At 70.8% G+C, this 230686-nt stretch carries 201 protein-coding genes and 6 pseudogenes (2 of these 207 running past the window's edge); 72 read left to right on the top strand and 135 right to left on the bottom strand.

Features of this window, described 5'->3' with window-relative positions; genetic code table 11:
- From O7597_RS26810 to O7597_RS26800, 3 genes are all read right to left on the bottom strand, one after another.
- On the bottom strand, positions 1 to 90 hold the 5' end (the start) of the coding sequence (locus O7597_RS26810) for a 1-aminocyclopropane-1-carboxylate deaminase (RefSeq protein WP_269741462.1). 918 nt of this gene lie to the left of the window's left edge; only the first 90 of its 1008 coding nucleotides appear in the window; it begins with the start codon at positions 88 to 90; the stop codon falls past the left edge of the window.
- Positions 91 to 236: 146 nt separating this feature from the next.
- Positions 237 to 869, bottom strand: coding sequence for an HNH endonuclease family protein (locus O7597_RS26805; RefSeq protein ID WP_269741461.1), 633 nt, complete (start codon positions 867 to 869; stop codon positions 237 to 239).
- Positions 870 to 1051: 182 nt separating this feature from the next.
- Positions 1052 to 1720: a response regulator transcription factor gene (locus O7597_RS26800; protein ID WP_269741460.1), complete on the bottom strand. Its 669-nt coding sequence runs from the start codon at positions 1718 to 1720 to the stop codon at positions 1052 to 1054.
- 240 nt (positions 1721 to 1960) lie between these two features.
- Between O7597_RS26800 and O7597_RS26795 the strand changes: the two genes are divergently transcribed.
- The gene (locus O7597_RS26795) at positions 1961 to 2650 is read left to right on the top strand and encodes a DUF2306 domain-containing protein (protein ID WP_269741459.1); all 690 of its coding nucleotides are present in this window, start codon (positions 1961 to 1963) and stop codon (positions 2648 to 2650) included.
- 231 nt (positions 2651 to 2881) lie between these two features.
- On the opposite strand, the gene O7597_RS26790 is transcribed toward O7597_RS26795, so the two are convergent.
- The 3 genes from O7597_RS26790 to O7597_RS26780 all read right to left on the bottom strand — a co-directional run bounded on the left by O7597_RS26790 (position 2882) and on the right by O7597_RS26780 (position 5737).
- The gene (locus O7597_RS26790) at positions 2882 to 3988 is read right to left on the bottom strand and encodes a putative manganese transporter (protein ID WP_269741458.1); all 1107 of its coding nucleotides are present in this window, start codon (positions 3986 to 3988) and stop codon (positions 2882 to 2884) included.
- 69 nt (positions 3989 to 4057) lie between these two features.
- Positions 4058 to 4927 (bottom strand): manganese catalase family protein, encoded by an 870-nt coding sequence (locus tag O7597_RS26785; protein ID WP_164446993.1) that lies wholly within the window; start codon positions 4925 to 4927, stop codon positions 4058 to 4060.
- 84 nt (positions 4928 to 5011) lie between these two features.
- The gene (locus O7597_RS26780) at positions 5012 to 5737 is read right to left on the bottom strand and encodes a HAMP domain-containing sensor histidine kinase (protein WP_269741457.1); all 726 of its coding nucleotides are present in this window, start codon (positions 5735 to 5737) and stop codon (positions 5012 to 5014) included.
- Positions 5738 to 5803: 66 nt separating this feature from the next.
- On the opposite strand from O7597_RS26780, the gene O7597_RS26775 reads away from it, so the two are divergent.
- Positions 5804 to 6445, top strand: a complete 642-nt coding sequence (locus O7597_RS26775) for a response regulator transcription factor (RefSeq protein ID WP_269741456.1) — start codon at positions 5804 to 5806, stop codon at positions 6443 to 6445.
- A 93-nt stretch (positions 6446 to 6538) separates the two neighbouring features.
- Here the strand turns inward: O7597_RS26775 and O7597_RS26770 are convergent, their stop codons facing one another.
- The 3 genes and pseudogenes from O7597_RS26770 to O7597_RS26760 form a co-directional block, all read right to left on the bottom strand.
- Positions 6539 to 6985 carry a MerR family transcriptional regulator gene (locus O7597_RS26770; RefSeq protein ID WP_269741455.1) on the bottom strand — a complete coding sequence of 149 codons (447 nt, stop codon included), beginning with the start codon at positions 6983 to 6985 and terminating at the stop codon, positions 6539 to 6541.
- Entirely contained in the window at positions 6985 to 8484 is a 1500-nt protein-coding gene (locus O7597_RS26765) for a SulP family inorganic anion transporter (protein WP_269741454.1), read from the bottom strand. The genes O7597_RS26770 and O7597_RS26765 overlap by 1 nt, the downstream gene beginning before the upstream one ends.
- A 302-nt stretch (positions 8485 to 8786) precedes the next feature.
- A pseudogene (locus tag O7597_RS26760) lies at positions 8787 to 8984 on the bottom strand (hypothetical protein); the annotation flags it as partial.
- A gap of 71 nt (positions 8985 to 9055) precedes the next feature.
- Between O7597_RS26760 and O7597_RS26755 the strand changes: the two are divergent.
- A pseudogene (locus O7597_RS26755) lies at positions 9056 to 9178 on the top strand (helix-turn-helix domain-containing protein); the annotation flags it as partial.
- 233 nt (positions 9179 to 9411) lie between these two features.
- On the opposite strand, the gene O7597_RS26750 reads toward O7597_RS26755, so the two are convergent.
- The 8 genes from O7597_RS26750 to O7597_RS26715 form a co-directional block, all read right to left on the bottom strand.
- Complete coding sequence (locus tag O7597_RS26750; RefSeq protein ID WP_348650771.1) at positions 9412 to 9708, bottom strand: hypothetical protein; 297 nt, start codon at positions 9706 to 9708, stop codon at positions 9412 to 9414.
- Positions 9705 to 10070, bottom strand: coding sequence for a hypothetical protein (locus O7597_RS26745; RefSeq protein ID WP_281581090.1), 366 nt, complete (start codon positions 10068 to 10070; stop codon positions 9705 to 9707). Before O7597_RS26745 ends, O7597_RS26750 begins: the two co-directional genes overlap by 4 nt.
- A 149-nt stretch (positions 10071 to 10219) precedes the next feature.
- On the bottom strand, positions 10220 to 11431 hold the full coding sequence (locus tag O7597_RS26740) for a helix-turn-helix transcriptional regulator (protein WP_269741451.1): 1212 nt from the start codon (positions 11429 to 11431) through the stop codon (positions 10220 to 10222).
- A 301-nt stretch (positions 11432 to 11732) separates the two neighbouring features.
- Positions 11733 to 14108 (bottom strand): excinuclease ABC subunit UvrA, encoded by a 2376-nt coding sequence (locus tag O7597_RS26735; RefSeq protein WP_269741450.1) that lies wholly within the window; start codon positions 14106 to 14108, stop codon positions 11733 to 11735.
- On the bottom strand, positions 14105 to 14515 hold the full coding sequence (locus O7597_RS26730) for a VOC family protein (RefSeq protein ID WP_269741449.1): 411 nt from the start codon (positions 14513 to 14515) through the stop codon (positions 14105 to 14107). The genes O7597_RS26735 and O7597_RS26730 overlap by 4 nt, the downstream gene beginning before the upstream one ends.
- A gap of 5 nt (positions 14516 to 14520) precedes the next feature.
- Positions 14521 to 14970 (bottom strand): helix-turn-helix transcriptional regulator, encoded by a 450-nt coding sequence (locus tag O7597_RS26725; RefSeq protein WP_269741448.1) that lies wholly within the window; start codon positions 14968 to 14970, stop codon positions 14521 to 14523.
- 65 nt (positions 14971 to 15035) lie between these two features.
- Entirely contained in the window at positions 15036 to 15698 is a 663-nt protein-coding gene (locus O7597_RS26720; protein WP_269741447.1) for a response regulator transcription factor, read from the bottom strand.
- Positions 15695 to 16780, bottom strand: coding sequence for a histidine kinase (locus O7597_RS26715; protein ID WP_269741446.1), 1086 nt, complete (start codon positions 16778 to 16780; stop codon positions 15695 to 15697). The genes O7597_RS26720 and O7597_RS26715 overlap by 4 nt, the downstream gene beginning before the upstream one ends.
- Positions 16781 to 17054: 274 nt before the next feature.
- On the opposite strand from O7597_RS26715, the gene O7597_RS26710 reads away from it, so the two are divergent.
- On the top strand, positions 17055 to 17456 hold the full coding sequence (locus tag O7597_RS26710; RefSeq protein ID WP_269741445.1) for a DUF6223 family protein: 402 nt from the start codon (positions 17055 to 17057) through the stop codon (positions 17454 to 17456).
- A gap of 46 nt (positions 17457 to 17502) precedes the next feature.
- Here O7597_RS26710 and O7597_RS26705 read toward each other — a convergent pair whose 3' ends face one another.
- The 4 genes from O7597_RS26705 to O7597_RS26690 all read right to left on the bottom strand — a co-directional run bounded on the left by O7597_RS26705 (position 17503) and on the right by O7597_RS26690 (position 21992).
- Positions 17503 to 18183, bottom strand: a complete 681-nt coding sequence (locus tag O7597_RS26705; RefSeq protein WP_269741444.1) for a DUF305 domain-containing protein — start codon at positions 18181 to 18183, stop codon at positions 17503 to 17505.
- Positions 18184 to 18254: 71 nt separating this feature from the next.
- Positions 18255 to 19148 (bottom strand): DUF1996 domain-containing protein, encoded by an 894-nt coding sequence (locus O7597_RS26700; protein WP_269741443.1) that lies wholly within the window; start codon positions 19146 to 19148, stop codon positions 18255 to 18257.
- Between the two features lie 261 nt (positions 19149 to 19409).
- Positions 19410 to 20396 (bottom strand): glycoside hydrolase family 11 protein, encoded by a 987-nt coding sequence (locus tag O7597_RS26695; RefSeq protein ID WP_269741442.1) that lies wholly within the window; start codon positions 20394 to 20396, stop codon positions 19410 to 19412.
- 399 nt (positions 20397 to 20795) lie between these two features.
- Entirely contained in the window at positions 20796 to 21992 is a 1197-nt protein-coding gene (locus O7597_RS26690) for a helix-turn-helix domain-containing protein (protein WP_269741441.1), read from the bottom strand.
- A gap of 151 nt (positions 21993 to 22143) precedes the next feature.
- On the opposite strand from O7597_RS26690, the gene O7597_RS26685 reads away from it, so the two are divergent.
- From O7597_RS26685 to O7597_RS26675, 3 genes are all read left to right on the top strand, one after another.
- Complete coding sequence (locus O7597_RS26685) at positions 22144 to 24420, top strand: aminotransferase class III-fold pyridoxal phosphate-dependent enzyme (RefSeq protein WP_281581089.1); 2277 nt, start codon at positions 22144 to 22146, stop codon at positions 24418 to 24420.
- A 4-nt stretch (positions 24421 to 24424) separates the two neighbouring features.
- The gene (locus tag O7597_RS26680) at positions 24425 to 26017 is read left to right on the top strand and encodes an FGGY-family carbohydrate kinase (protein ID WP_281581088.1); all 1593 of its coding nucleotides are present in this window, start codon (positions 24425 to 24427) and stop codon (positions 26015 to 26017) included.
- Between the two features lie 212 nt (positions 26018 to 26229).
- Complete coding sequence (locus O7597_RS26675) at positions 26230 to 27918, top strand: hypothetical protein (protein WP_269741438.1); 1689 nt, start codon at positions 26230 to 26232, stop codon at positions 27916 to 27918.
- 27 nt (positions 27919 to 27945) lie between these two features.
- Here the strand turns inward: O7597_RS26675 and O7597_RS26665 are convergent, their stop codons facing one another.
- From O7597_RS26665 to O7597_RS26650, 4 genes are all read right to left on the bottom strand, one after another.
- A complete protein-coding gene (locus O7597_RS26665) occupies positions 27946 to 29424 on the bottom strand; it encodes a cation:proton antiporter (protein WP_348650770.1) in 1479 nt (492 codons plus the stop codon).
- Positions 29425 to 29473: 49 nt separating this feature from the next.
- On the bottom strand, positions 29474 to 29701 hold the full coding sequence (locus tag O7597_RS26660; protein ID WP_269741436.1) for a potassium transporter TrkA: 228 nt from the start codon (positions 29699 to 29701) through the stop codon (positions 29474 to 29476).
- A gap of 65 nt (positions 29702 to 29766) precedes the next feature.
- Entirely contained in the window at positions 29767 to 30900 is a 1134-nt protein-coding gene (locus tag O7597_RS26655) for a cupin domain-containing protein (RefSeq protein WP_281581087.1), read from the bottom strand.
- A 354-nt stretch (positions 30901 to 31254) separates the two neighbouring features.
- A complete protein-coding gene (locus O7597_RS26650) occupies positions 31255 to 32709 on the bottom strand; it encodes a glycoside hydrolase family 43 protein (RefSeq protein ID WP_281581086.1) in 1455 nt (484 codons plus the stop codon).
- A 230-nt stretch (positions 32710 to 32939) separates the two neighbouring features.
- Between O7597_RS26650 and O7597_RS26645 the strand changes: the two genes are divergently transcribed.
- Both O7597_RS26645 and O7597_RS26640 read left to right on the top strand, forming a co-directional pair.
- Positions 32940 to 33485 carry a GNAT family N-acetyltransferase gene (locus tag O7597_RS26645; protein WP_269741433.1) on the top strand — a complete coding sequence of 182 codons (546 nt, stop codon included), beginning with the start codon at positions 32940 to 32942 and terminating at the stop codon, positions 33483 to 33485.
- 103 nt (positions 33486 to 33588) lie between these two features.
- On the top strand, positions 33589 to 34059 hold the full coding sequence (locus O7597_RS26640; RefSeq protein WP_269741432.1) for a hypothetical protein: 471 nt from the start codon (positions 33589 to 33591) through the stop codon (positions 34057 to 34059).
- Positions 34060 to 34226: 167 nt separating this feature from the next.
- On the opposite strand, the gene argS is transcribed toward O7597_RS26640, so the two are convergent.
- Entirely contained in the window at positions 34227 to 35951 is a 1725-nt protein-coding gene (gene argS, locus O7597_RS26635) for an arginine--tRNA ligase (protein WP_281581085.1), read from the bottom strand.
- A 408-nt stretch (positions 35952 to 36359) separates the two neighbouring features.
- Here argS and O7597_RS26630 point away from each other — a divergent pair, with 408 nt between their 5' ends.
- Positions 36360 to 37826, top strand: coding sequence for a hypothetical protein (locus tag O7597_RS26630; RefSeq protein WP_281581084.1), 1467 nt, complete (start codon positions 36360 to 36362; stop codon positions 37824 to 37826).
- 28 nt (positions 37827 to 37854) lie between these two features.
- On the opposite strand, the gene O7597_RS26625 is transcribed toward O7597_RS26630, so the two are convergent.
- A complete protein-coding gene (locus tag O7597_RS26625) occupies positions 37855 to 38355 on the bottom strand; it encodes a VOC family protein (protein ID WP_269741430.1) in 501 nt (166 codons plus the stop codon).
- Positions 38356 to 38418: 63 nt separating this feature from the next.
- The gene (locus O7597_RS26620; RefSeq protein WP_269741429.1) at positions 38419 to 38868 is read right to left on the bottom strand and encodes a MarR family winged helix-turn-helix transcriptional regulator; all 450 of its coding nucleotides are present in this window, start codon (positions 38866 to 38868) and stop codon (positions 38419 to 38421) included.
- A gap of 56 nt (positions 38869 to 38924) precedes the next feature.
- Between O7597_RS26620 and O7597_RS26615 the strand changes: the two genes are divergently transcribed.
- The gene (locus tag O7597_RS26615; RefSeq protein ID WP_281581083.1) at positions 38925 to 40043 is read left to right on the top strand and encodes a GNAT family N-acetyltransferase; all 1119 of its coding nucleotides are present in this window, start codon (positions 38925 to 38927) and stop codon (positions 40041 to 40043) included.
- Between the two features lie 9 nt (positions 40044 to 40052).
- On the top strand, positions 40053 to 40997 hold the full coding sequence (locus O7597_RS26610) for an FAD-dependent oxidoreductase (protein WP_281581082.1): 945 nt from the start codon (positions 40053 to 40055) through the stop codon (positions 40995 to 40997).
- Positions 40998 to 41070: 73 nt separating this feature from the next.
- On the opposite strand, the gene O7597_RS26605 is transcribed toward O7597_RS26610, so the two are convergent.
- The 3 genes from O7597_RS26605 to O7597_RS26595 all read right to left on the bottom strand — a co-directional run bounded on the left by O7597_RS26605 (position 41071) and on the right by O7597_RS26595 (position 45256).
- On the bottom strand, positions 41071 to 43932 hold the full coding sequence (locus O7597_RS26605) for a LuxR family transcriptional regulator (RefSeq protein WP_281581081.1): 2862 nt from the start codon (positions 43930 to 43932) through the stop codon (positions 41071 to 41073).
- Between the two features lie 136 nt (positions 43933 to 44068).
- Complete coding sequence (locus O7597_RS26600) at positions 44069 to 44491, bottom strand: OsmC family protein (RefSeq protein ID WP_281581080.1); 423 nt, start codon at positions 44489 to 44491, stop codon at positions 44069 to 44071.
- 126 nt (positions 44492 to 44617) lie between these two features.
- Entirely contained in the window at positions 44618 to 45256 is a 639-nt protein-coding gene (locus O7597_RS26595) for a nitroreductase family protein (RefSeq protein WP_269741424.1), read from the bottom strand.
- A gap of 76 nt (positions 45257 to 45332) precedes the next feature.
- Between O7597_RS26595 and O7597_RS26590 the strand changes: the two genes are divergently transcribed.
- Complete coding sequence (locus O7597_RS26590; RefSeq protein ID WP_281581079.1) at positions 45333 to 46466, top strand: histidine kinase; 1134 nt, start codon at positions 45333 to 45335, stop codon at positions 46464 to 46466.
- Positions 46467 to 46516: 50 nt separating this feature from the next.
- Here the strand turns inward: O7597_RS26590 and O7597_RS26585 are convergent, their stop codons facing one another.
- Positions 46517 to 47575 carry a PaaX family transcriptional regulator C-terminal domain-containing protein gene (locus tag O7597_RS26585; protein ID WP_281581078.1) on the bottom strand — a complete coding sequence of 353 codons (1059 nt, stop codon included), beginning with the start codon at positions 47573 to 47575 and terminating at the stop codon, positions 46517 to 46519.
- 289 nt (positions 47576 to 47864) lie between these two features.
- Between O7597_RS26585 and O7597_RS26580 the strand changes: the two genes are divergently transcribed.
- Complete coding sequence (locus tag O7597_RS26580; RefSeq protein WP_281581077.1) at positions 47865 to 49229, top strand: PHB depolymerase family esterase; 1365 nt, start codon at positions 47865 to 47867, stop codon at positions 49227 to 49229.
- A 68-nt stretch (positions 49230 to 49297) separates the two neighbouring features.
- Here the strand turns inward: O7597_RS26580 and O7597_RS26575 are convergent, their stop codons facing one another.
- The 6 genes from O7597_RS26575 to O7597_RS26550 all read right to left on the bottom strand — a co-directional run bounded on the left by O7597_RS26575 (position 49298) and on the right by O7597_RS26550 (position 55545).
- Positions 49298 to 49984: a TetR/AcrR family transcriptional regulator gene (locus O7597_RS26575; protein WP_269741420.1), complete on the bottom strand. Its 687-nt coding sequence runs from the start codon at positions 49982 to 49984 to the stop codon at positions 49298 to 49300.
- A gap of 7 nt (positions 49985 to 49991) precedes the next feature.
- Positions 49992 to 51749, bottom strand: a complete 1758-nt coding sequence (locus tag O7597_RS26570; protein ID WP_281581076.1) for an ABC transporter ATP-binding protein — start codon at positions 51747 to 51749, stop codon at positions 49992 to 49994.
- The gene (locus O7597_RS26565) at positions 51746 to 53413 is read right to left on the bottom strand and encodes an ABC transporter ATP-binding protein (protein ID WP_281581075.1); all 1668 of its coding nucleotides are present in this window, start codon (positions 53411 to 53413) and stop codon (positions 51746 to 51748) included. Before O7597_RS26565 ends, O7597_RS26570 begins: the two co-directional genes overlap by 4 nt.
- Positions 53414 to 53678: 265 nt before the next feature.
- Positions 53679 to 54071, bottom strand: coding sequence for a hypothetical protein (locus O7597_RS26560; protein ID WP_281581074.1), 393 nt, complete (start codon positions 54069 to 54071; stop codon positions 53679 to 53681).
- 133 nt (positions 54072 to 54204) lie between these two features.
- A complete protein-coding gene (locus tag O7597_RS26555; RefSeq protein ID WP_269741416.1) occupies positions 54205 to 54528 on the bottom strand; it encodes a plasmid stabilization protein in 324 nt (107 codons plus the stop codon).
- 138 nt (positions 54529 to 54666) lie between these two features.
- Positions 54667 to 55545, bottom strand: a complete 879-nt coding sequence (locus O7597_RS26550) for a hypothetical protein (protein ID WP_281581073.1) — start codon at positions 55543 to 55545, stop codon at positions 54667 to 54669.
- Positions 55546 to 55727: 182 nt separating this feature from the next.
- On the opposite strand from O7597_RS26550, the gene O7597_RS26545 reads away from it, so the two are divergent.
- Both O7597_RS26545 and O7597_RS26540 read left to right on the top strand, forming a co-directional pair.
- Positions 55728 to 55958, top strand: a complete 231-nt coding sequence (locus O7597_RS26545; protein WP_281581072.1) for a hypothetical protein — start codon at positions 55728 to 55730, stop codon at positions 55956 to 55958.
- A 190-nt stretch (positions 55959 to 56148) separates the two neighbouring features.
- Positions 56149 to 57591 (top strand): cellulase family glycosylhydrolase, encoded by a 1443-nt coding sequence (locus O7597_RS26540; RefSeq protein WP_281581071.1) that lies wholly within the window; start codon positions 56149 to 56151, stop codon positions 57589 to 57591.
- Positions 57592 to 57660: 69 nt separating this feature from the next.
- Here the strand turns inward: O7597_RS26540 and O7597_RS26535 are convergent, their stop codons facing one another.
- Positions 57661 to 59106 carry a glucose-6-phosphate dehydrogenase gene (locus O7597_RS26535; RefSeq protein WP_281581070.1) on the bottom strand — a complete coding sequence of 482 codons (1446 nt, stop codon included), beginning with the start codon at positions 59104 to 59106 and terminating at the stop codon, positions 57661 to 57663.
- A gap of 227 nt (positions 59107 to 59333) precedes the next feature.
- On the opposite strand from O7597_RS26535, the gene pgi reads away from it, so the two are divergent.
- From pgi to O7597_RS26480, 11 genes and pseudogenes are all read left to right on the top strand, one after another.
- Positions 59334 to 60968: a glucose-6-phosphate isomerase gene (gene pgi, locus O7597_RS26530; protein ID WP_281581069.1), complete on the top strand. Its 1635-nt coding sequence runs from the start codon at positions 59334 to 59336 to the stop codon at positions 60966 to 60968.
- 140 nt (positions 60969 to 61108) lie between these two features.
- Positions 61109 to 61717 (top strand): MOSC domain-containing protein, encoded by a 609-nt coding sequence (locus tag O7597_RS26525; RefSeq protein ID WP_281581068.1) that lies wholly within the window; start codon positions 61109 to 61111, stop codon positions 61715 to 61717.
- A 129-nt stretch (positions 61718 to 61846) separates the two neighbouring features.
- On the top strand, positions 61847 to 63031 hold the full coding sequence (locus O7597_RS26520) for a DUF6596 domain-containing protein (protein ID WP_281581067.1): 1185 nt from the start codon (positions 61847 to 61849) through the stop codon (positions 63029 to 63031).
- Positions 63032 to 63132: 101 nt separating this feature from the next.
- Positions 63133 to 63507, top strand: coding sequence for a YciI family protein (locus O7597_RS26515; protein ID WP_281581066.1), 375 nt, complete (start codon positions 63133 to 63135; stop codon positions 63505 to 63507).
- A 198-nt stretch (positions 63508 to 63705) separates the two neighbouring features.
- Positions 63706 to 64683, top strand: a pseudogene (locus O7597_RS26510) (AAA family ATPase); the annotation flags it as partial.
- On the top strand, positions 64680 to 65663 hold the full coding sequence (locus tag O7597_RS26505; RefSeq protein ID WP_281581065.1) for a DUF58 domain-containing protein: 984 nt from the start codon (positions 64680 to 64682) through the stop codon (positions 65661 to 65663). The pseudogene O7597_RS26510 and the gene O7597_RS26505, both read left to right, overlap by 4 nt.
- Positions 65660 to 66610, top strand: coding sequence for a VWA domain-containing protein (locus O7597_RS26500; RefSeq protein WP_281581064.1), 951 nt, complete (start codon positions 65660 to 65662; stop codon positions 66608 to 66610). The genes O7597_RS26505 and O7597_RS26500 overlap by 4 nt, the downstream gene beginning before the upstream one ends.
- 38 nt (positions 66611 to 66648) lie before the next feature.
- The gene (locus O7597_RS26495) at positions 66649 to 67557 is read left to right on the top strand and encodes a trypsin-like peptidase domain-containing protein (RefSeq protein WP_281581063.1); all 909 of its coding nucleotides are present in this window, start codon (positions 66649 to 66651) and stop codon (positions 67555 to 67557) included.
- Between the two features lie 7 nt (positions 67558 to 67564).
- Entirely contained in the window at positions 67565 to 68260 is a 696-nt protein-coding gene (locus O7597_RS26490; RefSeq protein WP_269741404.1) for a response regulator transcription factor, read from the top strand.
- Positions 68257 to 69462, top strand: a complete 1206-nt coding sequence (locus O7597_RS26485) for a HAMP domain-containing sensor histidine kinase (RefSeq protein ID WP_281581062.1) — start codon at positions 68257 to 68259, stop codon at positions 69460 to 69462. The genes O7597_RS26490 and O7597_RS26485 overlap by 4 nt, the downstream gene beginning before the upstream one ends.
- Positions 69463 to 69581: 119 nt before the next feature.
- Positions 69582 to 69881 carry a BON domain-containing protein gene (locus O7597_RS26480; RefSeq protein ID WP_099851331.1) on the top strand — a complete coding sequence of 100 codons (300 nt, stop codon included), beginning with the start codon at positions 69582 to 69584 and terminating at the stop codon, positions 69879 to 69881.
- A gap of 64 nt (positions 69882 to 69945) precedes the next feature.
- On the opposite strand, the gene O7597_RS26475 is transcribed toward O7597_RS26480, so the two are convergent.
- Positions 69946 to 70515 (bottom strand): STAS domain-containing protein, encoded by a 570-nt coding sequence (locus tag O7597_RS26475; RefSeq protein ID WP_269741402.1) that lies wholly within the window; start codon positions 70513 to 70515, stop codon positions 69946 to 69948.
- Between the two features lie 212 nt (positions 70516 to 70727).
- On the opposite strand from O7597_RS26475, the gene O7597_RS26470 reads away from it, so the two are divergent.
- Both O7597_RS26470 and O7597_RS26465 read left to right on the top strand, forming a co-directional pair.
- Positions 70728 to 71834 carry an L-dopachrome tautomerase-related protein gene (locus tag O7597_RS26470; RefSeq protein WP_281581061.1) on the top strand — a complete coding sequence of 369 codons (1107 nt, stop codon included), beginning with the start codon at positions 70728 to 70730 and terminating at the stop codon, positions 71832 to 71834.
- A gap of 104 nt (positions 71835 to 71938) precedes the next feature.
- The gene (locus O7597_RS26465) at positions 71939 to 72109 is read left to right on the top strand and encodes a hypothetical protein (RefSeq protein ID WP_281581060.1); all 171 of its coding nucleotides are present in this window, start codon (positions 71939 to 71941) and stop codon (positions 72107 to 72109) included.
- A 36-nt stretch (positions 72110 to 72145) separates the two neighbouring features.
- On the opposite strand, the gene O7597_RS26460 is transcribed toward O7597_RS26465, so the two are convergent.
- Both O7597_RS26460 and O7597_RS26455 read right to left on the bottom strand, forming a co-directional pair.
- Positions 72146 to 73303 (bottom strand): acyl-CoA desaturase, encoded by a 1158-nt coding sequence (locus O7597_RS26460; protein WP_281581059.1) that lies wholly within the window; start codon positions 73301 to 73303, stop codon positions 72146 to 72148.
- 16 nt (positions 73304 to 73319) lie between these two features.
- On the bottom strand, positions 73320 to 74411 hold the full coding sequence (locus O7597_RS26455) for a ferredoxin reductase (RefSeq protein ID WP_281581058.1): 1092 nt from the start codon (positions 74409 to 74411) through the stop codon (positions 73320 to 73322).
- Positions 74412 to 74495: 84 nt separating this feature from the next.
- On the opposite strand from O7597_RS26455, the gene O7597_RS26450 reads away from it, so the two are divergent.
- Complete coding sequence (locus O7597_RS26450; RefSeq protein ID WP_281581057.1) at positions 74496 to 75743, top strand: helix-turn-helix domain-containing protein; 1248 nt, start codon at positions 74496 to 74498, stop codon at positions 75741 to 75743.
- 30 nt (positions 75744 to 75773) lie between these two features.
- Here O7597_RS26450 and O7597_RS26445 read toward each other — a convergent pair whose 3' ends face one another.
- The 9 genes from O7597_RS26445 to O7597_RS26405 form a co-directional block, all read right to left on the bottom strand.
- Positions 75774 to 77345, bottom strand: coding sequence for a Na+/H+ antiporter (locus O7597_RS26445; protein ID WP_269741396.1), 1572 nt, complete (start codon positions 77343 to 77345; stop codon positions 75774 to 75776).
- 96 nt (positions 77346 to 77441) lie between these two features.
- A complete protein-coding gene (locus O7597_RS26440; protein WP_269741395.1) occupies positions 77442 to 78230 on the bottom strand; it encodes an IclR family transcriptional regulator in 789 nt (262 codons plus the stop codon).
- Positions 78227 to 78607 carry a 4-carboxymuconolactone decarboxylase gene (gene pcaC, locus O7597_RS26435; RefSeq protein WP_269741394.1) on the bottom strand — a complete coding sequence of 127 codons (381 nt, stop codon included), beginning with the start codon at positions 78605 to 78607 and terminating at the stop codon, positions 78227 to 78229. The genes O7597_RS26440 and pcaC overlap by 4 nt, the downstream gene beginning before the upstream one ends.
- Positions 78604 to 79386 (bottom strand): 3-oxoadipate enol-lactonase, encoded by a 783-nt coding sequence (gene pcaD / locus O7597_RS26430; protein ID WP_269741393.1) that lies wholly within the window; start codon positions 79384 to 79386, stop codon positions 78604 to 78606. The genes pcaC and pcaD overlap by 4 nt, the downstream gene beginning before the upstream one ends.
- On the bottom strand, positions 79383 to 80807 hold the full coding sequence (pcaB, locus tag O7597_RS26425) for a 3-carboxy-cis,cis-muconate cycloisomerase (RefSeq protein ID WP_269741392.1): 1425 nt from the start codon (positions 80805 to 80807) through the stop codon (positions 79383 to 79385). Before pcaB ends, pcaD begins: the two co-directional genes overlap by 4 nt.
- A complete protein-coding gene (gene pcaG / locus O7597_RS26420; RefSeq protein ID WP_269741391.1) occupies positions 80782 to 81351 on the bottom strand; it encodes a protocatechuate 3,4-dioxygenase subunit alpha in 570 nt (189 codons plus the stop codon). Before pcaG ends, pcaB begins: the two co-directional genes overlap by 26 nt.
- Positions 81344 to 82060 (bottom strand): protocatechuate 3,4-dioxygenase subunit beta, encoded by a 717-nt coding sequence (gene pcaH / locus O7597_RS26415; protein ID WP_269742742.1) that lies wholly within the window; start codon positions 82058 to 82060, stop codon positions 81344 to 81346. The genes pcaG and pcaH overlap by 8 nt, the downstream gene beginning before the upstream one ends.
- Before the next feature lie 127 nt (positions 82061 to 82187).
- Positions 82188 to 82958: a CoA-transferase gene (locus O7597_RS26410; protein ID WP_269741390.1), complete on the bottom strand. Its 771-nt coding sequence runs from the start codon at positions 82956 to 82958 to the stop codon at positions 82188 to 82190.
- Positions 82959 to 83034: 76 nt separating this feature from the next.
- A complete protein-coding gene (locus tag O7597_RS26405; protein ID WP_281581056.1) occupies positions 83035 to 83853 on the bottom strand; it encodes a CoA transferase subunit A in 819 nt (272 codons plus the stop codon).
- 339 nt (positions 83854 to 84192) lie between these two features.
- On the opposite strand from O7597_RS26405, the gene O7597_RS26400 reads away from it, so the two are divergent.
- On the top strand, positions 84193 to 85653 hold the full coding sequence (locus tag O7597_RS26400) for a benzaldehyde dehydrogenase (protein WP_281581055.1): 1461 nt from the start codon (positions 84193 to 84195) through the stop codon (positions 85651 to 85653).
- Positions 85654 to 85671: 18 nt separating this feature from the next.
- Positions 85672 to 86841 carry a 4-hydroxybenzoate 3-monooxygenase gene (locus O7597_RS26395; RefSeq protein ID WP_281581054.1) on the top strand — a complete coding sequence of 390 codons (1170 nt, stop codon included), beginning with the start codon at positions 85672 to 85674 and terminating at the stop codon, positions 86839 to 86841.
- A 42-nt stretch (positions 86842 to 86883) separates the two neighbouring features.
- Here the strand turns inward: O7597_RS26395 and O7597_RS26390 are convergent, their stop codons facing one another.
- The gene (locus tag O7597_RS26390) at positions 86884 to 87603 is read right to left on the bottom strand and encodes a class I SAM-dependent methyltransferase (protein ID WP_281581053.1); all 720 of its coding nucleotides are present in this window, start codon (positions 87601 to 87603) and stop codon (positions 86884 to 86886) included.
- Positions 87604 to 87665: 62 nt separating this feature from the next.
- Positions 87666 to 88622, bottom strand: a complete 957-nt coding sequence (locus tag O7597_RS26385) for a DUF4034 domain-containing protein (RefSeq protein ID WP_281581052.1) — start codon at positions 88620 to 88622, stop codon at positions 87666 to 87668.
- 211 nt (positions 88623 to 88833) lie between these two features.
- Between O7597_RS26385 and O7597_RS26380 the strand changes: the two genes are divergently transcribed.
- Positions 88834 to 90291 (top strand): PepSY-associated TM helix domain-containing protein, encoded by a 1458-nt coding sequence (locus O7597_RS26380; RefSeq protein WP_269741384.1) that lies wholly within the window; start codon positions 88834 to 88836, stop codon positions 90289 to 90291.
- Between the two features lie 242 nt (positions 90292 to 90533).
- Positions 90534 to 92396: an adenylyl cyclase gene (locus O7597_RS26375; protein ID WP_269741383.1), complete on the top strand. Its 1863-nt coding sequence runs from the start codon at positions 90534 to 90536 to the stop codon at positions 92394 to 92396.
- Between the two features lie 46 nt (positions 92397 to 92442).
- Here the strand turns inward: O7597_RS26375 and O7597_RS26370 are convergent, their stop codons facing one another.
- The 5 genes from O7597_RS26370 to O7597_RS26350 form a co-directional block, all read right to left on the bottom strand.
- A complete protein-coding gene (locus O7597_RS26370) occupies positions 92443 to 92961 on the bottom strand; it encodes a GNAT family N-acetyltransferase (RefSeq protein ID WP_269741382.1) in 519 nt (172 codons plus the stop codon).
- 136 nt (positions 92962 to 93097) lie between these two features.
- Positions 93098 to 94030, bottom strand: a complete 933-nt coding sequence (locus tag O7597_RS26365; protein WP_269741381.1) for an AMP-binding protein — start codon at positions 94028 to 94030, stop codon at positions 93098 to 93100.
- Positions 94027 to 94491 (bottom strand): MaoC family dehydratase, encoded by a 465-nt coding sequence (locus O7597_RS26360; RefSeq protein ID WP_269741380.1) that lies wholly within the window; start codon positions 94489 to 94491, stop codon positions 94027 to 94029. Before O7597_RS26360 ends, O7597_RS26365 begins: the two co-directional genes overlap by 4 nt.
- Positions 94488 to 95660 carry an acyl-CoA dehydrogenase family protein gene (locus O7597_RS26355; protein WP_269741379.1) on the bottom strand — a complete coding sequence of 391 codons (1173 nt, stop codon included), beginning with the start codon at positions 95658 to 95660 and terminating at the stop codon, positions 94488 to 94490. The genes O7597_RS26360 and O7597_RS26355 overlap by 4 nt, the downstream gene beginning before the upstream one ends.
- 24 nt (positions 95661 to 95684) lie before the next feature.
- Positions 95685 to 96833: an acyl-CoA dehydrogenase family protein gene (locus tag O7597_RS26350; RefSeq protein ID WP_269741378.1), complete on the bottom strand. Its 1149-nt coding sequence runs from the start codon at positions 96831 to 96833 to the stop codon at positions 95685 to 95687.
- A gap of 89 nt (positions 96834 to 96922) precedes the next feature.
- On the opposite strand from O7597_RS26350, the gene O7597_RS26345 reads away from it, so the two are divergent.
- Genes O7597_RS26345 through O7597_RS26335 form a run of 3 tightly spaced genes read left to right on the top strand, consistent with a single transcriptional unit; the run spans position 96923 to position 100123 of the window.
- The gene (locus O7597_RS26345; RefSeq protein ID WP_269741377.1) at positions 96923 to 97588 is read left to right on the top strand and encodes a TetR/AcrR family transcriptional regulator; all 666 of its coding nucleotides are present in this window, start codon (positions 96923 to 96925) and stop codon (positions 97586 to 97588) included.
- 43 nt (positions 97589 to 97631) lie between these two features.
- Positions 97632 to 99050, top strand: a complete 1419-nt coding sequence (locus O7597_RS26340) for an aldehyde dehydrogenase family protein (protein WP_281581051.1) — start codon at positions 97632 to 97634, stop codon at positions 99048 to 99050.
- Positions 99047 to 100123, top strand: coding sequence for a zinc-binding dehydrogenase (locus O7597_RS26335; protein WP_281581050.1), 1077 nt, complete (start codon positions 99047 to 99049; stop codon positions 100121 to 100123). The genes O7597_RS26340 and O7597_RS26335 overlap by 4 nt, the downstream gene beginning before the upstream one ends.
- Before the next feature lie 142 nt (positions 100124 to 100265).
- On the opposite strand, the gene O7597_RS26330 is transcribed toward O7597_RS26335, so the two are convergent.
- The 3 genes from O7597_RS26330 to O7597_RS26320 are packed head-to-tail and all read right to left on the bottom strand — an operon-like array spanning position 100266 to position 102612.
- On the bottom strand, positions 100266 to 100754 hold the full coding sequence (locus O7597_RS26330) for an NUDIX domain-containing protein (protein WP_269741374.1): 489 nt from the start codon (positions 100752 to 100754) through the stop codon (positions 100266 to 100268).
- The gene (locus tag O7597_RS26325; protein ID WP_281581049.1) at positions 100751 to 101911 is read right to left on the bottom strand and encodes a hypothetical protein; all 1161 of its coding nucleotides are present in this window, start codon (positions 101909 to 101911) and stop codon (positions 100751 to 100753) included. Before O7597_RS26325 ends, O7597_RS26330 begins: the two co-directional genes overlap by 4 nt.
- Positions 101908 to 102612 (bottom strand): hypothetical protein, encoded by a 705-nt coding sequence (locus O7597_RS26320; RefSeq protein WP_269741372.1) that lies wholly within the window; start codon positions 102610 to 102612, stop codon positions 101908 to 101910. The genes O7597_RS26325 and O7597_RS26320 overlap by 4 nt, the downstream gene beginning before the upstream one ends.
- 195 nt (positions 102613 to 102807) lie before the next feature.
- Here O7597_RS26320 and O7597_RS26315 point away from each other — a divergent pair, with 195 nt between their 5' ends.
- The gene (locus tag O7597_RS26315) at positions 102808 to 102984 is read left to right on the top strand and encodes a hypothetical protein (protein ID WP_269741371.1); all 177 of its coding nucleotides are present in this window, start codon (positions 102808 to 102810) and stop codon (positions 102982 to 102984) included.
- 239 nt (positions 102985 to 103223) lie between these two features.
- Here O7597_RS26315 and O7597_RS26310 read toward each other — a convergent pair whose 3' ends face one another.
- Both O7597_RS26310 and O7597_RS26305 read right to left on the bottom strand, forming a co-directional pair.
- Positions 103224 to 104426, bottom strand: coding sequence for a helix-turn-helix domain-containing protein (locus tag O7597_RS26310; protein ID WP_269741370.1), 1203 nt, complete (start codon positions 104424 to 104426; stop codon positions 103224 to 103226).
- Positions 104413 to 104583: a hypothetical protein gene (locus tag O7597_RS26305; RefSeq protein ID WP_281581048.1), complete on the bottom strand. Its 171-nt coding sequence runs from the start codon at positions 104581 to 104583 to the stop codon at positions 104413 to 104415. Before O7597_RS26305 ends, O7597_RS26310 begins: the two co-directional genes overlap by 14 nt.
- Before the next feature lie 150 nt (positions 104584 to 104733).
- Between O7597_RS26305 and O7597_RS26300 the strand changes: the two genes are divergently transcribed.
- Positions 104734 to 105483 carry an XRE family transcriptional regulator gene (locus O7597_RS26300; protein WP_269741368.1) on the top strand — a complete coding sequence of 250 codons (750 nt, stop codon included), beginning with the start codon at positions 104734 to 104736 and terminating at the stop codon, positions 105481 to 105483.
- A gap of 19 nt (positions 105484 to 105502) precedes the next feature.
- Here the strand turns inward: O7597_RS26300 and O7597_RS26295 are convergent, their stop codons facing one another.
- From O7597_RS26295 to O7597_RS26280, 5 genes and pseudogenes are all read right to left on the bottom strand, one after another.
- A complete protein-coding gene (locus O7597_RS26295; RefSeq protein WP_281581047.1) occupies positions 105503 to 105757 on the bottom strand; it encodes a hypothetical protein in 255 nt (84 codons plus the stop codon).
- Positions 105758 to 105940: 183 nt separating this feature from the next.
- Positions 105941 to 106238, bottom strand: a pseudogene (locus tag O7597_RS31845) (hypothetical protein).
- Positions 106235 to 106597: pseudogene (locus tag O7597_RS31840) on the bottom strand (hypothetical protein); the annotation flags it as partial. The pseudogenes O7597_RS31845 and O7597_RS31840, both read right to left, overlap by 4 nt.
- Before the next feature lie 459 nt (positions 106598 to 107056).
- Positions 107057 to 108208, bottom strand: coding sequence for a helix-turn-helix transcriptional regulator (locus O7597_RS26285; protein WP_269741365.1), 1152 nt, complete (start codon positions 108206 to 108208; stop codon positions 107057 to 107059).
- Positions 108209 to 108454: 246 nt separating this feature from the next.
- On the bottom strand, positions 108455 to 109915 hold the full coding sequence (locus tag O7597_RS26280; protein ID WP_269741364.1) for a pentapeptide repeat-containing protein: 1461 nt from the start codon (positions 109913 to 109915) through the stop codon (positions 108455 to 108457).
- Between the two features lie 285 nt (positions 109916 to 110200).
- Here O7597_RS26280 and O7597_RS26275 point away from each other — a divergent pair.
- A pseudogene (locus O7597_RS26275) lies at positions 110201 to 110613 on the top strand (hypothetical protein); the annotation flags it as partial.
- 198 nt (positions 110614 to 110811) lie between these two features.
- The gene (locus O7597_RS26270; RefSeq protein WP_281581046.1) at positions 110812 to 112617 is read left to right on the top strand and encodes a DUF6119 family protein; all 1806 of its coding nucleotides are present in this window, start codon (positions 110812 to 110814) and stop codon (positions 112615 to 112617) included.
- Between the two features lie 375 nt (positions 112618 to 112992).
- Here O7597_RS26270 and O7597_RS26265 read toward each other — a convergent pair whose 3' ends face one another.
- Positions 112993 to 113292, bottom strand: coding sequence for a hypothetical protein (locus O7597_RS26265; RefSeq protein WP_269741362.1), 300 nt, complete (start codon positions 113290 to 113292; stop codon positions 112993 to 112995).
- 61 nt (positions 113293 to 113353) lie between these two features.
- Entirely contained in the window at positions 113354 to 114625 is a 1272-nt protein-coding gene (locus O7597_RS26260) for an MFS transporter (RefSeq protein WP_281581045.1), read from the bottom strand.
- A gap of 142 nt (positions 114626 to 114767) precedes the next feature.
- Between O7597_RS26260 and O7597_RS26255 the strand changes: the two genes are divergently transcribed.
- From O7597_RS26255 to O7597_RS26240, 4 genes are read left to right on the top strand one after another with little or no spacing between them, the layout of a single operon-like run.
- A complete protein-coding gene (locus tag O7597_RS26255) occupies positions 114768 to 115811 on the top strand; it encodes an aromatic ring-hydroxylating dioxygenase subunit alpha (protein WP_281581044.1) in 1044 nt (347 codons plus the stop codon).
- Entirely contained in the window at positions 115808 to 116029 is a 222-nt protein-coding gene (locus O7597_RS26250; protein ID WP_281581043.1) for a hypothetical protein, read from the top strand. The genes O7597_RS26255 and O7597_RS26250 overlap by 4 nt, the downstream gene beginning before the upstream one ends.
- Positions 116026 to 116979 (top strand): PDR/VanB family oxidoreductase, encoded by a 954-nt coding sequence (locus O7597_RS26245; protein ID WP_281581042.1) that lies wholly within the window; start codon positions 116026 to 116028, stop codon positions 116977 to 116979. The genes O7597_RS26250 and O7597_RS26245 overlap by 4 nt, the downstream gene beginning before the upstream one ends.
- A gap of 30 nt (positions 116980 to 117009) precedes the next feature.
- Positions 117010 to 117783, top strand: a complete 774-nt coding sequence (locus O7597_RS26240) for an IclR family transcriptional regulator (protein WP_281581041.1) — start codon at positions 117010 to 117012, stop codon at positions 117781 to 117783.
- 31 nt (positions 117784 to 117814) lie between these two features.
- Here the strand turns inward: O7597_RS26240 and O7597_RS26235 are convergent, their stop codons facing one another.
- Positions 117815 to 118423, bottom strand: coding sequence for a TetR/AcrR family transcriptional regulator (locus tag O7597_RS26235; protein WP_269741356.1), 609 nt, complete (start codon positions 118421 to 118423; stop codon positions 117815 to 117817).
- 109 nt (positions 118424 to 118532) lie between these two features.
- On the opposite strand from O7597_RS26235, the gene O7597_RS26230 reads away from it, so the two are divergent.
- The 3 genes from O7597_RS26230 (at position 118533) to O7597_RS26220 (ending at position 122873) form a co-directional block, all read left to right on the top strand.
- Positions 118533 to 119543, top strand: a complete 1011-nt coding sequence (locus O7597_RS26230; protein ID WP_269741355.1) for an aldo/keto reductase — start codon at positions 118533 to 118535, stop codon at positions 119541 to 119543.
- Positions 119544 to 119694: 151 nt separating this feature from the next.
- Entirely contained in the window at positions 119695 to 120576 is an 882-nt protein-coding gene (locus O7597_RS26225) for a PaaX family transcriptional regulator C-terminal domain-containing protein (RefSeq protein ID WP_281581040.1), read from the top strand.
- Positions 120577 to 120734: 158 nt separating this feature from the next.
- Positions 120735 to 122873 carry a DUF6351 family protein gene (locus tag O7597_RS26220; protein ID WP_281581039.1) on the top strand — a complete coding sequence of 713 codons (2139 nt, stop codon included), beginning with the start codon at positions 120735 to 120737 and terminating at the stop codon, positions 122871 to 122873.
- Positions 122874 to 122924: 51 nt separating this feature from the next.
- On the opposite strand, the gene O7597_RS26215 is transcribed toward O7597_RS26220, so the two are convergent.
- Positions 122925 to 123392, bottom strand: coding sequence for a MarR family winged helix-turn-helix transcriptional regulator (locus tag O7597_RS26215; RefSeq protein WP_269741352.1), 468 nt, complete (start codon positions 123390 to 123392; stop codon positions 122925 to 122927).
- Between the two features lie 83 nt (positions 123393 to 123475).
- Between O7597_RS26215 and O7597_RS26210 the strand changes: the two genes are divergently transcribed.
- The 4 genes from O7597_RS26210 (at position 123476) to O7597_RS26195 (ending at position 127342) form a co-directional block, all read left to right on the top strand.
- Positions 123476 to 124402, top strand: a complete 927-nt coding sequence (locus O7597_RS26210; RefSeq protein ID WP_281581038.1) for an SDR family NAD(P)-dependent oxidoreductase — start codon at positions 123476 to 123478, stop codon at positions 124400 to 124402.
- 24 nt (positions 124403 to 124426) lie between these two features.
- On the top strand, positions 124427 to 125308 hold the full coding sequence (locus O7597_RS26205; RefSeq protein ID WP_281581037.1) for an amidohydrolase family protein: 882 nt from the start codon (positions 124427 to 124429) through the stop codon (positions 125306 to 125308).
- A gap of 16 nt (positions 125309 to 125324) precedes the next feature.
- Positions 125325 to 125777 carry a MaoC family dehydratase gene (locus O7597_RS26200; protein ID WP_210823268.1) on the top strand — a complete coding sequence of 151 codons (453 nt, stop codon included), beginning with the start codon at positions 125325 to 125327 and terminating at the stop codon, positions 125775 to 125777.
- A gap of 62 nt (positions 125778 to 125839) precedes the next feature.
- Positions 125840 to 127342 (top strand): long-chain fatty acid--CoA ligase, encoded by a 1503-nt coding sequence (locus tag O7597_RS26195; protein ID WP_281581036.1) that lies wholly within the window; start codon positions 125840 to 125842, stop codon positions 127340 to 127342.
- Here the strand turns inward: O7597_RS26195 and O7597_RS26190 are convergent.
- The 16 genes from O7597_RS26190 to O7597_RS26115 form a co-directional block, all read right to left on the bottom strand.
- Positions 127339 to 128223, bottom strand: a complete 885-nt coding sequence (locus O7597_RS26190) for a PaaX family transcriptional regulator C-terminal domain-containing protein (RefSeq protein ID WP_269741347.1) — start codon at positions 128221 to 128223, stop codon at positions 127339 to 127341. The genes O7597_RS26195 and O7597_RS26190 overlap by 4 nt on opposite strands.
- A 37-nt stretch (positions 128224 to 128260) precedes the next feature.
- The gene (locus tag O7597_RS26185; protein WP_281581035.1) at positions 128261 to 129061 is read right to left on the bottom strand and encodes an ABC transporter ATP-binding protein; all 801 of its coding nucleotides are present in this window, start codon (positions 129059 to 129061) and stop codon (positions 128261 to 128263) included.
- Positions 129054 to 129881, bottom strand: a complete 828-nt coding sequence (locus tag O7597_RS26180) for an ABC transporter permease (protein WP_269741345.1) — start codon at positions 129879 to 129881, stop codon at positions 129054 to 129056. Before O7597_RS26180 ends, O7597_RS26185 begins: the two co-directional genes overlap by 8 nt.
- On the bottom strand, positions 129878 to 130669 hold the full coding sequence (locus tag O7597_RS26175; protein ID WP_269741344.1) for an ABC transporter permease: 792 nt from the start codon (positions 130667 to 130669) through the stop codon (positions 129878 to 129880). Before O7597_RS26175 ends, O7597_RS26180 begins: the two co-directional genes overlap by 4 nt.
- Positions 130670 to 130747: 78 nt before the next feature.
- Positions 130748 to 131719: an ABC transporter substrate-binding protein gene (locus tag O7597_RS26170; protein ID WP_281581034.1), complete on the bottom strand. Its 972-nt coding sequence runs from the start codon at positions 131717 to 131719 to the stop codon at positions 130748 to 130750.
- A gap of 184 nt (positions 131720 to 131903) precedes the next feature.
- A complete protein-coding gene (locus O7597_RS26165) occupies positions 131904 to 134810 on the bottom strand; it encodes a LuxR family transcriptional regulator (protein ID WP_281581033.1) in 2907 nt (968 codons plus the stop codon).
- A gap of 63 nt (positions 134811 to 134873) precedes the next feature.
- Positions 134874 to 135485 carry a TetR/AcrR family transcriptional regulator gene (locus O7597_RS26160; RefSeq protein ID WP_269741341.1) on the bottom strand — a complete coding sequence of 204 codons (612 nt, stop codon included), beginning with the start codon at positions 135483 to 135485 and terminating at the stop codon, positions 134874 to 134876.
- A gap of 179 nt (positions 135486 to 135664) precedes the next feature.
- On the bottom strand, positions 135665 to 136945 hold the full coding sequence (locus O7597_RS26155) for an ABC transporter substrate-binding protein (protein ID WP_281581032.1): 1281 nt from the start codon (positions 136943 to 136945) through the stop codon (positions 135665 to 135667).
- A 65-nt stretch (positions 136946 to 137010) separates the two neighbouring features.
- The gene (locus tag O7597_RS26150; RefSeq protein ID WP_269741339.1) at positions 137011 to 138117 is read right to left on the bottom strand and encodes a branched-chain amino acid ABC transporter permease; all 1107 of its coding nucleotides are present in this window, start codon (positions 138115 to 138117) and stop codon (positions 137011 to 137013) included.
- Positions 138114 to 138992, bottom strand: coding sequence for a branched-chain amino acid ABC transporter permease (locus O7597_RS26145; RefSeq protein WP_269741338.1), 879 nt, complete (start codon positions 138990 to 138992; stop codon positions 138114 to 138116). Before O7597_RS26145 ends, O7597_RS26150 begins: the two co-directional genes overlap by 4 nt.
- Positions 138993 to 139007: 15 nt before the next feature.
- Positions 139008 to 139727, bottom strand: a complete 720-nt coding sequence (locus tag O7597_RS26140; RefSeq protein WP_269741337.1) for an ABC transporter ATP-binding protein — start codon at positions 139725 to 139727, stop codon at positions 139008 to 139010.
- Positions 139727 to 140509, bottom strand: a complete 783-nt coding sequence (locus O7597_RS26135) for an ATP-binding cassette domain-containing protein (protein ID WP_269741336.1) — start codon at positions 140507 to 140509, stop codon at positions 139727 to 139729. Before O7597_RS26135 ends, O7597_RS26140 begins: the two co-directional genes overlap by 1 nt.
- A gap of 88 nt (positions 140510 to 140597) precedes the next feature.
- Positions 140598 to 141746 carry an acyl-CoA dehydrogenase family protein gene (locus O7597_RS26130; RefSeq protein ID WP_281581031.1) on the bottom strand — a complete coding sequence of 383 codons (1149 nt, stop codon included), beginning with the start codon at positions 141744 to 141746 and terminating at the stop codon, positions 140598 to 140600.
- Positions 141743 to 142900 carry an acyl-CoA dehydrogenase family protein gene (locus tag O7597_RS26125; RefSeq protein WP_281581030.1) on the bottom strand — a complete coding sequence of 386 codons (1158 nt, stop codon included), beginning with the start codon at positions 142898 to 142900 and terminating at the stop codon, positions 141743 to 141745. Before O7597_RS26125 ends, O7597_RS26130 begins: the two co-directional genes overlap by 4 nt.
- Before the next feature lie 120 nt (positions 142901 to 143020).
- Positions 143021 to 143851 (bottom strand): alpha/beta hydrolase, encoded by an 831-nt coding sequence (locus O7597_RS26120; protein ID WP_269742741.1) that lies wholly within the window; start codon positions 143849 to 143851, stop codon positions 143021 to 143023.
- A gap of 194 nt (positions 143852 to 144045) precedes the next feature.
- Complete coding sequence (locus O7597_RS26115) at positions 144046 to 146157, bottom strand: cellulose binding domain-containing protein (protein WP_281581029.1); 2112 nt, start codon at positions 146155 to 146157, stop codon at positions 144046 to 144048.
- 321 nt (positions 146158 to 146478) lie between these two features.
- On the opposite strand from O7597_RS26115, the gene O7597_RS26110 reads away from it, so the two are divergent.
- Positions 146479 to 147561, top strand: coding sequence for a glycoside hydrolase family 19 protein (locus O7597_RS26110; protein WP_281581028.1), 1083 nt, complete (start codon positions 146479 to 146481; stop codon positions 147559 to 147561).
- A gap of 45 nt (positions 147562 to 147606) precedes the next feature.
- Here the strand turns inward: O7597_RS26110 and O7597_RS26105 are convergent, their stop codons facing one another.
- The 4 genes from O7597_RS26105 to O7597_RS26090 all read right to left on the bottom strand — a co-directional run bounded on the left by O7597_RS26105 (position 147607) and on the right by O7597_RS26090 (position 152203).
- Positions 147607 to 149235 carry an isovaleryl-CoA dehydrogenase gene (locus O7597_RS26105; RefSeq protein WP_281581027.1) on the bottom strand — a complete coding sequence of 543 codons (1629 nt, stop codon included), beginning with the start codon at positions 149233 to 149235 and terminating at the stop codon, positions 147607 to 147609.
- A complete protein-coding gene (locus O7597_RS26100) occupies positions 149232 to 149831 on the bottom strand; it encodes a TetR/AcrR family transcriptional regulator (protein WP_281581026.1) in 600 nt (199 codons plus the stop codon). Before O7597_RS26100 ends, O7597_RS26105 begins: the two co-directional genes overlap by 4 nt.
- 104 nt (positions 149832 to 149935) lie before the next feature.
- Positions 149936 to 151240 (bottom strand): M48 family metalloprotease, encoded by a 1305-nt coding sequence (locus O7597_RS26095; protein ID WP_281581025.1) that lies wholly within the window; start codon positions 151238 to 151240, stop codon positions 149936 to 149938.
- A gap of 81 nt (positions 151241 to 151321) precedes the next feature.
- Entirely contained in the window at positions 151322 to 152203 is an 882-nt protein-coding gene (locus O7597_RS26090; RefSeq protein ID WP_281581024.1) for a helix-turn-helix domain-containing GNAT family N-acetyltransferase, read from the bottom strand.
- Positions 152204 to 152678: 475 nt separating this feature from the next.
- On the opposite strand from O7597_RS26090, the gene O7597_RS26085 reads away from it, so the two are divergent.
- On the top strand, positions 152679 to 155423 hold the full coding sequence (locus O7597_RS26085; RefSeq protein WP_281581023.1) for a beta-L-arabinofuranosidase domain-containing protein: 2745 nt from the start codon (positions 152679 to 152681) through the stop codon (positions 155421 to 155423).
- Between the two features lie 473 nt (positions 155424 to 155896).
- Entirely contained in the window at positions 155897 to 157270 is a 1374-nt protein-coding gene (locus O7597_RS26080) for an endo-1,4-beta-xylanase (protein WP_281581022.1), read from the top strand.
- A 168-nt stretch (positions 157271 to 157438) separates the two neighbouring features.
- Here the strand turns inward: O7597_RS26080 and O7597_RS26075 are convergent, their stop codons facing one another.
- On the bottom strand, positions 157439 to 158428 hold the full coding sequence (locus O7597_RS26075; RefSeq protein ID WP_269742740.1) for a LacI family DNA-binding transcriptional regulator: 990 nt from the start codon (positions 158426 to 158428) through the stop codon (positions 157439 to 157441).
- Between the two features lie 698 nt (positions 158429 to 159126).
- Here O7597_RS26075 and O7597_RS26070 point away from each other — a divergent pair.
- Both O7597_RS26070 and O7597_RS26065 read left to right on the top strand, forming a co-directional pair.
- Positions 159127 to 160644 carry a ricin-type beta-trefoil lectin domain protein gene (locus tag O7597_RS26070; protein WP_281583325.1) on the top strand — a complete coding sequence of 506 codons (1518 nt, stop codon included), beginning with the start codon at positions 159127 to 159129 and terminating at the stop codon, positions 160642 to 160644.
- On the top strand, positions 160641 to 162437 hold the full coding sequence (locus O7597_RS26065; protein ID WP_281581021.1) for a family 43 glycosylhydrolase: 1797 nt from the start codon (positions 160641 to 160643) through the stop codon (positions 162435 to 162437). The genes O7597_RS26070 and O7597_RS26065 overlap by 4 nt, the downstream gene beginning before the upstream one ends.
- Positions 162438 to 162641: 204 nt before the next feature.
- Here the strand turns inward: O7597_RS26065 and O7597_RS26060 are convergent, their stop codons facing one another.
- The 12 genes from O7597_RS26060 to chvE all read right to left on the bottom strand — a co-directional run bounded on the left by O7597_RS26060 (position 162642) and on the right by chvE (position 179523).
- Complete coding sequence (locus O7597_RS26060) at positions 162642 to 164738, bottom strand: RICIN domain-containing protein (RefSeq protein ID WP_281581020.1); 2097 nt, start codon at positions 164736 to 164738, stop codon at positions 162642 to 162644.
- Between the two features lie 382 nt (positions 164739 to 165120).
- A complete protein-coding gene (araA, locus tag O7597_RS26055; RefSeq protein ID WP_269741323.1) occupies positions 165121 to 166623 on the bottom strand; it encodes an L-arabinose isomerase in 1503 nt (500 codons plus the stop codon).
- Positions 166624 to 166650: 27 nt separating this feature from the next.
- A complete protein-coding gene (gene yjfF / locus O7597_RS26050) occupies positions 166651 to 167637 on the bottom strand; it encodes a galactofuranose ABC transporter, permease protein YjfF (RefSeq protein ID WP_164447105.1) in 987 nt (328 codons plus the stop codon).
- Between the two features lie 76 nt (positions 167638 to 167713).
- Positions 167714 to 168787: an ABC transporter permease gene (locus O7597_RS26045; protein ID WP_281581019.1), complete on the bottom strand. Its 1074-nt coding sequence runs from the start codon at positions 168785 to 168787 to the stop codon at positions 167714 to 167716.
- Entirely contained in the window at positions 168784 to 170325 is a 1542-nt protein-coding gene (locus tag O7597_RS26040) for a sugar ABC transporter ATP-binding protein (RefSeq protein ID WP_281581018.1), read from the bottom strand. Before O7597_RS26040 ends, O7597_RS26045 begins: the two co-directional genes overlap by 4 nt.
- A gap of 179 nt (positions 170326 to 170504) precedes the next feature.
- Entirely contained in the window at positions 170505 to 171503 is a 999-nt protein-coding gene (locus tag O7597_RS26035; RefSeq protein ID WP_269742738.1) for an ABC transporter substrate-binding protein, read from the bottom strand.
- 131 nt (positions 171504 to 171634) lie between these two features.
- Entirely contained in the window at positions 171635 to 172327 is a 693-nt protein-coding gene (locus O7597_RS26030; RefSeq protein ID WP_281581017.1) for an L-ribulose-5-phosphate 4-epimerase, read from the bottom strand.
- Positions 172324 to 173994 carry a ribulokinase gene (gene araB, locus O7597_RS26025; protein WP_281581016.1) on the bottom strand — a complete coding sequence of 557 codons (1671 nt, stop codon included), beginning with the start codon at positions 173992 to 173994 and terminating at the stop codon, positions 172324 to 172326. The genes O7597_RS26030 and araB overlap by 4 nt, the downstream gene beginning before the upstream one ends.
- Positions 173995 to 174112: 118 nt before the next feature.
- On the bottom strand, positions 174113 to 175408 hold the full coding sequence (locus O7597_RS26020) for an ROK family transcriptional regulator (protein WP_281581015.1): 1296 nt from the start codon (positions 175406 to 175408) through the stop codon (positions 174113 to 174115).
- 111 nt (positions 175409 to 175519) lie between these two features.
- On the bottom strand, positions 175520 to 176767 hold the full coding sequence (gene mmsB / locus O7597_RS26015; RefSeq protein ID WP_269741316.1) for a multiple monosaccharide ABC transporter permease: 1248 nt from the start codon (positions 176765 to 176767) through the stop codon (positions 175520 to 175522).
- Entirely contained in the window at positions 176764 to 178311 is a 1548-nt protein-coding gene (gene mmsA / locus O7597_RS26010) for a multiple monosaccharide ABC transporter ATP-binding protein (protein ID WP_281581014.1), read from the bottom strand. The genes mmsB and mmsA overlap by 4 nt, the downstream gene beginning before the upstream one ends.
- An 81-nt stretch (positions 178312 to 178392) precedes the next feature.
- Positions 178393 to 179523 (bottom strand): multiple monosaccharide ABC transporter substrate-binding protein, encoded by a 1131-nt coding sequence (gene chvE / locus O7597_RS26005; protein ID WP_269741314.1) that lies wholly within the window; start codon positions 179521 to 179523, stop codon positions 178393 to 178395.
- Between the two features lie 481 nt (positions 179524 to 180004).
- On the opposite strand from chvE, the gene O7597_RS26000 reads away from it, so the two are divergent.
- The gene (locus O7597_RS26000; protein WP_281581013.1) at positions 180005 to 181315 is read left to right on the top strand and encodes a hypothetical protein; all 1311 of its coding nucleotides are present in this window, start codon (positions 180005 to 180007) and stop codon (positions 181313 to 181315) included.
- 187 nt (positions 181316 to 181502) lie between these two features.
- Here the strand turns inward: O7597_RS26000 and O7597_RS25995 are convergent, their stop codons facing one another.
- Positions 181503 to 184505 (bottom strand): glycoside hydrolase family 95 protein, encoded by a 3003-nt coding sequence (locus O7597_RS25995; RefSeq protein WP_281581012.1) that lies wholly within the window; start codon positions 184503 to 184505, stop codon positions 181503 to 181505.
- A 401-nt stretch (positions 184506 to 184906) separates the two neighbouring features.
- Positions 184907 to 185242 carry an L-rhamnose mutarotase gene (locus O7597_RS25990; RefSeq protein WP_281581011.1) on the bottom strand — a complete coding sequence of 112 codons (336 nt, stop codon included), beginning with the start codon at positions 185240 to 185242 and terminating at the stop codon, positions 184907 to 184909.
- Positions 185243 to 185412: 170 nt separating this feature from the next.
- On the opposite strand from O7597_RS25990, the gene O7597_RS25985 reads away from it, so the two are divergent.
- Entirely contained in the window at positions 185413 to 186108 is a 696-nt protein-coding gene (locus O7597_RS25985; RefSeq protein WP_269741310.1) for a FadR/GntR family transcriptional regulator, read from the top strand.
- A gap of 71 nt (positions 186109 to 186179) precedes the next feature.
- Here the strand turns inward: O7597_RS25985 and O7597_RS25980 are convergent, their stop codons facing one another.
- The 4 genes from O7597_RS25980 to O7597_RS25965 form a co-directional block, all read right to left on the bottom strand.
- A complete protein-coding gene (locus O7597_RS25980; RefSeq protein WP_281581010.1) occupies positions 186180 to 187505 on the bottom strand; it encodes an enolase C-terminal domain-like protein in 1326 nt (441 codons plus the stop codon).
- Between the two features lie 72 nt (positions 187506 to 187577).
- Positions 187578 to 188618 carry an ABC transporter permease gene (locus tag O7597_RS25975; RefSeq protein WP_281581009.1) on the bottom strand — a complete coding sequence of 347 codons (1041 nt, stop codon included), beginning with the start codon at positions 188616 to 188618 and terminating at the stop codon, positions 187578 to 187580.
- Positions 188611 to 190152, bottom strand: a complete 1542-nt coding sequence (locus O7597_RS25970; RefSeq protein WP_281581008.1) for a sugar ABC transporter ATP-binding protein — start codon at positions 190150 to 190152, stop codon at positions 188611 to 188613. Before O7597_RS25970 ends, O7597_RS25975 begins: the two co-directional genes overlap by 8 nt.
- Positions 190149 to 191216, bottom strand: coding sequence for a sugar ABC transporter substrate-binding protein (locus tag O7597_RS25965; protein WP_281581007.1), 1068 nt, complete (start codon positions 191214 to 191216; stop codon positions 190149 to 190151). Before O7597_RS25965 ends, O7597_RS25970 begins: the two co-directional genes overlap by 4 nt.
- A 619-nt stretch (positions 191217 to 191835) precedes the next feature.
- On the opposite strand from O7597_RS25965, the gene O7597_RS25960 reads away from it, so the two are divergent.
- Positions 191836 to 192297 carry a VOC family protein gene (locus tag O7597_RS25960; RefSeq protein ID WP_269741306.1) on the top strand — a complete coding sequence of 154 codons (462 nt, stop codon included), beginning with the start codon at positions 191836 to 191838 and terminating at the stop codon, positions 192295 to 192297.
- Between the two features lie 24 nt (positions 192298 to 192321).
- On the opposite strand, the gene O7597_RS25955 is transcribed toward O7597_RS25960, so the two are convergent.
- The 5 genes from O7597_RS25955 to O7597_RS25935 all read right to left on the bottom strand — a co-directional run bounded on the left by O7597_RS25955 (position 192322) and on the right by O7597_RS25935 (position 197507).
- A complete protein-coding gene (locus tag O7597_RS25955; RefSeq protein WP_269741305.1) occupies positions 192322 to 193122 on the bottom strand; it encodes an inositol monophosphatase family protein in 801 nt (266 codons plus the stop codon).
- Between the two features lie 75 nt (positions 193123 to 193197).
- Positions 193198 to 194349, bottom strand: a complete 1152-nt coding sequence (locus tag O7597_RS25950; protein WP_281581006.1) for a serine hydrolase domain-containing protein — start codon at positions 194347 to 194349, stop codon at positions 193198 to 193200.
- A gap of 4 nt (positions 194350 to 194353) precedes the next feature.
- Positions 194354 to 195181 carry a carbohydrate ABC transporter permease gene (locus O7597_RS25945; RefSeq protein ID WP_269741303.1) on the bottom strand — a complete coding sequence of 276 codons (828 nt, stop codon included), beginning with the start codon at positions 195179 to 195181 and terminating at the stop codon, positions 194354 to 194356.
- The gene (locus O7597_RS25940) at positions 195181 to 196149 is read right to left on the bottom strand and encodes a sugar ABC transporter permease (protein WP_269741302.1); all 969 of its coding nucleotides are present in this window, start codon (positions 196147 to 196149) and stop codon (positions 195181 to 195183) included. The genes O7597_RS25945 and O7597_RS25940 overlap by 1 nt, the downstream gene beginning before the upstream one ends.
- On the bottom strand, positions 196146 to 197507 hold the full coding sequence (locus tag O7597_RS25935; RefSeq protein ID WP_269741301.1) for an extracellular solute-binding protein: 1362 nt from the start codon (positions 197505 to 197507) through the stop codon (positions 196146 to 196148). Before O7597_RS25935 ends, O7597_RS25940 begins: the two co-directional genes overlap by 4 nt.
- A 378-nt stretch (positions 197508 to 197885) precedes the next feature.
- Here O7597_RS25935 and O7597_RS25930 point away from each other — a divergent pair, with 378 nt between their 5' ends.
- From O7597_RS25930 to O7597_RS25920, 3 genes are all read left to right on the top strand, one after another.
- Entirely contained in the window at positions 197886 to 198911 is a 1026-nt protein-coding gene (locus tag O7597_RS25930) for a LacI family DNA-binding transcriptional regulator (protein ID WP_281581005.1), read from the top strand.
- Positions 198912 to 198987: 76 nt separating this feature from the next.
- The gene (locus tag O7597_RS25925; RefSeq protein WP_281581004.1) at positions 198988 to 199935 is read left to right on the top strand and encodes a glycoside hydrolase family 68 protein; all 948 of its coding nucleotides are present in this window, start codon (positions 198988 to 198990) and stop codon (positions 199933 to 199935) included.
- Positions 199936 to 200094: 159 nt separating this feature from the next.
- Entirely contained in the window at positions 200095 to 201291 is a 1197-nt protein-coding gene (locus O7597_RS25920; RefSeq protein ID WP_269742736.1) for an epoxide hydrolase family protein, read from the top strand.
- A 17-nt stretch (positions 201292 to 201308) separates the two neighbouring features.
- Here the strand turns inward: O7597_RS25920 and O7597_RS25915 are convergent, their stop codons facing one another.
- The 8 genes from O7597_RS25915 to O7597_RS25880 all read right to left on the bottom strand — a co-directional run bounded on the left by O7597_RS25915 (position 201309) and on the right by O7597_RS25880 (position 208489).
- Positions 201309 to 202310, bottom strand: coding sequence for an oligopeptide/dipeptide ABC transporter ATP-binding protein (locus O7597_RS25915; RefSeq protein WP_269742735.1), 1002 nt, complete (start codon positions 202308 to 202310; stop codon positions 201309 to 201311).
- 62 nt (positions 202311 to 202372) lie between these two features.
- Positions 202373 to 203356, bottom strand: a complete 984-nt coding sequence (locus O7597_RS25910) for an ABC transporter ATP-binding protein (RefSeq protein WP_269741298.1) — start codon at positions 203354 to 203356, stop codon at positions 202373 to 202375.
- Positions 203353 to 204243 carry an ABC transporter permease gene (locus O7597_RS25905; RefSeq protein ID WP_281581003.1) on the bottom strand — a complete coding sequence of 297 codons (891 nt, stop codon included), beginning with the start codon at positions 204241 to 204243 and terminating at the stop codon, positions 203353 to 203355. Before O7597_RS25905 ends, O7597_RS25910 begins: the two co-directional genes overlap by 4 nt.
- Entirely contained in the window at positions 204240 to 205184 is a 945-nt protein-coding gene (locus O7597_RS25900) for an ABC transporter permease (RefSeq protein WP_164447131.1), read from the bottom strand. The genes O7597_RS25905 and O7597_RS25900 overlap by 4 nt, the downstream gene beginning before the upstream one ends.
- An 18-nt stretch (positions 205185 to 205202) precedes the next feature.
- Entirely contained in the window at positions 205203 to 206738 is a 1536-nt protein-coding gene (locus tag O7597_RS25895; RefSeq protein ID WP_281581002.1) for an ABC transporter substrate-binding protein, read from the bottom strand.
- 121 nt (positions 206739 to 206859) lie between these two features.
- The gene (locus O7597_RS25890) at positions 206860 to 207321 is read right to left on the bottom strand and encodes a hypothetical protein (RefSeq protein WP_281581001.1); all 462 of its coding nucleotides are present in this window, start codon (positions 207319 to 207321) and stop codon (positions 206860 to 206862) included.
- Positions 207322 to 207360: 39 nt separating this feature from the next.
- On the bottom strand, positions 207361 to 207981 hold the full coding sequence (locus O7597_RS25885) for a M23 family metallopeptidase (RefSeq protein ID WP_269741294.1): 621 nt from the start codon (positions 207979 to 207981) through the stop codon (positions 207361 to 207363).
- 43 nt (positions 207982 to 208024) lie between these two features.
- Complete coding sequence (locus O7597_RS25880; RefSeq protein ID WP_269741293.1) at positions 208025 to 208489, bottom strand: universal stress protein; 465 nt, start codon at positions 208487 to 208489, stop codon at positions 208025 to 208027.
- Between the two features lie 234 nt (positions 208490 to 208723).
- Here O7597_RS25880 and O7597_RS25875 point away from each other — a divergent pair, with 234 nt between their 5' ends.
- Both O7597_RS25875 and O7597_RS25870 read left to right on the top strand, forming a co-directional pair.
- Positions 208724 to 209572: a fumarylacetoacetate hydrolase family protein gene (locus tag O7597_RS25875; protein WP_281581000.1), complete on the top strand. Its 849-nt coding sequence runs from the start codon at positions 208724 to 208726 to the stop codon at positions 209570 to 209572.
- Positions 209569 to 210375, top strand: a complete 807-nt coding sequence (locus O7597_RS25870) for an SDR family oxidoreductase (protein WP_281580999.1) — start codon at positions 209569 to 209571, stop codon at positions 210373 to 210375. The genes O7597_RS25875 and O7597_RS25870 overlap by 4 nt, the downstream gene beginning before the upstream one ends.
- A gap of 99 nt (positions 210376 to 210474) precedes the next feature.
- Here O7597_RS25870 and O7597_RS25865 read toward each other — a convergent pair whose 3' ends face one another.
- Positions 210475 to 210930, bottom strand: coding sequence for a MerR family transcriptional regulator (locus O7597_RS25865; RefSeq protein WP_269741290.1), 456 nt, complete (start codon positions 210928 to 210930; stop codon positions 210475 to 210477).
- A gap of 42 nt (positions 210931 to 210972) precedes the next feature.
- On the opposite strand from O7597_RS25865, the gene O7597_RS25860 reads away from it, so the two are divergent.
- Together O7597_RS25860 and O7597_RS25855 are read left to right on the top strand one after the other, a co-directional pair.
- Positions 210973 to 212145, top strand: a complete 1173-nt coding sequence (locus O7597_RS25860; protein WP_281580998.1) for an MFS transporter — start codon at positions 210973 to 210975, stop codon at positions 212143 to 212145.
- A gap of 213 nt (positions 212146 to 212358) precedes the next feature.
- Positions 212359 to 212859: a hypothetical protein gene (locus tag O7597_RS25855; RefSeq protein WP_281580997.1), complete on the top strand. Its 501-nt coding sequence runs from the start codon at positions 212359 to 212361 to the stop codon at positions 212857 to 212859.
- A gap of 546 nt (positions 212860 to 213405) precedes the next feature.
- Here O7597_RS25855 and O7597_RS25850 read toward each other — a convergent pair.
- The 10 genes from O7597_RS25850 to O7597_RS25805 form a co-directional block, all read right to left on the bottom strand.
- Positions 213406 to 216213, bottom strand: a complete 2808-nt coding sequence (locus O7597_RS25850; protein WP_281580996.1) for a DEAD/DEAH box helicase — start codon at positions 216211 to 216213, stop codon at positions 213406 to 213408.
- Positions 216214 to 216370: 157 nt separating this feature from the next.
- A complete protein-coding gene (locus O7597_RS25845) occupies positions 216371 to 217357 on the bottom strand; it encodes a zinc-dependent alcohol dehydrogenase family protein (protein ID WP_281580995.1) in 987 nt (328 codons plus the stop codon).
- Positions 217354 to 218196 (bottom strand): carbohydrate ABC transporter permease, encoded by an 843-nt coding sequence (locus O7597_RS25840; RefSeq protein ID WP_281580994.1) that lies wholly within the window; start codon positions 218194 to 218196, stop codon positions 217354 to 217356. Before O7597_RS25840 ends, O7597_RS25845 begins: the two co-directional genes overlap by 4 nt.
- Complete coding sequence (locus O7597_RS25835; RefSeq protein WP_281580993.1) at positions 218193 to 219125, bottom strand: sugar ABC transporter permease; 933 nt, start codon at positions 219123 to 219125, stop codon at positions 218193 to 218195. The genes O7597_RS25840 and O7597_RS25835 overlap by 4 nt, the downstream gene beginning before the upstream one ends.
- 56 nt (positions 219126 to 219181) lie before the next feature.
- On the bottom strand, positions 219182 to 220549 hold the full coding sequence (locus tag O7597_RS25830; RefSeq protein WP_281580992.1) for a sugar ABC transporter substrate-binding protein: 1368 nt from the start codon (positions 220547 to 220549) through the stop codon (positions 219182 to 219184).
- 55 nt (positions 220550 to 220604) lie between these two features.
- On the bottom strand, positions 220605 to 221366 hold the full coding sequence (locus tag O7597_RS25825) for a DeoR/GlpR family DNA-binding transcription regulator (protein ID WP_269741282.1): 762 nt from the start codon (positions 221364 to 221366) through the stop codon (positions 220605 to 220607).
- Between the two features lie 222 nt (positions 221367 to 221588).
- The gene (locus O7597_RS25820; protein WP_281580991.1) at positions 221589 to 222338 is read right to left on the bottom strand and encodes a hypothetical protein; all 750 of its coding nucleotides are present in this window, start codon (positions 222336 to 222338) and stop codon (positions 221589 to 221591) included.
- A complete protein-coding gene (locus O7597_RS25815) occupies positions 222338 to 222847 on the bottom strand; it encodes a sigma-70 family RNA polymerase sigma factor (protein WP_281580990.1) in 510 nt (169 codons plus the stop codon). Before O7597_RS25815 ends, O7597_RS25820 begins: the two co-directional genes overlap by 1 nt.
- 87 nt (positions 222848 to 222934) lie before the next feature.
- On the bottom strand, positions 222935 to 223555 hold the full coding sequence (locus O7597_RS25810) for a hypothetical protein (RefSeq protein ID WP_281580989.1): 621 nt from the start codon (positions 223553 to 223555) through the stop codon (positions 222935 to 222937).
- A gap of 161 nt (positions 223556 to 223716) precedes the next feature.
- A complete protein-coding gene (locus tag O7597_RS25805; protein ID WP_093402168.1) occupies positions 223717 to 224130 on the bottom strand; it encodes a hypothetical protein in 414 nt (137 codons plus the stop codon).
- Positions 224131 to 224524: 394 nt separating this feature from the next.
- Here O7597_RS25805 and O7597_RS25800 point away from each other — a divergent pair, with 394 nt between their 5' ends.
- From O7597_RS25800 to O7597_RS25780, 5 genes are all read left to right on the top strand, one after another.
- Positions 224525 to 224878: a DUF4212 domain-containing protein gene (locus O7597_RS25800; protein ID WP_269741278.1), complete on the top strand. Its 354-nt coding sequence runs from the start codon at positions 224525 to 224527 to the stop codon at positions 224876 to 224878.
- Positions 224875 to 226560, top strand: coding sequence for a sodium:solute symporter family protein (locus O7597_RS25795; protein ID WP_281580988.1), 1686 nt, complete (start codon positions 224875 to 224877; stop codon positions 226558 to 226560). The genes O7597_RS25800 and O7597_RS25795 overlap by 4 nt, the downstream gene beginning before the upstream one ends.
- Positions 226561 to 226794: 234 nt before the next feature.
- On the top strand, positions 226795 to 228075 hold the full coding sequence (locus tag O7597_RS25790) for a multidrug effflux MFS transporter (RefSeq protein WP_281580987.1): 1281 nt from the start codon (positions 226795 to 226797) through the stop codon (positions 228073 to 228075).
- Between the two features lie 53 nt (positions 228076 to 228128).
- Positions 228129 to 229466 carry an SWIM zinc finger family protein gene (locus O7597_RS25785; RefSeq protein WP_269741275.1) on the top strand — a complete coding sequence of 446 codons (1338 nt, stop codon included), beginning with the start codon at positions 228129 to 228131 and terminating at the stop codon, positions 229464 to 229466.
- Positions 229463 to 230686, top strand: the 5' end (the start) of a protein-coding gene (locus O7597_RS25780; protein WP_269741274.1) for a DUF6493 family protein. 1410 nt of this gene lie beyond the right edge of the window; the window shows 1224 of its 2634 coding nt (coding positions 1-1224); its start codon is at positions 229463 to 229465; its stop codon lies off the right edge, out of view. The genes O7597_RS25785 and O7597_RS25780 overlap by 4 nt, the downstream gene beginning before the upstream one ends.

Genomic DNA, 230686 nt, shown 5'->3' with positions numbered 1-230686 from the left:
GCCGCCAAGGTGGCGACTCAGCCGGTCCAAGGGGTGGATCGGGCTCGGACCGAAGAGCAACGGGTAACGGTCGAACTCGTCGAGAGACATGCAATATATTGCACGTTGCATGATGTGGTCTGTCAAGCCTTCGTCCGGTCCTCCGACGAGGAGCGGCCGACTTCGACGCGTACGGCGACAGCGACGGGGGCGTGACGTCGTCGACGTCACGCCCCCGGGGTCACCAGTGCGCCGGCTCAGCAGGTGTTGAGCATGGTGCTCAGCGCCGACTTCTCCGCGCTGTTCACGGTGAGGCCGTAGTACCACTTCACCTGGATCCACGCCCGGGCGTAGGTGCAGTGGAAGGCCGCGCGCGGCGGCTTCCACGCGGCCGGGTCCTTGTCGCCCTTCGACGAGTTGACGGTGCCGGTGACCGCCCACAGTTCCGGTCCACCCAGGTCGTTGGCGTAGGTCTGGCGCCGTGCGGTGGTCCAGGCCCAGGCGCCCGACCGCCAGGCCTCGGCGAGCGGCACCACGTGGTCGATGGAGATGTCGGCGGGGTTCGTGCGGGTCACTCCGTCGTACGGGCTGTACCAGGACCCGGACGTCGGATAGCAGCTGGAGTTCACCACCACGTTGCTGCCGTCCCGCTTGAGCACCTGCTCGCGGGTGTTGCAGGCGCCGGTGATGGTGATCCAGTGCGGGAACAGGTCACGGCTGTAGCTGGACTGGTGCGACTCGGCCGCGACGGTGAGGGAGTTCAGCCGGCTCACCGCCGTGCTGTACGAGGGGATGTTGGGCGGGGTGGCCTGGGCGGCCGACGGCACGAGCACGACCGACAGCACGACGGCGAGCACCGGAACGACGGCGACCCTGCGTAGGTGAGCCACGGGGCGACTCCTGACTGTCTCCTGCGACGGCGGGTGGGGGAACCCGACTTGGGGGCGCGGCAGGCGACATCAGGATTCTCGCAAACATCTCGATCAATAAATGTCATCGCGCCACAAGCTCTGTGAACGCCACGTGAAGACCAGACCCGGCGTTCTGCCGCGATGCCCCGCGCGGCGCGGCGCTACGCCGAGCGGCCCGGGCGGACGCGGTCGGTCTGGTACGCCCACATCGCGATCTCCACCCGGTTACGGACACCGATCTTGACCATCAGGCTGGCGATGTGGGTCTTCACGGTGCTGAGGCTGATGTGCAGTTCGTCGGCGATCTCGGTGTTGGTGCGACCCCGCGCCACGGCGAGCAGCACCTCCTCCTCCCGCAGGGTGAGCGCGTCCACCGGCTGTGGTGGCGGCGCGGCCGGACCCGCGTCGGCGAAGGCCCGCAGCAGCCGCGTGGTGATGTTCGGCGCGATGAGCGCGTCACCGGCGGCGGCAGCCCGCACGGCCTGGGTGAGCAGGGCCGTGCCGGCGTCCTTGAGCAGGAAGCCACGCGCTCCCGCGCGGAGCGCGGCGTAGACGTACTCGTCGAGGTCGAACGTGGTGATCACGACCACCGCCAAGGGGTCGACCACGGCCGGCCCGGCGAGGCGGCGGGTGGCCTCGATGCCGTCCACAACGGGCATCCGGATGTCGAACAGGCACACCTCGGGTCGGAGCCGCCGGGCGAGGTCGACGGCCCGGTGACCGTCACCCGCCTCGCCCACCACCTCGATGTCCGGCTGGGCGTTGAGGATCATCGTCAGGCCGGTACGGACGATCTCCTGGTCGTCGGCGACGATCACGCGGATGGCCACCTGATGATTGAACACCGCCGGCATCCCGGCCCAAAGTACGGCCGGCCGGCCCGTCCATCGGCCGAGTCCTCGTCGGCCCGCACTCCGATGAGTCTCGCCCGGCACTTCGCCAGGATCGACGGAGCAGGAGCGACCGGGTCCCTTCCCGACTGAACCGCGTCCCGCGTCCGCCCAGCGCCGGGCGGGCCTGGGACGGGGACGTGGTCACGGTCCTGCCCTCAGCAGAAGGGACGCACCGCTGTGACGTCTTCCGCCAGATCGAACTGGCTCATCCCCGCCGGCCTGCTGGTGCTCGCCGCCGTGCCGGTACTCGCCGGGGGCCTCCGCCTGGCCGAGTTCGCCGGCGGCGCCCAGGTGCTGCCCGACGGTGACCGGATCACCTCGGCCCCGCTGCCCGTGATCGCCCACATCGTCGCGGTGACCGTGTTCAGCGTCCTCGGCGCCTTCCAGTTCGCGCCCCGGTTCCGCCGGCGCCACCGCCGCTGGCACCGGGTCGCCGGTCGGCTGCTGATTCCGTGCGGGCTGCTCACCGCGCTGAGCGGCCTGTGGCTGACCTTGTTCCTGCCGCCGGGGCCCTTCGACAGTGACGCGTTGGTCGCCGTCCGGGTGGTGGTCAGCGTCGCCATGGCCGGGTCGATCGTCCTCGGCTTCGGGGCGGTCCGGCGCCGTGACTTCGGCCGACACCGCGCGTGGATGATCCGTGGCTACGCCATCGGGATGGGCGCGGGCACCCAGTTCTTCACCCAGCTGGCCTGGCTCGCCGCCGTCGGTCCACTCACGACGTCCGGTCGGACCGGGACGATGACCGCCGCCTGGCTGATCAACGTGGTGCTCGCGGAATGGATCATCCGGCGGGCCGGCGGCACCGTCGGGGCGCCTCCGGCGGTTCGGGGACGCCGCGCGCGACAGGACAGGGCGATTCCGGTGTGAGACCTCCGGACGGGCGGAGCAGGTGCCGCAGGAGGCTGCCGCCGCCGGTCAGCCCGACGGCGACGGGGATGGCCAGGCTGGTCAGCACCAGTGCCGCGACCGACCAGGCGGGCAGTCCCACGGCCACCGCGACGAGACTCAGACCGCTGAAGACGGCGAGTTTGCGCCGGATCCGCGACAGCGCGACGGGGTCCGTCGTCGAGTACGACATGGCATGCTCCTTCGGCCGGTTCACAGGAACACGAGCAGCGCCCCGCCGACGACGACCGCGGGGACGGTGGTGATGGCGGTCGCCATGACCGCGCTGTGGCGGCGCAGCGCGGCGAGCGGAATCAGGGCGTCCCCGTCCTGGCTGATCGCGTTGGCGACCAGCGTGGGTAGCGGCAGGCCGCCACTGACGTAGAGGCCGGTGAAGACGATCTGCAGGGCGCAGCCGGGTACCAGGCCGACCAGTGCACCGACCAGCACACCGACGAGGCCGGTCAGGACGAGCTGCGAACCGTCGAAGCCGGTCGTGGTGCTCAGCACCTGCCAGCCGAGGTAGGCCACCGCCACCCAGACCGTAACGAACGAGGCCTCGTGCGCGCTGTGCCGCAGCGTCGCAGCCCTGGTACTGGCGTGCGCGGTCTCCAGGGTGTCGTCGGCCAGCCGTCCCCGCCCGGCGGCGAAGATGAGCGCCGCGACCAGCGTGCCGAGCACCCCGAGCGCCAGGTACGGGTCGATCCCGCCGATCACGGTCAACGCCGCCGGGTCGACGATCTGGAACACCACCGGTACGGACACCGCGAAGGCTGGCGTCGTCAGCCCCCAGAACGCGGTCGACGCGGGCACCCGGGGCAGCAGTCCACCGAACAGGCGACGGGACACGGTGAGGTCGGGCCCGACGTCGGCGGCGAGGTCCACCGGTGCCGCGACGGGTATCGGCCGCCGCCGGGCGGCGGACCGGGCGGGATCGATGCCGAGGGCGTCCACGGCGTACCCGGTGGCCAGGCCGGCCACGAACAGCAACGCGTGCAGTTGCAGCGCGAAGAGCGGGTTCCAGGCCAGCACCACCCAGGACGAGTCGCCCATGGTCGCGACCAGCGCACCCACCACGGTGCCGAAGGAGACCTTGCCGCGGGCGTACAGCGGCATCAGGATGATCGCGCCGCCGCAGCCCGGCGTGACCCCCAGCAGCGCGCCGACCAGCGGGCCCACCCGGCGGCGACGGGCCAGCCCGTCGGTGACCCGGTCCCCGTACCGCCAGCGCAGCCAGCCGAACAGCGCCACCATCACGGCGACGTACACACCCACCTGCATGAACGCGTCCGCGAGCGGGCGCAGCACGAGTTCGGTCACGGCACACCTCCTCGGGCGGGCGTCACCCGCCGGGCCACCCGGTCCGGTGGGCGGCCCGGCGGGTGAACGTCAACTGATCTTGCTCTTGACGGTGTTGACCACGCCCTGTGCCATGCCCGGGTTGGTTCCGTACAGACGCGGGTCGCCCGGGGGCAGGACAGGTTCGGGCGCGTGGGCGCGCGGGCTGTGTTCGTAGCGGAACTCCCCCTTGCCGTCCGGTGTCGGTCCGGAGGCCCAGCGTCCCTGTGCGGCGTCCTCGCCGGGAGAGAAGTCGAGGTACGTGTAGCTGAACTGCTCGGTGAAGTCCGGCGAGTCGGGGAAGGCGTCCGGCACCGGCATCTCCTCCAGGCCGTCCTCCCTGAGCTGCTCGATGGCGGCCATCCACATGTTCTGGTGCATGGTGTCGCGGGCCAGCAGGAAGCGGAGCATCTGCTTCACGCCGGGGTCGTCGGTCATGTTGAACAGACGCGACACCTGAAGGCGACCCTGGGCCTCGGCGGTGACGTTGAGCTGGAAGTCGGCCATCAGGTTGCCGCTGGCGGTGACGAAACTGCCGCTCCACGGGACTCCCACACTGTCGACCGGCATCGCCCCGCCGCCGCCGTGGATGAAGTGTGCGGGATTGGAACCGCCGTAGATCGCCCCGACCATCGGGTTGTCCTCGGCAGCCTCCTGCAACGACAACGGCGCGTTGTCGAGCAACCGGGTGATCATGGTGGCGATCATCTCGACGTGGCCCATCTCCTCGGTGCCCACATCGAGCAGCAGATCCTTGTACTTGCCCGGCAGCCGGCAGTTCCACCCCTGGTAGAGGTACTGGTTGGCGACGGTCATCTCGCCCCACTTGCCGCCCAGGATCTCCTGGAGCCGGCGGGCGAACGCCGCGTCGGGACCGTCCGGCTTCGCCTCGAACTGCAGGTCCTTGATATGGGTGAACACGCGCCCTCCTCGATGAGCTCAGCTGTCACCGAGGTCACTTCCCCGATCGCGGGCCCGTGCGGGCCAACCGGCGGCCCGGACGGGTCAACCTGCCCGGCGGGCCGGCAGCAGCACCTCCACCGCCACCCCGGTCGGGCGCAGCCGGTGCAGGCGTACCTGGCCGCCGTCGACGGCGACCAGTTCCCGGACGATCCACAGGCCCAGGCCGGACATGCCGACGGCCGGGGCGGGCCGGCGCAGCGCCTCGATCAGGGTGTCCGCCACGTGTCCCTCATCCAGCACCCTGATGCTCAGGTCGGCACCACGGCAGGCCGCATGGATGCCCACCCGACCTGCGGCAGGTCCGTGGCGCAGCGCGTTCTCGACCAGGTTGCCCACCATCTGCCGGGTACGGCGGGCCGACACCGCACATCGTGCGGCCTCCCGGGTGACCCGGACGCGGCGGCGCTCCGCCGGTACGAGCATCGCGACGGCGGGCAGTACCTCCGCCAGCGGCACCGCATGGTCGTTCCCCCCGGCCAGCAGCGTCAGGGCGCCCACGCTCGTCGCCGCCTCGGTGAGCAGATTCTGCAGGTACGCCGCGTGGTCGCGGGCCAGTGCGGAGATGGCCCGACGCTGCTCGCCGGTCAGCGGGCTCGTCTCGTCGGCGAGGGCCCGGGTCAACGAGGTCAACGAGGTCACCGGCGTACGAAGTTCGTGGCACAGTACCCGAAGCAACAGGTCACCGGAGCCAGCGGCCCGGGCACCACCTGCGGGAACGTCGGTACGGCGGAGCGCCTCCCGCAGTCGTCCGAGGTACCGTCCGCGCATCCGTTCCCCACTCCCCCGAGGTGGCACCGGCCGCATGATCGGTACCCGCTCGGGAAGGGAACAGGCATGTCCGAGTCCCCGGCCGTCCGGGTGGCCGTCGTCGACGACCACCCGCTGTTCGCCCGTGGACTCGAACTGCTGCTGCCGTCGGCCACCGCTGGTCGGGTGCGGGTGGTGGGCGCCACCGGTGACGCCGCCGCGGCGGCCGCGCTGATGTGCCGGTGCCTACCGGACGTGGCCCTCGTCGACCTGCACATGCCGACGCCGGGCGGCATCCGCGCCGTGGCGGCCATCCGCCGCACGACCCCACGGGTGCGTGTGGTGGCGATGTCCGGTGACAGCGATCCGACGCCGGCGGTGGAGGCGCTGCGAGCGGGCGCCGAGGCGTTCCTGCCGAAGAGTGCCGAACCCGAGGCGTTGCTGCCGCCCCTGTTGGCGGTTCTCGACGGGTGGGCGGTGTTGCCGGCGCACCTTCTGCGTGACCTGCTGCACGGCAGCCCGGGCGTCCGGGTCGCTCTCGACGCCGAGGAGCGTGCCCTGCTCCGGTCGATCGCCGCCGGCCGCAGCACCGTGGCCATCGCGGACCAGTTGCACGTCTCGGAACGCACGGTGAAACGGATGACCGCCGCGCTGCTGCGCAAGTTGCGGGTCGGCACCCGCGCCGAGGCCGCGGCGCTCGCCGGGCACGCCGGTCTGCTGGGCGACTGACCGGCCGTCGAGCCGGAACCGGCAGCGCACGGCCCGGCCACTCACACACCGCTGGCCGTGCCTCGACCCACGCCGGCCGAGACGCCCGGCCGATCAGCTCTGGAGTGGGTGCTTGTCGATTCGCCGCCGCAGGGTGTCGGCGAAGCCTTGGGCGGTGGCCAGTTGCTCGCGGAGCGCGTCGACCCGGGTGGCGGCGAGGGTGTGGAACATGGCGAGCCGGTCGAGCAGGGCAGCACGTTGAGCGCCGTCGCTGGCGGGCAGCGCGTCGAGGACGCCGAGCAGGTCACGCATCTCGTCGAGGGTGAACCCGAGGGGTTTCATCCGTTTGACCACGCCGAGGCGGTCCAGGTCGGGTTCCGTGTAGAGGCGGAAGCCGCCGTCGGTACGCGCCGACGGGACGATGAGCCCGACCTGTTCGTAGTGCCGGATGGTGCGGATGCTCAGGCCGACCCGCTCGGCGGCCTCGCCGATCTGCATGAGTCGGCCCGCCGCCGGGCCACTGACGGGTCGCGGCCCGGCGTCGCGGTCGGTGCGAGGCATCAGTGACCCGCGCCGAGGGTGCCGGCAAGGCTGCCGTGGATGGCAGCGCTGGGCTTGTTCAGCTCGACGATCTCGACGGTCTTGCCCCGTGCTGCGTACTTGGTGGTGACGGCGTCGAGGGCGGCGACGGAGGAGGCGTCCCAGACGTGGGCTCGACTCATGTCGATGATGACCTTCTCCGGGTCGCCGGCGTAGTCGAACTGGTAGACCAGGTCGTTGCTGGAGGCGAAGAAGAGCTCGCCGTGCACGGAGTAGATCCGGGTGCCGCCGTCGGGATCGAGCACGCTGGTGACCTCGACGAGGTGGGCGACCCGGCGGGCGAAGATGACCATGGCGGTGAGCACGCCGGCGACGACGCCGATGGCCAGGTTGTGGGTGGCCAGGGTGGTGGCGACGGTGGTGACCATGACCAGGGTCTCCCCCAGCGGCATGCGTTTGAGGGTGGCGGGGGCGACGGAGTGCCAGTCGAAGGTGGAAACCGCGACGATGACCATCACGGCGACGAGGGCGGCCATCGGGATGGTGGCGACCACGTCGCCGAGCGCCACGACCAGGATGAGCAGGAACACGCCGGACAGGAAGGTCGACAGGCGGGTCCGGGCACCGGACGCCTTTACGTTGATCATGGTCTGGCCGATCATGGCGCAGCCGCCCATGCCGCCGAAGAAGCCGGTGACGATGTTGGCCACGCCCTGCCCCCAGGACTCGCGGGTCTTGTTGGAGTGGGTGTCGGTGATGTCGTCGACCAGCTTGGCGGTCATCAGTGACTCCATCAGCCCAACCAGCGCGATACCGACGGCGTAGGGGGCGATCAGCGCCAGGGTGTCCATTGTCCAGGGGATCTGCGGAAGGCCGAGCGTGGGCAGGCTGTTCGGCAGTTCACCCTGGTCGCCGACGGTCGGCACGGTCACGGCGGCAGCGACCGTGATCATGGTCAGCACGACGATCGCGACCAGCGGCGCGGGGACGACCCGGGTGAATCGCGGCAGCCCGACCATGATCAGTAGGGCCAGGCCGGCGAGCGGGTAGACCAGCCACGGCACCCCGAGCAGGTGCGGCACCTGGGCGGCGAAGATCAGGATGGCCAGGGCGTTGACGAACCCGACCATCACGCTGCGCGGGATGAACCGCATCAGCTTCGCCACCCCGAGGGCAGCCAGCAGCACCTGGATCATCCCGCCCAGGATCACCGCGGCGATCAGATAGTCGAGGCCGTGCTCCTTCGCCAGGGGCGCGACGACCAGGGCGATCGCGCCGGTAGCCGCGCTGATCATCGCCGGCCGGCCACCGCAGATCGAGATGACCACGGCCATGGTGAACGAGGCGAACAGTCCGACCCGCGGATCCACCCCGGCCAGGATCGAGAAGCTGATCGCCTCGGGGATCAGCGCCAGGGCCACCACCAGCCCGGCGAGGACCTCGGTCCGGAACACCTTCGGCGACAACCAGGACGGGCGGGACAGACGCGGCCGGACGACCGCGGACAACATCGAAGACATACAGCCGTTTCCGCTCAGGGGTTTGCGCGTCGAGCGCCCACCCGGTGCCGCTCCCCGCAGGGTCGGCGTGATCTGCACATACCAGTACCGGTCGGACATTTCCGGACCGTTTCCGGGCATCATCGCCCAGGAGAACACCGCTCAAGAGACCGCGAGGGGCCGTAGCCGCACCTCGACGACCGACACCGAACCTACCCTCCTGCGAGAGTAGGTTTCACTCCACGGTGATGATCATCACGATTGAATGGCGAAGGCCTCACCGCCGGGTGTGTGAACTCTCGGCGAGCGGGTCGGATCGGGCTTCATACGAGGTCATTCGGCCTGGTGACACTCTTTCCCCGTTCGGCCGGCGTGGTTGCGGTACTTCGCTGCGGTACTTCCGGCGGCTGCCTGGTCCAGCCGACGAAACGGCGGTGCAGTGCGCCGGCTGGTACCCACGGCATGTCCTCGGCGGCCTGGACGAGATAGCCACCGAGGTACAGCGCCAGGGATACCGGAGCGTTGTCGGCTCCGCCTGAAACTGACCCCGTGGTTCCGGCTGAATTTTGACCCCCTCCGGAAGCATCGGGAGGTGCTAAGCGTGGAGGACTGGGCGGAGATCCGTCGGTTGCACCGGGCGGAGCGGATGGCGATCAAGGCCATCTGCCGCCGGCTGGGGGTCTCGCGGAACACGGCGCGTAAGGCCTTGGCCAGTCATGAGCCCGCCTCAAGCGTAGGGTCAGGCCGTGGACTACGGGGACTTCGGTTTCTTCGGTGGCGTTGCTGCACTGATCTGCGGAGGGACTGGATGCATAGTCTTCGTAGGGGCCGTGGGAATGCTTGCGGTGTGGTGGCGAGAGAAGTGGTAGCGCGAGCCCGTCACCCGAGGAAGCCGACCTCTTCGGTGTGAACTCTCGGCACGCTGGTCGGACCGGGCTCGATCCGAGGTCATCCGGCCTGGTGGGGCTGGCGTCGGTCGCGTCCGGTCGGCACGGTTGCTGTACTCCGCTGCTGTACTTCCGCCGGCTGCCGGGTCCAGCCGATGAAGCGACGGTGCAGTGCGCCGGCCGGTGCCCAGGGCGTATCCTCGGCCGCCTGGACGAGGTAGGCACCGAGGTAGAGCGCCAGCGACACCGGAGCGTCGGCGTAATCCGCGCGTAGCTCCCGCCGCCGCGTCGGACACGGCCAGGGCAGGTCGCAGCCGCCGCACCTCCAGATCGGCAACACCGGGCCGTGGCTGGTCACCGCACGCCGCCAAGGAACCGGGCGACGCTCGCGCGGGCCTGCCGACTGGTCGCCCAGTCCACCTGCCAGCAGGGGTACGGGGCGAGCCGCGACCACCACGCCCGGCAACCGACACACAATCCGTCGAGCCCTCGGACGTGCACCGCGAGGATGGCTTGCTCCGCGCCGTTGATCATTGTTCCTCCTCGGTCGGCCAGTGCCCGCGGTTGATCGGGAGGCGGTGCCGGACACGGCACGGCAAGTCGGCTCCGCACCGACAGACCCGCCGCCACAGTTGCCACGACCACACCGGGCGATGCCGGCGGGCAAACGTCAACGCGGTGGCCGACAGGTACTCGTCGTACGAGACGCGCCGCACGCACCCTCCCTCGTCGCTCACGAGGGCAGCCTCTTCGCCCTCTGATTGAGGGGGACGCGGCGACCGGGCGTGACTCGCACCGCCCGCCGCATCCCGTGAGCGAGAAGCTACGGTCGGTTGCGCGGCGGAATGGGTAAGGTTCCTACCTCTGGATCACGAGACGAGTCCGACTCGGACCGCGAGGTCACGGGCATCATCCCGGGTGGCGCGCGGCCCATCGAGCAGGTCCAAGGTGATCTGGCGGGCGTACCCGTTGAAGCGGATCGTCTCCGGAGCCGACTCGTACGCCTGCCGCAGCGTCGCCACTGTCGCTTCCGGGTCGTCCTTGCCGTAGTGCGCCCGCGCGACCTCGATCAGATGGCGTGCCCGACGCGGCCTCGACGGGATCGCCGCCGTATCGTGGCGGCGAGCCTGCCGCACCGCCTCGCCGGACTTCTGCAACTCCACCGCCACAGTCACCGCGTGAGCGCCCATGATGACCCGAGAAAACGACGTCTGCGGCTGGTAAAAGCTTTCCGGCAGACGCTGCGCCACCCGGTCCGCGCGATCCCAGTACCGCCAGGCCCGCCCTTCCTCACCGGCCCGAGCGGCCGTGTACGCGGCCTCGAAGTTCAGCGCACCCCACAACGCCAGCAGATTCGTGCTCCCGGTGGCCGCCTGCGACTCCAGCGCCGACAGCACATCCAGCGTCACCGCCATCGCGGTGTCCCAATCCCCGGCGTCCCGATGCACCTGGCACAGGAACCACCCCGCACCGGCAACCGCCTCCGGATCACCGGACTCCTGCGCCGCCACCATCGCCCGATCCGCCACCCGCCACAACAACTCGGCCGCCGGCTGGTACGCGATGAACATCTGCGCCAACCCGAGTGTCTCCGCCAACAACGCCTGCGCCTGCCGCCGATCGTCGCCCTCGTACACCAACACGGCACGCTGCACATCCCGCAGCAACCCCGGTAACAACCCGCCCAGCACCGTCCGGTGATCCGACGCCTGATGACGTGCCCGCCACGCCACCGCAAGCCGCTCCCTCAGCCTGGACAACGACTCCGCCGGGGCGTCACCGGCGAACGCGACACGGTTCACCGCATCCCGCACCGACGCCAACGCCGGATGCTCCGGCCCATTGACCACCGCAGACCGGTCACCCAACTCCACAGCCAAGGCAGACACGTCGATCTTCAGGGCACGCGCGATCCGGTCCATCATGTGCAGACGCGGCGGCAAGATCCGGTCCGTCTCCACCGCCTTGACCCACTCGGCGCTACGACCCACCAACCCACCGAGCACCGCCCGAGTCTTCCCGGACCGCTCCCGGTAGACCTTCAACCGCTGCCCGAACGTCAACTCCGGCAAGGAATCCACCCGGAACCTCCTCGCGTAGCCCCGGAAGCACCACCGACCCATCCGGCCGCAGACACGCCCAACGCTACCGATCCGCAGGCTGCCTCATAACCCCTTACACGCCGGCGACCTCCGCATCCGGCAGGCACCCCGACCCTTCGCTTGTAAAGCCTGAGCGCTTTGTCCGGCAGGGAGGTCTGCCGCCACGCGCGCTCGCCCACGTGCCACCCGCTGCCGTTCACGAGCCCAGAGCGCACGGTTTAGGAAATGGGGGTGGCGCTCACTGATCCTGGATCGAACCAGTGACCTCCTCGGTGGCTGCTCAGGCGCCCACGTAGGCGGCGAGGTGCTCGCCGGTGAGGGTGGACCGGGCCGCGACGAGGTCGGCAGGGGTTCCCTCGAAGACGATCCGGCCGCCGTCGTGACCAGCACCTGGACCCAGGTCGATGATCCAGTCCGCGTGCGCCATGACCGCCTGATGATGTTCGATGACGATCACCGACTTGCCGGAGTCGACGAGCCGGTCGAGCAGGCCGAGCAGGTGCTCGACGTCGGCGAGGTGCAACCCGGTGGTCGGCTCGTCGAGCACGTAGACCCCGCTCTGCTCGGCCATGTGGGTGGCCAGCTTGAGCCGCTGCCGTTCGCCGCCGGAGAGGGTGGTGAGCGGCTGACCGAGGCTGAGGTAGCCGAGGCCGACGTCGGCGAGCCGGGTGAGGATGCGGTGCGCGGCCGGCGTACGGGCCTCGCCGTCGCCGAAGAACTCCTCCGCCTCGCTGACCGGCATCGCGAGCACCTCGGCGATGTTGCGACCGCCGAAGTGGTACTCCAGCACGGATGCCTGGAATCGCTTGCCCTCGCACTCCTCGCACACGGTGGCGACGCCGGCCATCATCGCCAGGTCGGTGTAGATGACCCCGGCACCGTTGCAGTTCGGGCAGGCGCCTTCGGAGTTTGCGCTGAACAGCGCCGGCTTCACTCCGTTGGCCTTCGCGAACGCCTTGCGGATCGGGTCGAGCAGTCCGGTGTACGTCGCCGGGTTGCTGCGCCGTGAGCCACGGATCGCGCCCTGGTCGATCGACACCACACCGGCGCCCGGTGGGATCGACCCGTGCACCAGGGAACTCTTACCCGAACCGGCGACGCCGGTGACCACGACCAGCACCCCGAGCGGGATGTCGACGTCGACGTCGCGCAGGTTGTGCGTCGAGGCCTTCCGGATCGGCAGCTGCCCGGTGGGCGTACGCACCGACTTCTTGAGGGTGGCCCGGTCGTCGAGGTGGCGGCCGGTGAGCGTACCGCTGGCCCGCAGCCCCTCGACGGTGCCCTCGAAACAGACGGTGCCGCCCGCCGTGCCGGCGCCGGGACCGAGGTCGACGACGTGGTCGGCGATGGCGATCGTCTCCGGTTTGTGCTCCACGACCAGCACGGTGTTGCCCTTGTCGCGCAGCCGCAGCAGCAGGCGGTTCATCTGCTGGATGTCGTGCGGGTGCAGCCCGATGGTGGGCTCGTCGAAGACGTAGGTGACGTCGGTGAGCGACGAGCCGAGGTGGCGGATCATCTTGGTGCGTTGCGCCTCCCCGCCGGAGAGCGTCCCGGACGGCCGGTCCAGGCTGAGGTAGCCGAGCCCGATCTCGACGAAGGAGTCGAGGGTGTGCCGCAACGACGCCAGCAACGGCGCCACGGAGGGCTCGCGCAGCCCGCGCACCCACTCGGCGAGATCGCTGATCTGCATCGCGCAGGCGTCGGCGATGTTGACGCCCTTGATCTTCGACGACCGGGCCGCCTCACTCAGCCGGGTGCCACCACAGTCGGGGCAGGTCGTGAAGGTGACCGCCCGCTCCACGAAGGCGCGGATGTGCGGTTGCATCGCCTCGACGTCCTTGGACAGGAACGACTTCTGGATCTGCGGGATCAGACCCGCGTACGTCAGGTTGATCCCGTCGACCTTGATCTTGGTGGGCTCCTTGTGGAGCAGGTCGTGCAGCTCCTTCTTGGTGTATTTCCGGATTGGTTTGTCCGGGTCGAAGAAGCCGCTGCCCCGGTAGATCCGGCCGTACCACCCGTCCATGCTGTAACCGGGCACGGTGATCGCGCTCTCGTTGAGCGACTTGCTGTCGTCGTAGAGGGCGGTCAGGTCGATGTCGTTGACCCGCCCGGTGCCCTCGCAGCGCGGGCACATGCCACCGGTGATGCTGAAGCTGCGCCGCTCCTTCGTCGTGGTGCCGCCACGTTCGATGGTCACCGCGCCCGCGCCGCTGATCGAGGCGACGTTGAAGGAGAACGCCTGCGGAGAGCCGATGTGCGGCTTGCCGAGCCGGCTGAACAGGATCCGCAGCATGGCGTTGGCGTCGGTGGCGGTGCCGACGGTGGAGCGCGGGTTGGCGGCCATCCGCTCCTGGTCGACGATGATCGCGGTGGTCAGCCCGTCGAGGACGTCGACCTCCGGCCGGGCCAGCGTCGGCATGAATCCCTGGATGAACGCGCTGTAGGTCTCGTTGATCAGCCGCTGCGACTCCGCCGCGATGGTGCTGAACACCAGCGAGCTCTTGCCCGAACCGGAGACGCCGGTGAACACCGTGAGCCGGCGCTTCGGCAGCTCGACGGTGACGTCCTTGAGGTTGTTCTCCCGGGCACCCTGCACCCGGATCAGATCGTGGCTGTCGGCGGCGGGTGGCGCCGACCGGTTGTCGCTGCTCATCGCACTTCCTGAATACGGATCATGTTGCCGGCGGCGTCCCGGATCGCGCAGTCACGAACACCGTACGGCTGCTGGGTGGGCTCCTGGACGATCTCGGTGTCGCTGGCCTGCAACCGCTCGAACACGCCGTCGAGGTCGGGCGTGGCCAGCAGGATCGAGGCGTAGGTGCCCTTGGCCATCATTTCGGTGATGGTACGGCGTTCCTCCTCGGTCACCCCCGGATCGGCGGCCGGCGGGTGCAGCACGATCGACGTACCGGGCTGACCGGGTGGGCCGACGGTGATCCAACGCATGCCCTGGTAGCCGACGTCGTTGCGGACCTCGAAGCCGAGGAGGTCCCGGTAGAAGGCCAGGCTGGCGTCCGGGTCGGTGTGCGGCAGGAAGCTGGCGTTGATCGTGATGTCCATGGCGGTCACGCTAACCGCGGCGCGGGGGCCGCTGCTTCTCGATTCCTGACCGGTCTGGTCACCTGTTTCACCACGCAGGAGGGCATCCCCTTGGTGGCGCGGGCCGCCTCCCGGCGGTAGACGCTCGGCGGCACGCCGACCAGTTCGGTGAACCGGGTGCTGAAGGTGCCCAACGACGAACAGCCGACCGCGAAGCAGACATCGGTGACGCTGAGGTCGCCACGACGCAGCAGCGCCATCGCCCGCTCGATGCGTCGGGTCATCAGGTAGCCGTACGGGGACTCGCCGTAGGCCTGCCGGAACTGGCGGCTGAGGTGCCCGGCCGACATGTTGACCCCACGGGCGAGTGCCTCGACGTCCAGCGGCTGCGCGTACTCCCGGTCGATGCGGTCACGCACGCGGCGCAGGCGGGCCAGGTCGCCGAGGCGCTGTTCGGTGGTGGATCTGCTGGTCACCTGTGCGATCGTGCCACGGCGGTCCGACAGACGGCGAGCGCGTCGGCCGCGACGCGCCATCGGGATCAGCGGGGGCGGGGCGCCACCAGGCCGGACTCGTAGGCGATGACCACGAGCTGGGCTCGGTCCCGGGCGTGAAGTTTGGTCATCGCCCGGTTGATGTGGGTCTTGGCGGTCAGCGGGCTGATCACCAGGCGTTCGGCGATCTGGTCGTTGGACAGGCCCTGCGCGAGCAGGACGACCGTCTCCCGTTCGCGGCTGGTCAGCTCCTTGAGCCGCGCACCGGTCTGCCTCGGTAGCGGCTCGGTGACGTACTGGTCGATCAGCCTGCGGGTGATCGACGGCGCGAGCAGGGCGTCGCCACGGGCGGCCACCCGGACGGCGTACCCGAGATCCGCCGGCTCGATGTCCTTGACCAGGAAGCCGGCGGCACCGGCGCGCAGCGCGTGGAAGACATGTTCGTCCAGACCGTAGTTGGTCAGGATGACCACGTGCACGCCGGCCAAAGCCGGATCCGCGGCGATGCGCCGGGTCGTCTCGATGCCGTCCAGGACCGGCATCTGGATGTCGACGAGCGCGATGTCGGGCAGGTGCTCCCGGGCCAGGGTCAGCGCCTGCTCGCCGTCGGCGGCCTCGGCCACCACCTCGATGTCGTCCTCGATGTCGAGCAGCGCGCGGAAGCCGCTGCGCAGCAGCGGTTGGTCGTCGACCAGCAGGACCCGGATCATGCCGTGCTCACCGGAAGCTCGGCGTGCACGGTGAACCCGCCCTCGTCGCGGGCCTCGGCCCGCAGCAGTCCGCCCAGAGCGACGACGCGTTCCCGCATCCCGAGCAGTCCGACGCCGGGTGCCGCCGCCCGTCCCGGCGGGCCGTCGCCGTCGTCGTCCACCCGGATCGCGAGGATGCCCGGCCGGTAGTCGAGCCGCACCGACGCCGATGCGGTGGACGCGTGACGGGCGATGTTGGTGAGGGACTCCTGCACGATGCGGTAGGCGGTGCGGCCCACCGCGACCGGCACGTCGGGCCGTTGTCCGTCGATCGTCAACGTCGCCTCCAGGCCGGCCATCCGGGCCCGTCGCACCAGGTCCGGGAGTTCGTCGAGCCCGGGTGCGGTGGCGGTGCCGTCGGCGCGCAGTGTCTCCAGGGTCGCGCGCAGTTCCCGGGTCGCTTCACGGCTGGCCTCGCGGATGGCCGCCAGCGCCTCCGGCACCGGCTCGCCACGCCGGCTGGCCAGGTGCACGGCGACCTCGGCCTGCACCTTGATGATCGAGATCTGGTGGGTGAGGGAGTCATGCAGTTCCCGAGCGATGTGCAGCCGCTCCTCGTCGGCGCGGCGCCGTGCCGCCTCCTCCCGGGTGCGCTCGGCCTCCTCCGCCCGCCGCTCGGCCTGCCGGAGCGCCTCCCCCGCCGCCCCGGCGGCGATCAGCCAGGCCACTTCGAGGGCGTCGCGGGCCCGCGCGAGTGCCTCGCCGACGGGCAGCCCGGGCGGTAACGCCAGGGCCGCCAGCGGAAGGGAGACCAGCATCGCGACCGCCGCGACGACCGTGACCGTGCGGTGCCCCGCGCGTACGGCCGCGTAGACCGCGAACAGGAACGCGACGGCGGGCACCTCGATGCCGCTCGCCTGGTGGCCCACCGCGCACACCCCGGTGAGGATCAGCACCGCGACCGGTGCCCGTCGACGCGCGACCAGGGCCAGGCCGCCGGTCACCAACCAGGCGTAGCCGAAAAGGTCCGCCCCGGCGGCGGGGCGGGTCGCGGACAGTGCGGCGATCAGCAGCACCGCCGTCACGCCCACCGCGATCGTCAAGTCCCCGACCGCGGCGCGCCTGAGGATCCGCCCGCACCGCTCGCCCATGGGCGCACCCTAACCGGCCGGCGTGGCCCGGCGACTCCTGCTCACGGACGACTCGTCGGCTACCACGTACGCGGTAGTGGTGCGACGGCCGCGGCGTACGTGGCAGCCGGTCACGCCGGCTGCGGCAGCCGAAAGTGCCTACACCGGCCGGATGAGCGCCGGGCCGCCCGCCGACATGATCGGTGATGTCGGATCCACGACCAGACACACCACAGAGGAGACAGACATGATGTCCGTCAAGCTCGTGCTCGGCACTATCGTGGCCGCCCCGTCCCGGGCGGTCGGGATCGCGGGACCGGTGGACACATACCCCGCTGCCCAAGCGGTGAGCATGAGCGCCGGCCGGATCGGATCGACGGTGGCCGCCCTGTTGGCACTCGCGGGGGTGGTCGTCGGCGTACTGGCGCTCGCCTCGGGTCGCTATCGCGCCGGCCGGGCCCGGGCAGGCTTGACCGCCCTGGCTGCGGGGGCGGGCGGGATGGCCCTCGGCGGCCTGGTCGTGCTCACCTCGGACAGTGGTATCGGCACCGGCAACGGACGGGGCGGCGGCTACGTGGCGCTGGTGGTGGGGCTGATCGCCGTGGTCCTCGGTGGGGTCGCGCTGGCCCGCTCCCGGCCTGCCGGCTGACCGACCAGGGCTGGTTCGGCCCACGTGGGCGCGACGGTCGCCGCCACTACGGTGGAGCGGGCAGCGGGGACGAAGCCGACGGCCCGTCGAGGTGGTCGAGCCGGGCGAGGTCGGCGGTGCCGACCCGGACCACGGCCGCGGCCAGTGCGGTGGTCGCCGGGTCGGTCCCGGCCTGCTGCTCGGCGGTGGCGATCCGCACCGACTGCGTCAGGTGCGCCCGCAGGTGCCCGGCGAGCCGGTGGTGGAACTGCTGCCCGGTGGCCGAGCGCAGCGCGGTCAGGTCCGCGTCGGTGACCATGCCGGGCATGTCGTGGCCCTCGTGTGGGTTGGCCAGCGGCGCGCCGGAGTCGGCCAACAGTCGCCGGGACCGGGTCAGGTGCGCCCGTTCGCTGGTCGCGATCCGGATGGCGAGCCGTCGCCAGGCCGGGTCGGCGGTCCGGTCCGGCACCAGGTCGAGCATCGGCAGCAGCCGTTCGGCCATGGCCACCGACAGCTGCAGCCAGGCGATGTCGGTGGCGCTGAAGTGTCCGGTCGTACCGGGCAGCACTGCGGTGGGCGACCCGCCGGCCGAGGGTGGCTCGACCGCCGGTGCGCGGGCTGGCGGCGACCCGGTGCTCGACGGCGCTGGTCCCGTGGTGGTTGGCGGTCCGATGGTGGGCGATGTTCCGGCGTCGCACCCGGCGACGAGCAGCAGGGCGGTGAACAGCGCGGCGAGTGGGCCTCGCACGCGACCTCCTTCGCGTGCGCCCGGCGGCGGGCCGGAACGACCGGGCCCGCCGTCGGGTGTCACCTGTCGACTCAGAGCGGCCTGCCGTCGTGGCCGCACTTGATGACCGGACGGATGCAGTCGCGGACGCGGCGCGCCAGCTCCTCCACCGGCCAGGCGTTGAAGAAGTCGCCGTGCATCGTGTAACCCGGCCCGGAGGCCAGCCGCAGCCGCGACGGGTCACCGTTGACCGGGTACCGCAGCACCTGCCGCAGCTTCGGCACGTGCACCGGGTGGCTGGCCGGGCAGGCCTGGTTCACCGGGTACGCCAGGTGGCTCTTGTGATCCGGCGAGTCGAGGTCGCGGCCGTTCCAGCACTGCGGGAAGTCCAGGTACGACTCCAGCATGGTGCCGGCCGGGCAGTTGACGAAGTTCTTCGACGGCGGCACGTGCCCGGCGTGCAGGCAGGACCAGCGGGCGATGCTGTCGCCCGGTCCGGCGGCCCGGGCGTTTCCGGCGACGAGGCGCAGGCCCAGCGGGAACGGCTGCGTCTGGGCGACGACGTCGGGACGCACCCCTTCGCCGAGATAGTAGAAGGTGGCGATGGACGGTTCCACCGGCACGTTGTCGCGGTAGAGGGTCGGTACCCAGTACGACGAGACGTCCACCCGGGGGTTGCAGGTGGTGGTGGAGCGGACCAGGTCGGGCAGCGTGGTGTGGGCGTTGGTCACCGTGCTGCCGAAGAAGCTGTGCATGTGCGAGGCGCCGGGCAGCCCGGGCAGGACGATGGGGTCGTCCGGGAGCCGGTGGCTGTACGTGCAGTCGGCCGGGAACTCCGCCACCCGGATGGCGTTGATGCCCGGGGCGGCGTCGGCCGGCGCGGTGCTGGCCACGACGTAGCCGCCGAGCAGCACCAGCAGGGCGCCGATCGCGGTGCCGAGGCGTAGCCGGCCGCGGCCGACGGGTTGGGGTGCGGCGCTTTCCATCTCTTGGCTCCTGTCGGGGAGGGTCAGGGTCCTTCCGGCGCCGCCGCCGTAGACATCGGAGCTTCCCTGGCCGGACTGGTGGTGGTCGCGGTGCAATCGAGAGAGCGCTCTCACACCAGCGTCACCCCAACGTCGATGGATGTCAATACGAGCCGCGGTTGCGGCAACGACGACGGGCCGACCCCGCAGGGTCGGCCCGTCGACCGCCGATGCCGGCGGTGGGATGTCGACCGAGGTCGACATCCCACCCGGCACACCAGGTCAGCTGCTTGAGCAGGTCGCGGTTGGCGTGGTGTTGTTGCCGTTCTTCCAGAGCGTGATGCCGAAGTTGTTGCCGTTACCGTTCGGCCGTGCGGTGATCGTGCCACTGGAGCCGCTGATCGAGGCGTTCCAGCTGTTCTGCAGGCTCTGGCCACCGTTCGTACGGATGGTGACGGTCCAGTTGTTGCTGCCACTGACCGAGAAGGTCGTGTTGAACCGGTCGTTCCAGTCCTCGGCGCGCTGCACGTTGACCGAGCAGTTGCCGCCACCGGGCGGCGGGTTGCTCGGCGGCGGGTTGCTCGGCGGCGGGTTCGAGCCCCCGCCTTCGGAGAGGGTGATGTCCGAACTGCCCTGGCTCTGGTAACCCTCGGTGGCCATGATCTGGTAGTAGTGGTTGCCCAGGTTCAGGCCGACGCGGGCCCAGGCGTCGAAGTGGTTGGCGGTGGTGATGGTCCCGCTGCTGCGCTTCTGCTGCCGGACACTCCAGTACTGGTAGAACGTCTGGGTGCCGTCGATCGACGGGGCGTTGACCCGCTGGCTGCGCAGGATGTCGTAGGTGCCCCCGTCGGTGGTGACGCTGCCCAGCCGGGTGGCGCCGCTGCTCGGGTTGTAGCTACCGAAGTTCTCGACGATGTAGTACTCGACCAGCGGACTGCGGGTCCAGCCGTACAACGCGAGGTAGCTGTTGTTGTTACCCGGGTTGTAACTGCCCGAGTAGCTGATCGTACGGCGGGTGCCCGGGTTCCAACCCTTGCCACCGACCCAGTTGTTGGTGCTCCTGCTCCACGAACTGGAGTAGCGGCCGTTCTCGCGCAACACCATGCAGGCGTCGCCGCTGTCCTTCCAGAACGAGAAGAAGAACCCGTTGTGGGTACCTTCCGTGTTCGAGCAGACCTGCCGGTCGGCCTCGGCCTGGGCGGGGCTGGCCGAGATCGCGACGGTGCCGGTGGTGGCCAACACCGCGGCGAAGGCGGCGGCAGCCAGCATCCTGACGCGTCCACGCCTGCGACTTCGTGGTGGGACGGGGACGTTGTTCATGCTTCCTCCTCATGACGGCTGGCCGGTGGCCAGCAGTGCGCTACGAACCGGCGGCCACGGTGGCTGGTCGGCCACCATCGACAGTCGACGTCGTACCGGGTGGTGGTCTGCCGGTCGATGCGCAACCGGCGGAGTGGGTAGCGACAATCGACGATCATCCAGATTCGTCGATGGCCAACAGTATTGGCGCGTCATCGACGAACAGTCAACAACTTCCGGAAATACTCTCGAAACCTTCTCGCGGCCGCCTGCCGCGCCCAGGGACAGCATTGGTGCTGGTCAGCGGCAAACGGCCAGCCGGCCGCTCCACGAACCTTCAACGGTCACTACGCCAGGTCAAGGCCGCTGTCAATCGGAAGTTCCAGAGACCTTCCGGATGCCCGTCGGTAGTTGGCTGGTCAGCACCACCAGGAGCTCGAATCGGGCGGTGGGGTCGTCCAGGTCGTCGCCGTACAGCTCACGCAAACGTTTGAGGCGGTAGCTGACCGTCTGCGGATGCACGAACAGCTCGGTGGCGACCTCGGCGCGTGAGCCCCAGTGCCGGAGCCAGGCGTCGAGCGTCGCCAGCAGATTCTCCCGCTGTGCCGGACGCAGCCGCGCCAACGGCGCCAGGCGGCGCTCGGTGAGCACCGCCAGTGCCCGCTGTTCGCCACGCAGGGTCAGCGCGGCCAGGTGGTCGTCAACGAAGACCGGTCCGGAGGCCGGTCCGACCAGCCCGGCGGCCAGCTCGGCGAGCCGGACCGCCGCCGGCACCTGCGGCCAGCCCAGTTCCGGGCCGACCACCACCGGCCGGCCGGCGAACGCCTCGGTCAGTGCGGCGCGGGTCGCCCGGGCGCCGGCCCGCAGCAGCAGCACGGCGTCGCGACCACGCTCGATGACCAGCCCGTCCGGGCCGTACCGGAACCGCGCGTCGCGGGCCTGGTCCGGTGGCAGCAGGACCGGCACCACCGCGTCCAGGTCGGCCCAGCCGATCCGGGCCGCCGCCGACTCGACGGCGCTGGGCAGCCCGTCGCCGCGCAGCAGCAGCTCGGCGAGGTGTCGACGGCGGTCTCCCTCCCCCGCCTGCTCCCGCAGTTGCAGGGCGTACCCGTCGGTGCTCGCCGCGGCCAGTTCGGCGATGTACGCGCTCACCGCGTCGGAGAGGTCGATCAGTTCCTCCGGCTCGACCGGGCGCAGCCGGGCCAGGGACCGTGACGCCGTCCGCAGCAGCAGCCGCGCCGCCATCCGTAGCGCGGCCAGCAGCGCCTCCGGCCCCCGCTCCTCGCGGGCCTCGGCGGCGCCCAACCCGACGAACACCTCCCGGAACCGGGGCGGCAGCGCCGGTTCCCCGGTGCCGACGAGATCGAGGAAGCGGTCGAGCGCCACCTGCACGGCGGTGTGTACGTCCCGGGTGAACTTGTCGTCGGCGATGCCGGCGAAGGCCGGAGTGGCCTCGGTGACGGCGCCCGCGACGGCGGCCACCGTGTCCGGCAGGTGCGGGCGCATCGCGGCGGCCAGGTCGGCGGGCAGGTGTCGCCAGGGCGTCGCGGAGACAGGCGCACTCACCGGGCGATTTTGTCACGCTGGGATAAGAAGCGGGGTGATTCTCGCTGCCGAAGGAACGGTGTTTCGACCGACGTGGCTACGCGACGATGAACCCCATGGGCCGGACGGGGTGCACCGACCGGCGGCCCACGACCCGACCAAGGAGAACGCCGTGCAGCACCGCCTGTCCCGCCAGCACGTCGTCGACATGTGCCGCACCATGCTCGCCCGGGGCTACCTGAAGGCCACCGAGGGCAACGTCTCGGTCCGGGTGCCCGGCCACCGGCGGTACGCGGTCACCCCGAGCAACTACGACTACGACCGGATGCGCGTCGAGGACATCTGCATCGTGGACTTCGACGGCAGGCATCTGCCCGACGACTCCGGTGCCGACCTGAAGCCGTCCATCGAGTGCGGGATGCACGCGAACATCTACCGCGAGCGGCCGGACGTCAACGCGATCGTGCACACCCACCAGCCGTACGCCTCGGCGTTGGCCTTCCTGCGCAAGCCGATCCCGGCGCTCACCGACGAGCAGGTGCGCTTCCTGGGCCGGGAGGTGGCGATCATCGACTACGCCCCGTCCGGCACCGGGTTCCTGGCCCGCAACGTGCAGAAGAAGGTGGCCAGCGGGGACAACGCCTTCATCATCGCCAACCACGGGGTGGTCGCCGTCGGCACCGACCCGGACCGGGCGGTGTTCAACATGGCGCTGCTGGAGAAGGTGTCCATCGCCTACCTGCTGGCGCTGACCAGCGAGGCGGGGAAGATCCACACCATTCCGACCGCGATCCGGGAGATCGCCTTCAGCAAGCTGCGGACCGACGAGAAGCGGATCGCCGCGCAGCTCACCGAGGCGGTGGAGCCGCTGCGGGTACCGGCCGACGAGGAACTGCCCAGCGCCGACGCGGCGGCCGTCGAGGTCGCCGCCGGCACGACCACGAGCAGCGCGCCGAGCTCCCCCGGGACCAACGACGAGGCGGGCGGCGCGGAGGCGGCCCGGCTCGGGTACGCGATCAGTGAGTACCCCGACGTCGACGACGTGATGCGTCGGCTGAAGGCGTTGACCGCCCAGCCGGTGCGCGGGCTGCGCCACGACGCGATGCTCGACGTGCTGAACTACTTCGACACCAAGTGCCGCGCCAGCAGGGAGATCACCGACCGGGCGCGGCGGCGCATCCCCGGCGGGGTGCAGCACAACCTGGCGTTCAACTACCCGTTCCCACTCGCGGTGGACAAGGCCGACGGCGCGTATCTGGTGGACCGGGACGGCAACACGTACATCGACTTCCTCCAGGCCGGCGGGCCGACGATCCTGGGCAGCAACTACGGCCCGGTGAACGAGCGCGTCGCCGAGGTGGTCCGGGACTCTGGGCCGGTGACCGGGCTGTTCCACGAGTACGAGCTGAAGCTCGCCGAGATCATCCACCGGTTCATGCCGCACGTGGAGATGTACCGGTCACTGGGCTCGGGCACCGAGGCGGTGATGGCCGCCGTCCGGGGTGCCCGCGCCTGTACCGGCAAGAAGATGGTGATCAAGGTCGGGGGCGCCTACCACGGCTGGTCCGACACGATGGTCTACGGGCTGCGGGTGCCGGGCACGTACCGGATGAACGCCAAGGGCATCCCCTTCGGGGCGACGGCCCGTACCCGGGAGGCCTTCCCGCACGACCTCGGGCAGCTCAAACGCAAGCTGATCGAGAACCGGCTGCGCGGCGGCACGGCGGCGGTGGTGGTCGAACCGGTCGGCCCGGAGTCCGGCACCCGGCCCGCGCCGCGCGACTTCAACGCGCGGGTCCGGGAGCTGTGCGACGAGTTCGGCGCGCTGCTGATCTTCGACGAGGTGGTCACCGGCTTCCGGCTCGGGCTGGGCGGCGCGGCCGGCTACTTCGGTGTCACCCCCGACCTGACCGTACTGGGCAAGGCGGTCTCCGGCGGTTACCCGATGGCCGGCGGCGTCGGCGGGCGGGCCGACGTGATGGCGGTCTTCGGGTCCGGGCTGGACGGCAGGAGCGGAGCGCACATCCAGGTCGGCGGCACCCTGTCGGCCAACCCGCTGTCCTGCGCGGCCGGCTACTTCGCCATCGAGGAGATGGCCCGCACCAACGCGCCGGTGATCGCCGGCCGGGCCGGTGACCGGCTGACCCGCGGCCTGCAACGGCTGATCGACTCCTACGGGCTGCCGTACGTCGCGTACAACCAGGGATCCATCGTGCACCTGGAGTGCAGCGGCGTGATGCTGTTGGACATGCGCAACCCGGTGAAGCTGCTCAAGGAGAACAAGACCCGCAAGCGGCTGATGGAGCAGCTGGGCGCCGCGTACACCGCACACGGCATCGTCACCCTGGCCGGCTCGCGGATGTACACGTCGATGGCCGACACCGACGCGGTCATCGACGACGCGCTCGCCCGGTTCGACCAGGTCTTCGCGCTGGTCGAGGGGGTCTGATCCGGTGACCGCCAGCCCACCGCAGGTCTTCGCGATCGACCTGGGCACCTCGGGTCTGAAGGCCGCGCTGGTCGCCGCCGACGGCACGGTCACCGGCTGGGCCGAGCGGCCGGTCCCGCTGCGGGTGCTGCCCGGTGGCGGCGCCGAACAGGACCCGCTCGCCTGGTGGACGGCGCTCGGCCAGGTCGCCGCCGACCTGGGACGCGACCATCCCGAGCAGATGCGGGCGGTCGAGGCGGTGTGCGCCTCCACCCAGGGCGAGGGAACCATCGCGGTGGACGCCACCGGCGAGCCGCTGACCGCGTGCATCAGCTGGCTCGACATGCGTGGCGCGCCGCACCTGCGACGGCAGTTCGGCGGCTTCCCCGCGTACCAGGGGATGTCGGTGCGCCGGATCGCCCGCTGGCTGCGGCTCACCGGCGGCATGCCCTCACCCACCGGCAAGGACCCCGCCGCCCACATGCTGTTCGTCCGCGACACCCTGCCGCAGGTGTACGCGCGCACCGCGACGTTCCTCAACGTGCTCGACTGGATCAACCTGAAGCTCACCGGACGCACGGTGGCCACCGTCGACTCGATCCTGACCTCGTGGGTGACCGACAACCGGCGTCCCGGCGACATCCGCTACTCCCCCACCCTGGTCGCCGACAGCGGCGTCGACGCGGACAAACTGCCGCCGATCGTCGCCTGCACCGAGGTGATCGGCACCTTGACCCCGTCAGCCGCCGCGCACCTGGGCCTGGCCGCGACGGTGCGGGTGGTCGCCGGAGCGATCGACAACACCGCCGCGGCGATCGGCGCCGGCACCACCGGCGACCGGCAGCCGCACCTGTACCTCGGCACCTCGTCCTGGATCGCCGCCCACGTGCCCCGCAAGAAGACCGACGTCGCCGCCGGCATCGCCTCGGTGCCCTGCGCGATCGGCGACCGCTACCTGATGACCGCCCTGCAGGCCACCGCCGGGGCCAACCTGACCTGGCTGCGGGACAAGATCGTGGAGTACGACGATCCGCTGCTCGGCGCCGGTCACCTCAGCCGCGACGAGGGAACGATCTTCGACGCCTTCGACACCATCATCCCGACGGTGCCGCCGGGCGCGAACGGGGTGCTCTACACCCCCTGGCTCTACGGCGAACGCGCCCCGGTCGACGACGCGAACCTGCGCGCCGGGTTCTTCAACATCTCCCTCGACACCAACCGCTCGGATCTGCTGCGGGCGGTCTTCGAGGGGGTGGCGTTCAACACCCGCTGGCTGCTCGGCGCGGTGAACCGGTTCCTCGGCGCACCGGTCACCTCGATGGCCGTCACCGGCGGCGGGGCGCTGTCGGACTCGTGGTGTCAAATCTTCGCCGACGTGCTCGGCGTCGAGATCCGCCGCGACGCCCAACCGCTCGCGGTGAACGTCCGGGGGGCGGGCTGGATCGGTGCCGTCGGCACCCACCGGCTCACCTTCGCCGACATCCCGGGTCTGATGCGTACCGACCGGTTCTTCACCCCGGATCCGGCGCATCGAGCGGGTTACGACGAGATCTTCGACGTCTATCGGACGCTGCACCAGCGGCTGGCCCCGGTCTACCGCCGGCTCAACCGCCACTGACCTGTCGCTCGGAAGTTTCGGTGGCCATCGATGATGGCTTTTCTCCTTCATTCGATGCGACGCTAGACCGTCCGCGTTGGACATCGACAGGAGGAAACGTGCAGGCGATACGTCGGGGGTTGGTCGGAACCTCGTCCGCTGATCGCCGCCAGCCCGACCCGGAGCAGGCAGGGTCGGAGGTCCGGCCCGGTCGCGGAGCGGGTGTCGGGCGGGTGGCCGCGCGTCTGCTGCGTCACGAATGGACGGTGGCGACGATCGCCAGCGTGGTCGTGGCGGTCGTCCTCACCTGGCCGACGCTCAAGCAACCGTGGACTACCATCCCGGGCGACATCGGCGATCCCCCGTTGCAGGCGTGGCAGGTTGCCTGGGCCGGGCACGCGCTGGTCACCGACCCCCTCAACCTCTGGCACTCCAACACGTTCTTCCCGAATCTGTACACGTACGCCTACACCGACATAGTGCTCGGATACGCACCGGCCGGCCTGTTCGGCCACGGCGTGGCGACGGCCATCTTCCGCTACAACCTGCTCTACGTGTTCGCCCACGCACTCGCCTGCTTCGGGGCGTACGCCCTGGTGCGCCAACTGGGCGGCATCCGGACGGCGGCGGCCGTGGCCGGCGTCGCCTGGGCCTTCGCGCCGTGGCGGCTCGCGCACAGCGGCCACCTGAACATCCTTTCCATCGGCGGCGTCGCGCTGTGCCTGGCGATGCTGGCGCGCGGCCACGGCTGGTCCCTGCGCGACGGTCACCGACCGGAACTGCACCGCCCCGGATGGATCCTGGCCGGCTGGCTGGTCGCCGCCTGGCAGCTGACCCTGGGCCTGGCGATCGGCCTGCCGCTCGCGTACTTCCTGGCCGGCACCGTGCTTGTGGTCCTGGCGGCGGTCGGCTGGGCCCGCTGGCGGACCGGCACCTGGCTGCTGGGGCGCCGGGTGGTGCTGGCCAACCTTCTCGGCGGTGTCGTCTTCGGAGCGGTGTTGATCTGGTTGGGCACCACCTTCCTGCGGGTGGTGGAGCTGAACCCGGAGGCGAACCGGGACCTGTCCTGGACGGAGATGTTCTCCCCTCCCCTGCGGGGATACTTCGTCGCGCCCGCCGACTCGTGGCTGTGGGGCGACCACTTCGCCGCCGCCCGCGCCCAGTTGTCCTGGCCGCCGGAGATGGCGCTGCTGCCGGGCGTCACGTTGATCGTGCTGGCCGTGGCCGGGCTGAGCTATTCGACGTTCCGGGTGCGCCACCGGGTGCTGCTCGGGCTCGGCGTGCTGGTCAGCGGCGCGCTCGGGCTCGGCACCAACCTCGTCGGTCAGGGCGATCCGGGATACCTGACCCTGTCGCGGCTGCTGCCCGGATGGGACGCGCTACGGACCCCGGGGCGGCTGATGGTGTGGACGAGCCTGCTGCTCGCCATCCTGGCGGCAGGGGCGATAAGCGAGTTCGGCCGCAATCGCCCCCGGCTCGGCTGGCCGAGGTCGGTGAGCGCGGTCGTGCTCCTGCTGCCCCTGGTGCTGGTCCTGGTGGAGGGCGTCAATCGGACGCCGCACCCCACCGTGCCGACCGCCCCACCTGCGCTGCGGGCGGCGACCGAACCGATCCTGGTCCTGCCCAGCAACGGGGTGGCCGAATCCGACATCATGCTCTGGACCACCGACGGGTTTCCCCGCGTCGCCAACGGTTCGGTGACCTTCCTACCGGCCAATCAGCAACAGATCCGCACGGTGACCACGACCTTTCCCGATCCGGTCAGCATCACGTTCCTGCGGCAGGTCGGCATCCGGTCGGTGGTCGTCCTGCCGGACCGGCTCGCCGGCACGCCCTGGGACGGCCTGCCCACCCGACCGGTCGACGGCCTCGGCATCACCCGGGAGGAGATAGCCGGTGCGTTGGTGTACCGCCTCGACTGAGGCGGGCCGACGCGAGCGAACCGCTCGTCACTCCCGGGTGGCGCCCATCGGCTCGCGGACCAGGGCACCGTCGATGTAGCAGTACCGCCAGTCCTCGCCCTCCTCCAGCGACCGGATCAACGGATGGCCGGTCTGCCGGTAGTGCTCCTCCGCGTGGTTGTTCACCGAGTCGCTGCAACAGCCCACCGCGCCGCAGGTCAGACACATCCGCAACTGCACCCAGTCGTCACCGCTCTCGACGCACTGCGGGCACGCCTCGGCGTCGGACTCGGTGATGTTGATCCGGTCGAGGTGGGTGCAGGCGGTACTGATGGTCTCCTCGCGCACGTACCGCCAGCTGGAGTGCAGCAGTCGGTCCGGGATGATCCGGGCCAGGTAGCGCGAGTTCGCCGCGAGCAGCGGGCTCACCACGGCCAGGATCAGCACGTACAGGGCGATGAACGGGCCGAGTCGCCCGTCCAGGCCGGCCGCGATGGCCAGCGTGGCCAGGATCAGCGAGAACTCGCCACGGCCCAGCACGGTCAGGCCGACGTTCGCGGCGCCGCGCTGGTTGAGCCCGAACAGCCGGCCGGCGATCAGGCCGGCCAGGATGTTGGTCACGATGGTCATCAGTACCGCCAGCAGCACCGGCAGCGCCACCGAGCCGAAGTCACCGACGTCGATGGTCAGCCCGAACACCAGGAAGAAGACCGCCGCGAAGACGTCGCGCAGCGGCAGCACCAGGCGTTCGACCCGCTCGCGCAGGGGGGTACGGGCGATCACCAGACCGATCATCAGCGCGCCGATCGCGTCGGAAACCCCGATCTCGGCCGACACCCCGGCGACGAGCACGACCAACCCGATCATCAGGATGGCCAGCAACTCGTCCTCGTTGCTGTCGATCACCTTGCCGACCAGGCGGGCACCGAAGCGGGCGACGGCGAAGAGCACCGCCAGGTAGGCGAAACTCAGGCCGATGCGCAGCACCAGTTCCCCGGCGGACCCGGCACCGGACAGCAGCGGTGACAGCAGCGCCAGGTACAGGGCGAGGAACAGGTCCTCGATCACGATGATGCCGAGGATGACCGGCGTCTCCGCGTTGGCCAACCGACGGAACTCGATGAGCAGTTTCGTCACGATCGCCGAGGAGGAGATGCCGAGCGCACCGGCGATCACGAACGCCTCGTACCCGCCCCAACCGAGGGCGAAGCCGAAGAGCAGGCCGGCACCGACATTGAGACCGATGTACGAGCCGGCGGCGACGAACAGCCGCTTGCCGCTGCCGAGTACCTGGTCGACCGGGAACTCGACGCCCAGATGGAACAGCAGCAGCACCAGGCCGAGGGAGGCGAGCAGGCTCAGGTCCTCGGGATGAGCGATCAGCACCGGACCGGGGGTGCCGGGCCCGAGCAGGATGCCCGCGAGCATGAAGAACGGCACGGTGGGCAGGTTGATCCGGCGACCCGCACGGGCCAGCAGGCCCGCGATCAGTACGAGGGCCCCGAAGCCCACGAGGTCAGCATGCACGGTGAGGACTCCTGGAGCGGACTGAACGAGGACCTACGACGCGGTACGACTACTCGGAGAAGTATGTGCCGGCCAGCAGGGCGCCCACCTTACGCGCCTGCTCCTCCGACATCTCGATCACGGCGACCGGGTCGTCCTTGCCCGAGGCGAAGACGTACAGGTCACGGGTGCCGTCACGGCGTACCACCACCGAGATCCGCTGGGTGTTGCTGCCCAGGTCGACGTCGTACCGCTTGCCGATACCCGGTAGTTCCTGCACGTATATCCCTTTGCCCATGGCCCCTCCCCGCTGCGCGCTCCGGAATCTCTGCGCAATGGTACGAGGCGTCCGGCACCCGGCGGCTAGATGACCACCTGCTTGGTCTGCGGCAGCGCGTCGACCAGGGACCGGGACACGTTTATCGTGTCGGAGACCACCTCGTGGGGAGTGTTCGCCAGCCACTGCATCACCGAGATGTCCTCGAACCGGGGGTGGCGGAACATCTCCAGGAAGACCAGCGGCTCGTCGCCGGTGTTCTCGATGTAGTGCCCGTAGGCGAACGGCACGTAGCCGACGTCGCCGGCCTGGAAGTCGAAAGTACGGGCGGCGGCCGAGGCGGCGAAGACGCCCATCCGTCCCCGGCCGGAGATGTAGTACTGCCATTCGTCGGTGGTCGGGTGCCAGTGCAGCTCCCGCATCCCGCCCGGTTCGACCTCGACCAGAGCGGCGGCGGTGGTGGTCGAGGCGGCGAAGTTCGTCGAGTCGGTGATTCGCACGGTCCCGCCACGGAAATGCTGTGGGGTCTGGGCGAGCATCCGGTGCTTGAAGCTGCGGGGCACGTCTCCGGTCGGGCTGACGACCCGGTCGGTCGACAGCGGCGGCGGGACGTCCCCGGCGAAGATGTACTTCTCCCGCTGGGCCAGGTCGTCCAACTGGTCGAGGGTCCAGCCGAAGTTCTTCGCCAGCACCGGCTTGGGCACGTGGGCGAAGAAATCGCTCAGCAGGAACGTGTTGTTCTCCGAGAAGCCGCCGTCGTTGAAGACCAGCAGGAACTGCGCGCCTTCCTGTAGCGCCTGGATGTGGTGCGGGATGCCCTGCGGAAAGAACCACAGGTCACCGGCATGGACGTCCTCGATGAAATTGCGCCCCTCGTGGTCCACGGCGCTGATCCGGGCGCTGCCACTGAGCATGTACGCCCATTCCGACTCCTGATGCCAATGGATCTCCCGGTACGCGCCGGGTTCCAGGCCGAACTGGACCCCGGCCAACTGGGTGGCCACCGGCAGGTCCCGCACGGTGACCTCACGGGTCCAGCCGCCCTTCTCCACCCGGGTGTGCGCCTGCGAGAAGGAGAACTTCAGGTTCGGCACCAGTCGGCTGTCGGTGGTCGGCGGCACCAGCAGATCCGGGTTCTGCCGCTCCAACTCCACGTTGCGGCCGGCGATCGGGGCCGCCCCCTGGTCGCCGCGTCGCGGCTCGGGATCCCGGTCAACCATCGGTCAGCTCCTCACGTGCTCCGGACGGGCACCGCGCACCGGCAGCCGCCGCCGGGTGGCGGGTGGCGCGCCACCGACGGATCGGTGTCGTCGACCTGACGGCACGTGCCCTGATCACGCCGATGGGCGGTGGCAGGCGGGAATGCCCAGGACGGTGCGTCGCAAACGGCGAGGCACCCATGATCGTCCGCAGACGCGCCGACGTGACGCCCACGGGTCGGGCAAGCAGGGCCGGTCAGCGCTCCGGCAGGCCCGGAAGGCCGATTCGTCCGACTCACCCGCCCGCGGGCCCGGTGGTGATCACCCGGTGCGGATCGGTTGGCGCGATGTCGACCCGCTTCCGCTGACCGACGACTACGAGGTGACGCGGAAGGTGGCGTCGGCGCGGGCCTGGGCGTCGTTGATCGGGTCGAGTCGCAGCAGGTAGTTGTAGTGCCGGAGGTACCGGTCGGGGTAGTTGTACGACCGGAACGACGACCAGGAGGAGTTGCCGAGGCCGGCGACCTGCCGGAAGGTCGCGTCCGCCGCGAAGACCGCGCTGCCGTCATGTGCCGCCAGCACGAAGTCGAAACCGTAGTGCCGCAGGTAATGACCGGGGTAGTTGACCGACTCGAACGACACACCGGTCGCGTCGGCCAGCCCCGGCACCACCCGGAACTGGGCGTCCTGCGCCGGGCTGACGTTCGCGTCGATGCGTACGTCGTAGTTGGCGTGGCGCACGTACCGGTCCTGGTGGGTGTACGCCTGGATCCGGTTGGCCGGCGTGGTGGCACCCCAGCGCCCCAGCACCGCGCTCTCCTCCGCGGCGGTCAGGTTGAGGATCGAGCCGTGCCGCTTGCGGCTGGCACCCAGCTGGTAGTCCGTACGGGTCCGGAAGTTGGTGACGCTGCCCAGGTTGGTGGAGGTGACCGGCAGGTACCCACGACCGGTGGCGTACTGGTCGAGCCAGAGCGCCCACTCGTTCCGACCGTTGAACTGCATCCACATCGGCCCTTCGACCACGTTGCCGCCGCCGGCGCCGTTGGAGATACCGAGGTGGGAGAGGTTGCCCAGCGTCGTCCACGAGCCGAGGATCGAGTTGCTGGCCTCGATGGTGATGTGCCCGTCGGCCGACGCGCGGTAGTAGCGGTATCCGCCGACGGCGTTCGGCACCTCGACGATCTGGGTGTCGATGATGCCCTGGCCGCCACCGGGGCGTTCGATGTAGAGCTGGGGCGCGGTGAAGCTGCGGAAGTCGCTGGTCCGCACGTACCAGATGCGGTGTTTGGTGACGCCGTCGCGCAGCGAGTTGGTCGCCCAGTAGACGATGTAGTCGCCGGTCGCCGCGTTGTAGATGGCCTCCGGCGCCCAGGCGTTGCCGGCGCCCGGAATCGCACCGGCCACGTTGATCAGCCAGGGGGCGGACCAGTTCACCAGGTCGCGGGACTCCCAGACCACCAGCGACCTGCTGCCCCGGTTCGCCGCGTCGTTCCACGAGGTGCCGCTGGCGATCCGCAGATCGGTGGCGACGATCCAGTACCGGTCACCGGCGGGCGAACGGACGATGGAGGGATCCCGCACTCCCCGGGTGCCGACCGTGGACAGCAGCACCGGTGCGCCGTTGTTCAGGTCGCGCCAGGTCAGACCGTCGCGGCTGTGCGCGAAGTAGACCTGCTCGCCGGTGGCCGACTCACCGGTGAAGTGCGCCATCAGGTAGCCGGTGAACGGATCCAGCGCGGCGGCCTCGGCACGCGGCGCCTGCGCCGCCGGCAGCAACAGCAGACACAGGGCGGCGAGCAGGGCAGTCGCCCTGGTCAGGACTCTGGACATGCGGCTCTCCGTCCGTCCGGCCCGGCCGACGTTAACGCTAACATCACGGCGCGCCCGAGCGATCCTGGTCACTGTTTCGGGGGTGTTACGCAGTCTCCGCCTCGAATCGACGCCCGTCAAGACGGTGGCCGTCTCGACGGCGACGGCGAGCGCCGGCCGGAGTCGGTCTCCGCATCCGCCGACCCGGAATCTGGGTGACGGTGGACAGCGGCACCGACAGAATGTTCCGAGTGCGGATCCGAGCGGTACGTCGCGACGAACTACCCGTCCTGCAAGGCATCGAGCGCGCGGCCGGCCGACGCTTCCGCGACGTCGGTATGCCGCAGATCGCCGACGATGAACCGCTGCCGCTGGACGTACTCGGCCGCTACCAGGGGGCAGGCCGTGCCTGGGTGGCCACCGACGTCACCGACCGGCCGGTCGGCTACCTCATCGCCGACCTCGTCGACGGCAACTTCCACATCGAACAGGTCTCCGTACATCCCGCCGTCGCCGGTCGCGGGATCGGACGTCAGCTGATCGCCCACCTCGCCGACCGGGCGGTGGCCGGCGGCATTCCCGCTCTGACCCTCACCACGTTCGCTCACGTGCCCTGGAACGCCCCGTACTACGCCCGGTGTGGCTTCCAGATCCTCGGCGAGCGCGACCTCACCCCGGGCCTGCGGGCCATCCGCCGACGCGAGGCAACACACGGGCTCGACCGTTGGCCCCGCGTCTGCATGCGCCGAACGCTGTGCCCGATCGCGGACCAGACGCCACCCCGAGGGCGGTCCTGAGCTGCGTGGACCTGCCGGTTCCACGAAGCACACGTTCGCCGTCGCGCAAACTCGCCACCCAATCGAGCGGACACCGCCGCACCGCCTCGTCATACTGGCTGCCGTGTTCGCCCTTGTCGCCGATACTCCCGTCGCAGCCGGTGAACTGGTCCGCCGAGGGCCAACGCAGTTCGGCCAGGATGTTCCAGGCTGGTCGGTTGCGCCGTACTGCCTGCATGTGCCGGTCGAGCACCTCGTCGCGGTTTTCGAACCGGTCTTCGTCGCGTTCCTCGACGACGGGCTGGCGGATGTCCGTAACGGTAGCGACGACTGGCCTGAGATCGAGACGCTCGTCGCTGCCGGCTGCCCACCGCTGTCCGAGATACCCATGAGACTGCCAGGATTGCTGGCCGAGATCCTGCGGGAGTCGCTCTACATGGACGTCCTTGACGCACTGCTGCCGCTGAGGCCCGACGCCGCCATCAGGTACCTGGCCAACACCGTCGACCATGTTACCGTCGACCCCGACTGGGTGGCGGTGTGCGGACGAGCCCTTCAAGTACCCGAAGCGACCCCGTCCGGCTCGACCCGGTAGACACCGAGGACCCACCTGCGCGCGCAGCCAGGGCGCGCACGACACTCGCCACGGCCCACCCGGTTGATCAAGAGAATTTGGTCTGCGACACGCGATCGCCGAGACGAAAACTTCTTGATCAACGCGGGAGGCCCGGGGTTGGAGGTTGGAGGTTGGGGGTGGGGTGGTCACAGGTGATCGGGGGTGGGGATGCCGAGCAGGTGCAGGCCGGTGCGCAGGGTTTCGCCGGTGAGACGGCACAGGGCCAGGCGGTTGCCGCGCCGCGGTCCGGTGGCACGCAGCACCGGGCAGTGCTCGTAGAACGTGGTGAAGGTCTGCGCCAGCCGGTACAGGTAGCCGCAGAGGCGGTGCGGCTCGTGACCGGCGACCACCTCGACGAGGGTGTCGGCGAAGGCGTCGAGGTCGAGGATCAGCGCCCGTTCCGCCGGTTCCAGCGGCGCCGTCACGTCCACTGTGATGTCGCCGTCGGCGCGGGCCAGGATGGACCGGACGCGGGCGTGCGCGTACTGGAGGTAGACGCCGGTGTTGCCGGCCAGCGCCAGCATCCGCTCCGGGTCGTAGACATAGTCCCGGGTCCGGTTGGTGGTCAGGTCGGCGTACTTGACCGCGCCGATGCCGACCTGCCACGCCCGCTCGTCCAGGGCCGCCCCGGTCAGCCCGGGATTCTTCGCCGCGACCACCTCCCGGGCCCGGTCGACCGCCTCGGTGAGCAGGTCGACCAGGCGGACGGTGTCACCGGCGCGGGTCTTGAACGGCCGGCCGTCCGGGCCGAGGACGGTACCGAAGGCGACGTGCACGGCGGGTACGGTCGGCGGCAGCCATCCGGCCCGCCGCGCGGTGTCGAAGACCATCCGGAAGTGCCGGGCCTGCCGGGCGTCGACCACGTACAGCAGCCGGTCGGCGTGCAGCTCGACGACGCGCTGCCGCAGCGCCGCCAGGTCGGTCGCGGCGTAGCCGAAACCACCGTCCCGCTTGCGGACGATCAGCGGCGTCGGCTCGCCGTCCGGGCCACGCAGGTCGTCGAAGAAGACGCAGAGCGCGCCGTCGCTGGTCACCGCGACCTTTTGGCGTTCGAGTTCGTCGGCGACGGCGGGCAGCGCCGCGTTGTAGGCGCTCTCCCCCACCGTGTCGGCGTCGGTCAGCCGCACGCCGAGCCGGTCGTAGACCTCGGTGAAGTAGCGGGTCGACTCGGCCACGATGTCCCGCCACGCGGCCACGGTGCTCGGTTCGCCGGCCTGCAACGCCACCACCCGCCGCCGGGCCCGGTCGGCGAACGCGGAGTCGGTGTCGAACTCCGCCCGGGCCAGCCGGTAGAGCGTGGCCAGCCGCCCCATGGTGCCGGTGTCGCCCGGCACCGGCTCGGGATGTTCGACCTGGTACTGGATGAGCATGCCGAACTGGGTTCCCCAGTCGCCGATGTGGTTGCGCCGCACGACGGTGCCGCCGAGGTGTTCCAGGACGCGCACCAGGGCGTCGCCGATGACGGTGGAGCGCAGGTGCCCGACGTGCATCTCCTTGGCGATGTTCGGCTGGGAGTAGTCGATGACGGTGGTGACGCCCGCCTCGGGAGTGCCGACGCCGAGCCGGTCATCGCCCAGCCGGCGGGCGAGCTGCGCCAGCAGCGCCCGGTCGGTCAGCTCGATGTTGACGAACCCCGGCCCGGCCACCACCGCCGTGGCCACCAGACCGTCCTCGGGCAGGTCGTCGACCACCTCCGCCGCGACCTGCCGTGGATTGCGGCGCAGCGTCCGTGCCGCCGCCAACACACCGTCGGCCTGGAAGTCGGCGTGCGCGGAGCGGCGCAGCTGCGGCGCGAGGTCCACCATTCCCCGGCGGGCCGCGGCGGCGGCGACGGAGTCGGACAACGACGAGGCCAGCGAGGGCACGGTCACGGGTACTCCCTGGGACGGGATGAGCGATCGTCACGAGATGTGCCGGCCGCACAGCGGGTGCGGGCACGGCGGAAGGGAACGCGCGGGTGAGCGGGACGACTATCGTCGTCGCAGGCGTGAGCGGCGGACGGTGCCGGGCATCCGATCCATCTCCACCGCCTCGAACGCCGGGGCCGCGCGCCGGGCGCGGCCAGATGCCGGAAGTGTACGCGCCGGGCGGTGCGGACGGGGACCGGGTTCGCGCGCCGGTGTCGTCGAGGCGTGGGGAAAACCCTGATTCCCTGGCCACGGGCGCTGTCTAGGGTCGATGCCATGGCCCGGCCCCTGGTCCGTGTCGGTGCGGCCGGGTCTGACGCGGCAGCTCCGGTGCCGGTGGGTGGCGCCGTCCCGATCCGACGAGGAGTCCCGGTGCGCAAGGTTGTCTCGGCTGTCCTCACCGTGGTCCTCGTGCTGGCCGCGTCCGGTTGCGGCAGCCGGTCCCCGGGTGATCCGGCCGCCGACGAGGACCCGTACAGCGAGTCCGCGTTGCGCTACGGCATGGCGCCGGTGCCCCATCCCGACCTGACGTACCAGCCGGACGTGGTCCTCGTCGGCGGCGGCGGCCGCTCGGTCCGGTCGGTCACCGCCGACGGGTTGACCTGGCGGCTCGACGGTGACGCGCCCCGGGCCGACGACCTGGCGCCCGGGAAGGTCATGTTCGTCACCGGTCGTGGCGTCGGCCGGGTGCTCGACGTCCAGCGCGACGGGGGCGACCTGCTGGTCACGATCGGCCCGGTCACCGTGACCGACGTGATCCGCGACGGCACCCTGGAGCAGCGCGGCATCGCCATCGAGAACCCGGTCGTCTACCAGGCCGGCGAGCCGATCTGGGCGATGTCCGAGGAGGAGGCCGACGCCCTGGGCGCCACGCCGACCGGCCGCGCCGGGCGCGCCGGGCCGCTGCGGCTCGCCCCGCCGCCGCCCCGGCCGAACCAGCCGCCGCCGGTGCGCGGCGGCGGCGAGGTCAAGACGGTCGTCGCCAACTTCTCCACCGGGGTCAGCCTCAACGACGGCGCGGAGGTCAGCTTCCACTACCACCGCGACGGTACGAAGCTGTCCGGGCGGGCCGCGCTGACCTTCGCCACGCCGGAGGCGGACTTCCACTTGAAGATCAGCGGCGGTTCGGTGACCCGGGCCGAGCTGTCGATCAGCGGCGGCTTCGGCATCCGTTACTCGTTCGAGGCCGGGCTCCGGGACGGCCAGAACATAAAAGCGGTGCTGCCCATCCCGGTGGACTTCAGCATCCCGATGGGCACGGTGCTCGGCGTCCCGCTGGCGCTGACCATCAGCCAGACGGTGAAGGTGACCACCGCGTTCGGCGCGAAGGTGGGCACGATCAAGGGCAAGGGTGAGTTCTCCCTCGCCGGCTCGCTCGGCTACGGCTACGCCAACGGCACGTTCGGCCCGCAGGTCAGCAAGAACTTCAAGCGCAAGGAGAGCCTGATCAACTCCTTGAGCGGGGTTCCGGTCGGGGTGATGGGCCTGCTCATCGAGCATCAGGTCCGGTTCGACGTCGGGTTCAGCGCGTTCGTGCTCAAGGCCGGCCTGTTCTTCGAGGTGTCGACCGCGTACGGGACGACGATCGGGTCGGCGCTGGGCGCGCCGCTGGCGGTCTGCCGGGGCGTGGGCCTCGGCGTCCGGGCCTCGTACGGCGTCGGCTACACCATCCTGGCCCCGGTGGTGAACGTGATCAACAAGTTCCTCAGCCTGATCAACGTCAAGCCGATCGACCCGTCCGGCAAGCTGGGGCCGCCGCCGTACGTCCTCCACAACGCCGAGGAGATCATCCCGCCCGGCACCAAGCTCTGCGGCACCCCGAAGCCGGCCGCCGACTGAGCAGGGTGCCGGCGGCCCGGGCGTCCGGTCACCGGCCGGCGTCGTCGCCAACGTGCGGAGACCCGGCCGCGTCGGTGCCGAATCCGTCGAGCGCAGCGCGCTCGTCGAGCGTACGCAGTTCCTGGAACACGGTGATGTGCAGACCGGCCGGGGCGTCAAGGCGGGCGTTGACCGAGTGCCACGGTGTGGTGGTGGGTGGTGCCACCTGCTCGGCACCGGCGGCGACCAGCCGCTCGGTGGTGGCGGCGGTGTCGTCCACCTCGAACGCCACCCGGATGCGCGGGGCGACCTGGCGTCCCACCTCGACCTCGTCGATCATGCGCTTCTGCGCCGGGTTGGCGATCTCCAGCGTGGCCCGCCCGGCATCCAGGATCACCACCTGGGCGTCGTCCGCGCCGGAGTACGCGGCCTGCTCGGGCAGGCCGAGCACGTCGCGATAGAACCGCACCGCCGCCTCGTAGTCGTCGGCCTGCACCACCAGCCGCAGCTGGCGGACCGTCGACGTGGACTTCCCGGATGATTTCGTCACTGCCACTCCCCTGTGCCGTCGGGTGGTGCCGACGCCGGCACCACCGGCAATGCTGCGCCACGCTCAGTCGGGCAGGTCGGCGATCCGGGTCGAGAGCGCGCGCAGCATCGCGAGTTCGTCGGCGCTGACGTGCGCCAGAAAGCGAGATCGCACCGACGCGACGTGGTACGGCGCTGCCTGTTCGAGGACGGCGAAGCCGTGATCGGTCAGGTGCAGCAGACAACCACGGGCGTCCTGCGGATCCGGTTGCTTGTCGATGAGTCCCCGGGCCTGCATCCGCGCGGCGTGGTGGGACAGGCGGCTGCGCGACCACTCCATCTTGGCCGCCAGCTCCCGGAGTTCCCAGCGGCGGTCGGGTTTCTCCGACAGCGTGCTCAGCACCTCGTAGTCCGCGGCGGACAGTCCCGAGTCGCGGGCCAGGTCGCGGCCGATCCGGGCGGGCAACGCGATGAGCAGCCGCCGGAAGGCTCGCCACGCCTGCTCCTCGTCGGCGCTCAGCCAGGCGGCGTCCATGTCGGTCATCCTACCTGTCGTTGACGTGTCACTGAAATCAGCCTAATGTCGTTGACATGTCATCGAACGAACCCAGCCCGCTCCGGGTCCTCGTCATCACCGCCAGCACCCGCCCCGGGCGGCTCGGGCCCGCGATCACCGACTGGTTCGTGCGGACCATCCGGTCGGACGCCGCGTCCGGCGCGACCACCGTCGACGTCGCCGATCTGGCCGACATCGCGCTGCCGTTGCTCGACGAACCGGAGCATCCCGCCAGCGGCAGCTACCGACACGAGCACACCCGCCGCTGGAGCCGCACCGTCGCCGCGGCCGACGCCTTCGTGGTGGTGACGCCCGAGTACAACTTCGGCATGCCGGCGGCGCTGAAGAACGCCTTCGACTTCCTCTATCACGAGTGGGCGTGGAAGCCGGTGGCCTTCGTCAGCTACGGCAACACCTCGGCCGGCACCCGGTCGGCGCAGATGGCGAAGCAGGTCGTCACCACGCTGCGGATGATGCCGATCGGCGCGACCGTCGCCCTGCGCATCGCGGACAGCGTCCACGCCGGACAGGTGGCCGGATCCGCAGCGCTCGACGGCGCCGCCCGCGCGCTGCTGATCGAGCTGAGCCGGGTGGCCCGCGCGCTGCGTCCCCTGCGCGGTGGAAACGACCCGACGGCGGTCGACGGGCCGGCCGCCGGTCTCACACTTCGCGAGGCCCTGCCCGGCGACCTGGCGGAACTGCTCGTCCTGCAACGGTGCTGCTGGGTCCAGGAAGCCATCGCCAACGACACCCTCGACCTGGCACCGCTCCGGGAGAGCCTCGCCGACCTACGGGCGTCGACGGCGACGTGGCGGTGGTGGTGCGTACGCCACGACGGTCGCCTCGTCGCGGCGGTGCGCGCCCGGGCGCACGGGAGCACCTGGCTGATCGGTCGCCTGATGGTGGCACCCGACCGGGCCGGCAACGGCATCGGCTCCTGGCTGCTGTCGTACGCCGAAGGACAGGCTCCCGGGGAGACCACCCACTGCGTCCTCTTCACCGGCCGCCGCAGCACCCGCAACATCGGCCTGTACGAGCGCGCCGGTTACACCCGCACCGCGAGTGCCGACACCCCACCGGACAGCGTGCGCCTGTCCAAACCACGCCCCGGCCAGCCGACCGGCGCTGTCCACCACGACGCGGGTGTGGTGTGATCTCCAGGCATGAGAGTCCGGGTGGTGGGTGCCGGCGTCGTCGGTCTGACCAGCGCACTGCGCCTGGCCCGCGACGGCCATCACGTCGACCTGGTCGCCGCCCGGATGGGCGACGACACGACGTCGGCGGTCGCCGCCGCGCTCTGGTACCCCTACCGCGCCTATCCGGCGGCGGACGTGACCCGCTGGTCGGCGTCCAGCTACGCGACCCTGCGCGGCCTGGCCGCCGATCCGCGCACCGGTGTGCGGATGCGCCTGGGGCGGGAGCTGTTCCGTCGGCCCGCACCCGAGCCGTGGTGGCGGGACGCGGTGCCGGAGCTGGCCCGGGTCACGGGGGCGAGACTACCGACCGGCTACGCCGACGGTTTCGAGCTGACCGTCCCGGTGGCGGACATGGCGGTGCATCTGCCCTGGCTGCTCGGCGAGGTGATCGCCGCCGGGGTCGCGGTCCGCTCCGGGCGGTTCGAGAAGCTGGTTGACGCCCTCGTCGGCGTGGACGTCGTGGTCAACTGCACCGGTCTGGGGGCCCGGGAGCTGGTCGGCGACGCCCACCTCACCCCGGTGCGGGGACAGGTGGTCGTGGTCGCCCAGTTCGGCCTGCGCGAGTGGGTCATCGACCAGTCCGATCCCGAGCAGTTGTGCTACGTCGTACCCCGCGATGACACCGTGCTGCTCGGTGGCACCGCCGACGACGGCGACGAGGACCTGACCGTTCGGGCGGACACGGCCAGCGGCATCCTCGATCGCTGCGCCAACCTCGTACCCGCGCTGCGCGACGCGCGGGTCCTCGGTCACCGGGTCGGCCTACGGCCCGGTCGGCCGAGTGTGCGGCTGGCGGCAGAGGTCACCGATCGCGGTCCGGTGGTGCACTGCTACGGCCACGGCGGGGCCGGCGTGACGCTCTCCCACGGCTGTGCCGAGGACGTGGCCCACCTGGTGTCCGGGCTGCGCTGACCCGCCGTTGCCCCCGAGCCCGCAGCCCCTCGTGCCCGCCACCGCTCAGGTGCCGGCGGGGCGGATCCGTGAGCTACGCAGGTGGCCCGTGCTCGGCGGCAGCCTCGGTGAGTCGACGGGCCATCGCGGTGCGGGAGTGGACGTGGAGCTTGGCGAAGACCCGGTTCAGGTGGGACTCGATGGTCCGCGGGCTGAGATGGAGTCGCGCGGCGATCTCCTTGTTGGTCAGGCCGGTCGTCGCCAGGCCCGCGATCTCCCGCTCCCGGGCGGTGAGGGCGTCGTTTCCGGCCGGCCGACCGGTGCCCGCCGCACCGCCGGCGCGGTGTCCGGAGCGCGGGCAGCCGGCGGCGCGGTGCCCGGCGAGCACGGATGATGCCCAGACCGCACCACAGGCCCGGTACCCGGTGTCGGCCCGGTCGAGGGCGGCGGCACCGGGTCCCGGTCGACCCGCGACGAGGTACGCGACACCGGCGAGGTGCCGGGACAGCGCCTCCTCCATCGGGGTGCCGGCCGTCACGAAGCTGGCCGCCGCGCGCTCGGCGAGCATCGTCGCCCGGTCCGGATCCTCGACCCGGTACGCGGCGAAGGCCCGGGCGAACCGGGCCAGTCCGATCTCGTACGGCAGATCGGCGGCCGCGGCCCGGCGTTCCGCCCGCCTACCGACCCGGGCGGCCGTGGCGTGATCACCCTGGCCGGCCGCGACGACGGTCGCGACCAGGTCCCGGGCCACCAGCACCGGCGGATGCCTCGACGGCGGTGTCGCCGGCTCGGCGAGCAGGTCGGCACCGCCGCCCCAGTCGCCGGTGACCGCCCTGGCCAGGGCCAGCTCCACCCGGTTGATCCGCCACCACGCTCGGGAGCGTGGCTGCCCGCCGATCACCTCGGTACCCGCACTGCGCGGGTCGCCGTCGAGGTGGGGCGGCGCCGGGTCGACGAGCGCCGCGGCCGGGCCGGCGGTCCACAGCACCGGGCGCAGGCGGACCGCCGCCGCCATCGCGGCCATCTCCGTGCTGCCCACCCGTTCGGCGGCGGCCCGCGCCTGCTCCGCCGCCCGCACCGCCCGGGTCAGCCGACCAGCACGAGCGTGCACCAGCGACTCCATGACGAGCAGGTACGGCGAGGCGCTGCTCGGCCCGAGTCCGTCCACGATCCGTCGGGCCCGGGCGAGATGTCGGTCGGCGTCGGCGTAGTTGCCCAGCTGGATCTCGACAAGCGCCAGTGGTGAGACGATCTCGACGTACGGGCGCAGGTCCGCGTCGCCGGTGGCGTCCACGGCGACGACGGCGGCGGCGAGCTGCTCGCGTGCCGACCGGGCGCAGCCGAGGTACAGGGTGGCGAGCGCCCGCAGCGTCAGCGCCGCCGCCACGAGCGCCGACCGGTGCTCGTCCAGCAGTTCGAGGGCCCGCCGCGCGTGGTGCACCGCCGAGGCCGGCTCCTCCCGAAACGCGTCCACGGCCGCCAGTTCCACGTGCAGCTTCGCCTCCTCGACCCGGTCGAGACCGCCGCGACGCAGTTGGGTGCCGAGCGTCGCCGCCGCCTCGGCGAAGTCGCCGAGCTGCCGGGCCACCGCCACACTGAACGCCTCGGCCCGGCGCCGCACCGGCCCGTCGGCACGCCGCAGCCGTTGGAGCACCGCACGGCTGCGGGCCAACTCGCCGCTGCGGCCGAGGGCCCGGGCGTACCACATCGTCACCTCGGCACGCCGCCGGTCGTCCGGACCGGCGTCCGGCATGATGCGCAGCGCGGCGCCGAGCCAGCGGGCCGCCTGGGCGGGGGCCTCGTGCGTGAACGCGACACCCGCGTCGACCAACGTGGCCACCGCGACCTCGTCGCCGTGGCGGGCGGACCGTTCCGTGTGGTGCGCCACCAGCTGCCGGGACGCTCGGCGGCCACGCAGGTAGTCGGCGGTGCGGGTGTGCGCCTCGAACCGCCAGGCCGCGCCGGTCAACGCGTACGCCGCGGCCCGCATCAGCGGGTGTCGATAGCGCAGCCGCCCGCCGTCCGCGTCGAGCAGGCCGAGTCGCCCGAGCTGGTCCACCGCCGCGGTGACCGTGGGCATCGGCAGGCCGGCAACGTGTCTGACGAGGTCGATGGTGGTGTGGTCGCCGACCACCGCGGCGATGTGGGCGACCCGCTGCACCGACGGTTCCTGGGCGGTGATCTCGGCGGCGAGTCCGGCCAGCACTGACCGCCGCGAGCCGGCGAGGCGGTCGGCGTCGACCGGGTCGTGCCGGCGGGCCAGCCTCGCCAGGGAGTCCAGCTCATCGTCGGTGAGCCGGGACAACGCCTGGATGTACAGCGGATTGCCGAGGCTGGCCCGCAGGACCAGTTCCCGGCGACGACGCGGCACGCCGACCAGCAGCACGTCCAGGCTGGCCGCGTCCAACGGCGGAAGGTCGATCAGGGTGGCGGCCGGGCCGAGCCGCGCGATGGCGTTGACCAGCCGTGCCGGTGGGCAGGCGGTGCGGAACGCCACCGCGAGCAGCACCGGCACCGGTGGTGGACTGCCGATCAGGTGCTCGGTCAGCTCCACTGACGCCGAGTCGGCCCAGTGCACGTCGTCGAGCAGCAGTGCGGCGCCCGGCGCGGGTGTCCGGGTTAGCATCCGGCGCACCGCCGCCGGCACCGACGGCCGTGCCTCGCCGCTCGGCCTCCCGTCGGCCGCCTCCACCATCTCGGCGAAGAGCCCGAACGGCACGCCCTGCTCGTACTGGGTGGCCCGACCCGGGTGAACCCGCAGACCCGCGTCGGCGGCCCGCCGCGCCAACTCGCGGAGAATCCGGGTCTTGCCCAGGCCCGCCTCGCCGCACACCTCGACCACCACGGATCGTCCGGCGCGTACGGTGGCCACCGCCGCGTCCAGCGACTCCACCTCGGCCGCCCGGCCCACCAGCACCGGATCGGGCCGGAATCCCACCTCTCGGCTGGCCGTCATCACGCCTCCCCACGGGGAGTGTCACAGCGACAGCCATCGGTGACCATCAACTATCGGCCGGATCGTCGTCGGCAGCGCCGGTGCCGGATCGTCGCCGGTTCACCGAGGTCGTCGGTGTCGCGCCGGGCTCGCCGGTTCACCGGATGTCGACCTCGATCCGGGGCGCGTTGAGCAGCGTGTTGTGCACCGTGCAGTGGCTCGCCACGGCACGCAACGCGGGCCACTTCTCCGGTGGCAGGTCGGTCGGCGGTCGTACGGTGATCTGGATGGCGGCGACCCGGGCCGGTCGGTCGGTGGCCATCTCGAACGACGCGGTCACCGCCAGACCGGCCCGATCGTGCCCGTGCCGGCTCAGGTAGCGCCCGGCGTAGAACGCGACGCAGGCGGCGAGCGAGGCGGCGAACAGCTCCGTGGGGCTCGGTGCGGTGTCGGCACCACCCGCGTCGGCCGGCTGATCGGTGAGCAGCCGGTGCTCGCGTACCCGGATGTCGTACGCTTCTCCGGCTCGAAACCGCACGTCGATCGGGTCCAGGCCGACCCTGCCGTCCGTGGTTGTCATGGCTCCTCCTCGGGACGTCGTCCCTTCCATCCCATCCCGAGGAGGCGTGACCCGGCAGGGCCGTTCGACCCGGCGTGACCCCGCCGGTGGACAGCAGGCCGACCGGACCGGCACGGTGCCGCCGGGTCAGGCGTTGCCCCACTGGCCACGGTGGATGACCGTGCTGGCGGCGCGGCGACGCGCGGCGACAGCGGGATTCTGCGGTGGCAGGTCGTCGGCGCGGTAACCGACACAGATGCCGCCGATCGGCGCGTACTCGTCGGGGATGCCGAACTCGGCCTTGAAGGCGGCCGTGTGCGCGGGAACGTCGACCTCGGGCGTGAAGTACTCACCGGTGACCGGCATGATGCCGAAGAAGCAGGCGTCCAGTCCCTCGTCGACGGCCGTGAGCAGCATCATCAGCGCAGCCATGCCGGTGTCGATGTACCAGTAGGGTGCCGGCCAGCGGGCCTCCGACCGGTCGCTCCAGCCCTTGTCGGCCTCGGCGTACCGGGCCAGGTAGGCCGCCTTGTGCGCGAGTGGTACGACGACCAGGGGCGCGTTCTGCATCGTGGGGGTCTGCGCGACCCGGGTCGGCACGAAGGGCCAGAATCTGGCCCGGTCGCCCGGATCGGTGAGGGCGAGGAAGGCCCAGCCCTGCGAAAAGCCGGCGGACGGTGCCCGCAACGCGCTGGCCAGGATCGTCTCGATGACCTCGGGGCTGAGCGGCCGATCGGCGTAGTGCCGCACCATCCGACGGCGACGGATAACCTCTGCGAACTGCATGCGGGCGATCCTGCCACCCTTGCGGAGGCGCCGCCGCCGCTGGTGGTCCGGGTTCGGCCGCCCGTACGATCGGCTGGTGCGGGAGCTGCTGCGGTCGTGGTGGCACGAGCCCCGGCCCACGGGTCCGGCGCGCGGATGGCGGGACTGGTCACTGGTCGTCGTGTTCATGGCGACGGCGCTGCTGGAGGGTCTCGTCCGCGCGGACCTGCCGGCACCGAGGGTCGTGCCGGTCCTGATCGGCGTCGGTCTCGCCCCGGTGCTGCTCTGGCGACGGACCAGGCCGTTGCTCATGGCGGCGGTCGCCTTCCCGGTCTGCGCCGCCGGCGAGGTCGTGGTGGGCGGCGATCTCGGCCTGCACACGCTGGCCTTCCTGCTGATCCTGGTGTTCTCCCTGTCGCGGTGGGGCTCGGGACGCGAGGCGGTACTCGGAGCGGCCGTCGTCGCCGCGAAGATCACGCTGTCCGTGGCGGCCGATCACCTCGATCCGGGCGACGGGCTGGCCGGGGCCGGGGTGGTGTCGGCCGCGCTCGCGCTCGGGGCCGCGCTGCGGTACCGGGCCCGCGCCCGTCAACGCGAGTTCGAGCAGGTCAAGCTGCTGGAACGGGAGCGGCTGGCCCGCGACCTGCACGACACCGTCGCCCATCACGTGTCCGCGATGGCCGTGCGGGCCCAGGCGGGGCTGGCGGTGCTCGACACGCAACCGGACGCCGCCGCCGACGCGCTACGGATCATCGAGGCCGAGGCGACCCGGGCGCTTGTCGAGATGCGCGCGATGGTGCGGGTGTTGCGCCGCGACGAGCCGGCCGACCGCACACCGGCTCCCCGCATCACCGATCTGGAACGGCTGGCCAGCCGCTCCGCGCACGGCCCGACGGTCGAGGTGGAGTTGTCCGGCGACCTCGACGGGTTGCCGGCGGCGGTGGCCACCGCGATCTACCGGCTGGCCCAGGAGTCCGTCACCAATGCCCGCCGACACGCCCGGCGCGCGACGCGCATCGTGGTACGGGTCGCCCGCGACGCCGAGGTGGTGCGGCTGCGGGTGAGCGACGACGGAGAGTTGCCGAGCCCTCGCGGGTTCGGACCGACCGGCTTCGGGCTGATCGGCATGCGCGAGCGGGCCCATCTGCTCGGCGGTTCGGTCGACGCCGGACCGGACGTCGACCGCGGCTGGACGGTCACCGCGACGCTGCCGTGCACCGTGCCGGCGTGACGCGCCGCGCGCGAGCGCCCTCGGGCTGAGCCCGGCGTCAGCCGATCGGGTCAGCTCGGCCGGGACCCGGCCGTCACCTCGTCGCAGTCGACGGTCGGGGCCGGTGTATCCCACTCGGCCGGTGGTGCGCTCGCCGCCGAGGTGGTGCCGGCGGCACCGCGAACGCCGGCGATCAGGTCGGCGGTGGTGTGGGCCCGGATGCCGAGCGGCGCGCTGTCGGTGAACCGCCCGACGACCGCTCGGACGTGCTGCTCGGCCGGGTGCGCGAGACCGTCGTACACGGCCGCGAACAGATCCCGGGCCGGCTGCCTGAGCCAGCCGGCCGGCAGCAGTTCCACCGGCAGCTGCGGGTCGAGGGTGGGAAAGCGGCGGAAGGTGTCCATCACCTCGGTGCGTGCCCGCACCGCCGCGGCACCGTCCACCTGCCCGGCGCCGACCAGCGGCAACAACGATGTCCAGCGGTCCAGGAACGCCGCGTACTGCCGGGTGATGGCGTCGATGTCCCAGGCCTCGATGGGCGCACGGTCGCTGGTCGACCCCAGCGCGTTCTGGTGACCGCGGAAGACCGTGACGGTGCCGAGGGTCAACTGCTCCAGCTGCGCCCGCGCCCGGGGCGTCAGTTCGTACGGCGAGACCCACAGGCCGTCGTACAGCGGCGCGTATCCGAGCCAGCGGAGCTGGCTGCGCAGCGCCCGGCGCTGGGTGCTGTGATCCTGGGGCAGCGAGAAGGCCACGATCGTCCAGCACCCGTCCCACGGCGCCGCGGTGGTGGTGGAGGTGAGGATCCAGTTGCCTCCGCTGGAGAGGTTGGCGGCGGCGGCGCGGCTGAGTCGGTACGAGCTGCGGCGTCCGTGGCGACTGCCTTCGAGCACACCACGGCGGGCCAGCCGGCTGATCGCGGTACGGGCGCCGGCGGTGGTCACCCCGGACTCGGTGAGCAGCGCGACGATGGCGGCGGACGGCAGCGCGGCACGGGTCCGCAGGGTGTAGTCCGCCAGCAGCGTCATGGCGAAACCCTGGGGCGAGTTGCCCACCTGTCGCCGGGGCATCCGCAGCGCGTTGCTCCCGTCGTCGGAATAGATCTCCTCGATGTGGAACGGGCTGTTCACGGGCGCTCCGGAGTCGACTCGGGGACGGGGTATCGACTGTAGATGGACGCCGATGCGCCGGTCCGGGAGCCATGGCACAGTTGATCGAGGCACGTCGATTGACACTTCCCGGGCCCAGGAGAACAATATCTGCTACACGACGCCACTCGGAGCCGGGCAGGGCAAGCCAGACGTGGTGGACGAGCGGGGGACTTGGGCGCACCCGCGAGCAGACGCGGCGGGCACCCGTCACCGCCGCCGTCGCACCGACCGATCCCAGCCTGCATTCAGGCGTTCGAAGGAGTCGTCCGTGAAAATCAGAAGGAAACTACTGCTCGGCGTAGCCATGTCGCTGGTCGCGGCCGGCCTGGTGGTGCCCACGTTCAGCCCCGCGTACGCGGCCTCGCTGACCGAGGTGACCAGTTTCGGTGACAACCCCGGCCGGATGCGCATGCACATCTACGTGCCGGACAACCGCCCCGCCCGGCCGGCGACGGTGGTGGCCATGCACGGCTGCGGCGGATCCGGCCCCGGCCTCTACTCCGGAAGCGAGTTCGCCAGCCAGGCCGACCGGTACGGGTTCATCGTGATCTATCCCTCCGCAACCCAGCAGGCCGGGTTCGGCAACTGCTTCGACGTCTGGTCGGATGCCGCCAAGCGCCGCGGCGGGGGCAGCGACCCGGTCTCGATCATGTCGATGGTCCGGTACGCGCAGCAGCAGTACAGCGCCGACCCCGAACGGGTCTACGCGACGGGCAGTTCCTCCGGCGGCATGATGACCAACCACATGCTGGCCCTCTACCCCGACGTGTTCAAGGCCGGCGCCGCGTTCATGGGGGTGCCGTTCAACTGCTTCGCCAACGCGGCGGACTACCCGCCCGGCAGCAGCCAGTGCACCGGCGGCAACATGAACCGGACCCCGCAGCAGTGGGGTGACGCGGTGCGCCAGGCGTACCCCGGTTACTCCGGTCCGCGTCCCCGGGTGCAACTGTGGCACGGCACCAACGACACGCTGGTGCCGTTCTCACTGCTCCAGGAGGCCGTCGAGCAGTGGACCAACGTGTTCGGCCTGAGCCAGACGCCCACCTCCACCGACACTCCGCAGGCCAACTGGAACCGCCGCAGGTTCGCCGACAGCGGCGGCACCGTCCAGGTCGAGGCGTACAGCATCCAGGGCGCCGGGCACAGCCTGCCCTCCGGCGGCATGGCCGCGGCGGCCGTCCAGTTCTTCGGCCTGACCAACCCGAACCCGACCACCCCGCCACCGAACCCCACCACGCCGCCGCCGAGCCCGACCACCCCGCCGCCCAACCCGACCACGCCGCCGCCGAGCCCCACCACCCCGCCGCCGGGTTCCGGTGCCTGCCGGGTGACCGTCGCCGTCAACGCGTGGAACACCGGGCTCACCGAGAACATCACCATCACCAACACCGGCACCAGCGCGATCAACGGCTGGTCGCTGGTGTTCACCCTGCCCGGTGGGCAGACCATCACCGGCGGTTGGAACGCCACCTACTCCCCCAGCTCGGGGCAGGTGACGGCGCGCAACGTCTCGTACAACGCCAGCATCGCGCCCAACGGATCGCTGACGATCGGCTTCCAGGCCACCCACACCGGTAACACCGCCAGGCCCAGCTCGTTCACCCTCAACGGGGCGTCCTGCACGGTCGCCTGACACCGTCGGTGCTCCGGGGACGGTACGCGAACGTACCGTCCCCGGAGCGCCCACGCCGACCGGCGCGCCTACGGCTGGGCCCGGGCACCCTGGGCGAGCAGCCCGTCGACGAGGGCACGGAGGCCGTCGACATAGGTGTCGCGGGGGGCCAGCACCGCCCAGCGGTCACCCAGCGCGGCGAGGTGCGGCAGCTTCCCGGCGTCGATGCTGCCGAAGAACGCCCCTTGCCGGGTGACGGCGTCACCCTGCCCCCGGCGCGCGGTGTGCGACCGGACGAGAATCTCCCCGACGGTGTAGTACCAGATGGTGCGGAAGACGTACACGGCGTGCTCGGGAGTGCAGCCGTGGTCGACGGCGCCGGCCACCACCGCCTCGACCAGCCCCAGCGGCGAGGCGCCGAGCCGGGCGATGAATCCGTCGGTGGTGAGGACCTCGGCGGCCCACGGCCACGCCGCCAGCGCATCGTGGATCGTCGCCGCCGCGACGACGACGCGCTCCCGTGGCTCATCGGGCAGCCGAGGGCGGGAGACCTGCTCGCCGTACTCGTTGATCAGCAGAAGCAGCAGGTCCTCTTTGTCGTGTACGTGGTGGTAGAGGGTGGTCGCTCCCACGCCGAGCTCGGCGGCCAGCTTGCGGATGGTGAGCCGCTCCCACCCGTCACGATCGATGAGGCCACGCGCGGCGGCCAGGATCTGGGCGCGAGAGGTCGTCGGCGGTCTGCCGGGCCTGGGGCGCGGCGCGTCGGCGGGGGGCACCGCCCCATCATGCCTCCTCGTCCACCGAGGTCCTCCGAGGTGACGCCGCCGCACCAGGCGGGCCGGACGCGGTGGACAGACTCCAGAAGTCGGCGTAGCGACCGCCACGACGCAGCAGTTCGTCGTGGCTGCCCTCCTCGACCACCCGCCCGTCGTCGAGGAAGACCACGCGGTCCGCGCGTCGGACGGTCCGCATCCGGTGCGCGACCATGATCACCGTCCGTCCCGGCATCAGTCGTTCGATGCCCTCGTGGACGGCCGCCTCGTTGACCGGATCGAGCGCCGAGGTCACCTCGTCGAGCAACACGATCGGTGCGTCCCGCAGCAGTGCCCGCGCGATCGAGACCCGCTGGCGCTCACCGCCGGACAGCGACGCGCCACCTTCGCCGACGTTCGCCGCCCAGCCTCCGGGCAGCCGCTCGACGACCTCGTCCAGTCGCGCGGCGGTCGCCGCGGCGCGCACCTCGTCCTCGCCGGCGTCGGGGCGACCGAGCCGGACGTTCTCCTCGATCGTGCCGTCGAAGAGGTAGACGTCCTGGAACACGATGGCGATCTGTGCCAGCAACACGCCCGGGTCGATCCGCCGCACGTCGACACCGCCCACCCGCACCGCTCCCGACTCCACGTCGTAGAACCGGGCGATCAGCTGGAGCAGGGTGCTCTTGCCCGCGCCGGACGGACCGACGACGGCCATCCGCTGCCCCTGCGGCACCGACAGCGACACATTGTCGAACACGGCACGATCACCGTGGCGGAAGGTGACCGCGTCGAACTCCAGGTCGAAGCGCTGCGGCCGGACCGGCCGGTCCGGCTCGGGAAGCGGCTGGGTGCGCAGCACCTTGTCGAGCCGCGTCAGCTCGGCGCGGGCGGTACGTAGCTTGCCGCCGATGTCCGACAGGGACAGCAGCGGGTCCGCAGCTCGGGCGGCGAGCACGAGAATGGACAGGACCTCCGCGGCTCCGAGGTCGCCACCGAGCGCGAGATAGGTCCCCAGCACCAACACGGTGGTGAAGACCGCCTGCACGATGAGGGTCAGACCCACCGCGCCGGGCAGCACCGACATCGTCTGGCGGCGGGAGGCCCGCTCCACGCCCTGCAGCGCGTCGTCGAGCAGGCTGAACCGCTCGCCACTGCGACCGCCGGCCCGCAGCACCGGCTGGGCCTGGAGGTACTCGATGACCCGGGCGCTGGCCTCGTGGTCCCGCGCGGCGTGGTCGGCGTCGTTGGCAGCCATCAACCGCGCGGTCCACCGCTGGGTGAGCACCACGAGCGGTGCCGCCGCCAACGCGGCCAGCCCGAGTTGCCAGTTGAACACCGCGATCACGGCCACGATCGTCAGCGGTGTGACACAGGCGGAGATGAATGGTCCGAGCAGGTGCGCCGACACGCCCATCGCCGTCAGCAGTCCACGGCTGGCCAGCACGGACACCTCGCCCACCCGGGCGGCGTCGTACCAGCCGATGGGCAGCCGGGCCAGGTGTTCACCGAGGCCGTGGTACATGCCCCGCAGCATCCTGGTCCCGACGCGCATGCCGGACAGGTCGCTGGTGTACCGCAGCACCGCGTAGACCGCGACGGCGACCGCGAACGCGATCAGCCACGGCCAGGCGTCCGAGGGGTCGTCCCCGAACAGCGCCCGTAGCACGGGTACCAGCAACGCGTAGAGCAGACCCTCCAGCACCGCGGTCACCGTCATCAGGGCGACCGTGCGACGCATCGGCCTGGCGTACTCGTCGCCGAGCACCCGCAACAGCAGAGTGATCATCGGGCCAGGTCCTCCTGCCGGGTCCGCCAGAACGCGGCGAACGTTCCATCCCGGGCGAGCAGGTCGGTCGGTCTGCCTCGCGCGGCGACCGCCCCGTCCTCGAGCAGCACGACCTGGTCGGCGTCGGCGATGGTCTCCAGGCGGTGGGCGATGACCAGGACGGTCCGGTCGCGCAGCGCCGCCAGCGTCTGGCGTACCGCCTGGTCGGTCTGCGGATCGGCGAAGGCGGTCGCCTCGTCCAGCACCAGCACTGGCGTGTCCGCGGCCAGGGCACGCGCGATGGCGATGCGTTGCGCCTCGCCGCCGGAGAGCGTGACGTCCTCGCCGAGCACGGTCTCGTAGCCGTTCGGCAACGCGAGGATGCGGTCGTGGATGTGCGCCAGCCGGGCGGCGCGAGTGATCTCCTCGGGAGACGCGTGCGGGACCGCCAGCGCGATGTTGTCCGCGACCGACGCGCGCAGCAGCCGGACGTCCTGGAGGACGAAGGAAACCCGGCGGTAGAGCTCCCTGGCGTCGAGGTCGCGCAGGTCGACGCCGCCGAGGCGCACCGAACCGTGCGTCGGGTCGAAGAACCGGGGCAGCAGTTGCCCGAGCGTGGACTTTCCGCTGCCGGACGGTCCGACCACCGCGGTGAGCGTGCCCGGCTCCAGCGTCAGGTCGATCCCGCGCAGCACCTCCGGGCCGTCGTCGTAGCTGAACCGGACGTCGCGCAGCTCCACCCGGTTGTCCTGCGGCGTGGCCGGGCGCGCGGGCTGCGGCAGCGCCTCCACCCCGAGCACCTCGCGGATGCGGCCGACCGCACGGCCGGCGGCCCGCATGTCGTCGAAGCCGTGGCCGAGGGCCGCGACCGGAGCGGTGAGCCCCAGCCCGAGCAGCAGGAAGGGCAGCAGGTCCACCGGCACCAGATCGCCGGAGGTGATCCGCATCGTGCCGCCGATCAGCACCACCAGCAGCACGAAGGGCGGCGACAGTGCCAGCTGCATGCCGGCGGCGACGGCGGAGACACCGCGTACCCAGCGGGTGAAGATGTCGACGAACTCGTCGGCGGCGGTGCGGAACCGGTGGTGCGCACGCTCGGCGCCGCCGAACGCCTTGACCACGGCGATGCCCTGCACGAACTCGACGACGGAGGTGGCGATCCGGCCCATCGCCGCGTCGAAGTCCCGCTGCTCCCGCGTACGGGCCGGGGTCATCAGCAGCGGCACGTGCGCGAGGGCCAGCAGCACGGGGATCAGGGTGATCAGTGTGAGTCGCCAGTCGACGGTGAGCAGGTAGGTGAGCGACACCGACGGCACGACGAAGGCGGAGACCAGTTCGCCGGGAGCATGGGCGATGAACGGGTGCACGGCGGCGACGTCGTCACCGACCACTCTCGCCAGTTCGCCGCTGCGTCGACGGGAGAGCCAGCCGATGGGTGCCTGCCCGAGGCTTCGGGCCAGTGCCCGGCGCAGCGAGAGCTGCACCCTGCCGTCGAGAACGTGACCGAGCCCTGACGAGGCACCCGTGAAGACCAGCCGGACGAACAGACCGGCCGCACCCAGGGTCACGGCGGTCCACACCCGGCCGGTGTCGACCGGGCCGGGCGACAACAGGGCGCGTCCCAGCTCGATCACCGCGAACAGCGGTGCCAGTCCGGCGACGGCGCCGACGACCTGCAGGACCACGACGACCGCGAAAGGCGGCACATGGGGGCCCAGCAGAGCCGCCGCGTCCACCGGTTGTGGTGCGGCGCAACGGTCAGCCGGCGAAGCCGTTGGGCGCGCTCCGTCCGCAATGGAATGAGCCACGCCCACCGCCCCCGTCCACATTTTCAAACATGTTCGGGAATTAATGTACCGCGAGGCCGCCCGCGCCGTGGTCCGACTTCGTGGGGGACGCGTCCGGCCGCGGCGCGGCGTTGGCGCGCGGAACTCCGATACCCGCCCGCCGTCAGGGACGGGCAGCCCGATCGGCCGAATCCTCCTCGGGGCCGGCGAGCAGCCGGTCGGGCACGCGCATCCGCCACGCGTCGGTGATCAGCTCGTCCAGCCGCTCGACGGTGACCGCCGCCAGGCGCACCATCACCAGCGGCAGCCCGTCGTAGGCGGGTGTGGTGAAGAACAGCGACGGTTCGCCGAGCAGCAGCGCCTGCTTCTCGGCCTCGTCGCCGACGTACAACACGGCGATGTCGGTCCGGATGACGCGGGGCTTGCCCGGTCGGCGCTCGGGATAGGACCAGACGAAGCCCCGGTCCGCGACCCGGAAGTCGAAACCCTCACTGTCGATCTCCACGACGTGCGGTAGCGCCAGGGCGAACCGGCGGACGTCGGCGGCGTCAGCCATCGTCCACCCCTGAGATCACCGATCGCGGCATGCCGAGAGGTTAGCCGCCGGCCCCGACAGCGACGCCGCATCGGGCCCGACGGCCCACCCGGTTCTCGAACGCGGCGGGCCGTCGGTTCAGCGGACCGTCGACTCAGCGGGACAGGGCCCGCTCCAACTCCGCCTTCGACATCGACGAGCGGCCCTTGACGCCACGCTTCCTCGCCTCGTTGTACAGCTGTTCCTTGGTGCGCCCGCCGGCGCCGCGATGGGAACGCTTGCCGCCCCGATGGCCCGACGAGACATCGTCGATCGAGGATCGGCTCGCGGTCCGCGCCTCACCGGAGCGGGCCCGCTCCTTGTTGACCGTACGCGCCGCGATCTCCTCGGCCCGGTCGGTGGACACGCCGCGCTTCTTGGCGCTCGCCTTGATGTGTTCGTACTGCCGTTCTCTTTTCGGACTGGATCCCGCAGGCATGGAGTGCCTCCCTCCACCGACAGTGTTCAGTGGTCAGGTGCCCCACCGTCGGCGACCGAAACACCGGCGCGCGAACCCGCCCCGCGACCGGGCGGCGGGGCGCACACGGCCCGCCCCGCCGCCGACGACGCCGGTGACTCAGGAGGTGAACTTGTCCAGCGCCAGCTCGATGGCGCCGCTGTCCGGCTGGGCGTACGCGCGCATGGTCTCCTTGTTGTAGGAGATGAAGCTCGGGCAGCGCACCGCCGGGGCGTTGACCCGCCCGCCCTCACCGATCTTCTCGCCGGTCCTGGCGGCGTAGAAGGTGAGCGTGTAGCGCGAGGAGACGTAGTCGACGGTGACCTGCTTGTCGTCGCGGTCCTTGTACTGGCACTTGCGGGGCGTACCCTCGCTGCCCTGCTCGAAGGTGAGGCAGCCGACGACGGAGACCGACGCCCACTCGGCGGTCTTGGCGTAGTACGGCTTGTCGAAGCCCACCGACTTGCTCAGCCAGGACTCCGGCCGCTCCGGTGAGTTGGCGAACGTGTAGACCTTGGTGCCCTTCGCCCCGGTGTAGGGCGCGGCGTTGAGGATCGGGCTGCCCTCGCACACGGCGGACATGTCGCTGGAGTTGCGGGCGGTCACCGCGTTGTTGTTGTCGGGCTGCTGCTCGGCGGGCGGAGCGATCGACGGCGCCTCGGTCGGGACACCGGGCGCCTCGCTCCGCTGCCCGGCGACCGGCTCCCCCTCGTCGTCGCCGGCCAGCACGAAGAACCCGATCACCCCGCCACAGGCGACGAGCACCGCCATCACGGCGGCACCGATGCCCAGACCGAGCCAGAGGCCCTTGTTCGAGGACTTCGTCGGCTGCGGCCCGTAGGACGGGGGCGGCGGCACCGGCGCCCCGTACGGCGAGGGGTAGCCGGCCGGGGCGACCGGCGAGCCCGCCGGGCCGACCGGAGAGCCGGGTGGTGTGCCCCAGGGGGCGGCGTTCGGATCCGGCTGTTGCCCACCGTACGGAGGGTGGCTGTCACTCATCTGATGCCCTTGTCGAAGTCGAGAGGTTACCTGGCCGATGATCAGGGTCAGGGTAGTGAGCAGCGCAAGTCCGGACGCCATCGACTCCCCGGCCATCCAGCTGACGGACCTCGTGCGTGGGTTTGACCGGTGTGCCGACGTCGCGCGGCGGGTATCTGTCGGACACCGCAGAGGAGGACGAGATGACGACCGACCCGAGGTACACGCCGATCGCAATGACCGGGACCGGCAAGCTGGTCGACGACGACGGCGACACCGGCACCGAGTTGGTCGGCGCGGACGACGCGGCGGCCGACGCCGCACGAGCCGGCGCCGACATCGATCTGACCGCGGCGGACGGGGACACCGATCCGACTCCCGTCGGCGCCGCCGACGCCGAGGCGGACCGGCGACGCGCCGCCGGCGAGGACTGAGTCGGACCCCGCCCCACTGTGGCCCCGGGACGTGCCTCCGGGGCCACAGTTGATCGATCATTTCGATGTATCGAAATATTGCGTTCTGGTTTCGACCCGTCGTAGGCTGCTGTGGGAGCGCTCCCGGCCTCCTCGTCCACTGTCGCGGGAGTGCCGTACCACCACCACGACCAGAATGCGACGGTCCACCATGAAGCAACCTCCGCGCCGCCTGCGGCGCCTGCTGGTCGCGGCCGGCGCCGTCGGCGCGTTGACCCTCGGCGCGTTGACGGTCCTGCCCACCGCCAACGCGATGGCCGCGACCGGCTGCTCCGTGACCTACACGACGAACAGCTGGTCCGGCGGGTTCACCGCGAGCGTCACCGTCACCAACCTCGGCGACCCGGTCAACGGCTGGACGCTGGGCTTCAGCTTCCCCGACAGCGGCCAACGGCTCACCCAGGGCTGGTCGGCCACCTGGAGCCAGAGCGGCAGCTCCGTCACCGCACAGAGCGCGAGCTGGAACGGTTCGCTCGGCACCAGAGCCAGCACCAACATCGGCTTCAACGGCAGCTTCACCGGCGCCAACCCGGCACCGAGTTCGTTCACGCTCAACGGCACCGTGTGCACGGGCTCGACCACGCCGACCACTCCCCCGCCGCCCACGACACCGCCGCCCACCACGCCCCCACCCACCACTCCCCCGCCAGTCGGTCAGACTCCGGTGGCCATCAACGGGCAGCTGCGGGTGTGCGGTGTCAACCTCTGCAACCAGTACGGCCGGCCGATCCAACTGCGCGGCATGAGCAGCCACGGCATCCAGTGGTTCGGCAACTGTTACAACAACGCCTCCCTCGACGCCCTCGCCACCGACTGGCGCGCCGACCTGTTCCGCATCGCCATGTACGTGCAGGAGCAGGGTTACGAGACCGACCCCGCAGGCTTCACCAACCGGGTCAACAACCTGGTCGAAGAGGCCACCCGGCGCGGCATGTACGCGATGATCGACTTCCACCTGCTCACCCCGGGTGACCCGATGTTCAACCTGGAGCGGGCCAAGACCTTCTTCGCCGCCGTCTCCGCCCGGCACGCCGCGAAGAACAACGTGATCTACGAGATCGCCAACGAACCCAACGGGGTGAGCTGGTCGACCATCAAGAACTACGCCGACCAGGTGATCCCGGTGATCCGGGCCAACGACCCGGACGCGGTGGTCATCGTCGGCACCCGGGCCTGGTCCTCGCTGGGCGTCTCCGAGGGCGCCAGCCACACCGAGATCGTCAACAACCCGGTGAACGCCAGCAACGTCATGTACGCGTTCCACTTCTACGCCGCGTCGCACAAGGACAACTACCGCGCCGAGGTGGAGCGGGCCGCCGCCCGGCTGCCGCTGTTCGTCACGGAGTTCGGCACGGTCGACTACACCGGTGACGGGGGTGTCGACCTGACCAGCAGCACCCAGTGGCTCGACCTGCTCGACCGGCTGAAGATCGGCTACGCGAACTGGACCTTCTCCGACAAGGCCGAGGGCAGCGCCGCGTTGCGGCCGGGCACCTGCAACGGCAGCTCCTACACCGGCACCTCGATGCTCACCACCTCCGGGGCCTTCATGCGCGAGCGCATCCGCACCCCGGACAACTTCCCCACCAGCTGATCCGAGCGCACCACCACCACGCGGCCCCGGCGGTTGACCGCCGGGGCCGCACCAGGTGCGGGGACGGGCTCAGCTCTCGTCGGGCACCGGACCGATGAGCGAGTCGGCCGGCCCGGTGGAGCCCGCCCGGTACTCCTGCAGCGGCACCGCACCGGCCTTCCAGGCAGCCAGCACGGGCTCCACGATGCGCCAGCACTCCTCAGCGACGTCGGCGCGGACCGACAGGGTCGGATCACCTTCGAAGGCGCCGCGCAGCACCTCGCCGTACGCGGGCAGGTCGCCGGGGCCGAACGCCGCCGTCAGGTTCACCTGTTCCAGTTCGAAGGGATTCCCCGGACCGTTGATGTTGAGATCCAGGCCGAGCCGGTCCGGTCCGAAGCCGATCCGGAGCCGGTCCGGCCGGTCGTAGCCGGTCAGGCCGTCGGGTACCCGGGTCGGCTGCTTGAAGGTGATGATCGCCTCCTTGCGCACCGCGTCCATCGCCTTGCCCGAGCGCAGCCGGAACGGCACTCCCGCCCAGCGCCAGGTGTCCACCGTGACCGCCAGCTCCGCGAGCGTCTCGGTGCCCCGCGCCGGGTCGACGCCGGGCTCCTCGGCGTAGTTCGGCAGTCGCCGACCGTCGATCTCCCCAGCGGTGTACCGCCCCCGCCGGCTGGCGGCCACCGGATCGTCACGCCACAGCCGGGTGGCCCGCAGCACCTGCGCCTTGCGTCCCCGCACCTCCTCGGACCGCAGGGTCGGCGGCGGGTCCATGGCCAGCAGGGCCAGCACCTGGAGCAGGTGGGACTGCACCATGTCCACCAACGCGCCGGCGCCGTCGTAGTAGCCCGCCCGTCCTTCCAGGCCGAGGGTCTCGTCGAAGACGATGTCCACGCAGGCCACGTGTGCGGAGTTGAGCACCGGCTCGAAGATGCGGTTGGCGAAGCGCAGGCCGAGCAGGTTGAGCACCGTGGACTTGCCGAGGAAGTGGTCGATCCGGTGGACCTGGTTCTCCGGCACCAGGGTGGCCAGCAGTTCGTTGAGCGAGCGGGCCGAGATCCGATCCACGCCGAAGGGCTTCTCCAGCATCAGCCGGGTGCCGGGTGGCACCCCGATCCGGGCCAGCGCGGCGGCCGACCGGGCGGTCACCAGCGGCGGCAGCGCGAAGAAGATCACCAACGGCCCGGTGCAGCAGCTCAGCAGCGACCGCAGGTCCTCCTCGCGCGTCACGTCGGCGGGCAGGTAGCGCGACTCGCGGATCACCTCCGACTCCAGCGGCCCCACCGCGCCGACGGCGCCGAAGGAGTCGGTCACCCGGCGCCGCCAGCGCTCGTCGTCCCAGCCGTCCATGCCGCTGCCGATCAGCCGCAACCCGGGCACGGCACCGGTGGCCAGCAGCCGGCCCAGGCCGGGCAGCAGCAGGCGGCCGGTCAGGTCACCGCTGGCGCCGAGCACCAGCAGTGTCTGCCGTACGCCGGAGGCGGCGGTGGCTGCGGGGACAACAGCTGCGGGGGCGCTCGATGCCGGTGTCGTCATGCCACCACCATGCCCTGTCCCGGCGATCGGCAAGCACCGGACCCCGGGGACTCGCCGGCCGTTCGCCCACCGCACCCGGGTCCGTGCGGATCGTCACCCCCGTGGCGCCGGAGTTCCCACGGTCGTGGTGTCGGGCGGGCGAGCCGATCTTCGTGTGGCAGTCTGGTCACCGTCGGCCGGGACGAGGCCGGCGACGTGCCCGATCCTGCGAGGAGACGATCGATCCGATGGCTGCGGACGTCACCAGCACCGACGAGTGGCAGGCCCTGCGCAAGCACGCCGACGAGATCCGCGGGACCCACCTGCGGGACCTGTTCGCCACCGATCACGACCGGGGCCGACGGTTGACCGTCGAGGTGGCCGACCTCTACGTCGACTACAGCAAGAACCTGGTCACCGACGAGACGCTGCGCCTGCTGACCGCGCTGGCCGAGCGGGTCGGGCTGACCGATCGGATCGCCGAGATGTTCGCCGGGGCCCACATCAACGGCACCGAGGATCGCGCGGTGCTGCACACCGCGCTGCGCCTGCCGTCGGGCGCCGCCCTCACCGTGGACGGGCAGGACGTGGCGACGGACGTGCACGCGGTACGGCGCCGGATGGCCGAGTTCGCCGAGAAGGTGCGCTCCGGTCAGTGGCGCGGGCACACCGGCGAGCGGATCCGCACTGTGGTCAACATCGGCATCGGTGGCTCCGACCTGGGGCCGGTGATGGCGTACGAGGCGTTGAAGGCGTACCGCGACGCCGGTCTGAGTTGCCGGTTCGTGTCGAACATCGACCCCACCGACATCCACGACACGGTCGCCGACCTGGACCCGGCGAGCACGTTGTTCGTGGTGGTGTCGAAGACCTTCTCCACCCAGGAGACCCTGGCCAACGCCGAGCAGGCCCGGCACTGGCTGCTGACCGGCCTCGACGCCGACGCCGACGCGGTCGCCCGGCACTTCGTCGCGGTCAGCACCAACGCCCAGCGGGTGTCGGACTTCGGCATCGACCCGGCCAACATGTTCGGCTTCTGGGACTGGGTGGGTGGTCGGTACTCGCTGCCCTCGGCGGTGGGTCTGTCGGTGATGCTGTCGATCGGGCCGGCCGGCTTCGACGAGATGCTGGCCGGCTACCACGCCGTGGACGAGCACTTCCGCACCGCACCGCCGAGCGCCAACGCGCCGGTGCTGCTCGGCCTGCTGAACGTCTGGTACACCAACTTCCTGGGCGCGCAGACCCACGCGGTGCTGCCGTACTCGCAGTACCTGCACCGGTTCCCCGCCTACCTGCAACAGCTCACCATGGAGAGCAACGGCAAGTCGGTACGCACCGACGGTCGCCAGGTGTCGTACGACACCGGGGAGATCTTCTGGGGCGAGCCCGGCACCAACGGTCAGCACGCCTTCTACCAGCTGCTGCACCAGGGCACCCGGCTGGTGCCGGCGGACTTCATCGGGTTCAGCGAGCCCAACCACGACATCGGTGACATGCACGACCTGTTCATGTCGAACTTCTTCGCCCAGACCGCGGCGCTGGCCTTCGGCCGGACCGCCGAGCAGGTGGCGGCCGAGGGTACCGCCGCCGACCTCGTGCCCCACAAGGTGATGGCCGGCAACCACCCGACCACGTCGATCGTGGCCGACCGGCTCACTCCGGCCACGCTCGGCCAACTGGTCGCCCTCTACGAGCACATCGTGTTCACCGAGGGTGCGATCTGGGACATCAACCCGTTCGACCAGTGGGGGGTCGAGCTGGGCAAGGTGATGGCCAACCAGCTCGCCCCGCTGCTCACCGGCGAGGCACCTGACCTGACCGAACTGGATTCGTCCACCGCCGCCCTGATCTCCCGCTACCGCGCCCAGCGCAACCGCCCCTGACCGGGCGGCATACGTGCGCCCGCGGCGGCCACTGCCACGGGCGCACGGGGGGCGTGGTCCGGCGAGGGGACGTTCCTCTTCCGATCTCGCGCTTCGAAACAGCTTGGACTCCGCTGGCGCGCGTCGGGCACAGTCAGAGCGTGACGAACTCCATCACCGTACGCCACCGCTCCATGGAAGAGATCGTGGCAGGGCTGCCCGTCGTGCGGCGCTCCCCGCGGATCATCGGCACCCTGGCACTGGCCGTGCGCCGGCCGGCCGTCGACGTCCGGGAGGTGCTGTCCCAGGCCGAACTGGACACCACCGTCGGGCTGGTCGGCGACAGCTGGAGTCAACGGCCCAGCTCACGAACGACCGACCGGTCACCGCACCCCGACATGCAGCTGAACGTCATCAACTCCCGTTTCGTCGAGCTGATCGCCGGCCCCGATCGGGACGCCTGGGCGCTTGCCGGGGACCAGCTCTACGTCGACCTGGACCTGAGCGTCGACGCCCTGCCAGCCGGTACCCGCCTGGCGATCGGCGACCGGGCCGTCATCGAGGTGACCGACCAGCCGCACAACGGCTGTGCCAAGTTCGCTGCCCGGTTCGGGCGGGATGCCCACAAGATCGTCTGGAGCGAGGAGGGCCAGCAACTGCGCCTTCGCGGCCTCAACGCCCGGGTGGTCGTCGGTGCGACGATCAAGGAAGGCGACACCGTACGCCAGCTGCCCGCCGACCCCGCTCCGCCGGCCACCCGGCTGCCGTGACCGGTCCCCGCGGGGTGGTGTCGAACGGCGTAGCCGTTCGTGGGGTTGCGCCAGCGCGCCGCGTGAGCCGTGCCAGCTCCGACCGTTGAGCAGGCAGTCACCCGTGCCCACCGGGAGGAGTGGGCGCGGGTGGTCGCCAGCCTCGCCCGCCGCTTCGGTGACCTCGATGTCGCCGAGGAGGCGACGGCCGAGGCGTTCGCAGCGGCCGTGGAGCGGTGGCCGCGCGACGGCGTACCACCCAGTCCCGGCGGTTGGCTCGCCACCACCGCGACCCGCAAGGCGATCGATCGACTCCGGCGGGACTCGCAGCGCGACGCCAAGCACCGGGCGGCCCGGATCGCGTACGACGACACCCCGGCCGAGCCGACCGGCCCGATCGGGGACGACCGGCTCAGGCTGGTCTTCACCTGCTGCCACCCGGCGCTGGCGATGCAGGCCCGGGTGGCGCTCACCCTGCGCCTGCTCGGCGGCCTCACCGTCGGCGAGATCGCCCGCGCCTTCCTGGTGCAGGAGACCGCGATGGCCCGACGGATCACCCGCGCCAAGGCGAAGATCAAGGCGGCGGGCATTCCGTACCGGGTGCCCTCGGCCGACGACATCCACGAGCGGCTCGCCGGTGTGCTCGCCGTCGTCTACCTCGTCTTCAACGAGGGCTATCTGGCCAGCGAGGGAGACGAGGCGGTGCGCGTCGACCTCAGCGACGAGGCGATCCGCCTGGGCCGTCTGCTGCGGACCCTTCTCCCGGACGACGGCGAGGTGACCGGCCTGCTCGCGCTGATGCTGCTCGTCGACGCCCGGCGGCCGGCGCGCGTGTCCGCCACCGGGGAACTGGTGACCCTCGACGAGCAGGACCGCAGCGCTTGGGACCGCGCCCGGATCGCCGAGGGCAACGCGCTGCTCGGCGAACGGATCAAGGTGTTGACGGCCGGCGGTGACGCACCCGGGCGCTACCAGCTGCAGGCGGCGATCAACGCGGTCCACGCGAACGCGCCCGCCAGCCGCGACACCGACTGGTCCACCCTCGTGGCGCTCTACGACAGCCTGGTGCAGCTCGATCCCTCGCCGGTCGTGTGGCTCAACCGGGCCGTCGCGGTCGCCGAGGTCGACGGCCCCGAGGTCGGGCTCGCCGAGACCGACCCGCTCGGCGAGGCCCTCGATGGCTACCATGCCTTCCACGCCGCCCGCGCCGACCTGCTGCGACGGCTCGGACGCCACGCCGACTCACGGGCGGCGTACGACCGGGCCATCGGTCTCGCCGGCAACCCCGCCGAACAGGCCTACCTGACCCGCCGCCGCGACCAGCTCGCCGGCTGACCCGTGAAAAAATCGTCCGGCACCTTGTCGGATGGGCGGCGGGTCGCTCGTAGATCAGGTGAGAGCGGCCCGAAGGGCCGCCGGGACAAGGGAGCTATGCGATGGCGCGGTACCTGATCTCGTTCAACGACGGCGCGATGGACCACATCCCCGACGAGGACTGGCCCGACGTGGGCAGGGCGGCGCACGCGGTGACCCAGGAGGCCGTGGACGCCGGGGTGTTCGTGTTCGGCGCCGGACTACAGCGGCAGCGGGCCAGCGTCGTCGCCACGGACGGGCTGGTCACCGACGGACCGTACCCGGAGACCAAGGAGGTCATCGGCGGTTTCGTGGTCGTCGACGTGGCCGAGCGCGAGGAGGCGCTGGCATGGGCCGCCAAGATCGCCGTCGCCTGCCGCTGCCCACAGGAGGTCCGGGAGCTGATGGCGGACCCCGAGACGGACGAGATGCTCCGCCAGGCCGGCCGAGCAGGCTGACCTTCGCCGTTCGGTTGGCTTTCGGTCCGTTCTGGCCCAATGGGTCACTGCGGGTGCCCGGGCTCCCCCGTTGTCCGGGCACCCGCGTCGAGACGACGCGACCGAGGAGCACAGCGCATGCGGAGCACCATCAACAGCGCCGCCGTGAGCGAGTTGGACACCGCAGGCGGGCAGACCGACCACACTCGACTGCTGGAACGGACCCTGTTCGAGGTCAAGCGGGTGATCGTCGGCCAGGACCGGCTGGTGGAGCGGTTGCTGACCGCGCTGCTCGCCCGGGGTCACTGCCTGCTGGAAGGGGTGCCCGGGGTGGCCAAGACCCTTGCGGCGGAGACCCTGGCCACGGCGGTGGGCGGCAGCTTCGCCCGAATCCAGTTCACCCCGGACCTGGTGCCGTCGGACATTCTCGGTACCCGGATCTACCGCGCCTCGACCGAGACGTTCGACGTCGAGCTGGGGCCGGTCATGGCGAACCTGGTCCTCGCCGACGAGATCAACCGGGCGCCGGCCAAGGTGCAGTCCGCGCTGCTGGAGGTGATGGCCGAGGGACACGTCTCGATCGGCGGGCGGACCTACCCGGTTCCCACCCCGTTTCTGGTGCTGGCCACCCAGAACCCGATCGAGTCCGAGGGCGTCTACCAGCTGCCCGAGGCACAACGGGACCGGTTCCTGATGAAGATCGTCGTCGACTATCCGACCGACGACGAGGAGCTCGGCATCCTGTACCGGATGGGCACCGACGTCCCGGCCGCCCGACCGGTGCTGGACCCGACCCGGCTGGCGACGTTGCAGGCCAGGGCCCGGGAGGTCTTCGTCCACCACGCCCTGGCCGAGTACGTCGTACGGCTGGTGCTGGCCACCCGTGACCCGCGGCGGTTCGGCCTGCCGGACGTGGCCGCGCAGCTGGCGTACGGTGCCAGCCCTCGGGCCACCCTCGGCCTGGTCGCCGCGGCCCGGGCGCTGGCCCTGCTGCGTGGCCGGGACTACGTGCTGCCGGCCGACGTGCGGGAGATCGCCGTCGACGTGCTCGCCCACCGGCTGGTCCTCTCCTTCGACGCGGTCGCCGACGATGTCGACCCCGGCGAACTGGTGCGGCGGGTCGTCGCGACGGTGCCACCTCCACAGATCGCTCCCGCCCAGGAAACCCAGGGGCCGGGCCTGGGAGCGGCGGCGTGAACGAGAACGCGACGAGCCTCGGGCACCTGGCGCCGCAGCGTCGGTTGCGCCGGCTGGAACTGACCATCACCCGCCGTCTCGACGGGCTGCTGCACGGGCAGCACCTGGGCCTGTTGCCGGGGCCGGGCAGCGAACCGGCCGGCAGCCGGGAGTACCGCCCGGGCGAGGACGAGGTCCGGCGGATGGACTGGTCGGTGACCGCTCGCACGGCCGTTCCCCACGTGCGTACCGTCGACGCCGACCGGGAGCTGACCACCTGGATGCTCGTCGACGCGACACCCAGCATGGACTTCGGCACCGCCGAGTTGGAGAAGCGGGAGCTGGCGGTGGCGGCCGTCGCCGCCGTCGGCTTCCTGACCGCCGGCTCCGGCAACCGGCTCGGCGCGCACGTGCTCGGCGACGCCGGGATACGCCGCTTCCCCGCCCGCTCCGGCCGGTACCACCTGATCAGCCTGCTGCGCGCCCTGCTGGAGGTGCCGCGGGGCCGACCGGCGAGCGACCCGGTGCCACTGGCCGAAGCCATCGACGGGCTGCGCCGGTCGGCCGGCCGTCGCGGACTGGCGGTGGTCGTCTCCGACTTCCTGGACGGCCTGCCCGACGAGGGGGTGGCCGGCGCCGGAAGCGGGCCCCCGGACTGGGAACTGCCGCTGCGCCGGCTGGCCGCGCGGCACCAGGTGCTCGCCGTCGAGGTCCGTGATCCGCGCGAGCTGGAGCTGCCCGACGTCGGCCTGATCACGCTTGTCGACCCGGAGAGCGGGCGGCGGCGCGAGGTCGCCACCGGCAGCCGGCGGCTGCGCGACCGCTACGCGGCGGCGGCCGCCGCCCAACGGCTGGCCGTGGCGCGGGCGTTGCGCCGGGCCGGCGCGGCGCACCTGCCCCTGAGCACCGACCGGGACTGGATCGCCGACATCGTCCGGCACGTCCACGGCCAGCGTCGGCTGGCCCGGGCGGCCCGACCCACCTCGGGAGGAGCGGCGTGAGCTGGGAGTCTCCGGAACGGCTGTGGCTGTTGGCGGGGGTGGCCGCCCTGGTGGTCGGGTACCTGCTGCGGCAACGCCGACACAGCCGGTACGCGGTGCGGTTCACCAATCTGCGCCTGTTGGACAAGGTGGCGCCGGCTCGTCCGGCGTGGCGACGGCACGTGCCGGCCGGGCTGTTCGTCGCGATGCTGGCGTTGCTGGTGGTGGGCTTCGCCCGCCCGACGGACGAGGTACGGGTGCCCCGGGAGCGGGCCACCGTCATCGTGGCCGTCGACGTGTCCCGTTCCATGCTCGCCGACGACGTGCCGCCGGACCGGCTGCTCGCGGCCCGGGAGGCGGCCCGTGATTTCGTGGCCGACCTGCCGGCGGAGTTCAACGTCGGACTGGTGGCCTTCGCCGGCAGCGCGTCGGTGGTGGTCGCACCGGGCGGCGACCGGGAGTCGGTGACCGCCGGCATCGACCAGCTCGACGAGGGCGTCACCGGTCTTCAGGGGACGGCGATCGGCGAGGCCATCCAAACCTCCCTGGAGTCGATCCGCACCCTGGACGCGCAGGCGGCCGAGGATCCGCCGCCGGCGCGGGTGGTGCTGCTCTCCGACGGGGCGAACACCTCGGGTCGGGATCCGGCGCTCGCCGCCGCCGCCGCGGTGCAGGCGGGCGTACCGGTCGACACCATCTCCTTCGGCACCCCCGAGGGGCGGATCGGTGGTGGCCAGGCGGTCCCGGTCGACGGGGCGACCCTGCGCGCCGTGGCCGAGCAGGCCGGCGGCGGTTACTACGAGGCGGGCAGCGGCGACGAGTTGCGCGCGGCCTACTCCGACATCGGTTCGTCGGTCGGTCACCGGCTGGAACGCCAGGACGTTTCGGCGCGGTTCATCGGCGCCGGCCTGGTGCTCGCCCTGCTGGCCGCCGCCGGTTCGCTGTTCTGGTTCTCCCGACTGCCCTGACGGCCGTCCGACGGCCGTCCCCGAGGAGGGGACATCGCATGCACAGCACGATCGCGGGACTGGGTGAGCCGCGCGGCCCACGGTTCGTCTCGCCGGACCTGTCGACGGACGAGCAGCCGCCCGGGTCCACTTCGGTCGCGGCACTTCTGGTCACGCCGGCGGGGCCCGACGACCCGGCGGACCGGAGCGGCGCACCGGCCGCCGCAGCGGCCCGCTGGCCCCGGCTGTTGCTGGCCGGGCTCACCGTGGTGGCGGTGTCCGCGGGTGCCGGCGGCGTCGCCGGGCACCTCACCGCCGGCGGCGCGCCGACCGCCGCCCCGCCGGCCGGCCCGGCCGGTGATCCGGCGGTCGACCTGGTCACCGCCGCCGACCAGGTGCTGGCCGGGGTGGTGTCGGTGCGGGTGGCCGGCGGTGGTCGGGGTGCCTCCGGATCGGGGTTCCTGATCGACGATCGGGGCCACGTGGTCACCAACAACCACGTGGTCGCCGGCGGCGGCAGCATCCAGGTGATCGGCCGGGACGGCCGGCGGCTCTCCGCGCGGTTGGTCGGCCGGGACCCGGGTACCGACATCGCCGTGCTACGCGTCGATCCGGGTAACGGTCTGCGCCCGCTGCCGCTGGCTTCGGCCGGGCAGACCCGGGTCGGTGAGCCGGTGCTCGCCGTCGGTTCGCCGCTCGGGCTCTCCGGCACGGTGACGGCCGGGATCGTCAGCGCGCTGGACCGGCCGGTCCGTCTCGGCGGTGGGGCGCGGCAGCCGGCGGTGCAGACGGACGCGTCCATCAACCCGGGCAACTCGGGTGGCCCCCTCGTCAACGGCCGGGGCGAGGTGGTGGGCGTGAACACCGCCATCGCCACGCTTGAGGGCAGCGGCAACATCGGGATCGGCTTCGCCATCCCGGTCGAACGGGCGGCCCAGGTGGCGCGGGGGCTGATCGCGAGGGGATAACTGACAGATGCGGCTGCTCGTGGTGGAGGACGAAGAGGATCTGGCCGGCGCGTTGCGGGTCGGGCTGGCTCGCGCCGGCTACGCCGTCGATCTCGCCGCCGACGCGGCGCAGGCGTACGACCTGCTGCTGGTCAACGCGTACGACCTGATGCTGCTCGACGTCAACCTGCCCGACGGCGACGGGTTCGCGGTGTGCCGGGCGATCCGGTCCGGAGCGGTCGAGGTGGCCGGTGGGCGGGACCTCCGGGTGCTCATGCTCACCGCCCGGGGTGGTCTGGGTGACCGCGTCCGCGGCCTGGACGAGGGCGCCGACGACTATCTGGTGAAGCCGTTCGCGCTGGCCGAGTTGCTGGCCCGGGTACGGGCGCTGCTGCGTCGGGACACCGGCGGCACCGGGGTGGTGCTGACCGTGGGCGCGTTGACCCTGGACGTGGCCCGGCAGGAGGCCCGGCGGGGGGCCCGGCAGCTGCACCTGACCCGCAAGGAGTTCGGTGTCCTGGAGTACCTGATGACCCGCCCGGGGCGGGTGGTGCCGGCCGAGGAGCTGCTGGAGCACGTCTGGGACGCCAACGCCGATCCGTTCACCGAGACCGTCCGGGTCACCGTGGGTACGTTGCGGCGCAAACTCACCGGCGGCGGCGACGAACCGGCGATCGAGACGGTCGTCGGGCGCGGCTACCGGCTGCGGGAGGTGCTGGCATGACTGTCTTCCGGTCGATCCGGTTCCGGCTGACGGTGCTCTACTCGACGCTGCTGTTCGCGCTCGCCGGCGCCGGTCTGGCGGTGGCGTACGTGGCGGTGGACCGGGCGGTCGACCCGAAGCCGATCACCAAGCGGTACGAGGCGCAGTTGGTCAAGCGCAAGAGCGACGGGCGTACGGTGCCCACCGGCACCACGCTGGAGGTGGCCGAGGTCCAGCAGATCGAGGACGAAGTGAACCTGCGGCTGCTGCAGACGGTCCGGGACTACTCGTTGATCGCCCTCGGCGGGCTCTTCGTGGCCAGCCTCGGCATCGGGTGGGTGCTCTCCGGCCGGGCGTTGCGTCCGGTCGGCGCGATCGCCCGCACCGCCCGGGAGATCCAGGCCACCGACCTGTCCCGCCGGATCCGCCTGACCGGCCCCCGCGACGAACTGCGCGACCTCGGTGACACCATCGACTCGATGCTCGACCGGCTGGAACACGCCTTCCAGGCCCAGCGCCAGCTCATCGACGACGCATCGCACGAGTTGCGCAGCCCGTTGGCGATCATCCGGGCCAGTCTCGACGCGTCGCTGACCGCTGCCGAGGCCGGCGAGCAGGAGCGGGCCGGTGCGGTGGCGACGATCGACCGGGCGACCACCCGGATGTCCCGGCTGGTCGAGGATCTGCTGGCCACGGCCCGTCGGGACGCCGACTCGATGTCCGACACGGACGTGGATCTCAGCGCGGTGGCCCGCGAGGCGGGCGAGGACTTCGCCGCCCTGGCCACCGGCCGTGGCCTGCGCCTGCGGTACGCGCTCGAGGCGGGGCTCACCCTCATCGGCGACCCCGACACGCTGCGTCGGGCCGCCGGCAACCTGCTGTCCAACGCGGTGCGCCTGTCCCCGCTCGGCGGGGCGGTCACGGTGGCCACCGGCCGGGTGGGCGACTGGTTGTGGTTGGCCGTCGCCGACGAGGGACCGGGCATCGCCGAGGCCGATCAGGCGCGGGTCTTCGACCGGTTCTGGCGGGGCGAGGCTGGCCGAGGCGGCTCAGGTGACCGGCGGACCGGGTTGGGGTTGGCCATCGTCCGGCAGATCGTCGAGTCGCACGGCGGCCAGGTCGCGGTCTTCTCCCGGACGGGTACGGGCAGCACCTTCGTGTTGTGGCTGCCGGCCGCCGATCGGACCGGAGACACCCGGCCGCCGGCCAGCACGCCACTGTGACTGTCATCCAACTGTCATCCAACCGTGCGGTCGACTCCAAGGTCGTTGCGCAAGGTGGTGGTCGATCGGGACGGCGCGTCGGGTCGCCGGCATCAACGACGAAGGAGACCGCTGTGGTGATGCCGTGGCCCTGGCCGATGCCCGACGATCACTCCTTCCGCGCGCTGTGGGACGAGCCGCAGCACCACGACGAGGATGTCCGCCTCGCCGCCCTGGTCGCCCAGCGGCTCAGCGCCGACTGGTCGACCCGGCGGCAGCAGATCACGGTGATGGTGCAGAACCGGGTCGTGATCCTCACCGGCCTGGTCGCCAGCGCCGAGACCCGACGGGCGGCCGGCGAGTTGGCGTGGGACGTCGAGGGCGTGACGGACGTCTGCAACGCGTTACGGCTGGCCGGTCACCGGCGCGGACGCCGCTGAGCTTCGGCTCGTCCACGGCGCCCGGCACCGGCGCCGTGGACGAGCCGAACCCGACGAACGTCGCCTACTCCGAGGCGTCGACGGCCGCCGCGCGGCTCTGGAGCCGGGCGAGCGCGTCGGCGCGGGTGTCCGCGACCGGGAACACCTCGTCCAGCCGGGTGACCCGGAGTACCTGACGGATCAGCGGTGACCTCGACGCCACGCAGAGCAGTGCGCCGCGCTCGGCGGCGTGCCGGTGTGCGCGGACGAGCAGCCCGAGGGCGGTGGAGTCGAGCAGGTCGGTCCCGCCGAGGTCCACCAGGACATGTCCGCCCATGTCGGCGGCGTGCCGCAACGCGATGCCCAGGGTGTCACCGGTGTCGACGTCGACGTCGCCGGCGACGGTCACCACGGTGACGGCTCCGAGGTGCTCGATGCCGAGGATGCCGCCGGGCACACCGGCGGCGGCGGGACCGAGCTGGGTGCAGTGTGCGCAGCGGTGCGGTCCGTGGGCCAACGGGGAACCGCTCCAGCCGTGCTCGGACACCAACGGCCAGACCACCTCCGCGTCGGAGGCCATCCGCGGCCCGGCGACCGTGTCACCGCAGTTGTCACAGGTCAGGGTGACCAGATGGTCATCCAGTACGACGGCCATGGCTTGCTCCTTCCCAGCTCGGAGGGGTCGGGGTCCCACCCTGCCGGGGTCAGGTGGCGGGGACCGCGCGGACACGTGACGGTTGGGTGACGAATGGCCTTCCCGCTGCTTGCGGGTCGGATGGGCGACGACGCTGTCGCGTACGTCGTCCGCTTTGAGACGATAGACGTAGAGAGATCAGTTGATCCCTGTGTGCGACGGGAGGTCGAAGGATGCGAAAGGCACTACCCACCGACGAACCGGTCGGCACGCTGGACGTGGTACACCGGTTCTGGGACGCGATGCCCACCGGGGTGACCGTCTCGCACCGTGGTCGGATCTTCGTCAACTTTCCCCGGTGGGGTGACGAGGTGCCCGCGACCGTGGTGGAGCTGCGGCGCGGCCGCGAGGTCCCCTTTCCCGACCTGCGGTGGAACACGCCGTCCGGCGACGACGACCCGTCGGCGTTCGTGTCGGTGCAGAGTGTGGTGGTCGACCCGATCGACCGGCTCTGGGTGCTCGACACGGGTAGCCCGATGTTCCAGCCGACCTCCCCCGGCGGGCCGAAACTGGTCCGGGTGGACCTGAGAACCGACACCGTCGCCCAGGTGATCACCTTCCCGCCCGACGTGGTGCTGCCCACGTCGTACCTCAACGACGTGCGCTTCGACCTGCGTCGCGGGGAGGCCGGCATCGCGTACGTCACCGACTCCGCCGATGGTGCCCCGAACGCCATCATCGTGGTCGACCTGGCCAGCGGGTCGTCGTGGCGGCGCCTGAACGACCACCCGTCCACCAAGGCGGCACCGCTGGCGGACTTCCGGCCGGTGGTCGAGGGACGACCGTTCCTGGTCCGCCCCCCGGACGCTCCCCCGCAGCCGGTGGGCGTCGGCGCCGACGGCATCGCCATCTCCGCCGACGGCGCCCGGCTGTACTACTGCGCCCTCGCCACCCGCCGCTGGTACAGCGTCGCCACCGACGCGCTGGCCGATCGTGCGCTGGGTGACGCGGAGGTCGCCGCGACGGTGGTCGACGAGGGCGACAAGGGCGGCGGCGCGGACGGCCTGGAGTCCGACGACGCCGGCCGGCTCTACCTGACCAACTACGAGCACAACGCGGTGCTGCGGCGCCGCCCCGACGGTGAGTACGAGACCGTGGTGCACGACGCTCGGCTGCTCTGGCCCGACACGCTCAGCGTGGCCACCAGTCGGCACCTATACATGATCGCCAACCAGGTGCACCGGCAGCCGCCGTTCAACCGCGGCCGGGACCTGCGACGCAAGCCGTACGCGCTGTTCCGGACCCGGATCGACGCGGGCCCCGTGCTGCTACGGCCGTGACGCCGACCAGCCCCGATCGGGTGGAAGTGCCGCCCGGTCGGGGCGGGGTGCGTCCCGGCGCACGTAGCGTCGGAGGGCAGTGACCCCGAGGTGAGGAGCCGGTCGTGACCGAGCCGGAGGAAGAGCGCGAGAAGAGCGCGAAGACCGACCCGGTGCTGTTCTCCCCGGACGGCGACCCGCATCACAATCCGGCCCAGGCCCCGCTGCCGGACGAGCAGCTGCCGGTGACGTACTCCCACGACGGCGAGACCGACGTGATCGACGGCGAGCAGTAGGACACAGGTCCGGCGGCAGCGGGGGCTGCCGGGTGGTCAGGCGGCGACGAGCGCCGGGGTGGGGTGCTCGGCGGAGTCGTCGAGCGGAGTGACCGGCGGCGCCGGCTGACGGCGGTTCGGCAGGGCGAGCCGGAAGACCTTCCGCCACGCGGAGAAGACCTGCCGGGGCAGCGAGCCGGTGGTGTACTTCAGCCCGTACCTGTCGAACAACGCCCGCACCTCCGGCGCGATCTCCTGGTAGCGGTTGCTCGGCAGGTCGGGGAAGAGGTGGTGTTCGATCTGGAACGACAGGTTGCCGGTCATGATGTGCATCAGCCGGCTGCCGCTGATGTTGGCCGAGCCGAGCATCTGCCGCACGTACCACTCCCCCCGGGTCTCCCCCTCGATCGAGGTCTTCTCGAAGGTCTCCACCCCCTCCGGGAAGTGCCCGCACATGATGACCGAGTGGCTCCACAGGTTGCGGACCAGGTTCGCGGTGAAGTTGGCGGCCAGGGTGTGCAGGAACGACGGGCCGGACAACAGGGGGAACAGCAGGTAGTCCTTGAGGAACTGACGGCGGATCTTCCGGCCGACCGCGCGGACCCGGCGCCGGAACTCGGGATCCTTGTGTCCCCCGTTCTTCAGCTTGTTGCCCAGGTCGAGGTCGTACGCGGCGATGCCGTACTCGAAGAAGCAGGCGTTGAGGAAGTTGTAGAGCGGCTGCCCCAGGTGGGCCGGGTGCCAGGGCTGGTCCTCGTCGACCCGCATGATGCCGTAGCCGAGGTCGTTGTCCTTGCCGACCACGTTGGTGAACCGGTGGTGCAGCTCGTTGTGCGACTGCTTCCACTGGTCGGCCGGGGCGACGTGGTCCCATTCCCAGCTGGTCGAGTGGATCTTCGGATCGCGCATCCAGTCCCACTGGCCGTGCAGGACGTTGTGCCCGATCTCCATGTTCTCCAGGATCTTCGCCACCGACAGCCCGGCGGTGCCCACGATCCAGGCCGGTGGGAACAGTGAGAACAGCAGCACCACCCGGCTGCCGATCTCCAGCTTCCGCTGGGTCGAGATGACCTTGCGGATGTACGCGGCGTCCCGCTCGCCCCGGGAGGCGATGACCCGCTCCCGGATGGCGTCGAGTTCCTTGCCGAGGGTCTCGATGTCCTCGGCGCTGAGGTGGGCGATCGGGTTTACGGCCTTCTTCTGGATCACGGTCACGTCGGTCGGTCTCCGATCAGATCTCGAGTTCACACGGGCCGGCGGCGGCAGACACGCAGGTCTGCACGCGTACGCCGTCGCCCGGCAGGGCGGTGGTGAGCTGGCCGTTGCGCAGGTCGCGGACCGCGCCCTGGCGCAGCGGCAGCACGCAGCCGAAGCAGATGCCCATCCGGCAGCCCGACGGCATCAGCACCCCGGCGTTCTCGCCGGCGTCCAGCAGCGGGGTGGCGCCGGCGGCCGTCACGGTCACCGACGAGCGGGTGAAGGTGACGGTGCCACCGTCACCCGCGGTGATCACCGTCGGACGGAACCGCTCGGTGTGCAGCCGCGCGGCGTGGCCGCGGGCCGACCAGTGCGCCTCCGCCGCGTCGAGCAGCCCGAGCGGGCCGCACGCCCAGGTCTGGCGCTCCAGGTGGTCCGGGACCAGGGTGTCGAGTTCGGCCACGTCGAGCAGTCCCTCGACCTCGGTGTGCCGCTCGACCAGCCGGATCACACCACGCTCGGCGAGGCCGCGCAGCTCCGCGCCGAAGACCACGTCCGCGGCGGTGGGCGCCGAGTGCACGAGCACCACGTCGCTGCCGGCCAGGGCCCCCGAGTGCAGCATCCCCGCGACCGGGGTGATGCCGCTGCCCGCGGTGAGGAACAGCACCCGCGACGGCGCCCGCTCCGGCAGCACGAAGTCGCCGCGCGCCTGGTCGAGCTGCACGATCGTGCCCGGTCGCAGCCGGCGGACCAGATGGTTGCTGACCACGCCGTCGGGAATCGCCTTCACCGTAACCGAGATGGGGTCGGCGCGCCTGCCGGGAGCCGAGGTGACCGAGTAGGCGCGCCACTGGCGCACCCCGTCGACGTCGACACCGAGCCGGACGTACTGGCCGGGGACGTGCCCGCGCCAGCTGCGGCCGGGCTGGATCACCAGGGTCGCCGCGTCCGGGGTTTCCGGGTGCACGGCGACGATCCGGCCGCGCAGCTCGGCGCCGGCGCGTAGCGGTGCGACCAGGTCGAGGTAGTCGCTGGGCAGCACCGGCGTGGTCACCGTCTCGGCGAGCCGCCACAGGCGGCGCCGAAAAGATCTCGTCGGGCCCGGTCGCGGGACGGTGGCGGTCATACGACGATGGTCGCGGCGCGCTGGCATAAAATCTTGGCCAGCGAAGGTAAAGCGATCCATCCCTTTTGTGCGGGGAGAACAACCGTGGCGGAACCCTCCGGAACGACAAATCGGGCGGCCCGCATCGAACTGGACCAGCGGGTGGCCCGTGAACTGCGCGACCGGCTGCCGTTGGTGGCCGGGCAGACCGTCACCGCGATCACCGGCGAGGTGCCCAGCTACTCCGGCACGCTGACCGGCCAGATGCGGGACAAGATAGAGAACGCGGTGCAGATCGCGCTGGGCACCTTCCTGCAACTGCTCGAACAGTCCCAGACCGCCGACCGTACCCAGGTCAACGACCCGAGCACCCCGCTGGTCCCGGCGCTGGAGGCCGCGTACGCCCTGGGCAGCGGCGAGGCCCGGTCGGGCCGCAGCGTGGACGCGCTGCTGGCCGCGTACCGGGTGGGTGCCCGGGTCTCCTGGCGGGAGCTGGCCGCGGCCACCGTGGCCACCGGGCTGCCCGCCGCCACAGTCGCCGAGTTCGCCGAGCTGATGTTCGCCTACATCGACGAGTTGTCCGCCGCGAGCGTCGCCGGGCACGCCGACGAGTTGGCCAGTGTCGGCCGGGCCCGGCGGCGGAACCTGGAACGGCTCACCCAGCAGTTGCTCGCCGGTGAGGCCGAGGACGTGCTGCTGCGCAACGCCGAGCGGGCCGACTGGCCGGTGCCGCAGACCCTCACCGTGGCGCTGCTGCCGCAGGCGAAGCTGCGCGGGGCGCTCGCCCTGCTGGCCGAACACACCCTGGAGAGCAGCGAGGAACTGCCGGCCGGGGAGCCCGGCGAGGAGACCGCGGTGCTGCTTGTACCGGACATGCACGGCGACCGGCGGCGGCAGCTCGCCCGGGTGCTGCACGGCCGCCGCGCGGTGCTGGGGCCGTGCCGTCCCTGGACCCGGGTCAGTTCCTCGTACCGGCGGGTGGTCCGGGTGGTCGCCCTCGGTATCGCCCAGCCCACCGACGGCGAGCCCCTGGACACCGAGGCGCATCTGGCCGAACTGCTGCTCAGCGCAGACGTCGAGGCGCTCGCCGACCTGCGCGCCCGGGTTCTGCAACCCCTCGCCGCGCTGCCCGCCGCCACCGCCGAACGACTCACCGAGACGCTGCGGTCCTGGCTGCTGCACCAGGGGCGGCGCGACGACGTCGCCGCCGATCTCTTCGTCCACCCGCAGACCGTGCGCTACCGGATGGGTCAGCTGCGCCAGCTCTACGGTGACCGGCTCACCGATCCGCGTAGTCTGCTCGACCTCACGGTCGCGCTCGCGCTGCCCGCCGGCGGTGCGGCCACGGGGTGAGCGGCGTCGGTGTCGAGCCGTGACCGGTCGTCACTCGAACGGCGTCGGGCCGAGCAGGCGGATCTCCTCCACGTCGAGGCGGGCCTGCAACTCCTGCAACACGGTGTCGTCGATCTCCCGTCGGTCGCGCATCCCGGTGATCTCGCGCCGCTTGTGTTCGAGGGCCGCCAGCCGCAGTTGGCGCTCGACCTCCCGGGCGGCCACCGATTCGTCCTCCGGCTCGGACCGCGCCGCGCTCAGATGGGCCTCGTACTCGGCCCGGAGCCGTCGCACGATCTCGGCCTCGGCACCCACCCGGTCGCCGAGGTCGGGCAGCGCGTCGAGGGTGGCCTGGGTGGCGGCCACCTGCGCCCGCTGGGACTCCGCGACCCGCTCCGGGTCGCCGCGCAACCCGGCCCAGTTCATCAGGAGCGGCAGGGTGGTGCCCTGCACGAGCATGGTCACCAGGATCACCGTGGCGACGGCGAAGATGATCAGATCGCGTTCCGGTACCGGGCTGCCGTCCCGGGCGGTCAACGGCACGGCGAGCGCCGCCGCCAGGGAGACCGCTCCCCGGAAACCGGCCCAACCGGCGACCGTACGCACCCGCCAGTTGACCTGGCGGGCGAGCTGTGACTCGCGCCGGTCCAGCCGGGCCACGGCGGCGATCAGATGCAGCCAGAGCATCCGGACCAGCACCAGCACCCCGGCCAGCACGAGCGCGATCACCACGGCCCGGGCCAGCGTGACGCTCGTGACGTTCTGCACCGCCCGGGGGATCTGCATGCCGACCAGCACGAAGAGTGCCCCGTTGATGAGGAAGGTGGTCAGGTCCCAGAACGACACCGCGAGGATCCGGGACCGCGCCCGGATCACCCGGGGGTTGGCGTAGGACAACATCAGACCGGCCACCACCACCGCGAGCACCCCGCTCTCGTGGATGCTGTCGGCGAGGAAGTAGGCGGTGAACGGGGTGAGCACACTGAGGGCACCCTCCCGCAGCGGGTCGTCGATGCGCTTGCGGATCAGGATCACCACCGTGCCGACCACCATGCCGGAGGCGATGCCACCGAGGAAGGACAGGCCGATCCGCTCGACCAGCTCGAAGGCGCTCGGTGCGGCGCCTCCACCCAGCAGGCCGAGCGCGATGGCGAACAGCACCAGGGCGGTGCCGTCGTTGACCAGGCTCTCCGCGCGCAGGGTGGTCAGCAGCCGGCGGGGCATCCGTTTGGCCAGCCCGGCCACGGCCGCGGCGTCGGTCGGGGCGAGCACCGCGCCGAGCACCCAGGCCACCGCCGGGTCGACACCGAAGCGTTGCAGGACCAGCGACACCGCGACCATCGTGACCCCGACCAGGCCGATCGCCAGCAACGCGATGACCACGATGTTCGCCCTGATCTCCCGCAGGCTGACGACCAGGCTCTCGCGGTAGAGGATCGCCGGCAGGAACAGCAGCAGGACCACCTCGGGCGCGAGGACGACGTGCGAGAACGGGGGCAGCAGCGCCACCAGGGCGCCCAGGCAGATGAGCAGCACCGGCGGGGCGACCCGGTAGCGGCCACCGATGGTGGTGCCGACCAGCACGACGACGCCCAGCGTGATGACCAGCAGCAGCTCGCGCACCCCGCCCCCCGTTCGTCGCCCCCCACATGGTGGTACGCCGACGAGCCGCCCCGGGCCGATTCGCCGCAGCGCCGGACGCCCGGCCCGCGACCGGGCTCAGCGACCGGGACCGGCGCGCAGGTCCTCCTCGATGCGCCTGGCGGTGGTCAGCAACGGCGGCAGCAGTTCCTTGCGGATCACCTCGAACGAGCCGCGGCTGGCGTGGGCGGAGACGTTCACCGCGGCCACCACCGAACCGCTGTCGCCGTGGATCGGCGCGGCCAGTGACCGCAACCCCTCCTCCAACTCCTGGTCGACCAGGGCGTACCCCTGGCTGGCGATCTTCGTCAGGAGGCCGCGCAGCTTGGCCGGGTCGGTCACGGTGCGCCGGGTCAGCGGGCGTAGCTGCGCCGTGGCGAGATAGTCGTCCAGCCATCCGGCCGGCTGCGCGGCGAGCAGCACCCGACCCATCGACGTCGCGTACGCGGGGAACCGGGTGCCGACACTGATCCCCACCGTCATGATCCGCTTGGTGGGCACCCGGGCGACGTAGACGACCTCGTCGCCGTCGAGCACCGACACCGAGCAGGACTCGTGCACCTGCGCCACCAACGCCTCCATGTGCGGCTGCGCCACCTCGGGCAGGCTCAGGCTGGACAGGTAGGCGTAGCCGAGGTCGAGGACACGCGGACGCAGCGAGAACAGCCGCCCGTCGGTGCGTACGTAGCCGAGTTCGACGAGGGTGAGCAGGAAGCGTCGGGCCGCGGCCCGGGTCAGCCCGGTGGTGCGGGCCACCTCGCTGAGCGTGAGCTGCGGGTGTTCGGCGTCGAAGGCCCGGATCACCGCGAGCCCGCGTTCCAGCGACTGGACGAACTCGCCGGGTCGGGCCGTCGCCTCGTCGGTCACCGGCCCTCCTGCCGCAGCGTCTCCTGGGCCACCTTGAACGCCCGGTTCGCCGCCGGTACGCCGGCGTAGACGGCCACCTGGAGCAGCACCTCCCCGATCTCGTCGGGGGTCAGGCCGTTACGCAGGGCGGCACGTACGTGCATGGCCAGTTCCTCGTCGTGGTGCAGGGTGGCCAGCACGGCGAGGGTGATACAGCTGCGGGTCCGCCGGTCCAGCCCCTCCCGGGTCCAGATCTCACCCCACGCGTAGCGGGTGATCAGGTCCTGGAAGTCGGTGGTGAACTCGTCGGTGCCGGCGACGGCCCGGTCGACGTGCGCGTCGCCGAGCACCTGCCGGCGTACCGCCATGCCGGCCTCGTACCGCTGCTGGTCGGTCATCTGGGCACCACGCCTTCCGGATCGAGGTGTTCCGCGAGCAGTCGGGCGACGGCCTCGGGTTGCTCGACGTTGGCCAGGTGCGCCGCGCCGTCGAGCACCACCAGACGGGCCGAGGGGATCCGCTCGGCGATGGTGGCGGCCTGCTCCGGTGGGGTCGCCGGGTCGTCGGCGGCCCCGATCACCAGCGTCGGGGCGCGCACGGCGGCCAGGTCCGGACGCAGATCCATCGCGGCGATCGCCTCGCAACAGCCGGCGTACCCGGCGGCGGGAGTGCTCACCAGCATGCTCCGGTACCCGGCGACGGTGTCCGGGTTACCCGCGGCGAAGGCGGGAGTGAACCAGCGTTCGACGATCGCGTCGGCGATGCTGTCCAGCCGACCGGCCCGGACGGTGGCGGCCCGGGACCGCCAGCCGTCGGCCGGTCCGAGGGATGCGGAGGTGCACAGCAGGGCGAGGCGGTCGATCCGCTCGCCGGCGTGCGCGGCCAGCCACATGCCGACCATCCCGCCGAGGGAGAGCCCGGCGTAGTGGACCCGGGCCACGCCCAGGGCGTCCAGCAGCCGTAGCACCTTCCGGCCGAGCAGGTCGATCGTGTACGGCCCGGCCGGCACCGCGGAGCCGCCGTGGCCGAGATGGTCGTAGCGGACCACCCGGTAGCGCTCGGTCAACGCCGCCACCTGCGGCTGCCACATCGCGCCCGTGGTGCCCAGGGAGCTGCCGAGCAGCAGCACCGGCGCGTCCGGCGGACCGTCGACGGTGACGTGCAGCCCGCCGGTCACCGCTGCGCCTCACGGTTCGGCCCGGTGGTCGCGGCCGAGCCGCGCGTCGCCTCACGGTCCGGTCCGGTGGTCGCGGCCGGGCCGCGCGTCGCGTCGCGGTGCAGGTCGAGGGCGCGGTCGATCAGGTGCCCGGCGCTGCCGAGCCAGCCGGCCGGGTCGAGGGCGGCGTCGACGTCCGATTCCGACAGGTGGGCGCGCAGGTCCGCCTCGGCGAGCAGCGCCGCCCGGAAGTCGGGCCGGGCGGCGGCGCGGCGGACCAGGTCGTGGGCGGCGGCACGGCCGAGGGCCGGTGCCAGCCGGGCGGCGACCGCCTCGGCGAGCAGCAGACCGCCGCTGGCGTCCAGGTTGGCGCGCATCCGCCGCGGACGTACGTCGAGGCGGGCGAGCATCCGGGCGGTACGGGCGGTCGCCCCTCCCGCCAGGTGCGTCAGGTCGAGCAGGGGCTCCCACTCGGCGTGCCAGCCGCCGGTGGCCCGCTCGTGTTCCTGGCCGGCGGCGGCGAACAGTGTGCCGACGAGCCCGGGACCGCGCCGGGCCACGGCGGTGACCAGCACCGAGTCCACCGGGTTGCGCTTGTGCGGCATCGCCGAGGAGCCGCCTCGCGCCGCGCCCCCCTCGGCCACCTCGCCGACCTCGGTCTGCGCGAGCAGGCCCACGTCGAGGGCGATCTTGCCGGTGGTGGCGAGCAGCCCGCCGAGGGCCGCGGCCAGGTCGAGCAGGGGCTGACGGCGGGTGTGCCAGGGCAACGGGCTCGCCGCCAGGCCCAGGTGTGCGGCGAACCGGTCGACCATCACCGGCCCGGCCGCGCCGTAGCCGGCGAGGGTGCCCACCGCCCCGCCGAGTTGTGCGGGCAGGTCGGCGCACGCCCGGGTCAGCCGGATCCGCGCCTCGACCAGGCCGACCAGCCAGCCGGCGGCCTTGAGCCCGAAGGTGGTCGGTGCGGCCTGCTGACCGAGCGTGCGGGCGGCCATCAGGGTGTCGCGGTGGGTCCGGGCCAGCCCGGCGGCGGCGTCGGCGGCGTCGGCGAGGTGCCGCAGCAGCGGACCGGCGGCGCGGACCGCCACCAGTGACAGCGCGGTGTCGAGCACGTCCTGGCTGGTGGCGCCGTGATGCACCCACGGCCGGGCCGGTTCGGCGACCGCGGCGGTCAGCTCCCGCACCAGCGGGACCACGGGGTTGCCGGCCGCCTCGGCCGCGGCACCGAGAGCTGCCGGGTCGTACCGCTCGGCACGGCACTGCCGGACGATCTCCTCGGCGGCCTCGGCGGGCAGCAGCCCCACGTCGGCGCCGGCCCGGGCCAGGGCGGCCTCCGCGTCAAGCAACGCCCGCAGCAGGGCGTGGTCGCCGAGTTCGGCGTCGACGTCGGGGGTGCCGGAAAGCCCGCGCAGCAGTGCCTCAGACGGCGAAGAAGACGGTCTCATGCTCTCCCTGAAGGCGGATGTCGAACTGGAACCCGTCCGTGGCCGGCCGGGCCAGCAGCGTGTCACGCCGCTGCGGGTCGACGGTACGCAGCACCGGGTCGGTGGCGTTGGCCGCCTCGCCGGAGAAGTAGACCCGGGTGACGAGGCGGTGCAGCAGCCCTCGGCCGAACACCGACAGGGTCAGGTGCGGTGCCTCGGTGTCGCCGTCGAAGGTGGGCAGCGGCCCCGGCTTGACGATGTGCAACGCGTACCGGCCCTCGGTGTCGGTCTCGGACCGGCCGAAACCCCGGAATCCGGGGACCGCCGACGGCCGGGCGCCACGTGGATCGTCGGGGTGGTCGAAACGCCCGTCGGGGTCGGCCTGCCAGCTCTCCACCATCGCGTCGACCACGGCCGCGCCGGTGCCGTCGACGATCCGGCCACGCAGCCAGAACGCCCCCGGCGTGCCCTCCGGCACCACGTACGGCCCGTCCGGCCAGCGCAGCCCGATGTGCAGGTACGGCCCGACGGTCTGGGCGGGCGTGACGCCCAGCGACTCACTCATCGTCGTCCTCGTCCTCGAACACGGTGGCCTCCCGGCCCCGCAGCACGATGTCGAACTCGTAGGCCAGCGCCCACTCGGGCCGGGTCGTGGCGTGGTCGTAGCGGGCCACCATCCGCTGTCTGGCCCGCTCGTCGCGGACCGAGTTGAAGATCGGGTCCTGGGAGAACAGCGGATCGCCCGGGAAGTACATCTGGGTCACCAGCCGCTGGGTGAACGCCCGGCCGAACAGGGAGAAGTGGATGTGCGCGGGCCGCCAGGCGTTGTCGTGGTTGCGCCACGGGTAGGCGCCGGGCTGCACGGTGACGAAGTGGTACCGCCCGTCGGCGTCGGTCAGGGCCCGCCCGACGCCGGTGAAGTTCGGGTCCAGCGGCGCCGGCCAGGTGTCGGCGGCGTGCCGGTAGCGACCGGCGGCGTTGGCCTGCCAGACCTCGACCAGAGTGTGCGGAATCGCGCGGCCGTCGCCGTCGACGACCCGGCCGTGCACGATGATCCGCTGCCCGAGCGGCTCACCGTCGTGCTGGCGGGTCAGGTCGTGGTCCAGCTCGCCGAGGCGGCCCTCGCCGAGCAGCGGGCCGGTGACCTCGGTGAGCCGCTGCGGCAGGTAGGTCAACGGCTGCTGCGGTGCCCGCGCCACGGTCGACCGGTAGCCGGGACTCAGCAGTGGCGGATGGGCGTCGACGTCGTCGCGTCGGTAGCTCGGCAGGATCAGTTTCCGCTCGGCGTCCTGGGTCACGGCCGCTCCTCCCCGTCAGTCGTTCCGAGTATCCGCGCCCCGCAGCAGCCGAGCGGAAGCCGGAGGATGATCGCACCACCCTCGATGAGCGGACTGCGCCCGTTCACGCCGCCGCCCGCATGGTCGCTTCGAGGGCGCGCAGCACGGCGAGTTCCTCGGCGGTGGGTGGCTCGACTGTGCCCAGATCCCGGGCGACGGCGAGCGGCCAGCCGGTGGCCTCGCGGGCCCGCTCGACGGTCACGCCCGGATGCAGCCGGGTGAGGGTGAGTTCGCAGCTGTCCGGGTCGGCCTCGAGGATGCCGAGGTCGGTGATGACGGTACGGGGTCCACCACCGCGCAGCCCGAGCCGGGCCCGGTCACCAGGGCCGGCGCCGTAGCCGACCGAGGTGACGAAGTCGACGCGTTCGGTGAAGGTACGGCGGCTCTGCCGGACGATCACCACCACCTCGCCGCAGGAGGCGGCGATCTCGGGAGCGCCACCGGCACCGGGCAGGCGCACCTTCGGGTCGGTGTAGTCGCCACCGATGACGGTGGTGTTGATGTTGCCGTACCGGTCGAGCTGCGCGGCGCCGAGGAAGCCGACGTCGATGCGCCCGGGTTGCAGCCAGTAGTTGAACACCTCGGGCACCGAGATCACCGCGTCGGCGGTGTCGGCCAGGACGCCGTCACCGATGGACAGCGGCAGCCGGTCGGGCTTGGCGCCGAGACACCCGGACTCGTAGATCAACACCAGTTCGGGCGCGTGGGTGGCGCGGGCGAGGTTCGCCGCGGTGCTGGGCAGGCCGATCCCGACGAAGCAGGCGGTGCCGTCGCGTAGCTGTCGGGCGGCCGCCACCGTCATCATCTCGTCGGCGGTGTACTGACGCTCGCTCATGCCGGCCCTCCGCTGCGCTCCGGCCCGGCCTGAGGCACCACCGCACTGAGCTGACGATTCGCTCGCTGACGCTCGCTCATGCCCTCGCCTCCGCCTGGTGCACGTGCTGGTCGATCCACCGCTGGAACGTGTCCCGGTCCCGGCTGATCTCGTCCCAGGACACGTAGAAGGCGTTGTCCCGCACCGAGTAGCCCTGGGCGTAGGAGGGGTGGGCACCGCCGGGGACGTGCGCCACGGCGGTGACCGCCCAGCCGGGCAGCACGACCTGGCCCGGCACCGGGGTCAACTCGTCGACGATCTCCTCGACGGTGACCAGGGACCGGCGGGCGGCCAGCACCGCCTCCTTCTGCACGCCGGTGATGCCCCACATCTGCACGTTGCCGGCGCGGTCGGCGCGCTGGGCGTGCACCACCGTCACGTCCGGGTTCAGCGCCGGGACCGCGGTCAGCGTCTCCCCGGTGAACGGGCAGTCGATGCTGCGGATGTTGCCGGTGTGCCGGGGCAGGTCGGTGCCGGTGTAGCCACGCAGCACGGCGAACGGCAGGCCGGAGGCACCGGCGACGTAGCGGTTGGCCATCCCGGCGTGGCTGTGCTCCTCCAGCTCCAGCGGGACGGGCCAGGAGTTCTGCACGGCGTCGCGGAAGCGGTGCAGGGACCCGACACCGGGGTTGCCGCCCCAGGAGAAGACCAGGCGGCGGGCGCAGCCCGCGCCGATGAGCTGGTCGTAGACGACGTCGGGGGTCATCCGCACCAGGGTCAGGTCGCGCCGCTCCTGCCGGATGATCTCGTGGCCGGCGGCGAACGGGATCAGGTGGGTGAATCCCTCGAGGGCCACCGTGTCCCCGTCGCGGACCAGTTCCGCGACGCCGTCGGCGAGCGGGACGAGCTTCGCCATGGGCCTCCCTGCCTCCTGTGTCGAACGCCCACCGAAGGTGTTCGGTATGCGGACCGGCGTACTTATCTCGAACGTAATCCGCCTCGGTGACGTTCGTCAACGCGTCCCGGCCGACCGCCCTTTCGGGCCCGACCGATTGCAGAAATGTTGCGGCGATCCGTTGACGCGGGTCGGGTACCGTGCAAATGTCCTTGATGAGAACGCTTGTTCGGCAAGCGAACAAGCGGCGCGCGACCGGCCCGGGTCACCGCCGGGGCCGCCGCACGTGTCAGGCGTGACCGGACCATCCGCCGGCCATCCGCCCGTGGCTGTCCCACCTGCGGCGCAAGGAGGATCACCATGCCCCTGCTCGACACCGATACCTGGCACGGCCGGATCTACAGCGATGGCTGGGTACGGTCGACCGGCGGCACCGCCGCCGTCCGCGCCCCCGCCACCGGCGAGGAGATCGGCCAGATCGGCGTGGCGGACGCCGACGATGTCGCCCGGGCCAGCGCCCGGGCCGCCGCCGCGCAGCGGGCCTGGGCCGCCACCAGCTACACCGAGCGGGCCGCCGTGCTGCGCCGGGCCGGCGCGTTGTGGGAGCAGCACGCCGCCGAGGTCGGCGACTGGGTGGTCCGCGAGTCCGGGTCGATCCCGCCGAAGGGCGTCCTGGAGACCGGCACCGCCGCGCAGGAGTGCTACGAGGCCGCGACCCTGCCCTCGCAGTCGCTCGGTGAGATCATCCCGAGTGCTCAGCCCCGACTGAGCCTGGCCCGCCGGCTACCCGTCGGCGTGGTGGGCGTCATCTCGCCGTTCAACGCTCCGCTGATCCTGGCGATCCGCTCGGTCGCCCCGGCGCTGGCGCTGGGCAACGCGGTGGTGCTCAAGCCGGACCTGCGCACGGCGGTGTGCGGCGGCCTGGCCATCGCCCGGGTCTTCGAGGAGGCGGGGCTGCCCGAGGGACTGCTGCACGTGCTGCCGGGCGGAGTCGCCACCGGCGAGGCGCTGGTGGCCGACCCGCGGGTACGCGTGATCAGCTTCACCGGGTCGTCCGCCGCGGGCCGCAAGGTCGGTGAGGCCGCAGCGCGGCACCTGAAGCGGGCGCACCTGGAGCTGGGCGGCAACTCCGCCCTGGTGGTGCTCGACGACGCGGACCTCGACCTCGCCGTCTCGGCCGGCGCCTGGGGTTCCTTCCTGCACCAGGGGCAGATCTGCATGACCACCGGCCGGCACCTGGTGCACGAGAGTGTCGCCGAACGGTACGTCAACGAGTTGGCCGCCAAGGCCGACCACCTGCCGGTCGGTGACCCCGCCAAGGAGCAGGTGGCGCTCGGGCCGATCATCGACGAGGCGCAGCGCGACAAGATCCACTCGCTGGTCACGTCCAGCGTGGACGCGGGCGCCCGGTTGGCCGCCGGCGGCAGCTACGACGGGCTGTTCTACCGGCCCACCGTGCTCGCCGACGTCACCCCGGACACCCCGGCGTACGCGCAGGAGGTCTTCGGCCCGGTCGCCCCGGTGCTCACCTTCGGCGACCTGGACGAGGCGGCGGCGCTTGCCGGCGCCAGCGAGTACGGTCTGTCGCTGGGCATCCTCAGCCGCGACGTGATGAAGGCGATGGCGTTGGCCGAGCGCATCCCCAGCGGCATCGTGCACATCAACGACCAGACCGTCAGCGACGAGGCGGTGGCCCCGTTCGGCGGGGTCGGCGCCTCCGGCACCGGCTCCCGGTTCGGCGGGCCGGCGGCGAACATCGAGGCGTTCACCGAGACGCAGTGGCTCACCGTGCAGGGTGACATCACCCGCTACCCGTTCTAGGCCCCCAAGGAGGCATGGATGCGTACCCAGGTCGGCATCATCGGAGCGGGACCGGCCGGTCTCATGCTGTCGCACCTGCTGCACCGGCACGGCATCGACTCGGTGGTGCTGGAGAGCCGCAGCCGGGAGTACGTGGAGCACCGGTTGCGCGCCGGCGTGCTCGAACAGGGCTCGGTCGACCTGCTGCGCGACACCGGCCTGGGGGCCCGGCTGGACCGGGAGGGGCTGCGGCACGAGGGCATCGAGCTGCGCTTCGACGGCGAGTCGCACCGGGTGCCGATGACCGAGCTGACCGGCCGGGCGATCACCGTGTACGGCCAGCAGGAGGTGGTCAAGGACATGATCGCCGCCCGGCTGGCGGCGGGCGGGACGATCCTGTTCGAGGCACCCGCCGACCGGTTGTCCGGACTGGACACCGCCCCGGTGGTCCACTTTCGGCATCAGGACCGGGCCGAGGAGCTGCACTGCGACTTCGTGGTCGGCTGCGACGGCTACCACGGGATCAGCCGGCCGGCCGTGCCCGAGGGGGTGCTCACCACCTACGAGCGCACCTACCCGTTCGCCTGGCTGGGCGTCCTCGCCGCCGCCCCGCCCGCCGTGGAGGAGCTGATCTACGCCCACCACGAGCGCGGTTTCGCCCTGTACAGCATGCGCTCACCGCAGATCTCCCGGCTGTACCTCCAGGTACCGGCCGACGAGGACATCGCCGACTGGCCGGACGAGCGGATCTGGGCCGAGTTGCGTACCCGGTTGGAGACGGTGCCGAACTGGACGCTCAACGAGGGGCCGGTGCTGGAGAAGTCGATCACTCCGCTGCGCGGCCTGGTGGTCGAGCCGATGCAGTGGCAGCGGCTGTACCTGGCCGGCGACGCGGTGCACATCGTGCCGCCGACGGGGGCCAAAGGCATGAACCTGGCCCTCGCCGACGTCGCGCTGCTCGGTGACGCCTTCGCCGCCTGGTACGGCGACGGCAGCACCGAACTGCTGGACGGCTACTCGCGTACCGCACTGCGGCGGGTGTGGCGGGCGCAGCAGTTCTCCTGGTGGATGACCTCGATGCTGCACCGGCTCAACGCCGACGACCCGTACGAGGCGAAGCTCCAGTCGGCGACCCTGCGCTACGTCACCACGTCTCCGGCGTACGCCACCAGCCTCGCCGAGAACTACGTCGGCCTGCCCGAGGTGTGAGGGAGAGGCCCTTCAACGTCTCAGGAGTGCGCGTTCGACGTCTCAGGAGTGCGCGGCAGCCTTACGCGCGAGGATGAGCCGGAAACGGGGGCCGCCGTCGCGGTGCGTGCCCAGGGCGGGCAAGACGGCGTCCGTCGCGGTGAAGCCGGCCGCCGTCAGGTCGGCACAGAGCGCGGGCAACGGCGCGCTGTGGTAGTACATGACGAACGGCGGGCGCCAGACGACGTTGCGTACCCGCATGACCAGGTCGAATCCGCGCGTCATCCAGTGCGACACCGAGGTGAGCGGTGCCGTGCCGATCGGGATGGCGAAGAGTCCGCCGGGCCGCAGCGCCCGGTACACCCCGGCGAAGAGCGCGGGCCGTTCGGTCGGCAGGAAGTGTCCGAGCGCTCCGGCGCTGACCGCGAGGTCGAAGCCCGCGGCGAACGGCAGCGCCCGAGCGTCGGCCCGGACCCAGGTGGCATCCGGGTACGCGCGGCGGGCCTGGGCGAGCATTCCGGCGCTGAAGTCGACGCCGGTGATCCCTCCGGAACACAGGGACCGGAGCACCCGCATGCCCGCGCCGGTACCGCAGCACACGTCCAGGCCGTGCGCGAACGACCCGAGTTCGGACAGCGCCTCGACGGTCGCGTCGAGCACGCTTTCCGGCGTACGGAAGGGCGTGTGGTCGAACTTCGGCGCCAGCAGGTCGTAGCCGCGCTCGACCGAGGAGAGCGCCTGGACGCACAGCTCCCGCAGCGACGGGCCTTGTGGCGAGAACACCGGCCGAGGGTACCTGCCGACCGTCACCCGCTCCGGCCGAAGTCGGGCCGTACCGCAGTTCGTCAGCTGCGGTTCGCGGTCACGTAGTCGAGGGAGACGGTGAATTTCTCGACCGGGTCGCCGAGGATCATCCACGGCCACTCGGTGACCATGCCGTCCAGCAGTGCGAACGCGTGCCAGGCCGCGTCGAACTCGTCGGCCAGTTCGAAGGCCATCGCGAATGTCGCAACTCGGGGTGCCCAGCCCGGGCCGGCAGGGATGTAATCCGGGTGGAAGATGGAGTTCTCCGCCGCGGCGAGCAGCTCCGTCCGGACCTCGTCCGAGACGATGTAATCGTTGGCCTCCGCTCGTTCGGTGCGGGCCCACTTCTCGATGTGGGCGACGGCCACCAGCTCATGCAGGAGACTGTTGGGTCCGGCCGCAGCGGCAGCACCCCGGGCGAAGTCGAACATCTGCTCATGACTACCGGACCATTTGGCGCACAGGTACTGCAGCCGCTGCTCGTGCGCGACGAGGTGCCCGGGGTGCAGTCGAGTCACCGCGTCGAACCGCTGCTGAGCCTCGACCGCACCGATGCCCAGCCCGCGGGAACTGGTCACCAGCCACGCCCACGCCGTCACGTTGTCCGGTTCGCGGGCGATCACCTGCTGCAACGTCGCCTCGGCGTAGTGCAACCGCTCGTGGAATCCTCTGAACTGCTCGGCACTTGTGTACTTGGCCAGTTTGCCGCCGCGTGCCTCCCACGCCCAGTGCACCGCGTGACAACCGGCTACCAGCAGCGGCAGCGTCGACTCCGGTTCGGCGTCGATCCATTCGCCGATCCAGTCCTGAATCCCGTCGACCCCGCCGACGGCCTCCATCAGGAAGGCCAGTTCGTCCGGGTCGGCTGCCATGGTGAGCAGCTCCCGGGCCCACTTCCACTTGCGCTTCTCCAGCGCCCGGATCAGGGCCTTGCGGTGCGGGTCACCGTAGGTCGGGTCCAGGACCGGCTCCGTCGGGTGCTTCTTGAACGGCCACATGCCAACCCAACCTCCGTGTCGTGCGCCGCACCGGCCGCCGATCCTAAACGATCAAGGTTGGGCGCAACGACGTCGGAGTCGCGGGAACCAGCACGGCCCGCCGTCCGACTAGGTGATCGAGCGGCGGGCATCCGGGCGACGGCAGGCAGCACTGACCCGAAGGGCACGGGCCAGGTCCGCAGCATGACCTCCTCACCCGATCGGAACACGCATGTCTCTGACCGAATTGTCCGACGAGTCCGCGCCGGACTCCCTCCCCGGCCCGTTACCCGCCCGATCACCACGGCGCGCCGCGCCGCTGGCGGCGTTGCTGCTGCGCCTGCACTTCTACGCCGGTGTCCTGGTCGCCCCGTTCCTGGTGGTCGCCGCGCTGACCGGCCTGGCGTACACGGTCACGCCGCAGCTGGATCAGCTTCTCTACGGCGACCAGCTCACCGTCGCCAGCGTCGGCGACCAACCGAGGTCGTTGGCCGACCAGGTCACCGCGGCCCGGAACGCCCACCCGGCCGGCGATCTGGTGTCGGTGGCCCCGGGTACCGGCGACCAGACGACCCGGGTCGTCTTCGCCCTTGAAGAGTTGGGCGAGAAGCAGCACACCGTCTACGTCGACCCGTACACGGGTGCGGTACAGGGGCAGCTCACCACCTGGTTCGGCTCCACCCCCGCCACCACCTGGCTCGACGACCTGCACCGCAACCTGCACCTGGGCGACCTCGGACGGCACTATTCCGAGATCGCCGCCAGTTGGCTGTGGGTACTGGCGCTCGGCGGCATCATCCTGTGGTGGCGTCGCCGGAACAACGGACGTGGTCGCGCGAGGCACCTGCTGGTTCCGGACCTGTCCGCCGCCAAGGGGGTACGGCGGACGCGGAGCTGGCACGCCACCACCGGCGTCTGGCTCGCCGTCGGGTTGCTGTTCCTCGCGGCCACCGGGCTGACCTGGTCCCGCTTCGCCGGTGCGAACTTCGGCGCCGGGTTGGACGCGCTCGACGCCCGGCGGCCCGTGCTGTCCACCACGTTGGACGGTGCGCCGAGCCCCGGTGGCGGCGAGCACCAGCACGGCGGCGCGGCACCGTCGGCGGCAGCCGATCCGGCCACCTTCGACCAGGTCCTGGCGGTGGCCCGCGACGCGGGCCTGTCCGGGCCGGTCGAGATCAGCCCGGGCACGCCCGGCACCGCCTGGGCGGTCGCCCAGACCGACAACGTCTGGCCGGTGCGGTTCGACCAGGTCGCCGTCGACCCGGACAGCAACACGGTGACCGCCCGCAACGACTACGCCGACTGGTCCCTGCTGGCCAAGCTCAGCGCCCTGGGCGTACAGGCGCACATGGGGCTGCTCTTCGGCGTGGTCAACCAGATCCTGCTGGCCGCGCTGGCCGTCGGTCTGCTCTGCGTCATCGTGTGGGGCTACCGGATGTGGTGGCAGCGCCGCCCGACCCGGGCCGACCGACGCGCCCCGGTCGGCACGCCACCGGCGCGTGGCGGCCTGCGCGGTCTGCCCTGGTGGGCGGTGCTGCTCGGGGTGCCGGTGATCGTCGCGGTCGGCTGGGCGCTGCCCTGGTTCGGCATCCCGCTGCTCGGCTTCCTCGTGGCCGACGTCGTCGTCGGCGTGTTCGCCCGCCGACGTGCCGGCCGCCGAGGCGATCCCGCCTCGACCTCGGCCGGGTGACCTCGATGCCGTTCCGGCGGGACGCTCGCCCTCCGGACGTCGACGTTCCGCTGGAACGGTGTCGATCGTGGATTCACCCGCTTCGGGGCATGGCGCGCGGCGGCGTTACGGGGTAGAAACATCTCGTCCCCGTTTCTTCACACCGTGATACAAGTCAGCCTGATGAGAGAGCGCTCTCACACGCCCTGGTCCATCGTGTCGTCGGGTCCGCCATCGACCGGCCCGACGGGAAGGACGAACGCATGCCGACCCCACCACCACAGCGGCGACTCGGTCGAGCACTGGCCTTCGGGTTGGTGCTGACCACCGCCGCGGTCGCCACGAACACCCCGGTCAGCGCGGGCCCGCCCCGACCGACCGGCCCCACCTTCGGTCCCAACGTCACGATCTTCGACCCGAGCATGCCGGTCAGCCAGATCCAGGCGACCCTCGACGCGGCGCACGCCGCACAGGTCGACAACGAGATGGGCACCACCCGGCACGCCTACCTGTTCCGGCCCGGCCACTACGGCACCGCCGAGCAGCCACTCCAGATCAAGGTGGGCTACTACACCGAGATCTCCGGCCTGGGCGCCTCCCCCACCGACGTGGTCATCAACGGCAAGATCGAGGCGTACAACCGGTGCCTCACCGAGGGCGGCACCGCCAACTGCATCGCGCTGGTCAACTTCTGGCGCACGCTGAGCAACCTGTCGCTGCGCATCAACGCCACCGGTCAGGACGACTGCCGTGCCTCGGCGAACTTCTGGGCGGTGTCCCAGGCCGTGTCGATGCGTCGGCTCGACATCAGCGGCGGCGGCCTGTCGCTGATGGACTACTGCACCAACGGGCCGCAGTACGCCAGTGGCGGCTTCATCGCCGACTCCCGGCTACCGGCCACCACCAACGGCTCACAGCAGCAGTGGCTGACCCGCAACAGTGAGGTCGAGAGCTGGTCCAACGCGGTGTGGAACCAGGTGTTCGCCGGGGTGGTCGGCGCGCCCGACGACGCCGGGTTCCCCGACCCGCCGTACACCACGCTGGACACCACCCCGCTGAGCCGGGAGAAGCCGTACCTGTTCGTCGACGCCAGAGGCAAGTACCAGGTCCGGGTGCCGGCCGTGCGCCGCGACACGCGGGGCATCACCTGGGGTACCCGGATGACGCCGGGACGGACCATCCCGATCAGCGACTTCTTCGTCGCCCGGCCGTCCGACCCGGTGCACGTCATCAACCGGGAACTCGCCCGGGGGCGGCACCTGCTGCTCACCCCCGGGGTGTACGACGTGGCCCGCAGCATCGAGGTCCGCCGGCCCGACACGATCGTGCTCGGCATCGGGCACGCCACCCTCACCGCGGTCGACGGCGCGGTACCGCTGAACGTCGCCGGGGTGCCCGGCGTGGTCGTCGCCGGGGTCACCATCGACGCCGGCCTGAAGGAATCGCCGGTGCTGCTGCGGGTCGGCCGCGAGCACGGCCGCAACCACAGCACCCCGCGCAACCCGATCACGCTGTCCGACGTGTACTTCCGGGTCGGCGGCCCGCACATCGGCAAGACGGACACCGCGCTGGAGGTCAACAGCGACCACGTGCTGATCGACCACACCTGGGTGTGGCGGGGCGACCACGGTGTCGAGGGCTTCACCGAAGGCGTCAACGGCGACACCGACCGCTGGCGGACCAACACCGGTCGCTACGGGGTCGTCGTCAACGGCGACCACGTCACCGCCACCGGCCTGTTCGTCGAGCACTTCCAGCGGTACAACACCGTGTGGAACGGTGAGCACGGCACCACGATCCTCTACCAGAACGAGCTGCCGTACGACCCGCCCACCCAGGCGGACTGGCACAACGGCACGGTCAACGGGTGGGCCGGCTACAAGGTCGGCGACCGGGTCCGCCACCACACCCTGCACGGCGGCGGGGTGTACGTGTTCAACCAGAACAACCCGTCGATCCGCACCGAGAACGGCTTCGAGGTGCCGGTGCGACCCGGCATCCGGCTGCACCACATCATGACGGTGAACCTCAGCGCGGGCACCATCGACCACGTGGTCAACGGTGTCGGCGAGGCGGCCGGCATGGACCGGGTCGGCGCTCCGGTCTACCTGGAGCAGTACCCGTAGCACCGCGGGCGGGGGCCGGCGGCTCGCCGGTCCCCGCCGACGTGGTTCAGTCCACCACCGGGCTGCGGCGCTCCAGCAGGACGACGTCGCGCCAGCGGCCGTGGTGGCGGCCCACCCGCTCGCGGGTGCCGACCGTCCGGAACCCGGCCCGCCGGTGCAGCGCCAGGCTGGCGGTGTTCTCCGGGAAGACACCGGACTGGATCGTCCAGATGCCCGCGGCGTCGGTCGACTCGATCAGCGCGTCGAGCAGCAAGCGGGCCACTCCCCGCCCCTGCGCGGCCGGGTCGACGTAGACGGAGTGCTCCACCACTCCGGCATAGACCGCCCGGGCGGAGGTGGGCGACACGGCGATCCAGCCGATCAGCGTCCCGCCCCCGTCGACCGCGACCAGCCGATGCGCCGGCAGCCGGCCGGCGTCGAAGGCGGCCCAGGTCGGTGCGACGGTCTCGAAGCTGGCGTTGCCGCCGTCCAGCCCGGCCTGGTAGATCGCCAGTACCCGGTCGGCGTCGTCCGCCGTCATCGGGCGCAGCCGCACCTCGGCCCCCGCCGGCTCGTCTCGGGTCATGGTCGAATCGTAGGCGAGGGCGCGGGACAGCCCGTACAGCGATCGGAACCGCACCGCCATCTCGGCCAAACCGGTCGCGGATCGAAGCACCACTCGCCGGTCAGGCCCGACCCGGCGACCGCTGCGGGTCACCGCACTAGCTTCCGGGCCCCCGCCGGTAGCGCTCGCTGTGGCAGCCCAGTCGACGCGAGCGGAGCCGCCGGGCGGTACGCACCCGGCCGGTGGATGCATCCGGCCTCCCGGACGAGTCGCGCTCCCCCTCGGCCACGTCGACGACGGTGTCGAAGGTGCTGGTGAAGCGCTGCCGTAGCGACGGCGGCAACGGTGCCCGGCTCACGCAGTGACGCAGCCTGGGCAGCGTCCTCCGGCCCCGGGCGGCGTCGAGCAGGGCCGCGTACATCGCCGACGTGCCGTGGAACACGGTGACCTCCTCGCGCACCATGAGATCCAGCGCCGCCGGGCCGGTGAAGCGGCTGAGCAGCACCAGGGTCGCTCCCGCCCGGAAGGTGCCGGTCAACGTGACGGCCTGACCGAACCGGCCGCCCAACGGCAGACAGCCGAGCACCACGTCGGTGCCGTCCGGCTCGACGGCCGGATCGACGTCGGGGTCCGCGAACGTGACGGTGCCGCCGGGTGGGGTGTCGCAGAGGTCCTCCAACCGGGGTACGGCGGACGGGGCCCGGCCCGGACCGACCGTGAGCAGCGGGACGCCGGCCCGTACGCTGATCCGCCGCCCGGCGGCCAGGTGCGAGGTGTGGCAGACCAGCAGCCGCGCCTCCCGGGCCAGGTGGACGGCCTGCGGACCGACCGGCACACCGACCGGTACGGCGACCGCCCCGGCGGCGAGGGCACCGAAGTAGACCCGGGGGAAATCCACCACGTTCGGCGCGAGCAGGGCCACCGCGTCACCGCCGCGCACCCCGGCGGCCCGCAGCCCGGCGCCGTAACAGCGGGCCTCCAACCACAGTTCGGCGTACGTGACCCGGACCCGGCCGTCGACGACGGCGACCGTGTCGGCGTGCCGGTCGGCGGAGCCGGCCAGCACGGTCGCCGGGGAGAGCGCGGTCATCGGGGCGGGTCCGCGTACAGCCGGCTGACCGTCTCGGCCACGCAGACCGGCTTGCCGCCGCCGTCGCCCTCCACGGTCACCGTGGCCACCAGTTGAGCCCCGCCCTCGAACGGGCTGACCTGGTCGATGGTGGCGACGACCCGCACCGAGCTGCCGACGCGTACGGGTGCGGGGAACCGGACCCGGTTGAGGCCGTAGTTGACCCCCATCCGCACCCCGTCCACCCGGTACAGGCGGCCGACCAGCGCGGGCAGCAGGGCGAGGGTCAGGTAGCCGTGGGCGATGGTGCCGCCGAACGGCCCGGCCGCCGCCCGTTCCTGGTCGAGGTGGATCCACTGATGGTCGTCGGTGGCGTCGGCGAACAGGTCGACCCGACGCTGGTCGATGGGGAACCACGGACCGGGGCCGAGTCGTTCGCCGACCGCGCCGGCCAACTCGTCGAGGCTGGCGAAGCTTCTCATCCCAGGTGCCCTCCGAGCTTCGTGTACCCGCGCAGCAGGTCGCGGGCGATGATCAGGCGCTGCATCTCGTCGGTGCCCTCGAAGATCCGGTACAGCCGCACCTGCCGGTACCAGCGTTCGATCGGCAGCTCGCGGGTGTAGCCCATCCCGCCGTGGATCTGCATGACCCGGTCGACCACCCGGTTGACCATGCCGGCACCGTAGAGCTTCGCCATCGAGGAGGCGTGCCTCGGGTCCAGGCCGGCGTCGACCGTCCAGGCGGCCCGCAGGATCAGCCAGCGGGCCGCCTCCAGCTCGGTCTCCGAGTCGGCGATCATCCACTGGATGGCCTGGTTGGTGCCGATCTTCGACCCGAAGGTCTCCCGGGTGTTGGCGTGGTCGATGGCCATCCGCAGCGCGCGTTCGGCGATGCCGACGGCGTGCGACGGGATGGTGTAGCGCCCCTTGCCGATCCACTGCATCGCCAGGGTGAAACCCTGCCCGATCTCGCCGAGGATGTTGCGGTGCGGCACCCGTACGTCGTCGAAGAACAGCGACGCGGGCCCGCCCTCGCCCATGGTGGGGATGAACTCCGACCGCCAGCCCATCGCCCGGTCCACCAGGAACGCGGTCGCCCCGCCGTCGCGGGCCCCCCGCTCGGGGTCGGTGACCGCGATGACGATGGCGAAGTCGGCCTCGTTGCCGCCGGTGATGAAGGTCTTCTCACCGTTGAGGATCCAGTCGTCGCCGTCGCGCCGGGCCCGGAACCGGATGTTCGCCGCGTCCGAGCCGGCACCCGGCTCGGTGATGGCGAAGCAGGAGTTGCGCTCCCCCTCGATGGTGGGCAGCAGGAACTCCTGCCGCTGCTCGGCGGTGGCGTGGAACAGGATGTTGTCCGCCTCGCCACCGAAGCGGAACGGCACGAAACTGCGGCCGATCTCGGTCCAGATCAGCGACTGCACGACGGCGGGCAGGTCCATGCCGCCGTACTCCTGCGGTGTGGCCAGCCCCCAGAAGCCGAACTTGCGGGCCTTGAGCTGCAACTCCCTCAGCTCGGCGCGTTCCAGGCCGGGCTGGTGGGCCCGCTCCCGGCGCAGCAGCTCCTGCTCCAGCGGCATGACCTCGCGGGTGATGAAGTCACGGGCGGTGTCGCGGATGGCCCGTTCCTCGTCGGACAGCCCGAAGTCCATGTGCTCACGGTTCCTCTCGCGGGTTCAGAAGGCGTTGACGCCGGTGAGCGCCCGCCCGATGAGTAACTGCTGGATCTGGCTGGTGCCCTCGTAGAGGGTGGCGACGCGGGCGTCGCGCAGGTACTTGCCGACCGGGTACTCGTCGATGTAGCCGTATCCGCCGAAGACCTGGATGGCGTCGTTCGCCGCGCGGACGGCGGCCTCGCTGGCGAACAGCTTGGCCATCGACGCCTCGGTGGCGAACGGCTGGCCCCGGTCGATCAGGTCGGCGACCCGCCAGACCAGCAGCCGCGCGGCGGCGGTGTCGACCGCGATGCCGGCGAGCAGTTGCTGCACGAGCTGGTGGCCGGCGATCGGCTTGCCGAACTGCGTACGTTTTCCGGCGTAGTCGACGGCGGCGTCCAGGCAGCCCTGGGCGATGCCGACGCAGCCGGCGGCGACCGACATGCGTCCCTTGGCGAGGGTGGCCAGCGCCAGCTTGAAGCCGGCGCCGCACTCGCCGAGGCGGGCGGTGTCGGGCACCCGGACGGCGTCGAGGACGAGTTCGGCGGTGGCCTGCCCGCGCAGGCCGAGCTTGCCCTTGATCTCCGACCGGGCGAGGCCGGGGCTGTCGGTCGGCACCAGGAACGCGGTGACGCCCCGGTGGCCCGGGCCGCCGGTACGGGCGAAGAGCAGCGCCACGTCGGCGGTGGTGCCGTTGGTGATGAACGTCTTGCGGCCGGTGAGCAGCCAGTCGTCGCCGTTGCGGACCGCCCGGGTGTTCAGCGCCGCCGCGTCCGAGCCGCTGTCCGGTTCGGTGAGGGCGAAGCAGCCGAGCGCGGTGCCGGAGCAGAGCGGCGGCAACCACCGTTCGCGCTGTTCCGGGGTGCCGTGGGTGGCGATCGACTTGGCGACCAGGCCGAGCGAGACCGACACGATGCCCCGGACGGCGGAGTCGCCTCGGCCGAGTTCCTCGAGCACCAGGCAGTACGCGAGGTGGTCGCCGCCGGAGCCGCCGTACTCCTCGGCGATGGTGAGGCCGAGGAAGCCGACCTCGCCGAGCTTGCCGACGATGCCGGGGTCGACCGCCTCGCGTCGGTCCCAGGCCGTCGCGTGCGGCACCACCTCGCGGTTGACGAAGTCGGCGGCGAGCGAACGGACCGCGACCTGCTCGGCCGAGAGGTGAAGGTCCATGGCAATAAACTAGCGGTGCAAGTTTTATGCTGTCCAGACCCCGGTGTGGCAAAGTTCCCCGCGAGCCACCCACCCGAAGGAGGACGCCCATGCCCCGGCCGCGACAGGCCCTGCTCAGCCGGGAGCGGATCGTCGAGGCCGCCGCCGCGCTGATCGACGCCGAAGGGCTCGACGCGTTCTCCACCCGCCGGCTCGCCGCCGCGCTCGGCGTACGCGGACCCTCGCTGTACAACCACTTCGCCACCAAGGACGAGATCCTCGACGCGGTCGCGGACAGCATCACCGGCCAGGTCGACGTGTCGTACTTCGGCGAGGTCGACTGGCGCGAGGCGCTGCGTCGCTGGGGTCACTCCTACCGGGCCGCCCTCGCCGCCCATCCGAACATCGTGCCGCACCTGGCCCGGGGTCCGGGTCGACGCCCGGCGGCACTGGCCATGGCCGACGCCGTCTACGGCGGGCTGGTCGCGGCGGGCTGGCCACCAGCCCGGGCGACGCACATCGGCGCGCTGATGCGCTACTTCGTGACGGGTTCGGCGCTCGGGTCGTTCGCCCGGGGCTTCGTGGAGGACCCGGGCCTCTACGCGGAGCAGTACCCGCACCTCAGCCAGGCCCACCGCCTGGCCGAACACCAGCAGCAGGTCGACGAGGGCGCCTTCGCGCTGGGCCTGGAGGCACTGCTCGACGGGCTGTCGCACACCTACGAACGCGTGGTCGGCCCGCTGCCGCCCCTCCCGCCGGGCGGTCCGGCGTACTAGAGTCCAAACTTGCACCGCTAGTTTTGGTCGAGGTGAGGAGCCCATGGAATCCGTACGGACCGACTTCTACCTCGACGGACGCTGGGTACGCGCGGAGGGCGGGCCTCCGCTGGAGGTGCACAATCCGACGACCGAGGAGGTCATCGGCACCGTCCCGGCCGGCACGGCCGAAGATGTCGACCGGGCCGTGGCCGCCGCGCGGGCCGCCTTCGAGGGCTGGGCGGCGACCGACCCCGCCGACCGGGCCGCCCACCTCGACCGGCTGCACGCCGCCCTGACCGCCCGCGCCGACGACATCGCGCACACCGTCGCCGCCGAACTCGGCACCCCGCTGAAGGTCGCCACCCGCGTCCAGGCCGGGCTGCCGCTCACCGTGCTGCGCAGCTACGTCGACCTGGCCGCGCACCCGCCCGCGCCGCAGACCGTGGGCAACTCCCTGGTGGTACGCGAACCCGTCGGCGTGGTCGGCGCGATCACCCCGTGGAACTATCCGCTGCACCAGATCGTCGCCAAGCTCGCCCCCGCCCTGGCCGCCGGCTGCACGTTGGTGCTGAAGCCGAGCGAACTGACCCCGCTCACGGCGTACCTGCTCTTCGACGCCATCGCCGAGGCCGGCCTGCCACCCGGCGTGGTCAACCTGGTCACCGGCACCGGGCCGGTGGTCGGCGAGGCCCTCGCCGGGCACCCCGACGTGGACCTGGTCTCCTTCACCGGCTCCACCGCCACCGGCCGGCGGATCACCCACCTGACCGCCGACCGGATCGCCCGGGTGTCGCTCGAACTGGGCGGCAAGTCCGCGAACGTGATCCTCGACGACGCCGACCTGGCCGCCGCGGTCAAGGTGGGCGTCGGCAACGCCTTCCTCAACTCGGGGCAGACCTGCACCGCGTGGACCCGGATGCTGGTGCACCGGGACCGCTACGACGAGGCCCTCGACCTGGCCGCCAAGGCCACCGACGGCTACCGGCTCGGTGACCCGCTCGACCCGGCCACCCGGCTCGGCCCGCTGGTCTCCGCCCAGCAGCGGGACCGGGTACGCGACCACATCACCCGGGGCCTGGCCGACGGCGGCCGGCTGGTGGCCGGTGGCCCGGACGCCCCCGTCCCGCAGCGGGGCTGGTTCGTCGCCCCGACCGTCATCGCCGACGTCGACCCGGACAGCGCCCTCGCGCAGGAGGAGATCTTCGGGCCGGTGCTGGCGGTCATCCCGGTGGACGACGACGACCACGCGGTGCGGGTCGCCAACAACTCCCGCTACGGGCTGGCCGGCGCGGTCTGGTCCGGCGACGAGGACCGGGCGTTGCGGGTGGCGCGCCGGCTGCGTACCGGGGCCATCGACATCAACGGCGCACCGTTCAACCCGCTCGCCCCGTTCGGCGGCTACAAGCAGTCCGGCGTCGGCCGTGAGCTGGGCGTGCACGGGCTGGAGGAGTTCTGCGAAGTGAAGGCGATCCAGCGGTGAGGGGCCTGGTGGTCCGGGGCGTCGGCACGCCGCCCCGGGTGGCACCTGTCGAACTGCCCGCCACCGGCACCGGCCTGGTACGGGTGGCGGTCAAGGCGGCCGGCGTCTGCCACTCCGACCTGTCCATGGTCGACGGCACCATCGCCGCGCCGTACCCGCTGCTGCTCGGCCACGAGGCCGCGGGCGTGGTCGCCGAGGTCGGCGACGGCGTCGACCGGGTAGCGGTCGGTGACCACGTGGTGCTCAACTGGGCACCCCCGTGCCGCGACTGCTGGTACTGCGGGCACGGCGAGCCGTGGCTCTGCGAACGCTCCGGCAACCCGGCCGCCACCGCCGGCCACACGATCGACGGCGAGCCACTGCACGTCACCCTCGGCCTCGGCGCATTCGCCGAGCAGGTCGTGGTCCCGCAGCAGGCAGTAGTGACCGTACCTGCGGAGTTGCCCTTCCCCACCGCCGCGCTGCTCGGCTGCGCGGTGCTCACCGGAGTCGGCGCGATCCGCCGTACCGCCGACGTCCGGTCCGGCGACTCGGTCGCCGTCATCGGTCTCGGCGGCGTCGGCCTCTCCGCGGTCGCCGCCGCCCGCGCGGCAGGTGCCGCCCGCGTCATCGCCGTCGACGTCGCCCCCGCCAAGGCCGAGCTGGCGCACGCGGCCGGTGCCACCGACTTCCTGCTCGCCGACGACACCCTCAGCCGCGCGGTACGGTCGCTCACCGACGGCCGGGGCGTCGACCACGCGGTCGAGTGCGTCGGCCGGGCCGCCACCATCCGCGCCGCCTGGCGGGCCACCCGGCGCGGCGGGCAGGTCATCGTGGTCGGCATGGGCGGCAAGGACGACATGGTCGCCCTCAGCGCCCTGGAGATCTTCCACTCGGCCCGCACCCTGCGCTCCTCGGTGTACGGCTCCTCCGACCCCGACCGGGACGTGCCCGAGCTGGCCCGCGCGGTGCTCGACGGCACCCTCGACCTCGACTTCCTGGTCACCGACCGGATCACCCTCGACGACGCACCGGGGGCGCTGGCCCGGATGGCCCGGGGCGAAGGCGCCCGCACGGTGGTCCTGTTCGACTGAGCCGCCCCGGTCTGCCAGCGGCATCCCCGCTCCGAGCATCGAGGGCGTTATCGAGTGTCGTGACAGGTCGGTGCCCTGCCACCTGTAGCGAACTTCCCTGGCCCGGCACAGACACCTTCTCCGGCGACCTGGAGATCTTCCGTCAGTACGTGTCGCCCCAGTAGGTGTCCGTGCTGGCGTTCACCACGTCCTCCAGCGTACGAAGACCGGTGGGAAAGATGTTGAGCTGCCGCAGGTCGACGAGGTTGCACCAGCGCATGCCCTGCTGGCCCTCGTCGGAGACATCGTCTGCGGCCAGGTAATCGGCGGACAGCTCCGACTTGAGTTCCGCCAGAAAGTAGAACTCGATCTTATGTTGATCGCGCCCTTTCCCTGCCAGTTCGTGGCGTGCGTGGATGTACTCACGAACGAAGAGCAGGCGCCCTGGCGTCACGTCCGCACCGATCTCCTCCTGGCATTCACGCACCAACGTCTCGGTAAGCGTCTCGCCGTACTGCTGCCGACCGCCGGGCAGCGAGTACCAGACCCCGAGCCCCATCTTGCGGTCCACATACTTGAGCAGGAGCACCCTGTCGCCGTCGAGGATGACAGCCTTGGCGGAGTTTTCGAGCCGGCTCTCGGCACTCGTCATGTCGTCGCTTCCAATCCCGCTGCCTCGATCATGTCCTGAAACGTGTGCGGAGGTGGGTCGTCGTGCCAGCCATTCATCGCCAAGCGGTCGAGCAGCGCTCGCTTGAGATCGATGATCGCCATGAGCGGCTCACCGAACCGCGGATCCAGAACGTCCAGGCCGAGCGCGATCTCACGCCAAAGGGCATCGGCCTCCCGGTAGCACTCCCGCATGATGCCACCCGACACCAGCATCTCCAACATGGCGCTGTGCGTCTCGTTCAGCTCAGGATCGCCGGCCAGCGCACGGTTGAGCACACCAGCATCCCTGCCATGACTGTCGATGACCTCCTGCGCCCGGGTCCAAAGCCTGCTGATCAAACGGCGCAGGTCCGCCTTGATCATCGGCTCAGCGAGCCCCTTGGCGACCGGGTAGCTCACCAGCCCAGTGACAGTGTCCTCGAACAGGTCTGCCAGTTCGTCCACCCGCTGTCTCAACCGGCGCATGTCGCGGAGCTCGTCGGCCAACCCGTCCGGCACAGGCTCCCCGAGAAAGGCAAGCAGTCCGAGTAGGCCAGACGAGTAGAAGCCAGAGCCGAGGTGTCGAGACCTGACATCCATCCGATACCAGTTGACGAGGCTCTCGCCGTCTTCGAGCGGTGCCTGGTCGAAGCGGACGGCGTAGTTGTCGTACATGGACTGCACGATCTCCGCCGTCACCCCGGCCATCACCGGTAGCGCCCGAACGCCTGCTGGTGTGAGGGACGCCTCGTGGACCATCGTCAGCAGACTGGTCACCGAAAGGCACATTGTCGAGTTGACGTCGGCAAGCAGCAAGGCCGGGTCGCGGATGCTGTAGGAAGCCGAAAGGTCGAGGTGGCGATCCATGTTGTTGAGGATGAGGGTCTGACCCAGTGCGTAGATCTTCAGGTACTCGGCCAACACCCCTGGATCGGCACCGATCCGCGCACCAACCGCCGCCGCCGGCATCGTTTGCCGGAACAGCAACTCTGGATCAAGGGCATCCTGATACAGCCGGGACATCCGGGGAAACGTGAAATCCATAGTGCGTAGCTGGCTAATGGCCATCAAGATCGGGCGACCGTATTGGGCGAGAAGTTCGACCGTCGCCCGGAAGTCGTAGCCGGCGGGGTCAGTACCCGCAGAGAAACGCCTCACCCGCCCGCTCCCACTGACCGCTTCCGTTGCGCCCTCCGCAGTACCTCCCACGTGAACTCCATCTGCAAGAGGAAGTAGATCAGCGCGAGCACCGCTGACAGCAGAGGCGTCCAGGAGATGTCTGTTCCATACGTGATGAGACGGTCGGCGCCGACAGCGACGTACGCGGCGTTGAGCGATCCGATCACCACTGAAGTGAGTGCTGCGGCCTTCAGCTTGCGCCGACTCTCCAGGTATGGGTTGGTCGACCCCCACACCGGTTTCCAGCCTTCGGGAAACTCCGCGGCAAGCGCGTGCAGGTACAGGCTTCGCAGCCGGTTTACCTGGTGTTTCGCTTCGGTCTGCACCCGATCGGTGACGACATAGGCCCGCAGGACGATCGTGTTCAACACCCCGGCTACCACTGCCGCCGCATAGATGATCGGTAGCCGCAACACCGTGCCGACCTGGCCCACCGAAGAGATCAATTTCGCGGACACCAGGGCACCAGCGACCAGCACCGGAAAAGCCAGGATGCGGAGACTGAGCTTGTAGAGATCCCTTTCGGCGTCCTTGTAGTCGTTGTGCAGGATGAACGCCTGCTCGAAGTCGGTCAACAACATCTTGCGGGCGGTCTCTACGTCGATGCCCCCGGGTCGCGTCCGCGCTGGCGGTGTGGTGCGAGCCTCCGCATTCTTGGGCGTCAGCGCCTGCTTGATCACCTGGCGCAGACGATCGCGGCGTTCGTGAGTAGGCACGGGTGATCGCCACCTCCCCAGGGTCACGTGCTGCGCATTATCGCGTCAGACGTGGCATCAGGGAAACGGCTCCGCAGAGACGACAAATGCCGACGGAAGACTATCGCGATCGAGGGCGGTTCTGCGGTCAGTGCACTTCGCCGCGCTACGGTGACGGTCATGCCGCGCTACCTGAAGGTCGTCTACCTCCTAATCCTGCTCGCCCTCGTAGTCTTGGGCTTCGCCTGGGACGCGTCCCTCGGCCTTAAGATCCTGGTTGGTGCGGTGGCGGTAATCCCTGTTGTGGTAGCTGATTTCGTCCTCAGGCACCGGCGGAGCGGGTCGCCCAACGCATAGCCGAAATGCACGGCGGCTGTCCCACCTCCGGTCATCGCGCTCACCAGCGCGCCGCCAACCCGTCGGCCGCCGACCCCACACCTCGGTGGAGCAGCCGTTCGGCAACTCGACCGGGATTCGTCTGGCCCCCGTCGAGCCGCAATCCCCGAGTCTCAACCCCTGTCCCACCCTGTCGGCCCTGCGATGAGGATCAGTCGGTTACGGACCTGGCCGAGGGACAGGAATGGTGCCGTCACTGGTCAGCCCACCCCGAGGGCCACGGCGAGTTGCGTGACCATGGTTGGGGCGCGCGGGTCATGGGCGATCTCGGCGAGTAGATCGCGGGCTGCGGGCCGGTGACGGATCTCTGCCGGTGCGGTGCGTTCGGCTTCGATAAGCACCCGGGCGGCATGTGTCGCCTCGTCGGCGTGGAGGTGGGCGCGGGCGACGTCGAGCAGGTGCGCGGCGCGGTGTTCTGGGGGTAGCCACTCCCATCCGGGTCGCTTGGTGGCCTTCTGGTGCCAGGCGATCGCAGCACGGGCGTCGCCGGATTCGACGGCTGCGGCGGAACGCGCCAGGGCGACGGCTGTGGGTCCGAACCCGGTGTGGTGATGGTCGTGCCCGTCGCCGACCCGTTCGGCCATGCTGGCGGCCTCGTCGATCAGCTCGGTGGCAGCCGGCTCGTTTCCGTGCTGTGCGGCTGCCAGCGCGGCCTGGATGAGCAGGGTTCCGCACAGGGACAGCTCCGCCGGTGTGCCACTCTCGATCACGGGTGGGGCGATCCGGTACGCGGCGGCGAGCATCACCGATTTCGCCGCCCGCGTACGCCCCGACATCCGCAGCACCTGACCGAGTTGAACGGCGGCGGCTGCCACCAGTTCCGGGTCACCTGTGGCAGCGAGCATCGCCCGGTCGGTGGCCAGCCAGGCCAGCTCGGCCTCGCCGAGCTTGACCAGTAGGGCGGCCGTGATCCGGTACGCCTCCACCAGCGGCGTTCGACCCGTGACCGGGGCTTGGGCGTAGGTGCGCTGTGCATTGGTGAGCAGGTCCGGTGCCATGTCGATCACCTGCTGGTAGCGGGCGTACTGAAAGGTCGTCCACGCGTGCCCCACCTCCCGCAGCATCTGGTCCGCCGGTAACACCGGCCGCAGGCCCGCCGGCATGCCCAACGGAATCTCGTACCGGGACAACGCAGCCCTGATCCGGTCGACACCCTCGGTGCGACGCGTCGCGTCGGCCGGCGCGGTGTTCCCGCCGAGCAGGGCGGCGGTATCGATACGTAGCACGTGGGCGATCTCCTGGAGAGTGGAGAGCCTGTCCAGCGACCGGACTCCGCGCTCAACCTTGTCGACCCAGCTCTTCGACTTGCCGAGCCGGTCGGCGAACATCTGCTGCGACAGCTTCCGCCGCCCCCGCCAGTACGCCACCCGCCGCCCAACCGGCAACAGCTCAACGCCCTCCACGACGCCACCGCCGGTCCGGTATCGCCCAGGTGATCTCCTCCGCCGGGATCCGCTCCGCCTCAGCCTCGGCGAGAAGCCGCCGCTTGGCCGCTTCCCGCTCGGCTGCCTGGATCTGCTCGCCCCGGCTTACCCCTGACTCGTCGCCGTCACCCTGCATCCCCACCTCCATCGGCAGACCTGCGGCGGCAAACCTGCCGGCGCAGGTCCACAGTGACGTCCTGATGTCACCGAGCGCGACGGCACAAAGCCCGACAACTAGGCCACATTGGTGGCGACATTAAGGCGACACAGCGCTATCGTGTCGGTCATGAACGCCCCCAACACCGCCCTGCGAACCATCCGCATCGGAATGCGGATGAGCCAGGACGACTTCGCCCGCGCGCTCCAGGCCGCCGGCCATCGCGTCGGCGAGCCCAACGACGCCAACAAGAGGCTCGTCCAACGATGGGAGTCCGGCGCGATCGCCGCGCCCAGACCCGTCTACGCCCGCGCGCTGGAGGTCGTCACCGGCCTACCCATCTCGCTGCTGGGCTTCGCCTCGGTCCCCGGCAGGCAGGTCGCCGACGACCAACACGGCGGCCACGACCTGACATCTCCCATGTCCAGCCTGGCCACACCGACGCCGACCTCACGGCCGACCACCGCCCACAAGTCATACGAGGGGGTCTGGCTCAGCCGGTACCAGTACTACTCAAGCGGCCGGGGGGACTCGTTCGCAGGGCAGCACTTTGTCGTGGTGCTTCAGCACGGCGACCGGCTGACCGCACGAAGCCTGCCCGGCTCGGCAGCTTCATCTCTGTCCATGGACCTGACTGTGGACGGCTCCGTCATCACCGGCACCTGGGTGGAGCAGACCAACCCAGCCGGCTACTACCGGGGCGCCCGCTATCACGGCGCGATCCAACTCCTGGCCGAACCCACCGGTCGGCGGATGGCCGGAAAGTGGGTCGGGTTCGGCAAGGACATGGACGTGAACACCGGTCCGTGGGAACTCATCTTCCGCGACGCCTCAACCTCCAAGGCCACACTCGACCGGTACAACACGACGGCAACGTAGTGCGCTGCTGGTCCAGGATTCACATGGTCGTGCGGACGCTGCTGCCGTCATCGAACCATGACGGAGCGGTGTAGAGGTCGGCGACTTCGGCTACCGGCACCTTGGCCACCACCATGCCGACCCGCCGCGGCTGGTTCGATATCCGCCAGTCGACCACCATCTGAGCCTGCTCATCAGCTTCTGCGTCAACCAAGATGTTGAAGAGCAAATGGTTGTCCTCTTCGCTGTAGGCGTCTGCCGCCAGTTCCAAGACCCCACCAGACCGCAGGGTCACGATCCACCGGCTAGGGACGCCCGCAGCAAACTCCACGGCAGCAGACAGTAGCTGCATCCTGTCCACAGGTCGACTCGTCCGCCGCTCGCCAGACCAACCCCCGGGTGTAGCGACTGACCTGCTGTTTCTTGGTGCTGCTGGTTGTCGTCGTTCAGGGCTGGTCGGATCAGGTGCCATCCGACGTCATCCGGCCTGATGACGTTCGTGTCTGCGTAGTTCTGTCGGCATGTTCGCTGTGACTTCGCCGCTGCACTTCCCGCGGGTGCCTGGTCCACCCCATGAAGCGGCGGTGTAGCGCTCCGGCTGGTGCCCAGGGCATGTCCTCGGCCGCCTGCACGAGATAGCCGCCCAGGTAGAGGGCCAGCGACACCGGCGCATCCGCGTACTCCGCGCGTAGCTCCCGCCGTCGGGTCGGACACGGCCACGGCAGGTCACAGCCGCCGCAGCTCCAGATCGGCAACACCGGCCCGTGCGTGGTCACCGCACACCGCCCAGGAACCGGGCGACGCTCGCACGCGCCTGCCGGCTTGTCGCCCAATCCACCTGCCAGCAGGGGTACGGGGCCAGCCGTGACCACCACGCCCGACAGCCGACACACATCCCGTCGAGCCCTCGGACATGCACAGCGAGGATCGTCTGCTCCGGACCGACGATCACTGCTCACTCTCCTGCGGCCAGTGACCCCGGTTGATGGGGATGCGATGCCGGGCACGACACGGCAGGTCGGCTCCGCAGCGACAGACGCGCCGCCAGAGCTGCCAGGACCAGACCGGCCGATGCCGTCGGGCGAAGGTCAACGCGGTGGCCGACAGGTACTCGTCGTACGAGACGCGTCGCCTGCTCGGAGGCGACATGTCAGGAGCACCTGCCCGCGCTGGGTTCACCGGTGGCGCCATGTCGTGCGTTGATCCCGCATCGTCGGCGCGTACGGCATTGTTTGGATCGGCTCTCGGTGCCACTGCGTGTCCCGCAGGTGCTGAGCCTGGTCGAGCAACCGCTGCTGTGCCGCTGCCTGCTCGGCGGCTTGGTGGCGCTGGCCAGTCCCAGGCGGCGGAGGCGAGTCCGCCCGCCGAAGAAGCCACCGCATGATGTCGCGCAGCTCGGACCGGATCGCCACAGGTTCCGCCTCCCTCGTCGCGGGTTGGCGGGTGGCGACGGCAGCACGACTTTGTCAGGCGTCGCGCTCGGGTTGATGCCGCCACCCGACGGACACAGCCGGCGCAGCGGGGCCTTCCTGCCGTCGTGTCCTGATCGGAACGCTATGGACGGCACGGTGCGTGATGGCACACCTACGCACCACTACTGGCTGGTGACTCCCATGCGCTCGCAGAGGCCCCGCAGTTCGGTGGAGACAAGCCCTCGGCGCAGCAGTCCACGGGCGACTTCTCGCGCCGCCGTCGATGACCGCGTGTGCTGCGGGCCGACCCGCTCGGCCGCCAGCAGCATCCGCACCGCGTCCCGTTCCCGCTCAGCCGCCACCATCGCACGGGCCATGTCCAGCCAGTAGTACACCTGCCGCACCGCCGGCAACTCCCCGACCGCCACGCCGGCAGCCGCCAGTACCGCCTCTTGCGGACGTCCGGTGTCGAGCAGGTAGGCCATCCGCCACAACGCCACGTTGCTCGGACCCCACAACAGGTCCCAGCTCGTCGTCTCCCCGGTGTGCGCGGCGATCCGCGCCGCCTCGTCGAGGTGATCCTGGGCGGCGGCCTGATCCTTCATGCCGGCGAGGTGATGCGCGCGGGCCAGGTGCAGGAACCCGAGCACATCCAACGCGGTATCCGCGCTGCTGCCCGCCAGGTCCGCACCGGCCCGATCGCAGTACGCCCGGGCCGGGCCGTACGCGCCGGTGTATGCCGACACCCGCGCCCGATTCGCCGCCGCCACCCCCACCGCAACCGGATCATCAAGCAGGTGCGCAGCCTCGGCCGAACGCTCCGCCGCCAACCAGGCGTGGGCCGAGTAACCAACGTTCAGCAACGAACCCATCGCCACCCCGTACACCGGCACCATCAACCGGTACGCCGACCGCTGATCAGTCACGCCGTGCAGGGCCGGCACGAGATCCGCCAGCCGGCGCAGCGTCCCGGCGTAGTCGCACCGGCCGTACAGATCCCGCACCAGCGCGGACTCCCGAGCCACCTGCTCCACAGTGGCGACCCCAACGATCGGCGGACCATCGAACGGATGCGCCATCATCGCCCGCCACACCCGCTCGGCGTCGATACGCGCGCCATCAAGCTGCCGATCAGCAGGCGTGTACGGCTGCCCGGTGAGGTCGAAGACCGAACACTCCAGGGCTGCGGCCAGATCGACCACCATGTACCGGTCCGTGCGCTGCACACCGCGCTCGATCCGTGACCACGTCGTATGCGAGATACCCGCGCGACTCGCGGCGTACCGGATGCTCCAACCCCGCAACTCGCGCCGGGCCCGGATGCGCTCACCCACCGACGGATCAGCAGGTATGGCTCGGCGAGGCACAACGATCCTCTCGACCAACGATCAAATGCGGCAGGCAGCCAGCACGACAACCGGCAACCACGCCATCACCGACGGTACCCCTGAATGACAGCGGCTTACAGTCAGCCATGCTCAAGCCCCTGACCAGGAGTGATGGGCACCTGCGCATCCTCAGCGACACGTAGATGACGCAGGCAGCGTAATCGGCCCAGGTAACGCCTGCCGGGCCACGCATCAAGTAGCCGTTTGCTCGCGTACCGAGATCTCCGTAACTACCCCAGGCAGCTCAGCGAGCGGAGGTAGGTGTAACCAGGCACCCTGCTCGACCAGCGGCCAGCGAAGCGAAACGACGCCGCCCATGAACAACGCTTCGTCCAAAGTGACGTTGACTAAGCGCCCGAACCACGCTCCATCGAAAAATACGGCACCTCCTTCAAACTTGGTTTCGGTAAACAGAACAGAGCCATAGTCGAAGACGGCAGTATCAAAGAACACCCTGCCACTACTGACGACGGCCTCGTCGAAACCAACCGCACCAGAGAACTTCGCGTGAGAAAAGCTGACTTCACCACCCGCGAAGGCTGCGCCCCGGAAACTTGCCTCTCCGCCGAACTTTACATGTTCGAAGCTAACTTTCCCGCCGCTAAACTGAGCCCCAACAAACGAGACGTACCCGCCAAAGACGGAACCGGCAAAGGAGGTACTTCCTTCCAGGAACTTCGCGTTCCGAAACGAGAATTGTCCTCCAGATTGGAGTATTCCCGTGAAGTCAACCCCGTCAAAAACGGCCCCGTCGAAGTTAAAGTTGTACCCCTGCCATGATTGCCACCTCTCGGGCGTCCAGCGGGCTGCCAACTCGGACCCGCGGAGAGAAGCAGCGTCGATGTAAGGGTTGTCTGCGCCCCATGGCTCGAACTCCGAGGATGCTTGAGGACGGGCTAGGTGGTTCCTCACCAGTTCAATGACGGTCCGCCTCACCTCCCTCTCCTCAAGAGCATCGCGCACTTCCTGCCTTCCCGATCGGCGCTTATTGCCTCGACCGACATCTTTCTTGCTGTCAGACGGAGGCGGCACATAAGGCATGCGAAGGTAGGCGCAAAGAACATCGATGCACGTTTGCCTTCCTTCTTCCCAATCGTCTGCAAGACCAGCCATGGCGTATACACCCGCCAGACGGACAGCTGCTTTATCCGAACCTATTTGTTCGGACGCTTTAGCGAAACGCTCATTGAAAAGCCGAACGCCATTTCGTTCGGCCTCTACCTTCGCCCTCTCATCGGCTGCTTCAGCGAGGGCCTTAGCTACTTCAGCACGCAAGTCAGCCGCATACGCCAATTGATGGGCAAATTCAGCAAGACGGTTCGTATGTTCGGCCACGCGCTGGCGACGGTAAGCAACCACCAGGGCGGCAACACCGCCGATACCCGCTACAACGGCGAAAACAAGCTTGAGTAGATCGAACAGCGTTGATGGCGGAACATGCGCGTCCACCTTGACGCTGGGCCAGCCGGCGGCCCAGAGCGCGCCGGCAACCACGACACCAACCGCCAGGAGAGCGGCGACAACAACTAAGACGATCGAGCGACGGATACTCCACAACCGGAGCACTGGCACTGTGCTGTCAACAGCGGGGGCGGGACCGACCTTGATACTCAGATCGGGACGGGTGGACGGTTGAGCGGCAGGCAGCTCCACTCCCAACCTTCTACCGCATCCCGTCCAACTCAACATCCAGCAGGGCAGACGCAAGAACATCCATGCTGGTAATCACCAACGCCAGCTCCAGCCGCCCGGAACGCCTCTACCTTCGGCGGGCGGCTCACGTACCCGATCACCGCGCGGTCCCGGCGGCCCGCGCCGCCTCGATGTCCGTAAGGGAGTCGCCGTCTAACACGCACCGAGCCGGGCGATTCGCCGAGGGCGCGCACGGCTTGCAGGGTCGGCTTCATACGGTCCGGCTCTGCATAGGCCCGACCGAGATCGAACGGCAAGCTGTTCGTCACCCGGCGCGGCCTCGGCGGGCGGTACGTGCCAACCGCCGGCCAACCGATCTCGAACAACACCTATGGGAAGGTTTGGCGAAAAGCGCGGGCAAGGGTGCTCACGCCGGCCCAGCAACGCTCACCGCTGGCCCGGTGACGTACGACCTGCGGCACGCCGCCGTGTCGCTCTGGCTCAATGCTGGGGTACCCGCTACCCAGGTCGCCCAATGGGCCGGGCACAGCGTCCACGTCCTCATGCGGGTTAACGCCAAGTGCGTCTACGGCCAAGAGACGGCCGCGCGAAGAAGGATTGAGGCCGCCTTGGCGCAGGCGAGTGACGGGTTTCCGACACCAGCCGCCGCCCTCCTCAATCTAGAAGATCCACCCCGGGCGCAAATCGGTGTTAAGTGATGCCAGGCGGAGGTAGGACCAAGGTTGGCCTGTGGTTCCTACCTTCGCCCGGTAGCCGACTCGACTGAAAGTGGCAATGAAGCGAGCTAGAGGGGTAGCTACGAGACGACGTGCGGACCCACCGCAGCAACCTGAAGTCACCTCAATCCACCAAACCACTCATTCCGCCACGATCACGTACCGTGGTACCACCTGTTCATGGAGTCAGAAGCCACGCCCGCCGCTGCCCCTCCCAAGCTCCGCTTCAACTGCTACCTGTTACGTGAGGGTCTGCCCACGATCGAGGCCGCCCTACGCGCTCCATACCGCAAAGGTGGCAAGACACCGATGTTGCCCATGCAGCCAATTGGTGGAGCACCACGGGGAACAGTTGGCTATTTCAGCACTCCAAAACAAAAGGTTCCCCCGTGGGCGAAAGCCCTCTTACCCATCTTCCCCGCACTCTCCCAGGCGCAGAATCTGTCGAATCGATTCGTCATCTTTCTTCCGGTTCAGAACCGATGGTTCGCCGTGTGCTTTGGTTATGGAAGCTCAGCCTTGGAGTGGAGCGCAATCGAGGCGAATTTCGGCCTCCGGTTCGCAGCTCGACGCATGAGCCCTAAGTCGCTCCGCGAATTCCGCAGCAGAAGAGTAGGCGCGTCGAATCGTGCACAAGCTGTGCAACTACCCCTCGGAGGCGACCTGAAGGATCTTGATGTCGGAGCACTGGAAGGCGAATTTGTTCGACGATTAGCGGGAACACTAGACGAGAGCAACGGGGCTGAGTTCGCCGACGTCGATGCGGTAGCCGCAACCGATGCCATATCCTTTCGTGCACGCACCGACCTTGTAAAGATACAAGGAACACTTAGCCGGATGCTCGACGAAATTGAGGCCGGCACAGCCACCGAGGGACTGAAATTCGTTGACTCCCTAGAGCCACTCCGAGTCAAGAGCGAGCAGACGGCCCAGCTTGATCGTCATCTAGCACAAGCACTTTTCGGAGGCGTCCATGGATTTGCTGAGTTTGACGACGAGTTGAGCAACTTGCAGGACCATCTACTGGAGTTCTCTTTCCCCGACACTCTGACCACAGACGAGATAGACGAGATCCGCCTCTACAGAGGAGAACGAACAACGCTACTGGTGGAGCCTTCTATCGCAGGTGTACGAGCTGCACTCAACGAGCTTAGGGGGCGACTCACGGCACGATCCCTCGACAACATCAAGCTGATGGCGTTCGACAACGAAGGCGAGGCCAAGAGTCCATTCATGCCGCTACGCCACTGGCTAATATTCGAGTCGGGCAACGAAGATCGGCGCTTCATTCTCACACTCGGCCGATGGTTTGCTTTAAATGAGGCATACACACGCAAGCTCGATGAAGACCTGAGTAAAGTCGACGACCTAACAGATGCCCTCAAACCGCCTCCATGGAAGAGCGGGAAAGCAGAGGGTGCATACAATGACGACTTCCAGGATGCCCACTCGGATACGACCATCATCCTCGATAAGGTCAAGATTCGGTCGGAAGATGGCGATGAAATCGAAGCATGCGATCTGCTTCATTGCGACGGCTTTTTGATCCACGTGAAGAATTACAAGAAAAGCCAGACACTGAGTCACCTTTTTTCACAGGGTCTTGTGTCCGCGCTTAGCCTGCGAGGAGACTCCGTGTACCGCGACAACTTCCTTCGAGCCGTGCAGGGCATTGACCCAGCCTTCGTGCAAGTAGCCGAGAAAGCTCCCGAAGTGGTGGTTTACGCAATCGGCGTTCAGAGAGACCGGCCAGTACCGCTAGGGCTGCCGAGCTTCAGCAAGGTAAACCTACGCGACTTCGTGAAGCGGGTTCGCGGCACCGGAGCGCGTCCCGCGATCTGCCGGATCCAGATCACCGACGCTGCCGGAAGCCCGGAGCTCTCTGACGTCGTTCAGGGGATGCCGGTGGAGGAGGCCGAGGTTTCACCGTCTCGACCGCCCGCGCCAAGGAAGCCCGAAGCCGGCACAAAGCCCAGCCAGACCTAAAGACGAGTAAGTCCTAACCGTTGGGGGGTCAGGGGACCCGACGGGACCAACAAGAACGGCCCCGGACCGGCTTTCCTGCTGGTCAGGGGCCGCTCGTGCACCTGGTGACGAATAGAGGATTCGAACCTCTATAGCTTTCGCGATGGATTTACGGTCCGGCACCAGATGACAGGTCGCGCTCCGTCTTGGGCTGCCGTCGCTGCTGGTTGTCTTCGCCCTTTGCGGCCGCGGGCGTGGCGCTTTGGCTAGGCGTGCTACTTCCCTATTCTGTCGTCTCCGTTCGCTTCGAGGCGACACCTATCCGCAGGGCCACTGACTACGGCCGGCGCTTGTACTGGTTGCCGTGCCGGACGGTGAGGTGGTTGGGCCCTAAATTCAGCCGGGCCACCCGTCGAGGTACTCGGCGAAGGGAACGTCGCCCCGCTCATCGCCGCCGATTTCCCGGAACTGGTCTAGGTCGTCGTAGCCCGGTGTGTCCGGCAGCAGCACCCGAAGGGGGTGCGTGGCGTGGTCGGCCAGGAACTTCCACAACGCCCGGGTCAGCTCCGGCTGGTCGGAGTTGGCGGTGTAACCGTCCTGGAAATAGCCGATCCGCTGGTCCCCGAGCCGGTACGCGGTGCCCAGCGCCATACACGTGGCGCACTGCGGACAGGCCAACCAGCCGGTGAGCGACACCCGAGAGCCTCTCAATCACATCGTCATGCCACGCAGGACCAGGATGGCTGTGCCGGCGCGATCAGGTGGCGGCCCCGCGTTCGGCAGCGTCGATGTTGGCGTCGGTGACCACGAACATGCCGAGCAGCAGGGTAAGTGTCAGCACTCCCATGATGGCGAAGACCGCGCGGAGGCCGAACACCTCGGCGAGCAGACCGCCGACCAGCGCGCCGGCCGGCATGCTTCCCCAGGCCAGCATCCGGTAGCCGCTGTTGACTCGGCCGAGCAGCCGGTCCGGGGTGATGCGTTGGCGTAGCGAGATGGTGATGACGTTCCAGGTGGCGAGCAGGACGCCGCCGACGAAGAAGACCAAACCGATCACGTACGGGTTGGTGCTCAGCGCCGGTACGCCGACGACGGCGGCCATCGCCAGCACGGAGAGCGCGAGGGTGCGGGACCGCCCGAGCCGTTGTTCGATCCGTGCGGTGGCCACCGAGCCGAGCACGATCCCAGCGGCGATGGTGGTGAGCAGCACCCCGTACCCGGGTTCGGTGAGGCCGATGGCCGAGTCCGGGCCGACCGCGTAGAGCACCAGCACGGCGAAGATGCCGCTGGTGATGAAGTTGCTGGTCCCGACCATCGTGGCCAGGGTGCGCAGCAGCCGGTGCCGCCACAGGAAGCGCAGCCCTTCGGCGATGTCGGCCCGCATCGTGGTCGGGGTGTCGCGTTCGATCCGGAACCGGCCGGCGACCAGGAGCAACGCGGCGACGGCCAGCGCCCACAGCACCGCCGGCCCGGCGAGCGCCAGGGCCACCCCGGCGGCGACCAGGAAGCCGGCGAGTGGCGGGCCGACGAACTGGTTGGCGGCCAGTTCCACGGCGGCCAGTCGGCCGTTGGCCCGGGGTAGCTGGTCGCGGGTGACCACCTGCGGCAGGATCGACTGGGCGGAGGTGTCGTAGAGGGTCTCGGCCATGCCGAGACCGAGCGCCACCAGGTAGAGCAGCCAGATCGACCCGGCGTCGAAGGCCACCGCCAGCGCCAGCCCGCCGACGACAACCGCGCGCAGGGCGTTGGCGGCGAGCATCACCCGCCGCCGGTCGAGCCGGTCGGCGAGGGCGCCGGCCGGCAGCGCGAACAGCAGCCAGGGCAGGCTGTACGCGGTGGCGACCCCGGCCACCAGCAGCGGTGAGCGGGTGTAGCCGACGGCAACCAACGGCAGTGCGATCTTGACGATCCCGTCGGCCAGGTTGGACACCGCCGACGCCGACCACAGCCGCCAGAACCGGCCTCCCAGCCCGCCCTCGTCCGGGCGGGGTGATGCATCCGTACGCACTGGTTCCTCGACCCCCGTCACGCCGACGATCATCGCAGCGTCGCGGCGACCGGCGAAAGGCCGCACGGCCTTTCACTGAGTGAAATAGACGCTGCCGATCAGCGGTCGGATCACGGATCATCCGACCGCACCCCGCTCCCGTCCCGAGAGAGGTTGGGTCACCATGGCGTTCGCCCGCAACCAGTGGTACGTGACGGCCTACAGCAACGAGGTCGGACGGGATCTGCTCGCCCGCACCGTGCTGGGTGAGCCGCTGGTCCTCTACCGCACCGAGTCCGGGGAGGCCGTCGCACTCGCCGACCGGTGCGTGCACCGCCGCTACCCGCTGTCGGAGAGCCGGCTCGACGGCGACACCATCGTCTGCGGCTACCACGGCTTCACCTACGACCAGACCGGGACCTGCGTCTTCGTCCCCGGTCAGCAACGCATCCCGCGTACCGCGCGGGTCGCCGCATACCCGGTGGTGGAGCAGGATTCGCTGATCTGGGTGTGGATCGGCGACCGGGACCGCGCGGACCCGACCACCATTCCCCGCGCGCCCTGGCTGGACGACCCCCGGTACGCGGTCGTCCGCGGGATGGAGCCGCTGAACGCGCGGTACAGCCTGCTGGTGGACAACCTGATGGACCTGTCCCACGAGACCTACCTGCACGGCGGCTACATCGGCACGCCGGAGGTGGCGAACACGCCGATCACCACCGAAGTCGACGAGGAACGCGGCATCGTCTACGTCAGCCGGCACATGGACGACGCCGAGTGCCCGCCGTTCTACGCCAAGTCGACAGGGATCCAGGGCCGGATCACCCGCTGGCAGGACATCGAGTTCCACCCGCCGTGCCTGTACCTGCTGCACAGCCGGATCGCGCCGCAGGGCCTCTACCCGCCGGCCGAGGGCGAGGACAGCGACGCCTTCCACGCCGAGATCGTGTACGCCATCACGCCGTCGACGGAGCACACCACCTACGACTTCTGGGCGGTCGCCCGGGACTTCGCCATCGACGACGAGTCGGTGAGCGAGTACCTGCACCAGAGCAACCGCACGGTGGTCATGCAGGACGTGACGGCGCTGAACATCCTGGAGCAGGTGATCGCCTCCGAGCCGGACAAGTACCAGGAACTCAGCATCAACATCGACACCGGCGGGCTCGCCGCCCGACGGCTGATAGCGCGGATGGTCGAGGCGGGGACGGTGGGGGCGCCCCGATGACCGAGCCGGCCAGCATGCTCACCGGCGACCGGATCTACCGGATCCACTGGATGCCGGGCACCGACACGCTGCGTGGGATCTGCCACTGCGGTGCCGAGCGCGTCGCCGAGGAACCGGTCGAGCTGTGGGAGTGGCTGCTCGCCCACCCGTACGGCCATCAACCGAAGACGGTCGTGCCGGCACCACCCACCCCATCACGGGCGGCGGTGCCGGCATGACCGCCGCCGAGCTGGACGGCGTGGAGCTGGTGGTGGCCGAGCGGGACCGGGCGGCGGTGGGTGTCGACGTGCTGGGCCTGTGTCGCCCCGACGGCGGTGACCTGCCCGCCTGGTCGCCGGGTGCCCACCTCGACCTGGAACTCGGGCCCGGGCTGGTCCGCCAGTACTCGCTCTGCGGCGACCCGGCGGACCGGGCCACCCTGCGGGTCGCGGTCCAGTTGGAGCCGGCGGGGCGCGGGGGCTCACGGCACGTGCACGAGCGGCTCACCCCGGGCGCGACCGTCCGGGTGCGCGGGCCGCGGAACAACTTCCCGCTGGTGGCGGCGTCGCGCTACCTGTTCGTCGCCGGTGGCATCGGCATCACCCCGATCAGGCCGATGGTCGCCGCCGCCGACGCCGCCGGAGCCGACTGGCGACTGGTGTACGGCGGGCGCAGCCGCGCCACGATGGCCTTCGCCGACGCCCTGCGGGAGAAGTACGGCGACCGGGTGAGCCTGTACCCGCAGGACGAGACCGGTCTGCTCGACCTGGACGAGCTGCTGGGGCGGCCGACCGACGGGCTCGTCTACTGCTGTGGGCCGGAGGCGTTGATCGCGGCGGTGGAGCAACGCTGCCGGACCTGGCCTCCCGGGGCCCTGCACGTCGAGCGCTTCACCCCGCTGGCCCCCACCGAGGCCGTGGACGCCGCCGTCGAGGTGGAACTAGCCCTCACCGGCCGGACGCTCACCGTGCCGCCGGGCACGTCGATCCTCGAAGCGGTGGAGGCGGCCGGCGTGCAGGTGCTCTCCTCGTGCCGGGAAGGCACCTGCGGCACCTGCGAGACAGGCGTCCTGGACGGCGTGCCGGAGCACCGGGACAGCCTGCTCACCGAGGCGGAACGAGCCGCCGGCGACACCATGATGATCTGCGTGTCCCGGTCCGTCACGCCCCGGCTGACGCTGGAGCTGTGACCGACGGGCCGGGGTCGGCATGATGGCGGGGTGGACGCGCAGCCCGGACGGTCGGTCACCAACAAGGTGCTGGCCCTGCTCGACGCGTTCACCCCGGCCAGCCCGGCGCTGACCCTCAGCGAGCTGGCCCGGCGGGCCGAACTGCCGTTGCCCACCGCGTCCCGCCGGGTCGCCGAGCTGGTCGCCTGGGGCGCGCTGGAGCGCGGCGACGACGGGCGGTACCGGATCGGGTTGCGGCTGTGGGAGGTCGGTTCCCTCGCTCCCCGAGGGCTCGGGCTGCGCGAACTGGCGCTGCCGACCATGGAGGACCTGTACGAGGTCACCCACGAGAACGTCCAGCTCGCCGTCCGGCAGGACGTGGAGCTGGTCTTCATCGAACGGATCGCCGGTCGACACGCGGTGCCGGTGCTCACCCGGGTCGGTGGTCGCTTCGCGTTGCACGCCACCGGCGTCGGGCTGGTGCTGCTCGCGTACGCGCCGGCCGAGGTGCAGGAACAGGTGCTGGCCGCGCCGTTGGAGCGGTACACCCCGCTGACCATCACCGATCCCGGACGGCTGCGGCGCGGGCTGGCCGAGGTGCGCCGCACCGGGTACGCGGTCAGCGACCGTCAGGTGACCATGGACGCCCTCTCGGTGGCCGCCCCGATCCGCGGACCGGAGGGCGCGGTGGTCGCCGCGATCTCACTCGTGGTCGCCCAGCACCGGGCGGACCCGGTGGCGCTGGCGCCGCTGGTCCAGGCGGCCGGCCGGACCATCTCCCGATCGCTCGGCACCCCGTACGGGTCACGGCGGTCGGCCGGGTGAGGCCGGTTTCGCCCCGTGGGGACGCTCGGCGTCAGCGCAGGCCGCGCATGAGGTTGTCCACAAGTGTCCGGGCGAACTCCTCGGTGAGCGGTTGGTCCGGGATGAGCAGGCGGTGATAGCAGGCGCCCCAGAGCTGATCGATGACGGACTCCGGATCGATGTCGGCCCGCAACTGTCCCCGTGACACCGCCCGGTTGAGGGTCTCCACCCCCAGCGCCCGACGAGGCCCGGAGTAGCGCTGACGGTAGGCGGCGGCCAGGTCGGAGTCGGTCTGCGACTGGGCGATGAGCTGACTGATCACCCGCCCGGCGGTGGTGTCGTTCATCAGGTGGACGAAGGCGACGAGCTGGCTGGTCAGGTCGGCGACGATGTCCCCGGTGTCGGGAAAAGCCAGCGTGGGCGCGACCACGGCGAAGTAGCCGTCCAGGGCGAGGGCACCCTTGGACGGCCACCACTTGTAGATCGTCATTCGGCTGGCACCGGCGCGCGCGGCAACCTTCTCGATGGTGAATCCGGCCATGCCCTCCTCTAGTAGGAGATTTCCGGCCGCCGCGAGTATCTCCTGACGTACCTGGTCTGCCGGGCGGCGACCGCGACCGCGCTGGCGCGGCTCGCCGGCTTCCGACGTGGGCTGGCTCACTGCCCCCTCCACTTATATGGACACAGTGTCTCCGAGAGAGTTATATGGACGTAGTGTATACAGCAGCGATCGGCTGCCGGTAAGGAACCACCTGTGGAGGACGGACCAGATGACGACCATTGAGCGACGCACGCTCGGCACGACCGGCCCGACGGTCTCCGCCCTCGGCCTCGGCGCGATGGGCATGTCGGACCTGTACGGCCCCGCCGACGAGGCCGAGAGCCTCGCGACGCTGCACGCCGCGCTGGACGCCGGGATCAACCTGATCGACACCGGGGACTTCTACGGCTCAGGGCACAACGAGATGCTGATCGGGCGGGTCCTCAAGGAACGTTCTCGGGAAGACGTGGTGCTCAGCGTCAAGTTCGGCTCCCGCCGCGCCCCCGACGGCGCCTTCCAGCCCGTGCCGTACGACGTATCAGGTCCAGCCGTGAAGGACCGGTTGGCATACTCGCTGCGCCGGCTGGGAACCGACTACATCGACATCTACCGCCCGTCACGGCTCAACCCGCAGATTTCGGTGGAAGAGACCGTCGGCGCCCTGCGGGAGATGCAGGAGGCCGGCTGGATCCGGCACATCGGGCTCTCCGAGGTGGGCTCGGAGACCATCCGCCGGGCTGCGGCGGTGGCACCGATCAGCGACCTGCAGATCGAGTATTCGCTGCTGTCCCGGGGCCCCGAGACGTCCATCCTTCCGACGCTGCGCGAGCTGGGCATCGGTCTGACCGCGTACGGTGTGCTCTCCCGGGGCCTGCTGAGCGGGCACTGGCAGCCCGACCGTCAGCTCACCGGCACCGACTTCCGGGCCGGCAGCCCCCGGTTCCAGGGTGAGAATCTGCAGGCCAACCTGCGCTTGGTCGACGCGCTGGGCCGGGTCGCCAAGCGGTTGGACGCGACCACCAGCCAGGTGGCGATCGCCTGGGTCGCCGCACAGGGCACGGACGTGGTGCCGCTGGTCGGCGCACGTCGCCGTACCCGCCTGGCCGAGTCCCTGGCCGCCGCCGAGCTGACCCTCGACCGGGAGATGCTCGACGAGATCGAACAGGCGGTGCCGCGTGGTTCCGCCGCCGGGGAGCGGTACGCCGCGCCGATGATGGCGCTGCTCGACAGCGAGAAGTGACGGACGGCGCCCGGCCCGCCGGCGAGGGCTGGTGGACCGGCCGGTCGGGTGAGGCGGTACCTCCCGGTCACCTGGCGCAGTAACGTGACCGGGTGTTGATGCGCTCTGGTCAGCCCCACACCGACCGAAACGCCACCGGTGCGTCGTCGTGGTGAGCGACGCGCTGGGCGAGTTGGCACCGCCGGGTTCGTCGTCGGAGCGGACGGCGGTCGGGCGGGCCCGCGCCCAGCGTCTGCTGGTGACCCTGCTCGGCGACCACTGGCACGCCGGTCGTGCGCCGCTGCCGTCCGGGGGGCTGGTGGCGGTCCTCGCGGAGTTCGGCATCGCGCCCGCCAACGCCCGCGCCACGCTCGCCCGGCTGACCCAGCGGGGCATGCTGCACCGGACCAAGGAGGGCCGGCGGACCAGCTACCGGTTGACCGAGCCGGCGTGGCACCTCCTTCAGCGGGGTGCCCGGCGCATCTTCGCCAGCACCGACGAGAGCACCTGGGACGGCAGTTGGACGCTCATCGCGTTCTCCGTGCCGCTGGAGGACGCGAACCAGCGGCGGCTGATCCGGGCCCGGTTGCGCTGGTTGACGTTCTGGCCGCTGTACGACGCCACCTGGGTCACCCCGCACGACCGGCTCCACGAGGCACGCGAGCAACTCAGCGAACTCGGCGTCACCGACGCGGTGCTACTGCGCTCCACGGACCTGGAGCTGCTGCCGGACGGTAGGGCGCGGCTGGAGGCCGCCTGGCGGATCGACGAGGTGGCCGCCGGGTACCGGGGCTTCCTGCACCGCTACCGCGCCCTGGCCGGTCGGGCCGGGGCCGGCGGGGTGCCGGCGGCGGAGGCGCTCGTCGCGCGTACCGAGTTGGTCAGCGACTGGCGGGCGCTGGTGGGTGCCGACCCTGACCTGCCGGTCGACTTCCTGCCCCCGTCGTTCCCGCGCGCCGAGGCGCGGGCGATGTTCCTGGGCATCTCCGAGGCGTTGGCTCCGCTGGCCCAGAAACGTTTCGAGGACCTCGTCCAGCGGCTCGAACCGGTCTGACCGCACCGTACATCCGTGCCGAGCCCGGCCCAGGGCCACCTCACGACATCGATGCATTGCACTTCCATTGACTGCCGGTCAGTTTTCGCATTACGTTTCCTCCGTGCCTTCGGCCCCGGAGGCCCAGCCGTCCGTCCCCGGCTGAGAGGGGTCCCGCCATGCCCACCCACCGAACGAGGCGGAACGTCCGGCACCTACGGGCGGCACTCACCGCGTTTGTCGCCGCCGCGCTGGTCGGCGGCTCCGCACCAGCCGCCGCGGCGACCGTCAAGGGCATCGACCGCGGCTTCGACGTGTCGGTCGTGTCCGGTCGCGCGGACATGGTCAGCGGCGGCGACGCCCTGGTGCGCGTGACCGTGCCGCGCACCGTCGCACCGCACCGGGTGACCATTCGCCTCGACGGTCGTGACGTGACCAGCCGCTTCCGCTCGGTCGGCGACAGGTGGACCCTGCTCGGCCTGGTGGACCGGCTGAGGCTGGGCCGCAACCGGATCGAGGTCCGCGCCAACCGGTGGGGCTGGCAGCGGCCCGGCGCCACGCTGACGGTGGTCAACCATCCGGCCGCCGGGCCGGTCTTCTCCGGGCCACACATCCCGCTGTTCTGCACCGCCTCGGGCAGTCCCTGGAACCTGGGCCCGGTCGACGAGAACTGCCACGTGGCCGAGGCCCAGGTCAGCTACCGGTACCGCAGCACCGCCGGCAGCTTCGTCGACCTGCCCGACGGTCCCCTGCCGGCCGACGTGGCCAGCACCACCACCACGGCCGGCCGGACCGTCCCGTACGTGGTGCGGATCGAACGCGGCACCATCAACCGGGCGGTCTACGAGATCGCCATGCTGCACCAGCCGGGCACCCCGGCCCCGAGCCCGTGGGCGACCACGCGCGGCTGGAACGACCGGCTGGTCTACACCTTCGGCGGCGCCTGCGGCATCGGCCACACCCAGGCCACCAGCACCGGCGGCGTACTCGACCACACGCTGCTGAGCCGCGGCTACGCGGTCGCCAGCGCGACCTTCAACGTGTACGCGCACAACTGCAACGACGTCACGTCCGCCGAGACGGCCATGATGGTCAAGGAACACTTCGTCGAGACGCTCGGCGTACCGGCGTTCACCATGGGTTGGGGTGGATCGGCCGGCACCATGCAACAGTTGCTGATCTCGAACGCCTACCCCGGCATCCTGGACGGCGTCGTCGGCAGCATCGGCTACCCCGACGAGCGCTCCACCACCATCTCCGGCCACGAGTGCCGGTTCATCTCCCAGGCGGCCACCGCCGCCGGGCTGTCGGCGGCCCAGCAGCACGCCGTCAGCGGTTTCGGCAGCCCGAACACCTGCTTCGGCTACCAGTTCTTCGACAGTGTGGACTGGCCGACCGCCTGCCCCGCCCACATCCCCGCCGACCGGCGCTACCACCCGGACACCAACCCGGAGGGCATCCGCTGCGCCATGGCGGACTTCGTCTCGAACGTCTACGGCGTCGACCCGAGGACCGGTGCCGGCCGGCCGATCATTCCGGACACCGTCGGCGTGCAGTACGGCCTGGCAACGCTCCGGGCGGGGGTCATCAGCCCGGAGCAGTTCGTCCGGCTCAACGAGGGCATCGGCGGCCTGGACGTGGAGGGCAACCGCACGCCGCAACGCACCTCGGTGAGCGTCGCGGCGCTGAACCGGGCTTACGCGACCGGCCGGGTCAACCAGTTCGACGGCGGGCTGCGCTGGATCCCGATCATCGAGACCCGCGGCTACACCGACCCCACCGGAGACTTCCACGACCGGTTCCGCTCCTGGACCATGCGGGAACGCCTGGTGCGGGCCAACGGCAACGCCGACAACCACGTCAGCGTGACCGGCCCGGCAGGAGCGGCCAGCGTGGAACTCCAGGAGCGGGCGCTGGCCGACATGGACGCCTGGCTGACGGCCCGGACCCGGCTCGCGGCGACCCGGCCGCACCTGCACGCCGAAGCGCTCACCCGGCTGTCGCGACCGCGCGGCGTGGCCGACGGCTGCTTCACGCCCGAGGGGGAACGGATCGTGGAGCGGCTGACGCTCGACCCGGACGCCCGCTGCAACCAGCTCTACCCGTACCACCGCAACCCGCGGGTGGTGGCGGGTGGGCCGACGACCTCGGCGGTGCTCAAGTGCCAGCTTCAGCCGCTGCGCAAGTCCGGGTACGGGGTGCGCTTCACCGCCGACCAGTGGGACCGGCTGCGTGCCGTCTTCCCCGACGGAGTCTGTGACTGGTCGAAACCCGGCGTCGGGCAGCGCCCGCTCGCCGGCACCTGGATCCGCTTCTGAGACTCAGCGCCAGGTCGGGAGGCTCGCCACGGGCGATCCTCCCGCCCGCGCTCAGTCGGGAAAGGCGAGCAGGCGCAGCAGGCCGGCCAGCCGCTCGTGCTCCTCGGGGGTGACCGTGGCCAGCAGTCCCAACTCGACAGCACGGGCGGCCTGCTGGGCGCGGGCGAAGAGGTCCCGACCGGCGTCGGTCGCGACGAGGACGTTGGCCCGCCGGTCGGCCGGGTCGGTGCGGCGCTGCACCAACTGACGTCGTTCCAGGCCGTCGACCAGGGCGACGACCTGGCTCGGGTCGAGGCGGAGGAACTCGGCCAGTTCCCGCTGGGTGGGTCGGACCCCGTCGGCGGCCAGCGCGAGCACGGAGTAGGACCGGGCCTTGAGCCCGTGCTCGGCGAGGGCGGCGTTGGCCGCCGCGAGCGTGAGGGCGTTGGCGCGGGCCAGCAGGAAGACCAGGTCACCGCCGAGCACGCTGTCCCGCAGGGCGTCCCGCCCCGGCAGCCGGGTCTTCCCGCTAGCGGACATGGCGACGATGGTAGCGCGTTTTACCAATGATTGACATTTTCAACGGTCCGTGTTCAGATCGGGTGAACACGAAGGAGTTCTCCATGTCCCTGGACGGCAAGGTCGCCATCGTCACCGGATCCGGACGCGGTCTCGGCCTCGCGTACGCGCAGGAACTCGCCCGGCAGGGCGCCGCGGTGGTGGTCAACGACGTCGACGCGCAGACCACCGCCGACGCCGTCGCCTCGATCCAGGCGCTCGGCGGGCGGGCCGCCGCGGTGGTCGCTCCGGTCGGCCCGACCGAGACCGCCGAGCGGCTGGTCACCACCGCCGTCGAGACCTTCGGGCGACTCGACATCCTGGTCACCAACGCCGGCGTGCTGCGTGACACCGTGCTGTGGAAGATGACCGACGAGGACTTCGACACCGTCGTCAACGTGCACCTGCGCGGCACCTTCACCACCGTGCGCGCGGCGGTGCAACACATGCGGGCGGCCGGCGAGGGTGGCCGCATCATCTGCATCGGCTCCCCCACCGGCCAGCGCGGCAACTTCGGCCAGACCAACTACGCCGCCGCCAAGGCGGGCATCGTCGGCATGACACGCACCTGGGCGCTGGAGCTCAAGCGGGCCGGCATCACCGCCAACACCGTGGTTCCGGTGGCCGCGACCGCCATGACCGCCACGGTGCCCTACTTCGCCGCCGCGGTGCGGGCGGCCGAGCAGGGCGAACCGATGCCGGCGTTCTTCCGGCACGATCTCGGCTTCGGCACGGCCGACGACGTGGCCGGCCTCATCGCGTTCCTCGGTTCCGACGCGGCCGGCGGCGTCACCGGCCAGGTGATCGGGGTGGGCGGCGACCGGCTCCAGATCTGGACCCACCCGGAGGCGGCGCTGACCGCCCACCGCGAGGGCGGCTGGACGTACGATGCCCTGCTCGAAGCCTGGCCGGCGACGTTCGCCGGGGCGCTGCAGAGCGTCGGCGAGCGGTTCCCGGACCTCCCCGAGGAGTTCAAGACCGCAGGCTCCTGACCCGCCGGAGGAAAGTTCCCCATCATGTACCAGCCCGCCATCGACCTCGACACCGTCACCGCGATCGACGTGCACGTGCACATCGAGGTCGACGAGCACGGCCACAACTCGCTGCCCAACGACCTGGTGGCGGCGGTGTCGAAGTACTTCAAGGCCGACGGGCCGCGCCCGGCGATCGAGGCGGTGGCGCAGTACTACCGGGAACGCCAGATGGCCGCCGTCGTGTTCACCGTGGACGCCCGCACCCAGTTGGCGCACCAGCCGCTGTCGAGCGTGGAGATCGCCCGCGCCGCGACCGAGCACGCCGACGTGCTGATCCCCTTCGGATCGGTCGACCCACGCACCGGGGCGGCGGCGCTCGACCTCGCCGGTCGGCTGATCGAGGACGAGGGCGTACGCGGCTTCAAGTTCCATCCCACCGTGCAGGGCTTCGATCCGAGCGACGAGCGGTACGCCCCGCTGTGGGGTCTGCTGGAGAAGGCCGGCGTGCCGGCGTTGTTCCACACCGGACAGACCGGCATCGGTGCCGGCATGCCGGGCGGCTACGGCTTCCGGCTCGGCCTGTCGAACCCGATGCTGCTCGACCCGGTCGCGGCCGAGTTCCCCGACCTCCAGATCATCATGGCCCACCCGTCGGTGCCCTGGCAGGACGAGGCGCTGTCGGTGGCCACGCACAAGCCGAACACCTGGATCGACCTGTCCGGTTGGAGCCCGAAGTACTTCCCGGCCGAGCTGGTACGGTACGCCAACTCACTGCTCAAGCGCCGGGTGCTGTTCGGCACCGACTACCCGCTGCTCACCCCCGACCGCTGGCTGCGGGACGTACGCGCCACCGACCTCAAGCCCGAGGTGCTCCCCGGCATTCTGAAGGACAACGCCGTCCGGCTGTTGGGCCTGTCCAGCTGACGACGAGAGGACGCTCATGACGACGACGATCACCTACGAACAGCTCGCCGACCTGGCCGGCACCGACCTCGGTTACACCGACTACCGGACGGTCACCCAGGACCAGGTGAACCTCTTCGCCGATGCCACCGACGACCACCAGTGGATCCACGTCGACCCCGAGCGGGCGAAGAACGGGCCGTTCGGCGCGCCGATCGCGCACGGCTTCCTCACGCTCTCGCTGGCGGTGCCCTTCTGGACCGAGCTGCTCGACGTGAAGGGGGTCACCACGAAGGTCAACTACGGCCTCGACAAGGTGCGCTTCCCGGCCCCGGTCAAGGTCGGCTCGCGGGTCCGGATGACCGCGACGGTCGCCGAGGTCGTCGAGGTGACCGGTGGCTACCAGATCGCCGTCGACCAGACGATCGAGATCGACGGCGGCACCAAGCCCGCCGTGGTGGCGCGCGGCCTGTACCGCTTCTACGCCTGACGGCTCACCGGGCCGGCCGGCCACGCATCGACGCACCATCCTCCACCACCGGGAGTCCGCTGATGCACGAACAAGGAATCGGCGCCTGGCTGGCCAAGCGCCGACTCAAGTCCCCCGACAAGGTCGCCCTCGTCCATGGCGAGGGCGCCACCGTGACGTACCGCCAGTTCGCCGACGGCACCGACCGGGTCGCGGCGCTGCTGCGGCAGCTCGGCGTCGGCAAGGGCGACGCGGTGGCCTATCTGGGCGAGAACAGTCCGGACTTCCTCCGGGTGATGTTCGGCGCGGCGCGGCTGGGCGCGGTCTTCGTGCCGGTCAACACCCGGCTGGCACCGCCCGAGGTCACCCACGTGCTCACCGACTGCGGCGCGCGGGTGCTGATCCACGATCCCGCGTTCGCCGATCGGGTGGCCGCCGCCATCGGCACCGGACCGTCCCCACGCGTCGTCGTCACCGGGGAGGGCACCGCCGACCGGCCGGGGCTGACCCGGCTGCTGGGCACGACCGCCGCGGACGCCCGCGCCGCCGTCGCGGTGAGCCTGGACGACCCGGCCGCGATCATCTACACCTCGGGCACGACCGGGCGGGCCAAGGGCGCCGTGCTGACCCACGGCAACCTCACCTGGGTCGCGCTCAACTGCGTGGTCGACTACGACGTGGTCTCGACCGACGTCGCGCTGATGATCTCGCCGTTGTTCCACGTCGCGTCTCTCGGCATGGGAGCACTACCGGTCATCCTCAAGGGCGCCACGCTGGTGCTGGAGAAGGGCTTCGAGCCGGGACGCGCGCTCGCCCAGATCGAGCGGCACGGCGTCACCATGCTCAGCGGCGTGCCGACCACGTACCAGCTGATGGCCGACCATCCGAACTGGAGCGCCACCGACCTGTCGACGCTGCGCAAGCTGACCTGCGGCGGCTCGGCCGTACCGACCCGCATCCTCAACGCCTACGAGGAGCGCGGCCTGTCCTTCTCGCAGGGCTACGGCATGACCGAGGCGTCGCCGGGCGCGACGTCACTGCCCCCGGCGATGACCCGCGCCAAGCAGGGCAGCGTGGGCCTGCCGCACTTCTTCACCAGCGTGCGGATCGCCGACGACGGCATCGGTGAGATCCAGATCTGCGGCCCGAACGTCTTCCCCGGCTATCACAAGCTGCCGGAGGCGACGGCCGAGGCGTTCACCCCGGACGGCTGGTTCCGCTCCGGCGACCTCGGCTACCTCGACGCCGACGGCTACCTCTACATCTCGGGCCGGCTCAAAGACATGATCATATCGGGCGGCGAGAACATCTACCCGGCCGAGATCGAGGTCCTGCTCGGCGAGATCGACGGGGTGACCGGGGTGGCGGTCATCGGCGTACCGGACGCGCGGTGGGGCGAGGTGCCCTGGGCGATCATGACGGTGCGCGAGGACGCCACCGTCGACCTGGCCACGGTGCGACAGTTCCTGGACGGCCGGGTGGCCCGCTACAAGGTGCCCAAGAACGTGGTCGTCGTCGACGAACTGCCCCGCACCGCGTCGGGGAAGGTGCGCAAGGCCGACCTGCGGAGCCGGTTCGCGGGTTAGGCCCGACCGCGCCGGGCCGGATCGCCGCCCGCCCGCGCCGCCACACCACCGACGTTCCGGGCCACCGCACCGGTGGTGCCACCGCCGACGAGAGCGGCGAACTCCTCGGCGGAGGCCGCGGCCAGCCGCTGGTGCATCCGCCGGTAGACCTGGGTCGACCGCCCGGCCGGCCACTGCGCGTCCATGAACTCGCGGGGCAGCCTCGGGTCCGCGCGCAGCAACGCGAGCCAGTCGGCCACCAGCATCGTGCGTACGGTGAGCGCGCTCGCCGCCTGGGTCGCGGCGCCCGGGTCGCCCCACACCTCGATGAACGCCAGGTGCTCGCGCCGGATCGCCTCGATGTCCCACGCCGCCCGGACGCTGTCGGCGATCGGGAAGCCGGCTAGTTCCCGGGCGTGGAAGGCGATGACCGTCTGGGGAGGAAGGTCCTGGCACAGCGGCTCCAACGAACCGGCGAGATCGACCTCGCCGGGTGCCAGCCAGAGCCCGTCGCGCAGCGGCGCGAAACCCTCCCAGGTCAGTGTGGAACGCAACCGGTGGCGCAGGGTCCGCTGCCCCTCTGGGATGGTGAACGTGACGAGGGTCCAGCCGGTGCCCTGCGGATCGAACGGGCGCGGGCCCCGGACGCGGGCGGTGGCCTCCCGCAGCACCGCCACCCCGTGCTCGGTGAGCGAGAACTGGATCTCCCGACCGCTCTTGCTCCGGTCGAGCATGCCGGTCTGCACCAGCCGGTCGAGGGTCGCCCGGGTCGCCGGTGCGGCGACGCCGGCTCCTTCGAGGACACCGATCAGGACGCTGGCACGGATCGGCCCCGGGTCATCGTCGACGACGTGCTCGCCGAAGAACGCGAGCAGCAGTTGCTTCGGCTGACGACTGCGCACAGCCCTCCCCCTCGGGCGGATCCGCCCCTCGGCACCATCACGGGGCGACGGTCTGCCCGCGCTTCGCACGCTGGATCTGGTCGTAGACGTGCGTGCGCAGCTCGGTGAAGCGCGGCAGCGCCCGGGTGGTGATCTGGTCGCGCTCCGGCGGCAGGTCGACGGTCAGATCCTCCTGCACCCAGGTCGGCGACGCGGACAACACCAGCACCCGTTCCCCCAGGTACACCGATTCGTCGATGTCGTGGGTGACGAAGAGAACCGAGATCTTCCGGTTCGTGTGCAGCTCCCGGACGAGGTCCTCCAGGTCCGCGCGGGTCTGCGCGTCGACCGCGGCGAACGGCTCGTCCATGATCAGCACTTCGGGTTGGTACGCGATGGCCCGCGCGATCGCCACCCGCTGCTGCATGCCGCCGGAGAGCTGCCACGGGTGACTGCGGGCCGCGTGCGCCAGCCCGACCGCCTCGATGGCATCGGTGACGAGCTTGTCCCGGGCGGGGCGGGACAGCCGCTTGTGCCGCAGCGGCAGCTCGACGTTGCCCCGGACGGTCAACCACGGGTAGAGGCTGCGGCCGTACTCCTGGAAGACGACGGCCATCGCCGGGCTCGGACCGGTCACCGGCGTCCCGTCCATCTCGACCAGACCGCTGGTGGGCCGGAGCAGACCGGCGAGGCACTTCAGCAGGGTGGTCTTGCCGCAGCCCGACGGCCCGACGATGCAGACGAGTTCACCGGAGCGCATGGTGAAGCTGATGTCACCGATCGCCTCGACGTCGCCGTTCGTGGACTCGTAGACCTTGCGCAGGTGCTCCACCCGCAGCAGGGTGCTCTGGTCAGGCACGGTTGACCTCCCTGATTCCGTGGTACCAGCGCAGCACCCGTCGCTCGACGACACCGAAGGTCGCGGCGAGGAGCACGCCGACGAGGCCGAGCAGGAGAATGCCACTCCACATCTCGGCGATGAGGTAGTTACGTTGGAAGTAGGCGATCCGGTAGCCGAGTCCGGCGGACGAGGCGAACATCTCCGAGATGACCATCAGGATCAGCGCGACCGAGAGCCCCTGCCGGACCCCGGTCATGATCCGTGGGCTGGCCGCCGGGAGTACGAGGAACCGAAGCCGCTCCCACCAGGTGATCTGGAACGAGTCGGCGGTCTCGGACATCACGCTGTCGGTGGCCCGGACACCGTCGATCGTGTTCAGCAGGATGGGCCAGACCGCGCCGGAGACGATCACGACCACCTTCATCGTGTCGGTGATGCCGAGCAGCAGCATCACGACCGGGATCAGCACCGGTGGCGGGATGGCCCGGAAGAACTCCAGCAGCGGTTCGAGCAGTTCCCGTAGCCACTGGAACAGCCCGATGAGCGTCCCGGCGGCGATGCCGATCACGATCGAGGCCGCGATGCCGAGGGCGAGCCGGTAGAGGCTCGGCAGCACGTCGTCGACGAACGCGGGGCCGATCCAGGTCTCCCGGAAGGCTTCGAAGATCGTCACGGGGCCGGGGAAGAACCGGTTCGTCGACGAACTCGACGCCAGCCCCCAGATCACCAGCAGCAGGAAGGGCAGCCCGAGGGGATAGAGGAAACCCGCGGCGACCCGGCGCCCGAGGCGCCACCCGGGCGACGACCGGTACCCGATCCGGCCGGTGTGCGTGGTCACAGGACCTCCTCACCGCGTACGGACTGGTGCCACGACAACGAACGCCGTTCGATGAACCGGAAGACGAGATTCACCAGCAGCCCGAGCAGCCCGGTGACCACCACGAAGGCGTACAGCCCGACGGAGTCACCGGCGGAGCGGGACAGCTCGATCATCCGGCCCAGACCGGGGTTGCCGATCACCATCTCGGCGGTGATGGCGAGGATCAGGGCGACCGCCGCGGCGAGCCTGACGCCCGTCATCAGATACGGCAGGGCGGTCGGCAGCACCAGGTACGACAACCGCTCGCGGCGGGTGAGTCCGAAGCTGCGGGCGGTGTCCCGGGCGACCGCGTCGACGTCGGCGACACCGTAGATCACCTGCACGAAGACCTGCCAGAACGACGCGTAGATGATGATGAGCAGGGCGGCCTGCATCTGGATGCCGAACAACAGCACGGCGAGGGGAATCAGCGCCACCGAGGGGATGGGCCGCAGGAACTCCACCACCGTGTGGGTGGCGCGGCGCAGGAAGGGCACCAGCCCGACGATCGTCCCGAGGACGACCGCGGCGGCCGTGGCCACGGCCAGACCGATCGCCCAGGAGGTCATGGTGTACCCGAGCCGCCGCCAGAAGGCGAGGTCACGAAACTCCTCGGCGAGCCGGGCGAACACGTCGGTCACGTACGGCAGGTACTGCGAGTTGATCAGGCCCAGGGTCGGCACGAGTTGCCAGACGACGAGGAACCCGGTCAGCCCGACAACGCCCAGCATCACCTTGCGCAGCGAACGGGGACGTCGGAGGGACAAGACGTGCATGTTGCTCCCGTGGTCGGCGGCGACGCCCTTCCCGGCCGGTGACCGGGAAGGGCGGGACCGCGCCGGCTACTACTGCTGTTGGATGAGGCGGTCGAAGTTGGGCTGCTGGTCGAGCACCTTGTACTTGCCGGCGAGCGTGGCCAGCGACTCCAGGCTCGCCCGGTCCAGCTCCCAGCCGAAGCGCGGCAGCTTCACCGAGTCCGCGACCGGCTCCGGGAGTTCCAGGTTGTCCTTGATCGCCTGGCGGACGGCCGCCTCGTTGGCGGAGTCCTGCGCCCAGGCGAGGGTCTCCTTCATCGCCGCGGTGAAGTCGGCGACCAGCTCGGCCTCGGAGTCCATCTGCTCCTTCGTCGTGATGGCGGTGAGCGTCGCCAGACCGGGGGCGACCGCCTGGTAAGGCGCGACGACGAACGTGTCACCACGGTTGCGCAGCTGGGTGACGAAGGGTTCCGGCACCCAGGCGGCGTCGATGTTGTCGGCTTCGAGCTGCGCCGGGACGTCGGGGAAGGCGACCTCGACGAACTTGATCGTGGACGGGTCACCGCCGTCCTTCTCCACCGCGGCCATGATCGTCACGTCGCCGGCCGCACCGAGGCTGTTGACCGCCACCCGCTTACCCGCGAGCTCCGCCGGCCGGGTGATGCCCGACTTGGCCGAGGCCACCACGGCGTTGATGTCGTCGCCCTCGGCGTAGGACGAGGCGTAGTTGCCGATGATCACCACGCCGAGGTCCTGCAGGTCGGCCCGGAACGGGCCGAACGGCTGACCGATGGCGAAGTCGATGTCCCCGTTGATCAGCGCGGGGATGGCCTGGGCCCCGCCCTGGGCGGGCAGCACCTCGACCGAGAGTCCGTGCTTTTCGAAGATGCCGGCCTTCATGCCGCACCACAACGCGGCGGTCTCGGTGATCGGCAGGGCCGCGACACGAACCTGGCGGAGTTCGCCGCTGTCCTCTCCCGAGGGGGTGGCATCCGAGTCCGTACATCCAGCGAGCGCGATCGCGACGCTGGCGATCAGCCCGAGCGTGAATACCTTCTTCATCGACAAGGCCCTTCCTGGGGCGGGGGTGGTGGGCGCGTCAACACCTACGGGCGCCTTCAGACCTACGGCGGGCTCGATGTGAGTGAGATCACCCGGCCGTGTTGGCCATCGTCGGCCACCGACCTTCGAATGTCAAGAAATTCTGACGCCCGTCATGAATCGATTGAATATCGGTTTGGGCACGTCAGCCCAACGCGCGCGCCAGCTCGGTGCGGGACCGGATACCGAGCCGATGGTAGATGTTGCGAAGGTGATGGTCGATGGTTCGGGTGGACAGGAACATCTGCCTGGCCACTTCCCGGTTGGTGGCACCGGCGGCGACCAGGTGCGCGATGCGCAGTTGCTGACCGGTGAGCAGCCGCACGGCGTGCGGGTCCGGCGGGCCGACGGACTCCCCCGCCGCGCGCAGTTCCACTGTGCTCTGCCGGGCCCACGCCTGCGCGCCGAGCAGGATGAAGGTCTGCCGGGCCCGGTGCAGGTGATCGCGGGCCTCCCGGGGACGGCGGGCGCGGCGAAGTTCCCGGCCGAAGAGCAGCTCGGTGCGCGCCCGTTCGAAGGTGGCGGCATCGGTCGGGTGCAGCGACAGCGCGGCCCGGAAATGCTGCTCGGCCTCGGTGCTGCCGCGCGGGGCCAGCAGGGCGTGGCAGCGGGCCGACAGCGCCCGGCGCAGCGGGCTGGCGGTGCTGCCGGCCCACCTGTCGAAGACGGCGAGCGCGCCGCGCGCCCGGGCGTGCCGACCGTCGTGCGCGGCGGCCTCCACCAGGTGGGGCGTGGCCATCACCTGAACGAGCACCTGACCGCGCCCGGTACCGGGTCGAGCCAGCGCGGCCAGCCGGTCGGCGGCGTCGGCGTACCTGGCCTCGGCCAGGTCCAGCAACGCGAGGGCCCACTCGGCGAGGGCGTGCGGACGACTGCCCGGCACGGCGGCGTCGCCCAGCTCGGCGACGTGACCCAGACTGGTGTCGCGGTCGGAGCGTACGGCTGCGAGCACGGCGAGCAGACCGAGATGTGCGCCGACGCTCGTGTGCTGGCCGGTGGCCCGCGCCACCCGCAGTCCTTCCCGGCAGCTGCTCGTCGCGGCCTCGTGGCGGCCCAGCCAGTACTCGCTCATCGCCCGCAGTTCGAGCGCCCTGGGCAGCAGGGACACCTCACCCCGGTCGAGGGCACGTTCGACGGCGTGGTCGGCGAGCCGGTACGCCGCGGCGTCCACCGCGACCAACAGACCGGCCACGGCCGCGCCGGTCAACGCGGTAGGGGTCGCCGCGGCACCGGTCAGCCGGCCGCCGAGCACCACCGCCCGACGCAGCAGCGGGCCGCCGTGGGCGTGTTCGCCGCGCAGCGTCGCGGCCACTCCGGCGACCAGGGTGGTCAGCAACTCCGCCCACGGCGGATCCGCGTCGTGCCGAAGCGCCGCCATCCGGCGGGCCACCTCGGCGTAGCGGTACTGGTCACCGCAGTAGCAGACGGCCTCGCCGGCCCGGACCAACGCGACGAGCGCCGACTCGCGGTCGACGTCGGCCAGCGTGCTCGCGGCGGCCAGCAGGGTCGGCAGCGCGGCCGGCACCGGTCCGCAGCGCAGCCGCATCTCGCCACGCAGCAGTTCGGCGAGGCCCCGGATGGCGGCCATCCCCCGATCGCGCACCACGTCGCCGCCGGCACCCGGCCCGGCCGGCCCGGGCGACATCTCCTGGGGCGACGCGTCGGGTCCGTTGTCACGTCCGCCCGGCGGTACCGCAGCCGGACCGCTGGGGGCATCCGCGACGTGGTGCAGCAACGCGCGGGCCCGGTCGGGTTCGCCCGCCTGCCAGGCGGATCGGGCGGCGCTGATCCACCGGCTGGCGGCGAGCACCGGATCGTCGCTGAGTTCGGCCGCCCGGGCCAGCGCCGTCGCCGCGGCGGAGCGGTCCGCGCGGTCACCGGCAGCGTCCGCCAACTCCGTGGCCAACGCCGGTGCCGGTCCGTCGGTCGCCGCCGCCAGGTGCAACGCCCGGCGCAACCGGGCTCCGGTGCCCTCGAACACGGCGGCGAGCAGCAGATGGGCGTCGCGGCGCGCGGCAAGGGAGGCGGTGGCCTCGACCATGGCGCGGGTCAGCGGTCGCGCGAAGGCGGCGCCACCCGCCGCCGTGAGCCGGATCAGGCCGGCGGCCTCGGCCGGTGCGAGCGTGTCGACACCGCCGCCGGCCGTTCGCAGCGACCGGCCCAGCGTCACCGGATCCACGACGTGAGCCTGGTCGGCCGGGCTCGGGTGGGTCGGGGCGGTCGCGGCGAGCGCGGCCAGCAGCAGCGCGTGCCGCGCGTCGTCCGGCAGCCGGCAGAGCAGTCCACGGTACGCCCGGCCCAGGTCGCCGTCGGCCGGCACGGCCGCGGGCAGGGGCTCCGCACCCTGCCACTGGCCGGGTGTCAGCGAGTCCGCGAGGTCGACGAGAGCCTGCGGGTTCCCGGCGGCGAGGGCGCTCAGCCCGGCCAGCACCGGGCCCGGTGGTGGCGGCGAGGGGCAGCGAGCGGTCAGCAGGGCGTGACTGTCCGGTTCGTCGAGCGGCTCCAGCCGGTGGCGGGGTATCGCGTCCGCCCCGCTGTCGCTGCCGGTGACGAGCAGCAGGACGACGGGCAGGTGCGGCAGGCGTCGGGCCACCAGGGTCAGCAACCGGGCGGTGGGAGCGTCGCCCGCGTCGAGGTCGTCCATGGTGCACAGCAGCGGACCGTCGTGGGCGGCCTCGGCGAGCAGACCGAGCACGGCGTGGGAGAGCACGAGCAGGTCCTGGTCGCGACAGCCTTCGCCGGCCATCGCCCGGCGCAGCACCTGCCGTTGCCGTTCGGGCAGCGTGCCCGCGCCGTCGAGCACCGGGTCGAGCAGCCGCTGCAACCCGGCGTACGGCAGCGTCGCCTCGTCGGGCAGGCCGGCGGCGGCGAGCAGTCGACGCTCCCGACCATGCCGGTGGGCGTACGCCAGCAGCGTGCTGCGCCCGGAGCCCGGCTCGCCGTGCAGCAGCAGCGCTCTCCCGGCCGGTGCCGCCAGTAGCCTCCGGATCTCCCGACACTCCGCCTGCCGGCCCCGTAGCACATCTATTTGCACCGTGGATGCATTAATCATGCATCGAGTCTCGCCTACCCGTCGGCGCTTGAGAAGAGGGAATTGTCGGGCGGCGGCCCGGGTTCAGCGGTCGGCCGGCTCGGTGAGCAGCGCGCCGACGGTGCGGGCCATCACCGCCCGGGCCGCGTCCACGCCCAACCCGAGGCCGTCGCGCAGGGTCGACCACGCCGGCCAGGTGCACGCCGCCACCACGGCGTTCACCAACTGGTCCCGGGCCGCTCCGGCGCGGTCCAGTTCGTCGGCGAACAACTGCTCGACCTCGTCGCGTACCCGGGCGATGTGCTTGAGCCGGTTGCGGCGCAGCTGCGCGGAGACCGGTTCACGCATCTGCGCGGCCCGGGCCGACGGCGCGATCAGTTGCAGCAGTTTCGCCCGCTGCCGGCAGAACGCGTCGACCCGCTTGGTCAGCGGCAACGTGGGCGAGATCGGCCGCCAGGCGGCGTCCTGCTGGCGCAGCAGCTCCGCCCCGCTGGCCTCGAACAGGGTCTCCATGTCCTTGAAGTTGGTCCAGAGCGTCCGCAGGGAGATGCCGGCCCGCTCGGCGATGCGCTCGCCGGTCGGGCGGAGGTCGCCCTCGGAGATGAGGGCGAGATGCGCCTCGACGATCGCCGCCCGGGTGCGCTCGGCCCGAGCGGTGCGCCCGTCCACCCGGCCGGCCGCCTCGGCACTGACCATCCCCGCCGTCCCCCTCACCCTGGCGTTGCGAGCGTGCCTGCCGAGTCTAGGCGTTGACCGGACCCCGCCCCGTCGAGCCTCGTGGGACACGGCCGGGCCGCCGCGCTCGCGGTGACCGGTTCGCGCACCGCGCCCGGTGTGCGCCGCTCGGGTCAGCCGGCGCACACCGGGCGAGCGGATCAGGCGCTCGGCACGCCGTTGGCCGGTGGCGCCACCGGCGGTGCGGCGTACTCGTTGACCGGCCCGTCGGCCTCGTCGGTCTCGTAGGTGGGGCCGAAGTAGCGCTGTTCTCCCCCCTCGACCCGGCTGAGCCGGCCGCCGCCGTAGCCGGAGTGGTCGGTGGCGGAGAACCGCAACGGCGCCACCCCCGGCCCCTGGTAACCACCCTTGCGGACGGCCTCGACGAGCGACTCCCGGGTGAGGTCCTTGCCGGCGGCCTGCAGCACCTGCACGAACAGGTAGCCCACCGCCATGCCGTAGACGGTGTTGCCGTCGAACTCCGCACCGCCGTTGTGCTCCGTGTTCACCTTGGTGAACAGCTGGATCCACGGGTCGTCGCTGTCGCCCTGCATCGGCAGGTAGTTGAGGCCGATCAGCCCCTCCAGCAGGCCGGCGGCGTCGCCGAGCTGCCGGGACAGCGTCGGCAGGTCGGCGCCCACGTTCGACACCACCCACTGCGGCTTGAAGTCCAGTCGGGCGGCGGTGCCGACGGACAGGGCGGTGAAGCCGGGCACGGTGGCGAGGATGACCACCTCGCAGCCGGCCGCCTTGAACGCGCCGATCTGCGGTGCGACGTTGGTGTTGCTGGTGACGTAGGTCTGGCGGTCCGCCACGCCGTCGGCACCGAGCACCTTCTCCACGCCGGCCAACGCGTCCCGGCCGAAGTCGTCGTCCTGCCCGAGGAAGCACACCTTACGGCCGGGCAGGGCGGTCTTCACGTGGTTGGCCAGGATCTTGCCTTCGACGGTGTAGTCCGGGTTGAAGCCGAAGGTGTTCGGGTAGCGGTCGGGCTGGTCCCAGTTGCGGCTGCCGGAGGCGACGAAGAGGTCGGGCACCCGGTTGGTGTGCAGGAAGTCCAGCACGCCGGTGTGGGTCGGGGTGCCCAGGCCGTTCAGGATGGCGAAGACCTTGTCCTGCAACACGAGCTGCCGGACGACCTGCTGGGTGGTCGCGGGGTTGTAGCCGTCATCCACGATCTTGTAGGTGATCTTGCGGCCGTGCACGCCGCCATTGGCGTTGACGTAGTCGAAGTACGCCTTCGTCGCCGGGGCGATCTTCGAGTAGCCGGCGGACGCCGGACCGGTGAGCGGCATGTGGGTGCCGACGACTATCTCGTTGTCGGTGACGCCGGGCACCGCCGCGCCCGAACCGGGACCGTCGTCGGCGCCGCAGGCGGCGGAGGTGAGCAGCAGGGTGAGGGTGGTGGCGATCACGAGACCGCGTCGTGCCGTGCTTCGCATGGGACACCGACCTTTCATCGGTCCGGTTGTGCGATATGGGTAGTTGCGGTGAGCGGGTGGAACGGTTACGACCGCCCGACCGGCCAGCGGGCGCGCAGCGCCCGGGCCAGCCGGGACAACAACCCCTGCACGCCGCCGGGCGCGGCGATCATGACCACGATCAACGTGGCGCCGAAGATCGCCAGCGGCAGGTTGCCCTCCAGCCGCTGTGCCGCCGCCGGTGAGAGGGTGAACAGGTTGGTCAGGGAGTGGGTCAGGTCGGGCAGGGCGACCAGCAGGAGGGCGCCCCAGGCCGCCCCGGCGAGTCGGCCGAGACCGCCGATGACCACCGCCATCAGCAGGAACAGCGACAGCGTCAGGCCGAAAGCGCCGGGTGACACGCTCTGCGCGAGCACCGCCAGCAGGGCGCCACCGAGGCCGGCACTGGCCGCGCTCACCACGAACGCGACGACCTGGGTACGCGCCACGTGGATGCCGGCCAGGCGGGCGGCGACCTCGTCGTCGCGTACCGCCCGGAAGGCCCGGCCGTAGCGGCTGCGGACCAGGTTCGCCAGCAGCACCAGGCAGCTCAGGGTCGCCGCGGCGGCCACCCAGAGCTGCCACCGCTCGTGCGGGAAGTAGGTGCCCAGCCCGGCCGGGGCGGGGGCCACCGGCACCGCCAGACCCTGCTCGCCGTTGAAGACCCCGTCGAAGGTGACGGTCAACGCCGGCACCACCACGGCCACCGCGAGGGTGAGCCCGGCCAGGTACGGCCCGCGCAGTCGGGCGGCGGCGACCCCGACGACCGCGCCGACGACGACGGTGGCCAGCACCGCCGCCACCAGCGACACGATCAGCCACCCGCCGGCGGTGAAGCCCCGCTCGGCGAAGGCGTTCTGCACCAGGGCGAGGGTGTACGCGCCGGTGGCCATCAGCGCGCCGTGTCCCAGCGAGAGCTGCCCGCAGAGCCCGGTCAGCACGGTCAGCCCGGCGGTGGCGCAGAGGTACGCCGCCACGGTGGCCAGTTGGAAGTTGCGGAACGAGTCGAGCTGGTAGCTGGCCAGCAGCACCAGCAGCGCGACGCCGGCCGCGACGGCGAGGTGGCGTACCACGGTCGGCAGCGACCGGCCGGGCCGGGCGGGATCGGCGGCGGCGTGCCTGGCCTGCGGCGCCGCCGCCCGGGTGGCGCTCACACCCGCCTCGCGGTGACCGGGGCGAACAACCCGCCGGGACGCAGCAGCAGCACCGTCAGCAGCAACGCGAGCACCGCGAGCGGAATGAGGTCTCCACCGGCGTATCCGCTCACGTAGGACAGCAGCAGGCCGACCCCCAGACCGCCGACGACCGCGCCGGGCGGGCTGTCCAGCCCGCCGAGCACCGCGGCGGTGAACGCGGAGACGAAGACCAGGTCCATCGCGTGCGGATGCAGCCCCAGTCCGGTGGGGATGACGAGCATCGCGGCCAGGGCGCCGACACCCGAGGCGAGCGCCCAGCCGAGGGTGAGCATGCCGCCCACGTTCACGCCGAGCAGTCGGGACACCTCGGGGGCGAACGCGGCGGCGCGCATCCGCAACCCGATCGCGGTGCGGGTGAAGACCCAGACGAGGGCCGCGCCGACCACCCCGACAGTGGCGAAGACGAACAGGTCGTACGGGGACAGCACGGCGGTGCCACCGACCGTCAGCGCGGTCCGGCTGAACGGTGGCCGGGCGGGCAGGTACTCGTTGCCGTACACCATGCCGAGGACCGCCTGGATCAGCAGGACCAGCCCGAGCGCGACGATCACCGGGTTGAGCGGTGACCGGTGGTCCACCAGCCGCATCACCGCGAGGTCCACGACCGCGCCGAGCAGCAGCCCGGCGAGCAGCGCCGCGCCGAAGCCGAGCCAGTACGAGCCGGTGGCGGCGGTGACGCTGTACGCGACGTACGCGGCGGCCACCGCCATCGCGCCCTGGGCGAAGTTGACGATCCGACCGGCCCGCCAGATGAGCACCAGGGCGAGTGCGAACGCGGCGTAGACCGCGCCCCTCGACAGGCCGTCGAGGGTGAGGAAGAGGAAGCGGTCCACGGTCCTCCTTGCGCTTCAGAATCCGAGGTAGGCGTGGCGCAGGTCGGCGTCGTCGCGCAGCCGGGCGGCCGGTGCGGCCAGGGCGACCCGCCCGAGCGACATCACGATGCCCTGGTCGGCGACGGCCAGGGCGCTGCGCACGTTCTGCTCGACCAGCAGCACGGTCAGCCCGGTGTCGTCGCGCAGCCGGCGCAGCAACGCCATGGTCTGGGCCACCACGCGGGGAGCCAGGCCGAGCGACGGTTCGTCCAGCAGCAGCAGGCGGGGCCGGCCGACCAGGGCCCGACCGAGGGCCAGCATCTGCCGTTCGCCACCGGAGAGCTGGTGGCCGAGGTGTCGCCGCCGTCGGGCCAGGGGCTCGAACAGCTGGTAGACCTCGTCGAGGGCGTGCCCGGCGGCGGTGCGGTCCCGCCGCCACAACGCGCCGAGGCGCAGGTTCTCCTCCACCGTGAGTTCACCGATCACGCCGCGCCCCTCCGGCACGTGCGCCATGCCCCGCCGGACGAGTTGCTCGACCGGGGTGCCGCGCAGGTCACGGCCGTCGAGGAGGATCCGACCGGCGGTCGGGCGCAGCATGCCCGACAGGGTGCGCAGCAGGGTGGTCTTGCCGGCACCGTTGGCGCCGATGACCGCGGCGATGGTGCCGGTGGGCACCCGCAGGTCGACGTCGTGCAGCACCGGCACCGGCCCGTAGCCGGCGGCCAGGGCTTCGACGGTGAGCAGGTCGCCGGCCACTACGCGGCCTCGTCGACGGCCGCACCGAGGTAGGCGTCCACCACGGCCGGATCCTCGCGGACCGCCTCGGGCGACCCGGTGGCGACGACCCGCCCGAAGTCCAGCACCACGATCCGGTCGCAGACCGCCATGACCAGGTCCATGTGGTGCTCGACGAGCAGCACCGCGCAGGGGTCGGTGGCCCGGTGCGGCAGTTGCCGGATCAGCTCCGCGAGCGTGTCCACGTCGTCGGCGCCGAGACCGCCGGCCGGCTCGTCGAGCAGCAGCAGCCGGGGGCGGGCGGCCAACGCGCGGGCGAGCGCGACCCGCTGGCGTACCGCGAACGGAAGGGTGTCCGGCGCGGCCTCGGCGTACTCCGTGATGCCCAGGTCGGCCAGGACGGCGTGGGCGTGCTCGCGCAGCCGGCGTTCGTCGCGGTCGCTGCGGGGCAGCCCGAGCAGGGCCGGCAGCAGCCCGGCGCGGGCGGTGTGGCTGGCCCCGGCCATCACGTTCTCCAGGACGGTGAGCCCGGCGAACAGGCCGGTGCCCTGCAGTGTCCGGGCGATGCCCAGCCGGGTCAGCCGGTGTGGTCGCGGTCGCAGCGGTCGGCCGTCGAGGGTCAGCGTGCCGGTGTGCGCGGTGACGAAGCCGCACACGACGTTGAACAGGGTGGTCTTGCCGGCCCCGTTGGGGCCGATCACCCCGACCACCTCGCCCGGCCCGACCGTCAGCGAGACGTCGTCGAGGGCGGTCAGGCCGCCGAAGCGGACGCCGACCTGGTGCAGTGCGAGACCGTCCGCCATCAACCCGCCCCTCGCCGCACGACCAAACTTATTACACTCGGAGTGTACGTTTCTCGCGTGTTTCGTCAACACCCTCGATGCCTGGTTGTTACCTACCGGTACAACGATTCGTGGCGCCGTCGCCGGTGCCCGGTCCGGGCAGGTCGACCAGCCGGGCCAGGGCCTCCCGGTGCCGGTCGGCCGTGCCGAAGGCGATCGCGGTGCTCTTGGCCCGCTTGAGGTAGAGATGGGCCGGGTGTTCCCAGGTGAAGCCCAGCCCACCGTGCAACTGGACGCAGGTTTCCGCCGCCCGGACCGCCACCGGACCGCAGTACGCCTGCGCCAGCGCGGCGGCCAGCGCCGCCTCCGAACCGACCGCCCGCCCGTCGGCTGGCGCGGTGCCGAGTTGGTCGGCCGCGTACCGGGCCACCGCCCGGGCCTCGGTCAGCTCCACCCAGAGATCGGCCAACCGGTGCTTGACCGCCTGGAACGAGCCGACCGGCCGGCCGAACTGGTGGCGTTGCCGCACGTAGTCCACCGTCGTGTCCAGACACCACTGCGCCACCCCGACCTGCTCGGAGGCGAGCAGCGCCGCGCCCGCCGTCAGCGCCGCCGTGATCGCCGTCGCGGCCACCGCGCCCCGGGCGACCGGTCGGGCGGGTGCGGCGGTGAACTCGAGGTCGACGAGCGGTCGGGTGACGTCCAGCGACACCACGGGAGTCCGGCGTACCGCCGGGTCGGCGCCGTCGACGGCGTACAACCCGTCGGCGGCCGGGACCAGCAGCAGGCCGTGCGGGACGGTGTCGGCCACCCCGAGCACCCGGCCGGACAGCGTCGGACCGGGTCCCAGCGTGACCGGCCCCGGATCCGCGTCGGGCGCGGTGGCCAGGCCGACGGCCAACGCCACGTCGCGTTCGGCGGCGGCGACCTGGCGCAGCAGGCTGGACTCACCGCAGGCGAGCAGCGCGCGGGTGGCCACCACGGTGCCCAGGAAGGGCACCGGCGCGGCCGCCCGGCCCAGCTCCTCCAGCACTACCGCGACCTCGCGGAAACCGGCCCCGGCGCCACCGTGCTCGACGGGCACCGCCAAACCGGTCACCCCGGTCTGGTCGACCAGCCGACGCCACAACGCCCCGTCGTACGGCTCGCCCGCGTCGACGGCGGCGAGGATCCGCTGCCACGGTGCGTGCGCGGCCAGCAGCGCGTGGACGCTGTCGCGCAGCGCCTCCTCGTCGGCGTCGTAGAGCAGGTCGGTCATCGGTCCACCCGAGGCTCGGCGGGCAGCCCGAGCACCCGCTCGGCGATGATGGTGCGCAGGATCTCCGACGTGCCACCCTCGATGGAGTTGCCCCGGGCGCGCAGGTAGCGGTAGGTGGCGGTGCGGCCGAGCAGGTCCGGGGCCACCGGCCGACGCATCGTCCAGTCGTCGTGCCGCAACCCCTCGGCGCCGCGCAACTCCACCTCCAGACCGCTGATCCGCTGGCTCAGCTCGGCGAAGGAGAGCTTCACCGCCGAACCTTCGGGGCCGGGCTGGCCGGCGGCGACCAGCTGCCGCAGCCGCAGCGCGGCCAGTCGGGCGGCCTCGGCGCGTACCCACGCGCGGAGCACCTGCGTGTGCAGGCCGCCGGTGCGCAGGTCCGGTCGTTCCCGCCACAACCGGGCCAGCACCCCGACCATCCCGCCCTCCCGGGGCAGCGGCCGTCCGCCGATGGCGACGCGCTCGTGCATCAGGGTGGTGCGGGCGATCCGCCAACCGTGCCCGACCTCCCCAATCCGGTGGGCGTCGGGTACCCGGACCCCGGTCAGGAAGACCTCGTTGAACTCCGCCTCACCGGTGGCCTGCCGCAGTGGCCGCACCCGCACCCCCGGTGCCGTCATGTCGCAGACGAAGTAGGTCAGGCCGTGATGCTTCGGCGCCGCCGGGTCGGTACGGGCCAGCAGGATCGCCCAGCGCGCCTCATGGGCCAGGGAGGTCCACACCTTCTGGCCGTCGACCACCCAGTCGTCACCGTCGGGCACCGCCCGGGTACGCAGGCTCGCCAGGTCGCTACCGGCGTCGGGCTCGCTGAACAGCTGGCACCACACCTCCTCGCCGGTCCACAGCGGTCGCAGCCAGCGCCGGCACTGCGCCTCGGTGGCGTGCCGCAGCAGGGTGGGCGCGGCCATGCCGAGCCCGATGCTGTTGCGCCGGGGCTGGTTGTCCGGCGCGCCGGCCTCGGTGAAGGCGTCGTCCACCACCGCCTGCAGGTGCGGTGGCGCGCCCAGGCCACCGCGACCGGGCGGATGGTGCACCCAGGCCAGCCCCGCGTCGAAGCGGGCGCGCAGGAAACCGGTGCGGTCACCGCTCGGGTCGTGCGTCCGCAGGAACGCGGCGACCAGCCGGCGCAGCCCGTCGGCCGTGTGGTCGGACACTCACCACCTCCAACATTGTTGCACTGTCGGTGCAATATACGGCCGCCGGTCCACGGGACGGAAGACCGGCGGCCGGATGGAGCCCGGGACGGACGCGTACCTGGCCGCCCCGGGCCGCCCTCAGTGCGGGCAGGTGTCGCGGTACTCCTCGATCGCCAGGCCACTCGGACCCGGGCAGAGGAACTGCTCGTACCGGGTGTCGTCGTCGACGAACCGCTTCAGCCAGGCCACCATCTGCTTGGCGGTGGGGGTGTTGACCGTGTTGGGGAAGAAGTGGCCCTCGCCGTTGAGTTCGAGGTAGGCCTTCTCCGTCGAGGCCGGGATGCTGTTGTAGAACGGCTCGGAGTGCGACGAGACCGAGGCCACCGTGTCGTACTCGCCGCCGACGATGAGCGTCGGCACCCGCAGGTTCGACCAGTTCTTGTCCAGGTTCCACGGCGCCAGGGGCACCGCGGCCTGCAGCGACGGCCGGCTCGCCGCGGCCTCCAGGCTGCCGCCGCCGCCCATCGAGTGTCCGGCCACGGCCAGCCGACTGGCGTCGATCCGGCCGCGCACCGAACTGCGCTCGGTCAGGTAGTCCAGCGCGGCCAGCAGTTGCCGGCCCCGACTGCTCGGCTGGTCGAACCGGGTGATGGTGTCGATGCCGATGACCACGAAGCCGTGCGAGGCGATCCGTGGGCCCAGCCAGTCCAGGCTCGACCAGGAGGCGGTGTAGCCGGGCGAGATGGCCACCGCGCCGAAGGTGCCGGCCGTGGTGGTGGTCGGGTAGTAGATGACGCCGCCACCGAAGCCGCTGACCAGTGAGGAGACGCTCGTCGACGAGGTGGCGAAGGGGCCGCGGCTGGCCTCCAGGATCGCGTTCGTCGGCGCCGGTCCCCGCTCGTACGGGTTGGCGGCCTGGGCCGGGGACGAGGTGGCGACGACGCCACCGGTGGCCAGGACGGCGGCCATCGCCAGCCGGGCCAGGAGGGAGATGGAACGGGGACGGTTGGTGGTGGTAGATCGCACGTCGGATACTCCCTTTGGTCGGAGTGGTATCGACTGCGATCAGTGTTTGCGGCGCTCCGCCAGCACCGCATCGGCAAAATCACCAGTCCCGGCGGCGCCGGTGGAGCGCGATCGCTCCACCGGCGACGCCGGCGGCCTCACTGGACGGTGCAGAGGGTGCCGTTGAGCCGGAACGCGGTCGGTGTGACGTTCGGCCCGCTGTACTCGCCGACGAAGCCGGCACTCGTGCCGCCCTCGGCGGGTATCCGACGGTTGCCGTCGGTGCCGGTGACCCGGACGGTGGTACCGACCTGTTCCCAGGTCGCGCTCCAGCCGCTGCCCACCCGCTGCCACGTCGTCGGCCAGGTCCAGGTCAGCGTCCAGCCATCGATCGCGGTGTCCGAGTTGTTGACGATGTCGACGTTCGCCACGTAGCCGTTGCCCCAGTCCGTGGTCCGGGTGAAGCGGACTCCGCAGCTGCTGGTGGCCGGGCTGCCGGTGGTGAAGGTCAGCGGCGGCGACGCCCACGAGACCCGGCCCGCGGTGTCCCGGGTCAGCACGTTGACCGTGTACCTGCGCCCGGGGACGAGGTTGTCCACGGTCAGTGCGGTGTCCGTGGTCTCGCCGAGCTGCTCACTGACCGCGCCGTACTGCCGGTGCACCTCGTACTTGGCGATCGGGCTCGCGCCCCGGGTCGCCGCCGGCCAGGAGATCGTCGCCGTCCGGTCGGTGACGTCGGTGGCCGTGGGTTGCCCCGGGGCACCGGGCCGCCCGGCGCCCGGGTCGGCCGCTGCCACCACGAGCGTGGTCAGGGAGTACGGCGGCAGCGTCCGACTGGTCGCGCTGCCGGAGCGGCTGGTGGTGATGGCGGTGGCCCCGTTGGTGTGGGTGTGCACCGTCGGCTCCCCACCCGACGGGGCGAAGCCCGCGTAGTCGATGTCGACCTCCCGGGCGTTGTCCGGATCCCGGTTCACCAGCAGCACCGCGACCTCGCCGTTGGTCCGGCGTACCGCGTGTGCGGCCACCAACGGCTCGTCGCTGGCCGCCCGGATGAACTGGTCGCCGGTACGGGCGAAGCGGCTCATCATGGACAGCCCGTGGTACGCGGCGAAGGGCGTGTTCAACGGCGGCTCGCAGACCGATCCGTTCGAGGTGCAGGTGCCGCTGGAGAGCATGCCGAAGTCGCCGTAGTCGGTCTGCCCGGCCACGGTCGATACCTGCCCGATGCCGTTGCGCACGTTCCACCAGTGGACGGTGAACACGCCGTTGGCCAGCAGTCCGCTGTACGCGTCGGCGAGGAACAACGCGGCCGGCTGGCTGGTCATCCCCTGGGAGGTGACGTTCACCTCGGTGAGGCTGATGCCGATTCGACCGGAGTCCGGCCCGGCGTACCTGGTGATCTGTTCCCGCAGCAGGTGGACCGCGTCGGTGATGTGGCTGGTGCGGGGCAACGACTCGGCGGCGCTGCCGCCCGGGTACCAGTGCACGTCGACTAAGTCGATCTTCTGGCCGGCGATGGACAGCACGGTCTGGTTCCACGGGCCCGGGTCGGCGCCCGCGGTCAACCCGTCGGGCCAGTTCGCCGGCATGGTGAGCACCGCACCGACCTTGATGCTCGGGTCGACGGCCTTCATCGCGTCCGCGTACTCGACCACGAGGTTCGCGTAGTAGGTGGCGCTCTTGTCGGGGTGGTGGTCGGCCTCCCACGCCGACCCGTAGTGCCCGTTGCCGTAGTTCTCGTTGCCGACCGTCCAGTACCGGGCGTCGTAGCCCTTCGTCACGTTGGCGTACCGGACCCACTCGGCCGCCTCCTCCGGCGTGCCGGTGCCGTAGTTCGCGATGATCATCGGCTGGGCACCGGCCCGCCGCACGCCGGCCATGAAGGTGTCGAAGTCGGTGCCGGGGGCCACGTAGCCACCGGGCGCGGTGTGGTCCCGCCAGTGGTAGATGTCGGCGTAGGAGCCGCCGGGATAACGCATCATCTGCACACCGGCCGCCCGCAGCAGATCCGAGGTCTCGGTGGTGCCCAGCTGCGAGTCCCAGATGGCGTGGTTGACGCCGAGCGCGGTGTCGGGCACGGTGGCCAGCCCGGCCCGCGCGTTCACCGTCACCGCCACCGGCGTGGTGGCCGCCGCGGCGCTGGGCTGGTCGACGCCGACGAGTGCGGCGCTGCCGAGCAGCAGGCCCACCGCGACAAGGACGGGCGCGCGTCGGGCCGGTCTCCGGGGTGGGGCCAGGGGTCGAACTCCGTGCCGGTTCGAGATTTCCATGATCTTCCTTCGCGGTCACGCGGAGATCCACCGGTCCCGAGCCCGACATGTCGGGCTCGGGACCGGTGGAACAGAGACGAATCCGTCTTCGGCCGTCGTCCCCCGGAACCGTGGCGGCTCCGGTTGCCCATCGGGCGACGGTCACTCACACGCGCGACAACGCATCGGCGTCCAAGAATCCCACAACGACGGGCCCGGCTCAACGCCCGGTTCACTGCTCGGAACTAATAGTAAGGTTTATGAACAGTGAGTGATACCATCATGCCCGTCGATGGTCGTTCCGCCCTTCGACGTCCCCTCCCCTCGGAAAGGAGTGATCGCATGTCGAGATGGCGCGCCCTGGCCGCGTTCGCGGCACTGACGCTCACCGGCGCGCTGCTGGCGGTCATCCCGTCGACCGCCGCCTCCGCCGCAGCCTGTGCCGCCGGGTGGCGGTCCACCGCGGTCTACACCTCGGGCATGCAGGCGTCCCACAACGGCCGCAACTACCAGGCGAAGTGGTGGACCCAGAACGAGGCGCCGCCCGGCACCACCGGAGTCTGGCAGGACCTCGGCGCCTGCGGCGGCAGCACCCCGCCGCCCACGGGCGGCACCTGCAACCATCCGAACTGGACCGCCGGCACCTGGTACCCGGCCGGCAGCATCGTGCGGTACACCAACGGCCAGTACTACATCGCCGAGCACGACAATCCCGGCTACGACCCGATCATCAGCACCTGGTACTGGGACCCGTACACCTGCTCGGGCACGCCACCCACCAGCAACCCGCCGCCGACCAACCCGGGTGGCTTCGTGGTCAGCGAGGCCCAGTTCCACCAGATGTTCCCGAACCGCAACTCCTTCTACTCGTACGCCGGACTGGTCAACGCGCTCAGCGCCTACCCGGCGTTCGCCCGCACCGGCAGCGCCACGGTGCAGCGGCAGGAGGCGGCGGCCTTCCTGGCGAACGTGTACCACGAGACCGGCGGCCTGGTGCACATCGTGGAGCAGAACACCGCCAACTACCCGCACTACTGCGACGGCGGCCAGCCGTACGGCTGCCCGGCCGGGCAGGCCGCGTACTACGGGCGGGGACCGATCCAACTGAGTTGGAACTTCAACTACCACGCGGCCGGCAACGCCCTCGGGCTGCCGCTGCTGACCAACCCGTGGCTGGTGCAGAACGACGCCGCCGTGGCCTGGAAGACCGCCATCTGGTACTGGATGACGCAGAACGGGCCCGGCACGATGACCGCGCACAGCGCGATGGTCACCGGGGCCGGTTTCGGGCAGACCATCCGCAGCATCAACGGCTCGATCGAGTGCAACGGCGGCAACCCCGCCCAGGTGCAGAGTCGGGTCACCCGGTACCAGCAGTTCGTGGGCATCCTCGGGGTGCCCGCCGGAGCGAACCTCTACTGCTGATCCCCGGCTCCGGCGCCGCCGCCCACCGTGGCGGCGCCGGACCGGTCAGCCGACCTTCGGGGTGGCCCGGTCGATGATCGCGGCGAAGTCGACGCCGGCCGGCAACGTGCCGTAGGCATGTCCCCGGTCGCCGCCCAGCCGGGACGCGCAGAAGGCGTCGGCCACCCCCGGGTGGCCGTGACGCACCAGCAGCGCGCCCTGCAACACCAGCGCCATCTGTTCGACCACCCGACGGGCGCGTACCTCCAGATCGGCCGGATCGGCCAGGGCGGCCCGCACCTGACGGACCGCCGCGTCGAGCCGGGCGTCGGCGCCCGCGGCGGCGTCCACCTCCGACTGGAACGCCGCCATCACCTCGGGCTGGCCGGCCAGCGCCCGCAGTACGTCCAGCGCGGCCACGTTCCCGGAGCCCTCCCAGATGGAGTTCAGCGGCGACTCGCGGAACAGTCGCGGCATCCCGGACTCCTCCACGTAGCCGTTGCCGCCCAGGCACTCCAGGGCCTCCGCGGCGTGACCGGGCCACCGCTTGCAGACCCAGTACTTACCCACCGCGAGGGCGATCCGCTTGAACGCCGTCTCGGCCGCGTCGCCCCGGGCGGACCGGTCGGTCGCCCCGGCCAGGCGCATCATCAGCACGGTGGCGGCCTCGGACTCCACCGCCAGGTCGGCCAGGACGTTGCGCATCAGTGGCTGGTCCACGAGGTAGCGACCGAACGCCCGCCGGTGGGCGGCGTGATGGGTGGCGGTGACGACACCGTGACGCATGCCGGAGGCCGCGCCGATCACGCAGTCCAGCCGGGTCAGGTTCACCATGTCGATGATGGTGCGCACGCCCCGGCCCTCGTCGCCGACCCGCCAGGCCACCGCCTCGGCGTACTCCACCTCGGCGGAGGCGTTCGAGCGGTTGCCCAGCTTGTCCTTGAGTCGCATCAGCCGCATCGGGTTGCGGGTGCCGTCGGGCAGCACCCGGGGAACCAGGAAGCAGGTGAGCCCGCCGGGCGCCTGGGCGAGGGTGAGGAAGAGGTCGCACATCGGCGCCGAGGTGAACCACTTGTGTCCGACCAGCCGGTAGCTGCCGTCGGGCGTCGGGCGCGCCGTGGTGGTGTTCGCCCGCACGTCCGACCCGCCCTGCTTCTCGGTCATCGACATGCCCGCCAGCAGCCCTCGCTTGCGCTGCGGCTCCCGCAGCCCGAAGTCGTAGCTGCGGGCGGTGAGCAACGGTTCGTAGCGGGCGGCCAGGTCGGGGGCGTGCCGCAGCGCGGGCACCGCCGCGTACGTCATCGAGATCGGGCAACCGTGACCGGCGTCGGGCCGCCAGACGTGGAACTTCGCGGCCCGGGCCACGTGCGCGCCGGGCCGCTCGTCGGCCCAGGGCGCGGCGTGCAGGCCGTGCGTCACGGCGGTACGCATCAACTCGTGCCAGGAGGGGTGAAACTCCACCTCGTCGACCCGGTGCCCGTAGCGGTCGTGGGTCCGCAGCACCGGCGGATGGTCGTTGGCCAGCCGGCCGTGCTCGGCGGCCTGTTCGGTGCCGGCCAGCCGGCCGAGTTCGCGCACCTCGGCCGTTGCCCAGTCGGCGCCCTCCCGGGCGAGCGCGTCGAGCAGCGCGGGCTCGTCCGCCGTGTCGTGGCCGACCAGCGGCGGCACCTGGTTGAACACCTCGTGTGTGCTCACGACGGAACTCCCAACGCGCGATGGATGAAGGTGGTCAGGCCGCCGATGGTGTCCGGGCCGGCGACACCGGCGGCCAGTGGGCCCACCATCGCCTCGGCCAGTGCGCCGACCACGGCGGTGGAGGTCAGCTCGGGATCCTGCGCCGGCAGCTCACCGCCGGCCACGCCGTCGGCGATGTAGCCGGCCAGCAGCGCCGCGTGGGCCCGCCGGAAGACCAGCCGCTGCGCCTCCACCGCCGGATCGACCGGCTCGGCGAGCAGGGCGTACGCCAGCCGTGGTGACCGTAGTGCCCGGCCGGCGAAGGTCTCGATGACCGCGCGGACCCGCGCGGCGGCGGTGTGCTCGGCCGCGGCGGCCCGGGTGACGGCGTCGACCTCGCGCTGGCTGGCGGTGCGGAAAACCTCGGCGAAGAGGTCGGCCTTGGCCGGGAAGTGCCGGTAGACGCTGCCGGTGGCCAGCCCGGCCCGCGCGGCGACGGCGGCCACCGAGCAACCGGCGTAGCCGTGCTCGGCCAGGATGCCGGTCGCGGCGGCCACGATGCGTTCCCGCGAGGCGGTCAGCCGCGCCTTCACCCGCTCGGTGCTCCGGTAGGCCACCAAAGGATTGAACCATCATTCATTTCTTGCCGGCAAGCACCCGCCCGACGACCGGTACCGCCGCACGGCACGGTCCGCGCCGGGTGCGCCTCAGGTGGCTCCGGTCACAGGTCGTACGCCTGCGCGAGTTGCTTGCGCAGCGCCTCGACGAATGGCCGCAGCTCGGCATCGAGGGAGGCCGCTTCGTCGGGAGTCACCACGACCGAGGCGTCCCGGTGGGGCATTCCCGAGATCACCTGGTGCCGCCGGCCCGGCGCCGGATGGCTGGCGAGCAGTGACGCGTGCTCGCGGATGGTGAGCTGACGCAGCATCGGCAGCCGCACTGCCTGCTCCGCACGGGTGGTGGCGATGGCCCGCCGCCAGACGTCCATCGCGACCCCCGGCGTTGGATGCGCGCTGACGAGAGGCGCCAGCACAGGCGACAACGCCAAGACGTCGATCATGCTGAGAGCCGCGCTGCTGCCCGCCGCACTCGCCGCCATCGCGTCGGCACGCACCTCCGCTCGACGCCCCTCCCGGGCGTCGAGCGTGTTCATCGCGAGGTGTACGACGAACAGCAGCCAACTGACGACACCTCCGACCAGTTGCCAGAGTGTGTAGACGAGGGCGTAGATGCCCGCCACGTCCCTGTCGTGCGCGTCCCCGTGTGGCGGCCGGGTCGCGGTCGCGAGCATGCCGAAGAAGGTCCGGGCCGGCTGCGTGAGGAGACGACGGCGTGAGTCGGCCCAGCGGAAGTGTCCGAGTTCGTGACCGATCAGTGCCACCATCTCCTGCGGCGACAGGCCCACCAAGAGCGGGACACCGAGCAGCAGGACTCGGGTCCTGCGTACCCCGACGACTGCCGCCGCGGCGTTCCACTCGTCGTTGAGCACGATGATGTCGGGCTTCGGTGCGCCGACAGAGTCGCCGACCCGTTCGACCAGACGGTGCAGCGCCGCCTGCCGCTGCGGAGTCAACCGGTAGGCGCCGCTGACCACCTGTCGGACGCTGCCCAGGCGGGGACGCAGCGCGTAGGCAACGGCGGCGAGCAGCAGCGGCAGAATCAACGGGCCCACGCCGTCGACCAGCAGCCACACGGCGGCGGCCAGCGCACCTACCGGAAGAAGCACCAGCACGAACGAGACCAGCCCGAGCAGCAGGAAGGCAGGCGTCAGCCAGGAGTGGGAAGCACCCAACTGCGTGGCCATCTGGGCCAGGCGGCGGTCCGCCCGGAACCCGGCACGACGATCGAGCCGTTCGAGAGACCGGCCGAGACGGCCGACGGCACTCGAAGCGGCGACGCCGAGATTCCACTCACAACGCCCGCACCAGGGTGGCTGGTCGACGACGGTCCACAGCTCGGTGCTGGCGCAGTTCGGGCAGGAGCCGACCCGCGGCTCGGACAGGATGCGGTCACGCGCGATGGGCACCGCGACAGTGTGATCAACTGCTATGTCCCCGTCAACGGCGCACCATCGCCGGGCTTTGGCGGGTACCTGCCAGCGGGCGTTTCAGGTCAGCGGCTTGGCGAACCAGTGGTGGGCGTACGGGTTGTCGTTGTAGCGCGGAATCTCCTGGTAGCCCTCGGCGCGGTAGAGCCGCATCGCCTCGGTGAGGGTGCGGTTGGTGTCGAGGCGGATGCTGACGGCGCCGGACGCCACGGCGTGCCGCTCCAACTCGCCGAGCAGGCGACGCCCGACGCCGAGCCCGCGCACCGACGCCGACACCCAGAGGCGCTTGATCTCGGCGGGCTCCCCCGGGGACAGCCGTAGCCCACCGCAGCCCACCGCCTCGGTCGAGATGGTGGCGATCAGGAAGAGCCCGGCCGGAGGCAGGTATTCCTGCTCGTCGGTGCCGCCCTGCCCCAGCTCGAAGCCGGCGTCGAACCGGGCGACGAGTTCCCGCGCGTACGCGCGCAGGCAGGCGCGGGCCCGCGGCTCGCCGGGATGGCAGGGTTCGATGGTGACCAGCGACGCCATCAACAGGCGTTCGACCTCGGCCATGGCGCAGGTGAGCCGGGCGCGTTGGCCGTCGGTGAGCGGTGCGAGGACCGACCAGGCCAGTTCGTCGGACCTGCCGTCCAGCAGATGCCACTCGGCGCGACCGGCGTCGGTGAGCCGGACGGTCCGCACCCGACCGTCCCCCTCAGCGGGCCCCACCACGACGAGGCCCGCGCCCTCCAACGTGCGCAGCAGTCGGCTGAGGTAGCCGGCGTCGAGATCCAGCCGGGTCCGCAGGGCCGCGACCTCGGCACCGTCGGGGCCGATCTCCCAGAGCAGCCGCGACTGCGCCAGGGGCCGGTCGCGGGCGAGATAGCTGTCGTCAAGTGCGCCAACGCGCTGGGTCACCGTGCGGTTGAAGCGCCGCACCACATCCACGAGTGCACGATCCATGATTGCTGACTTTAGTCAGATATTAGGGCGACGGACACCCGCCGGGGCCGAGCTGCCGGACGAGCGGCACAGGGTCGGTACCGCCAGGGACGCCCGGTACGTACCCGGCACCGTCGCCCGGTCACCACTCGCCGCCACCACCATGAACCCCCGTCGCCGACCGCCCGGCCGGTCTCGGTGGAGCGCCGGCTGGCTGCCTTCGGCACCCTCCGACCGCGACCCGGTCGAGAGTCAATTCGGGTCGCCTCGCCGGACCCGTTCCCGACGTCTTGCGGTAGCCATGAAGGGCCGCGTATGTTAGCGATAACATCGACAAACATGGCGGCAGTCGTCACCGCAGCGAAACCCGCGCCGGGTCCGGACGACGCGCGCTGCACGCCACGCGTCGACGTCATCGCACCGTTCCTCGCCGCCCGGTAGGCCACCACCCCCGCCGGGTCGGGCGGCGCTCCCCCACGCCACCACGGAGGTCGTGATGCCCTACCCGTCCCTCAACCGTCGCCACCTGCTCCGGGCCGCCGGCGCGGCCGCCGTCGCCACCGCCGTCGGCCCAGCACTGGCCAACGGCACCGCCAGTGCCGCGCTGCCCCCGGCGCGGCCCGACCTCGGCGTATCCGCGCACGCCTTCGAGCCGGGCCAGGTGCGGTTGACCGCCAGCCGCTGGCTGGACAACCAGAACCGCACGGTCAACTACCTGCGCTTCGTCGACGTCAACCGGCTGCTCTACAACTTCCGCGCCAACCACCGGCTGTCCACCGCCGGTGCGGCGGCCCTGGGCGGCTGGGAGGCCCCCAACTTCCCGTTCCGCACCCACTCGCAGGGGCACTTCCTGAGCGCCTGGTCGTACCTGTGGGCGGTGCTCGGCGACACCACCTGCCGGGACAAGGCCAACCACATGGTGGCCGAGTTGGCCAAGTGCCAGGCCAACAACGGTGCCGCGGGCTTCAACACCGGCTACCTCAGCGGCTTCCCCGAGTCCGACTTCACCGCCGTGGAGAACCGCACGCTCAACAACGGCAACGTGCCGTACTACGCCATCCACAAGACCCTGGCCGGGCTGCTCGACGTGTGGCGGTACATCGGCAACAACCAGGCCCGCGACGTCCTGCTGGCGTTCGCCGGCTGGGTGGACTGGCGCACCAGCCGACTGAGTTCGGCGCAGATGCAGGCCATGCTGGGCACCGAGTTCGGCGGGATGAACGCCGTGCTGACCGACCTGTACCAGCAGACCGGCGACGCCCGCTGGCTGACCACCGCCCAGCGGTTCGACCACAACGCCGTGTTCAACCCGCTGGCGGCCAACTCCGACCAGCTCAACGGGCTGCACGCCAACACCCAGGTACCGAAGTGGATCGGCGCGGCCCGCGAGTTCAAGGCCACCGGCACCACCCGGTACCGGGACATCGCCAGTAACGCGTGGAACATGACGGTCAACGCCCACACCTACGTCATCGGCGGCAACAGCCAGGCCGAACACTTCCGGGCGCCCAACGCCATAGCCAGCTACCTGCGCAACGACACCTGCGAGGCGTGCAACACGTACAACATGCTCAAGCTGACCCGGGAGCTGTGGCTGCTCGACCCGAACCGGGTCGCGTACTTCGACTTCTACGAGCGGGCGCTGCTCAACCACCTGATCGGGGCGCAGAATCCGGCCGACAACCACGGCCACATCACGTACTTCACCCCGTTGAACCCCGGCGGGCGACGGGGCGTCGGGCCGGCGTGGGGCGGCGGCACCTGGAGCACCGACTACAACTCCTTCTGGTGCTGCCAGGGCTCGCAACTGGAAACCAACACCACCCTGATGAACTCGATCTACTTCCACAACGACACCACGCTCACGGTGAACCTGTTCATGCCCTCGGTGCTGACCTGGTCGCAGCGCGGCATCACCGTCACCCAGAGCACCACCTACCCGGTCAGCGACACCACGACCCTCACCGTGACCGGCGACGTCGGCGGGTCGTGGACGATGCGGATCCGCATCCCGGCCTGGACGCAGGGCGCGACGATCAGCGTCAACGGTGCCGCGCAGAACATCACCACCACCCCGGGCACCTACGCCACCCTCACCCGATCCTGGGCCTCTGGCGACACGGTCGCGGTACGGCTGCCGATGCGGGTGATCGTGCAGCCGGCCAACGACGACCCGAACGTGGTGGCCCTGACCTACGGCCCCGCGGTGCTCTCCGGCAACTACGGCAACACCGCGCTCTCCGCCCTGCCCGCCCTGGCCACCACCTCGGTCAACCGCACCAGCACCTCGGCGTTGGCCTTCACCGCCACCGCCAACGGCGCCACGGTCAACCTGATCCCGTTCTACGACGCGCACGGGCACAACTACACCGTCTACTGGAACGCCAACGGCCAGTCCCCGGGCGCCGGGACGGCGACGTTCCGGCTCGCCAACGTCGCCAGCGGCCTGGTGCTCGGCATCGAGAACATGTCCACCGCCGACGGGGCGCCCGCGTTGCAGTGGGGCGACAACGGCACCGCCGACCACGACTGGCAGCTGGTCGTCGACGGCAACGCGGTGAAGTTCCGCAACGCCAACAGTGCCAAGGTGCTCGGCGTGCAGAACATGGCGACCGCCGACAACGCGCAGGTGCTGCAGTGGTCCGACACCGGCACGGCCGACCACCGGTGGACGATCGTGGACGTCGGCGACGGGTCACACAAGATCCGCAACGGGCACACCGGTAAACTGCTCGCCACCCTGAACGGCTCCACCGCCCAGGGTGCCCGCGTGGTGCAGGATCCGGACAACGGCACGCCGGACAACCAGTGGCGGTTCGTGCCCAACGGCGCCCGTCGGATCCAGAACCTGGCCACCGGTCTCGTGCTGGGCGTGCAGAACATGTCCACCGCCGACGGCGGACTGGTGATCCAGTGGGGCGACACCGGCACCGCCGACCACCTCTGGACCGCGATCGTGGACAGTGGCGGCTACCTGCGGCTGCGCAACTCCCACAGCGGCAAGGTGCTGGGCGTGGAGAACGGCAGCAGCGGCAACGGCGCCCGGGTGGTGCAGTGGGCCGACAACGGTGCGGCCAGCAACCGGTGGCGGCTGCGGTACGCCGCGAACGGCTACTTCCGGATCCAGTCCGCCAACGGCGGGCGGGTCCTCGGCGTCACCGGTGCCTCCTCCAGCCAGGGTGCCCAGATCGTGATCTGGGACGACAGCGGCGCAGGCGACCACCGTTGGCGCTTCATCTGAGCTGACCCGTCGTCACCGAGGCCGCCGGGCACCACCCACGGGTCGTGTCCGACGGCCTCGGCCGTCGTCCTGGACCACCCATACATCCACCATCATCGCTTGAGCATGTTATCGATAACATGCTAGCTTCGGGCAAGGAGCAACGGGCACGCTCCTGTTCGAGGCCACCGGCCACCGGGCCGAGGCGGTCACCCCGCCGACCCCCGCCCGGCGGCCTGTCCGGGCCGCACCCGCGAGACGCCGCGCGCTGTCAATCCGCGCGGAAGGGCACGCCTCGACGGATCTTCGCGCACCTCGGAGAACGGCCGCCGTCATCGGCGACCGGCACACCTCGACTCACCGCGCAATCCGTGCGATCCGCGTTCGGGTCGACTCACCGCGCCCGTTTTCGGGAGATCCGGGCCCGGGTTCACGGCAGTCGACAGCCGATTCGCGGCGGCACGCCGAACCACCACCATCGAAAGGGCACGTCGATGAGAACCAGAACCACCGCAGGCAGGGGCGTGGGCGTCCGGCCGCGTACCGTGCTGATGTCCGTCGCGGCCGGTGCCGCGCTGCTCGTCTCCACCGCGCTGGTCGCGCCCTCCGCACACGCCGCCGCCAGCACCCTCGGCGCGGCGGCGGCACAGAGCGGCCGCTACTTCGGCGCCGCCACCAACTCGTTCCAGCTCTCCAACTCCGCCTACGCCACGATCCTCAATCGCGAGTTCAACTCGATCGTGGCCGAGAACGAGATGAAGTGGTACGCCAACGAACCCCAGCAGAACGTCTTCAACTTCAGCGCCGGTGACCGCCTCGTCGCACACGCCCGGGCCAACGGGATGTCCGTACGTGGTCACACCCTGCTCTGGCACGCGCAACAGCCCGGCTGGGCGCAGAACCTGTCCGGCACCGCGCTGCGCAACGCGGCGATCAACCACGTCACGCGGGTGGCCACCCACTACCGGGGACAGATCCATTCGTGGGACGTGGTGAACGAGGCGTTCGCCGACGGCGGCAGTGGCGCACGGCGGGACTCGAACCTGCAACGCACCGGCAACGACTGGATCGAGGCGGCCTTCCGCGCCGCCCGCGCCGCCGACCCCGGCGCCAAACTCTGCTACAACGACTACAACACCGACGGCATCAACGCGAAGTCGACCGGCATCTACAACATGGTGCGCGACTTCAAACAGCGCGGCGTACCCATCGACTGCGTCGGCTTCCAGTCCCACCTCGGCACCACCCTCGCCGGCGACTACCAGGCCAACCTGCAACGCTTCGCCGACCTCGGCGTGGACGTGCAGATCACCGAGCTGGACGTCGCCCAGGGCGCCAACCAGGCGAGCATCTACGAACGGGTCACCCGGGCCTGCCTGGCCGTGACGCGCTGCACCGGTATCACGGTCTGGGGAGTCTGGGACGCCGCCTCGTGGCGAGATGACAACCCGCTGCTGTTCGACGGCAACGGGAACAAGAAGCCCGCGTACACCTCGGTGCTCAACGCGCTGAACAGCGTCAGCGGACCGAACCCGACCACCGCGCCACCGACCACCACCGCACCCCCGCCGGGCGGCGGTGGCTGCTCGGCGTCGGTGTCGCTGAACTCCTGGAACGGCGGCTTCGTGGCCACCGTCCGGGTCACCGCCGGCAGTGCCGCGATCCGCGGCTGGACCGTACGGATCACGCTGCCCGGCGGGGCGGCGGTCACCGGCACCTGGAACGCGCAGGCCAGCGGCAGCACCGGGACGGTGGATTTCGCCAACGTCAGCTACAACGGCCAGGTCGGCGCGGGCGGTAGCACCGAGTTCGGCTTCCAGGGCACCGGCGTCGGCCCATCCGCCACCCCCACCTGCACCGCCACCTGACCACTCCCCCACCCACCCACCCCACCCCGGCCCCACCCCGGCCCCACCCACCGGTTGATCAAGAAGTTCTGGTCGCGTCCAGCACGAAATCCGACGCAAACCTCTTGATCACCGCGCCGAGGGGCCGGGCGGTGGGGTGGGTGGGTGGGTGGGGTGGGTGGGGTGGGGTCAGCGGCGGGGAGGTGGGCCTACGCTTCGGCGGGCCACCAGGGTCGGGGCGATGGTCCGGCGCAGGGCACCGCCGCTCACCGACTCGATCTGGGTGAGCAGCATCTCCAGGCTCGCCCGGGCCACCGCGCCGAAATCCGGGCGCACGGTGGTCAGCGGCGGAATGAAGTAGGCGGCCTCGGGCACGTCGTCGAAGCCGACCACGCTGATGTCGTCCGGCACTCGGCGGCCGTGCTCGTGCAGGGCGCGCAGCACTCCGAGGGCCAGGTGGTCGTTGGCGGTGAAGACGGCGGTGACGTCGGGCATTCGGGCCAGCATCTGCCCACACCGGTAGCCGGCCGCCGCGGACCAGTCCGCCGGCACCAGCGGCGGGATCTCCGCCCCGGCCGAGGTCAGGGCCTCCCGCCACCCCTCGATGCGGCCGGCGCTGTCGAACCAGTCCGACGGGCCGGAAACGTGCCAGACCGTACGGTGGCCGGCGTCGAGCAGGTGCTGGGTGGCGGCCCGGGCGCCGGCGGCCTGGTCCACGGTCACCAGCGGCATCGGTCGGTGCGGATCACCGTCCACGGTCACCAGCGGCACGTCCTTGGGTAGGCGCTCCAGCGCCTCGCCCGCCGACTCCACCGGCGCGATCACCACGATACCGGCGACCCGGTGCGCCAGATGCCGCTCGACCACCGCGGAAATCGACCGATGGTCGAGGTCACGCACGCTACCCACACTGACCGCGAAACCGGACTCGGCGGCCGCCTGCTCCAGCGCGGCCAGTAGCGAGGCCGGACCGTAGAGGGTGGTGTTCTGCGCGACCACGCCGATCACCTGGGATCGGCCGGTGACCAGCGCACGGGCCGCCCGGTTCGGCCGGTAGCCGAGCTCGGCGATGGCCGCCTGGACGCGCAGCCGGGTCTGCTCCCGCACGTTCGGGTGCCCGTTGAGCACGCGTGAGACCGTCTGGTGGGAAACACCGGCGAGGCGGGCCACGTCCGTCATCGCAGGATCGCGTACGGCCATCTCACACTCCCCGCAATCCAGTCATCGCCGCAGCCCGTCGGCGATGACTGGCACGGCTCAGGTACAAAGATCCCCTCGCGCGGTGCCCACGCCGGCCGTGCCGTCCGGGTGGAGAGCGCTAGATCACGCACAGTCTAGCGCCAGCAGCCGCCCCGGTGACCGCCGGGCCGACCGCAGCTTCCGGCAGGGCCACCTGTTAGCGGTCACACGCGTTACTTCTCTGTCGGGTCGGCTGCGCGTGTCAACACTTCGGTGAGGCTGCACGAGCGGCAACGGACAATTTACAGGCATAGATGATAGCGATAACATTCCTGTCATCGGAACGGCACCTGCCGACACGGCGCGGCGGGAGCCGTGCGGGGCCCGGGACGGCGTGACGACCGGCGACATCCGGGCCTGGCACATCGGCGTCCCGGAGGACTGCACGCGTACGTGGGCGGCGTACGCCGGATGCGCGCGGAGTTCCACCCGGCCGCCCCCGCCGCACGCCGCCACGCCGGCGGCCGCACCGACCACCACACCGACACAAGGAGGAATCCAACGTGCGTAGCGCGAGAAGGTGGCTGACCGCCGCCCTCGGCATCCTGACGGTGACGCTCGCCGCGAGCTTCGCCGACGGGGTCGTCTCCCCCAGGCCGGCGCAGGCGCTGAACAACGGCGTCGCCCGCACCCCGCCGATGGGCTGGAACACCTGGAACACGTTCGGCTGCAACATCAACGAGACCCTCATCCGCCAGATGGCCGACTCGATCGTCAACCACGGTCTGCGCGACCTCGGGTACAAGTACGTCGTCGTCGACGACTGCTGGTTCAACCCGGACCGGGACGCGCAGGGCAACCTCCAGGCCCACCCGCAGCGATTCCCCAGCGGCATGAAGGCCCTCGGCGATTACCTGCACTCCCGCGGCCTGCTGTTCGGCATCTACCAGGGCCCCCTGGACCAGACCTGCGCCCAGTACTTCGACTCCTTCCCCGGCTCCACCGGCAGCCTCGGACACGAGTACCAGGACGCCCGGCAGTTCGCCGCGTGGGGCGTGGACTACCTCAAGTACGACTGGTGCTCCCCCACCGGCACCATCAACGACCAGGTGGCGCGGTTCAGCATCATGCGCGACGCGCTGGCGGCCACCGGCCGGCCGATCGTCTACAGCATCAACTCGAACAGCATCCACGAGAAGACCGGGCCACAACGCAACTGGAGCGACGTGGCGAACCTCTGGCGGACCACCGAGGACATCACCAACACCTGGGACAGCGGTCAGACCAACGGCTACCCGATGGGCATTCAGAACATCGTCAACGTGAACGTGCCGCTGGCCGGTTACGCCGCGCCGGGCGGATTCAACGACCCGGACATGCTGGAGGTCGGCAACGGCGGCATGAACGACACCGAGATGCGCAGCCACTTCGCGCTGTGGGCGATGATGGCGGCGCCGTTGATGATGGGCAACGACCTGCGCTCGGCGAGCGCCGCGACGCTCGACATCCTGCGCAACCAGCACCTGATCGCGATCAACCAGGACACCCTGGGGTTGCAGGCCGTGCAGGTCTCGCACGACGGCACCCGGCGGATCCTGGCCAAGCGACTGGCCAACGGTGACGTCGCGGTCGCCCTGTTCAACCAGGGCAACTCCACCACGACCATCTCCACCACCGCGGCGGCGATCGGCAAGACCGGCAGCTCGTTCACCTTGCAGAACGCGTGGACCGGCGGCACCTCGACGACCACCGGTGCCATCTCCGCGAGCGTGCCGGCGCACGGCACGGTGGTGTACCGGGTCAGCGGTGGCGGCACCACCAACCCGCCGGTCCCGAGCACCTTCCGGCTGCGCAGCGAATCGGCCGGGCGCTGCCTCGATCTCGACAACTCCAACACCGCCAACGGCACCGGAACCCTGATCTGGGACTGCCACGGCAACCCCAACCAGCAGATCACCCAGAACGGCCAGACGTTGCGGATCCTCGGCAAGTGCCTGGACGTGCCGACGAACGCGACGAACGGCACCCGGGTGCAGGTCTGGGACTGCAACGGCGGCACCAACCAGCAGTGGACGTTCAACGGCAACGGCACGGTGAGCAACGGCCGCTTCCCCTCGCTGTGTCTGGACGTCAACGGCGCCGGTACGGCCAACGGAACCGCGGTCATCCTCTGGTCCTGCCACGGCAACACCAACCAGCGGTGGAGTCGGGCATGAGCACCACGGCGCTCCGGCGCTTCGTCGCCGTGCTCGCGAGCGTGGCCTGCACGATCGCCCTGCTACCCGGCCTCGCGCGGGCCGACAACCCGATCGTCCAGCACATCTACACCGCCGACCCGGCACCGATGGTGCACGACGGTCGGGTCTACCTCTACACCGGACACGACGAGGACGGCTCCACCTACTTCACCATGCGTGACTGGCGGGTCTTCTCCTCGGCCGACATGGTGAACTGGACCGACCACGGCACGCCGATGAGCCTGGCCACCTTCGCCTGGGCGGACGCCAACGCCTGGGCCGGGCACGTCATCGCCCGCAACGGGAAGTTCTACTGGTACGTGCCGGTCCGGCAACGCTCGAACGGGCAGATGGTCATCGGGGTCGGGGTCGCGGACAGCCCGACCGGGCCGTTCCGGGACGCACTCGGCCGTCCACTGGTCGGCAACGGCGAGATCGATCCGCACGCGTTCATCGACGACAACGGTCAGGCGTACCTGTACTGGGGCAACCCGAACCTGTGGTACGTGCGGCTCAACCCCGACATGATCTCGTTCTCCGGCGGTCCGACCCAGATCCCGCTCACCACGGCGGGCTTCGGCACCCGGACCGGAAACGCCAGCCGGCCCACCCTCTACGAGGAGGGGCCGTGGGTCTACAAGCGCAACGGGCTCTACTACAACGTGTTCGCGGCGGAGTGCTGCTCGGAGTTCATCGGCTACTCGACGGCACCCGGCCCGACCGGTCCGTGGACGTACCGGGGAACGGTGATGCCCCGGCAGGGCTCCAGCTTCACCAACCACCCCGGCGTGATCGACTTCGCCGGTGGGTCGTACTTCTTCTACCACAACGGTGCGCTGCCCGGCGGTGGCGGGTACACCCGGTCGGTCGCGGTGGAGAAGTTCACCTACGGCTCCAACGGAACCATCCCCACCATGAACATGACCACCGCCGGGGCACCCCAGGTCGGCACGTTGAACCCGTACGTGCGCCAGGAGGCGGAGACGATCGCCTGGGGTTCCGGCATCGAGACCGAGCCGGCCAGCGAGGGTGGCATGAACGTCGGCTGGATCGACAACGGCGACTACATCAAGGTCAAGGGGGTCGCCTTCGGCACCGGAGCGACCACCTTCTCCGCGCGGGTCGCCTCGGCCACCAGCGGTGGCCGCATCGAGGTACGGCTGGACAGCGCCAGCGGCCCGCTCGTCGGCACCTGCACGGTGGCCGGCACCGGCGGATGGCAGACCTGGACCACCACCAGTTGCGGGGTGAGCGGCGCCACCGGTACGCGCGATCTCTACCTGCGTTTCGCCGGCGGCAGCGGCAGCCTGTTCAACGTCAACTGGTGGCAGTTCGCCGGGGGTGGCAGCGCCCCGACGGCCTACCGGATCGTCAACCGCAACAGCGGGCAGGTCGTCGACGTCCAGCAGCCGAACCTCGACAACCTCGCGGTGATCGGTCAGTGGAGCAGCAACGGCAACGCCTGGCAGCAATGGCGCTTCCTCGACGCCGGCAACGGCAACGTACGGCTGCAGAGCGTGCACAGCGACAAGTGCGTCGACGTACGCGACGTCTCCACCGCCGACGGTGCGCAGATCATCCAGTACACCTGCCACGACGGCCTGAACCAGGTCTTCACCTGGCGATCGACCGGCGACGGCTACCACCAGCTGGTCAACGTCAACAGCAACAAGTGCCTGAACGTGGTCGGCGGCTCCACCGCTGCCGGTGCCGCCCTGGAGCAGCGTACGTGCGGCTCCGCGGCCAGCATGCAGTGGTCCCGCGCCGCCTGAGCCACAGGTAGCCGAGAACGGACGGGTGCCGGGTGGGGATGTTCCCCACCCGGCACCCGCATGTCCCCCGGCTGCCGGCGGCGGCAATCGCCGGACCGGAGGAGGGGCCTGCCGCTCGCTCGGCGGGCGGGCGGCAGGGCCCCGGTCTCTGTGGGTGTCGACCGGTCCGGCACCGGTACGGCGCCGGACCGGTCAACCGTCACCTCACGGCGTGGCCAACTCGAAGCGGCGCACCGTCACCGATCCACCCAGCGCCTGGGTGGCGTAGTTGAAGATGGCGAACCGGTAACCCATGAAGAACGTCCAGTTGTTGTTCAGCGTCAACGCGTTGCCCAGCGGGACGAAGTTGACCCCGTCGGTGCTGTACGAGAAACGCGCCTGCCGACCGGAGCCGGGCCGGATGTCGGCGTTGGCCCGCAGCCAGATCCGTCCGCCGGAGACCGCGGCGCTGGCGATCTCGCTGCCGGTGCTGCTGGTGTCCCAGTTGCTGTTCATGTTCAGCCCGTTGGTCATGACCACCCGGGTGGCACCGTTGTCCCGTCGGACGCCGATCCACGCCGAGACGTCGCGCAGCATGGCCAGGCCGGCGCGATCACCGTCGCGCATCGTCGAGTAGTCGATCTCGACCGTGCCGGTCGAGGTCGGCCCCTGGATGCGGTGGGTGACCGTGTTGCGTGCGCGGTAGAGGTCGTTGGTCACGGTGGCGGTCTGCAGCCGAAGCCCGTTGTTCACCGACCACCGGCTGTTGTCGGGGTTGTGGTTCCACTCGTACTGCGGACCGAGGGTGGTGCCGGCGAACGTGTCGACGCCGGTGAGCGGCTTGACCGGGCGCAGCGGCAGCGGGTTCGGGTAGTTGACCCCCCAGGCGCCGTTGACCGTCTGCACCTGCGGCCAACCGTCCGCGGTCCAGGTGATCGGCGCGAGGGTCGGCATCCGGCCGCCCGGGTACGCGTCGGTGAAGGCCATGTAGTACCAGGAACCGTTCGGCAACTGCACCAACCCGCCCTGGTGCGGCACTCCGCCGCCGGAGATCGGACCCCGCATGTCGAGCAGCACCTGGCGCTGCTCGTACGGGCCGAACGGGCCGTTGGTGGACTTGAGCACGTACTGGCCGTTGGCCGGGCGGGTCAGCCAGATGTAGTACGCGCCGTTGCGCTTGTAGAAGCGTGCGCCCTCCAGGGTGCCGATGCTCGACGGGGTCTGGTAGACCTGCTGGGCCCGGACCTGGCTGCGGCCGTCGGCGGAGAGCTGCGCGACGCTGATGGTGCCGTTGCCGTACGCGACGTACATGGTGTCGTTGTCGTCGATGAGCATCCCCGCGTCGTAGTAGCACTGCGGCAGGGTGGCGTGCCGGCTCCAGGTGCCGTCGACGGCCGTGGCGGTGTAGATGTGGGTCTGGGCGAAGTTGATGCACCCGGCCCAGTAGTAGGTCTGGTTGCTCGGCCGGTAGTTCAGCGTGGAGGCCCAGATGCCCTCCACATACGCCTGCTGCCCGGCGGGTAGGTCGTACTTGGTGCCGAAGTCCAGCCGGGGGACCGAGTGTCCGGCGAACTCCCAGTTCACCAGGTCGTACGAGCGCAGGATCGGGGCACCGGGCGAGTAGTGCATGGTGGACGCGGTCATGTAGTACACCTCGCCGACCCGGATCACCTCTACGTCGGCGAAGTCCTGCCAGACGACGGGGTTGGTGAAGCTGCCGCCGGGGGGCGGGTCGGTGGGGGTGCCGCCGTTGCCGACCTGGACCAGTTGCCACTGCTGGTTGGCACCGCCCCAGTCGTCGTACTGCACGATGTTGCCGCCGTCGGCGGTCGAGGCGTTCTGCACCTCCATCACCTTGTTGGAGTTGCGGTTGATCAGACGCACGTAGCCGCCGGCCGAGTCGGCCAGCCGGAACTGCTGGTTAGTGCCGTTGTGGTCGCTCCACTGCACGATCGACGCGCCGTTCGCGGTGGAGAAGTTGTAGACGTCGAGCACCTTGCCCGAGTGCCGCGACTTGAGCCGGTAGTAGCCGCCGCCGGAGTCGACGAACTGCCACTGCTGATGGTTTCCGTCGTTACGCGACCACTGGGTGATCCGGGCCCCGTCGTTGGTGGCCAGGTTGTAGACGTCGAGCGCCTTGCCGCTGTTGCGGTTGACGAGTACGTACCACGCGTTGGTGTCCACCGTGGCCGCGACCGCGGGCGACGGCGCCACCGCGGCGAGGGAGCCGCCCACCACCAGCGCCACCAGGATGGCCGCCGCGCGTGACAGCCAGCCGCGCCGGCCCGGCAGGGTCCGTGGGACCTCACCAATGGCAATCATGATTCTCCTTCAGGATGCGAGCAGAACGAACAGGGCGGTCCGGCTGCGGCCTACGCCGTCGCCGCCGCGGTGCCCTCTGTGATCGCTAACATGACCGCTCTGCCCAAGGGAGAGATCAGGTGACCATCAGTTGTGCAGCGACATGACACGTCCCGGACGGCCACAGATATCGTCCGCCTTCACTATTGACTGTGAGCGATAACACGGCCTTCGTCAAGACGTAACGTCCCGGACTCGCGCGCCGTTCGCGGGAGCTGCTCGCGGTCCCCGGCCGACGGGGTGGCACATCGGCCGGGGACGCCTGCCACGCGCGGGCGCGGGCAGCCGCCGGCATGGCGGACGGGCCACGGTGGGCGGTCCGCCACGCCGGCGTCGGAGGGCGTCAGAAACCCCGGGCGAGCCGGTAGTACGCCTGATTCCAGCGCAGCTCGTCGGCAAACCGCCGGGGATCGGTGTCGGCGTCGATGACGACGAGTTCGGTACGGCTCATCTCGGCCAGGTCGTGCAGCTCCTCGACGCCCACCGCCTGGGACAGCACGGTGTGGTGGGGGGCGCCGGCGGTGATCCACGCCTCGGCGGAGCCGGGCAGGTGCGGCCGCGGCCGCCAGACCGCCCGGGCGACCGGCAACCGGCGCAGTGGCTGCGGCGGAGACACCACGTCGACCTCGTTCGCGACCAGCCGGAAACGCTCCCCCATGTCCGCCAGGCCGAGCACGACCGCAGGCCCCGGCGCGGCGTCGAAGACCAGCCGGACCGGATCCTCGCGACCGCCGATGCTCAGCGGATGGATCTCCACGTTCGGCACGTCACCGGCGATCGACGGGCACACCTCGAGCATGTGGGCGCCGAGCACCAGTTCCTCACCCGGGGTGAGGTCGTAGGTGTAGTCCTCCATGAACGAGGTGCCACCCTCGGTGCCGACCGCCATCGCCTTGAGGGTGTGCACCAGCACCGAGGTCTTCCAGTCCCCCTCACCGCCGAAGCCGTAGCCGTCGGCCATGAGGCGCTGCACCGCGATGCCGGGCAGCTGACGCAGGCCGCCCAGGTCCTCGAAGTTGGTGGTGAAGGCGCGGAAGCCACCGGCGTCCAGGAAGGTACGCAGGCCCAGTTCCAGCCGGGCGGCGTACCGCAGCGAGTCGTGCCGCTCACCGCCCGGCCGCAGCTCGGCGGCCATTCGGAAGGTGTCGTCGTACTCCTTGACCAGATCGTCGATCTGCGCCTCGGCCACCTCGTCGACCACCCGCACCAGGTCGTTGACCCCGTACGTGTTCACCGAGACGCCGAAACGCAGCTCCGCCTCGACCTTGTCGCCCTCGGTGACGGCCACGTCGCGCATGTTGTCGCCGAATCGCGCCAGCCGCAGCGAGCGCATGGCCGACCAGCCGATCGCCGCCCGGGTCCAGGCGCCGACGCGGGAGACCACGCGAGGATCGGAGACGTGCCCGGCGACCGTCTTGCGGGCCACCCCGAGCCGGGTCTGGATGTACCCGAACTCCCGGTCGCCGTGCGCGGCCTGGTTGAGGTTCATGAAGTCCATGTCGATCTCGTCCCACGGCAGTAGGACGTTGGCCTGGGTGTGCAGGTGCAACAGCGGCGTCTGCAACGCGTCCAGGCCCGAGATCCACATCTTCGCCGGCGAGAAGGTGTGCATCCAGGCGATCACCCCGACCGCCCCCTGCGTCGCGGCATCCCGGCAGGTCCGCAGGATGTCGGCGCTGGTGGTCAGGACCGGCTTCCAGACCACCCGGGCGGGAATGTGCGGCGATTCGTCGAGCAGAGCGGCGATCTGACGGGACTGGTCGGCCACCTGCCGGAGCGTGTCCTCGCCGTACATTGCCTGGCTTCCGGTGAGGAACCAGACCTCAGGTTCAGGGTGTGTTGCCATGGGAGTTGCCTTCCGCGAGAGGGGCGGTCACTTGTAGCGGATGCCGATGAGGCGCTGGAGCAGGATGAACGCGAAGAGCAGGCCTCCGATCACGATCTTGGTCCACCAGGAGTTGAGGCTGCCGTCGAAGGTGATCAGGGTCTGGATCACGCCGAGTACCAGCACACCGAGCACCGTGCCGAAGATGTACCCCGAGCCACCGGTGAGCACCGTGCCACCGATGACCACGGCCGCGATCACGTCGAGTTCCATTCCGATGGCGATCAGCGGGGCGCCGGAAAGCGTGTAGAAGGACAGCAGGATCCCACCGATCGCCGCGCACAGGCCGCTGATCGTGTAGACGGCGATCCGGGTCCGGCCTACCGGCAGCCCCATCAGCAGCGCCGACTGCGGGTTGCCGCCGATCGCGTAGACGTTGCGCCCCAGTCGCGTGTACGCCAGCACGTACGCGGCGATCAGCACCACCGCGAACGCGACAAGCACGCTGATCGAGACGAAGTTGCCCCGTGGATCGCCGATCCGGTACTGCGACATCGTGGTCCAGAACCCGTCGGTGATCGGAATCGACGCGTCGCTGATGAACGTGCACATGCCCCGGGCGAAGAACATCCCGGCCAGCGTGACGATGAAGGGTTGGATGTCGAAGAAGTGGATCGCGCAGCCCATCAGGAACCCGAGCGTCGGCCCGATCAGCAGGGCGATCACCAGCACCGGCAGCGCGGGCAGGCCGGACTGGAGCAACCACGCCGAGACCATCGCGGTCATCGCCGCCACCGAACCGACCGACAGGTCGATGCCGCCGGTGAGGATCACGAAGGTCATCCCGACGGCGATGACGAGCAGGAAACCGTTATCGATGAAGACGTTGAAGACCACCTGGACGTTGGAGAACGCCCGGTACTGGGACACCCCGATGCCGTACATCACCAGCAGCAGGGTCAATGTCGCCAGCACCGGCATGTGCCGCCGGGGCAGCTTGGCCCAACTCGGAGCGGAGATCGGAAGACTGGTCATGCCGATACTCCGCTGCGCTCCGTGCCGCCATGAGGCACCAACACCCTGCACTGACGATTCGCTCGCTGACGCTCACTCATGCCGGCACCTGCTCCTTCTGCCGCTGCGGCGACGACTGGGGCGGCGGTGGTGTCCCGGCCCGTCGGCGGCGGAACTTCGCCCGGAAGGCCGGTGCCTGGATGAGGCAGACGGCGATGACGACGACCGCTTTGAACAGCAGCGCGGTCTGGGGTGAGATGTTCATGGCGTACACCGTGGTGGTGAGGGTCTGGATGATCAGGGCACCGAGGATCGTGCCGCCGAGGTAGAACCGACCGCCGGCCAGCGAGGTGCCGCCGATGACGACGGCAAGGATCGCGTCCAGCTCCACCCACAGGCCGGTGTTGTTGCCGTCGGCGCTGGAGACGTTGGCGGTCATCATGAACCCGGCGATCGCGGCGCAGGCGGCGCTCACCACGTAGACGAGGAAGACGACCCGACCGGACCGGATGCCCGCCAGCCGGCTGGCCTCCCGGTTGCCGCCCACCGACTCGACGATCATGCCGAGCGCGGTGCGCCGGGTGAACGCCGCGACCAGCAGGGCCGCGGCCAACGCGATGAAGATCGCCAGGGGCAGGGTCAACAGGTGTCCCAGCCCGATCGCCCGGTACGGACCGGAGTTGATGGTGATGATCTGACCCTCGGCGATCAGCTGTGCGAGGCCCCGTCCGGCCACCATCAGGATGAGCGTGGCGATGATCGGCTGGATGCCGATGACGGAGACCAGGACCCCGTTCCAGGCGCCGAGCGCCAGCGCGACCCCGAGCGCCATCGCGAGCGCGGTCAGCACGGTGACGAGGTTGTCCTGATCCGGTGCCCGGCTGATGTAGAGGCAGGCGATGGCTCCGCTGATCGCGCACACCGAGCCGACCGACAGGTCGATACCGCCGGTGGAGATGACCAGGGTCATGCCCAGTGCGACCAGGATCAGCGGTGCGCTCAACCGCAGGATGTCGATCGGGGTGCCGTACAGGTGACCGTTGTTTAGCTCGACGGCCAGGAACCCCGGACGGTAGACGGTGTTGGCCGCCAACATGACCACGAGCACGGCGACCGGCCAGAACAGCCGGTGGCCGAGCAGGGTACGGAAGCGGTTCCCGGCGTCGCTCATCGGCTCGCCTCCTCACGCTCGGTTCCGCTGGCGATGGTCTGCATGACGCGGTCGGCGTCCACAGTGTCGTCGTTGTCGAGCTGCGCGACCAGTTGTCGGTCACGCATCACGACGATCCGGTGACTCAGCCGCAGTACCTCCTCCAGCTCGGCGGAGATGAACAGCACCGCCATGCCGCCGTCGGAGAGCTGTACCACGAGCTTCTGGATCTCGGCCTTCGCGCCGATGTCGATGCCCCGGGTCGGCTCGTCCAGGATGAGCAGCCGCGGCTCGGTGATCAGCCAGCGGGCCAGCAGGACCTTCTGCTGGTTGCCGCCGGAGAGGTTGCGCACCGGCATCTCCGGGTTGGCCGGACGGATGCTCAACGCCTTGATGTACCGGTCGACCAGTTCGTCCTGCCGACGACGGGGAATCGGACGCAACCAGCCCCGGGCGGCCTGCATGGCCAGGATCATGTTCTCCCGTACCGACAGGTCGGCGATGATGCCCTCCGCCCGGCGGTTCTCCGAGCAGAAGCCGATGCCCTGTTCGATCGCCTGCACCGGGTTGCGCAGGCCGGTCCGGGCGCCGTCCACCCGCACCTCGCCACGATCGGCCCGATCCGCGCCGAACAACAGCCGCGCCACCTCGGTACGCCCGGAGCCGAGCAGTCCGGCCAGGCCGACCACCTCACCGGCGTGGATGGTCAGACTGAACGGAGCGACCGCACCCCGGCGGCCGAGCTTCGACACCTGGACCAACGGGGCACCGCCCTCGGTCGCCGTCACCGTCTGCCGGGGGTGTTCCTCCATGAGTTCGAGGACGTCGAGTTCCTTGCCGATCATCTTCTCCACCAGCGCCAACTGTGGCAGCTCGGCGATCGGGTACTCCCCCACCAGCGCGCCGTTCCGCAGCACGGTGATCCGGTCGGCGATGCCGTAGACCTGATCGAGGAAGTGGGTCACGAAGAGGATGGCGATGCCCTCGTCCCGCAGCTGCCGCATGATCCGGAACAGCTGCGCGACCTCACCGGCGTCCAGACTGGACGTCGGTTCGTCCAGGATCAGTACCCGGGCCTGCACGTCGATCGCCCGGGCGATCGCGACCATCTGCTGCACGGCCAGGGAGAAACTCGCCACCGGCGCGGTGACGTCGATGTCGAGGTCCAGCCGGGCCAACAGCTGGCGGGCCCGCCGCCGCACCTCGCCCCAGTGGACAGCACCGAAGCGGCGCGGCTCCCGGCCGATGAAGATGTTCTCCGCCACGGACAGGTTGGGGCAGAGGTTGACCTCCTGGTAGACCGTGCTGACCCCGGCGGCGGCGGCCTGCATCGGTCCGGTGAAGGCCACCTGCTCGCCGTCGAGGGTGACGGTGCCCTCGTCGATGCCGTACACGCCGGTCAACACCTTGATCAAGGTGGACTTGCCAGCGCCGTTCTCGCCCATCAGGGCGTGCACCTCGCCGGGAAGGAGCCGGAAGTCGACGTTGTGGAGTGCGCGCACCCCGGGAAAGGACTTGCTGATCCCGGTCATTGTCAGGACCGGACGACTATCCGTCATCCCATCGATCCTCTTCTACTTTTCATCGATGCGGAAGGGCCAGTTGTACCGGCACGCCGCCCGGCCGGCCGGCGGGCCGGTCGGGCGGCGTGGCACGGGACGTCGGGCCGGCCGCCCAGTCCGTCGGGAATGGGCGACGCGGCGGGGCCGCCACGTCGGTGCGGCGGCCCCGTGCGTCATCAGTACTTGCGGTTGGGCAGGGCCTCCTTGGCCTGCTCCTGGGTGAAGGTGGTCTCCTCGGTCTCGATCCGCGGCGGCACCTCCTCACCGGCGTGCACCTTCTTGGCCAGGTCCATCAGCTGTGGGCCGAGCAGCGGGCTGCACTCCGCGATGAAGTTGAACTTGCCGTCGGCCAGGGCCTGCATGCCGTCCTTGACCGCGTCGATGGTGATGATGGTGATGTCCTTGCCCGGCTCCTTGCCCGCCGCGGTGATCGCCTCCAGCGCACCCAGACCCATGTCGTCGTTGTGCGCGAAGAGCACGTCGATCTTCGGGTGAGCCTTCAGGAACTGCTCCATGACCTGCTTGCCACCCGCGCGGGTGAAGTCGCCGGACTGGGAAGCGATGACCTTCAGCTTGGGGTCGGCCGCGATCGCCTCGGCGAAGCCCTTCTTCCGGTCGTTGGCCGGGGCGGAGCCGGTGGTGCCCTGCAACTCGACGATGTTCACGTCGCCGGTCGCGTCCTTCTTGTTCTCCACCAGCCACTCGCCGGAGAGCCGGCCCTCCTTGACGAAGTCCGAGCCGAGGAAGGTCTTGTAGAGCGACTTGTCGGCGGAGTCCACGGCGCGGTCGGTCAGGATGACCGGGATGCCGGCGTCCTTGGCCTCCTTGAGCACCGTGTCCCAGCCCGACTCCACCACCGGCGAGAAGGCGATCACGTCGACCTTCTGCTGGATGTAGTTACGGATGGCCTTGATCTGGTTTTCCTGCTTCTGCTGCGCGTCGTCGAACTTCAGTTCGATGCCGGCCTCGGCCGCCGCCTCCTTGATGGAGTTGGTGTTGGCCGTACGCCAGCCGCTCTCCGCGCCGACCTGGGAGAAGCCCAGGACGAGCTTGTCGTCGCCGCCGCCGTCGTTGCCGCCGCCGGTGTCGCTGTTGCCGCAGGCCGCCACGCCGCCGGCGAGCAGCACGGCGGCGACGACCGCGATGGCGCGCCGACGCGCCATGGGCATTCGCATGTTCCTCATCGGATCTCCTCGGGTGGGGGTGCGGTTGTCCACGCCGGCCGCGGAGGTGCACGAGCAGCCAGCGCTGGTGGTGCGGAATCTGTGTGTCAGGTGGTGCCAGGCGACCCGGATCACCGGGTCGGTCAGGAATTCGCCGGAGGCGATGAACGTTGGCCGTAGACGTTCTGGTAGCGGTCGTAGAGGGCGTCGATGTCGGCCTGCGCCATCGGCACCGGTTGCCCGAGCGCACGCGTCAGGTGCGCGGTTCGGGCGACGTCCTCACACATCACCGCGGCCTTGACCGCGGCCCGGGCGGTACGCCCGATGGTGAAGACGCCGTGGTTGCGCATGAGCACCGCGGGCGAGCGGTGCCCGGTGAGGGTGCTGACGATCCCCTTGCCGATGTCGTCGCCGCCGATCAGGGCGAACGGGCCCACCGGGATCTCCCCGCCGAACTCGTCAGCCTGCGCGGTGAGGTGGCACGGGATCGACTCGCCCCGCGCCGCCCAGGCGGTGGCGTACGTGCTGTGGGTGTGCACGACGCCGCCCACCTCGGGCATGGCGCGGTAGACATAGGCGTGCGCCGCGGTGTCGCTCGACGGCGACAGCTCCCCCTCGACCGGCATGCCGTCGAGGTCGCAGAGCACCATGTTGTCGGCGGACAGGTCGTCGTAGTCGACACCGCTCGGCTTGATCACCATGAGGTCGTGACCGGGGACCCGGGCGGAGACGTTGCCGGCCGTCCAGGCGACCAGGCCGTACCGCGTCAGTTCCCCGTGCAGCCGGGCCACGCTCTCGCGCAACTCGCTGATCTGTCGGCTCAACTCGACGTTCACGCGAACACCTCCTGCGGCGACGACGCCGACTCGACTGCCGCGTTGCGGATCGCCCGCAGCCGCAGCATCACGTCGTTGGCGCCGCGACCGAAGTGGTCGTGCAGCGCCCGGTACTCGGCGTAGAGCGCGTCGTAGGCGCGCACCCGGTCCGGATCCGGCCGGTAGACCGCCGCCGCGATCCGACCCATCGCCCGCGACGCCTCGTGGATCGAGGGATGGGCGCCGGCGGCCACGGCGGCGTGGATCGCCGAGCCGAGCGCGGGCCCCTGCGCCGAGCCGATGATCCCCAGTGGCCGGTTCGTGACGTCGGCGTAGATCTGCATCAGCAGCTCGTTCGAGGTGAGGCCACCGGCGATCACCAGGTCGTCGACCGGCACACCGGCCTCGACGAACGCCTCGATGATCATCCTGGTGCCGTACGCCGTCGCCTCCAGCAGGGCCCGGTAGACGTCCTCCGGGCGGGTCGCCAGGGTCAGCCCGACGATCAGCCCGCTGAGGTCGTGGTTGACCAGCAGCGACCGGTTGCCGTTCCACCAGTCCAGCGCGACCAGACCGTGCGCGCCGACGGGCTGCGCGGCGGCCAGCTCGGTGAGTCGCTCGTGCGAGTCGACGCCGGCCGGGGCGGCGTGCTTGACGAACCAGCCGAAGATGTCGCCGACACCGCTCTGCCCGGCCTCGTAGCCCCACGCACCGGAGCTGATGCCACCGTCGACCACCCCGCACATCCCGGCCACCTCCGCGGGGTGGGTGCCGTTGACCACGTGGCAGGTCGACGTTCCCATGATCGCCACCAGCCGGCCCGGGTCGAGCGCCTGGGCGGCGGCCGCGGTCACGTGCGCGTCGACGTTGCCGACCGCGACGGCGATCCCCTCCGGCAGCCCGGTCCAGGCCGCGGCGCGAGCGGTGAGCCCGCCGGCCCGCTCGGCGAGCGGCAGCAACGGGCCGTCCAGTTTGGCCACGAAGTCACCGAAACCGGGGTTGAGCGCGGTGAGGTAGTCCGCCGACGGGTAGCTGCCGTCCTGGCGGATGCCCTTGTAGCCGGCGGTGCAGACGTTGCGGGTCTCGACGCCGCACAACTGCCAGACGATCCAGTCCGCCGCCTCGATGAACCGCTCCGCCCGGTGGTAGACCTCCGGATCCTCCTCCAGGATCTGCAGGCCCTTGGCGAACTGCCACTCCGCCGAGATCTTGCCGCCGTAGCGACCGATCCAGGGCTCGCGACGCTCGTGGGCCAGGGCGTTGATCCGGTCGGCGTGCGGCTGGGCGGCGTGGTGCTTCCAGAGCTTCACCCAGGCGTGCGGTCGCTGCCGCAGCTCCGGCACCTCGCACAACGGCGTGCCGTCGGCCAGCGTCGGCAGCACGGTGCAGGCGGTGAAGTCGATGCCGATGCCCACCACGTCGACCGGGTCGACCCCGGCCGCGGCCACGGCCGCCGGCACCGCGTGGCGCAGCACCTCGCGGTAGTCCTCCGGATCCTGCAACGCCCAGTCCGGCGGCAGCGGCGTACCTCCGTCCGGCAGCGCGGAGCTGATCACCGCGTTGCGGTACTCGTTCACCGCGGTTCCCAGCTCGGCACCGTCGCGGACGCGGACCACCAGAGCCCGCCCCGACAGGGTGCCGTAGTCGACGCCGACGACGTACTTGTCGCCCGCTGCCACACCGCTCATCTTCACCTCCGGCCGATGACGGACCTCAGTGTTAACGCTCACATCCGATGTCGTCAAGACACCTCCCGGCAACAGCTCCGTAACGGACTGCATGGTCGCAGGCCCACCCCCCGGTCGGCTACCCCGCTGCCACCGCATCGACCGCGATTCCGGTGCCGACCGCCCGTGCGCTCGTCTCCGGGCACCCCCGCGAACCCTTCGCCGGCCGGGCCCCGACGGTCGACGGCACCGCTTCGGTGAACACCGCCAGCGGATCGTCGAGCAACCGGGCGAAACCGAGCTCCGCCGCGCCGACCAGGGTGGCGTCGTCGCCGAGGGCCGCGGTACGCAGCCGTACCGTCTCCCGGGCCACCGGCAGCACGTGACGAGCGATGCGGGCGCGCACCTGCGCGGCGGCCCCCGGATAGAGGTCGCACAGCATCCCGCCGAAGACCACCATGCCGGGATTGAACAGGTTGACGAGGTTCGCCACCCCGATGCCGAGCCAGTCGCCGATCCGGCGCAGCGCCTCCCGCGCCGCCGGATCGCCACGGTCGGCATCGTCGGCCACCGTCCGGACGGCGTCGCGCCCGAACAACTCGGCGGGCCGACCGGCGGCGTCGAGCAGCGCCCGCTCCCCGACCTCCGCCTCCAGGCAACCGGACGAGCCACAACCGCAGGGCCGTCCGTCGTACGGATTGACCACCATGTGCCCCAACTCGCAGCCGTAGCCGCTGTCGCCACCCAGCAGCCGCCCACCGACGACGATGCCGCCACCGACGCCCACGTCGCCGTGCAGGTACACGAGATCGTCGAGGCCGACACCCGCACCACGCTGCTGCTCCGCCTGGGCTCCGAGGTGGGCCTCGTTGCCCACCGCCACCGGCAGGCCGAGTTCGAGCCGGCGGCCGAGTTCGTCGCCGAACGCCTGGTCGACCCAGCCGAGGTCGGGCCCGTACCGCACCATCCCGTCGCCCGGCCGGATCATGCCGCAGTACGACGCGCCGACGCCGACGCAGCGGGCGTCGGGCGGTGCCGCCCGGTGCAGTTGCCGCCCGAAGCGGGCGAGGACCGCTACCACGTCGTGCAGGTCCGGCCCGGCGCGCGGACGCACCGCCTCCCGCCGGTCCAGGATCATCCCGCCGAGTCCGACCCGGGCGGCGACCAACCGGTCCACGGCGACGTCGAAGGCCAGGACGTAGCAGCGCTCGGCGGCCGGTCGCACCACCAGGGACGGGCGCCCGGCACGGCCGGTGTCCACCGGCGACCGCTCGTCGACGAGACCGGCTCGGCTCAGCTCGGTGGTCAGCGCCATGATGGTGCTGCGGTTCAGGCCCATCCGTTCGCCCAGCTCGACCCGGGACAGCGGGCCACGCAGATGCACCTGCCGCAACAGCGTGCCGGCGTTGCGCCGGCGGATCTCCTCCTGGACCAATCCGACCTCCGCAAGGTCAGCTCCGGGCGACGCGGAGCTGACCCGACGAAGTGTTTCCGCGCGGTGAGTCGACGTCAAGCGTCGATACCAGCCCCGGCGCCGACGCCTCGCTCAGCGGCTGGCACCGGCGCGGCGCTTGTTGTAGACGTCGAAGGCCACGGCGACCAGCAGCACGAGGCCCTTGACCACCGACTGCAACGACTGGTCCACCCCCATGAGCTGCATCCCGTTGCTCATCACCGCCATGATGAGCCCGCCCACCATGGCGCCGACGACGGTACCGACGCCACCGGTGACCGCCGCACCGCCGATGAACGCCGCCGCGATCGCGTCGAGTTCGAACATGTTGCCCGCCGCGGGCTGCGCCCCGTTGGAACGGGAGGAGAAGATGATGCCGGCCACCGCGGACAGGAAGCCCATGTTCACGAAGATCCAGAAGTTCACGGTGCGCACCTTGACCCCGGACAGCATCGCCGCGGACAGATTGCCACCGATCGCGTAGACCTGCCGGCCGAAGACCGTACGCCGGGTGAGCAGCCCGTAGACGAGCACCAGGGCGGCCAGGATGATCAGCACGATCGGCAGGCCACGCGCGTGGGCCAGTTGCCAGGCGAACCACATGACCACGGCACCGACCAGCGCCATCCGCGCGACGAACAACGCGAAGGACTCGACGGGCTGCTGGTAGCGGACGCGGGCCGCCCGGGTGCGGAAGCAACTGACCACGTAGCCGGCCACCGCGATGCCACCGATGAGCAGGGTGAAGGCGTCGTAGCCGTCCCCACCGATGAGTCCGTTGAGGAATCCGGCCGCGATCCGGTTGTACTCGGCCGGGAACGGCGACAGCGAGATGTTGTCCAGCACCCGCAGGGTGAGGCCACGGAACAGCAGCATGCCGGCGAGGGTCACGATGAAGGCCGGGATGCCGACGTAGGCCACCCAGAAGCCGTGCCAGGCGCCGACCGCGATCCCGACCACCAGGGCGGCCAGCACACCGACCCACCACGGTTGTCCCTGCCGGATGACGACCACGGCGGAGACCGCGCCGGTCAGCGCCACCACCGAGCCGACCGAGAGGTCGATGTGCCCGCCGATGATCACGATGACCATGCCGATGGCGAGCACCAGGATGTAGGAGTACTGCAGCACGATGTTGGTGATGTTGCCCGGGCTCAGCGACAGACCGTCGGTCAGGAACGCGAACAGGGCGACGATGACGACGAGGGCGACGAAGATGCCGCTCTGCCGCAGGTTGTTCATGATCAGCGAACGTGGGTCGCTGGTGCCGACGTGCAGTGCGGCGGCGGAAGCGCTCTCGGCCGACTTCCGGTCGGTCGAGGTGGGCTTGGTGCTGGTCATCCGACGCTTTCCTTGTCCTTCGCCATGAGTTCCATGAGCTTTTCCTGGGTCGCCTCGGCGACCGGCACCTCGCCGGTGATGCGCCCGGCCGACAGCGTGTAGATGCGGTCACACATGCCGAGCAGCTCCGGCAGTTCCGACGAGATCATGATGACGGCCTTGCCGTCGGCCACCAACCGGTTGATGATCGTGTAGATCTCGAACTTCGCCCCGACGTCGATCCCCCGGGTCGGCTCGTCCAGGATCAGCACCTCCGGGTCGGTGAACAGCCACTTCGACAGCACGACCTTCTGCTGGTTGCCGCCGGAGAGCTTGCCCACGACCGACATCACGCTCGGCGCCTTGATGTTCATGTCGCGCCGACTGGACTCGGCGACCTTGATCTCCTCGTTGTCGTTCACCCAGCCGAGCCGGGCGAGCCGGCGCAGCCCGGCGGCCGAGACGTTGCGCCGGATGTCCTCGATGAGGTTCAGGCCGAAGCGCTTGCGGTCTTCCGTCGCGTACGCGATGCCGTTGCGGATGGCCTCCGCGACGGTGCGCGCCCTGACCTCCCGACCGTGCACGAACAGTCGACCGGTGATGTCCCGACCGTACGAGCGCCCGAAGACACTCATCGCCAGTTCCGTCCGACCGGCGCCCATCAGGCCGGCGATGCCGACGACCTCGCCGGCGCGCACGTTGAGGTTCGCGCCGTCGACGACCAGCCGGTCCTGGGCCGGGTGGCGCACCGACCAGTCCTCGATGCGCAACACCTCCTCCCCCGGCGTGGAGACCCGGTCGGGGTAGAAGCTGTCGATGTCGCGGCCGACCATCCCCCGGATGATCCGTTCCTGGGTCACCTCGCCGGAGGTCATCTCGAGCCGCTCCACCGTCCGCCCGTCCCGCAGCACGGTGGTGGAGTCGGCGATCGAGGTGATCTCGTTGAGCTTGTGCGAGATCATGATGCAGGTGATGCCCTCGTCGCGCAGGCGGCGCATCAGGTCGAGCAGGTGGGCCGAGTCGATGTCGTTGAGGGCGGCGGTCGGCTCGTCGAGGATGAGCAGCCGCACCTTCTTGGAGATGGCCTTGGCGATCTCGACCAGCTGCTGCTTGCCGACGCCGAGTTGCACCACCGGCGTCATCGGATTCTCGGCCAGCCCCACCGAGGCGAGCAGTTTCGCCGCCTCGGCGTTGGTGCGGTTCCAGTCGATCAGCCCGCCGGGCCCGCGCTGCTCGTTGCCGAGGAAGATGTTCTCGGCGATCGACAGGTACGGCACCAGGGCGAGTTCCTGGTGGATGATGACGATGCCTCGGTGCTCGCTGTCCCGGATGCTCTTGAAGTGCACCGGTTCGCCGTCGAGGAGGATCTCGCCGTCGTAGCTGCCCGAGGGGTAGACCCCGGAGAGCACCTTCATCAGGGTGGACTTGCCGGCGCCGTTCTCGCCGCAGATGGCGTGGATCTCCCCACGGCGTACGGCGAGGGTGACGTCCTGGAGCGCCGCCACGCCCGGGAAGGTCTTGGTGATGCGACGCATCTCGAGGATGTTGTCGTCCGTGCCCACCATCCTGAGCCTCCAGATCGTCGTGGGTGTCAGGGGTGTCGCCGGGCTCGGCGGCGGTCGCCGCCACCGAGCCCGGCGGTGCCGTCAGCCGGCCTGGCCGGCGGCGACCTCCTCGGCGGTGAAGTAGCCCGAGTCGATCAGGACCGGCTTGATGTCGTCCTTGTACACCGTCTGGACCGGCAGCAGGTACGACGGGACGACCTTGACGCCGTTGTTGTACGTCTCGGTGTCGTTGGCCTCCGGCGCCTTGTCGGTCAGGAACGCCTCGGCGGCGATGACGGCCTGCTCGGCCAGCAGTCGGGTGTCCTTGAAGATGGTGGAGCTCTGCACCCCGTCGTCGATCAGCTTCACCGAGGCGATCTCGGCGTCCTGACCGGTCACCACCGGGAAGTCCGCCCCCTTGTAGCCGGCGTTCTGCAGGGCGGTGATGATGCCCCGGGACAGCCCGTCGTACGGCGACAGCACGCCGTCGACCTTGGTGCCGCTGTTGTAGCTGGAGGTCAGCAGGTCCTCCATCCGCTTCTGCGCGGCCTCCTGCTGCCACCGCAGGATCGCCACCTGCTCGATGCTGGTCTGCCCGGAGGTCACCTTCAGGGTGCCGTCGTCGATGAACGGCTTCAGCGTGTCCATCGCACCGTCGAAGAAGAAGTGGGCGTTGTTGTCGTCGAGCGACCCGGCGAACAACTCGATGTTGAACGGGCCCTTCGCCTCACCCTTCGCGCCGTCCTTGGTCTGCACGCCGAGGCCGACCAGCAGGGCGGTCGCCTGGGCGACGCCGACCTTGTAGTTGTCGAAGCTGACGTAGAAGTCGACGTTCGGGCTGTCCCGGATCAGCCGGTCGTAGGCGATGACCGGGATGTCCGCGTCGGCCGCCGCCTGCAACTGCCCGCTCAGCGCCGTGCCGTCGATCGCCGCGATGATGAGCACGTCGGCACCCCGAGTGATCATCTGGTCCACCTGCTGGGACTGGGTGGGGATGTCGTCACCGGCGTACTGGAGGTCGACCTGGTAGCCCTTGGCTTCGAGCTTCTCCTTGACGGAGTTGCCGTCCGCGATCCACCGCTCGGAGGTCTGGGTCGGCATCGAGACGCCGATGGTCAGGTCGCCGGGCTGGTCGCTGTCGTTTCCGCCGCTGCCGGCACCGTCGCCGCTACAGGCCGCCATGCTCAGCGCCAGGACGGCGCTACCGAGAGCGGCCAGGACTCGTCTGTTCACTGGCTTCCCCAATCTGGAACTCGCGCCGTCGCACCGGCTGCGCGGGTCGCACTTGGGGCCCAAGTGTTAGCGCTCACAATGCCTAGGTCAACACCTGGTTCGAAATCCCGCGGTCACGGTCTCGTAACGAACGCCGCGCTCATCCATCCGACCGAGTCGTCGCAGGTCAAGGCACTGATCACGAGGGGCGACCGGGAGGTCGCCCGGGCCGGGCGGCGGCGATCATCGACGTCAGAGAATACGGCAAGCCAGGCCCGACGGACACCCCCGCGTCCACACGCGACGATTCGACGATCGGCACACCTCGACGCAGCCTCGATGTGAACACTCGGTTTCGACGTCGTTACCAAGGTGGCCTTGACACGGGCCGGGCCGACACCGATGCTCTGCTAAATCAGTTTAGCGCCCGCTGTTTCGGAGTTCGACCGAGCCGCTCCGGCACGTAGCCGGACCAGACGGACGCGTCCAACGAGGAGGGCCGATGAGACTGCGCAGGACGCTCGTCTCCGTCACCGCGGTGCTGCTGCTCGCCACGTCCGGCACCGCCGCCTACGCCGCGACCAGGGACCACGGCGGCGGCAGCGGTGGCATCCGCAGCGTCACCCCCATCACCACGGTCTACACCTACGGCCAGAAGGTCTCCGCCGTAGCCGTCGAGTACGGCGCCACGGTCAACCCCCGCAAGCTCGACAACTCGACCTTCGCGGTCTCCGACACCAGCTACAACTTCCGCTTCAACCCCATCGAGGACCTGCCCAAACTGACCGCGCGGACCATCACCCACACCTACACCAACAGCACCGCCACCGTCCGCGCCGACCGTCGGTCCGTACCCGGCAGGTACGTCATCGTCGAGTTGGACCCCGACCAGAACGCCGGTTGGACGGTCATCGTCTCCAAGTGCCCGACCTTCCTGTGCACGGTGAAGGTCAACCCGGAGCTGCCGACCCGGGTGACCCAGCGCAAGGACGTGCACGCCCAACCGGGCAGGGGCAAGGGTGCCGGGCCGGTGCTGGCCAAGGGCTCACCGGGTACCTCGCACGGTGTCACGGAGGCACCGGTGAACCTGCTCGTCGACCAGTTCCGCTACGGCTCGTACCTCAGTGGCGGCATGGTGCTGCCGTACCACTACCACCTGCCGAAGAACTACCAGCCTGGCCGGAAGTACCCGCTCATGGTCGTGCTGCCCGGGCACGGCATGGGCTGGGACGGCGACAACACGGGCGTACAGATCGCCGCCGACATCCCGGCGACGGCCTGGCTCCAGCCGAGCGTCACCGGCAGCCGGGAGGACGTCATCGTGCTCGCTCCGCAGCACCAGCGGGTCGGCGACGTGGCCGAGGCGGAGTTGCTGGTCAAGCTGGTCGAGCAGTTCAGCAAGGACCACGCGGTGGACACCGAGCGGGTGTACGCCACCACCGTCTCGTACGGCTCGCGGCTGCTGTGGGAGGCGTTCGCCAAGCGTCCCGACCTGTTCACCGCCGGCCTGGTCACCGGTGGATTCCAGGTCAGCGCCGGCCAGGCGACGGCCATCGCCGCCGCCGAGATCCCGCTGTGGATCACCCACGGCGTCAACGACCACCTGCTGAACATCTCGCTGGCCCGCAACTCCCGCGCGGCGCTGCGGTCGGCGTACGAGGCGCGGGGCCTGTCGTCAGCGCAGATCGCCGAGTTGCTGCACTACACCGAGTACAGCAACGAGGCGTTCACGCTGCCCGACCACCACGCGGCCTACGGCCCGACGTACGACGACCAGAGCATCCTGCAGTGGCTGCTGGCCCAGCGAAAGTGAGCACGGCCGGCTAGTGCGGCGGCCAGGAACGTCGGCGGTGTCGCGGCCAGGTCCCGGCGGCGACCCGGGGCACGTTCCTGGCCGCCGCGCCGGCTCGCCGGCCGCGACAGGAGTGTCGGGGCCGGCGAGCCTTCGGGACGGGTTCGCTGGAGCTGTCGGCGGCGGCCCGGGAGATCCGCCTCGACTGTCAGCCGCCGATCGCGATGGCGAAGATGTGCATCGTCGGCACGTTCGCCGCCGGACGTGCGCTGATGTTCGGCAGCTCCACCCGGGCCACCGGCTTGTTCTGCAACGCCACCCCGACGTAGTAGACGCACGCGGCGGTGTTGTGCCGCTGGTTGCCGGGCCGGTTCTGGTACGCCATCACGACGGCGGCGGTGCCACCGGCGTGCGGGCCGCCGTACCAGTCGGGGGTGCTGAGGGTGAACGTCTGCCGGGTGCCGTCGGCGTAGACCACCGCGGCCGTGCCCGACACGGCCCCGTAGGTGCCGGTGGCGAGGAAGCCGAGCGTCCGGCCGGTGCCGGTCAGACCGACCGACTGCCCGGAGGCGACGGCGTTGTCCGCACCGCCCGGCGCCACGTTCGGCCACCGGAAGGTGACCCCGTTGCGGCTGACCGTGCTGCCGGGCGTGACCCCGGCCTGGGCCAGTGCCTGCGCGGAGAGGGTGGCACCGTTGCCGTCGAAGTTTCCGGCGCCGGTGTTGTTGTCGTTCGTGGTACTGACGTTGGTGAAGCTCTGCTCCAGCGGCGGCGCGGTCGGCGTGCCGCCCGACCCGGTGGCCCGGTAGGTGCGTCCGGCCGCCACGGTCACCTCGATCAGGTCGTTCTCGACCTTCGTGGTCCGGGCCGCGGTGCCGTCGGCGGCGTCGACCACGGTGTGGTTGCCGGTGAACATCCGACCCCGCAGCCGGACGGTGCCGGCCCGGTCCGGCCGGACCAGGATCTCGGTGGCCTGGCCGTTGCTCCAGGTGATGCCGACGGTGTGACCGCCCCGGCCACGCAGTCCGGTGACCCGTCCGCTGGGCCAGGCCGCCGGCAGCGCCGGCAGGATGTGCAGTTCACCGACGTGGCTGTGCAGCAGCATCTCCGCGATGCCGGCGGTGGCGCCGAAGTTGCCGTCGATCTGGAACGGCGGGTGCAGGTCGAACATGTTCGGCGCGAGCCGGGCCGGGGTGGCCAGGAAGCGGATCAGGTCATGGGCCCGGTTGCCCTCCTCCATCCGGGCCCAGAAGTTGATTTTCCAGGCGAGCGACCAGCCGGTGCCGTCGTCGCCCCGGATCTCCAGGGTGCGCCGGGCCGCCTCGAACAACTGGGGGGTGCCGCGCCGGGTGATCTGGTTGCTGGGTGCCAGTCCGTAGAGGTGCGAGATGTGACGGTGGTTCCGCTCGGTCTCGACCCAGTCGTAGAGCCACTCCATGATGTTGCCGCGCGACCCGATGCGGTTCGGCGCGAGCCGGTCCCGGGTCGCCCGGACCTGCGCCCGGAAGGTGGCGTCGGTGTTGAGGATCTCGCTGGCCCGGGCGCATCCGTCGAAGAGATCCCGCAGGATCTGGTTGTCCATCGTGGGCCCCGCGCACACGCTCGCGTCGGCGTGGTGGCCGATCTCCGGCGAGTTCGACGGGTTGGTCACCAGGTAGCCGAGGCTCGGCTCGGTCACCAGGGTGTCGAGGAAGAACTGCGCCGCGCCCTTCATCGCCGGATAGTTCGCCCGGAGGAACTCGACGTCCCCGGTGAACAGGTAGTGGTCCCAGATCAGGGTGGCCAGCCAGGCGCCGCCGGTCTGCCACATGCCCCAGAACGCCCCGTCGACCACCGAGGTGGCCCGCCACGCGTCGGTGTTGTGGTGGGTGACCCAGCCGCCGGCACCGTACTGCACCTGGGCGGTGCGGGCCCCGGCCACCGCGAGATCCCGGACCATGTCGAAGACCGGCTCGTGGCACTCGGACAGGTTCGTGGTGTTGGCCGGCCAGTAGTTCATCGGCAGGTTGGCGTTGATGGTGTACTTCGAGTCCCAGGCCGGGGTCAGCGAGTCGTTCCAGATGCCCTGGAGATTTGCCGGCTGGGTGCCCGGCCGGGAGGACGAGATCAGCAGGTACCGCCCGAACTGGAACAGCAGTGCGGAGAACTGCGGATCGTTGACGCTGTTGTGCTGCGCGATCCGCACGTCGGTCGGTTGGTCCGCGGCGGAGGTACGGCCCAGGTCGAGGCTGACCCGCCCGAACAGCGCCTGGTAGTCGGCGACGTGCCGACCGCGCAGCTGGTCGTAGCTGCTGGCGCGCGCGGCGGTGAGGTGACGCCGCGCGATGCCCTGGTAGTCGCCGCCGACGTTGCGGTAGTTGACGTAACTGGAGCCGATCGAGACCAGCAGGGTCACGCTCGTGGCGCCGGTGACCCGCAACGTGCCACCGGAACTGCTCACGGTGCCGCCGCTGACGGTGGCGTTGGCCAGCGCCAGGAAGCGCACCGCGCCGTTGACGCCCTCCTGGTTGCCGGAGACGCCGTCCAGGGCGATGGTGGTGCCGTCCGGGCTGGAGACGGAGGTCCGCTGCGGGCTGTCGAACGTGGCGGTGAAGGTGATCGAGCCGGTCCGGTCGGCGCTCAGCCGCATCGCGATGATCTGGTCCGGTGCGCTGGCGAAGGTCTCCCGCTGGTACCGCACGCCGTCCATCACGTACGACACGCTCGTCGTCGCGGTGGTCAGGTCCAGGTGCCGGTTGTACTGCGACGCCCCGCCGGAGGTCGGGAAGCTCAGCCGGAGGTTGCCGACGGTCTGGTACGCCAACTGCCCGACCGGATTGCCGAGCATGTTCTGGTTGATCAGGTTCTGCGCCTGGCTCCACTGGTTGGCGAACACCAGGCGCCGGATCTCGGCCAGCGCGCCCAGCCCACGGGGGTTGCTCGGGTCGTGCGGTCCGCCGGCCCAGACGGTGTCCTCGTTGAGCTGCAGCCGTTCCGCGTCGACGTTGCCGAAGACCATGGCGCCGAGGCGGCCGTTGCCGATCGGCAGTGCCCGCAGCCAGTCGGTGCCGGCGGCCTCGTCGTACCAGAGCGCCAGGTCACCGGCGGCCAGCACCTGCGGCGGTGCCGCCGAGTCCGCCCGGGCCACGGCGGTCCACGGCAGCGGTAGCAGGGCGCCACCGGCACCCGCCGCGCCGATCTTGAGAGCCTGCCGTCGAGTCAGGTCTGACATCGATCCTCCAACCGTGACCGATCCGGCCAGGCGAAGCCTCACTGATCGCCGGCAGGCCCAGAACGGCTCATACGTCTGATGTGTTTCGCGAATGTTATCGCCGGGCAGCGCAATAGGCAACGGTCGATTCAATCCCTCGGCGCCTCTTCCGCCGACCAGATAACGTGCCTCTAACAGGCGTTATATGATTCAGGGCACAGCGCTGTCGCACCCCGCAGAGGCCCGGTCGTGCCGGGCCACCCATCGGGCGAGCGACTCGCTCCACGATATTCATCAGATGTGTGCACCCGCCCTGATGGGTCGGCGTCAACGTCGACTCGGTTCGGCGCGCTCAGGCGACGACCCGGCCGGGACGGGCGGCCGGACACCGGTCAGCGTCGCGACGGTTCCGGCGGGTCAGCTCAGGGCGCCTCCTCGGTCAGGTGCCAGATCTCCCGCATCGGGGCCCACCAGTGCCCCGAGCCGGGCTCGGCGAGAGACTCCTGGCACGGATCGGTCAGCTTCCACCACGCCTGCGTCTGCGGGTCGTCGGCCATGCGTCGCTGGTCGGCGTCGTGATCGTCGCCGACGTACTCGTAGTAACCGAACAACAGGTCGCCGTGGAGGAAGATGGTGAAGTTGCGGATGTTCCCCTCGCGCAGCGTCTGCTCGACACCGGGCCAGACCGCGGCGTGCAGCCGCAGGTAGGTCTCCCGGTGCTCCGGCCTGAGCCGGATCACCATGCCGTAACGTCGCACGTCGCACCCTTTCGGTGGGGTCGGTTGAGCCTGGTCCCGGCAGCCGCACGGCGAGTACGCAGCGTCGCCGACAAACGTCCGATGTCTCTATAGTGGTCGGGGTCGCCGGTGCCGGTCATGGACACCGACGTCAGGCCGGCGTCCGGTCGACCGGTCCGAAGGGGGCGTGGATGGCACTGACCGACGACGCGATCGCAAAGATCCGGAGCATGATCCAGAGCGGTGAGCTGCCTCCGGGGACGCGGCTGCCACCGGAACCGCAACTGGCCGCCCAGATGGGGCTCTCGCGCAGTGGGGTCCGGGAAGCGGTCAAGGTGCTCGAATCGGCCCGGGTGCTCGACGTGCGGCGCGGCGACGGCACGTACGTGACGAGCCTCGCCCCCCGGCTGCTGCTGGAAGGGCTCGGCGTCGCGGTGGAGTTGCTGCGCGACGACACGCTCCTGGAGGTCATGGAGGTGCGCCGGATGCTGGAGCCGATGGCGACCGGCCTGGCGGCGCTGCGGATGACCGACACCGACCTCGACGAGCTGGGCCGGATCCTGCAGGACATGCGGGCGGCGGCCGACGACGCCGAGAAGTTGATCCAGTTCGACGCCGCTTTCCACCACACCGTCATCGCTACCACCGGCAACGAGACCCTCACCTCGCTGCTGGACGGGCTCTCCGGTCGTACGCTGCGGGCCCGGGTGTGGCGCGGGTTGATCGAGGGCAACGCGGCGCACCAGACCATCGAGGAGCATCACACCATCTACCTCGCGCTGCGGGCGCGTGACCAGTTGCTGGCGCAGGCCAGCGCCCTGTTGCACGTCAACACCTCCGAGGCGTGGCTGCGTACCGTGCTCGGCGCGAAACCGTCGGACGGGTAGCGGCCCGATCGACCGAGCCGAGCCAGACATCAGATGAACCGCCTTGCCGTGGTCCCGGACCGCACGGGTGGTCATGATGTCGGCGCTCCCGCCAGGACCTCGGCGTCGGCCCACGCCGGGCCGTCGGGGTAGCGGTAGCGCGCCAACGAGTCCGGCAGGATCCGCGCGCTCATGCCGGGTGCGTCGGGCGCGAGGTAGCGTCCGCCGCTGACGCGTACCGGATCGGCGAAGTGCTCGTGCAGGTGATCGACGTACTCGATGGCCCGGCCCTCGGTGCTGCCGCTGAGCGCGACGAAGTCGAACAGGGCCAGGTGCTGCACCAGCTCGCACAGCCCCACTCCCCCGGCGTGCGGGCAGACCGGCACCCCGAACTTCGCGGCGAGCAGCAGGACCGCCAGGTTCTCGTTCACGCCGGCGACCCGACAGGCGTCGATCTGCACCACGTCGACGGCGTCGGCCTGGAGCAGCTGCTTGAACATGACCGCGTTGTGCACGTGTTCGCCGGTGGCCACCTTGACCGGGGCGAGAGCCTTGCGCACGGCGCCGTGCCCGAGCACGTCGTCCGGCGAGGTCGGCTCCTCGATCCAGTACGGGTCGAACTCGGCCAACTCCCGCATCCAGCGGATCGCCTCGGGCACTCCCCAGATCTGGTTCGCGTCCACCGCGATCTGGATGTCCGGCCCGACGACCCGTCGGGCGATGCCCATCCGGCGTACGTCGTCGGTCAGGTTCCCGCCCACCTTGAGCTTGATCAGCCGGTAGCCGTCCTCGACGGCCTCCCGGCAGAGCCGGGCCAGCTTCTCGTCGTCGTAACCCAGCCAGCCGGGGGTGGTGGTGTAGGCGGGGTAGCCCTCGGCCCGTAGCCGCCGCTCGCGCTCGGCCCGCCCGCCCTCGGCGCTGCGCAGCAGTGCCACCGCCTCGTCCTCGGTGAGGGCGTCACGCAGGTAGCGGAAGTCGACCTGGGCGACCAACTGCTCCGGGGTGAGGTCGGCGAGCAGCTTCCACAACGGTTTCTCCGCCCGCCGGGCCGCGAGGTCCCACACCGCGTTGACCAGACCGCCGGCGGCCATGTGCACGACCCCCTTCTCGGGCCCGAGCCAACGGATCTGGCTGTCGCCGACGAGCCGGCGGGCCAGCGAGCGCGGGTCGGCGACCAGCTCGGCGACCCGCTGGCCGACCACCATCGGGGCGAGTGCCCGCACCGCCGCCACCTGAAGGTCGGTGCCCCGGCCCACGGTGAAGACCAGGCCGTGTCCCTCGGCGCCGGCCGAGGTCCGTAGCACCACGTACGCGGCGGAGTAGTCGGGGAACGGGTTCATCGCGTCCGACCCGTCCCGATGCCGGGAGGTGGGGAACCGTACGTCGATGGTTTCTACGGACGAGATGCGCTCACTCACCGGTAACTCCTGAGGGATCGAGCGGGTGGGCGTGGTTGCCGGCCTCGCGGTGGGCCCGACGGGCCGGCCGCCTCACGTCTGTGCCTTGCCTCCGGTGATGCGGGACACCACCAGGGCCACCAGGATGACGGTGCCGTTGAGGAAGTTCGTCCACTGTGCGGGTACCCCGGCGAGGGTCAGCACGTTGATGATCATGAAGAGCAGCAGGACGCCGGTGAAGGCGCCGAAGACGCTGCCCTTGCCGCCGTTGAGGCTGACGCCGCCGATCACCGCCGCCGCGAAGACCTGGAAGATGGCGCCGCTGCCCTGGGCCGACGGCACCGCCGCGAGCCGGCCACTGATCAGTAGCCCGGCCAGCGCCGCCAGCACACTTGCCACGATGAGCGCCAGCCAGAGCACCCGGTCGGTCCGGATGCCCGCCGCCCGGGCCGCGTCGGCGTTGCCGCCGATCGCGTACAGCGCCCGGCCCGCCCGGGTGTAACCGAGAACGACGATCCCGGCGGTGAACAGCAGCAGCGACAGCCAGATCGAGGCCGGTACGCCGACCCAGCTGGCGGAGCCGAGATAGGTCATCGACTCGGGCAGCATGAAGAACGTCTGGCCACCGGAGATACCGGTGAGCAGGCCGCGTAGGACGATCAGCATGCCCAGCGTGACGACGAAGCCGTTGAGGCCGAAGCGGACGATGAGCAGCCCGTTGAAGGCACCGACGAGGGCGCCGACGAGCAGCACGACCGGAACCGCCCAGGCGTCCGGTAGCACGTCGAGACCGAGTCCCCGGGTCAACGCGGGATCCACCACCAACCAGGCGGCGATGCCCGGGGCGAGGCCGAAGGTGGACTCCAGCGACAGGTCCATCTTGCCGGTGATCAGCACGATGGTCTGGGCGAGGACCACGATGGCGATCTCCGACATGCTCTGCAGCACGTTGATGATGTTGTCGGTGCTGAGGAAGACCGGGCTGACGATGGACCCGACGATCGCGACCGCGATGATCGCCGGCACCAGCGCCAGGTCCCGTAGCCGGGCGACGGCCAGGCTCCGCGACGCGGCAGCCCGGGGCGGTGGCGGCGTGGCGGCCGGCCGCGCGGTGGTGGAGAGCGTCTCAGACATGGTGGAGATCCACCCCTTCCATGGCGGCTACCAGCTCGTTGTCGCTCCAGCCGTGGGACATCTCGCGGACGACCCGGCCCTGGAACATCACCAGTACGCGATCACAGATCCGCAGGTCGTCGAGTTCGTCGGAGACGACGAGCACGCCGGTGCCGCGGCGGCGTACCTGCTCGACGACGCCCAGCAGGGTCTGCTTGGAGCGCACGTCCACTCCGGCGGTCGGGGTGATCAGGACCAGCAGCTTCGGGTCGCTGGCCAGCGCCCGACCCATCACCACCTTCTGCTGGTTGCCCCCGGACAGCTCGGAGACCGGCGCCCGCGGCCCGGCGACCTTGATCGCCAGGTCGGTGATGGTGTCGCGGGCCAGGGCGTCACGCCGGGCCGGCGAGATGAGACCCCGCCGACCGATCCGGTCCGGCACGGTCATGGTGACGTTCTCGGCGATGGACAGCAGCGGCACCAGTCCTTCGCGGTGCCGGTCCTGCGGTACCAGCCCGACGCCCGCGTCGAGGGCGTCGGGCACACTGCCGGGACGCAGCGCCCGACCGTCGACGACGACCGTCCCGCCCGCCGGCCGGGCCAACCCGACTATCGCCTCGGCGACCTCGACCTTGCCGCTGCCGCCGCCACCGGCGATGCCGACCACCTCGCCGGCCCGGGCCTCGACGGACAGCCCGGCGCCGGAGGCGGTGACCAGATCGCGCACGGACAGCAGCACCGGGGCGTCGGCGGGCAGCGACCGGTGCTCGGCCTCCGGCATGGCCACGTCCTCACCCGTCATCGCGGCGACCAGCGCCGGACGGTTCAGCTGCGCCACCGGGGCGGTGAGGATGTGCCGGGCGTCGCGGAACACCGTCACCTGGTCGCAGATCTCGTAGATCTCCTGAAGGTGGTGGCTGATGAACAGGAAGGTCACCCCCTGCTCCCGCAACTGGCGGATCCGGGTGAACAGCCGGCTGATGCCGGCGCCGTCGAGCTGCGCGGTCGGCTCGTCGAGGATGATGAACCGGGCGCCGAAGGAGAGCGCCCGGGCGATCTCGACGAACTGCCGCTGCTCGACGGAGAGCGTCGACGCGGGCTGACGTACGTCGACCTCCACCGACCACTCCGCCAGCAGCTGCTCCGCCGCACGGCGCAGCCGCGACCAGCGGATCAACCCGGCCGGGCCACGGGCGTGCCGGTTGAGGAAGAGGTTCTCCGCCACGGTGAGGCTGCCGATGATCGTGGACTTCTGGTAGACGCAGGCGACCCGGCTACGCCAGGCGTCCCGGTCACCGAGCGGCGGGGCCGGACGCCCGTCGAAGGCCACCGCGCCATCGTCGGCGGCCTGCAACCCGGTGAGAATGCTGACCAGTGTGGACTTGCCGGCGCCGTTGCGCCCGACCAGGGCGTGCGTCTCGCCACGGCGGACCACGATGCCGGCGTCGGCCAGCGCGACCGTCGACCCGAACCGTTTGGTGATCTGCACGGCCTCCACGACGGGCTGGTCGGTGCCGATCAGCCCGTCGGCCGACCCACTCGGGGTGGCGCTCATGCGTTGTTGCCCCACAGGGACGGGTCGTCGAACTTCAAGGTGGGCTCGCCGGCGATCGGCGCACCGTCAAGCGTCACCAGCGGCGCCGGCAACTGGTCCTCCAGCAGGCCGTCGCGTACCTGGATGATGGTGCTGCCGTGCTCGGTCGGGCCGGGCTGGAACGTCTCGCCCTCGATCGCCGCCTGCACGTACTCCAGGCCGTACCTGGCGTATAGGTCGGCCGGCTGGCTGACGGTGGCGTCGATCAGACCCTCACCGATGTTCTTCAGCTCCTCGGGAATGCCGTCGTTGGAGACCACGAAGACATGCTTCGGGTCACTCGGCGGCACCTGGAGGCCCCGCTGCTTGAGGATCTGGAGGGTGCCGGAGAGGGCGAACGAGGACTGCATGTAGATGCCCTTGATGTCCGGGTCCGACGCGAACCGGGTCTGCAGCTTCGACGCCGCCACGTCGGCCTTCCAGTCGGTGGCCTCGCCGAACACGGTGATGTCGGGGAACTGCTGCTGCATGCACTCGTTGAACGCCTCGGTGCGGTCCCGGCCGTTGATCGAGTCCAGGCCGCCCTGGAGCATGACGACCTTGCCCTTGCCGCCGAGTTTGGTGCCGAGGAACTGGCACGCCTTGATGCCGTAGGCGCGGTTGTCGGCACGAACGACCATGAACACCTTGCCGGTGTCCGGCCGGGTGTCGATGGTGACCACCGGGATCTTCTTGCTGTCCAGTTGGGACAGCGTCGGCGCGATGGCGGCGGTGTCCTGCGGCGCCATCACCACACCCTCGACGCCCTGGCTGATGAAGGCCTGGGTGTTCGAGATCAGGTTGGCGATGTCGTTCTGCGAGTTGGTGGTCTTGACCTCGACACCCAGTTCTTCGGCGAACTGCGGGACGTACTTGATGTAGGAGTTCCAGAAGTCCGTGTCGGAGCGGGGGTAGTCGACCCCGACGACCCGCGAGCCGCCCGATCCGGTGCCGTCGGCCGCGCCGTCACCGCACCCGGCGGCGAAGGTGACCGACGCGCCGAGCAGCAGCGTCAGCCCCATGCTCGTCAGTGCCCTGCTTCTCATGGTCGTTCCTCCATATCCGGGACGTCACGCCAAGCGCGACGCGGCGACCCGGTCGGGCCGCGACGGGGCACTCGTCGGACGTGATGTGCGAAGGGGAAGGACCGGGTACGGGACATGGCGATCCCTCCAGGACACGGGTGGCGGGTGGTGGAGTTCATGTGACTCAGACATCAGACGTTAGGGCTTCCAGACATGTGACGTCAACGCCCGAGATCGGGCAAACACTCGCACCAAGAGGCACTTGGTCGCCACAGACATCAGATTGATTTCCGCCAACGAGCAGCACTCCCAGCCCACTGAGAGCCCGGCGGCCCGGCAGCGCGAAAACCCGCCGTCCCGTGGACTCGCGGGCGCTGGCCGACCCGGCGCCCGCCAGCCGAGTGGTGCTCGGGTGCCGATGTTGGCGATCACATCAGCGCGACCATGGCTGTCACTCCGGGTGCGGAGGCAGTCGCTGCGAACGCTAACATCGATGACGCTGAGATTGCTAGCTTGTTGCGGCCGCGATCGGCAGGAACTGGGCCGTCAGCGGCACCGCCCGCCACCACGGTCGCGCCCCGGAATGTCGGTCCTGCCTGGCACATTGGTCGCCTGGACGCGAACCGATTGGAGCCGCCCGATGAGCCGCCAGATCCAGGTCACCTTCGACGCCCACGACCCGACGGCGCTGTCCACGTTCTGGCGGGAAGCCCTGGGCTACGTGCATCCCGGTCCGCCCGGAGTCGACCTCCCCGACGGTGCCGACCCGCTGGCCGCATGGGACGACTTCCTCGCCCGGATCGGCGTACCGCCGGAGCAGCGCAACACCAGGTCGGCCATCGAGGACCCGGCGGGGCTCGGTCCGCGGTTGTTCTTCCAGCAGGTGCCGGAGGACAAGGTCGTCAAGAACCGGGTGCACCTCGACGTACGGGCCGCGCCCGGGCTCACCGGCGCGGACCGGATGGCGGCGTTGCAGACCGAGTCCGATCGGCTGGTCGCGTTGGGCGCCGAGCAGCTGCGCCGGGTCGAGCCCGCGCCGCCGCTCGAGGCCGGCTTCATCGTGCTGACCGACCCCGAGGGCAACGAGTTCTGCCTCGACTGACTCGGCGGATCGACGCTCCCGGCCCTACGCCGGCTCTCGCTGCTTTGCGATGAGCGCCAGCAGGCCGGCGTGCGTATCCGCGTCGGCCGCCGCGACGAGCCCGCCCAGGCCGCTGCGCCAGGGCCGACCGTCGATGCCGGTCACCACGCAGCCAGCCGCCTCGCAGAGCGCGATGCCGGCCGCGAAGTGCACGTTGTCGCCCAGTCGGCCGTCCGTGACGTACGCGGCGCGCCGACCGGCCGCGACCCAGGTCAACGCCAACGTGGTCGACACGACCCGTGGCCGAAACCGCTCGACGAAGCCCTCGTCCGCCAGCAGCCGGGCCGCCCGGAACACCCGCCCGTTCGGAAAGGGCGGGTCGAGGTTGACGTCCACCAGCCCGGATGCCGCCGACGGCGTGAGGTGCTGGTCGACCCCGCCGCACCGCACCCCTGCGGCGGTGCCGTCGGTCCAGAAGACCTCCTGAGCGAACGGGTCCACGACGGCCGCCGCCGTGACCTCCGCGTCGACCCGCAGGGCCACGTTCACCGAGACCAGCGTGGTGTGTACGGCGAAGTTCAGCGTCCCGCAGAGCGGATCGACGAACCAGACGCGCCCGCTGCCGTCCGACCCGCTGCGTCCGCTCTCCTCGGCCAGCACGGCGTCGTCGGGTCGCGCGGACCGCAGCACGCCGAGGATCGCCTGCTCCGCCTCGATGTCCGCGCTGGTGGCGAAGTCCCCACCCGCCTTCGCGAAGCGGTCGACGGACCTGCCGTGGTGCGAACGCACCACCTCGGCACCGGCCCGCGCGGCCCGGATCGCGAGTTCAGCATCGACATGCGACATCCGCTCACCGTACGTCGATCCCGGTCGCGGGTGTGCCCCGGTTCCGGCGAGCAGGTTCCGGGGCCACCGCGTCGGTCAGCTGTCGCCCAGGCAGTCCCGGACCGCCGCGGAGAGCAGGTTGGCCCGCTCGTCGTCGAAGCCGCCCATCTGGTTGACCACGTAGCCGAAGCCGACCTGGTGGGCGTCGTCGCCGAAGGCCAGGTGCCCGCCGGCGCCGTCGTGGCCGAAGCTGCGTACGCCGAGCATCGGGCGGGGCTCCGAATGCACCAGGAAACCAGTGCCCCAGCGGTGTCCCGCGTCGGGCAGCCCGTAGACCTGCTGACCACTCACCCGGACCGTGACCGCGTCGTCGACGGACGCGGGGCTGAGCAGCCGCGCGCCGTCGACCTCGGAGACGCAGGCGGCGTAGAGCCGGGCCAGGCTCTCGGCCGTGCTCACCGCGCCCGCACCGGGGATCTGCGCGGCCTGGATGGCCGGGTCGTTGAAGCTGACCAGGCCGTTCTCGTCGGCGGGGAAGGCGAAGGCACCGCCCATCGTGATGCCCCGCTCGGCGACCGGGTCACCGGCCGGGACGGGCTCGCCGATCGGTGCCAGCATCCAGGCGACGGTGTCCCGTTCGGCGGCCGGCAGCCCGATCCAGGTACGCAGACCGAGCGGCTCGCCGAGGACCCGGGAGAAGTAGGCGCCGGGCAGCTCGCCGGTGATCCGCCGGATCACCTCGCCGATCAGCCAGCCGTAGGTGATCGCGTGGTAGCTGTGTGCGGTGCCCGGCTTCCACAGTGGAGTCTGCGCCTCGATCGCCTTGATCACCGGTTCCCAGGCCAGCACCTCCTCGCGGGTGAAGGGCTTGTCCAGCGCCGGCAGGCCGGACTGGTGGGTGAGCAGCCAGCGGACCGGGATCTCCGCCTTGCCGTGCTGGCCGAACTCCGGCCAGTAGCGGGTGACCGGCGCGTCAAGGTCCAGCCGCCCCTCCTGCACCAGCAGGTACGCGCAGATCGCCATGATCCCCTTGGTGCAGGAGAAGACGACGGCGGGCGTGTCCGCGCTCCAGGGGCGTCCGGACCGGGCGTCGGCCAGCCCACCGTGCAGGTCGACCACCTTACGGCCCCGCAGGTAGACGGCGACCGCGGCGCCCACCTCCTGCCGGTGGGTGAAGTTGTCCCGAAACACGTCGGCGACCCGGCCGAAGCCCTCGTCGACGTCACCGTGGATCTGGGTGTCGCTCAACCCGCTATCCCTTCACGGAGCCCTGGAGCAGGGCCTTGATGAACTGTCGCTGGAAGATCAGGAACACGATGAGGGTAGGCGTGAGGATGAGCAACGAGCCAGCGCACAGCAGCACCAGATCGGTTCCCCACTGCCCCTGGAAGGCACCGAGAGCGCCGGCCATGGTCCGCTTCGTCGCATCGTCGACGAGCACGATGGCGAGCAGGAACTGGTTCCAGGTCCACAGGAACAACAGGATGGTCAGCGAGGCGATGGCCGGCCGGGCCAGTGGTACGTGCACCCGCCAGAACAGCTGCCAGGTGTTGCTGCCGTCCACCCGCGCCGCCTCGGACAGTTCCCGGGGCACGTTGATGAAGTGGGCGCGCATCCAGAAGACCGCGAACGGCATGTAGAGACCGATCAACGGCAGGACGATCGCCCAGCGGGTGTTGAGCAGGCCGAGGTCCCGCATCTGGTAGTACAGCGGGGTGACCACCGCCTCGAAGGGCAGGGTCAGGCCGAGCAGCAGCAGTCCGAAGGCGAGGTGACCGCCGGGCACCCGCAGGTGTCCCAGGCCGAAGCCGGCCATGGTCGCGATGAGCACGCCGACCGGCACCACCCCGGCCACGATCAGCGCGCTCGACTTCAGCAGCGCGCCCATGTTGGCGGCGGTGAAGGCGTCGGCGAAGTTGCCCCACTGCGGGTCGCTGGGCCAGGCCAGGCCGGTGGGTACGGTGCCGCGTGGTTGCAGGGCCGCCGACAGCATGCTCAGGAACGGCAGCAGGGTGACCACGACCAGCGCGATCAGGAAGATGCGTCCGGTCAGCCGCTCGCTGCGGGTGGTCAGGTTCATCACTTCTCTCCCCTGGTCAGCCGCTGGATCGGCAGTACGCACACCAGCACCAGCGCCATCAGCACCACCGCGAGGGCCGAGGCGAGGCCGACCTGACGCTGGGAGAAGGCGAGCCGATAGATCTCCAGGCCGGGCACGGTGGTCTGGATTCCGGGGCCACCGCTGGTGGAGATGTAGACGATGTCGAAGCTGGCCAGCGCCGCGATGATGGTCACGGTCAGGCAGATGCCGATCTCCTGGCGCAGGCTGGGCAGGGTGACCGCGAAGAACTCCCGCACCGGGCCCGCGCCGTCGATGCGGGCGGCCTCGTAGAGCGAAGGATCGATCTTGCTCATTCCGGTGATCAGCAGGATCGTGCAGAGGCCGAGCATGACCCAGGTGCCGATCACGCCCACCGCCGGCAGCGCGGTGTCGAACTCGCCGAGCCAGGCCCGGGTGACGCCGTCCAGCCCGACGGCCCGCAACGCCTGGTTGACCAGTCCGTTGCTGGAGAGCACCCAGCTCCAGGCGATACCGGCCGCGACCAGGGGGATCACCTGGGGCAGGAACAGCACGGTGCGGACCAGGGTGCCGGCCGGGCCGGTGGTGATCCGCCGGACCAGGCTGGCCACCAGCAGGCCGAGCAGGACCGGGATGAAGCTGAAGAAGATGATCAGGATGAACGCGTTCGAGATGATCTTCAATACGTCCCGGTCGGTGAAGACCGTGAGGTAGTTGTCCAGCCCCGCCCAGCGGGCCGCGCCGATGCCGTTCCAGTGGTACAGCGAGTACTGCATGGTCAGCACGAGCGGACGCAGCACGAAGACGCCGTACATGATCAGGGCGGGCAGGACCCAGAGCCACCCGGACCACCGGACCGTGCGGCCCCACCGCTTCCGGTGGGGCCGCACGGGTGCCCGGGTGTCCCCCCGGCCGGGTCGGGACGCGGTGTCCGACCCGGCCGGGGCGCTGCCGAGGGCAGACGTCATCGGGACAGTTCCTTCTCGTACTCGGCCTGGACCGCCTTGACGTACCCCTCCGGGGTCTGCTGGCCGGCGACCAGCTTCTGCATCTCGGGGGTGATGGCGGCGGCGAAGATGCCGCCGGTGGCGTTCGCGGTGAAGTCGACCGCGCCGTTGTCCGCGCCGAGCTGCTGGGACGCCTTGAGGGTCTCGGCGAGCACGGTGCCCTCCGACACCGGCGGCAGGGCGAGGTCGGCCGGGCCACCCGGGTGCGAACCGCCGACGTTGACCGAGATCTCCCGGGCCTTGTCGTTGGTGTGCACCCAGTTGAGGAAGAAGGCCGCGGCGTCGGGGTTCTTGGCCTTGGCGCCGACGCCGAACGTGTTCGGCGCGGACATCGCGACCCGCTTGGCGTCGGCGGTCTCACCCGGGAAGAGGAAGAAGCCGACCTCGCCGGCCATGCTCTTGTCCAGGTTGCCCGACTCCCAGTCGCCGTTGAACATGAACAGGCCGTTGCCCTTCTGGAACTCGCCCATCATGGCCGTGTAGTCGATGGCGTTGGCGTCCTTCGGGAAATAGCCGGCCTCGGCCCACTTCTGGATGGTCTGGGTCGCCTTGAGCGCCGCCGGCGTGTCGAAGGTCGCGCCCGGCTTCTGGAAGATCCAGTCGGCGATGGCGGTCGGGTCGCCGTACTGGTTCTGCAGTGCCTGGTGGGGGAAGTTGATGCCGGCGGTGTTCTTGTTGAACTGCATGATCGGCAGCAGGTTGGCCGCCTTCGCCTTGGCCAGCAGCTCCTCGAACTCGGCGATGGTGGCCGGCGGCTGGGTCATGCCGACCTGCTCGGCCTGCTTCTTGTTGTAGAAGACGCCGGTCACGCTGTAGCCCAGGCCCATGCCGTACAGCGAGCCGCTGCCGCGCACCGCGCCGCCGTCGGACAGGCGCAGCTGGACCAGCTGGGAGGCGGGGAACTTGTCCCAGCCGTACGCGTCGAAGTACGGGTCCAGGTTCTTCAGCAGCCCGTCCTTGACCAGGTCGACCATGGTGGGCAGCCGGATGATGTCGGGCGCGTTGTCCGAGGCGAGCACCCGGGGCGCGTTCTCCGTGATGACGGTGAACTGGTCCTCACGGACGTTGAACGTGACATTCGGGTGCTGCTTGGTGAACTCGTCCGCGAGGGCCTTGGCCAGCGGGAAGCCGGTCTCGGCGTACATTTCCAGGGTGATCGGGTCGGTACCCAGCTCGGTGCTCACCGGTGCGTCGGAGTCCCCCGTGGGGGTCTCCTCGGAACCCGGTGCGCTACAGGCGCTGATGGCCAGGCTGGCGCCCAGTAGCGGCACCAGCAGTGCCAACCGGCGTCGGGTGAACCTTGTCGAGAACTCCGGCACCTCATGCTCCTTGACTCAATCCGCGCGCCGGACCGGTCGACGGCCGTCCGTGGCGCTCGCCACAAGGCCGGCCCACCGGCCACCACGTGTCGCAACGTCGCGTGCCTGACCCGGCTCGCGGCCCGCGGTACCCAATATGACGTCGGAAGACGCGAAGGCGTCCACCGCAGAGGTGAAACCACGTCGCTAAACTGATTTAGCAGAGCATGCGCGCGTCGCCGGGGAGTGTCAAGGACGAGTTCGCAACGGTCTGGAAACAGCTGGTTCACCAGCCGCCCCGCCAGGCTGACCACACCGCCGGTGACCACGTGAACGACTCGACCCATCATGATGGGACGACGGCGGCGTCGGGACGGACCGCCGTGATCGGAGGACGCAATGGGTCGGGAGAGAGCGACACTGGCCGACGTGGCGCGACGGGCCGGCCTGTCCAAGACCGCCGCGTCGATGGTGCTGAACGGCCGCGAGGGCACCCGGCTCTCCGCCGAGGCGCACCAGCGGGTCTTCGCGGCCGCCGAGGAACTCGGCTACCGACCCAACGTGGCCGCCCGCAGCCTGCGGACCCGCAAGACCGCCACCATCGCGTTCGTCTCCGACATCGTCGCCACCACCCGCTTCGCCGGTGGCCTCATCCGCGGCGCGCTGGACGCCGCCCGCGAGCGCGACCACGTCCTGCTGATCACCGAGACGCAGGGCGACGCGACGTTCGAGCGGTACGCCATCGAGGCCATCCTCGACCGCCAGGTCGACGGCGTGATCTACGCGGCCATGGCGACCCGCCGCCTGGCGGTGCCGCCCGCCATCCTCGGCGGCTCGGTGGTGCTGCTCAACGCGACGAGTCCGGACTCGTTGCCCTGCGTACTCCCCGATGACGAGGGAGCCGGCGCGATGGTCGCCGAGACGCTGCTCGCCAACGGCCACCGGGACCGGATCGCCCTGATCGGCCGAAACCGGCAGAAGGAACGCGACCCGGAGATATCGCTGGCCGCCGACGCCCGGCTGCGCGGCATCCGGGACACGCTCGCCGCCGCCGGTGTCTCGCTGCTCGCCGAGGGCTTCTGCCCGGAGTGGCTGCCGGAACACGGCTACACCGCCATGCGTACGCTGCTGGACCGCCCGACTCGACCGAGCGCGGTGATCTGCATGAACGACCGGCTCGCCTTCGGCGCGTACCAGGCGCTCGGCGAGGCCGGTCTCACCATTCCGGGCGACCTTTCGGTGATCTCCTTCGACGACGACCCGATCGCCGCGTGGCTGCGGCCGGGGCTGTCCACCGCGGCCCTGCCGCACGAGCAGATGGGCCGCCGCGCGGTGGAGGTGCTGCTCGACGGTGTCGCCGGTGCCGCGTCGTTCGTCCCGATGCCGCTGCGCCGGCGGCGGTCCGTGGCCGCGCCCGCCAACTGAGTCCAACCGTCCCCCCGCCGGCACAGGCCCTACCCGCGGGTAGTCGCTAAACCGATTCACTGGTACGTTTCCGGCCATGCTTCGACTGCCCGACCACTGGGTGTGGGACAGCTGGTACGCCCAGGACGACGACGGCCGCTGGCACGCGTTCTTCCTGCGCGCCTCCCGGGCCCTGCTCGACCCGCACCGCCGTCACCGACGCGCCTCGATCGGCCACGCGGTCTCCACCGACCTGCGCTCCTGGCAGCTCGGCGCCGACGCCCTCGTCCCCGCCGACGCGCCCGCCTGGGACGACCTGGCGACCTGGACCGGCTGTACGGTGCGCGGCCCGGATCAGCGGTGGTACCTGTTCTACACCGGGGTCAGCCGAGCCGAGGACGGGTTGGTCCAGCGCATCGGTCTGGCCGTCTCCGACGACCTGGTCACCTGGCACCGGCACGGCGACGCGCCGCTGCTCGAGGCCGATCCGGCCTGGTACGAGCTGCTCGACCGCGACATGTGGTACGAGCAGGCCTGGCGCGATCCGTGGGTCTTCCCGGACCCCGACGGCGATGGTTGGCACATGCTGGTGACCGCCCGCGCCAACCAGGGCCCGGCCGACGAGCGCGGCGTCGTCGGCCACGCGACCTCCCCCGACCTGGTCAACTGGACGGTCCGACCGCCGTTGTCCACGCCGGCCGGCTTCGGTCACCTTGAGGTGCCGCAGGTCGCCGTCGTCGACGGACAGCCGCTGCTGCTGTTCTGCACCAACGCCTTCGCCGCCGCCCGGGAACCCGGGTCGCGCCTCTGGGTCGCCACCGGCCCCACCGTGCACGGCCCCTGGGACATCGCCGCCGCCCGGCCGGTCGCCCAACCGCACCTGTACGCGCCCCGCCTGGTCCCCGACGGCGACGGCTGGTCCCTCATCGGCTTCGTCGAGCACGCCGACGGCGAGTTCGTCGGGGAACTCAGCGATCCGGTACCGGTCCGCTACGACCCGACCGTCGGCCTGGTCGCCCGGCAGCCGGCAGCCGTCGGTAGGTGAGGTGCCGGCCGCCAGCGCTGAGCCAGGGGGCCGGTCAGGAACCTGGCGTGCCGCCCACAACTCCTGTTCCGGCCCGCTGGCCACCCCGCCGATGTGAGGATGAGCGCGTACGGCTCGGCCGGGCCGGTACCGCTCGATCCGACCCGACAGGTGGTGAGCATGTCCCAGGACGACGAGATTCGTCCCTTCCGTCTCGACACGCCGGATGAGGCGCTCACGGATCTGCGTCGTCGGATCACGGCCACCCGCTGGCCCACCCGGGAGCTGGTCGACGACCGCTCACAGGGCGTGCAACTGGCGACGGTCCAGGAGTTGGCCCGCTACTGGACCACCGAGTACGACTGGCGCGCGTGCGAGGCCAGGTTGAACGCCCTGCCGCAGTACACGACCGAGATCGACGGCGTGACGATTCACTTCATCCACGTACGGTCGCCGCACGAGGACGCGCTGCCGCTGATCATGACGCACGGCTGGCCGGGCTCGGTCGTCGAACTGCTCGGGGTGGTCGGTCCGCTCACCGACCCGACGGCGCACGGCGGACGGGCCGAGGACGCCTTCCACCTGGTGCTGCCGTCGTTGCCCGGCTACGGCTTCTCCGGCGAGCCGACCGAGGCCGGCTGGGACTCCGCCCGGATGGCGCGGGCGTGGGCACAGCTGATGGACCGTCTCGGCTACTCGCGCTACGTCGCGCAGGGCGGCGACGTGGGTTCCTCCGTCACGGACGCGATGGGCCGTCAGGCACCTGACGGGCTGGTCGGGATCCACGTCAACCTGCTCGCCGCGGCAATCGGTCTCAAGGACCAGCTGCCGGCGAATTCCGCGCCGGAACGCGCCGCCCACGACGCGCTCGCCACGTTCACCATGGACGGTTTCGGCTACTTTCTGGAACAGTCCACCCGACCGCAGACCATCGGCTACTCGCTGCTCGACTCACCCGTCGGGCTGGCGGCGTGGATGCTGGACCACGACACGGACAGCTACTACAAGATCTCCCGCGCGTTCGTCGACGGCGAACCGGTGGGTGGTCTCACCCGGGACACCGTCGTCGACAACATCACGCTGTACTGGCTGACCGGCACCGGCGCCTCGTCCGCCCGGTGGTACTGGGAGTTCGGACGCTTCCAGGCGGCAGCCGACGCGGCCGGCCAGCCGCCGCCACCGGTCGCGGTCCCGGTCGGCTTCACGGCGTTCCCCGGCGAGATCTGGGCTGCCCCACGTAGCTGGGTCGAGGCCGTCTACCCCGGCGTCGCGTACTTCAACGAGGTCGACCGTGGCGGCCACTTCGCGGCCTGGGAGGAACCGGAACTCTTCGCCGCCGAGGTGCGGGCCGCGTTCCGGCCGCTGCGGCAACCCTGAACCGCCGTACGCCGGAGTCACACCGACCGCATGGCGCGCACCGCCTCCTTGGCGAACAGGCACGCCGCCCGGTGGTCGGGGTCGACCTCGGCCAGCACCGGATCGGTCTCGGCGCACTCCGGACGCGCCTGCGGGCAGCGGGTGCGGAACCGGCAGCCGCCCGGCGGGTCCACCGGGCTGGGGATGTCACCGCTGAGGATGATCCGGCGGCGTTCCCGCTCGACCTGCGGGTCGGCCACCGGCACCGCGGACAGCAGCGCGGCAGTGTACGGGTGGGCCGGGTCGCGCCAGATCTGCGCCGGGGTGCCGCTCTCCACGATCCGCCCCAGGTACATCACCGCCATCCGGTCGCTCATGTGCTCCACGGCGGCCAGGTCGTGGGCAATGAACAGGTAGGTCAGCCCCAGGTCCCGTTGCAACCGGCGGAGCAGGTTCATGATCTGCGCCTGCACGCTCAGATCGAGCGACGCGATCGGCTCGTCGAGCACGATCAGGTCCGGCTCGCCGGCCAGGGCACGGGCGATGCCGACCCGCTGCCGCTGCCCGCCGGAGAGTTCGTGCGGATGCCGGTCGGCCAGCTCGCCGCGCAACCCGACCATGTCGAGCAGCTCGTCGACCCGGCGGCGGCGGGCGGCACCACCGTCGGTGAGCCGATGCACGATCAACGGCTCGGCGATGCTCGCCCCGATGGTGAGCCGGGGATCCAGGGACGCCTGCGGGTCCTGGAACACCATGGCAACCCGGCGACGCAGCGCCCGCAGCCGTCGGCGGGACCAGCGGGTGACGTCCTCGCCGCCCACCCGCACCGTGCCGGAGGTGGGATCCACCAGTCGGAGCAGGGCCAGCCCGGTGGTGGACTTGCCGCTGCCCGACTCACCGACCAGCCCCAGCGTCTCCCCCCGCCGTACCCGCAGCGACACGCCGTCGACGGCCCGCACCACACCGGCCGGCGTCGGGAACCACACCGCCAGATCGTCGAGTTCGGCCACCACCTCGCCCGGTTCCCGCTGCTTCGGCACCGCAGCGTGCGCCGTGCCATCGGCCGGCACGGCCGTGCCGAGATCCGCTCGCTGCCGCTCGCTCACTGGCGCTCCCCGTCGCTCGGCTGCGGATAGAAGGTGCGGACCTGGTGCCCGGCCGAAACCGGCACCAGCGGCGGCAGCTCGTGCTCGCAGCGGGCGTCACCCCGCACCGGGCAGCGGGGCCAGAACGCGCAGCCCGCCGGCAGATCCAACGGGCTGGGCGGCGCACCGGCGATGGTGACCAGTTCCGCGCCGCCGGCCGCCGGGTCCGGACGGGCGGCCAGCAGAGCCTCGGTGTACGGGTGCGACGGCGTGCCGAACACGGCGTCGACCGGCCCCTGTTCGAGGATCCGGCCGGCGTACATGACCGCCACGCTGTCGGCGATGCCGGCGACCACACCCAGGTCGTGGGTGATCCAGACGACCGCGGTGCCGAGCCGCCGTTGCAGGTCGGCGACCAGCTCGACGATCTGGGCCTGGGTGGTGACGTCCAGGGCCGTGGTCGGCTCGTCGGCGATCAGCAGGTCCGGCTCGCAGGCCAACGCCATGGCGATCACCACGCGCTGGCGCATGCCGCCGGAGAACTGGTGCGGGTACGCGTCCACCCGCTGCCCCGCCGACGGGATGCCGACCATCTCCAGCAGTTCCACGGCACGGGACCGGGCGGCCCGCCGGGTCAGTCCGAGATGCTCCTCGGCGGCCTCGGTGACCTGCCGGCCGACGGTGAGCACCGGGTTGAGCGAGGTCATCGGATCCTGGAAGACGAACCCGATGTGCCGCCCCCGCAGTCGACGACGGCGGTCCTCACCAAGCCCGGTCAGCTCCGTGCCGAGCAGGTGCACCCGCCCGGTCACCCGCGCGGTGCGGGGTGCCAGCCCGGTGGCGGCGAGCACGCTCATGCTCTTGCCGCTGCCGGACTCGCCGACCAGCGCCAGGGTCTCCCCCGGCCGCACCGCCCAGTCGACCCCGGCGACGGCGTGCGCCGGCCCACGCCGGGTGCCGATGGTGACGGTGAGGTCCTCGACGGCCAGTACCGGCTTCATGCGGTGCTCCTCCGGGCTTCGCTGACGGTGAGCTGGCGGGGATCCAGCACGTCCCGCAGCGCGTCGCCGACCAGGTTGAACGCCAGAACGGTGAGGAAGATCGCCGCACCGGGGAAGAAGCCCAGCCACCAGGCGTCGGTGACGAACCCGCGTCCGTCGAACAGCATCCGGCCCCAGGCCGGGTCGGGTGGCTGGACGCCGAGGCCGAGGAAGGACAGCGCCGCCTCGGACAGGATCGCGAAGGCCAGGGAGAGCGACGTCTGCACGATCAGCGGCGCCGCGATGTTCGGCAGCACGTGCCGCCGCATGATCCGCAGGTCGGAGGCGCCGACCGAGACCGCGGCCCGGACGAAGACCTGCTCCCGCACCGAGAGCACACCGGCCCGGGTGACCCGGGCGAAGATCGGCGTGTAGACCACCCCGATCGCCACCATCGCGGTGCCCAGTCCCGGACCGAGTACCGCCACGATCGCCACCGCCAGCAGCAGCACCGGGAACGCGAACAGCACGTCCATGCAGCGCATCAGCACGTTGTCGAGCCAGCCGCGGTAGTAACCGGCGAACAGCCCGAGGGTCACCCCCACCACCAGCGCGATGCCGACGCTGACCAGGCCGACCTGCAACGACACCCGGGCGGCGACCATGACCCGGCTGAGCACGTCGCGACCCAGCTCGTCGGTGCCGAACGGGTGTGCCCAGCTCGGCGGCTGGAGCATCTGGTCGACGTTCACCTCGTTGATCCCCGACGGCGCCAGCCAGGAGCCGCCGACCCCCACCACGACCAGCACCACCAGCACCAGGCTGCCGGTCAGGGCCAGCGGATCGCGCCGCAGCGCGGCGAGCGCCCGGCGCAACTGCCCCTCGCGGTTGACCGTCCGCTCGCTCATTTGACCGTGATCCTCGGGTCGAGACGGGCATAGAGGATGTCGACCAACAGGTTGACCAGGAGGAACAGCGCCGCCACCAGCAACACCGCGCCTTGCAGCACCGGATAGTCGCGGGCCGCGACGGCGTCGTAGGTGAGCCGCCCGATGCCGGGCCAGGCGAACAGCACCTCGATCACGATCACCCCGCCGAGCAGGCTGGCCAACTGCACCGCCACCACGGTCACCACCGGGATGAGGGCGTTGCGCAGCACGTGCCGCAACACCACCACCCGGGTACGCAGACCCTTCGCCTCGGCGGTGCGCACGTAGTCCTCGGAGAGCACCTCCAGCATCGACGAGCGGATGAACCGGGTGAGGATCGAGGCGGTGACCAGGCCGACCGTGGCGGCGGGCAGCGCCACGTGGGACGCCCAGCGCCCCGGATCCTCGGTGAGCGCGACGTACCCCGACGGCGGCAGCCACCCGAGCACCCCGGAGAAGAGCAGGATGCCCATGATGCCCATCCAGAAATCCGGCACCGAGACACCGAACTGGCTGAACACCCGGGCCGCGTGGTCGACGAGCGAGCCGCTGCGGATCGCCGAGACGATCCCCAGCGGGAAGGCGATCGCCATGGCGAACACCACCGCGGTGACCGCCAGCGACAGGGTCGCCGGCAGTCGCTCCAGCACGATCGCGGTGACCGGCCGTCCACTGCGGAAGCTGACCCCGAGGTCGCCGGTCAGCGCCCGCCGCAGGTAGTCGAAATACTGCACCACTAGCGGCTGGTCCAGCCCCGCCCGGGCCCGCAGCGCCTCGTACGTCTGCGGGTCGAAGCGGGTGCCGAGGGCGACCCGGACCGGGTCACCCGGCACCAGTTGGAGCAGCAGGAACACCACGAGGGTCACGCCGAGCAGCACGACGGCCGACTGCAACAGCCGACGGATGACGAAGCGGGCCACCTGAGGTCCCCCGCCGGGTCACCGGGCGAGGGCCACGTCGCGGAACCGGATCGCCCGGTCCGTGCGTACCTCGTAGCCGCTGACCTGCTTGGACCAGCCCTGGGCGACGTCGGGGTTGTAGAGGTAGATGTAGCTGGCGTCGTCCACGATCTGCTTGGCCACCTGCTCGTACTGCTGCTTGCGGGCGGCCTGGTCGGTCTCCGTCCGGGCCTGGTCGAGCAGCCGGTCCACGTTCGGGTTGGCGTACTCGTGGAAGTTGAACGTGCCGTCGCTGTGGTGCTGGGCGTAGTAGAACTCGTCAGGGTCGATGTTGCCCAGCCAGCCGAGCATGAACGAGTCGAACTTCCCGGCGCCCTGCTCGTCGAGCCACTGCGCGAAGTCCAGCGTCCGGATCTCGACGGTGATCCCGACGGCCTCCAGCTGCGAGGCGATGACCTGGGCCGCGGTGACCGTCTCCGGGTACTCGCTGGTGACCATGAGGTCCATGGTCAGCCCGCTCACCCCGGCCTGGTCGAGCAGTTGCTTGGCCTGGTTGACGTCGTGCGAGTACGGCGCGTACTCGTAGTAGAAGGCGCTGTTCTGCGGGATCGCCGTCTGGTTGACCGTGGCCAGCCCGAACTTGGCGGCCTTGGTGATCGCCTCCCGATCCAGCGCGAAGGCGATGGCCCGACGGACGTTGACGTCGTCGTACGGCTTGCGTGCCTGGTTGAGCGCGAGGTACCAGTAGTCGGTCGAGGGCACCGACTGCACCGTCGGGTCGTCCCCGTCGAGCAACGCCGGCACCTGCTGCGGTGGCAGGTTGTCGGTCCAGTGCACCTCGCCGCCGCGCAGGTTCTGCAGGGCGACGGTGGGGTCGCTGACGAAGGTGAACCGGACGCCGTCCAGTTTCGGCTTCTCGCCCCAGTAGTTGTCGTTGCGGACCAGCCGGATGCTGTCGCCGGAGCTGTAGTTCTCCACCGCGAACGGGCCACTGCCGACCGGCTTGGTGGTGATCTCACCGGATTCCACGTTCGCCTTCTGGACGATCGCCACGCCCTTGAAGCCACCGAGGTTGGCCAGCAGGTTCGGGGTGGGTGCGTTGAGGGTCACCACCACGGTCTTCGGGTCGGTGGCCTCGATCGATTTCACGGTGCCGAACTTGTACGCGTTGTTCAGCTTCTCGTCGATGATCCGGTTGTAGGAGTAGACGACGTCCTCGGCGGTCAGCGGCGAACCGTCGGAGAACTTGACGCCTTCACGGAGGGTGAACGTCCAGGTCAGCTGGTCTTCGCTGGTGGTCCACTCGGTGGCCAGGGAAGGCTTCATCTCCAGGTTCGCGTCCGGCTCGACGAGCGTGTCGAAGACGTTCTCCAGCACCTGGAAGCTGTAGTAGGCGGAGGTCTTGTGCGGGTCGAGTTGGTCGGGCTCGCCGCCGATCGCGGCGTTGAGCACGCCGCCGGCGCCCGCCGTGTCGTTGCCGTCGACGTCGACGCCCTCGCCCCCACTGCATCCCGCCACGGCGGCGAGCATCAGGGCGATCGTCGCGCCGGCCAACCTGAATCTGGTCCTGGACATGGTCCTCCCCCTGGATTCTTCCCGGCAGTCGATCTCGCCCCACGCTAACCGGAAACCCGCCGGCCGGCAGGGCTCGGACCGGCGGGCGGACAGGTTCGAAGTCAAGCTGTGACCCGGGCGGTCAGAGGCAGCACCAGCAGTAGAGGTGGTCACCGGCGGCCTGGGCACGGCGGGCGAGGGCGCTGATCTCCTCGATCACCGGCAGCAGTTCCCCTGGCGGCAGCGGCTCACCCCAGGCCAGCTCCTCGATCCGCCCCCACCGCGCCGACAGCTCGGGCGACTGGGCGGCGGTGATCGACGCCAGGGTGTCCCTGGTGGCGTCGTCGAGGACGATCAACCATGGCCCTTCGTCGCCACCGCTCCAGATCAGCCGTTGCTCGATCAGGTCGGTGGACCAGGCTAGCCCGCGCACGAAGCCGACGAGCTTGCCGAGGGTCACTGCCGGCTCGATGCCCTTGAGGTCGATCGCGTCGACCCCGGGGCGGCCTCCCGACACGGCGACCGGACCGCCGTCGAGTTCCGCCATCAGTCCGATCGCGGCGGCGTCGTCCGCCGCCCGGAAGTAGTCATACAGAACGCCCATGCGCCGTACCCCATCAGCTGGGTACGACAGCAACCCGCGCTAGGGACAGTTGTTGCTGGTCAGCCGGAGCGTGTACTCGGCGTCGTCGTCGGTGATGCCCGACGGGGCACCGTCGAAGTAGGTCTCCACCTTCTGCCAGCCGCGCCGCTGCTCGTAGTGCAGGTGCGGGGCGCCGGAGTTGCCGGTGCTGCCGATCCGGCCGATCTGCTGGCCCTGGACGACCCGCTGGCCGACCTGCACCAGGGGCGGCTCCAGCAGATGCAGGTACTGGGTCTCCCACCGGCCGCCGTGGTCGATCTTCACCCAGTAGCCACCGCCACGACCCCGAGGGCCGTCCGGGTTGTCCGGGGTACGACCACCAAGCGACCCGTTGATCCCGGCCACGGTGACGGTGCCCTCGTAGGAGGCGAGCACCGGTTGCCCCCACGGGTCGCCGGAGAGCGGGAAGAAGTCCACGTCGTAGTCGCCGTGCCCCGGATAGGTGCCGACCTGCCAGGTCTCCCCGCAGCCGACCGGCATCTGGAACAGCGGGCGAGGGCCCGGCGGACGCAGCACGATCACGGCCGCCACGGCCAGGGCGATCACGACCACAAGGCTGAACAGGAGCCCGAACCGGGTCCGGCGGGCGCGGCGGTGGGAACGGGGGTGGCCGGTCGTCACGGCCCAGAGCATGTCAGAGACCGGCAACCCCCGTCGGTCGCCCTCAGGCCGGCACCGCCGGCATGGCCGGACCGCTCGGTGCCGGCACCGGCACCGGGATCACCACCACCGGGCAGGTCGCCTTGCGTACGCACTCCTCGCTGACCGAGCCGAGCACGGTGTGCCGCAGCCGGCCGTGCCCGTGACTGCCCAGCACCAGCAGGTCGGCGCCACGGGCGGCGGCGGTCAGCACGTCGGCCGGCCGACCCTCGACGACCTCGGCCGAGACCGGTGCCGCAGCCGTGCCCCGGGTGACCTCGCCGATCTCCCGGGCCAGCAGGGCGGTGGCCCGCTCCTCCTCCTCGATCGGGTTCGGTGCGACCATGGCACCACCGTCCAGGCCGTCCCACCGCCAGGCGGTGACCGCCTGCACGGTGCCGTTGCGCTCGGCCGCCTCACCGACCGCCCACCGCAGGGCACGCCGCCCACCGTCCGAACCATCGACGCCGACAACGATCAGGTACGACATCGTCCTCACTCCTCTCCGTCCTGCTTCCAGTGCAGCGTGCGCGGATGGTACGGACCAGCGGCCGGAGTCCCCTCCTGACAGGTCGGACGGCCCGGTGCCGGACGGGACCTGTGGTCCGCTCGGCGTCAGCGGTCGATGCCTGTCGATCATGCGGCCTTGTGACGCGTCGCGATCACCTGGTAGACATCACATGTTTTGCCGACTACTAGCTGACGCGGTGTCTGGGGGCGACGGATGAAGCTGCTGCGAGTGGGCCCGCCGGGGCGGGAAACACCGGCACTGCTCGACGAGGCCGGGCAACTGCGTGACCTCAGCGGCGTGACCGACGACCTGGACCCCGCGTTCCTGGGCACCGACGGCCTGGCCCGCCTGGCCGGCATCGCCCCGCACGATCTGTCTCCGATGGACCCCACCGACCTGCGGATCGGTCCCCCGCTGCGCCCAGGCAAGATCGTCTGCATCGGGCTGAACTACCGCGACCACGCGGCGGAGACCGGAGCGGCCCTGCCCGCCGAGCCGGTGGTCTTCCTCAAGGCGCCGGACACGGTGGTCGGTCCCGACGACCCGGTGCTGGTGCCCCGCGGCAGCACCAGGACGGACTGGGAGGTCGAACTCGCCGTCGTCATCGGCCGCAAGGCGCGCTACCTGCCGTCGGCCGAGGCGGCGATGGACTGCGTCGCCGGATACACCATCTCGCACGACGTCTCGGAACGGGAGTTCCAGCTCGACCGGGGCGGCCAGTGGGACAAGGGCAAGTCCTGCGAGACGTTCAACCCGCTCGGCCCGTGGCTGGTGACCGCCGACGAGGTCCCCGATCCGCACGACCTGCGGCTACGGCTCTGGGTCAACGGTGTGCTGCGGCAGGACGGCACGACGAAGGACATGGTCTTCCCGGTGGCCGAGATCGTCCGCTACCTGAGCCAGTTCATGGTGCTCTACCCCGGCGACGTGATCAACACCGGCACCCCGGCCGGCGTCGCCCTCGGGCAACCGGAACCCAAGCCGTACCTGGTCGCCGGGGACGTGGTCGAGTTGGAGATCGACGGCCTCGGCCGGCAACGTCAGACGCTGACACCCGCGTGACCGGCGACGGGCAGGCGACCGCCGCCGGCAGACCCGCCGGCGCGGGCGAGTTCGCCGGGTTGGCGGCGGTGGTCACCGGTGGCGCCTCCGGCATCGGCCTGGCCACGGCCACCCTGCTCGCCGAGCGTGGCGCCCGGGTGGCCTGCCTGGACCTGAACCCGCGGCAGGTACCCGAGCCGTTGCTCGGCCTGGCCGCCGACGTGGCCGACGACGCGTCCGTGCGGGCCGCGATCACCACCGCCCACGAGACGTTCGGCGGCCTCGACATCCTGGTCAACAACGCCGCCATCGGTGCGGTCGGCACCATCGAGGCCGACACCGACGACGATTGGCACCGGGTGTTCGACGTCAACGTGGTCGGCATCGTCCGGGTCAGCCGGGCCGCGCTGCCGTACCTGCGCGCCTCCGCGCACGCCGCGATCGTCAACATCGGCTCCATCGCCGCCTGGCTCGGGCTGCCGCAGCGGGCCCTCTACAGCGCCAGCAAGGGTGCGGTGCAGGCGCTCACCCTGGCGATGGCCGCCGACCACGTCGCCGCCGGCATCCGGGTGAACTGCGTCAACCCGGGCACCGCCGACACCCCGTGGGTACGGCGGCTACTCGACGCCGCCGACGATCCGGCGGCGGAGCTGGCCGCGTTGCGGGCCCGCCAGCCCACCGGCCGCCTCACCACCCCGCGGGAGGTCGCCGCGGCCGTCGCCTACCTGGCCAGTCCGCTGTCCGGATCGACCACCGGCAGCGTGCTGGCCGTCGACGGCGGCATGCACGGCTTACGCCTGCCGACGCCGCCGAGCCGGGCCTGAGCTGCCCGGTCCGCGGCTCGCCACGCCGACGGCGAGCGGGACTGAGCGGCACTGTCTACGGCTTCCCACGACGCCGGCGAGCCAGCCCTGAGCAGCGGCTCAGCGGGCGAGACCGACCGCCGGGCCCGCCTTGCGGACCGACCGGCGGGCCACCGCGCCGCCCGGGTCACCGGGATGGCCCGGCCCCACCACGTCACCGCGTACGTCGGCGACGATGGCGGCGAGCAGGTCTCGACTGGACTCCAACGACTCGATCTTCGCGGTCAACTGGTCCAGTTCGCCCTGAAGGGTGTCGGCCAGGCGGGCCCGGTCGGCCGGCTCGTCGGGGATCGCCGCGCGGCCGTCCAGGAGGAACCGCAGTGCCTGTCCGACCACTCCGGACGGCAGCGCGGCCGACAGCATGCACCGGATGCGGGCCACCCGGTCGACGTCGGACTCCTGGTAGATCCGGTAGCCCGACTCGGTGCGCACCGGCGTCAGCAGGCCCTGCTCCTCGTAGTAGCGCAGCATCCGCACCGACGCACCCGTCCGCGCGCTCAACTCACCGATCCGCATCGCTTGACTCTAACGTCGGTGTGAGGCTTTAGCGTCCTCTCTGTGATCATCTACGTACTCTTCGTCTGCTCCTTCGCCGTGGCCACCGCCGAGTTCGTGCTCGTCGGCCTGCTCCCCCAGGTCGCCACCGACCTGGACGTCTCCGTGGCCGCCGCCGGTCAACTGGTCACCGCGTACATGATCGTGGTCACCGTGGGCGGCCCGGTCGCCACCGTGCTGACCCGTCGGCTGCCACGCCGGGAACTGCTCGCCGGCACCATGGCGCTGGCCACGGTGTCCGCGGTGGCCAGCGCCCTGGCCACCTCGTACGCGTTGCTGCTGTCGGCCCGGTTGGGCTCGGCGCTGGCGCAGGCGCTGTTCATGGCGGTGGCCTCCCAGGTGGCGATGGCCTCGGTGCCACCGGAGCGGCAGACCGTCGCGGTGGCCCGACTGTTCGGCGGATTCGCCCTGGCCACCGTGCTCGGCCTGCCGCTGGGCAGCCTGATCGGTGAGGCGTACGGCTGGCCGGTCACCTTCGTGGCCGTGGCCGGCATGGCCGCCCTGGGGCTGCTCGGCGTGCTCGTCTTCTGCCCCCGCATCCCCACCCCGCCACCGGCCGGCGTCCGCGACAGCATCGGTGCGCTGCTGCGCCCCGGCATCTACGCCGGACTCGGCGTCACCCTGCTGGCGCTCACCGGCTTCGTGGCCGCCTTCACCTACGTCGCGCCGATGCTGCGCACCGTCACCGGCCTGAGCCCCGGCTGGGTCAGCGTCGGACTGGTCGGCTACGGCCTCGGCACCATCGCCGGCAACCTGCTCGCCGGCCGGGTGCGTCCCGAGAAGATCACCCGCCGGCTGCCGCTCGCCGTCGGCGCGTTGGCGGCGATCCTGCTGGCGCAGCCGCTGCTGTTGCCGGTCGCTCCGCTGGCGCTGACCGGGCTGGGGCTGCTGGGCGCGGCGGCGTTCCTGGTCGTGCCGCTGGTCCAGACCTGGCTGATGGGTCAGGTCGACGCGGCCACCACCGGCCTGGTCGCCGCCGTCAACATCTCCGTCGCCGGCGCCGCCGGAGCGTTGGGCGCCGCGCTCGGCGGCACGGTGCTCACGGTCGGCCTCAGCCCGGCCTGGATCGGCCCGGTCGCCGCCGTCTCCGTCCTGGCCGCCACCATCGTCGCCACCCGCCTCACCCGGGTCACGTCGTCGCCCGGGCCTTCGCCCGAGGCGTTGGTTCAAGGGTGAGGTGTCGCAGCGGTGCTTCCGCAGCGACATTCGCGGCCAGCGACGTCCGGAGCCATGTCTCTGGTGCCGGCGCTGTCGAGCTGAGAGCGCGAACGAATCGCGACGGGGCCGTAGCCAGAAGACAGCACTCCCCTGGTCTCGAACCTACGGATAGATTGGTTCGGGCCGATTCTGGGTTTCGCATGAGAGACGGACAACTGGCGAAGGGCATGAATGAACCTCGACCTGAGGAGCCGCAAGGGCTTACGGATGGCGGTCGCCGCCGCCGCGATCGGAGCGGTTCTCGCCCTCGGCACGGTGGTGACGGCGGCCATACGTGATCTCGGTCCAACTCCCCAGCAGGAGGTGGCCAGCGAGGGGGTACGGATCTCGGTGCCGGCGGAGTGGCCGCGCAATGCCACCAGGTGCGGTACGCCAATGCGGGACACGTACATCGTGGACGTCGACCTGATCGCGGGCTGTGCCGTGTTGCCGATACCTCGCGTCGACTACGCCGAGATCAAGCGCGCGAATCTCGATCTCGACCCGGTGGCCCAGCTCGCCACCGGGGCGAGCGAAGCATTCGGCCATTCCGTCCTGCGGGGCGGCGACGTGCTGCCGGATGGCCGGACGCGGCAGGTGGTGGTGGTCCCCGACCGGGACGTGGTCCTGGTCGCGGTGTCCAGCAACCCGGCGGTCGCCGAAGCGATCGCCCGTTCACTCCGAGTCGACTGACCTACCTCGACGCCGTCACGCATCGCTCACCGTAGTTCAACCAGGTCAGGAAGTTCGGTGTGGCTATCGCGGTCGAAGGAAAAGACCGGCCCGCTGAGGTTCTTGCAGTCTCGATTCACGCGCGGCCGTTGTGTAACGCCAGAGGAATGAGATCTTGGAAACCTTCTGTTCTGCGCTAACGGAAAATGTCCAAGATTTTGTGCCAACCCCTCAGAACAGAGACGTTGCCGACTAGGCGGAGACTGGCGTTACTCGGATTCGCGCTCCGGCTCGGCTACGTATACGCCTTTCCCGGGATGCCCTTCGACCAACCCTCACCCTGACCGCCCGCTGGACGCTCCGTGACCACGAGCAGGCTTCCGACGGCCGCTGCCCGATCTGCCGCGTCCCCGACTGCGCCGTGGCCACCGCCGCCCGCAACCTCCTCACCACCCTCAGGCAGACCCGCTGGACCGGGGACGGTGACACTTCGGATCCGTGGCGGTCGCGGTAGTCGACACGCCGAGCGGCTGACGCTTTTACTGCCACAGATCCTTCGGTAACGGGTTAAGAAGGCGCGTGCTGGGACGGGACGTTGGGTGCGGGGGCGAGGAGGCGTTGGCGTTCGGCGGCCACCACCTCGCGGACCAGTTCGGCCTCGGACAGGTCCACTGCTTCCGGGCTCGCGTCGGCCGTGTCGCTGACCCGGGCGAAGTCGTCGAAGATGCGGCGCTTGCCCGCCAGCAGTTCGGTGATCCGCTGGTCGACGCCCTCTTCGGAGAGCAGCCGGTGGACCTGCACCGACTGGACCTGCCCCATCCGGTGCGCCCGGGCGACGGCCTGCGCCTCGGTGGTGGGTTTCAGCTGCGGTTCACAGAGGACGACGACGGAGGCGGACTGGATGTTGAGCCCGACGCCACCGGCCACGATCTGGGCCACCAGGACGGCGCCGTGCCGGGCGGCGGAGAACTCGTCCACCATCCGCTGCCGGTGGTTGGCGGGCACCGAGCCGGTCAGCGGACCGAAGACCGGGCCGGGAAGGGTACGGGCGACCAGGTCGAGGACCTCGCGGAAGTGGGAGAAGACGATGACCCGGCGTTCGTTCTCGGTCGCCTCCCGGACGATCTCGACCAGGCGCTGCACCTTGGTGGACTCGGCGGCCGCAAGCATGGCCGCCTGGCGCATCCGCATGAAGTTGCCCCGCTCCACCGCCTCGCGGTAACGCGTGGTGTCCGCCGAGGACATCGGCAGCCACTCCTCGACCTCGATGAGTTCGGGCAGTTCGTCGAGCACGTCGACCTGGTTGCGGCGCAGGTACGCCGGGGCGATCTGCCGCCGGAACCGCGCGGGTGACAGGTCGGTGGTGTCGACGGTGAGGTCGGGGCGGACGTAGGAGGCCAGGTTGCGGAACTCGTCGACCTTGTTCTCCAGCGGGGTACCGGTGAGCAGGATGGCCCGGTCGGCGCGCGCGACGAGTTCCTTCGTCCTGATCGACCGCTGTGCCTGCGGGTTCTTGACGTAGTGGGCCTCGTCGACCACGACACACGCCAGGTCGGGCGACTCCCGCAACTGCGGCCCCCACCAGGCGAGGGTCTCGTAGGTGGTGACCGCCACGCCGCCGTCCCGCCGCCAGGCGCGGGCGGCGGTGTCGCGCCCCGGGCCGTGCACCCGGTGTGGACGTAGCGTCGACTTGCCGTTGATCTCCCGGACCCAGTTGGTCACCACGGCGGCGGGGCACACCACCAGGAAACGGGTGCCGCCCCTGCTGCGCAGGTGCGCCAGCACGGCGATCGCCTCGACGGTCTTACCGAGGCCCATCTCGTCACCGATGACGACCTTGCGTTGGACGAGGGCGAAGCGCGCCGCGAAGCTCTGGTAACCGCGCAGGGAGGTGGTCAGGTGCGCGCCGTCGAGCGCCTGGTCGCGTACCGCCTGGATGATCTCGTCCGGGAGGTCGCCGTGCGCCGCGTTCTCGTCGCCGCTGGCGAATCCCAGCTCGGCGAGCATCGCGAAGTAGTCGGCGGGACGGCTGAGGAAGTCGTCCCACGGGTCGGCACGCAGGTTCCGCCGACCGGGCGTGGTCGACCTGCCGAGCAGCTCGGCTCGCCGTTTGACGATCTCGATGCTGTCGCGGAGACCGCTGGCGGCGAGCCCTCGGGTCGGCACCACCAGCAGGTGGCTGGTCCTGCGGTCGATGGTGCCGCCCAGCGGCGCAAGCTCGGCGGCGCGTTCGAGGTCGGCTGCCGCGCCGTGGGTGCGCCGGTGCGTGTCCCACTCGGCGAGGCACCGCAACAGGTGGGTGGTCTCCGGGTGGCGGTGCTCGACGTCGATGCGGCCCGGTGTGTCGTCGTACGTGGTCTGCCAGAGGGTGCGGGCTGCGCCGAGCAGGCGACGGGCGGTGGTCTCCCCGACCCCCGGAAGCGCCTGAAGTGACGCGCCGCGGTGCAGCACGTCCTGCACGGTGGTGATTCCGGTGTCGGTCAACGGCCCGAGGCGGAACCGGTCCCGGCTGACGGTTCGCAACGTCTCCACCGGCATATCCCGCAGGATTCGGTGCACCTCGTGGTGTCTGACCTGCTCGCCCGCTTCGCGGGCCGCCGACCGGTACGGGGCTTCGCCGGCCACGACCGTGTCGATGGCGGCCAGTGCCGCCGGCAGGCCCGCGAAGACCGACCGGTCCACCAGCTCCGGTTCCGGGTCGGTCCATCCCGCCGGCTCCCGCTGGGGTGCGGCCCGCCCGGCGGACCCGCGCTTCCGCCCCGTCCGTTCGACCAGCTCGGGCGTCCCACCGGTTCGCTCGGCGAGCAGCGCGAAGCGGAGGGACGGATCGAGCAGGTCGCGGACGCTGTCCCGGACCGGGTCGGAGGGTGCGCTGGGGACGCCGAGGTGCCCCAGGCGCTCGGGGCTGCCAGCGGCGGTGACCTCCGCGTGCCGGTCACGTAGGAACATCGCGGCGGTGCCCGCTGCCTGCTTCCTGGCCGGCCCCACGAGGTACCGGCGCACGTCGAGCATGGGCGCGAGATCGGCGACGGCGCGAGGGGCGTCATCGATGAGCAGGCGCAGCAGCGCGTCGTCGGTGGCCGTGGTCGCGGGCAGCGTGGCCCGTTCCTTCAGGCGCCGGACGACGTCACGGTCGTTCGCCCGCAACGCGAGCACCCGCCACGCGGCCTGGCCGGAGCGCTCGACCACGACGCTGCGGTCCCGCAGTCCCCCTTCGGCGGCCGTGGCCGCCTGCTGGACGGCCCGGTGCCAGTGCCGCACGTCCTGGGCGAGTCGACCCCACCGCCTGAAGTCCGCCACGAGCCGACGGAGTTCCGCACGCTCGGCCTTGTCCATCCGCACCCCGGCCCGGTACCCCGCCACCCACCGGACCATGCCGCATCCCTCACCACGCCACGACCCGAACCGCCCGACCCTCGCTGATCATGCAGTTGTGGCACCAGAAATGTGACGGATGCCCACTTTGGCGGGTGCCACAACTGCATGATCGCGGTTGCATGGGTGGGCGGGCGGGAGGTGTGTGGGTTCGGCGTCAGGTGATGAGGAGTTTGCGGCCGATGCCGGAGCGGAACTGTGACATCGCGTCGGCGTAGGCGGCCAGGGGGAAGCGGTGGCTGATGAAGACCTGCGGGTCCAGCACGCCGGCCGCGAACAGCTCGGCGGCGCGGTCGAAGCTGTGCAGGACGGCCATCGAGCCGGTGACGGTGATCTCCTTGTTGTAGACGCGGTACGGCTCGACCGGCACCCGGGTGGCGTACTCGGAGACGCCGAACTGGAGGAAGGTACCGGCGGGGGCGACCCGGGTCAGGCCGTCGGCGATGGCCGCCTCGACCCCGGTGCAGTCGATGACGACGTCCCAGCCACGCGGGCGGTCCAGCTCGTCGGCGTTGGCGGCGCTAGCCGAGCAGCCCAACGCCACGGCGGTGGCGAGGCGGTCCCGGTTCGGGTCGACCACGCTGACGGTCGCCGCACCGCAGCGTTTGGCCAGCTCCAGCATCATCAGGCCCATGGTGCCGGCACCGTAGATGAGGTAGTGGTCGGCCAGCCGGCGCGGCAGCACGTCGAAGCCGCGTACCGCGCAGGAGAGCGGTTCGATGAGCGCCGCGTCGGCCGGAGTGACCCCCTCGGGCAGCACCACGCAGTTGCGGACCGGGGCGAGCGCGTACTCGGCCGCCCCACCGGAGACGGTGACCCCGATGGCGTTCCACCGTTCGCAGAGGTTGCCCCGGGCCCGGCGACACTGGTAGCACTCGCCGCAGTGCAGCGACGGGTCCACGGCCACCGGGTCGCCGACTCCCACCTCGGTGACGTCATGCCCCACCGCGACCACGGTGCCGGCGAACTCGTGGCCCGGCACGATCGGGTACGCGGGCGCGAACTCGCCGTCCATGATGTGCAGATCGGTGCCGCAGATCCCGCACCCGGCGACCTCGACCACCACGTCCCGGGGGCCGGGCGTCGGGTCCGGCACCGACTCGACGCTGATCTGGCCCGGCGTGACGATGACTGCTGCCTTCACTTGACCGCCCCCATGGAGAGTCCTCGGACGAGTTGTTTCTGGGCGATCCAGCCGGCCAGCACGACCGGTAGCGACACGATTGTCGCCGCCGCGCAGAGCCGGGCCAGGAACAGCCCTTCGGACGTGATGAAGCCGACCAGGAAGATCGGCGAGGTGCCGGCCCGGGTGGCGGTCAGGTTGACCGCGAAGAAGAACTCGTTCCAGCTGAAGATGAAGCAGATCAACGCGGTCGCGGCCAGGCCGGGCGCCACGATCGGCAGCAGGATCCGCCGGATGGTGACGAGCAGGTCGGCACCGTCCATCGCCGCCGCCTCGATCAGCGCGGCGGGCACCTCCAGCAGGAACGACCGCATCATCCAGACCGCGAGCGGCAGGTTCATGGCGGTGTAGAGCACGATCAGGGTCCAGACGTTGTCCAGCATGCCGAGGTCCTGCACCAGCAGGTAGATCGGCAGCAGCGCGGCGACCACCGGCAGCATCTTGGTGCTGATGAAGAAGAACAGCACGTCGCGCCAGCGTGCGACCGGCCGGATCGACAGCGCGTACGCCGCCGGGGTGGCCAGCACGAGCACCAGCAGGGTGGACAGCACGCTGGCCATCACCGAGTTGAGCAGGTACGGGGTGAGGTCCCGGTCGAAGACCTGTCGGTAACCGTCCAGCACCGGGGTGAACAACCAGGACGGCGGGTTGCTGGCGGCGTCGACCTCGCGTTTGAAGCCGGTGAGCACCATCCAGGCCACCGGCAGGAAGAACAGCAGCCCGGCCAGCCACGCCAGCACGGTCCACGCGGCCCCGGTGCGGCCCGCGCCGCGCCGGGCCGGATTCGCGGTACGGGTCATCGTGCGTCCTCCATCCGGAACAGGCTGGAGATCACCCGCAGCGCGAAGGTGGCGACGATGATGGTGCCGACCACCACCACGACGCCGGCCGCGGCGGCCTCGCCGTACTCGAACTTGCGGAAGGTGGTCAGGTAGATCTCGTACGGCAGGTTGGTGGTGGCCCGACCCGGGCCGCCCTGGGTGATGGTGAAGACCGCGTCGAAGGTCTGCACCAGGTAGATGGAGCCGAGCAGGGCACCCAGTTCGAGGTAGGGCCGCAGGTAGGGCAGGGTGATCCGGGTGAAGGTCTGCCACGGGCCGGCACCGTCGACCCGGGCCGCCTCCAGCGTCTCCAGGGACTGGCTCTGCAGGCCGGCCAGGATGATCAGCATCATGAACGGGGTCCACTGCCAGACCAGCGCGGCGACCACGGAGACCATCGGGTACTGCGACACCCAGTCGGTGCTGCCGCCGAGGATGCCGTTGATCAGGCCGTAGGACGGGTTGTAGATCGCGTGTTTCCACAGCAGCGCCGCCGCCATCGGCATCACCAGGAACGGGGTGATGAGCAGGGTGCGGACGATCCCCCGGCCGGGGAACTTGCGGTCGAGCAGGATGGCCAGGCCGAGGCCGAGCAGCACGGAGGCGATCACCGACGAGGCGGTGAGCACCACCGTGTTGAGCAGCGCGGCACGCAGTCGACCGTCGGTGAGCACGGTCGCGTAGTTCGCCAGGCCGATGAACTCGCGGCTGCCCGGCCGCAGCGCGTTCCAGCTCTGGGTGGACAGGTAGAGGGTGAACAGGAAGGGCAGTTGCGTCACCACGATGGCGAAGACCAGCGCGGGCAGCAGCGGGGCCCGGCGGGCCCAGCGGTGCCGCCGGTCGGGGCGGGTGGGACGGACGGTCGGTCGCGGGGGCGCGTCCGCACCGGTGGTGCTGGTGGTGGTCATCGATCCGCCTCGGGGGCAGGGCCGGGGCCGGTCGGTCGACCGGCCCCGGCGGGCGGCTACCGGTGGTTGCTGGCGGCTTCCTCGGCCAACCGCTGGCCGTCGGCGAGCGCCTGCTCGACGGTGGTCTGGCCGGCGATGGCGGCCGACACCTCCTGCGACACCTTCGTTCCCAGGTCGGCGAACTCGGGGATGCCGACGAACTGCACTCCGAGGGCGGGGCGCGGTTGCACCCCGGGGCTGACCGGGTCGGCCTCCTGGATGGACTTCAGCGTGATGTCGGCGAACGCCTCGGCGGACCGCCGGTACTCGGCGATCTCGTAGGTGGACTGACGCTTGCCCGCCGGCACCCGGGACCAGCCGAGTGACGAGCCGACCAGCTTCTCGTACTCCTTGCCGGTGGCCCAGGAGATGAACTTCCAGGCGGCGTCGGCGTTCTTGGTGGTCTTCGGCATGGCCAGGGCCCACGCCCACAGCCAGCCGGAGGATTCGGTCTTGTCGACTGGCGCGTACGCGTAGCCGACCTTGCCGGCGACGGTGCTGGCGTTGGGGTCCTCCAGGGTGCCGGCGGCGGAGGTGGCGTCGTACCACATGGCCGCCTTGCCCTGGCCGAAGGTGTTGAGGCACTCGGTGAAGCCGGACTGCGGGGCACCGGGCTGGCCGTGCTCGCGCAGCAGGTCGACGTAGAACCGGGTCGCCGCGGTGAACTCGGGTGCGTCGACCTTCGGCGTCCAGTCCTGCTCGAACCAGGTGCCGCCGAAGGTGTTCACCACCGTGGTCAGCGGGGCGAACAGCTCACCCCAGCCGGGCAGCCCGCGCAGGCAGATGCCGGAGACGCCGGCCGCGTCGTCGTCCAGCTGTTCGGCGAACTCGGCCACCTGCTGCCAGGTCGGCCGCTCCGGCATGGTCAGGCCCTCGGCGGCGAAGAGTTCCTTGTTGTACATCAGGAACGACGACTCGCCGTAGAACGGTGCCGCGTAGAGCTTGCCGTCGGTGCCGGAGAGCGAGGCGACCATGGGCTCCAGCAGGTCACCCTTGTCGTACGCGGCGTCGGCGTCCGCGTACGAGCTGAGTTCGTGCAGCCAGTCGTTCTGCGCCCAGATCGGCGCCTCGTACGCCCCGATCGTCGCCACGTCGTACTGGCCCCCCTGGGTGGCGACGTCCTGGGTGACCCGGTCGCGCAGCTCGTTCTCCGGCAGGATGGTGAACCGCACCTCGATGCCGGTGTCCTTGGTGAAATTGTCGGCGGTGACCTTGGCCAGGTCCTCCATCTGCGGGTTGCCGACCATCAGCACGGTGATGGCGGTGCCGTCGCTGGAGGAGCCGCCGCCCGCTCCGGAACAGGCGGTGGAGACCAACGAGATGGCGAGGAGGGCGGCGAGGGCGGCCGGCCCACGCCGTCGACGAGGAGTTCGTGTTTCGGGCACAGCGAACCTCCATGGTGGTGTGGTGGTGAGGGAAAGGTGGGTCGGACGGCGGCGCTCAGACGCGCAGCACCACCGGGCCGAGCAGTGAGTAGCGGTGCGCCTCGGACGCCGGCAGTGCGGTGTCCGTGACGATGGTGTCGACGTCCGCGACGTCGGCGAAGCGGCAGAAGCTGTGCCCACCGAACTTGGTGTGCACCCCGGCGAACACCACCCGCCGGGACACCGCCATCACCTGGGCCTTCACGGCGGCCACCGCCGGGTCGGGCGTGGTCAGCCCGTGCTTGCGGGAGATGCCGTTGGCCCCGACGTAGGCCAGGTCGATGACGAAGCCGGCGAGCATCCGGGTGGCCCAGTGGTCGACGGTGGCCAGGGTGCGGCCACGGACCCGACCGCCGAGCAGGAGCACGGTGAGGCTCGGGTACGCGGCCAGCGCCGCCGCGGTGTGCAGGGAGGCGGTCACCACCGTCAGCGGGCGGTGGGTGGGCAGCGCCTCGGCGATCAGTTGCGGGGTGTAGCCCTCGTCGACGAACACCGATTCGGCGTCACCGAGGTGTTCCACCGCCGCTGCGGCGATCCGTCGCTTCTCCACGACCATCCGGGTGGCCCGGGTCTCCAGGGTCGTCTCGAAGCGGGCCGTCTCCACCGGGTACGCTCCGCCGTGGGTGCGGCGCACCAGCCCCTGCTGGGCGAGCAGGCTCAGGTCGCGTCGGACGGTTTCCGGTGCCACGGCCAGGTCGGCGGCGAGCTTACGCACGTCGACGTCACCCTGACGACGAGCCAAGGTCAGGATGTGCTGTCGGCGCTGCGTCGCGTCCACCTGCACACCTCCGTTCGGCTCGGGTGCTTTTTTGTAACACCGATTAACGGCAGGTGACCCCGGTCACCTGCCGGCCAATCACGTGGATTTGGTGACCGGTTTCCACCGCCGAACGGGCAACCCGTAACCGCCATAAGCGGCAGACCGCCGCAAAGGGGTTGCCCGGTTGGCGGCATGCTCTGCCCGAGCGGCACCCGTGCTGCCCGCTCGGGCACCGCCCGGTCATTCCGGCGCGGCCCCGTTGTCGACCAGCCGGAAACGCGTGGTCAGGGCAGCGTCACCCAATTCCTCCAGGATCAGCCCGCGGGTCGGCGAGTTCTGCAGGTAGGCCGAGTGACTGCTGATCGCGTACGTCGGCTCGCCGCCGCGTTGCCCGTCCCGGACGATGGTGAACTGCTGCCTCGGCTCCTGCGGCGCACAGGTGGCCGCGACCACCCGCAGCGGCTGGCTGCCCGACGACCGGACCTCCCAGCACACGTCGGTCGGTTCGTCGCCCCGCTCGGCGACCCGGATCAGGTAGGTGTCGGTGCCCTGGGGCGTGACGACGAACAGCTGACGGCCCTCGTCGCCGTCGACCTCGGCGAGGCGACCGTCGGCGAGCAGGGAGAGCCCGCCGCTCTGCTCGGCCGCCCGGACCATCGTCACCTGCCGCCGCCCCGACAGCAACGGGTCGTTGCTCTGCGGACCGGCCGGCGGACCGGACGTGCCGGCCGGGTCGGGACTGGCCGACGCCGCCGTCGGGCCGGCCGGCCCGATCGGTAGTGAATCCGGGTCCCCGGCGGGACGGGCCAGGACCACGCCGGCACTGAGCAGACCGACGATTACGGCACCCAGCGCGGCGGTACCGCCCCGTCGGCGCCGACGACGAAGGTCACCCCGGCGGCGGATGTCGGCAGCGGCCGGCACCTTTCCCTGCCGGCCGTGCCCGGCCAACGCTCGCAGGGCCTCGTCGAGTTGCGGCTCACCACCCATCACTGCCTCCCCCCGCCGGTGATCTCGTACGCGTCGTCGCTCAGGTGCACGGCGAGGGCCCGGCGTCCCCGGGCGAGCCGCGTCTTGACGGTGTTCACGTTGCTGCCGATCTCCGCCGCGATCTCGGTCACGCTGAGCCCGACCAGGTGGTGCAGCACCACCACCTGCCGCTGCTCGGCGGAGATGCGGCGCAGCGCCGACACCACCGCCACGTGGTTGACCGAGGTCGGCTCGACCTGTCGGCCCGCCATCTCCCGGCGGTGGGCGCGGAACCGGTTGACCGTCTTGCGCCACGCGCTCACCGCGATCCGGTACGCGACGCGGCGCACCCACGCCTCCGGGCTGTCGCACTCCCGTACCGACGCCCAGCGGTCCCAGGCCCTGGCGTACGCCTCCGCCACCGCGTCCTCGGCCTCGGCCCGGCTGCCGGTCATCGCCGCCAGGTGGCCCAGCACCCGCTGCGCCGACGCCGCGTAGAAGGCGTCGAACTCCTCAGCGTCGCGTTTCACTCACGTTCCCACCCGTACTGTCGCTGCTGATCGTGCCCGGCGGACGACGGACGCCCCCGGGCCGGGACCGGGGGCGCCAGGCGGGTCCTACCTGCGGGGCGCCGGTCCGGTGTCGGTGAACCGGAAGCTACTCGCCGGAGGGGCGTCCCCCAACTCCTCCATGATCAGACCGGATCGGGCGGAGTCCCGCAGGTACGCCCACCGGTTGCTAATCAGGTACTCCCGGGGGCCACTGTCGGCCACGGTGGTGATCTCGAAGCGCTGGGCCGGGTCGTCGGCCCGGCAGGTGGCGCCCCGCACGTACAGCGGCCGGGTGTCGCCCGGGTTGCGTACCTGCCAGCAGACCGGCTGGCCGGTGCCGCCACCGTGGTAGGCCTTGACGAGGAACTGTCCCGAGCCCACCGGTGTCGGCACGAACACCTGCCGGCCCCGGTCGTCGTCCACCTCGGCCAACCGGCCGCCGTCGAGCAGCGCCAGCCCCGACTCGAAGGCGCCGACCCGGACGATGGTGACCCGACGCTTGCCCGACAACAGTGGGTCCGCCGTCGCCGTGGGTCGTGGCGTGGCGGCCACCGCCGGACCGTCGGCGGGCACCGGCACACCGCCGGCCGGCCCGTCGCCGGCGGCCGGGCCCATGGTGTACACCCCTACGGCAGTACCGGTCAGCACCACCAGGCCCGCAGCGGCGAGCCACCTACCCAGCAACACGATTCCTCCCGAGCTGCTCAGCACCGGGGCCAACCACCGGGTGGCGGGTGGTCCTCGGTCGATTCAGCGGGATGACGCGTACGGGCGGCGGAAGGTTTCACGGGTCGGCCGGATCTCGTGCGTCCGGCCGTCCGGCGCAGCGCCGTCGGCGGGGCCGGCCGTCAGCTCAGCTTGACCAGGCGCATGCCGGTGCGGATCAGCACCACCGCGCCACCGGCGGCCATGACCAGGCCGACACCGGGCATCAGTTGCCCCCAGGCGCCGGTGCTGGCGCTGAGACTGATCAGGCGGGCCACCTGCCACCCGACGATGGCGGCGACGACCAGCCCGGGGATCAGGCTGTGCGCGATGGCCACCTTGCGGTACGGCAGCAGGGCACCGGCGACGGCGAGGAACGCCATGCTCAACGTCCACAGACCGGGACCGGCCGCACCGGAGAGTGACCCGAACGGCGTGATGACCCAGGGCAGCAGCGAGCCGACAAGCGCGAGCACGCCGCCGACGATCATGCCGAGACTGCCGGCGTGGAAGACGCGCCGGCGAACCGGGGCGGCGGTGGATGCGGTGTCGGCCATGTCCGGATGTTAGGCGCTGTGCGCCGTTGACCGAACGGGCAGATCGGTGAGCGGTCGGGCGGGATCGGTGGGCGGGCGGACCGGGCCCGCGAAAACCACGAAACGGGGCGATTCACCACCTCCGTGCGGACCGCTCGACCGCTCGCGGAGTCCAACGGACCGCTCAGCGACCCGAAGCCGCACCTGACCGGATCAACTCTTGCCTGGCCAGGCTGCGTCACGTTCGCTTCGCAGACCACAGGTGTGACCGACCGCACAGCCACGTCGAGCAGTACGGCGACGCGGGTGGGCGGGTCGGGCCCCGGCACCAGCACCGCGTCACCACCAACCGGGCGCCGTGTCGCAGGCCCCTCGCCGGATCTACCGGTTCCATACCGACTAGGAGGCTCCAGACATGACCGAGGTAACCCCCGACAAGGAGACCCGTGGCGGTGAACCGCCACCGGCGGCACCACCACCGGCGTCGCCGCCGGACAACGGCTGGCGCAAGGAATACTGGAGCCGCAACCTGCGGCTCATGGTGATTCTCCTGGCCGTCTGGTTCATCGTCTCGTTCGGCTTCGGAATTCTGCTTGTCGAACCGCTCAACAACATCGTCATCGCCGGATTCCCGCTCGGCTTCTGGTTCGCCCAGCAGGGATCGATCTACGTCTTTGTCATTCTCATCTTCGTGTACGCGAAGATGATGGATCGCCTCGACAACCAGTTCGGCGTGGACGAGCAGGAGACCGAGGGGGCTGACAAATGAGTCAGATCCAGATCTGGACCCTCGTCTTCATCGTCGGCTCCTTCGCCGTCTACCTCTACATCGCCTGGCGCAGCCGGGTGAAGGAGACCGCCGGCTTCTACGTCGCCGGACAGGGCATCCCCACCATCGCCAACGGTGCCGCGGTGGCGGCCGACTGGATGTCGGCCGCGTCGTTCATCTCGATGGCCGGCCTGATCGCGTTCCTCGGCTCCGACGGCACCATCTACCTGATGGGTTGGACCGGCGGCTACGTGCTGCTGGCCCTGCTGATCGCCCCCTACCTGCGCAAGTGGGGCAAGTTCACGGTGCCCGAGTTCGTCGGTGACCGGTACTCGGAGACCGTGCGCACCATCGCCGCCGTGGCCGCGATCATCATCTCCTTCACCTACGTGGTCGGCCAGATGCGCGGTGGCGGCATCGTCTTCAGCCGGTTCCTGAAGCTGGACGTGACCCAGGGCGTCATCCTCGCCGCCGTGATCATCGGCCTCTACGCGGTGCTCGGCGGCATGAAGGGCATCACCTGGACCCAGGTGGCGCAGTACACGGTGCTGATCGTCGCCTACCTGATTCCCGCGTTCGCGGTCGCCCAGCAGATGACCGGAATTCCGATTCCGCAGGTCTCGTTCGGCCAGATCCTCGACGAGCTGAACGCGATAAGCGTCGAGATGGGATTGAACCAGTACACCGAGGCGTTCGCGGCCCGGCCGCAGATCGACGTGTTCCTGGTGACGATGGCGCTGATGATCGGCACCGCCGGTCTGCCGCACGTCATCGTCCGCTTCTACACGACGAAGACCGTACGCGGTGCCCGGTACTCGGCGTTCTGGGCGCTGTTCTTCATCGCCCTGCTCTACACCACCGCCCCCGCGGTGGGCGCCTTCACCAAGCTCAACCTGCTCCAGGACGTCAACGGGGTGTCCGCCGACGCGCTGCCCAGGTGGATCGAGAACTGGGCGGCCACTGGGCTGGTCACCGTCAGCGACGGCGCGACGACAATCAACACGGTCAGCAACAGCCCGACCTCCGGCGCCGACCTGATCGTCAACAACGACATCCTGGTCCTCGCCAGTCCCGAGATCGCCGGCCTGCCGGCACCGATCGTGGGCCTGGTGGCGGCCGGCGGCATGGCCGCCGCGATGTCCACGGCGGCCGGACTGCTGCTGGTGATCTCGTCGTCCTTCTCGCACGACCTGTACTTCCGTCGGGTCAAGCGGGACTCCACCGACAAGCAGCGACTGCTCGCCGGTCGGATCGCCATGGGTCTGGCGGTCCTGGTCGCCATCTACGCCGGCATCAACCCGCCCGCGTTCGTGGCGCAGGTGGTCGCCTTCGCCTTCGGCCTGGCGGCGTCGACCTTCTTCCCGGCCATCGTGCTCGGCATCTTCTGGAAACGATGTAACGCCACCGGCGCGGCGGCCGGCATGGTGACCGGTCTGGTGTTCACCGCCAGCTACATGATCTACACGCTGCCGGTGTTCGGCACCGCGGCCAACCCGCACATCTTCGACATCAGCCCGGAGGGCATCGGCACCATCGGTGCGATCGTCAACATCATCGTCACCGTCGTGGTGTCGAAGATGACGGCGCCACCGCCGGACGAGATCGTCGAGATGGTGGAGAGCATCCGCTACCCGGCCGCCCGGCGGGAGGTGACCGCCGGCACCGCCACCGAAGCCGCCTGACCCACCTCCGTACCGAGAACCACCGGTCGCCGGTCCCGCCATCGACGTTGGGGCCGGCGACCGGCCGTGGGCCGTAGGCGGCGGCCCGTTCCGTCGGTCCGGCGAGCGGGCCGAAGGTGTGAGCTGGCTTACCTCTGGATCAAGCGGGAATCAGCACACCGCAGGCGGGTTGCAGCCAGGTATGAGCATCGCACCACGTCCCGCCCCGTCCTCCGGCCGGCGGGAGGTCCTCCGGTGAGCGGCGTCGACACCGCCGCACCGCCGGCCGCGCTGATGCCGGGCGACCTGATGAGCCGCCGCCAGCGCCTGCGCCTCATCCTCGTCCTCGGCTCACTGATCGCGGTGGGTCCGCTGACCATCGACATGTACCTTCCCGCGCTGCCCTCGATCGTCGACGACCTCGGCACCACCTCGGCGGCGGTCCAACTGACCCTCACCGGCACGCTCATCGGCCTAGCCCTCGGACAACTGCTGATCGGCCCGCTCTCCGACGCCGTCGGCCGGCGGGCGCCGCTGATCGCCGGCACGGCGCTGCACATCGCGGCGTCCGTGTGCTGCGCCCTCGCCCCGAACATCACCGTGCTCGGCGCGCTGCGGGTGGTCCAGGGCCTGGGTGCGGCCGCGGCCGCGGTCATCGCCATGGCCGTGGTCCGGGACCTGTTCAGCGGCACGGCCTTCGCCCAACTGCTGTCCCGCCTGTTGCTGGTGATGGGCGCCGCTCCGATCCTCGCGCCGACCCTGGGCAGCGAGTTGCTGCGGTGGACGCAGTGGCGCGGGGTGTTCGCCGCCCTCGCGGTCTTCGGCGTACTGCTGCTGCTGATCGCGATGCTCGGCCTGCCGGAGACGTTGCCGCCGCTGCGGCGCCAGCGCGGCGGTGTGCGGCCCACCGTCCGGCTCTACGGCTCGCTGCTGCGTGACCGCGCCTTCGTCGGGCTGGTGCTGGTGGCCGGGCTGGCCATGGCGGCCCTGTTCGCCTACGTCGGCGGCTCCTCGTTCGTCCTGCAGGAGCGGTACGGGCTCGACGAGCAGCAGTTCGGGCTGGCGTTCGGTGCCGGCGCGGTGGGACTGATCGCGGCCACCCAGGGCAACGTACGCCTGCTGCGTCGCTGGTCCCCGCAGCGGATCCTGGTTACCGCCCTGATCGTCGGCTCGGCCGCCAGCCTGGTGCTGCTCGGACTCGCCGCGACCGGCACCGGTGGCCTGCCGGCGCTGCTCGCGTCGCTCTGGGTGGTGCTCGCGACGGCCGGCCTGGCGCTGCCCAACGCTCCCGCACTGGCCCTGACCCGGCACGGCGAGGCGGCCGGCACCGCCTCCGCTCTGCTCGGCGCGGTGCAGTTCGGCATCGGGGCGGTGGCCGCTCCGCTGGTGGGCGTGCTCGGCACCGGTGCCGTGGCGATGGCCCTGGTGATCGCCGGCGGGATGGTCTCGGCCCTGGTCGTGCTCGTCGTGGTGGTCCGTCCCGACCAGCTGGCCGTGCCGGAGCCGGCGGAGGCTATGGCCGTCGCCGCCCACTGAGGACTTTCGGCACGGCGCTCCGGTGTCGGTGGGTTGCACTACCGTGCGGCGGCGTGAGCGTAGTCCAGACGTACCGGTATCTCGCCCCCTCCACCCTCGCGCAGCGATCACTCGCCCTGCAGACCAGCGGCGGTCCCGCGCCGAATCCCCGCTTCTTCACCGGTTTTCTCTCCACTGGTCAGGCAGCCGCGGTGGGTCTGCTGGCGGTGGCCGAGGTGGCCCGCACCCGCTACCACCGGCCGGTCAGCCCGGCCAGCCTCGACCCGGTGGTCACCGGCAGCCGCGACCGGCTCCGCTTCGAGTCCTTCTCCGGCTGCTGCGGGGTGTACGCGCGGCTCGACGTGCTGCCCGCCGGGCTCGACGGTGACGTGTCCGAGCACGGCACCACGAACGTCGACGTGAACACCCCGCTGCGCGAGGCACTGGCCCGGGTCGGTGGTCTGGATCCGCTGCACCTGTCGGTCGGTCCCGACGATCTGACCGTCTCCACACTGGACGGCGCGGTGGTGGAGAAGAAGGTGCCGCTGCCGGCGCGCTGGCTGCGCGGCTTCGCCGAGGTGCAGGTCCTCGCGGCCCGGTTCGAGCCTCGGGCGGAGCTGCCGGCCGCCGAGGCCAGCGCCTTCCTGCGCAGGCTACCCAGGGGCAGCGAACGGTCGGTCCTCTGGGTGGTGCCGGCCGGCCGGTCCCTGCGGCTGACCTCCCGACCCGTCCCCGGAGCGGTCTGCCTGGCCGGGGCCGGCCGGCTGGTCGCGCTGCAACCGATGCTGCGCTTCGCGAAAACCCTCCGGGTGTACGGGCCGACGGTGGCTCCCGGCGCCACCCCGGCCCCGAGCGTCTGGGAACTGGACACCGGCGCGCTGCGGCTGTCGCTGACCCTCTCCCCCGAGCCCTACCGGGGTTTCTCCGGCGAGGGGGCCGCTCTCGCCGCGCTCGCCGGAGACGATGTCGTCGACGACGCCGACCTCATCTCCGCCCTGCTCTCCTGGGATCCGACCATCGAGCCGGACCGGCTGGCCGAGCAGGCCGGCATCGACGCGGAGCGGGTCCGGGGCGCACTGGCCCAGCTCGGCACCGCCGGTCGGGTCGGCTACGACGTGGCCGAGGCGGCGTACTTCCACCGGGTGATGCCGTATGACGCCGGCCGTGCCGAGCGGGACAACCCCCGGTTGGTCGGTGCCCGTGCGCTGCTCGACGCCGGGGCGGTGCAGCTCGACGGCACGGCAGCGACGGTACGCAGCGGGGACCAGGTGTACCGGGTCCGGCAGCTGCCCGACGGCGGGCTTACCTGCACCTGCCCCTGGTGGGCGAAACACCGGGGGCAACGCGGGCCGTGCCGACACGCCCTGGCCACCCGGATGCTGGCCGCCGAGCGGGTCGAGGAGCGAGTGTGACGCGGCCGGAGCAGCGCACGGTACGGCGTCGCCGGGAGTTGGCGGCCGGCGGCACCAGCGACCTGTTCGACCTGGTGAGCAGCGGTGACGCCGATTCGGTCGCGGCAGCGCTGGAGGGCTTGCCGGAGCAGCGCCGCCGGGAGATCGGCGTCGAGCTGACCGCCTGGTTCAAGCAGCGTGACCGGGAGACCTGGTGGTCGGCCGGCACCGGGACCGCCCTGGCGGTCGCGGTGGTCGGCTGCCTGCCCACCGCGGCTCAGGCCGCGGCGATCCTCGGTCGTCCCTCGGTCAACCCACACGGTCGGCGCGCGGCCGAACTGGTCCGTCGGGCGGCGCAGGAGCGGGGCATCGACTGGCTCGTCGACCTGGCCCACCGGATCGCCGCCCGGTTCCGTCAGGACACCTGGGTCGGCCGGTGGCATTTCGTCGCCGCCCTGCTGCACGCCGAGGGTGGCGCACCACCCACCGACGACCGGTGCGTGCAACTGTGGTTGACCGGGGTCGAGGCCCCCGACCGGTTTCACCAGGGCCAGCCGGCGCCGGTGGTCGACCGGCTGCGCGACGATCCGTTCCTGGCCGCCATGCTGCCCCGGCTGTTCGAGGTCGACGGCATCGGCGTGCAGATGATGTTCGTCGCCCCCCACTACAACTGGGACGAGCACGGTCAGCCCGCCCTGCCGGCCGCCCTGGCCCAGCTCGCCACCGAGGGGGTGGTCGACCGGGTGATGCTGCTCGACGGTTCGATCAGTCGGCTGCTGCGCGGCGACCGGCCCGCCGCGCTGCGCGCCTTCACCACCCTGCTCGACCAGCTCGCGCCGACCACCGCCGAGGTCACCGCCCGGGTCACCGACTACCTGCGGCTGCTCGTCGACGCTCCCGCGCCGGTGGCCACCATGGCCCAGAAGACGCTGCGGAAACTGCCCGAGCTGGAGCTGGAGTCGATCCTCGACGCCGCCCGGCAGATGCTCACCCGACCCGACAAGACACTTGTCCGGACCCAGCTCACCTGGCTCGACCAACTCGCCCGCCGGCACCGGGACCGGGCCGCCGAGATCGGCGAGGTGATCGCGGTGGCCGGCGACCATCCGGCGGTGGAGTTGCGGGAGCGGGCGGCGGCGCTGGCTGCCCGGCACGGTGTCGCGCCGGCACCGGTCATCCCGGCGCTGACCCGCCCACGCGGCGACGACCTGTCCCCGCCCGCGCCGCCCGCACCGGCCCCC

It is taken from the genome of Verrucosispora sp. WMMC514 (genome assembly GCF_027497295.1).
GTDB lineage: Bacteria > Actinomycetota > Actinomycetes > Mycobacteriales > Micromonosporaceae > Micromonospora > Micromonospora palythoicola.
Note: the sequence above shows the minus strand (reverse complement) of the source record. Positions and strands in the feature narration are given on the sequence as shown.

Bases quoted from the DNA above. Each gene is read 5' to 3' on its own strand.
- O7597_RS26555 (WP_269741416.1), bottom strand. From the start codon at position 54,528: ATGCCTGCGGGATCCAGTCCGAAAAGAGAACGGCAGTACGAACACATC.
- O7597_RS26720 (WP_269741447.1), bottom strand. From the start codon at position 15,698: ATGATCCGGGTCCTGCTGGTCGACGACCAACCGCTGCTGCGCAGCGGC.
- O7597_RS25795 (WP_281580988.1), top strand. From the start codon at position 224,875: ATGAGTCAGATCCAGATCTGGACCCTCGTCTTCATCGTCGGCTCCTTC.
- araA (WP_269741323.1), bottom strand. From the start codon at position 166,623: ATGGCAACACACCCTGAACCTGAGGTCTGGTTCCTCACCGGAAGCCAG.
- O7597_RS25875 (WP_281581000.1), top strand. From the start codon at position 208,724: ATGAAGCTGCTGCGAGTGGGCCCGCCGGGGCGGGAAACACCGGCACTG.
- O7597_RS26355 (WP_269741379.1), bottom strand. From the start codon at position 95,660: ATGGACTTCGGGCTGTCCGACGAGGAACGGGCCATCCGCGACACCGCC.
- O7597_RS25925 (WP_281581004.1), top strand. From the start codon at position 198,988: ATGCTTCGACTGCCCGACCACTGGGTGTGGGACAGCTGGTACGCCCAG.
- O7597_RS26700 (WP_269741443.1), bottom strand. From the start codon at position 19,148: ATGGAAAGCGCCGCACCCCAACCCGTCGGCCGCGGCCGGCTACGCCTC.
- O7597_RS25910 (WP_269741298.1), bottom strand. From the start codon at position 203,356: ATGAAGCCGGTACTGGCCGTCGAGGACCTCACCGTCACCATCGGCACC.
- O7597_RS26770 (WP_269741455.1), bottom strand. From the start codon at position 6,985: ATGCCTCGCACCGACCGCGACGCCGGGCCGCGACCCGTCAGTGGCCCG.
- mmsB (WP_269741316.1), bottom strand. From the start codon at position 176,767: ATGACCAGCACCAAGCCCACCTCGACCGACCGGAAGTCGGCCGAGAGC.
- O7597_RS25930 (WP_281581005.1), top strand. From the start codon at position 197,886: ATGGGTCGGGAGAGAGCGACACTGGCCGACGTGGCGCGACGGGCCGGC.
- O7597_RS26410 (WP_269741390.1), bottom strand. From the start codon at position 82,958: ATGAGCGAGCGTCAGTACACCGCCGACGAGATGATGACGGTGGCGGCC.
- araB (WP_281581016.1), bottom strand. From the start codon at position 173,994: ATGAGCGGTGTGGCAGCGGGCGACAAGTACGTCGTCGGCGTCGACTAC.
- O7597_RS26305 (WP_281581048.1), bottom strand. From the start codon at position 104,583: ATGCAGGGTGACGGCGACGAGTCAGGGGTAAGCCGGGGCGAGCAGATC.
- O7597_RS26215 (WP_269741352.1), bottom strand. From the start codon at position 123,392: ATGTCCGCTAGCGGGAAGACCCGGCTGCCGGGGCGGGACGCCCTGCGG.
- O7597_RS26570 (WP_281581076.1), bottom strand. From the start codon at position 51,749: ATGATCACTCTGCTGTTGCGGGTGCTCGGCGACGAGTACGCCAGGCCG.
- O7597_RS25960 (WP_269741306.1), top strand. From the start codon at position 191,836: ATGAGCCGCCAGATCCAGGTCACCTTCGACGCCCACGACCCGACGGCG.
- O7597_RS26065 (WP_281581021.1), top strand. From the start codon at position 160,641: ATGAGCACCACGGCGCTCCGGCGCTTCGTCGCCGTGCTCGCGAGCGTG.
- O7597_RS26405 (WP_281581056.1), bottom strand. From the start codon at position 83,853: ATGGCGAAGCTCGTCCCGCTCGCCGACGGCGTCGCGGAACTGGTCCGC.
- O7597_RS26560 (WP_281581074.1), bottom strand. From the start codon at position 54,071: ATGGCTGACGCCGCCGACGTCCGCCGGTTCGCCCTGGCGCTACCGCAC.
- O7597_RS26595 (WP_269741424.1), bottom strand. From the start codon at position 45,256: ATGCAGTTCGCAGAGGTTATCCGTCGCCGTCGGATGGTGCGGCACTAC.
- O7597_RS25890 (WP_281581001.1), bottom strand. From the start codon at position 207,321: ATGGGCGTTCTGTATGACTACTTCCGGGCGGCGGACGACGCCGCCGCG.
- O7597_RS26360 (WP_269741380.1), bottom strand. From the start codon at position 94,491: ATGAGAAGCTTCGCCAGCCTCGACGAGTTGGCCGGCGCGGTCGGCGAA.
- O7597_RS26485 (WP_281581062.1), top strand. From the start codon at position 68,257: ATGACTGTCTTCCGGTCGATCCGGTTCCGGCTGACGGTGCTCTACTCG.
- O7597_RS26655 (WP_281581087.1), bottom strand. From the start codon at position 30,900: ATGGTTGACCGGGATCCCGAGCCGCGACGCGGCGACCAGGGGGCGGCC.
- O7597_RS26195 (WP_281581036.1), top strand. From the start codon at position 125,840: ATGCACGAACAAGGAATCGGCGCCTGGCTGGCCAAGCGCCGACTCAAG.
- O7597_RS25955 (WP_269741305.1), bottom strand. From the start codon at position 193,122: ATGTCGCATGTCGATGCTGAACTCGCGATCCGGGCCGCGCGGGCCGGT.
- O7597_RS26200 (WP_210823268.1), top strand. From the start codon at position 125,325: ATGACGACGACGATCACCTACGAACAGCTCGCCGACCTGGCCGGCACC.
- O7597_RS25840 (WP_281580994.1), bottom strand. From the start codon at position 218,196: ATGACCCGTACCGCGAATCCGGCCCGGCGCGGCGCGGGCCGCACCGGG.
- O7597_RS26610 (WP_281581082.1), top strand. From the start codon at position 40,053: ATGAGAGTCCGGGTGGTGGGTGCCGGCGTCGTCGGTCTGACCAGCGCA.
- O7597_RS25965 (WP_281581007.1), bottom strand. From the start codon at position 191,216: ATGAGAAGCAGGGCACTGACGAGCATGGGGCTGACGCTGCTGCTCGGC.
- O7597_RS26780 (WP_269741457.1), bottom strand. From the start codon at position 5,737: ATGCGCGGACGGTACCTCGGACGACTGCGGGAGGCGCTCCGCCGTACC.
- pcaG (WP_269741391.1), bottom strand. From the start codon at position 81,351: ATGAGTGAGTCGCTGGGCGTCACGCCCGCCCAGACCGTCGGGCCGTAC.
- O7597_RS26075 (WP_269742740.1), bottom strand. From the start codon at position 158,428: ATGACGGACGTGGCCCGCCTCGCCGGTGTTTCCCACCAGACGGTCTCA.
- O7597_RS26220 (WP_281581039.1), top strand. From the start codon at position 120,735: ATGCCCACCCACCGAACGAGGCGGAACGTCCGGCACCTACGGGCGGCA.
- O7597_RS25865 (WP_269741290.1), bottom strand. From the start codon at position 210,930: ATGCGGATCGGTGAGTTGAGCGCGCGGACGGGTGCGTCGGTGCGGATG.
- O7597_RS25920 (WP_269742736.1), top strand. From the start codon at position 200,095: ATGTCCCAGGACGACGAGATTCGTCCCTTCCGTCTCGACACGCCGGAT.
- O7597_RS26350 (WP_269741378.1), bottom strand. From the start codon at position 96,833: ATGGACCTTCACCTCTCGGCCGAGCAGGTCGCGGTCCGTTCGCTCGCC.
- O7597_RS25855 (WP_281580997.1), top strand. From the start codon at position 212,359: ATGAACCTCGACCTGAGGAGCCGCAAGGGCTTACGGATGGCGGTCGCC.
- O7597_RS26110 (WP_281581028.1), top strand. From the start codon at position 146,479: ATGTCGAGATGGCGCGCCCTGGCCGCGTTCGCGGCACTGACGCTCACC.
- O7597_RS26045 (WP_281581019.1), bottom strand. From the start codon at position 168,787: ATGAGCGACGCCGGGAACCGCTTCCGTACCCTGCTCGGCCACCGGCTG.
- O7597_RS26170 (WP_281581034.1), bottom strand. From the start codon at position 131,719: ATGAAGAAGGTATTCACGCTCGGGCTGATCGCCAGCGTCGCGATCGCG.
- O7597_RS26085 (WP_281581023.1), top strand. From the start codon at position 152,679: ATGCCCTACCCGTCCCTCAACCGTCGCCACCTGCTCCGGGCCGCCGGC.
- O7597_RS26735 (WP_269741450.1), bottom strand. From the start codon at position 14,108: ATGAGCAGCGACAACCGGTCGGCGCCACCCGCCGCCGACAGCCACGAT.
- O7597_RS26165 (WP_281581033.1), bottom strand. From the start codon at position 134,810: ATGATTAATGCATCCACGGTGCAAATAGATGTGCTACGGGGCCGGCAG.
- O7597_RS26400 (WP_281581055.1), top strand. From the start codon at position 84,193: ATGCCCCTGCTCGACACCGATACCTGGCACGGCCGGATCTACAGCGAT.
- O7597_RS26395 (WP_281581054.1), top strand. From the start codon at position 85,672: ATGCGTACCCAGGTCGGCATCATCGGAGCGGGACCGGCCGGTCTCATG.
- O7597_RS26375 (WP_269741383.1), top strand. From the start codon at position 90,534: ATGCCGACCCCACCACCACAGCGGCGACTCGGTCGAGCACTGGCCTTC.
- O7597_RS25820 (WP_281580991.1), bottom strand. From the start codon at position 222,338: ATGGGTGGTGAGCCGCAACTCGACGAGGCCCTGCGAGCGTTGGCCGGG.
- O7597_RS26470 (WP_281581061.1), top strand. From the start codon at position 70,728: ATGCGAAAGGCACTACCCACCGACGAACCGGTCGGCACGCTGGACGTG.
- O7597_RS25895 (WP_281581002.1), bottom strand. From the start codon at position 206,738: ATGTCCAGGACCAGATTCAGGTTGGCCGGCGCGACGATCGCCCTGATG.
- O7597_RS26540 (WP_281581071.1), top strand. From the start codon at position 56,149: ATGAAGCAACCTCCGCGCCGCCTGCGGCGCCTGCTGGTCGCGGCCGGC.
- O7597_RS25905 (WP_281581003.1), bottom strand. From the start codon at position 204,243: ATGAGCGAGCGGACGGTCAACCGCGAGGGGCAGTTGCGCCGGGCGCTC.
- O7597_RS26130 (WP_281581031.1), bottom strand. From the start codon at position 141,746: ATGACCGACCTGCTCTACGACGCCGACGAGGAGGCGCTGCGCGACAGC.
- O7597_RS26155 (WP_281581032.1), bottom strand. From the start codon at position 136,945: ATGCGAAGCACGGCACGACGCGGTCTCGTGATCGCCACCACCCTCACC.
- O7597_RS25805 (WP_093402168.1), bottom strand. From the start codon at position 224,130: ATGGCCGACACCGCATCCACCGCCGCCCCGGTTCGCCGGCGCGTCTTC.
- O7597_RS26710 (WP_269741445.1), top strand. From the start codon at position 17,055: ATGATGTCCGTCAAGCTCGTGCTCGGCACTATCGTGGCCGCCCCGTCC.
- mmsA (WP_281581014.1), bottom strand. From the start codon at position 178,311: ATGGTGGGCACGGACGACAACATCCTCGAGATGCGTCGCATCACCAAG.
- O7597_RS26230 (WP_269741355.1), top strand. From the start codon at position 118,533: ATGACGACCATTGAGCGACGCACGCTCGGCACGACCGGCCCGACGGTC.
- O7597_RS26475 (WP_269741402.1), bottom strand. From the start codon at position 70,515: ATGGCCGTCGTACTGGATGACCATCTGGTCACCCTGACCTGTGACAAC.
- O7597_RS26695 (WP_269741442.1), bottom strand. From the start codon at position 20,396: ATGCTGGCTGCCGCCGCCTTCGCCGCGGTGTTGGCCACCACCGGCACC.
- O7597_RS26090 (WP_281581024.1), bottom strand. From the start codon at position 152,203: ATGGATCGTGCACTCGTGGATGTGGTGCGGCGCTTCAACCGCACGGTG.
- O7597_RS25835 (WP_281580993.1), bottom strand. From the start codon at position 219,125: ATGACCACCACCAGCACCACCGGTGCGGACGCGCCCCCGCGACCGACC.
- O7597_RS26380 (WP_269741384.1), top strand. From the start codon at position 88,834: ATGTCTCTGACCGAATTGTCCGACGAGTCCGCGCCGGACTCCCTCCCC.
- O7597_RS26330 (WP_269741374.1), bottom strand. From the start codon at position 100,754: ATGACGAGTGCCGAGAGCCGGCTCGAAAACTCCGCCAAGGCTGTCATC.
- O7597_RS26250 (WP_281581043.1), top strand. From the start codon at position 115,808: ATGACCGAGCCGGCCAGCATGCTCACCGGCGACCGGATCTACCGGATC.
- O7597_RS26455 (WP_281581058.1), bottom strand. From the start codon at position 74,411: ATGACCGCCACCGTCCCGCGACCGGGCCCGACGAGATCTTTTCGGCGC.
- O7597_RS26205 (WP_281581037.1), top strand. From the start codon at position 124,427: ATGTACCAGCCCGCCATCGACCTCGACACCGTCACCGCGATCGACGTG.
- O7597_RS26765 (WP_269741454.1), bottom strand. From the start codon at position 8,484: ATGTCTTCGATGTTGTCCGCGGTCGTCCGGCCGCGTCTGTCCCGCCCG.
- O7597_RS26080 (WP_281581022.1), top strand. From the start codon at position 155,897: ATGAGAACCAGAACCACCGCAGGCAGGGGCGTGGGCGTCCGGCCGCGT.
- O7597_RS26550 (WP_281581073.1), bottom strand. From the start codon at position 55,545: ATGAGTGACAGCCACCCTCCGTACGGTGGGCAACAGCCGGATCCGAAC.
- O7597_RS26600 (WP_281581080.1), bottom strand. From the start codon at position 44,491: ATGACAACCACGGACGGCAGGGTCGGCCTGGACCCGATCGACGTGCGG.
- O7597_RS26040 (WP_281581018.1), bottom strand. From the start codon at position 170,325: ATGACGGATAGTCGTCCGGTCCTGACAATGACCGGGATCAGCAAGTCC.
- O7597_RS26120 (WP_269742741.1), bottom strand. From the start codon at position 143,851: ATGGCCGCCGTCCTGGCCACCGGTGGCGTCGTCGCCACCTCGTCCCCG.
- O7597_RS25970 (WP_281581008.1), bottom strand. From the start codon at position 190,152: ATGAGCGCCACCCCGAGTGGGTCGGCCGACGGGCTGATCGGCACCGAC.
- O7597_RS26365 (WP_269741381.1), bottom strand. From the start codon at position 94,030: ATGACCGCGCTCTCCCCGGCGACCGTGCTGGCCGGCTCCGCCGACCGG.
- O7597_RS26620 (WP_269741429.1), bottom strand. From the start codon at position 38,868: ATGGACGCCGCCTGGCTGAGCGCCGACGAGGAGCAGGCGTGGCGAGCC.
- O7597_RS26605 (WP_281581081.1), bottom strand. From the start codon at position 43,932: ATGACGGCCAGCCGAGAGGTGGGATTCCGGCCCGATCCGGTGCTGGTG.
- O7597_RS25945 (WP_269741303.1), bottom strand. From the start codon at position 195,181: ATGAACCTGACCACCCGCAGCGAGCGGCTGACCGGACGCATCTTCCTG.
- yjfF (WP_164447105.1), bottom strand. From the start codon at position 167,637: ATGACCAGTCTTCCGATCTCCGCTCCGAGTTGGGCCAAGCTGCCCCGG.
- O7597_RS26270 (WP_281581046.1), top strand. From the start codon at position 110,812: ATGGAGTCAGAAGCCACGCCCGCCGCTGCCCCTCCCAAGCTCCGCTTC.
- O7597_RS26480 (WP_099851331.1), top strand. From the start codon at position 69,582: ATGCCGTGGCCCTGGCCGATGCCCGACGATCACTCCTTCCGCGCGCTG.
- O7597_RS26135 (WP_269741336.1), bottom strand. From the start codon at position 140,509: ATGGCGGACGGTCTCGCACTGCACCAGGTCGGCGTCCGCTTCGGCGGC.
- O7597_RS25985 (WP_269741310.1), top strand. From the start codon at position 185,413: ATGGCACTGACCGACGACGCGATCGCAAAGATCCGGAGCATGATCCAG.
- O7597_RS26300 (WP_269741368.1), top strand. From the start codon at position 104,734: ATGAACGCCCCCAACACCGCCCTGCGAACCATCCGCATCGGAATGCGG.
- O7597_RS26495 (WP_281581063.1), top strand. From the start codon at position 66,649: ATGCACAGCACGATCGCGGGACTGGGTGAGCCGCGCGGCCCACGGTTC.
- O7597_RS26385 (WP_281581052.1), bottom strand. From the start codon at position 88,622: ATGTGGCCGTTCAAGAAGCACCCGACGGAGCCGGTCCTGGACCCGACC.
- O7597_RS25800 (WP_269741278.1), top strand. From the start codon at position 224,525: ATGACCGAGGTAACCCCCGACAAGGAGACCCGTGGCGGTGAACCGCCA.
- O7597_RS26650 (WP_281581086.1), bottom strand. From the start codon at position 32,709: ATGTCCAGAGTCCTGACCAGGGCGACTGCCCTGCTCGCCGCCCTGTGT.
- O7597_RS26070 (WP_281583325.1), top strand. From the start codon at position 159,127: ATGGGCTGGAACACCTGGAACACGTTCGGCTGCAACATCAACGAGACC.
- O7597_RS26660 (WP_269741436.1), bottom strand. From the start codon at position 29,701: ATGGGCAAAGGGATATACGTGCAGGAACTACCGGGTATCGGCAAGCGG.
- O7597_RS25880 (WP_269741293.1), bottom strand. From the start codon at position 208,489: ATGTCGTACCTGATCGTTGTCGGCGTCGATGGTTCGGACGGTGGGCGG.
- O7597_RS26000 (WP_281581013.1), top strand. From the start codon at position 180,005: ATGAGACTGCGCAGGACGCTCGTCTCCGTCACCGCGGTGCTGCTGCTC.
- O7597_RS26255 (WP_281581044.1), top strand. From the start codon at position 114,768: ATGGCGTTCGCCCGCAACCAGTGGTACGTGACGGCCTACAGCAACGAG.
- O7597_RS26345 (WP_269741377.1), top strand. From the start codon at position 96,923: ATGCCCCGGCCGCGACAGGCCCTGCTCAGCCGGGAGCGGATCGTCGAG.
- O7597_RS25850 (WP_281580996.1), bottom strand. From the start codon at position 216,213: ATGGTCCGGTGGGTGGCGGGGTACCGGGCCGGGGTGCGGATGGACAAG.
- pgi (WP_281581069.1), top strand. From the start codon at position 59,334: ATGGCTGCGGACGTCACCAGCACCGACGAGTGGCAGGCCCTGCGCAAG.
- O7597_RS26315 (WP_269741371.1), top strand. From the start codon at position 102,808: ATGCCGCGCTACCTGAAGGTCGTCTACCTCCTAATCCTGCTCGCCCTC.
- O7597_RS25975 (WP_281581009.1), bottom strand. From the start codon at position 188,618: ATGTCTGAGACGCTCTCCACCACCGCGCGGCCGGCCGCCACGCCGCCA.
- O7597_RS26535 (WP_281581070.1), bottom strand. From the start codon at position 59,106: ATGACGACACCGGCATCGAGCGCCCCCGCAGCTGTTGTCCCCGCAGCC.
- O7597_RS26245 (WP_281581042.1), top strand. From the start codon at position 116,026: ATGACCGCCGCCGAGCTGGACGGCGTGGAGCTGGTGGTGGCCGAGCGG.
- O7597_RS26490 (WP_269741404.1), top strand. From the start codon at position 67,565: ATGCGGCTGCTCGTGGTGGAGGACGAAGAGGATCTGGCCGGCGCGTTG.
- O7597_RS26615 (WP_281581083.1), top strand. From the start codon at position 38,925: ATGTCATCGAACGAACCCAGCCCGCTCCGGGTCCTCGTCATCACCGCC.
- O7597_RS25940 (WP_269741302.1), bottom strand. From the start codon at position 196,149: ATGACGTCTGCCCTCGGCAGCGCCCCGGCCGGGTCGGACACCGCGTCC.
- pcaC (WP_269741394.1), bottom strand. From the start codon at position 78,607: ATGACCGACCAGCAGCGGTACGAGGCCGGCATGGCGGTACGCCGGCAG.
- O7597_RS26775 (WP_269741456.1), top strand. From the start codon at position 5,804: ATGTCCGAGTCCCCGGCCGTCCGGGTGGCCGTCGTCGACGACCACCCG.
- O7597_RS26370 (WP_269741382.1), bottom strand. From the start codon at position 92,961: ATGACCCGAGACGAGCCGGCGGGGGCCGAGGTGCGGCTGCGCCCGATG.
- O7597_RS26115 (WP_281581029.1), bottom strand. From the start codon at position 146,157: ATGGAAATCTCGAACCGGCACGGAGTTCGACCCCTGGCCCCACCCCGG.
- O7597_RS26730 (WP_269741449.1), bottom strand. From the start codon at position 14,515: ATGGACATCACGATCAACGCCAGCTTCCTGCCGCACACCGACCCGGAC.
- O7597_RS26545 (WP_281581072.1), top strand. From the start codon at position 55,728: ATGACGACCGACCCGAGGTACACGCCGATCGCAATGACCGGGACCGGC.
- O7597_RS26160 (WP_269741341.1), bottom strand. From the start codon at position 135,485: ATGGTCAGTGCCGAGGCGGCCGGCCGGGTGGACGGGCGCACCGCTCGG.
- O7597_RS26035 (WP_269742738.1), bottom strand. From the start codon at position 171,503: ATGCGAATGCCCATGGCGCGTCGGCGCGCCATCGCGGTCGTCGCCGCC.
- O7597_RS25995 (WP_281581012.1), bottom strand. From the start codon at position 184,505: ATGTCAGACCTGACTCGACGGCAGGCTCTCAAGATCGGCGCGGCGGGT.
- O7597_RS26060 (WP_281581020.1), bottom strand. From the start codon at position 164,738: ATGATTGCCATTGGTGAGGTCCCACGGACCCTGCCGGGCCGGCGCGGC.
- O7597_RS26340 (WP_281581051.1), top strand. From the start codon at position 97,632: ATGGAATCCGTACGGACCGACTTCTACCTCGACGGACGCTGGGTACGC.
- O7597_RS26515 (WP_281581066.1), top strand. From the start codon at position 63,133: ATGGCGCGGTACCTGATCTCGTTCAACGACGGCGCGATGGACCACATC.
- pcaB (WP_269741392.1), bottom strand. From the start codon at position 80,807: ATGAGACCGTCTTCTTCGCCGTCTGAGGCACTGCTGCGCGGGCTTTCC.
- O7597_RS26210 (WP_281581038.1), top strand. From the start codon at position 123,476: ATGTCCCTGGACGGCAAGGTCGCCATCGTCACCGGATCCGGACGCGGT.